Source organism: Caballeronia sp. LZ028, from assembly GCF_031451415.1.
GTDB classification, from domain to species: domain Bacteria; phylum Pseudomonadota; class Gammaproteobacteria; order Burkholderiales; family Burkholderiaceae; genus Caballeronia; species Caballeronia zhejiangensis.
Window position 1 is genome coordinate 55,061 of record NZ_JARUXN010000001.1, and the last position, 230,686, is coordinate 285,746.

General features: G+C 63.5%; 217 protein-coding genes, 2 tRNA genes, 1 pseudogene and 3 riboswitches (2 of these 223 cut by a window edge). Of the genes and pseudogenes, 105 read left to right on the forward strand and 115 right to left on the reverse strand.

What is annotated here, in order from left to right; all coding sequences use genetic code 11:
- Positions 1–51, forward strand: the 3' end of a protein-coding gene (locus QCE58_RS00280; protein WP_244256204.1) for a 5-formyltetrahydrofolate cyclo-ligase. It extends 579 nt beyond the left edge of the window; the window shows 51 of its 630 coding nt (coding positions 580–630); its start codon lies beyond the left edge, outside the window; the stop codon is at positions 49–51.
- On the opposite strand, the gene QCE58_RS00285 is transcribed toward QCE58_RS00280, so the two are convergent.
- Positions 48–560, reverse strand: coding sequence for a winged helix DNA-binding protein (locus tag QCE58_RS00285; protein WP_008352632.1), 513 nt, complete (start codon positions 558–560; stop codon positions 48–50). The two genes, QCE58_RS00280 and QCE58_RS00285, sit on opposite strands and share 4 nt — an antisense overlap.
- A gap of 182 nt (positions 561–742) precedes the next feature.
- Between QCE58_RS00285 and pxpB the strand changes: the two genes are divergently transcribed.
- The 18 genes and pseudogenes from pxpB (at position 743) to QCE58_RS00375 (ending at position 19,654) form a co-directional block, all read left to right on the forward strand.
- Entirely contained in the window at positions 743–1,396 is a 654-nt protein-coding gene (gene pxpB, locus QCE58_RS00290) for a 5-oxoprolinase subunit PxpB (RefSeq protein WP_250520832.1), read from the forward strand.
- A complete protein-coding gene (locus tag QCE58_RS00295; RefSeq protein WP_008352628.1) occupies positions 1,393–2,433 on the forward strand; it encodes a biotin-dependent carboxyltransferase family protein in 1,041 nt (346 codons plus the stop codon). The genes pxpB and QCE58_RS00295 overlap by 4 nt, the downstream gene beginning before the upstream one ends.
- A 72-nt stretch (positions 2,434–2,505) precedes the next feature.
- Entirely contained in the window at positions 2,506–3,255 is a 750-nt protein-coding gene (gene pxpA, locus QCE58_RS00300; RefSeq protein WP_008352625.1) for a 5-oxoprolinase subunit PxpA, read from the forward strand.
- A 109-nt stretch (positions 3,256–3,364) separates the two neighbouring features.
- The gene (locus tag QCE58_RS00305; protein ID WP_008352624.1) at positions 3,365–4,084 is read left to right on the forward strand and encodes a DUF969 domain-containing protein; all 720 of its coding nucleotides are present in this window, start codon (positions 3,365–3,367) and stop codon (positions 4,082–4,084) included.
- Positions 4,081–5,037, forward strand: a complete 957-nt coding sequence (locus QCE58_RS00310) for a DUF979 domain-containing protein (protein WP_175979618.1) — start codon at positions 4,081–4,083, stop codon at positions 5,035–5,037. Before QCE58_RS00305 ends, QCE58_RS00310 begins: the two co-directional genes overlap by 4 nt.
- Positions 5,038–5,538: 501 nt before the next feature.
- Positions 5,539–6,813: an undecaprenyl-phosphate glucose phosphotransferase gene (locus tag QCE58_RS00315; RefSeq protein WP_409014113.1), complete on the forward strand. Its 1,275-nt coding sequence runs from the start codon at positions 5,539–5,541 to the stop codon at positions 6,811–6,813.
- A gap of 136 nt (positions 6,814–6,949) precedes the next feature.
- Positions 6,950–7,305: pseudogene (locus QCE58_RS00320) on the forward strand (polysaccharide biosynthesis/export family protein); the annotation flags it as partial.
- A gap of 24 nt (positions 7,306–7,329) precedes the next feature.
- Entirely contained in the window at positions 7,330–7,977 is a 648-nt protein-coding gene (locus QCE58_RS00325; protein WP_309779143.1) for an SLBB domain-containing protein, read from the forward strand.
- Entirely contained in the window at positions 7,974–8,411 is a 438-nt protein-coding gene (locus QCE58_RS00330; protein WP_250440276.1) for a low molecular weight protein-tyrosine-phosphatase, read from the forward strand. The genes QCE58_RS00325 and QCE58_RS00330 overlap by 4 nt, the downstream gene beginning before the upstream one ends.
- Entirely contained in the window at positions 8,408–10,624 is a 2,217-nt protein-coding gene (locus QCE58_RS00335; protein WP_250520833.1) for a polysaccharide biosynthesis tyrosine autokinase, read from the forward strand. Before QCE58_RS00330 ends, QCE58_RS00335 begins: the two co-directional genes overlap by 4 nt.
- Positions 10,625–10,659: 35 nt before the next feature.
- Positions 10,660–11,805 carry a non-hydrolyzing UDP-N-acetylglucosamine 2-epimerase gene (gene wecB, locus QCE58_RS00340; protein WP_250520921.1) on the forward strand — a complete coding sequence of 382 codons (1,146 nt, stop codon included), beginning with the start codon at positions 10,660–10,662 and terminating at the stop codon, positions 11,803–11,805.
- A gap of 36 nt (positions 11,806–11,841) precedes the next feature.
- A complete protein-coding gene (wecC, locus tag QCE58_RS00345) occupies positions 11,842–13,086 on the forward strand; it encodes a UDP-N-acetyl-D-mannosamine dehydrogenase (RefSeq protein WP_175979623.1) in 1,245 nt (414 codons plus the stop codon).
- Entirely contained in the window at positions 13,079–14,506 is a 1,428-nt protein-coding gene (locus tag QCE58_RS00350) for a lipopolysaccharide biosynthesis protein (protein WP_250520834.1), read from the forward strand. The genes wecC and QCE58_RS00350 overlap by 8 nt, the downstream gene beginning before the upstream one ends.
- A complete protein-coding gene (locus QCE58_RS00355; protein WP_250520835.1) occupies positions 14,452–15,630 on the forward strand; it encodes a glycosyltransferase in 1,179 nt (392 codons plus the stop codon). Before QCE58_RS00350 ends, QCE58_RS00355 begins: the two co-directional genes overlap by 55 nt.
- 2 nt (positions 15,631–15,632) lie before the next feature.
- Positions 15,633–16,910, forward strand: coding sequence for a VpsF family polysaccharide biosynthesis protein (locus tag QCE58_RS00360; RefSeq protein WP_250520836.1), 1,278 nt, complete (start codon positions 15,633–15,635; stop codon positions 16,908–16,910).
- A gap of 80 nt (positions 16,911–16,990) precedes the next feature.
- The gene (locus QCE58_RS00365; protein WP_250520837.1) at positions 16,991–18,070 is read left to right on the forward strand and encodes a glycosyltransferase family 4 protein; all 1,080 of its coding nucleotides are present in this window, start codon (positions 16,991–16,993) and stop codon (positions 18,068–18,070) included.
- An 82-nt stretch (positions 18,071–18,152) separates the two neighbouring features.
- Positions 18,153–18,857 carry a WecB/TagA/CpsF family glycosyltransferase gene (locus tag QCE58_RS00370; protein WP_279613007.1) on the forward strand — a complete coding sequence of 235 codons (705 nt, stop codon included), beginning with the start codon at positions 18,153–18,155 and terminating at the stop codon, positions 18,855–18,857.
- On the forward strand, positions 18,857–19,654 hold the full coding sequence (locus QCE58_RS00375; protein WP_250520838.1) for a heparin lyase I family protein: 798 nt from the start codon (positions 18,857–18,859) through the stop codon (positions 19,652–19,654). The genes QCE58_RS00370 and QCE58_RS00375 overlap by 1 nt, the downstream gene beginning before the upstream one ends.
- 29 nt (positions 19,655–19,683) lie before the next feature.
- On the opposite strand, the gene QCE58_RS00380 is transcribed toward QCE58_RS00375, so the two are convergent.
- From QCE58_RS00380 to QCE58_RS00430, 11 genes are all read right to left on the reverse strand, one after another.
- Positions 19,684–20,775, reverse strand: a complete 1,092-nt coding sequence (locus QCE58_RS00380) for a TraB/GumN family protein (protein WP_175979630.1) — start codon at positions 20,773–20,775, stop codon at positions 19,684–19,686.
- Positions 20,776–20,819: 44 nt separating this feature from the next.
- Positions 20,820–21,824 (reverse strand): peptide ABC transporter ATP-binding protein, encoded by a 1,005-nt coding sequence (locus tag QCE58_RS00385; protein WP_175979631.1) that lies wholly within the window; start codon positions 21,822–21,824, stop codon positions 20,820–20,822.
- Positions 21,821–22,813, reverse strand: a complete 993-nt coding sequence (locus QCE58_RS00390) for an ABC transporter ATP-binding protein (protein ID WP_175979632.1) — start codon at positions 22,811–22,813, stop codon at positions 21,821–21,823. Before QCE58_RS00390 ends, QCE58_RS00385 begins: the two co-directional genes overlap by 4 nt.
- Position 22,814: 1 nt before the next feature.
- On the reverse strand, positions 22,815–23,732 hold the full coding sequence (locus QCE58_RS00395; RefSeq protein WP_008352613.1) for an ABC transporter permease subunit: 918 nt from the start codon (positions 23,730–23,732) through the stop codon (positions 22,815–22,817).
- A gap of 91 nt (positions 23,733–23,823) precedes the next feature.
- A complete protein-coding gene (locus tag QCE58_RS00400) occupies positions 23,824–24,834 on the reverse strand; it encodes an ABC transporter permease subunit (protein WP_008352611.1) in 1,011 nt (336 codons plus the stop codon).
- 125 nt (positions 24,835–24,959) lie between these two features.
- Positions 24,960–26,594 carry an ABC transporter substrate-binding protein gene (locus QCE58_RS00405; protein ID WP_008352609.1) on the reverse strand — a complete coding sequence of 545 codons (1,635 nt, stop codon included), beginning with the start codon at positions 26,592–26,594 and terminating at the stop codon, positions 24,960–24,962.
- 324 nt (positions 26,595–26,918) lie between these two features.
- On the reverse strand, positions 26,919–27,758 hold the full coding sequence (gene metF, locus QCE58_RS00410) for a methylenetetrahydrofolate reductase [NAD(P)H] (protein ID WP_250501551.1): 840 nt from the start codon (positions 27,756–27,758) through the stop codon (positions 26,919–26,921).
- A gap of 36 nt (positions 27,759–27,794) precedes the next feature.
- On the reverse strand, positions 27,795–28,148 hold the full coding sequence (locus QCE58_RS00415) for a phage holin family protein (RefSeq protein ID WP_008352606.1): 354 nt from the start codon (positions 28,146–28,148) through the stop codon (positions 27,795–27,797).
- A 78-nt stretch (positions 28,149–28,226) separates the two neighbouring features.
- The gene (ahcY, locus tag QCE58_RS00420; RefSeq protein WP_008352605.1) at positions 28,227–29,648 is read right to left on the reverse strand and encodes an adenosylhomocysteinase; all 1,422 of its coding nucleotides are present in this window, start codon (positions 29,646–29,648) and stop codon (positions 28,227–28,229) included.
- A gap of 32 nt (positions 29,649–29,680) precedes the next feature.
- Positions 29,681–29,816, reverse strand: a riboswitch (S-adenosyl-L-homocysteine riboswitch).
- A gap of 82 nt (positions 29,817–29,898) precedes the next feature.
- The gene (locus tag QCE58_RS00425) at positions 29,899–30,621 is read right to left on the reverse strand and encodes an LrgB family protein (protein WP_008352604.1); all 723 of its coding nucleotides are present in this window, start codon (positions 30,619–30,621) and stop codon (positions 29,899–29,901) included.
- Between the two features lie 10 nt (positions 30,622–30,631).
- Positions 30,632–31,075 carry a CidA/LrgA family protein gene (locus QCE58_RS00430; protein ID WP_034473259.1) on the reverse strand — a complete coding sequence of 148 codons (444 nt, stop codon included), beginning with the start codon at positions 31,073–31,075 and terminating at the stop codon, positions 30,632–30,634.
- A gap of 128 nt (positions 31,076–31,203) precedes the next feature.
- Here QCE58_RS00430 and QCE58_RS00435 point away from each other — a divergent pair, with 128 nt between their 5' ends.
- Complete coding sequence (locus QCE58_RS00435; protein ID WP_175979636.1) at positions 31,204–32,130, forward strand: LysR family transcriptional regulator; 927 nt, start codon at positions 31,204–31,206, stop codon at positions 32,128–32,130.
- Positions 32,131–32,208: 78 nt separating this feature from the next.
- Here the strand turns inward: QCE58_RS00435 and QCE58_RS00440 are convergent, their stop codons facing one another.
- Positions 32,209–33,867 carry an OmpA family protein gene (locus QCE58_RS00440; RefSeq protein WP_250520839.1) on the reverse strand — a complete coding sequence of 553 codons (1,659 nt, stop codon included), beginning with the start codon at positions 33,865–33,867 and terminating at the stop codon, positions 32,209–32,211.
- Positions 33,868–34,167: 300 nt separating this feature from the next.
- Here QCE58_RS00440 and QCE58_RS00445 point away from each other — a divergent pair, with 300 nt between their 5' ends.
- Positions 34,168–35,874, forward strand: a complete 1,707-nt coding sequence (locus QCE58_RS00445; RefSeq protein ID WP_250520840.1) for an isovaleryl-CoA dehydrogenase — start codon at positions 34,168–34,170, stop codon at positions 35,872–35,874.
- Positions 35,875–35,881: 7 nt separating this feature from the next.
- Here the strand turns inward: QCE58_RS00445 and QCE58_RS00450 are convergent, their stop codons facing one another.
- The 5 genes from QCE58_RS00450 to fliE all read right to left on the reverse strand — a co-directional run bounded on the left by QCE58_RS00450 (position 35,882) and on the right by fliE (position 38,958).
- A complete protein-coding gene (locus tag QCE58_RS00450) occupies positions 35,882–36,196 on the reverse strand; it encodes an EscU/YscU/HrcU family type III secretion system export apparatus switch protein (protein ID WP_008352596.1) in 315 nt (104 codons plus the stop codon).
- Entirely contained in the window at positions 36,193–37,509 is a 1,317-nt protein-coding gene (locus QCE58_RS00455) for a flagellar hook-length control protein FliK (protein ID WP_008352594.1), read from the reverse strand. Before QCE58_RS00455 ends, QCE58_RS00450 begins: the two co-directional genes overlap by 4 nt.
- A gap of 53 nt (positions 37,510–37,562) precedes the next feature.
- A complete protein-coding gene (locus QCE58_RS00460) occupies positions 37,563–37,892 on the reverse strand; it encodes a flagellar protein FliT (RefSeq protein WP_033536661.1) in 330 nt (109 codons plus the stop codon).
- Positions 37,893–37,921: 29 nt separating this feature from the next.
- Positions 37,922–38,341, reverse strand: coding sequence for a flagellar export chaperone FliS (gene fliS / locus QCE58_RS00465; protein WP_033536660.1), 420 nt, complete (start codon positions 38,339–38,341; stop codon positions 37,922–37,924).
- 242 nt (positions 38,342–38,583) lie between these two features.
- Positions 38,584–38,958, reverse strand: coding sequence for a flagellar hook-basal body complex protein FliE (fliE, locus tag QCE58_RS00470; RefSeq protein ID WP_008352588.1), 375 nt, complete (start codon positions 38,956–38,958; stop codon positions 38,584–38,586).
- A gap of 271 nt (positions 38,959–39,229) precedes the next feature.
- On the opposite strand from fliE, the gene fliF reads away from it, so the two are divergent.
- The 6 genes from fliF to QCE58_RS00500 all read left to right on the forward strand — a co-directional run bounded on the left by fliF (position 39,230) and on the right by QCE58_RS00500 (position 46,108).
- Positions 39,230–41,026 carry a flagellar basal-body MS-ring/collar protein FliF gene (gene fliF, locus QCE58_RS00475; protein ID WP_008352586.1) on the forward strand — a complete coding sequence of 599 codons (1,797 nt, stop codon included), beginning with the start codon at positions 39,230–39,232 and terminating at the stop codon, positions 41,024–41,026.
- Positions 41,016–42,011 (forward strand): flagellar motor switch protein FliG, encoded by a 996-nt coding sequence (gene fliG, locus QCE58_RS00480; protein WP_008352584.1) that lies wholly within the window; start codon positions 41,016–41,018, stop codon positions 42,009–42,011. Before fliF ends, fliG begins: the two co-directional genes overlap by 11 nt.
- Complete coding sequence (gene fliH / locus QCE58_RS00485; RefSeq protein ID WP_008352582.1) at positions 42,004–42,678, forward strand: flagellar assembly protein FliH; 675 nt, start codon at positions 42,004–42,006, stop codon at positions 42,676–42,678. Before fliG ends, fliH begins: the two co-directional genes overlap by 8 nt.
- Positions 42,672–44,195 (forward strand): flagellar protein export ATPase FliI, encoded by a 1,524-nt coding sequence (gene fliI / locus QCE58_RS00490; RefSeq protein WP_008352580.1) that lies wholly within the window; start codon positions 42,672–42,674, stop codon positions 44,193–44,195. Before fliH ends, fliI begins: the two co-directional genes overlap by 7 nt.
- Positions 44,196–44,260: 65 nt before the next feature.
- Positions 44,261–44,716: a flagellar export protein FliJ gene (gene fliJ / locus QCE58_RS00495; protein ID WP_008352578.1), complete on the forward strand. Its 456-nt coding sequence runs from the start codon at positions 44,261–44,263 to the stop codon at positions 44,714–44,716.
- 30 nt (positions 44,717–44,746) lie between these two features.
- Entirely contained in the window at positions 44,747–46,108 is a 1,362-nt protein-coding gene (locus QCE58_RS00500; protein WP_008352577.1) for a flagellar hook-length control protein FliK, read from the forward strand.
- Here QCE58_RS00500 and QCE58_RS00505 read toward each other — a convergent pair.
- Positions 46,059–46,619, reverse strand: coding sequence for a hypothetical protein (locus tag QCE58_RS00505; protein ID WP_250520841.1), 561 nt, complete (start codon positions 46,617–46,619; stop codon positions 46,059–46,061). The genes QCE58_RS00500 and QCE58_RS00505 overlap by 50 nt on opposite strands.
- A 474-nt stretch (positions 46,620–47,093) precedes the next feature.
- Here QCE58_RS00505 and QCE58_RS00510 point away from each other — a divergent pair, with 474 nt between their 5' ends.
- The 10 genes from QCE58_RS00510 to fliR all read left to right on the forward strand — a co-directional run bounded on the left by QCE58_RS00510 (position 47,094) and on the right by fliR (position 54,174).
- Positions 47,094–47,501: a hypothetical protein gene (locus QCE58_RS00510; RefSeq protein WP_309779146.1), complete on the forward strand. Its 408-nt coding sequence runs from the start codon at positions 47,094–47,096 to the stop codon at positions 47,499–47,501.
- A 4-nt stretch (positions 47,502–47,505) separates the two neighbouring features.
- Entirely contained in the window at positions 47,506–49,179 is a 1,674-nt protein-coding gene (locus QCE58_RS00515; protein ID WP_250520843.1) for a long-chain-fatty-acid--CoA ligase, read from the forward strand.
- 37 nt (positions 49,180–49,216) lie between these two features.
- The gene (locus QCE58_RS00520; RefSeq protein ID WP_250520844.1) at positions 49,217–49,387 is read left to right on the forward strand and encodes a hypothetical protein; all 171 of its coding nucleotides are present in this window, start codon (positions 49,217–49,219) and stop codon (positions 49,385–49,387) included.
- A gap of 240 nt (positions 49,388–49,627) precedes the next feature.
- Positions 49,628–50,116, forward strand: a complete 489-nt coding sequence (gene fliL, locus QCE58_RS00525) for a flagellar basal body-associated protein FliL (protein WP_034473275.1) — start codon at positions 49,628–49,630, stop codon at positions 50,114–50,116.
- Between the two features lie 24 nt (positions 50,117–50,140).
- Positions 50,141–51,139: a flagellar motor switch protein FliM gene (fliM, locus tag QCE58_RS00530; protein WP_008352571.1), complete on the forward strand. Its 999-nt coding sequence runs from the start codon at positions 50,141–50,143 to the stop codon at positions 51,137–51,139.
- Entirely contained in the window at positions 51,132–51,563 is a 432-nt protein-coding gene (fliN, locus tag QCE58_RS00535) for a flagellar motor switch protein FliN (RefSeq protein ID WP_008352569.1), read from the forward strand. Before fliM ends, fliN begins: the two co-directional genes overlap by 8 nt.
- Complete coding sequence (fliO, locus tag QCE58_RS00540) at positions 51,560–52,069, forward strand: flagellar biosynthetic protein FliO (protein ID WP_008352567.1); 510 nt, start codon at positions 51,560–51,562, stop codon at positions 52,067–52,069. Before fliN ends, fliO begins: the two co-directional genes overlap by 4 nt.
- Positions 52,070–52,314: 245 nt before the next feature.
- Complete coding sequence (fliP, locus tag QCE58_RS00545) at positions 52,315–53,085, forward strand: flagellar type III secretion system pore protein FliP (RefSeq protein WP_033536657.1); 771 nt, start codon at positions 52,315–52,317, stop codon at positions 53,083–53,085.
- A gap of 17 nt (positions 53,086–53,102) precedes the next feature.
- Complete coding sequence (fliQ, locus tag QCE58_RS00550; RefSeq protein WP_008352562.1) at positions 53,103–53,372, forward strand: flagellar biosynthesis protein FliQ; 270 nt, start codon at positions 53,103–53,105, stop codon at positions 53,370–53,372.
- 10 nt (positions 53,373–53,382) lie between these two features.
- Positions 53,383–54,174, forward strand: coding sequence for a flagellar biosynthetic protein FliR (gene fliR / locus QCE58_RS00555; RefSeq protein ID WP_008352560.1), 792 nt, complete (start codon positions 53,383–53,385; stop codon positions 54,172–54,174).
- 3 nt (positions 54,175–54,177) lie between these two features.
- On the opposite strand, the gene QCE58_RS00560 is transcribed toward fliR, so the two are convergent.
- From QCE58_RS00560 to flgK, 3 genes are all read right to left on the reverse strand, one after another.
- On the reverse strand, positions 54,178–55,143 hold the full coding sequence (locus QCE58_RS00560; RefSeq protein ID WP_235366282.1) for a hypothetical protein: 966 nt from the start codon (positions 55,141–55,143) through the stop codon (positions 54,178–54,180).
- Between the two features lie 543 nt (positions 55,144–55,686).
- Positions 55,687–56,922 carry a flagellar hook-associated protein FlgL gene (gene flgL / locus QCE58_RS00565; protein ID WP_250520845.1) on the reverse strand — a complete coding sequence of 412 codons (1,236 nt, stop codon included), beginning with the start codon at positions 56,920–56,922 and terminating at the stop codon, positions 55,687–55,689.
- Between the two features lie 11 nt (positions 56,923–56,933).
- Positions 56,934–58,877: a flagellar hook-associated protein FlgK gene (gene flgK / locus QCE58_RS00570; RefSeq protein ID WP_008352554.1), complete on the reverse strand. Its 1,944-nt coding sequence runs from the start codon at positions 58,875–58,877 to the stop codon at positions 56,934–56,936.
- Positions 58,878–58,919: 42 nt separating this feature from the next.
- Between flgK and QCE58_RS00575 the strand changes: the two genes are divergently transcribed.
- Positions 58,920–59,183, forward strand: coding sequence for a hypothetical protein (locus QCE58_RS00575; protein ID WP_250520846.1), 264 nt, complete (start codon positions 58,920–58,922; stop codon positions 59,181–59,183).
- Between the two features lie 644 nt (positions 59,184–59,827).
- Here the strand turns inward: QCE58_RS00575 and QCE58_RS00580 are convergent.
- The 10 genes from QCE58_RS00580 to flgB form a co-directional block, all read right to left on the reverse strand.
- The gene (locus QCE58_RS00580) at positions 59,828–60,580 is read right to left on the reverse strand and encodes a flagellar brake protein (protein WP_250520847.1); all 753 of its coding nucleotides are present in this window, start codon (positions 60,578–60,580) and stop codon (positions 59,828–59,830) included.
- A gap of 270 nt (positions 60,581–60,850) precedes the next feature.
- Complete coding sequence (gene flgJ / locus QCE58_RS00585) at positions 60,851–61,912, reverse strand: flagellar assembly peptidoglycan hydrolase FlgJ (protein WP_051996850.1); 1,062 nt, start codon at positions 61,910–61,912, stop codon at positions 60,851–60,853.
- 15 nt (positions 61,913–61,927) lie between these two features.
- Complete coding sequence (locus QCE58_RS00590; RefSeq protein WP_008352546.1) at positions 61,928–63,055, reverse strand: flagellar basal body P-ring protein FlgI; 1,128 nt, start codon at positions 63,053–63,055, stop codon at positions 61,928–61,930.
- Between the two features lie 2 nt (positions 63,056–63,057).
- The gene (locus QCE58_RS00595) at positions 63,058–63,741 is read right to left on the reverse strand and encodes a flagellar basal body L-ring protein FlgH (protein ID WP_008352545.1); all 684 of its coding nucleotides are present in this window, start codon (positions 63,739–63,741) and stop codon (positions 63,058–63,060) included.
- A gap of 78 nt (positions 63,742–63,819) precedes the next feature.
- Positions 63,820–64,608, reverse strand: a complete 789-nt coding sequence (gene flgG, locus QCE58_RS00600; RefSeq protein ID WP_008352544.1) for a flagellar basal-body rod protein FlgG — start codon at positions 64,606–64,608, stop codon at positions 63,820–63,822.
- Between the two features lie 57 nt (positions 64,609–64,665).
- Positions 64,666–65,418 (reverse strand): flagellar basal-body rod protein FlgF, encoded by a 753-nt coding sequence (flgF, locus tag QCE58_RS00605; RefSeq protein WP_008352543.1) that lies wholly within the window; start codon positions 65,416–65,418, stop codon positions 64,666–64,668.
- A 49-nt stretch (positions 65,419–65,467) separates the two neighbouring features.
- Positions 65,468–66,715 (reverse strand): flagellar hook protein FlgE, encoded by a 1,248-nt coding sequence (gene flgE / locus QCE58_RS00610; RefSeq protein WP_008352542.1) that lies wholly within the window; start codon positions 66,713–66,715, stop codon positions 65,468–65,470.
- Positions 66,716–66,760: 45 nt separating this feature from the next.
- Positions 66,761–67,483, reverse strand: a complete 723-nt coding sequence (locus tag QCE58_RS00615) for a flagellar hook assembly protein FlgD (protein ID WP_008352541.1) — start codon at positions 67,481–67,483, stop codon at positions 66,761–66,763.
- Between the two features lie 23 nt (positions 67,484–67,506).
- Positions 67,507–67,932, reverse strand: coding sequence for a flagellar basal body rod protein FlgC (gene flgC / locus QCE58_RS00620; RefSeq protein ID WP_008352540.1), 426 nt, complete (start codon positions 67,930–67,932; stop codon positions 67,507–67,509).
- 18 nt (positions 67,933–67,950) lie between these two features.
- A complete protein-coding gene (gene flgB, locus QCE58_RS00625; RefSeq protein WP_008352539.1) occupies positions 67,951–68,430 on the reverse strand; it encodes a flagellar basal body rod protein FlgB in 480 nt (159 codons plus the stop codon).
- Positions 68,431–68,670: 240 nt separating this feature from the next.
- On the opposite strand from flgB, the gene flgA reads away from it, so the two are divergent.
- The 5 genes from flgA to flhA all read left to right on the forward strand — a co-directional run bounded on the left by flgA (position 68,671) and on the right by flhA (position 74,526).
- Positions 68,671–69,969, forward strand: coding sequence for a flagellar basal body P-ring formation chaperone FlgA (gene flgA / locus QCE58_RS00630; protein ID WP_250520848.1), 1,299 nt, complete (start codon positions 68,671–68,673; stop codon positions 69,967–69,969).
- A 170-nt stretch (positions 69,970–70,139) separates the two neighbouring features.
- Positions 70,140–70,481, forward strand: a complete 342-nt coding sequence (gene flgM / locus QCE58_RS00635; RefSeq protein ID WP_008352536.1) for a flagellar biosynthesis anti-sigma factor FlgM — start codon at positions 70,140–70,142, stop codon at positions 70,479–70,481.
- 80 nt (positions 70,482–70,561) lie between these two features.
- Entirely contained in the window at positions 70,562–70,996 is a 435-nt protein-coding gene (locus tag QCE58_RS00640; protein ID WP_008352534.1) for a flagella synthesis protein FlgN, read from the forward strand.
- Between the two features lie 219 nt (positions 70,997–71,215).
- Positions 71,216–72,424, forward strand: coding sequence for a flagellar biosynthesis protein FlhB (flhB, locus tag QCE58_RS00645; RefSeq protein WP_008352533.1), 1,209 nt, complete (start codon positions 71,216–71,218; stop codon positions 72,422–72,424).
- On the forward strand, positions 72,421–74,526 hold the full coding sequence (flhA, locus tag QCE58_RS00650; protein ID WP_008352531.1) for a flagellar biosynthesis protein FlhA: 2,106 nt from the start codon (positions 72,421–72,423) through the stop codon (positions 74,524–74,526). Before flhB ends, flhA begins: the two co-directional genes overlap by 4 nt.
- Positions 74,527–74,639: 113 nt before the next feature.
- On the opposite strand, the gene QCE58_RS00655 is transcribed toward flhA, so the two are convergent.
- The 6 genes from QCE58_RS00655 to gcvT all read right to left on the reverse strand — a co-directional run bounded on the left by QCE58_RS00655 (position 74,640) and on the right by gcvT (position 82,467).
- Complete coding sequence (locus QCE58_RS00655) at positions 74,640–75,128, reverse strand: hypothetical protein (RefSeq protein ID WP_250520849.1); 489 nt, start codon at positions 75,126–75,128, stop codon at positions 74,640–74,642.
- Positions 75,129–75,268: 140 nt separating this feature from the next.
- Positions 75,269–76,657: an L-serine ammonia-lyase gene (locus QCE58_RS00660; protein WP_250520850.1), complete on the reverse strand. Its 1,389-nt coding sequence runs from the start codon at positions 76,655–76,657 to the stop codon at positions 75,269–75,271.
- Positions 76,658–76,678: 21 nt separating this feature from the next.
- Positions 76,679–77,782, reverse strand: coding sequence for an alginate lyase family protein (locus QCE58_RS00665; RefSeq protein ID WP_008352523.1), 1,104 nt, complete (start codon positions 77,780–77,782; stop codon positions 76,679–76,681).
- Between the two features lie 124 nt (positions 77,783–77,906).
- A complete protein-coding gene (gene gcvP / locus QCE58_RS00670; protein ID WP_250520851.1) occupies positions 77,907–80,837 on the reverse strand; it encodes an aminomethyl-transferring glycine dehydrogenase in 2,931 nt (976 codons plus the stop codon).
- Between the two features lie 62 nt (positions 80,838–80,899).
- Complete coding sequence (gene gcvH, locus QCE58_RS00675) at positions 80,900–81,280, reverse strand: glycine cleavage system protein GcvH (RefSeq protein WP_008352521.1); 381 nt, start codon at positions 81,278–81,280, stop codon at positions 80,900–80,902.
- A gap of 62 nt (positions 81,281–81,342) precedes the next feature.
- Complete coding sequence (gene gcvT / locus QCE58_RS00680; RefSeq protein ID WP_250520852.1) at positions 81,343–82,467, reverse strand: glycine cleavage system aminomethyltransferase GcvT; 1,125 nt, start codon at positions 82,465–82,467, stop codon at positions 81,343–81,345.
- 116 nt (positions 82,468–82,583) lie between these two features.
- Positions 82,584–82,715, reverse strand: a riboswitch (glycine riboswitch).
- A gap of 9 nt (positions 82,716–82,724) precedes the next feature.
- Positions 82,725–82,830: riboswitch (glycine riboswitch) on the reverse strand.
- A 197-nt stretch (positions 82,831–83,027) separates the two neighbouring features.
- Between gcvT and QCE58_RS00685 the strand changes: the two genes are divergently transcribed.
- A complete protein-coding gene (locus tag QCE58_RS00685) occupies positions 83,028–83,354 on the forward strand; it encodes a hypothetical protein (RefSeq protein ID WP_008352517.1) in 327 nt (108 codons plus the stop codon).
- Between the two features lie 3 nt (positions 83,355–83,357).
- Here the strand turns inward: QCE58_RS00685 and QCE58_RS00690 are convergent, their stop codons facing one another.
- Positions 83,358–84,401: an oxidoreductase gene (locus QCE58_RS00690; RefSeq protein ID WP_008352516.1), complete on the reverse strand. Its 1,044-nt coding sequence runs from the start codon at positions 84,399–84,401 to the stop codon at positions 83,358–83,360.
- A gap of 144 nt (positions 84,402–84,545) precedes the next feature.
- On the opposite strand from QCE58_RS00690, the gene QCE58_RS00695 reads away from it, so the two are divergent.
- Positions 84,546–86,633 carry a UvrD-helicase domain-containing protein gene (locus QCE58_RS00695; protein ID WP_008352515.1) on the forward strand — a complete coding sequence of 696 codons (2,088 nt, stop codon included), beginning with the start codon at positions 84,546–84,548 and terminating at the stop codon, positions 86,631–86,633.
- A gap of 67 nt (positions 86,634–86,700) precedes the next feature.
- On the opposite strand, the gene QCE58_RS00700 is transcribed toward QCE58_RS00695, so the two are convergent.
- Entirely contained in the window at positions 86,701–87,588 is an 888-nt protein-coding gene (locus QCE58_RS00700; RefSeq protein ID WP_008352512.1) for a cytochrome c5 family protein, read from the reverse strand.
- A 312-nt stretch (positions 87,589–87,900) separates the two neighbouring features.
- Here QCE58_RS00700 and QCE58_RS00705 point away from each other — a divergent pair.
- Positions 87,901–87,976 (forward strand) — tRNA-Arg (locus QCE58_RS00705).
- A gap of 33 nt (positions 87,977–88,009) precedes the next feature.
- Here QCE58_RS00705 and QCE58_RS00710 read toward each other — a convergent pair.
- Positions 88,010–89,020 carry an aromatic ring-hydroxylating dioxygenase subunit alpha gene (locus QCE58_RS00710; RefSeq protein ID WP_034472317.1) on the reverse strand — a complete coding sequence of 337 codons (1,011 nt, stop codon included), beginning with the start codon at positions 89,018–89,020 and terminating at the stop codon, positions 88,010–88,012.
- A gap of 191 nt (positions 89,021–89,211) precedes the next feature.
- Between QCE58_RS00710 and QCE58_RS00715 the strand changes: the two genes are divergently transcribed.
- Positions 89,212–90,306: a GGDEF domain-containing protein gene (locus QCE58_RS00715; RefSeq protein WP_008352510.1), complete on the forward strand. Its 1,095-nt coding sequence runs from the start codon at positions 89,212–89,214 to the stop codon at positions 90,304–90,306.
- A gap of 6 nt (positions 90,307–90,312) precedes the next feature.
- Here QCE58_RS00715 and QCE58_RS00720 read toward each other — a convergent pair whose 3' ends face one another.
- From QCE58_RS00720 to flhF, 3 genes are read right to left on the reverse strand one after another with little or no spacing between them, the layout of a single operon-like run.
- Positions 90,313–91,044 carry an RNA polymerase sigma factor FliA gene (locus QCE58_RS00720; RefSeq protein WP_008352509.1) on the reverse strand — a complete coding sequence of 244 codons (732 nt, stop codon included), beginning with the start codon at positions 91,042–91,044 and terminating at the stop codon, positions 90,313–90,315.
- Positions 91,045–91,062: 18 nt separating this feature from the next.
- Positions 91,063–91,980, reverse strand: a complete 918-nt coding sequence (locus QCE58_RS00725) for a flagellar biosynthesis protein FlhG (RefSeq protein ID WP_034472320.1) — start codon at positions 91,978–91,980, stop codon at positions 91,063–91,065.
- The gene (gene flhF, locus QCE58_RS00730) at positions 91,973–93,745 is read right to left on the reverse strand and encodes a flagellar biosynthesis protein FlhF (protein WP_008352504.1); all 1,773 of its coding nucleotides are present in this window, start codon (positions 93,743–93,745) and stop codon (positions 91,973–91,975) included. The genes QCE58_RS00725 and flhF overlap by 8 nt, the downstream gene beginning before the upstream one ends.
- A gap of 296 nt (positions 93,746–94,041) precedes the next feature.
- Between flhF and QCE58_RS00735 the strand changes: the two genes are divergently transcribed.
- From QCE58_RS00735 to QCE58_RS00745, 3 genes are all read left to right on the forward strand, one after another.
- Positions 94,042–95,733 carry a thiamine pyrophosphate-binding protein gene (locus tag QCE58_RS00735; protein ID WP_034472322.1) on the forward strand — a complete coding sequence of 564 codons (1,692 nt, stop codon included), beginning with the start codon at positions 94,042–94,044 and terminating at the stop codon, positions 95,731–95,733.
- Between the two features lie 78 nt (positions 95,734–95,811).
- Positions 95,812–96,075: a PepSY domain-containing protein gene (locus tag QCE58_RS00740; RefSeq protein WP_008352500.1), complete on the forward strand. Its 264-nt coding sequence runs from the start codon at positions 95,812–95,814 to the stop codon at positions 96,073–96,075.
- Positions 96,076–96,085: 10 nt separating this feature from the next.
- The gene (locus tag QCE58_RS00745; protein ID WP_250478920.1) at positions 96,086–96,589 is read left to right on the forward strand and encodes a cytochrome b/b6 domain-containing protein; all 504 of its coding nucleotides are present in this window, start codon (positions 96,086–96,088) and stop codon (positions 96,587–96,589) included.
- A gap of 42 nt (positions 96,590–96,631) precedes the next feature.
- On the opposite strand, the gene QCE58_RS00750 is transcribed toward QCE58_RS00745, so the two are convergent.
- Entirely contained in the window at positions 96,632–97,777 is a 1,146-nt protein-coding gene (locus QCE58_RS00750; RefSeq protein ID WP_008352495.1) for a branched-chain amino acid ABC transporter substrate-binding protein, read from the reverse strand.
- 112 nt (positions 97,778–97,889) lie between these two features.
- Positions 97,890–101,816 (reverse strand): trifunctional transcriptional regulator/proline dehydrogenase/L-glutamate gamma-semialdehyde dehydrogenase, encoded by a 3,927-nt coding sequence (gene putA / locus QCE58_RS00755; protein ID WP_250520853.1) that lies wholly within the window; start codon positions 101,814–101,816, stop codon positions 97,890–97,892.
- Between the two features lie 314 nt (positions 101,817–102,130).
- On the opposite strand from putA, the gene QCE58_RS00760 reads away from it, so the two are divergent.
- Positions 102,131–102,286 (forward strand): hypothetical protein, encoded by a 156-nt coding sequence (locus tag QCE58_RS00760; RefSeq protein ID WP_160172900.1) that lies wholly within the window; start codon positions 102,131–102,133, stop codon positions 102,284–102,286.
- Between the two features lies 1 nt (position 102,287).
- Here QCE58_RS00760 and QCE58_RS00765 read toward each other — a convergent pair whose 3' ends face one another.
- Together QCE58_RS00765 and hemE are read right to left on the reverse strand one after the other, a co-directional pair.
- Positions 102,288–104,534, reverse strand: coding sequence for a primosomal protein N' (locus QCE58_RS00765; RefSeq protein WP_250520854.1), 2,247 nt, complete (start codon positions 104,532–104,534; stop codon positions 102,288–102,290).
- A 461-nt stretch (positions 104,535–104,995) separates the two neighbouring features.
- Positions 104,996–106,093: a uroporphyrinogen decarboxylase gene (gene hemE / locus QCE58_RS00770; RefSeq protein WP_175979658.1), complete on the reverse strand. Its 1,098-nt coding sequence runs from the start codon at positions 106,091–106,093 to the stop codon at positions 104,996–104,998.
- Between the two features lie 182 nt (positions 106,094–106,275).
- Here hemE and QCE58_RS00775 point away from each other — a divergent pair, with 182 nt between their 5' ends.
- The gene (locus QCE58_RS00775) at positions 106,276–107,121 is read left to right on the forward strand and encodes a transporter substrate-binding domain-containing protein (protein WP_008352486.1); all 846 of its coding nucleotides are present in this window, start codon (positions 106,276–106,278) and stop codon (positions 107,119–107,121) included.
- A 3-nt stretch (positions 107,122–107,124) separates the two neighbouring features.
- On the opposite strand, the gene QCE58_RS00780 is transcribed toward QCE58_RS00775, so the two are convergent.
- From QCE58_RS00780 to QCE58_RS00910, 27 genes are all read right to left on the reverse strand, one after another.
- A complete protein-coding gene (locus tag QCE58_RS00780) occupies positions 107,125–108,072 on the reverse strand; it encodes an alpha/beta hydrolase (protein WP_250520855.1) in 948 nt (315 codons plus the stop codon).
- A gap of 616 nt (positions 108,073–108,688) precedes the next feature.
- Entirely contained in the window at positions 108,689–110,419 is a 1,731-nt protein-coding gene (locus QCE58_RS00785; RefSeq protein WP_250520856.1) for an AMP-binding protein, read from the reverse strand.
- Positions 110,420–110,698: 279 nt separating this feature from the next.
- Positions 110,699–111,124 (reverse strand): F0F1 ATP synthase subunit epsilon, encoded by a 426-nt coding sequence (locus QCE58_RS00790; protein WP_008352481.1) that lies wholly within the window; start codon positions 111,122–111,124, stop codon positions 110,699–110,701.
- 77 nt (positions 111,125–111,201) lie between these two features.
- On the reverse strand, positions 111,202–112,596 hold the full coding sequence (gene atpD, locus QCE58_RS00795; RefSeq protein WP_033536458.1) for a F0F1 ATP synthase subunit beta: 1,395 nt from the start codon (positions 112,594–112,596) through the stop codon (positions 111,202–111,204).
- A gap of 38 nt (positions 112,597–112,634) precedes the next feature.
- Complete coding sequence (gene atpG / locus QCE58_RS00800; RefSeq protein ID WP_175979661.1) at positions 112,635–113,519, reverse strand: F0F1 ATP synthase subunit gamma; 885 nt, start codon at positions 113,517–113,519, stop codon at positions 112,635–112,637.
- Between the two features lie 64 nt (positions 113,520–113,583).
- Complete coding sequence (gene atpA / locus QCE58_RS00805) at positions 113,584–115,125, reverse strand: F0F1 ATP synthase subunit alpha (protein ID WP_008352478.1); 1,542 nt, start codon at positions 115,123–115,125, stop codon at positions 113,584–113,586.
- A gap of 70 nt (positions 115,126–115,195) precedes the next feature.
- Positions 115,196–115,738 (reverse strand): F0F1 ATP synthase subunit delta, encoded by a 543-nt coding sequence (locus tag QCE58_RS00810; protein WP_034472325.1) that lies wholly within the window; start codon positions 115,736–115,738, stop codon positions 115,196–115,198.
- Between the two features lie 2 nt (positions 115,739–115,740).
- Positions 115,741–116,211 (reverse strand): F0F1 ATP synthase subunit B, encoded by a 471-nt coding sequence (locus tag QCE58_RS00815; RefSeq protein ID WP_008352476.1) that lies wholly within the window; start codon positions 116,209–116,211, stop codon positions 115,741–115,743.
- Between the two features lie 133 nt (positions 116,212–116,344).
- A complete protein-coding gene (atpE, locus tag QCE58_RS00820; protein WP_007180033.1) occupies positions 116,345–116,614 on the reverse strand; it encodes a F0F1 ATP synthase subunit C in 270 nt (89 codons plus the stop codon).
- Between the two features lie 89 nt (positions 116,615–116,703).
- Positions 116,704–117,555, reverse strand: coding sequence for a F0F1 ATP synthase subunit A (gene atpB, locus QCE58_RS00825; RefSeq protein WP_008352455.1), 852 nt, complete (start codon positions 117,553–117,555; stop codon positions 116,704–116,706).
- Between the two features lie 177 nt (positions 117,556–117,732).
- Positions 117,733–118,257 carry an ATP synthase subunit I gene (locus QCE58_RS00830; RefSeq protein WP_033536468.1) on the reverse strand — a complete coding sequence of 175 codons (525 nt, stop codon included), beginning with the start codon at positions 118,255–118,257 and terminating at the stop codon, positions 117,733–117,735.
- A gap of 232 nt (positions 118,258–118,489) precedes the next feature.
- Complete coding sequence (locus tag QCE58_RS00835; protein ID WP_250520857.1) at positions 118,490–119,626, reverse strand: SLC13 family permease; 1,137 nt, start codon at positions 119,624–119,626, stop codon at positions 118,490–118,492.
- Between the two features lie 12 nt (positions 119,627–119,638).
- A complete protein-coding gene (locus tag QCE58_RS00840; protein ID WP_008352449.1) occupies positions 119,639–120,541 on the reverse strand; it encodes a ParB/RepB/Spo0J family partition protein in 903 nt (300 codons plus the stop codon).
- 44 nt (positions 120,542–120,585) lie between these two features.
- Positions 120,586–121,365, reverse strand: coding sequence for a ParA family protein (locus QCE58_RS00845; protein ID WP_250520858.1), 780 nt, complete (start codon positions 121,363–121,365; stop codon positions 120,586–120,588).
- A 76-nt stretch (positions 121,366–121,441) separates the two neighbouring features.
- On the reverse strand, positions 121,442–122,107 hold the full coding sequence (gene rsmG, locus QCE58_RS00850) for a 16S rRNA (guanine(527)-N(7))-methyltransferase RsmG (protein ID WP_250480760.1): 666 nt from the start codon (positions 122,105–122,107) through the stop codon (positions 121,442–121,444).
- Positions 122,104–124,068, reverse strand: a complete 1,965-nt coding sequence (gene mnmG / locus QCE58_RS00855; protein WP_250520859.1) for a tRNA uridine-5-carboxymethylaminomethyl(34) synthesis enzyme MnmG — start codon at positions 124,066–124,068, stop codon at positions 122,104–122,106. The genes rsmG and mnmG overlap by 4 nt, the downstream gene beginning before the upstream one ends.
- A gap of 157 nt (positions 124,069–124,225) precedes the next feature.
- Positions 124,226–124,975 carry an ABC transporter ATP-binding protein gene (locus QCE58_RS00860; protein ID WP_250520860.1) on the reverse strand — a complete coding sequence of 250 codons (750 nt, stop codon included), beginning with the start codon at positions 124,973–124,975 and terminating at the stop codon, positions 124,226–124,228.
- Positions 124,972–126,744, reverse strand: coding sequence for an ABC transporter permease subunit (locus QCE58_RS00865; RefSeq protein WP_409014087.1), 1,773 nt, complete (start codon positions 126,742–126,744; stop codon positions 124,972–124,974). The genes QCE58_RS00860 and QCE58_RS00865 overlap by 4 nt, the downstream gene beginning before the upstream one ends.
- Positions 126,745–126,748: 4 nt before the next feature.
- Positions 126,749–127,804, reverse strand: a complete 1,056-nt coding sequence (locus QCE58_RS00870) for a branched-chain amino acid ABC transporter permease (protein WP_250440317.1) — start codon at positions 127,802–127,804, stop codon at positions 126,749–126,751.
- Positions 127,805–127,931: 127 nt separating this feature from the next.
- Complete coding sequence (locus tag QCE58_RS00875) at positions 127,932–129,104, reverse strand: ABC transporter substrate-binding protein (RefSeq protein WP_008352435.1); 1,173 nt, start codon at positions 129,102–129,104, stop codon at positions 127,932–127,934.
- A gap of 237 nt (positions 129,105–129,341) precedes the next feature.
- Positions 129,342–130,508, reverse strand: a complete 1,167-nt coding sequence (locus QCE58_RS00880) for an ABC transporter substrate-binding protein (protein ID WP_033536459.1) — start codon at positions 130,506–130,508, stop codon at positions 129,342–129,344.
- A 520-nt stretch (positions 130,509–131,028) separates the two neighbouring features.
- A complete protein-coding gene (locus tag QCE58_RS00885) occupies positions 131,029–132,000 on the reverse strand; it encodes a branched-chain amino acid ABC transporter permease (protein WP_008352433.1) in 972 nt (323 codons plus the stop codon).
- On the reverse strand, positions 132,000–132,884 hold the full coding sequence (locus tag QCE58_RS00890; protein WP_008352432.1) for a branched-chain amino acid ABC transporter permease: 885 nt from the start codon (positions 132,882–132,884) through the stop codon (positions 132,000–132,002). The genes QCE58_RS00885 and QCE58_RS00890 overlap by 1 nt, the downstream gene beginning before the upstream one ends.
- Positions 132,885–132,980: 96 nt before the next feature.
- Positions 132,981–134,201: an ABC transporter substrate-binding protein gene (locus QCE58_RS00895; RefSeq protein WP_008352431.1), complete on the reverse strand. Its 1,221-nt coding sequence runs from the start codon at positions 134,199–134,201 to the stop codon at positions 132,981–132,983.
- A 78-nt stretch (positions 134,202–134,279) separates the two neighbouring features.
- Positions 134,280–135,041 (reverse strand): ABC transporter ATP-binding protein, encoded by a 762-nt coding sequence (locus QCE58_RS00900; protein WP_008352430.1) that lies wholly within the window; start codon positions 135,039–135,041, stop codon positions 134,280–134,282.
- Positions 135,038–135,817 (reverse strand): ABC transporter ATP-binding protein, encoded by a 780-nt coding sequence (locus tag QCE58_RS00905; RefSeq protein WP_008352429.1) that lies wholly within the window; start codon positions 135,815–135,817, stop codon positions 135,038–135,040. The genes QCE58_RS00900 and QCE58_RS00905 overlap by 4 nt, the downstream gene beginning before the upstream one ends.
- A gap of 348 nt (positions 135,818–136,165) precedes the next feature.
- Positions 136,166–137,842 carry a GMC family oxidoreductase gene (locus tag QCE58_RS00910; protein ID WP_250520862.1) on the reverse strand — a complete coding sequence of 559 codons (1,677 nt, stop codon included), beginning with the start codon at positions 137,840–137,842 and terminating at the stop codon, positions 136,166–136,168.
- Positions 137,843–137,973: 131 nt separating this feature from the next.
- Here QCE58_RS00910 and QCE58_RS00915 point away from each other — a divergent pair, with 131 nt between their 5' ends.
- Both QCE58_RS00915 and QCE58_RS00920 read left to right on the forward strand, forming a co-directional pair.
- Entirely contained in the window at positions 137,974–138,876 is a 903-nt protein-coding gene (locus QCE58_RS00915) for a LysR family transcriptional regulator (protein WP_008352425.1), read from the forward strand.
- A 106-nt stretch (positions 138,877–138,982) separates the two neighbouring features.
- Positions 138,983–139,516, forward strand: coding sequence for a class IV adenylate cyclase (locus QCE58_RS00920; RefSeq protein ID WP_008352423.1), 534 nt, complete (start codon positions 138,983–138,985; stop codon positions 139,514–139,516).
- Here the strand turns inward: QCE58_RS00920 and QCE58_RS00925 are convergent.
- Positions 139,471–139,977 carry an Lrp/AsnC family transcriptional regulator gene (locus tag QCE58_RS00925; protein WP_008352422.1) on the reverse strand — a complete coding sequence of 169 codons (507 nt, stop codon included), beginning with the start codon at positions 139,975–139,977 and terminating at the stop codon, positions 139,471–139,473. The genes QCE58_RS00920 and QCE58_RS00925 overlap by 46 nt on opposite strands.
- 249 nt (positions 139,978–140,226) lie before the next feature.
- Positions 140,227–140,457, reverse strand: coding sequence for a DUF3717 domain-containing protein (locus QCE58_RS00930; RefSeq protein WP_008352420.1), 231 nt, complete (start codon positions 140,455–140,457; stop codon positions 140,227–140,229).
- Between the two features lie 178 nt (positions 140,458–140,635).
- On the opposite strand from QCE58_RS00930, the gene QCE58_RS00935 reads away from it, so the two are divergent.
- The gene (locus QCE58_RS00935; protein WP_008352418.1) at positions 140,636–141,322 is read left to right on the forward strand and encodes a response regulator transcription factor; all 687 of its coding nucleotides are present in this window, start codon (positions 140,636–140,638) and stop codon (positions 141,320–141,322) included.
- Between the two features lie 80 nt (positions 141,323–141,402).
- On the forward strand, positions 141,403–142,857 hold the full coding sequence (locus QCE58_RS00940; protein ID WP_175979872.1) for a sensor histidine kinase: 1,455 nt from the start codon (positions 141,403–141,405) through the stop codon (positions 142,855–142,857).
- Positions 142,858–142,907: 50 nt separating this feature from the next.
- Here the strand turns inward: QCE58_RS00940 and QCE58_RS00945 are convergent, their stop codons facing one another.
- The 8 genes from QCE58_RS00945 to QCE58_RS00980 all read right to left on the reverse strand — a co-directional run bounded on the left by QCE58_RS00945 (position 142,908) and on the right by QCE58_RS00980 (position 153,041).
- A complete protein-coding gene (locus tag QCE58_RS00945) occupies positions 142,908–143,429 on the reverse strand; it encodes an SET domain-containing protein (RefSeq protein WP_075583516.1) in 522 nt (173 codons plus the stop codon).
- Between the two features lie 128 nt (positions 143,430–143,557).
- Positions 143,558–144,670: an NADH:flavin oxidoreductase/NADH oxidase gene (locus tag QCE58_RS00950; RefSeq protein WP_250481406.1), complete on the reverse strand. Its 1,113-nt coding sequence runs from the start codon at positions 144,668–144,670 to the stop codon at positions 143,558–143,560.
- Between the two features lie 91 nt (positions 144,671–144,761).
- A complete protein-coding gene (locus QCE58_RS00955) occupies positions 144,762–145,484 on the reverse strand; it encodes a glutamine amidotransferase (RefSeq protein WP_239294375.1) in 723 nt (240 codons plus the stop codon).
- Positions 145,485–145,637: 153 nt separating this feature from the next.
- Positions 145,638–146,282: a MarR family winged helix-turn-helix transcriptional regulator gene (locus QCE58_RS00960; RefSeq protein WP_008352413.1), complete on the reverse strand. Its 645-nt coding sequence runs from the start codon at positions 146,280–146,282 to the stop codon at positions 145,638–145,640.
- Between the two features lie 735 nt (positions 146,283–147,017).
- The gene (locus QCE58_RS00965; protein ID WP_008352412.1) at positions 147,018–148,130 is read right to left on the reverse strand and encodes a YbdK family carboxylate-amine ligase; all 1,113 of its coding nucleotides are present in this window, start codon (positions 148,128–148,130) and stop codon (positions 147,018–147,020) included.
- Between the two features lie 40 nt (positions 148,131–148,170).
- A complete protein-coding gene (locus tag QCE58_RS00970) occupies positions 148,171–149,373 on the reverse strand; it encodes a cation:proton antiporter (protein ID WP_008352411.1) in 1,203 nt (400 codons plus the stop codon).
- Between the two features lie 803 nt (positions 149,374–150,176).
- Complete coding sequence (gene mnmC, locus QCE58_RS00975; protein WP_250481407.1) at positions 150,177–151,988, reverse strand: bifunctional tRNA (5-methylaminomethyl-2-thiouridine)(34)-methyltransferase MnmD/FAD-dependent 5-carboxymethylaminomethyl-2-thiouridine(34) oxidoreductase MnmC; 1,812 nt, start codon at positions 151,986–151,988, stop codon at positions 150,177–150,179.
- Between the two features lie 18 nt (positions 151,989–152,006).
- A complete protein-coding gene (locus QCE58_RS00980) occupies positions 152,007–153,041 on the reverse strand; it encodes a VTT domain-containing protein (protein ID WP_008352407.1) in 1,035 nt (344 codons plus the stop codon).
- A 298-nt stretch (positions 153,042–153,339) separates the two neighbouring features.
- On the opposite strand from QCE58_RS00980, the gene QCE58_RS00985 reads away from it, so the two are divergent.
- Positions 153,340–153,618 (forward strand): HU family DNA-binding protein, encoded by a 279-nt coding sequence (locus tag QCE58_RS00985; protein WP_008352404.1) that lies wholly within the window; start codon positions 153,340–153,342, stop codon positions 153,616–153,618.
- A gap of 80 nt (positions 153,619–153,698) precedes the next feature.
- Here QCE58_RS00985 and QCE58_RS00990 read toward each other — a convergent pair whose 3' ends face one another.
- Positions 153,699–154,961: a GTP-binding protein gene (locus tag QCE58_RS00990; RefSeq protein ID WP_250520863.1), complete on the reverse strand. Its 1,263-nt coding sequence runs from the start codon at positions 154,959–154,961 to the stop codon at positions 153,699–153,701.
- A gap of 139 nt (positions 154,962–155,100) precedes the next feature.
- Positions 155,101–155,544: a lytic transglycosylase domain-containing protein gene (locus QCE58_RS00995; protein WP_033536472.1), complete on the reverse strand. Its 444-nt coding sequence runs from the start codon at positions 155,542–155,544 to the stop codon at positions 155,101–155,103.
- A gap of 603 nt (positions 155,545–156,147) precedes the next feature.
- Between QCE58_RS00995 and gspD the strand changes: the two genes are divergently transcribed.
- From gspD to QCE58_RS01055, 12 genes are all read left to right on the forward strand, one after another.
- Positions 156,148–158,535, forward strand: coding sequence for a type II secretion system secretin GspD (gene gspD, locus QCE58_RS01000; protein WP_008352397.1), 2,388 nt, complete (start codon positions 156,148–156,150; stop codon positions 158,533–158,535).
- Positions 158,532–160,019, forward strand: coding sequence for a type II secretion system ATPase GspE (gspE, locus tag QCE58_RS01005; protein WP_008352395.1), 1,488 nt, complete (start codon positions 158,532–158,534; stop codon positions 160,017–160,019). The genes gspD and gspE overlap by 4 nt, the downstream gene beginning before the upstream one ends.
- 4 nt (positions 160,020–160,023) lie before the next feature.
- The gene (gene gspF / locus QCE58_RS01010) at positions 160,024–161,241 is read left to right on the forward strand and encodes a type II secretion system inner membrane protein GspF (protein WP_008352392.1); all 1,218 of its coding nucleotides are present in this window, start codon (positions 160,024–160,026) and stop codon (positions 161,239–161,241) included.
- Positions 161,241–161,654: a general secretion pathway protein GspC gene (locus tag QCE58_RS01015; protein ID WP_175979674.1), complete on the forward strand. Its 414-nt coding sequence runs from the start codon at positions 161,241–161,243 to the stop codon at positions 161,652–161,654. Before gspF ends, QCE58_RS01015 begins: the two co-directional genes overlap by 1 nt.
- 152 nt (positions 161,655–161,806) lie before the next feature.
- Positions 161,807–162,277 carry a type II secretion system major pseudopilin GspG gene (gspG, locus tag QCE58_RS01020; protein WP_008352390.1) on the forward strand — a complete coding sequence of 157 codons (471 nt, stop codon included), beginning with the start codon at positions 161,807–161,809 and terminating at the stop codon, positions 162,275–162,277.
- A gap of 16 nt (positions 162,278–162,293) precedes the next feature.
- Positions 162,294–162,767 (forward strand): GspH/FimT family pseudopilin, encoded by a 474-nt coding sequence (locus QCE58_RS01025; protein WP_250481409.1) that lies wholly within the window; start codon positions 162,294–162,296, stop codon positions 162,765–162,767.
- Positions 162,767–163,153: a type II secretion system minor pseudopilin GspI gene (gene gspI, locus QCE58_RS01030; protein ID WP_008352388.1), complete on the forward strand. Its 387-nt coding sequence runs from the start codon at positions 162,767–162,769 to the stop codon at positions 163,151–163,153. Before QCE58_RS01025 ends, gspI begins: the two co-directional genes overlap by 1 nt.
- The gene (locus QCE58_RS01035; protein WP_239294371.1) at positions 163,131–163,805 is read left to right on the forward strand and encodes a type II secretion system protein J; all 675 of its coding nucleotides are present in this window, start codon (positions 163,131–163,133) and stop codon (positions 163,803–163,805) included. The genes gspI and QCE58_RS01035 overlap by 23 nt, the downstream gene beginning before the upstream one ends.
- Positions 163,802–164,923: a type II secretion system minor pseudopilin GspK gene (gene gspK / locus QCE58_RS01040; RefSeq protein WP_250435367.1), complete on the forward strand. Its 1,122-nt coding sequence runs from the start codon at positions 163,802–163,804 to the stop codon at positions 164,921–164,923. Before QCE58_RS01035 ends, gspK begins: the two co-directional genes overlap by 4 nt.
- A gap of 36 nt (positions 164,924–164,959) precedes the next feature.
- Positions 164,960–166,306: a type II secretion system protein GspL gene (gene gspL / locus QCE58_RS01045; protein WP_008352385.1), complete on the forward strand. Its 1,347-nt coding sequence runs from the start codon at positions 164,960–164,962 to the stop codon at positions 166,304–166,306.
- Entirely contained in the window at positions 166,303–166,806 is a 504-nt protein-coding gene (gspM, locus tag QCE58_RS01050; protein WP_008352384.1) for a type II secretion system protein GspM, read from the forward strand. The genes gspL and gspM overlap by 4 nt, the downstream gene beginning before the upstream one ends.
- The gene (locus QCE58_RS01055; protein ID WP_008352383.1) at positions 166,803–167,582 is read left to right on the forward strand and encodes a type II secretion system protein N; all 780 of its coding nucleotides are present in this window, start codon (positions 166,803–166,805) and stop codon (positions 167,580–167,582) included. Before gspM ends, QCE58_RS01055 begins: the two co-directional genes overlap by 4 nt.
- On the opposite strand, the gene QCE58_RS01060 is transcribed toward QCE58_RS01055, so the two are convergent.
- Positions 167,583–169,115, reverse strand: a complete 1,533-nt coding sequence (locus QCE58_RS01060; RefSeq protein WP_034472334.1) for an efflux transporter outer membrane subunit — start codon at positions 169,113–169,115, stop codon at positions 167,583–167,585. It abuts the gene before it with no gap.
- Positions 169,116–169,301: 186 nt separating this feature from the next.
- Positions 169,302–169,577: a hypothetical protein gene (locus tag QCE58_RS01065; protein WP_008352380.1), complete on the reverse strand. Its 276-nt coding sequence runs from the start codon at positions 169,575–169,577 to the stop codon at positions 169,302–169,304.
- A 206-nt stretch (positions 169,578–169,783) separates the two neighbouring features.
- On the opposite strand from QCE58_RS01065, the gene QCE58_RS01070 reads away from it, so the two are divergent.
- Together QCE58_RS01070 and QCE58_RS01075 are read left to right on the forward strand one after the other, a co-directional pair.
- Entirely contained in the window at positions 169,784–170,278 is a 495-nt protein-coding gene (locus QCE58_RS01070; RefSeq protein WP_008352379.1) for a MarR family winged helix-turn-helix transcriptional regulator, read from the forward strand.
- 119 nt (positions 170,279–170,397) lie between these two features.
- Positions 170,398–171,960 carry a DHA2 family efflux MFS transporter permease subunit gene (locus QCE58_RS01075; RefSeq protein ID WP_033536461.1) on the forward strand — a complete coding sequence of 521 codons (1,563 nt, stop codon included), beginning with the start codon at positions 170,398–170,400 and terminating at the stop codon, positions 171,958–171,960.
- 1 nt (position 171,961) lies between these two features.
- Here the strand turns inward: QCE58_RS01075 and QCE58_RS01080 are convergent, their stop codons facing one another.
- From QCE58_RS01080 to QCE58_RS01135, 12 genes are all read right to left on the reverse strand, one after another.
- Positions 171,962–172,513 (reverse strand): hypothetical protein, encoded by a 552-nt coding sequence (locus QCE58_RS01080; protein WP_008352375.1) that lies wholly within the window; start codon positions 172,511–172,513, stop codon positions 171,962–171,964.
- A 133-nt stretch (positions 172,514–172,646) separates the two neighbouring features.
- Positions 172,647–174,266, reverse strand: coding sequence for a glutamate--cysteine ligase (gene gshA, locus QCE58_RS01085; protein ID WP_250481410.1), 1,620 nt, complete (start codon positions 174,264–174,266; stop codon positions 172,647–172,649).
- A gap of 262 nt (positions 174,267–174,528) precedes the next feature.
- Complete coding sequence (gene ada / locus QCE58_RS01090; protein ID WP_250481411.1) at positions 174,529–175,611, reverse strand: bifunctional DNA-binding transcriptional regulator/O6-methylguanine-DNA methyltransferase Ada; 1,083 nt, start codon at positions 175,609–175,611, stop codon at positions 174,529–174,531.
- Between the two features lie 336 nt (positions 175,612–175,947).
- Positions 175,948–177,300 (reverse strand): ATP-dependent protease ATPase subunit HslU, encoded by a 1,353-nt coding sequence (gene hslU / locus QCE58_RS01095; protein WP_008352370.1) that lies wholly within the window; start codon positions 177,298–177,300, stop codon positions 175,948–175,950.
- Positions 177,301–177,312: 12 nt separating this feature from the next.
- Positions 177,313–177,849, reverse strand: coding sequence for an ATP-dependent protease subunit HslV (hslV, locus tag QCE58_RS01100; RefSeq protein WP_008352368.1), 537 nt, complete (start codon positions 177,847–177,849; stop codon positions 177,313–177,315).
- A gap of 357 nt (positions 177,850–178,206) precedes the next feature.
- A complete protein-coding gene (gene dksA / locus QCE58_RS01105; protein WP_008352366.1) occupies positions 178,207–178,623 on the reverse strand; it encodes an RNA polymerase-binding protein DksA in 417 nt (138 codons plus the stop codon).
- A gap of 568 nt (positions 178,624–179,191) precedes the next feature.
- Positions 179,192–180,265, reverse strand: coding sequence for a GTP-binding protein (locus tag QCE58_RS01110; RefSeq protein ID WP_250481412.1), 1,074 nt, complete (start codon positions 180,263–180,265; stop codon positions 179,192–179,194).
- 110 nt (positions 180,266–180,375) lie between these two features.
- Positions 180,376–181,575, reverse strand: a complete 1,200-nt coding sequence (locus QCE58_RS01115) for a class I SAM-dependent rRNA methyltransferase (RefSeq protein WP_250481413.1) — start codon at positions 181,573–181,575, stop codon at positions 180,376–180,378.
- A 35-nt stretch (positions 181,576–181,610) separates the two neighbouring features.
- The gene (gene xerC / locus QCE58_RS01120) at positions 181,611–182,537 is read right to left on the reverse strand and encodes a tyrosine recombinase XerC (protein WP_008352360.1); all 927 of its coding nucleotides are present in this window, start codon (positions 182,535–182,537) and stop codon (positions 181,611–181,613) included.
- Between the two features lie 2 nt (positions 182,538–182,539).
- Positions 182,540–183,259: a DUF484 family protein gene (locus tag QCE58_RS01125; RefSeq protein WP_008352358.1), complete on the reverse strand. Its 720-nt coding sequence runs from the start codon at positions 183,257–183,259 to the stop codon at positions 182,540–182,542.
- A gap of 15 nt (positions 183,260–183,274) precedes the next feature.
- The gene (gene dapF / locus QCE58_RS01130; protein WP_008352356.1) at positions 183,275–184,156 is read right to left on the reverse strand and encodes a diaminopimelate epimerase; all 882 of its coding nucleotides are present in this window, start codon (positions 184,154–184,156) and stop codon (positions 183,275–183,277) included.
- A gap of 50 nt (positions 184,157–184,206) precedes the next feature.
- Positions 184,207–185,091 (reverse strand): lipid A biosynthesis lauroyl acyltransferase, encoded by an 885-nt coding sequence (locus QCE58_RS01135; RefSeq protein ID WP_309779161.1) that lies wholly within the window; start codon positions 185,089–185,091, stop codon positions 184,207–184,209.
- Positions 185,092–185,345: 254 nt separating this feature from the next.
- Here QCE58_RS01135 and metK point away from each other — a divergent pair, with 254 nt between their 5' ends.
- Positions 185,346–186,533, forward strand: a complete 1,188-nt coding sequence (gene metK, locus QCE58_RS01140; protein ID WP_008352353.1) for a methionine adenosyltransferase — start codon at positions 185,346–185,348, stop codon at positions 186,531–186,533.
- A 124-nt stretch (positions 186,534–186,657) separates the two neighbouring features.
- Positions 186,658–187,773, forward strand: a complete 1,116-nt coding sequence (locus QCE58_RS01145) for an alkene reductase (protein ID WP_250435376.1) — start codon at positions 186,658–186,660, stop codon at positions 187,771–187,773.
- A gap of 21 nt (positions 187,774–187,794) precedes the next feature.
- Here QCE58_RS01145 and QCE58_RS01150 read toward each other — a convergent pair whose 3' ends face one another.
- A complete protein-coding gene (locus tag QCE58_RS01150; RefSeq protein ID WP_174447735.1) occupies positions 187,795–188,145 on the reverse strand; it encodes a hypothetical protein in 351 nt (116 codons plus the stop codon).
- 317 nt (positions 188,146–188,462) lie between these two features.
- Here QCE58_RS01150 and QCE58_RS01155 point away from each other — a divergent pair, with 317 nt between their 5' ends.
- Entirely contained in the window at positions 188,463–189,239 is a 777-nt protein-coding gene (locus tag QCE58_RS01155; protein WP_250520864.1) for a phytanoyl-CoA dioxygenase family protein, read from the forward strand.
- 12 nt (positions 189,240–189,251) lie between these two features.
- Here QCE58_RS01155 and QCE58_RS01160 read toward each other — a convergent pair whose 3' ends face one another.
- Entirely contained in the window at positions 189,252–189,455 is a 204-nt protein-coding gene (locus QCE58_RS01160; RefSeq protein WP_008352349.1) for a DUF3185 family protein, read from the reverse strand.
- Positions 189,456–189,515: 60 nt separating this feature from the next.
- Positions 189,516–190,313 (reverse strand): mechanosensitive ion channel family protein, encoded by a 798-nt coding sequence (locus tag QCE58_RS01165; RefSeq protein WP_008352348.1) that lies wholly within the window; start codon positions 190,311–190,313, stop codon positions 189,516–189,518.
- 234 nt (positions 190,314–190,547) lie between these two features.
- Here QCE58_RS01165 and mgrA point away from each other — a divergent pair, with 234 nt between their 5' ends.
- The 13 genes from mgrA (at position 190,548) to QCE58_RS01230 (ending at position 205,234) form a co-directional block, all read left to right on the forward strand.
- A complete protein-coding gene (gene mgrA, locus QCE58_RS01170) occupies positions 190,548–191,591 on the forward strand; it encodes an L-glyceraldehyde 3-phosphate reductase (RefSeq protein WP_008352347.1) in 1,044 nt (347 codons plus the stop codon).
- Between the two features lie 498 nt (positions 191,592–192,089).
- Positions 192,090–192,860: a ferredoxin--NADP reductase gene (locus QCE58_RS01175; RefSeq protein WP_008352345.1), complete on the forward strand. Its 771-nt coding sequence runs from the start codon at positions 192,090–192,092 to the stop codon at positions 192,858–192,860.
- A 343-nt stretch (positions 192,861–193,203) separates the two neighbouring features.
- Entirely contained in the window at positions 193,204–194,067 is an 864-nt protein-coding gene (locus QCE58_RS01180) for a sensor histidine kinase (RefSeq protein WP_250435379.1), read from the forward strand.
- Positions 194,068–194,077: 10 nt separating this feature from the next.
- Entirely contained in the window at positions 194,078–194,731 is a 654-nt protein-coding gene (gene rqpR, locus QCE58_RS01185; RefSeq protein ID WP_008352341.1) for a response regulator transcription factor RqpR, read from the forward strand.
- A 157-nt stretch (positions 194,732–194,888) separates the two neighbouring features.
- The gene (locus QCE58_RS01190; protein ID WP_008352338.1) at positions 194,889–196,310 is read left to right on the forward strand and encodes an amino acid permease; all 1,422 of its coding nucleotides are present in this window, start codon (positions 194,889–194,891) and stop codon (positions 196,308–196,310) included.
- A gap of 226 nt (positions 196,311–196,536) precedes the next feature.
- Positions 196,537–197,013 carry a (2Fe-2S)-binding protein gene (locus QCE58_RS01195; RefSeq protein WP_008352336.1) on the forward strand — a complete coding sequence of 159 codons (477 nt, stop codon included), beginning with the start codon at positions 196,537–196,539 and terminating at the stop codon, positions 197,011–197,013.
- A 57-nt stretch (positions 197,014–197,070) separates the two neighbouring features.
- On the forward strand, positions 197,071–199,452 hold the full coding sequence (locus QCE58_RS01200; RefSeq protein WP_250435380.1) for a xanthine dehydrogenase family protein molybdopterin-binding subunit: 2,382 nt from the start codon (positions 197,071–197,073) through the stop codon (positions 199,450–199,452).
- 12 nt (positions 199,453–199,464) lie between these two features.
- Complete coding sequence (locus tag QCE58_RS01205) at positions 199,465–200,265, forward strand: xanthine dehydrogenase family protein subunit M (protein ID WP_008352333.1); 801 nt, start codon at positions 199,465–199,467, stop codon at positions 200,263–200,265.
- 6 nt (positions 200,266–200,271) lie between these two features.
- A complete protein-coding gene (locus QCE58_RS01210) occupies positions 200,272–201,168 on the forward strand; it encodes a MoxR family ATPase (RefSeq protein ID WP_008352332.1) in 897 nt (298 codons plus the stop codon).
- Positions 201,165–202,358 (forward strand): VWA domain-containing protein, encoded by a 1,194-nt coding sequence (locus tag QCE58_RS01215; protein ID WP_241814029.1) that lies wholly within the window; start codon positions 201,165–201,167, stop codon positions 202,356–202,358. Before QCE58_RS01210 ends, QCE58_RS01215 begins: the two co-directional genes overlap by 4 nt.
- On the forward strand, positions 202,349–202,894 hold the full coding sequence (locus QCE58_RS01220; protein WP_250481414.1) for a CoxG family protein: 546 nt from the start codon (positions 202,349–202,351) through the stop codon (positions 202,892–202,894). Before QCE58_RS01215 ends, QCE58_RS01220 begins: the two co-directional genes overlap by 10 nt.
- Positions 202,867–203,886, forward strand: a complete 1,020-nt coding sequence (locus QCE58_RS01225) for an XdhC family protein (protein WP_175979682.1) — start codon at positions 202,867–202,869, stop codon at positions 203,884–203,886. Before QCE58_RS01220 ends, QCE58_RS01225 begins: the two co-directional genes overlap by 28 nt.
- 127 nt (positions 203,887–204,013) lie before the next feature.
- Positions 204,014–205,234 carry a PepSY domain-containing protein gene (locus QCE58_RS01230; protein ID WP_250520865.1) on the forward strand — a complete coding sequence of 407 codons (1,221 nt, stop codon included), beginning with the start codon at positions 204,014–204,016 and terminating at the stop codon, positions 205,232–205,234.
- Between the two features lie 17 nt (positions 205,235–205,251).
- Here the strand turns inward: QCE58_RS01230 and QCE58_RS01235 are convergent, their stop codons facing one another.
- The 3 genes from QCE58_RS01235 to QCE58_RS01245 form a co-directional block, all read right to left on the reverse strand.
- Positions 205,252–205,980, reverse strand: a complete 729-nt coding sequence (locus QCE58_RS01235; protein WP_250520866.1) for a PepSY-associated TM helix domain-containing protein — start codon at positions 205,978–205,980, stop codon at positions 205,252–205,254.
- Positions 205,981–206,156: 176 nt separating this feature from the next.
- Complete coding sequence (locus QCE58_RS01240; protein ID WP_239294357.1) at positions 206,157–207,188, reverse strand: serine/threonine protein kinase; 1,032 nt, start codon at positions 207,186–207,188, stop codon at positions 206,157–206,159.
- Positions 207,189–207,222: 34 nt separating this feature from the next.
- Positions 207,223–207,435 (reverse strand): hypothetical protein, encoded by a 213-nt coding sequence (locus tag QCE58_RS01245; RefSeq protein WP_008352308.1) that lies wholly within the window; start codon positions 207,433–207,435, stop codon positions 207,223–207,225.
- A 325-nt stretch (positions 207,436–207,760) separates the two neighbouring features.
- Here QCE58_RS01245 and QCE58_RS01250 point away from each other — a divergent pair, with 325 nt between their 5' ends.
- Together QCE58_RS01250 and QCE58_RS01255 are read left to right on the forward strand one after the other, a co-directional pair.
- Positions 207,761–208,987, forward strand: a complete 1,227-nt coding sequence (locus QCE58_RS01250; protein WP_250457070.1) for an MFS transporter — start codon at positions 207,761–207,763, stop codon at positions 208,985–208,987.
- Between the two features lie 226 nt (positions 208,988–209,213).
- Positions 209,214–209,399 (forward strand): hypothetical protein, encoded by a 186-nt coding sequence (locus QCE58_RS01255; RefSeq protein WP_008352305.1) that lies wholly within the window; start codon positions 209,214–209,216, stop codon positions 209,397–209,399.
- Positions 209,400–209,440: 41 nt separating this feature from the next.
- Here QCE58_RS01255 and QCE58_RS01260 read toward each other — a convergent pair whose 3' ends face one another.
- Positions 209,441–210,145 (reverse strand): dienelactone hydrolase family protein, encoded by a 705-nt coding sequence (locus tag QCE58_RS01260; protein WP_008352303.1) that lies wholly within the window; start codon positions 210,143–210,145, stop codon positions 209,441–209,443.
- Positions 210,146–210,684: 539 nt separating this feature from the next.
- Here QCE58_RS01260 and QCE58_RS01265 point away from each other — a divergent pair.
- Positions 210,685–211,830 carry a branched-chain amino acid ABC transporter substrate-binding protein gene (locus QCE58_RS01265; protein ID WP_008352302.1) on the forward strand — a complete coding sequence of 382 codons (1,146 nt, stop codon included), beginning with the start codon at positions 210,685–210,687 and terminating at the stop codon, positions 211,828–211,830.
- A gap of 61 nt (positions 211,831–211,891) precedes the next feature.
- Here the strand turns inward: QCE58_RS01265 and QCE58_RS01270 are convergent, their stop codons facing one another.
- Entirely contained in the window at positions 211,892–213,115 is a 1,224-nt protein-coding gene (locus tag QCE58_RS01270) for an MFS transporter (RefSeq protein WP_250435383.1), read from the reverse strand.
- Positions 213,116–213,271: 156 nt separating this feature from the next.
- Between QCE58_RS01270 and QCE58_RS01275 the strand changes: the two genes are divergently transcribed.
- Together QCE58_RS01275 and QCE58_RS01280 are read left to right on the forward strand one after the other, a co-directional pair.
- Positions 213,272–213,943: a HugZ family protein gene (locus tag QCE58_RS01275; RefSeq protein WP_250481415.1), complete on the forward strand. Its 672-nt coding sequence runs from the start codon at positions 213,272–213,274 to the stop codon at positions 213,941–213,943.
- A 369-nt stretch (positions 213,944–214,312) separates the two neighbouring features.
- Positions 214,313–214,615, forward strand: coding sequence for an H-NS family nucleoid-associated regulatory protein (locus tag QCE58_RS01280; RefSeq protein WP_008352299.1), 303 nt, complete (start codon positions 214,313–214,315; stop codon positions 214,613–214,615).
- 117 nt (positions 214,616–214,732) lie between these two features.
- On the opposite strand, the gene QCE58_RS01285 is transcribed toward QCE58_RS01280, so the two are convergent.
- The 5 genes from QCE58_RS01285 to QCE58_RS01305 form a co-directional block, all read right to left on the reverse strand.
- Entirely contained in the window at positions 214,733–214,933 is a 201-nt protein-coding gene (locus QCE58_RS01285) for a hypothetical protein (RefSeq protein ID WP_250481416.1), read from the reverse strand.
- A gap of 185 nt (positions 214,934–215,118) precedes the next feature.
- Positions 215,119–215,577 (reverse strand): Lrp/AsnC family transcriptional regulator, encoded by a 459-nt coding sequence (locus QCE58_RS01290; RefSeq protein ID WP_008352298.1) that lies wholly within the window; start codon positions 215,575–215,577, stop codon positions 215,119–215,121.
- Between the two features lie 105 nt (positions 215,578–215,682).
- Positions 215,683–216,309 carry an exonuclease gene (locus QCE58_RS01295; protein ID WP_175979687.1) on the reverse strand — a complete coding sequence of 209 codons (627 nt, stop codon included), beginning with the start codon at positions 216,307–216,309 and terminating at the stop codon, positions 215,683–215,685.
- Positions 216,306–216,962: an MBL fold metallo-hydrolase gene (locus QCE58_RS01300; RefSeq protein WP_250520867.1), complete on the reverse strand. Its 657-nt coding sequence runs from the start codon at positions 216,960–216,962 to the stop codon at positions 216,306–216,308. The genes QCE58_RS01295 and QCE58_RS01300 overlap by 4 nt, the downstream gene beginning before the upstream one ends.
- A 419-nt stretch (positions 216,963–217,381) precedes the next feature.
- A complete protein-coding gene (locus tag QCE58_RS01305; protein ID WP_162483414.1) occupies positions 217,382–217,651 on the reverse strand; it encodes a hypothetical protein in 270 nt (89 codons plus the stop codon).
- Here QCE58_RS01305 and QCE58_RS01310 point away from each other — a divergent pair.
- Entirely contained in the window at positions 217,628–218,236 is a 609-nt protein-coding gene (locus QCE58_RS01310; RefSeq protein WP_250520868.1) for a septal ring lytic transglycosylase RlpA family protein, read from the forward strand. The genes QCE58_RS01305 and QCE58_RS01310 overlap by 24 nt on opposite strands.
- Before the next feature lie 53 nt (positions 218,237–218,289).
- Here the strand turns inward: QCE58_RS01310 and rsmI are convergent, their stop codons facing one another.
- Positions 218,290–219,171, reverse strand: a complete 882-nt coding sequence (rsmI, locus tag QCE58_RS01315; protein WP_175979689.1) for a 16S rRNA (cytidine(1402)-2'-O)-methyltransferase — start codon at positions 219,169–219,171, stop codon at positions 218,290–218,292.
- Here rsmI and QCE58_RS01320 point away from each other — a divergent pair.
- The 12 genes from QCE58_RS01320 to QCE58_RS01375 all read left to right on the forward strand — a co-directional run.
- Positions 219,170–219,604 carry a YraN family protein gene (locus tag QCE58_RS01320; RefSeq protein WP_250497138.1) on the forward strand — a complete coding sequence of 145 codons (435 nt, stop codon included), beginning with the start codon at positions 219,170–219,172 and terminating at the stop codon, positions 219,602–219,604. The genes rsmI and QCE58_RS01320 overlap by 2 nt on opposite strands.
- A 102-nt stretch (positions 219,605–219,706) precedes the next feature.
- Positions 219,707–220,294, forward strand: a complete 588-nt coding sequence (locus QCE58_RS01325; RefSeq protein WP_175979691.1) for a phosphoheptose isomerase — start codon at positions 219,707–219,709, stop codon at positions 220,292–220,294.
- 23 nt (positions 220,295–220,317) lie between these two features.
- On the forward strand, positions 220,318–221,118 hold the full coding sequence (locus tag QCE58_RS01330) for a BON domain-containing protein (RefSeq protein ID WP_008352287.1): 801 nt from the start codon (positions 220,318–220,320) through the stop codon (positions 221,116–221,118).
- Complete coding sequence (locus QCE58_RS01335; protein WP_175979692.1) at positions 221,115–221,459, forward strand: c-type cytochrome; 345 nt, start codon at positions 221,115–221,117, stop codon at positions 221,457–221,459. Before QCE58_RS01330 ends, QCE58_RS01335 begins: the two co-directional genes overlap by 4 nt.
- A gap of 67 nt (positions 221,460–221,526) precedes the next feature.
- A tRNA-Ala gene (locus QCE58_RS01340) sits at positions 221,527–221,602 on the forward strand.
- Positions 221,603–224,129: 2,527 nt separating this feature from the next.
- Positions 224,130–224,396, forward strand: coding sequence for a hypothetical protein (locus tag QCE58_RS01345; RefSeq protein ID WP_250520869.1), 267 nt, complete (start codon positions 224,130–224,132; stop codon positions 224,394–224,396).
- Between the two features lie 209 nt (positions 224,397–224,605).
- Complete coding sequence (locus tag QCE58_RS01350; protein WP_250520870.1) at positions 224,606–225,562, forward strand: hypothetical protein; 957 nt, start codon at positions 224,606–224,608, stop codon at positions 225,560–225,562.
- Between the two features lie 9 nt (positions 225,563–225,571).
- Complete coding sequence (locus tag QCE58_RS01355) at positions 225,572–226,360, forward strand: hypothetical protein (protein ID WP_250520871.1); 789 nt, start codon at positions 225,572–225,574, stop codon at positions 226,358–226,360.
- 557 nt (positions 226,361–226,917) lie between these two features.
- Positions 226,918–227,697, forward strand: coding sequence for a hypothetical protein (locus QCE58_RS01360; protein ID WP_250520872.1), 780 nt, complete (start codon positions 226,918–226,920; stop codon positions 227,695–227,697).
- 4 nt (positions 227,698–227,701) lie between these two features.
- A complete protein-coding gene (locus tag QCE58_RS01365; RefSeq protein WP_250520873.1) occupies positions 227,702–229,555 on the forward strand; it encodes a hypothetical protein in 1,854 nt (617 codons plus the stop codon).
- Between the two features lie 340 nt (positions 229,556–229,895).
- The gene (locus tag QCE58_RS01370; RefSeq protein WP_250520874.1) at positions 229,896–230,186 is read left to right on the forward strand and encodes a hypothetical protein; all 291 of its coding nucleotides are present in this window, start codon (positions 229,896–229,898) and stop codon (positions 230,184–230,186) included.
- A 466-nt stretch (positions 230,187–230,652) separates the two neighbouring features.
- A protein-coding gene (locus tag QCE58_RS01375; RefSeq protein WP_250520875.1) for a hypothetical protein crosses the window boundary here: on the forward strand, positions 230,653–230,686 show its beginning. Its footprint extends 125 nt past the window's final position; only the first 34 of its 159 coding nucleotides appear in the window; the start codon lies at positions 230,653–230,655; the stop codon falls past the right edge of the window.

A 230,686-nucleotide genomic window follows, 5' to 3' on the forward strand; every position in this document is an offset into this window, starting at 1 on the left:
ACGCACGACATGCCGCTCGACGCGATCGTCACCGAATCCGCTGTCTATTAGAGCGAGGCCGCCGCGCGCGCGGCCGTATCGTAAAGGCCGGAGGCGTTGCGCATCAGTTGCGCGGCCTCGCCGATCTGCTCGTTGGTGAGGCCGCTTTCGCGCAGCGTCTCGATCAGGCAGGCTTCGCGCACTTCGCGATACTTGCCGCACAGCTCGCGGCCCGCCGGCGTCGCGGAAAAGAACACTTCCTTACCGGATTTCTCGCTCTGCACATAGCCGCGAGCGACGAGTTTTTTCAGCGCATACGTGGCAACGTGCGTGTCCTCGATGTTCAGCACGAAGCAGATGTCGGCGAGCTTCTTCTTGCGGTCGCGATGGCTCACGTGGTGCAGCAGCGACACTTCCACCGCCGTCATGTCCTTCGCGCCCGCCGCGGACATGCAGCGCACCATCCAGCGATTGAACGCGTTGCCCGCCATGATGAGGCCGTACTCGAACTCCGACAATTCCGCGCTGGCTTCGGAGACGAGATGCTCGGACGAAACGATCTTGGTGGGATGGCGCGGCATGGCGGTGACCGAATTGAAGTGCGTTGGAGTGTAGCGCAACGTCGATTTTGCGAGCGACGGCGCGCCTCGGCGAAAACCTGTATTGATAATTTCTTGATAATTTATTGACAATGTAACATTCTGCGACGGTGCGGCGTTCATCGAATCGACGAATTTCGCGCATCGCAAAGGCAAATTGAGGCATGACAAGACCACGTATTCATTCGCTGGGCGACTCCGCGCTCGTGTGCGAAGCCGCGCCGCCCGCCACGCTCGACTGTCAGCGCCGCATCTGGGCGCTTGCGGAGCACGCGCGCCTGATGCCGCACGTCGTCGAAGTGGTGCCGGGCATGAACAATCTGACGATCGTGTTCGATCCGCTCGAAGCGGACTACGAAACGCTCGCCGCGCAACTCGAAAGCGGCTGGGACGCGGCCGAGACGCCCGACATGGACAGCGCCGAAATCGAGATTCCGGTGCGCTACGGCGGCGCAGACGGCCCCGATCTCGCCGCGCTCGCGCAGCACACGGGCTTGTCCGTCGATGACGTGGTGAAGCGTCATACGCAAACCGAGTACGTCGTGTTCTTCCTCGGCTTCCAGCCGGGCTTCGCGTATCTCGGCGGGCTCGATCCCGCGCTCGCCATGCCGCGCCGCGCCGAACCGCGTCTCGAAGTGCCGGCGGGATCGGTCGGCATCGGCGGGGCGCAGACGGGCATCTATCCGGCGGCGTCGCCGGGCGGCTGGCAATTGCTCGGGCGCACCGAACTGAAGCTCTTCGATCCGGCCAGAAATCCGCCGACGCTCATGCAGCCCGGCGACCGCGTGCGCTTCAGGGCGCTGGAGGTACGCGCATGATCGACGTGATTCGCGCGGGCGTGCTCACTTCCGTCCAGGATCTCGGCCGGCGCGGCTACCGGCATCTCGGCGTGAGTTCCGGTGGCGCGCTCGACGCGCTGTCGCTGGAAATCGGCAATCGCATCGTCGGTAACAAGGCGGATGCGGCGGGCATCGAGATCACGTTCGGGCCGACCGTGCTGCGCTTCAAGCATGCGACGCGCATTGCCATCACTGGAACCGATTTCGGCGCGACGCTCGACGACGAACCGGTGTATTCGTGGTGGAGCCTGCCGGTGCGCGCGGGCCAGGAGCTGACGCTGCGCGCGGCGAAGCGCGGCATGCGTTGTTATGTGGCGATCGCAGGCGGCATCGACGTTCTGCCGATGCTCGGCTCGCGCTCGACCGATCTCGGCGCGTGCTTCGGCGGCCTCGGCGGACGCGCGCTGCGCGACGGCGATCGCCTGCCGGTCGGCGTGCCGCAGCCGCACAAGGGCATCGCGTTTTCGCCGGAAGAACCCGCGTTCGGCGTGAAAGCGCCCGCGTGGTGCAAGTTCGTGCTCGTCGACGAACCCGTGCGCCGCGGACGCCATTCGCCGAGCCTCGCGTGGGCCGCCCCGATTCGCGTGCTGCGCGGCCCGGAATACGCGAGTTTCAGCGACGCCGCGCAACAGGTTTTCTGGAACGAGGAATGGACGATCACGCCGAACAGCAATCGCATGGGCTTTCGCCTCGCGGGCACGGCGCTGGAGCGGCGCGAAAAGATCGAGCTGCTGTCGCACGCGGTGTTGCCCGGCACGATCCAGGTGCCGCCGAACGGCCAGCCGATCATCCTGATGGGCGACGCGCAGACCACGGGCGGCTATCCGAAGATCGGCGCGGTCATCAAGGCTGACTTGTGGAAGCTCGCGCAGGTGAGGTTGAACGGCGGCGTGCGCTTTATCGAGACGTCGGCGGAAGAGGCGCGTCACGCGCTCGCCGACGAACGGCAATACGTAAGCCAGGTGGAAACGGCGATCGCGATGCACGAGGAACGCATCGCGCGCGCCGGCTCTTAGCAGCAGGGCGAAAGCCGCGCGAACGACGCGGCGCATACATCCAACATCCAACGGAACGAGTGCGAAAACATCATGGAAATCGATCTCAATGCCGATCTCGGCGAAGGTTGCGGCACCGATGAGGCGCTGCTCGATCTCGTGAGTTCCGCGAACATCGCGTGCGGCTGGCATGCGGGCGGCGCCACGGCGATGCGCGATTGCGTGCGCTGGGCCGTCGAGAAAGGCGTCGCCATCGGCGCGCACCCGAGCTTCAACGATCCCGAGAACTTCGGCCGCAAGGAAATGGACCTGCCGCCGGAGGAAATCTACGCGGGCGTGCTGTATCAGCTCGGCGCGCTTTCGGCGATCGCGCAGGCCGAAGGCGGACGCATCGCGCACGTCAAGCCGCACGGCGCGCTGTACAACCAGGCGGCGAGAAGCGCGGAAATCGCCGATGCCATCGTCTCCGCCGTGCACGATTTCGATCCGTCGCTGCTCGTCTTCGGTCTCGCGAACAGCGGGTTCATCGAAGCGGCGCGGCGCGCGGGCTTGATCGCCATCGAAGAAGTGTTCGCCGATCGCGGTTATCGCGCGGACGGCTCGCTCGTGCCGCGCAAGGAGCCGGGCGCGCTGCTCGATGACGAAAACGTCGTGCTCGACCGCACGCTCGCGATGGTGCGCGATCAGCGGGTGCAGGCCGTGTCCGGCGAATGGGTGCCGCTCAACGCGCAGACGATCTGCCTGCACGGCGACGGCGCGCACGCGCTCGAATTCGCGCGGCGCATTCGCGGCGCGCTGGCGGATGCGGGCATCGAAGTCCGCGCCGCGCACGCCGACGCCTGAGCCGTCAACGCAGGTTCGAACGCCCCGCAACGCCGGGGCGTTTTAGCAAGGAAGTAGTGAATCCACGCGCCCGGTACGAGGCGTGACGTCAATATTGTTTGGAGAACTCATGGCAACCCCTGTCAATCTATGGCCGCTCATCGGTGTGGCCGTCATCATCGCGGGCTTCGTGCTGCGCTTCAATCCGATGCTGATCGTCGCGGCCGCGGCGATCATCACCGGCTTCGCGGCGCATTTTCCCATCGAGAAAATCCTGACCGCGATCGGCACCGGCTTTCTCAAGACGCGCAACATTCCGCTCATCATCCTGTTGCCGCTGGCGGTGATCGGTTTGCTCGAACGGCACGGCCTGCGCGAGCGCGCGCAAATGTGGATTTCGAGCATCAAGGCCGCGACAGCCGGGCGTCTGCTGATCGTCTATCTGTTCGTGCGTGAACTCACGGCGGCGGTCGGCCTGACGGGACTCGGCGGCCATCCGCAGATGGTGCGCCCGCTGCTCGCGCCGATGGCCGAAGGCGCCACCGAAGCGCGCTACGGCAAGCTCTCGGATGCGACGCGCTTCAAGCTGCGCGCGTACTCGGCGGCGACCGACAACGTCGGCCTGTTCTTCGGCGAGGACATTTTCGTGGCGTTCGGCGCGATCGTGCTGATGGTCACGTTCCTGAAGGAAGCGGGCATCGTCGTGGAGCCGATGCACGTCGCCGTGTGGGGCATTCCGACGGCAATCTGCGCGTTCCTGATTCACGGTTTCCGTCTGTGGCTCCTGGACCGCAGGCTCGCGCGCGAACTCGACGCGCTCACGCGCAACGTCGCGGGAGAAAAAGCATGACGCTCACGATCAACTATCTGTTCTATCTCGTCGGCATCATTCTGCTGGTCGTCGGCGGGATGATCCTCACGGACAAATCGCATCCGCGGCGTCTGACCGCTGGCGGATTCTGGCTGATCTACGCGTTGATCTTTCTCGTCGGCGACTGGCTTCCGGTGACGGTCGTCGGCGTGCTCGTCGTGGCGATGGCGCTGATCGCGGGTTTCGGCGGCGTCACCGGCGCGAAGCCGAAGATGCTTTCCGAAGACACGCGCCGCCGGAGCGCCGCGCGGCTCGGCAACAAGCTCTTCGTGCCCGCGCTGACGATTCCCGTCGTCACCGTGATCCTCACGCTCGGCGCGAAATACCTCGTGTTCGGCGGCGTGCCGCTGATCGAGCTGAAGAACGTGACGCTGATCGGCTTCGGCATCGGCTGCGTGATCGCGCTGGCCATTGCCTGCGTGATGACGCGCGACACGGTCGGCCAGTCGATGCGCGAAACGCGCCGTCTCATCGATGCGCTGTCGTGGGCTGCCGTGCTGCCGCAGATGCTCGGCATGCTCGGCCTCGTGTTCTCGGATGCGGGCGTAGGCAAGGCGGTCGCGCATGTGACGACGGCTTATGTCAACATGGATTACCGGCTCGTCGCGGTGGCGGTGTATGTCCTCGGCATGGCGCTTTTCACGATGGTCATGGGCAACGGCTTCGCCGCGTTTCCGGTCATGACGGGCGGCGTCGGCGTACCGATTCTCGTCGGCGTATTCCACGGCAATCCCGCGACGATGGCCGCGATCGGCATGTTCTCCGGCTACTGCGGCACGCTGATGACGCCGATGGCCGCGAACTTCAACATCGTGCCTGCGGCGCTGCTGGAGTTGCCCGACAAGAACGCGGTCATCAAGGTGCAGGTGCCGACGGCGGTGACGTTGCTAGTCGCGAATATATTCTTGTTGAACTGGCTGATGTTTATTTGAGCGAATATTTTTATGGCGCATCTCGAGTGCGCGAATATTCGAGCGACGTTCGTCAATCAATAAAATTCGATAATCGGTTTAATGAGCGCACTCAGGAAACACCCTGAGTGCGCTTTTTTTATTTTCCAATACCCGGCTCTGGCTGTGAGCCTCCAACCGCCTGCGTTTTGAGGCAATGGATCATCGCCTTCCGAGGGTGGATCACGTTTATGAATTGCCCGAAGAGGCATGCGTCAATCATTAAACTTTGAAAAATCGCATCCATATTTCAAATATGGGTAATTAGGACGATGCTTATATCTGCCGTGTAATGGCTAATGGAGACTGTTTCACTCATGAATCTGGTTCTCCATATATTCGCCATTCACGATCGACAGGCGAGCCGGTATTCCGCCTTTGTCCGCCATGCGATTGCCGAGCTATTTCCAACTAAATAACGCACCTTCCGGCCGTGATTTACCGCTGCGACTTGTCGAAAGCGTCTTCGTCGTAGTCTGCGCAATAACCGTCCATAAGCAGACCGAGGGAAGCTCATTCGCAGCGTATCGGAGCACCGTCGTCGCACTCGCGATCATTTTCGCGTGGTGCGCAATGGACGTGCGTGGAACGTCTCGTGCCGCGCCCCGCGTAGGCGCGCTTCTGTCGGCGCTCGGGTGGGTGTTCTGCGAAGCGCTCGCCATCGGCACGGTCAAGCTGATGCATCCGGACTACCAGCCCTCGCTCGGTGCATTCGCAGGTCTGGGCGTGATGACCGCGCTCGGAATCTTTGTACTCAGGATCGCCGGTTCGCGTGGGGCGCCAATCTATTCGGTGGCTGTCGCGGGGTGCCGCGATCATTGCGCCTTCCTCGTACGCAGCCTCGATGCCATCCGCAAGCCGATCTACCGCATCGAAGCGCAATTCGAGACGGGGGCGCCAACAGCGCCTCCGCTGAACGGCGTGCCGCGCTTTTTCGATCTCGACGCCTTTACATCGCATGTGCGTACGCGGCGGATCGACGAACTGTGGCTCGCCCTGCCGCTCACCGATGAGAAATCGCTGCGCCGCGTGCTCCATGCGTTCCGCAACGAACTGGTGAATATCCGGTTCATTCCGGATGTGACCAGCCTGTCCCGCTTCCAAAGCAGCACGGCCGATGGCAACGGCCTGCTCGCGATCAATCTCGTCGCCTCGCCGCTCAACGGTGATACGCCCGCCATCAAGACGATCTTCGATCGCGTGTTCGCCACGTGCGCGATTCTCGGAACCTTGCCGCTGCTGATCGCGATCGCGCTCGCCGTCAAGCTCTCGTCGCCGGGACCGGTGCTGTTCAAGCAGCGACGCCGCGGCGCGAGCGGGCAGCCGTTCGAGATCTACAAGTTCCGCACGATGCACCTGCACGCGGCAGACGATGGCGTCGTCCAGGCCACGCGCGGCGATCCGCGTGTCACGCGCGTCGGCGCGTTTCTGCGTCGCACGAGCCTCGACGAGCTGCCGCAATTTTTCAACGTGCTGCGCGGCGAGATGTCGGTCGTGGGGCCGCGTCCGCATGCGATCGAGCATGACGATCTCTATCAGGACATCGTCGACGACTACATCCATCGGTATCGCATCAAGCCGGGCATCACCGGCTGGGCGCAGATCAACGGATTTCGCGGCGAAACCGATTCGGTCGACAAGATGCAGCAGCGCATCGAACACGATCTCTATTACCTCGGCAACTGGTCGTTCGCGCTCGATATGCGCATCGTCCTCGCGACCATCGTGCGGGGTTTCGTTCATCGCAATGCGTATTGATGCGCAGGCCTTATCCATGAAGCAATCAACCGAACGCGTTCGCCCGGCGACCGGGCGCGCTTCGTTTCTACCAACGACGCTGACGATCGCGCTGACGTGCGCGCTGAGCGCGTGCGCGTTCGCGCCCGGCTTTCACATGAACGAAGCCGGATCGCAGGTCGAAGCCACCGCGGCGACGCCCGCGATCGCCGTTACGGAGCTCGATCTCGCGCTCGTGAAGCGCTACGCCGCGCAACGCAAGACGCGTCAGGATCAGCAGGCGAAGCAGCTTTTCGGCACGCCGGGAACGTACACGGTCGGCCCGGGCGACGTGCTGCAGATCGTCGTCTGGGATCATCCGGAATTTGCCGCAGCGCTCGGCTCCGTACAGAGCCAGACGAGCGCGAAGGCAAGCGACCCCGCGCCCGGTTTCGTCGTCGATCAGCAGGGCAACTTGCGCTTCCCGTATGCAGGGTCGCTGCGGTCGCCGGGCTGCGCACCGATGAAATCCAGCAAAGGCTGACCAGCGCGCTTTCGATGTATCTCGTCAAGCCGCAAGTCACCGTGCGAATGGCTTCGTATCGCTCGCGCCAGGTCTTTGTCGACGGCCAGGTCCATAACCCCGGCGCGCTTGCGCTGACCGATGTGCCGCTCAGCTTCTACGATGCGATCGCGCGCGCCGGCGGCTTCAGCGACAACGCCGATCAGAGCGATGTCGTGCTGGTGCGCGGCGGCGCCTCGCACCGGATCGACGTGCCGCAACTGCTCGCGCAAGGGCTCAACCCGTCGACGCTGTATCTGAAGTCCGGCGACCTGCTGCGCGTCGCATCGCGCGACGACAACGTCGTCTATGTGATGGGCGAAGTGAGCAGGCCGGGCCGCGCCGCACCGCGCCGCGACGGCCGCATGTCGCTCGCCGATGCGCTCGCGCAGGCGGGCAGCATCAATCCGAACACGGCGGACACCGCGCAGATGTTCGTGATCCGCCCGGACGACGACGCACCGCAAGTGTTTCACCTCGACAGCCGTTCGCCCGTGTCGATGCTCGTGGCGAACGAATTCGAGCTGCAGCCTAAGGACATCGTCTATGTCGACGGCAGCGGCCTCGTGCGCTTCAACCGCGTGATCAGTTTGCTGATGCCGCTGGTCAACGCCGGCCTCACGGCGGGAGTGCTCGCGAAATGATCCGCTCCGTGCTGATGGTGTGCGAGGGGAATATCTGCCGCAGTCCGCTCGCGGCGGCGATGCTCGCGCGCGAGTTGCCGCACCTGCCGGTCGTTTCGGCGGGAACGCGCGCGCTCGCCGGGCATCCAGCCGATCCGGCCATCGCCGACATGGCCGATGCGCACGGCATCCCGCTCGACTCGCACGTCGCGAGACAGCTCGACGGCGCTCTCGTCCGCGAAGCCGATCTGATTCTCACGATGACCCAGGAACAGCGCCGCTGGATCGAGACGACCTGGCCATTCACTCGCGGCAAGGTCTTCCGCCTTTGCGACGAAACGGGCGCGGACGTGGCCGATCCCTACAAGCGCCATCGCGCGGTGTTCGACCTGGCTTTCGCGCAGATCCGCGCGGGCGTCTCGCAATGGAGCCGCGCATTGGCGGTGCAACGATGAAAGACATTCAAGTCAAACCATCACAGACCTATTCCGACACGACAGGCGACGACGAAATCCGCCTGTTCGAGATTCTCGGCGTCCTGCGCGAGAGCCGCGGGCTCATCGCGGCCGCGACGGCGTGCACGTTTCTGATCGGTTCGCTGTACGCATTCCTCGCCACGCCGACCTATCGCGCCGACGCGCTGATCCAGGTCGATGACGACAGCGGTACGGGCTCGCTCAACGACAAGCTCGGCGATCTCGCGGCGTTGTTCCAGAACAAGGCCAGCACCGATGCGGAAATCGAACTGATGCGCTCGCGCGCGGTGATCGGCGACGCGGTCGCGCGTCTGCACCTCGATATCGATGCGAAGCCGCGTTATGCGCCGCTCGTCGGCAAGCCGTTCGTCCGTTTCCTGGCCGGCGACGGCCTCAACGGCGCGCCGCCCGGCCTGGGCGGTTATGCGTGGGGCGGCGAGCGCATCGCCGTGTCGAAATTCGACGTGCCGGCGCGCTGGCACGGGAAGCCCTTCACGCTGATCGCGGGCGACGCGGGGCGCTACGAACTGCAATCGGCAGACGGCGCCACCATCCTGCGCGGAACGGCTGGCCAGCCGGCGTCCGCGCGAACGGGCAACGACAGTGTCGAACTTACCGTGACATCGCTGCGCGCGCGGCCCGGCACGCGCTTCGACGTGACGCGCCTGTCGACGCAGCGGACCATCGCCGATCTGCAGCAGGGCCTCAAGATCGCGGAAAAGACGAAGCAGTCCGGAATCGTCGGAATGGCGCTCGACGGCGCCGATGCCGAAAGCATCACGCAGACGGTCAACACGATCGCGACGCTCTACGTGCAACGAAACGTCGACCGGAAATCGGCACAGGCGCAGCAGATGCTCGCGTTTCTGGGCGATCAGTTGCCGCAATTGCGCGCCGATCTCGACCAGGCCGAAGCACGCTACAACGAATTTCGCGCGCAGCACGGTGCCGTCGATCTGGAAGAGCAAAGCAAGCTGCTGCTTCAAACCGTCGTCGAAAACAAGACGAAGATCATCGAGCTTCAGCAGCAGCGCGTCGACCTGGTTCAGCGCTACACGGCGCTGCATCCATCGGTGACGGCGGTCGACGCACGCATCGCCGAATTGCGGCGGCAATCGGATACCTACGAGCGGCAGATCGGCGAGCTGCCGTCGGTGCAACAGGACGCCGTGCGTCTTCTGCGCGATGTGCGGGTCAGCAACGACCTGTACACCAGTCTGCTCAACAGCACGCAGCAGTTACGCGTGCTCAGGGCGGGCCAACTCGGCAACGTCCGCACCGTCGACTACGCGGTCGTGCCGGAGAAGGCCGTCGCGCCCAAAAAGGCGCTCACGCTCGCGCTCTCGCTCGTGCTCGGACTTCTCGCCGGATGCGGCCTCGCGCTCGGACGGCGGATGCTCAGTCGCGGACTCGAAACGCCGGCGGAGGTCGAAGCGGCGATCGATCTGCCTGTCTATGCGCTCATCTCCCACTCCGACCGCCAGGCGTCGCTCGACGCATCGCGCGAACGCGATCCGGCGAAGCCTCGGGTGCTCGCAAGCGCGTCGCCGAACGACATCGCCATCGAAGGTCTGCGCAGCTTGCGCACGGCACTGCAGTTCGGCGTTCTAAGGAAACGCAACAAGATCGTGATGTTCACTGGCGCGCGCCCCGGCATCGGCAAATCGTTCATCTCGGTCAATTTCGCGAGCGTGCTCGCTGCGGGCGGAGAACGCGTGCTGCTCCTCGATGCCGACATGCGGCGCGGCGATCTGCAAGGTGTTCTGGGTCTGGCCCGCGCATCGGGCCTCGCGGAATTGATCGGCGGCGCCAGTCTGCAAAGCGTGATTCGCAGGGGCGTGCTGCCGGGGCTCGATGTCATCACGGGTGGCGGCACGCCCGATTTGCCATCGGAACTGCTGTTGAGCGGGCGCTTCGAGCAACTGTTCGAAGAGCTGCGGACGCTCTATGACTTCGTGATCATCGACTCGCCGCCGGTGCTTGCCGTCACCGATGCCGGCCTGATCGGCCGCCACGCCGATGCGACTCTCCTCGTTGTCCGGCACGGCTGCCATACCGCCGCCGAGCTGGGCCAGACCATGCGTCAGCTCACGAGCGCGGGTGTGTCGGTCGACGGGGCACTGCTTACCGACACGCCGTCCCGCGGGATGTCCTACGGGGCCTTCTCCCAGTATGGAAGCCCGAAGTCATGAAGCCATCGGACTCTTTGCATTCCTCAATGTCAAGATTGAAAAAACTGCTCTTCACCTTCGGCACGCGTCCCGAAGCGATCAAGATGGCGCCGCTCGTCAAGCGGATGGCGCTCGAATCCGGCTTCGAATGCCGCGTGTGCGTGACCGGTCAGCATCGCGAGATGCTGGATCAGGTGCTCGCGCTGTTCGACATCCGCCCCGACTTCGATCTCAACGTCATGAAGCGCGGTCAGGATCTTTACGACGTCACCGCCGCGATTCTCGCCGGGATGCGCGACGTGCTCGCCGCGTATCGGCCGGACATGGTCCTCGTGCACGGCGACACCACGACGACGATGGCCGCGACGCTCGCCGCGTTCTATCAGCGCATTCCGGTCGCGCACGTCGAGGCGGGGCTGCGGACCGGCAATCTCGCGTCGCCATGGCCGGAAGAGGCGAATCGCAAGCTGACCGGCGCACTGGCCGCGCTGCATTTCGCGCCGACCGGACGCGCGCGGAATAGACTGCTCGCGGAAGGCGTGCGCGACGAAACCATCGTCGTGACCGGCAACACGGTCATCGATGCGTTGCTGCAGGTTCGCGAACGTCTCGCGAGCGATGGCACCCTTCGCGCGCGCGCCGATGACGCCCTGCCTTCCTTCGCGTCCGGACGCCGGCTCGTGCTGGTGACGGGACATCGCCGCGAGAGCTTCGGCGGCGGATTCGAGCGCATCTGCACGGCGCTCGCGCAGATCGCGCATGCGTCGCCGGATGCCGACATCGTGTATCCGGTGCATCTGAATCCGAACGTGCGCGAACCCGTCAACCGTCTGCTGACGGGCATCGGCAACGTGCATCTCATCGAGCCGCTCGACTATCTGCCGTTCGTGCGGCTGATGGATCGCGCCGACCTGATCCTCACCGATTCCGGCGGCATTCAGGAGGAAGCGCCCTCGCTGCACAAGCCGGTGCTCGTGATGCGCGATACCACCGAGCGTCAGGAAGCGGTCGACGCCGGCGTGGTGAAGCTCGTGGGCACCGATACCGCCGACATCGTCGACAACGTCATGCACCTGCTGCACGACGCGCGTGCGTACGCGGCGATGAGCCGTGGCGCGAATCCTTATGGCGACGGCCGCGCATGCGATCGCATCGCCGCCGTCTTGCAGGCGTTCGAGCTTCGCCCGGCTCTGGCCGCCTGATCACCTCTCGCAATAGAAAATAGAAGAAGCACAGTCATGGAATTCCAGACAATCTCCGTCATCGGTCTCGGCTATATCGGTTTGCCTACGGCGGCCGCGTTCGCCGCGCGCCGCAAGCAAGTCATCGGCGTCGATGTGAATCAGCATGCCGTCGATACCATCAATCGCGGCGAGATTCATATCGTCGAGCCGGAACTCGACATGCTGGTGCACGCCGCGGTGACGCAGGGGCATTTGCGTGCGGTGACGTCGCCCGAACCGGCGGATGCGTTTCTGGTGGCGGTGCCGACTCCTTTCACCGACGGCTACAAGCCCGACCTGTCCTATATCGAAGCGGCGAGCCGCGCCATCGCGCCGGTTCTGAAGAAAGGCAACCTGGTCGTGCTGGAATCGACATCGCCTGTCGGCGCGACGGAACAGATGGCGAAATGGCTCGCGGAAATGCGGCCCGATCTGAGCTTTCCGCAGGAGAACGGCGAGGCGTCGGACATTCGCATCGCGCATTGTCCGGAGCGTGTGTTGCCGGGACATGTGATTCGTGAACTGGTGGAGAACGACCGCATCATCGGCGGCATGACGCGGCGCTGCAGCGAAGCGGCGCGTGCGCTCTATCAAACCTTCGTCACGGGCGAGTGCGTCATCACCGACGCGCGCACCGCCGAGATGTGCAAGCTGACCGAGAACGCGTCGCGCGACGTGGGCATTGCGTTCGCGAATGAACTGTCGCTGATCTGCGACCGCCTCGATATCAATGTGTGGGAACTGATCCGGCTCGCGAACCGGCATCCGCGCGTGAATATCCTGCAGCCGGGGCCGGGCGTCGGCGGGCATTGCATCGCGGTGGATCCGTGGTTCATCGTGGATTCGGCGCCCGAGGAAGCACGCCTGATTCGCACGGCGCGCGCCGTGAACGATTCGAAGCCGCACTGGGTGGTCGAGCGCGTCAAACGCGCGGCCGCGCGGTTCAAGGAGCCGGTGATCGCGTGTTTGGGACTCGCCTTCAAGGCGAACATCGACGATTTGCGGGAGAGTCCGGCGCTGGAAATCGTAGCCATGCTCGCGGATGCGCGCATCGGCGGAATCGTCGCCGTGGAACCGAACATTTCGGCATTGCCGCAGCCGCTGCGCGGCAAGATCGAACTGATGAGCATGGCCGACGCGATCAACGCGGCGGACATCATCGTGCTGCTGGTCGATCACCGCGAGTTCACGTCGATGGACGGCAACCGGATGCTGTCGAAGGTGCTGATCGATACACGTGGAGTGCTCGCTCGTGGCTAGGCGCGGCCTTGGCCTTACCGCGGGCTATGCCGTATCCGTGACCGGAGGCGTGGTATCGCTGATGGCCTACGCACGCGTGCTCGGCCCGCAGGTCTATGGCCAGCTCGCGGTCTATCTGGCGCTCGTCGAGGCGTTTCAGGCCGTCGTTTTTCAGTGGCACAGGCTGGCCTTCGTGCGCTTCTGGACGGCCTCGGCCCGGAAGGACGACGCCGATGCGTACCTGCGGACGAGTCACCTCGTCTGGCTGGCGATCGCACTCGTCGCGCTGGCCGCCATCGCTCTGGCGCTCGCGTTCGAGGCCGGCAGCCGCCAGGTGTGGCTCGCCGTCGGCGTGCTCGCGCTGGCGAAAAGCGCGGCGCTTTACACGCAGGAAATCGCGCGGGCGGGCAGCGCCGTGTTGCGATACGCATTCGCGTCGTTCCTGCTCACCGTCGGCGCGACGCTCGCGGGACTGATCGCGTGGTCGCTGACGCATTCCATGACCTTGACCCTGTATGGGACCGCCGCCGTCTTCGTGCTGCAGGCGATTCTCTGCGGCTTCGACAGGGTTGCGGTCATGCGTCACGCGCGCTTCAGCGTGGATCAGTTGCGCGCCATGCTGCATTACGGATTGCCGCTCATACCCGTGTTCATCGCCACGACGGCGATGACGCGCCTCGACCGTCCCATTCTGGCGATGTTCGAGCAACCGGCCGTCGTCGGTATCTACGCCGCCGCCAGCGGGCTCATCACCAACGCCATCTCGGCCGCCTGCCTGCTGATCGTGACGCCGTGTTATCCGTGGCTCTTGCGCGAGAAGGCGTCGCGGTCCGCAGCCGGGCACCGCGCGTTTCATGCCCGGCTCGGCCTGCTGATGCTGGCCTGCGTGTTCGCGGTGTCCATCGTTGTTATGGTGCTGCGTGACGTCGCGCTCCCGCTGATGCTGGGACCGTCGATCGGAAACGCGGCGCTGCCACTGGTGCTGCCGCTGCTGGCGATCGCGACGATTGCCGCGTTCAGGGCGCATTTCTTCGACCAGGCGTATCACCTGCACGCGCGGACCAAGGCGCTGATGAGCATCAACCTTCTGACGATGACGCTCGCGGTAGCCGCAACATATTTCGGCGCGCGCATGGCCGGATGCGGCGGCATGGTGCGCGGCCTTCTCGCGGTGAACGTCGTCGCGCTGCTCATCAGCGCCGCATTCGCGCGGGGCATCGTGGATCTGGGGCGCGTGGTGTCCGGTGCGATCCTCCTGTCTGCGTTCGCCGCGGCGGCTCTGGCGGCTGGCGAGCTATCGAACGACGTGCTGAATCGCGCGGGCCATGCCGGCATATGGACGGAGTGCCTTTCCGCGATCGTCGCGCTTTCGCTCTTCGGCGGCATGTGCGTTGGCGCGAACGTGGGCTCCATTCGGGAAGCACTGAGGGGCAAGCTATGAATGGCAAGCGCGAGGTTCTGTTTCATATTCCCTGCTTGCATGGCGGCGGCGCCGAGCGCGTCGCCGTCGAAATTGCGAAGCACTTCGTCTCGAAGGGTTTCCGGCCGTTTTTTTTCGTTCACACAGAAGGAACCGCTTATCAGTTGCCACCCGGCGTCGAAGTCGTCGTCGCGAGCAAGACCGGGCATCTCGCGCGCGTGCTCGAACTGCGTGCGTTGATCAGGAAGAGACGTCCGGAGGCCGTGCTGTCGTTTCTGCCCTATGCCAACCTGATTTCCGTATCGGCCAGACTGTTCGGCGGAAGCCGGACGCGCCTGGTGATCAGCGAGCACTCCGTCTTCGCTCCGTCCGATTCGGTGTACGGGTCTCTGCACAGGACCAGCGCGAAGGCAAAAATCAAGTGGGCGATCGCGCGATGGCTCTATCAGGTGAGCGATTCCATCGTGGCGGTCTCGACAGGCGTCGCACAGGATCTCCGGCGCAGCCTCAAAGGCCGGGCGCCGGACAAGGTGGTCGTCATTCATAACCCGTGCTTCATACCGGGCGCCGTCGCGAACGCGAAGCCGCGTGGAGCCGCCGTGCTCGCTGTGGGGCGGCTGGGCGCGCAAAAAGGCTTCGACGTTCTGATTCGCGCGTTCGCATCCGTGCTGAAGACGCGCGGCGACGCCACGCTCGTCATCGCCGGAGAGGGCAAGGACCGCGCTCATCTGGAGGCGCTGGTCCGTGAACTGGGTCTGTCCGATAGCGTCAGTCTTCCCGGATTCGCCGGCGATGTCGCGGAGCTCTATCGCAACGCGGATCTTTTCGTGTGCTCCTCGAAGCGCGAAGGGTTCGGCAATGTGATCGTCGAGGCTTTGTCATTCGGACTGCCGGTCGTGTCCACGCGTTGCGAACATGGGCCGGACGAGATCCTCGACGGCGGAAAGTACGGACGCCTCGTGCCCGTGGACGACGAGAAAGCACTGGCAGCGGCCATCATCGAGTCTTTGACCGGCGACGTCGACAAGCCGGCGCTGATCGCGCGAGCCGGAGCGTTCTCCCTTGAAGCAATCGGAGATCGCTATCTGGAGCAACTCGGTTTGCAGGCCCACGATGACAAGGCCACTCAGGGAGCCGGAGCGTAGTCGTGAGGCTGTCCGTCTCGAACGTCGTTTCGTTCATGTTTCTCGCGGCCGTGTCGCTGGCGCTGTTCCTCAGCGGAGCCGGCCTGAATCTGCTCGGCCTCAACTATTCGGGCAACGAGGGCGCGGGTGGATTGAAGGTCCACCCTTACGTCTGGTTCACCGTCGGCGCGGTGCTCGTGCTTGTGCTCAGGCGCACGGCGGGACCGTCGGCGTGGTCTTGCCGAAGTTTCCGGACACCGATTGCGTGCTCGGTCTTCACGATAGCCGCCCTCATTCTGAAAGCGATCGTCACGGGCGCGCAGGCGCTGGGTTTCGCCGTCGACACGATCCTTGCCATGTTCTGGATAGCGGCGGTCGCGCCGTTCATGGATCAACGCACGGTGCGGCGCACCTTGCGGCTGGGTCTCGCATTCGTGATCCTCGAAAGCGCGATGGCGATTTTCGAGGTCGTCACGCAGACGCAGTTCATTCCAATCGACACATGGTACGGCAGCTATTTTCGTGCGACTGCCCTGCACGGCCATCCGCTGAATAACGCGCTGATCCTGGTCACAGTCGCCGTCGCGTTGCAACTGAGCGGCACGTCCGCGATTTCGATTCTGGTGTTCGTACTGACGACTGCGGCGCTATCGGCGTTCGGCGCGCGGGGCGCGCTCATGGTCTATCTGACCTTGAATGCGCTGATGTCCATTCGCTTCGGGCTGAGGTCCGTCGGCCGGATGGCGCTGGTGGCGCTCGGCGCGCCCTTCGCCATTGGCCTCGTCGGCTGGATGCTGGCGTCGGGCATGCTCGGCGACCGGATTGCCAATGTCGGCGCCTACGACAGCAGTTCGGGCGTCCGTTTGCAGTCCGTGGAAATCCTGAACTACCTCGACTGGAGAAGCGTCCTCGCCGGAACGGACCCGGACGCGGTGTCGCGCATGATGGATCGGGCGGATATCGGCGTGATCGAGAACTTTCTGGTCGCGTACGTGCTCATGTTCGGCCTGGGATGCACGTTACTGCTGCTCGCCTGTATCTGGATCTGTTTGCGCAGGATCGCACATGACCGGGACGCCCGAACCCGTCGTCGCTTGTCCGTAATGTTCGTCGCCTTCTTCATGACGGCGATGACCAACAACTCGCTCGCAACGAAAACGCCCGCGCTGTATCTCTGCGCCGTATTCGCCTGGGCCGCCGGCCGCGAGATGGACCGGCGCCGGCAGAAGCCGCCGCGCGCTCGCGAAGCTTTCGAAGGCGGTTTGCCCGCTTCGTCCACCGAGGATGTCCGCGACCGATGAAAGCGCTCGCGTCAACGATTTGAACTGCAAGGTAGTGAAGGATGAGTGTTTCGAGGTCTGCCGGCGCGCATGGTCGCGCCGTGCAAAAGGTGCTTCACGTCGGCCCGGATATGTCGGCGCAGGGCGGTATCGCTTCCGTGATCGGCGGATATGCGCAACGCAGCGAGCTGTTCGAATCGCAGGGCTACACGCTGAGCTTCGCGGCGACATGCGGCGCCCGCGGTGGGCTGCGACGCATCCGGCAGTTTGCGCGCGCGTGGTGGAAAGTCGTGAGCGGAGCGGTCTCGCGGAATATCGACATCGTCCATATTCACACGTCGGTCCGTGGCTCGCTGCTCAGAAAGTGGCTCCTCGCCATGACGTGCATCGGCTTGCGCCAAAAGTACATCTTGCATCTGCATAACGGCGCGATGGCGCAGTACATCGAAACGCTTCCCGCGCTGTGCCGCAAGGCGGTCCGTCTTATGTGGAAGCGCGCTGCTCAGGTGATCTGCCTGTCGCGTGACATGGAAGCGTGGCTGGATCGCGACCGGCTCTGCCATCCGGAAAAGCGTCAGCTCGTCTACAACGGCATTTCGGATCCCGCGTCGGACGTGGCGCTCGGCAGGTCCGGCTCGCAGCCGCCAACCATTCTGTTCCTCGGCAGGCTCGTGGAAGCCAAAGGCATCAAGGTGCTGCTCGAAGCCGCGGAACGGCTGAAACGGCTCGGCCATCCGTATCGGCTGCTTGTCGCTGGCAGCGGCGACCTCCAAGCGTTCCTGACGGACGTCGAACATCGAAACCTTTCGATGGAAGTGGAGCACCTCGGATGGGCGACGGGCGAACAAAAGGCGCAGTTGCTCGCGAATGCCGACATCTTCGTCCTGCCGTCGCGCAGTGAAGGTTTTCCGGTGGCCATCGTCGAAGCGATGGCGTACGGCGCGACGATCGTTTCCACGAACATTCCCGGCGTCACGGACGCCATCGTTCACGGGCGCGATGGATTGCTGGTGTCGCCCGATGCCGCCGATCAACTCTGCGATGCACTCGCCAAGCTGATCACGTCGCCGGCGCTGCGCACGCAGTTGGCTGCCGCAGCGAGACAACGCTTTCTCGATCGTTTCACCATCGAACGCACGGTCGAATGCCTGGTGAGCGCTTACGACAAGGCCTTGCACTGATACGACCGAACGTGTCCTCGCACTACTTCTCTCAAACATGAACCGTATCGAAATCTTTTCATGCCCGATGGACGTCGCCACCATGGACGAAACCGTCGACTGGATTCGCGCACGCGTCGAGCAGCGGGTATTCACGCAGCACGTCGTCGTGAATGTCGCAAAGCTCGTTCACATGCAGACGGACGAAGCGCTTGCGGAGTCGGTGCGCGCCTGCGACATCGTCAATATCGACGGCATGGGCGTCGTATGGGGCGCGCGGCTGCTAGGCTTCCCGGTACGCGAGCGCGTGGCGGGCGTCGACCTGTTCGGGCGTTTGCTGGAAATGGCCGCCGAGCGCGCGTTGCCAGTGTTCCTTCTCGGCGCGACGCAAGACGTGGTCGATCGCACGGCCAGCGTGGTCACGGCCCGATATCCCGGATTGCGAATCGCAGGCCGTCATCACGGCTATTTCTGGGACGACGAAAAGCGCGTCGTCGATGAGATACGTCAGTCCGGGGCGCGGCTGTTGTTCGTCGCGATCACGTCGCCGAGAAAGGAGAATTTCATCAACCGATGGCGTGAACAACTCGGCGTCGACTTCGTGATGGGCGTCGGCGGCACGTTCGATGTCGTCGCGGGGAAAGTGCGGCGCGCGCCGGTCTGGATGCAGCGCTGCGGGCTCGAATGGCTGTTCCGGGTCTTTCAGGAGCCGCGCCGCATGTGGCGCCGCTACTTCGTGACGAACAACAAATTCGCGTTGATGCTTGCGCGGGCTTCGCTCGCTTCGATGACGCGCCGCAGAACCTGATGTCAAGTAAGCCGGTCTTGCTCGCCGCCGTTTTCGCGATGCTGCTGTCCGCGTGCTCGGTGCTCGCGGATAGCGATAGCGATCGCCCTTATGCGCTGGTTTATCGGAGCCAGTGGAGCAAAGGCGTCGATCCGCGCCTGACGATCCACACGCCGAGGCCCGAATCGCTCGACACCGTCGCGATGCCCGTCGCTGGCGGCGTCGCCCTGAAGTTGTCGATGAGCCGTGCCGACGACTTCTCGCGCGTCGCGAACGGATCGCCGCGTGCCGAAATCGGCTTCGAGCGCATCGCGCGTTTCGCGATCGGCAAGGATTACGAGATCCGGTGGTCCACGGTCATCCCCGCGGACTATCGGCTCGATTCACGGCAACCGGAAATCACCTTCCAGTTGCATCAGGGCGCCTCCGCAGGTTCCCCGCCCGTCTCGCTGATGCTGGCCGGCGGGCGATACCGGCTCGAGATCCGTGGCGGCCCCGGGAAGCCCGTCAATGCGATCGATTTCGGCGCGCCTTCGGGCGACAGGGGAAAAGTCGTCGACTGGTTGCTGCGATACCGTCCGGACGATACGGGCCTTCATCCGCGAACCGATCTCTATATGAACGGAACGCGCGTCGCTCGGTGCGAGACTTGCGCGAATGCGTATCCGGGCGACCGGAACGCATATCTCAAGCTCGGCATTTACAAATGGTGGTGGATGACGCGACCGTCCGACGTGACCGAGCGCTCGATGTACTACGGCAACGTCGACATTCTCGAACGGGAATCGGCGCCGTCACCGGTCGCGCCGCGCCGATAACGTCGACGGCTGGCCCGGCGATCTGGCGATCACCCCGCTTCCACCACGAACCCTCGCTTTCTCAGAAGCTCGAGCACGCCCCGCGGCCCGCCGAGATGCAACGCGCCGATCGCCACGAACACCGGTTTATCCGGCGCGGCGATGGCGACGATCCGCTGCACGAACCGCTGATTCCGCTGATACACCACGCGATTGTCGACCTGCGCCGCGAGCGCCTTGTTCCGCGCCAGCTTGCTCGACTTGGCGTCGTCCCAGGCCTTGAGCGCATCCGCGTCGCCGATGCGCCACAGCCGGTGCAACTCCTTCACATCGGCGACGTTCTCCGCCGGCGTCTGCACGAGATCCTGCGCGAGCATTTCGCGTTGCTGCGCCGACGAAAGCCGCGTGAATGTCGAAATCTGCTCGTTCAGCGTTTCCAGTCCGACGATCTTCCCGCGCGCGCGAAGATACACGTTCTGCAACTGCGCCTCGGTTCCGTACTCGCTTTGAAACCCGGCCTTCAACGTGTCGTAGGTTTCGATCAGCATCGATGCGAGCCATGGCCGCGTATGCCGGATCTCCTTCAGCGCCGCCGGATTGCTGCGCATGCGCGCCTCGACCTTCTTCCACATCGAGTCAGGCAAATAGTCGATCAGACACGCGCTGCGGCACATGCCATAACGATTCACATCGTCTTGAGAGAGCAGGAGATCGTCGGGGGAAATCTCGAGCGCGAGCGTAGGCGATGCATCGAGCGCCGCGAGTATCGATTTGCGAAACGGTTGCTCGGGCGGATAGTCGCTCGCGAAACCCACATGGAGCGTGCCGAGCAGATAGATGGTCGTCGTGCCCTTGGTCGCGACGTAGAACGGCATGCGCGGCGGCTGCGCGCGCACCGGGCCGCTCGCGGTCGTGCCGGTCGAGCGGTCCGTGCGCGGCGGCGGAGCGGGATTGGCAGGCGCGGCGGCGGACCCCGCATCGCCCGCGGCCTGCGGCGTGCGCGATCCGACCACCGCGAAGCCCGAAGGCGACACCGAGACACCCGCCGTAAACAGCAAGAACGACAGCACGAGGGCTGTCGTTTTGGCGAACGCCGCGCGCGAAAAGCGCGGCTTGACGGTTGAATCCTGCACGATCGACATCTTAAAACATTCGCGTGACGCGTCGTGCAGCCTTCCGGCGAGATTCAGACTTCGGCTTCGCCGACCTCCTCGGCGCGATGGCACGACACCTGACGTCCATCGACCACGCGCAGTTTCGGCTCTTCGACACGGCATCGCTCGATCGCATACGGGCAGCGCTGATGGAACGTGCAGCCCGATGGCGGATTGAGCGGCGACGGCATCTCGCCCTGCAGCTTGATCTTGATGCGCCGGTCTTCCTCGAAGATCGCGGGCGTCGCGGACATGAGCGCGCGCGTGTACGGATGGCGCGGCTTCGCGAAAATCGTCTTCTTGTCGCCGACTTCCGCGACGCCGCCGAAGTACATCACCATCACGTCGTCGGCGATATGCTCCACCACCGACAAATTGTGCGAGATGAACACGTAGCTCGTGCCGAACTGCGCCTGGAGATCCATGAACAGATTCAGGATCTGCGCCTGAATCGACACGTCGAGCGCGGACACCGGCTCGTCGGCGACGACGATCTGCGGATCGAGAATCATCGCCCGCGCGATCGCCACGCGCTGACGCTGCCCGCCCGAAAACATGTGCGGATAACGCGACGCATGCTCCGGCCGCAAGCCGACGGTACGCATCATCTTCGCGATGCGCTCGGCGCGCTCCGTCGACGAGAGCTTCGTGTTGATCGCGAGCGGTTCGCCGAGCGTCTGCTCGACGGTCTTGCGCGGATTCAGCGACGCGAACGGGTTCTGGAACACCATCTGCACGCGCTGACGCAACTCGGCGATCTTCGCACGGCTCGCGCCCGCGACGTCATCGCCTTCGATCAGCAGACGGCCCGACGTGGGCGCTTCGATCATCGTCAATTGACGCGCGAGCGTGGACTTGCCGCATCCCGATTCGCCGACGACCGCAAGCGTGCGCCCGCGCTTCAATTCGAACGACACGCCGTTCAACGCCTTCACCGTGCCGTGCTTGAACGCGCTGCGTTTCACGTCGTAATGCTTCGTGAGCTTGTCGGCGGCGAGCACGATGTCCTGATTCGATTCCTTCGGTACGGCGTTCATCGCGCGCCTCCTTCCACGACCACATCGATGTTCAACGGCTTGATGCAGCGCGCCCGCACGGCCGGATCGTTCTTGTCGAGCTGATACAGATTCGGCCGCGCCTTCCGGCAATCGTCGACGACATATTTGCAGCGCGGCGCGAAGAGACATCCGCTCGGGCGATCGTCCTTGCCCGGCACCATGCCCGGCAGCGCCGCGAGACGTTCCGCGCCGCGCGAATGTTCGGGAATCGCCGCGAGCAGCGCTTCCGTGTACGGATGATGCGGCTCGCTGAAGATCGTCGGCACATGATTCGTTTCGATGATCTCGCCCGCGTACATCACCGCGACGCGCTGCGCCACTTCGGACACGACCGCGAGATCGTGCGAAATCAGCACGAGCGCCATGCCGCGTTCCTTCTGCAGCTTCACGAGCAGTTCCATGATCTGCGCCTGGATCGTCACGTCGAGCGCGGTGGTGGGCTCGTCGGCGATCAGAAGCTTCGGATTGCATGCGACCGCCATCGCGATCATCACGCGCTGATTCATGCCGCCCGACATCTGATGCGGAAACGAATTGATGCGGTTCTTCGCGTCCGGAATGCCGACCTGATCGAGCAGTTCGAGCGCGCGTTTGTCGAGCGCATCGCCGCGCAGACCTTCGTGCAGCTTCAGTACTTCCTTGATCTGATAGCCGACGGTGTAGCTCGGGTTCAGGCTCGTCAGCGCGTCCTGAAACACCATCGCGATGTCCTTGCCGATGATCCTGCGACGCGCGCGCGCCGACGCCTTCAGCAAGTCCTTCCCGTCGAACGTGACCTGATCGGCGGTTACTTTGCCCGGTGCGTCGATGAGGCCCATCAGCGCCATCATCGTGACGCTCTTGCCCGAGCCGGATTCGCCGACGACGCCGACGACTTCGCCCGGCTTCACGGACAGATCGATGCGATCGACGGCCTGCGTGCCGCCGAACGTCACCTGCAAATTGCGGATAGTCAGAAGATCGTTCATGTCAGCCCATCCGTTTGAGTTTCGGATCGAGCGCATCGCGCAGACCGTCGCCGAGCAGATTGATGACGAGCACGGAGATCAGGATCGACAGGCCTGGCATCGTCACGATCCACCATGCGCTTTCGATGTAATCGCGCGCCGATGCGAGCATCGCGCCCCACTCCGCCGCCGGCGGCTGCACGCCGAGGCCGAGAAAGCCGAGCGCGGCAGCATCGAGAATAGCGGACGAGAAACCGAGCGTCGCCTGCACGATCAGCGGCGCGGCGCAGTTCGGCAGCACTTGCGAGAACATCAGGCGCACGGTGCCCGCGCCCGCGACGCGCGATGCCGTCACGTATTCCTTCTGCAATTCGCCGAGCGCCGACGCGCGCGTGAGACGCACGTATCCCGGCAGCGCGACGATGGCGATGGCGAGCATCGTGTTGACGAGCCCCGGCCCGATGATCGCGACGACCGCGACCGCGAGCAGCAGCGAAGGCAACGCGAGCAGCACGTCCATCACGCGCATGATCGGCGTATCAAGCCAGTGGAAGAACGCGGCCATCAGACCGAGCACGACGCCCGGAATCAGCGCGAGCACGACCGACACGAAGCCGATCCAGAACGACAGCCGCGCGCCGTACATGAGACGCGAGAGAATGTCGCGGCCGGCTTCATCGGTGCCGAGCAGGAACATGCGGTTGCCGCCTTCGAGCCACGCGGGCGGAATTTTCACGTAATCGCGATATTGCTCGATCGGGCTATGCGGTGCGATCAGCGGCGCGAGCAGCGCGACGAGAATCAGCACGAGCACGATCACGCCCGCGACGACGGCGCCGCGATTGCGCGAGAAATTCGCCCAGAATTCGCGCGCCGCGACCATGCGCCCGGACGGCGGCGTGAGCGCGCCCGGCGGGAGATTGTTTTGAACGTCAGCCATTCGTTATGCCTCGCGCCGAGCGGCCTCAAGCGAGGCATGCGCCCCCTTGGGGGGCAGCGAACAAGTGTGAGCGTGGGGGTACATGTTTTCCTCAGCGAGTATGGCGAATGCGCGGATTCAACACGCCGTACAACAAATCGACGACCAGGTTCACGACGATCACGAGCGTCGCGATCATCAGAATGCCGCCTTGCACGACCGGATAATCGCGGCGCGAAATGGCGTCGATGAGCCACTTGCCGACACCCGGCCACGAGAACAGCGTCTCGGTCAGCACCGCGCCCGCGAGCAGCGTGCCGACCTGCAGGCCGATCACGGTCACGACAGGAATCAGCGCGTTGCGCAGCGCATGCACGACGACCACGCGCAGCGGCGACAAACCCTTCGCGCGCGCCGTGCGGATGTAGTCCTCGCGCAGCACTTCGAGCATCGACGAGCGCGTCATGCGCGCGACGACCGCCAGCGGAATCGTGCCGAGCACGATGGTCGGCAGAATCAGATGCGACACCGCCGACGTGAACGCGCCTTCGTCGCTGGAGAAGAGCGCGTCGATCAACATGAAGCCGGTGACGTGCGGAATGTCGTATTCGACCGCGATGCGGCCCGACACCGGCGTCCAACCGAGCTTCGCCGAGAAGAACATGATGAGGATCAAGCCCCACCAGAAAATCGGCATCGAATAGCCCGTGAGCGCGGTGCCCATCACGCCGTGATCGACGACCGTGCCGCGCCTGAGCGCCGCCGCGACGCCCGCCGGCAAGCCGACGACGAGCGCGAAGATCATCGCGCAGATGGAGAGTTCGACGGTCGCCGGAAAGCGCGCGAGGAACTCGCCCATCACGCTGGTATTCGTGATGATCGACGTGCCGAGATCGCCTTTCAGCGCGTGCCCGACGTAGGTGAGGTATTGGACCGGCAGCGGCTGGTCGAGACCGAGGCGCTTCATGGCTTCGGCGTGCATCGCGGGATCGACGCCACGCTCGCCCATCATCACTTCGATGGGGTCGCCGGGAATCAGGTGGATGAGCGCGAACGCGAGAATCGTAATGCCGATGAACGTCGGTATCACCATTCCTATGCGTCGCAAAACGAATCGGAACATGGATCGTCCTTTTCGGTATTGGGAGGACTCAAAACGTGACCGGCGGCTTGGATCTTGTGGACCCGCGCCGCCGGACCTGTTCGATTAACTATGGTTTAGTGCAAAAAGCGTTCCGTAGACAAACTTTATTGCATGCCGACGCCATCGAAGCGAACGTAGCCGAGCGGCTCGATCTTCATGTTCGTCACCTTCTTGCTCACCGGCTGATACACCGTCGAGTGCGCGATCGGCGAGAACGGCAGTTGCTGCGCGAAGATCTGCTGCGCATCGGTGTAAGCCTTCGTGCGCGCGGCGACATCGGTCGTCGAACGGCCCTTCACGACGAGTTCGTCGAACGGCTTGTAGCACCACTTCGAGAAGTTGCTGCCCTTCACGGCGTCGCAGCCGAGCAGCGTGCCGAGCCAGTTGTCGGGGTCGCCGTTGTCGCCGGTCCAGCCGATCAGGAGCGCATCGTGTTCGCCCGCGTGCGCGCGCTTCAGATACTCGCCCCACTCGTACGAAACGATGTTCGCCTTCACGCCGATCTTCGCCCAGTCGGCCTGGATCATTTCCGCCATCAGCCGCGCGTTAGGGTTGTACGCGCGTTGAACCGGCATCGCCCAGAGCGTGATTTCGAAGCCGTTCGGGAAGCCCGCCTTCGAGAGCAGTTCCTTCGCCTTCGCGGTGTCGTATGTCTGGCCCTTCAGGTTCTTGTCGTAGGACCACTGCGTCGGCGGCATCGGTGCGGTGGCCGGCTGGCCCGCGCCCTGATACACGGAATCGATGATCGCCTTCTTGTTGATCGCCATGTCGAGCGCGCGGCGCACGTCGGTGTTGTCGAGGCCCTTCTTCGTCACGTTGTACGCGACATAGCCTTCGTTGAAGCCCGCCTGTGACGGCGTATCGACATTCGATGCCGACTTCAGCGCGGCGATATCGCCCGGACGCGGATAGCTCATCACCTGGCATTCGTTGTTCTTCAGCTTCTGCACGCGCACGGCCGCGTCCGGCGTGATCGAGAAGATCAGCTTGCTGATCTGCACGGCGTTCGGCTTCCAGTAATCAGGATTGCCGTCGAAGCGGATGGTCGCGTCCTTCGTGTAGCTGCGGAAGATGAACGGACCCGTGCCGACCGGCTGCTGGTTGATGTCGGCGGCCTTGCCGTCTTTCAGCAGCTTGTCCGTGTACTCGGCGGACAGGATCGACGCGTATTCCATCGCCATGTTCTGGATGAACGGCGCGCTGACTTCCTTCAGCGTGAACTTCACGGTGTACGGATCGACCTTCTCGATCTTCGAGATCAGCTTGTCCATGCCGAGGTCCGTGAAGTACGGAAACTGGACGTTGTACGCCTTGCGGAACGGATTGTTCGGGTCGAGCATGCGGTTGAACGTGAAGATCACGTCATCCGCGTTGAATTCGCGCGTCGGCTTGAAGAACGACGTCGTCTGGAACTTCACGCCGTGACGCAGATGGAACGTGTAGCTGAGGCCATCCGACGACACGTCCCACTTTTCGGCGAGACCCGGCTCGACCTTCGTACCGCCGCGCTCGAATTCGACAAGACGGTTATAGACGGTGAAGGTATTCGCGGTGAAATCGGTGCCGGTGGTGTATTGCGCCGGATCGAAGCCGGCCGGGCTGCCTTCCGAGCAATACACGAGCGTCTTGTTCGGGATTCCCGCGGCGTGTGCCGCGGTTGCCGCAAAGAGCGTCGCGGTGGCGACGGCGCCTGCGAGCGCCGATCCGCGGATGGCTCGCAACAGGCTGTTTTTGTTCATGTTTCCTCCAAGTCGATGCCGGCTTCTGGCCGACGTAGCGCGAGTGTACTTGATCGCGCCGCCCCGCTTTTTTCGAAGCACACGCGCAAAGTGGGCGCTACCCTAGCACGAACAAAAGTGACACGTGTACTTGGTTTTCCCCACTAGAGTTTGTCGTCGGTGGCGCTCCGATAAGGGTAGGTTATCGGGCATGTTTGAACCTGATACATCGGGCGACGAAATATTGCTCGAATAGGCGCGCGCTAACGCAAAAAAGACGACGGTAAGGGGATTCAGAGAAAGAACCGCGCGGCGAGCGCCGCGCGGGTGAAACATTGATGCTGATCAGGCGCTCTTGAAGCCGAGACGTTCGCAAACCGTCTTCGACGCCCACGCGCCGTTAAGCGTGTAGAAGTGCAGACCCGGCGCGCCATCATCGATGAGACGGCGGCACAGGCCCGTCACCACGTCGACGCCGAACGCGCGGATCGACTCGCGATCGTCGCCGAAGCTTTCAAGCCGCCGCGCGATCCACTTCGGCACTTCGGCGCCGCACATGTCGGAGAAGCGCATCAGTTGCGAGAAGTTCGTGATCGGCATGATGCCCGGCACGATCGGCACGTCGACGCCGAGCTTGCGTGCTTCCTCGACGAACTTGAAGTAGGAGTCGGCGTTGAAGAAGTACTGCGTGATCGCCGAGTTCGCACCCGCCTTCACCTTGCGCGCGAAGTTTTCGAGATCGGCTTTCGGCGACCTCGATTGCGGATGAAACTCCGGATACGCGGCCACTTCGATGTTGAACCAGTCGCCGTGCTCCTGACGGATGAACGCCACCAGTTCCGACGCATAGCGCAACTCGCCGACTTCGCCCATGCCCGAAGGCAGATCGCCGCGCAGCGCGACGATGTGGCGAATACCGTGCTCGCGGTACTGCAAGAGAATGGCGCGCAGACTGTCCTTCGACGAGCCGATGCACGAGAGATGCGGCGCGGCCTCGAAGCCTTCCGCGGCCATTTCGAGCACGGTGTCGAGCGTGCCTTGCTGCGTGGAGCCGCCCGCGCCGAACGTCACGGAGACGAACTTGGGCGAGAGCTTCTTCAACTCGGCGCGGGACGCGCGCAGCTTGTCCACGCCTTCCTGCGTCTTCGGCGGGAAAAACTCGAATGAGAGTTCGATCGGTTTCATGATGTTTTTTGACGCACGGCAGCGCGCGGTCCAACGTCAACCGAAGTTGCGATTCCCGAAGATCAGCGCCGACAGCAGCCACGACACGATGCTGTAGAGAATCGAGCCGAAGAACGCGGACCAGAAGCCCGATACTTCGAAGCCCTTCAACAGCGACGAGCACAGCCAGAAGCACAGCGCATTCACGACGAGTATGAAGAACCCGAGCGTGACGATGGTCACCGGCAACGTGAGGATGATGAGAACAGGCCGGATGATCGCGTTGATGAGACCCAGCACCACCGCGATGATGAGCGCCGTGCCGAAACTGCGGATATGAATCGAAGGCACGAGGTAGGTGATGATCAGCAGCGCGAGCGCGTTGATCAGCCATGTCAGCAGCACGGTCATCGAGAAATCTCCGGTTGATGCGTTGAATCGCGCGGGCGTGGTCGTCACGCCCGCGCCTGTTACGGCTGCCGTCAGCGTTTAATAGCGGTAGTGGTTCGGCTTGAACGGGCCGTTCTTGTCGACGCCGATGTAGCCGGCCTGCTCGTCCGACAGCACGGTCAGTTCCGCGCCGATACGGCCGAGGTGCAGGCGCGCGACCTTTTCGTCGAGATGCTTCGGCAGCACGTAGACCTTGTTCTCGTACTTCTTGCCCTGCGTGAACAGTTCGATCTGCGCGAGCGTCTGGTTCGTGAACGAGTTCGACATCACGAAGGACGGATGGCCCGTCGCGCAGCCGAGGTTCACGAGACGCCCTTCAGCCAGAATGATGATCTTCTTGCCGTCCGGGAAGACGATGTGATCCACCTGCGGCTTGATGTTGTCCCAAGTGTATTGGCGCGTCGACGCGATATCGATTTCCGAATCGAAGTGGCCGATGTTGCAGACGATCGCGTTGTTGCGCATCGCCTTCATGTGATCGTGGTTGATGACGTGATAGTTGCCCGTCGCGGTGACGAAGATGTCGGCGCGGCTCGCGGCGTATTCCATCGTCACGACGCGGTAGCCTTCCATTGCGGCTTGCAGCGCGCAGATCGGATCGATTTCCGTGACCCACACCGTCGCGCCCAGACCGCGCAGCGATTGCGCGCAGCCCTTGCCCACGTCGCCGTAACCCGCGACGACCGCGATCTTGCCGGCGATCATCACGTCGGTCGCGCGCTTGATGCCGTCGACGAGCGATTCGCGGCAGCCGTACAGATTGTCGAACTTCGACTTCGTGACCGAATCGTTCACGTTGATGGCGGGGAACGGCAGGCGTCCTTCCTTTTCCATCTGATACAGGCGATGCACGCCCGTCGTGGTTTCTTCCGTCACGCCCTGAATGTGCGAAAGGCGCGTGGAGTACCACGTCGGATCGGCGTCGAGGTGCTTCGCGATCGACTTGTAGAGCGCGATTTCTTCTTCGTTCGTCGGCTTGGCGATGACCGAGCGGTCCTTTTCCGCCTTCGCGCCGAGGATGAGCAGCAGCGTTGCATCGCCGCCGTCATCGAGAATCATGTTGGCGAATTCGCCGTTCGGCCATTCGAAAATGCGATGCGAGAATTCCCAGTATTCGTCGAGCGATTCGCCCTTGAACGCGAACACCGGCGTGCCGCCCGCGGCGATCGCTGCAGCTGCGTGATCCTGCGTCGAGAAGATGTTGCACGATGCCCAGCGCACGTCCGCGCCCAGCGCCGTGAGCGTTTCGATCAGCACGCCCGTCTGAATCGTCATGTGCAGCGAGCCGGCGATGCGCGCGCCCTTCAGCGGCTGCTGCGCCTTGTACTCTTCGCGCGTCTGGATGAGACCCGGCATTTCCGTTTCGGCGATGTCGAGCTCTTTGCGGCCCCATGCGGCAAGCGACATGTCGGCAACGATGTAATCCTTGGAACCGTTGGAATCGAGAACTGCGGCGTTCATCACGCCCTCCTTTTCTAAAAAGACTAGAAATGTTGACGTGAGCGCCGTTCGATGCGGTGGCTCAGCGGGCGCCTTGACTGCCTGGCGCTTTCGAACCGTCCGGATTGAATGCTTCCGAGCCTGGCGGGCGGATTCGATGAATCGCCCGTCGCAACGCTCCTCGGAAACGAGCGTCGATTGTAGCAAAGTCTCGTGTGGCGAATGCGTTTTCGAGACGCCGAAGAGGGACTTTCGCGGCGCGCGCAAGCGCTCAGAAAGGCAGTACGGAGAGCACTGGCGCGAGCAGCACCATCACGACACCGGCGATCATCATCGTGAGACTCGCGACGACGCCCTCTTCGCTCCCCAGTTCGCGCGCCTTCGCCGTGCCGACGCCATGCGCCGCCGCGCCGAACAACGCGCCGCGCGCGAGCCGCGTGCGCAGCGGCACGAGCGCGAGCACGATTTCGCCGAAGAGCATGCCGCAGACGCCCGTCGCGATCACGAAGAGCGCGGTGAGGTCTTTGGGCGCGTGGATCTTGTCGGAGACGGCGAGCGCGAACGGCGTCGACACGGAACGCGTCGCGAGGCTGCGCTGCAATTCCGGCGACAGATGCAGCAGCTTCGCGAGCGCGAGCGAACCGCCGACCGCCACCAGAATGCCGACCGTCACGCCGACGGTCAGCGAAATCCAGTGCCGCTTGATGAGTTCGCGGTACTCATAGATCGGCACCGCGAACGCGACCGTCGCCGGTCCGAGCAGCCACATGAGCCAGCGCGTGTCGGTGTAATAGACCGAGTACGGAATGCGCGCAATCACGACGATGACCGCGAGCACCGCCGGCACGGCCAGAAGCGGCGTGAGCCACGGCCGCCGGAAGCGCGCGTACAGATGCTTGGCCGCGAAGTACAGCGCGACGGTCAGCACGAAGCAGCCGGCCGCGATGAGGCGCGCGGCGTCGTCTTCGAGAAGCGAGGCAAAGAAGTGGTTCATGTCCGCTCGCTCAGGCGCGGGCCGCGTGTCGCGCGACGAGCACACGGCGCAGGGCGAGACGGCGTTCCAGGCGCGCCGCACGGTCGACGGCGAACGCCACGGCCACCATCACCATCAACGTTCCGCCGACGACCACGAGCGCGAGCCGCCAGCCGTCTTCCATGAACAGGCCGCCGTACTGGACCGCCGCGACCGCCGCCGGGATGAAGAAGAGCAGCATGTCGGACAGCAGCCAGTCCGCGCCCGCCTTGACCCAGCGCGGCGCGACGCCGCCGCAGAACAGCAGCGCGAGCAGCGCGACGAGGCCGATCACGCCGCCCGGCACGGGCAGCGACAGCTTGCGCGCGACGAAATCCGCTACGACCCAGATCCCCGCGAGCGCGGCGGACTGCACCGCGACGCGCAGGAAGCGGGCGAAGGCGGACGGCGTTTTGATCGGCAGGGCGGTGGACATGGCGGCTCTCGTGGGCTGAAGGCGACTGATTAGGGTTATCCCGTAGGCTGAGTATATGGGCGCACCTTGCATAATAAAAATGACTTAACCTTATTCGAATCATTCCAAACTGGAATTCGGAGCCGACGATGGAATTGCGCGCCTTGCGGTACTTCATCGAAGTGGTGAAGCAGAAGAGCTTCACCGCTGCCGCCGAACACATGTTCGTGACGCAGCCGACCATCAGCAAGATGGTGAAGGCGCTGGAGGACGAGGTCGGCTCGCCGCTGCTTCTGCGCGAGGGGCGTCAGATGGTGCTGACCGACGCCGGCCAGATCGTCTATCAGCGCGGCGTCGAGGTGCTGGCGGCGCACGCGCGTCTGGAAGCGGAGTTGAACGATCTCGGCACGTTCGGGCGCGGCACGCTGACGATCGGTATTCCGCCGATGGGCGGATCGCTCTTCACGCCGGCCATCGCCGCGTTCCGTCGCCGTTATCCGAAAGTTGAGCTGAAGCTGTTCGAGCGCGGCTCGAAGGCGATCGAAGCGGCGCTCATCGACGGGGAGCTCGAACTGGGCGGCGTCTTGCAGCCGGTCGACACCGCGATGTTCGACGTCCTGCCCGTGAGCCGGCAGATTCTCTGGCTCGTCGCGCCGAAGGGTTCGCGCTGGGACGACGCCCGCGAAGTCGCGCTCACCGATCTCGCCGCCGAACCGTTCGTGTTCTACGGCGAGAGCCTCGCGCTCAACGACGTCGTGCTCAACGCGTGCCGTGACGCGGGTTTCGCGCCGACGATCGTCGGCCGCAGCGGGCATTGGGATTTCATGGCGGCGCTCGTGCAGGCAGGCATCGGCATCGCGCTGCTGCCCGCGCCGTACTGCCGGCGTCTCGACGCGAACGCGTTCACCTGCCGTCCGGTCGTCGCGCCCGAGATTCACTGGGACATGGCGCTCGGCTGGCGGCGCAACGGTTATCTGTCGCACGCGGCGCGCGCGTGGATCGAGGTCGCGCGGGAAATGCTGCCCGCGAATCTGGATCAGGATTTCATGGCCGATGGCTTTCCGCGAAACCGGTGACATCCACGCAAAAAAAACGCGCCGGCCCGCGATGAGCGGACCGGCGCGTCATTTACAGCGGCTCGCGCGATTCCCGAATCAGTTCAGTTCCTTGAATTCGATTCGCCGATTCGCCGCGCGGCCTTCGCGCGTGGCGTTGTCGCCGATCGGATGCGCGTCGCCGAAACCTTCCGCCGTCAGCGTGTCGGCCGGCACGCCACGCTGGATCAGATACGAACGCACGGACCGCGCGCGCTTTTCCGACAAGTGGAGATTCACCGCCGGATTGCCCGAACTGTCCGTGTAGCCGCCGATCTGCAGCTTGATCGGCTTGCCGTTCGCGTCGCAATCCTTCAGCCCCTTCGCGGATTCGGCGAGTTCGTTCAGCGCCGCGCGCGGCAACTCGTTTGACGCGAAGCCGAACTTGATCGGACGCAGATTCAGATTCTTCGCGACGTCGGCGGCACTGCAATTCGCGGCAGCGTCCGACGCGGCGAGCGTTTTTGCGGCGGCGGTCGTGTCGGTTGCGCCGATCGTCCAGCCGTCGCCGAAGAACGCCTTCAGCTTGTCCAGCCAGCCGAGCTTCGAATCGCCCGCGCGGCCGCTCAGGTCGATCTTGTCGCCAACCACGCGCATTTGCGCGCCCGGCAGCGTCATGACCGGGAGCAGGCCGTCGAGTTTCGCGATCCACGCGGCGGGCTTCGTGTCCGGATCGACCGCGATGTCCGCCTTGAACTTGTCCGCGCCGAGCTTCGCGGCGAGCGTGTCGAGCAGTTCGCGGCGTTCGTGCTCGTCGTGGACGGTGGCGGTCAGCGTCGGAACGCCGGATGCGTCGACGACGAAGGACATCGTTGCGTCCTTGGAAGGCAGCGCGGCCGGCGCAGACGCCTGATCGGCCGCGGCGGCCGTCGCGCCCGTTGCCGTCTCGGCGCTCGCGTCGGAAGCGGCGTCCGGCTTCGCGACGGGCGCGGCGTCTTCCGGCTTGTTGTCCGTCGAGCAGCCGCGACCGGCCAGAACCGCGAACATCGCGAGCGCGGCAGCGGATGCGATCCACCACCATTTCTTCCGGCCCGCGTCTTCCTTCACGGCGTGATCGGCGGCGGCGGGCGCTTCCTGCGGCTGCGCGAAGACGGCGGCTTCCTGCGTCGCCGGATGTTCCAGATGCGCCGACACCGCCTTCAGCCGAGATGCGACACCCGCGAGAAACGCGCCGACCGAACCGAGACCGAGCGCGTTGGCGAACGCGTCGGTCATGTTCGCGCGCACGACCGGCAACTGATGGCCGAGCAGCGTCGGAAGCTGGCTGGGATTGCCGTTGTGCTGCGTGAGATAGCGCTTGAGCACGCCGAAGAGCGTCGCGCCGACCACGCCGGTCAGCGTGCGCGTGGCGCTCGCCGCGACGCCCGTGTATTCGGCGATGCGCTCGGCGAGCAGATTGAGATTGTCGCGCGAGGCGATTTCGGCATCGGCTTTTTCGCTGCTGTCGACGAGCGTCTTGAAACCCTCGTCCTGCACGACGAAGTGCGGCAGTTCTTCGGCGATCAGCGCGTTGGTCGCCGGCGACATGATCGCCGCGAACAGATGACGCGCGCCTTCGAGCGACGACGCCTTGTTCATCATCGCGCCGATCAGCGCCGGCCCGCACAGCGACACGACGCGCCGCGCGGATTCCGGCGCGCAGCCGATGCGCCCGGCGACATGCTGCAACACGCTTTCGGTCAAAGCGCCCTGGACAAGTTGATTGAGGTTGATGCTCATTGAGAATGCTTCCGTGAAAGGCGTTACTGCAATCGCCGGAATTAGGCGTGCCGATTATAGGTTCGGGTTCCGGCGCGTCATCGGGGCGGGATTAACAATCGGATTTATCTCAGTGAGCGGCGCTTTAGGAGCGCGCATCAAAAATTCCCGATCGATCCCGAAAAGAACGGTGCCTCTACACGGCCGATCCGTGCGCGGCCTATGATTCCTGAATTCGAGATGACGCCCGGACGGCCGATCCGCCGAAAGCGCTGTTGCGCGCGTCCGACAGCGACGAATCACCGCAGAAGGAGAGCGACGATGTCCGATCCCGCCGATCGCCCGTTCGGGCAAACCCACGACGTCACGAATCAGGCGTCGCCGCTCGTCGGCTATGACGCGTTCGCCTTCGATCCGGCGCTCGTCGCCGCCGTCGGACGCGAAGGCGCACATTGGCATGTGCAGACGCTTTCGCGCGACGGGATGGCGCTGACGCAGCCGGACGTCGTCGCGCTGGCCGAGCTCGCCAACCGCCACGAGCCCGAACTCGCGACGCACAGTCCGCGCGGCGAACGCATCGACGCCATCGAGTTTCATCCGGCGTGGCATGAACTGCTGCGGCGGCTGCGCCATGAGGGATTGCACGCGATGCCGTTCGAGCCGTCCGCGCGCGCCGGATCGATGGCCGCGCGCTGCGCCGGCTACTATCTGCACGGCCAGCTCGAATCGGGCTCGCTGTGCCCGATCACGATGACCTTCGCGAGCATCCCCGTTCTGCGCCACGAACCCGACCTGTTCGCGCGCGTTTCGCATGCGCTGCTTTCGCGCGAACACGATCCGCGCGACATTCCGCTCGGAGCCGGCAAGCATTCGATGATGATCGGCATGGGCATGACCGAGAAACAGGGCGGCTCCGACGTGCGCAGCAACCGCACGCGCGCGCACGCCATCGACAGAAACGGCGCGACGGGACGCGGAGGCGCTTATCGGCTGGTCGGTCACAAGTGGTTCTTCTCCGCGCCGCAATGCGACGCGCATCTCGTGCTCGCGCGCACCGCCGACGAAGGCGGGCTGTCGTGCTTCTACGTGCCGCGTTTCGCGCCGGACGGCCGCAAGAACGCGGTCCAGATCCAGCGCCTGAAGGACAAGCTCGGCAACCGCTCGAACGCGAGCAGCGAAGTGGAGTTTCTCGATGCTTACGGCGTGATGATCGGCGAAGAGGGACGCGGCGTGCCGACCATCATCGAGATGGCGAATTTCACGCGGCTCGATTGCGTGATCGGCAGTGCGGCGCTGATGCGCGCGGCGCTCGTCCAGGCGATTCATCACGCGCGGCAGCGCAGCGCGTTCGGCGCGCATCTCGTCGATCAGCCGCTGATGCGCAACGTGCTCGCCGATCTCGCGCTCGAATCCGAAGCCGCGACGGTGCTATTCATGCGGCTCGCGGGCGCGTTCGAGCAGAGCGCCGCGCCAGGCGGAGCGCTCGCCGAACGCGCGTGGCGGCGCATCGTCACGCCCGCCGCGAAATTCTGGGTCTGCAAGCGCGCGCTCGAATTCACCGGCGAAGCGATGGAAGTCTGGGGCGGCAACGGCTATGTCGAAACCGGGCCGATGGCGCGTTTCTATCGCGAGGCGCCGGTCAATTCGATCTGGGAAGGCTCGGGCAACGTGATGTGCCTCGACGTCCTGCGCGCGTTCGAGCGCGAGCAGGACGCCGCGCACGCGCTCATCGACGACTGGAAGACGACGGCGGGCGCGCATCCGGCGCTGGCGGGCGCGCTGTCGTCGCTGATTGCGATGCTGACGGACGATCCGTCGATCCGGGAAGCGTCGGCCCGGCGCATCGCGCAGCAATTGACGTTGTGCGCGCAGGGCGTGCTGCTCGCGCGGCACGCGCCGCAGGATGTCGCCGATGCGTTCATCGAATCGCGTCTTGGCGACGCGCGCGGCGAAAACGGGCGCGTGTACGGCACGCTGCCCGGACGCTTCGATCACGCGGCGATCGTCACGCGGGCGTTCGCCGCCTGAGAAAGCGTCAGCGGATCGCCCGCCCCGCTTCCCTCAACGGCTCCTCGTTCTCCAGCCGATACACCCACGACAGCAATTCCGCGACCGCCTGATACAAGGCGGGCGGAATGTGCGCGTCGAGATCGACCTGCATCAGCAGCGACACCATTTCCGGCGATTCGTGCACGTACAGCCCCGCTTCCTTCGCGCGCTGCACGATCATGTCCGCGACGATGCCGTAGCCCTTCGCGACGACGCGCGGCGTCGCCTCGCGATTGCCCGCGTCGTAGGCGAGCGCCGTCGCCTGCCTGCGCGTGTACGGCGGATGATCCTGGCCGCTCATGTTTCACTCCCATCGCCGTGCGGCGGGTGGAACAGATGTTCGAGCGGCGAGCGCACCGGCTTTTTCGCGGCGGTCTTGTCGCCGGAAAGCGCGAGATCGGTCGTGCCGTCCATCGAACGCACGGACAGCGACGCGAGCGCGATGCCCGCCGCTTCGAGCTGACGCGCGAACGCGGCGCCGTCGGCGGCGAGACGGCGCGCGCCCGCGTCGCCCGCCTTGATGCGCGTGACGAGCTTGTCGCCCGACAGCACCAGTTCGGCGTCGACGGTGCCGAGCGCGGGCAGCGACAGCGTGATGCGCGTGCGCCAGGCGCGTTCGTCGGCGGCGTCGTCGGAAGCGCGCTGATCGCGCGGTTCGCGGGCGACTTCCCACTCGAAGCGCGTGCCGGGCCACGCCTCGCCCTGCCAGCGGAATTGCTCGTTCGCGAGCACGTCGAGTTGCTGACGCACGACATTGAGCGTCGCCGGATGGATGCCCGCCGCGAGCGACGCCTGCAGCGCCGATTCGTGCCGGCTCGGTTGCGCCGTCTGCGCGTTGGCGCCGTTCGCGGTTCCGTTCTGCGAATTCGAGAGCTCGGACGGCGACGCATCGCGCACCGACGCCGCGAGCGCGGCCGCCTGCTGCGGCGTCTGCGGCGTCGCGATCGGGCGGCCGTGGAAATCGGGCAGATCGGGCGCGAGCTGCGGCGCGCGGGCATCGTCGAGGCCGGTGTCGGCCGGCGTGACGGCGTTGGCGAGCTCGAACGGCAGGGACATCGAACGGGCATCGACGCGCGCCTGCGGTTCGTTGCCGAGCGACGCCGCGCTGCGCTGGCCCGCGAGCCATTGCACCAGATGCGATTCGTAGAAAAGCCCGCTTTCGCCGACGGTCCTTGCGAGCGCCGTCGCCAGCGCGGCGGCGGGCAGCGGCGGCAGATTCTGCGTCGCGGCGCGCGCGGCCGCCACGGCGGCGGCATTGGAGGAGAAAGCGGTATCGAAGAGGCCGGTCGTGAGCGCGGCGAAGGCGCTCGCGGGGCGCGGCGGCGTCGGCCAGAGCGGGGCGTCGCCGGTCAGCGCGGGCGTCGCGCCGCCGAAGCGCGAAATCACGTCGAGCGTGCGCGCGACGCTGGAAAGCTCGGTTTGCGCCGACGCCGCCGGTCCCGCCGCCACGGCGGGCGCGCCGACGGTCTGCGGCATGTCCGGCTGCGTCGTCTGCCCGACGCTCGTGCCCGTCACGCCGCTGCCGCTCACGCCGCCCGGCGCGCGAATCGCGGACATCAGGAGCTCGGTGCGGCTGGCGAGCAACGATGCGATCGCAGAATCGAGTCCAGTCATGCCCACATCCTCGTAAGCGCCGGCCGGATCGTCCGGCGGGCGCGGAACCGCGGCTAGCGCAGTCCGATCATTTTCTTCAGTACGCGGGCCGGGCTGTTGACCGTGAAGAGCGCGGACAGGCGCGCGAGACTCGGCGAGGTCAGATCGCGGATCGCGGCGTCGTCGGCGAGAATCTTCTTCACGAGGTCCAGCTTGCGTGCGCGGGCGGTTTCGTCGAGATCCGAACCGGTATCGACTTCCTTCAGCCGGTCGACCAGCTCGCGATAGGTGCCCTGCAACGCCTTCAGCTCGCTCCATTCGCCACCGCGCGCGGCCACCAGCATCTGACCGGAAACCGCCGCAATGGCCTCGTAGTGGGCGAAATATTCTTGTGTCGTCTTCATTCTTTCGAGGCAGTCGACGCTCATACCCGTCATGCGGGCACGGCGGTCATTTGCGCCACTTCCTGTCCAATTCCGACCCAGGCTTCTTCCAGCGTCGCGAGCAGGCCGTCGACTTCGACGAGCATCGACTCGTTCTGCTTGATGTTCGCCTCGAGCAGCCGGCGCGTCATATACGTGTACAGCGCGTCCAGCCGTTGCGCGATCTCGCCGCCCGCATCCTTGTTGAGCGCCTGCTGCAATCCGCTCTCGATGATGCTGATGGCCTTGCCGATCGCCGCGCCGCGCGCGCCGACGTTGTTCTGCTGCAGATGCATGCGCGCCTGCGCGATCGCCTGACGCGCGCCTTGATACAGCATCACGATCAGCCTGTGCGGGCTCGCTCCGATCACCCCTGTCTGAACGCCCACGCGTGCGTAGGCGCTGGCTCCTGCGTGTCCTGGGGAATACATCTCTCGGGTTCTCCTTATGCGATGCCGCAGCGTGCGCGGGCTTCAAGCGGACGCCGTGCCGCTCGTCCTGATCCGTGTGGGTCCGGTAAAACCGGTGAGAGACGAGCGTGCCGCCCGCCTCAAGCGGGCGAACCATCGTTCGCCGTGCCGTTACCGGGGTTATCGGAAAAACGCGGCAAAGCTTTAGGACTCAAGGCTCTAGAGCAATCGCGAGGATCGAGGGACGGATCGTGTGAAGACCGTCAGACGGAGATCTGCATGATGTCGTTGTAGGCCGACACGAGCTTGTTGCGCACCTGCAGGCCGAACTGCAGGCCGACGTTCGCCTTCTGCATGTCGACCATCACGTCGTTGAGCGACACGTTCGGCGCGCCGATTTCGAATGCGTGCGCCTCGCCGAGTGCCTTGTTCTGGTTGTCGCTGATCTTGTCGATGGACGATTTCAGCGCGTCGGCGAAGCTGCCGGCGCTCGCCGCGCCCGATGTCCCGCTCTGCCCCATGACGGCGCCCGACGCGACGGACGCGGCGTTTGCGGCGCCGGTGCCGCCGGCGGCTTGCGACGCCATCGACTGAATGGCCGACATAGCCGAGGAAAGCGGATTGATCGGAAAGTTCATGTTGACTCCGGATGACAGGAAATAACGGGTGCCGCTCGTGGCGGAGACCCGATGCCCGGCCCGCATTTGCGGAGGTTCGCCGAGTACGAAAAAGATTAGCAGCCGGCGGTTTTTCAAAGCGCGGGAAGAACGGGGAAAACCCCGCTCTATTCGCCGAATCGACTTGCAATCTTCTGCGGATAATCCCCATCGTGAAAAGTCCTCCACCGCCGCTTACATGGAAGCGGGAAGCGGCGGAGGGGAACCTCAGGATTCGGAGCTTCGACGCTAAATGGAAACGCCCAACAACTCACTCATCACGCCCGACGCCAGAATGGGCCTGGCGGGCGCACAGCCGGGCGCAGCCGGAACGGCCACCGCCGGCGCGAGCCTCGCGGGCGGCGCGGGAGCCGACTTCGGCGGCTTCGCGCAGCGCATGCCGATGCTCAACCAGTTCCGCTCGAATCCGCGCGTGCCGCTCATCGTGGCCGTCGCGATTCTGGTGATGGTGGTCGCGGGCCTCGTCATGTGGTCGCGCCAGCCGGACTATCGCGTGCTCTTTTCCAATCTGTCCGACCGGGACGGCGGCGCAATCGTTGCCGCGCTCCAGCAGGGCAACATTCCGTACAAGCTCTCCGACGGCGGCGGCGCCATTCTCGTGCCGGCCGAGCAGGTGCACGAAACGCGTCTGCGTCTCGCGAGCCAGGGCTTGCCGAAGGCCGGCTCGGTCGGCTTCGAGCTGATGGACAACCAGAAGTTCGGCATCAGCCAGTTCGCCGAGCAGGTCAACTATCAGCGCGCGCTGGAAGGCGAGCTGGAGCGCACGATCGGCTCGATTTCGTCGGTGAAGTCGGCGCGCGTGCATCTGGCGATTCCGAAGCCTTCCGTCTTCGTGCGCGACAAGGAACTGCCGACCGCCTCCGTGATGGTCAATCTGTACCCCGGCCGCGTGCTCGACGAAGGCCAGGTGGTGGCGATCACGCACATGGTGGCGTCCGGCGTCGCGGACATGCCGGTCAAGAACGTGAACATCGTCGATCAGGACGGCAACCTGCTGACGAGCCAGAACGCCGCGAACGGCCTCGACGCATCGCAACTGAAGTACGTGCAGCAGATCGAGCACAACACGCAAAAGCGCATCGACGCGATCCTCGCGCCGCTCTTCGGCGCCGGCAACGCGCGTTCGCAGGTCAGCGCCGACATCGACTTCTCGAAGCTCGAGCAAACCGCCGAAAGCTACGGCCCGAACGGGAACCCGCAGAACACGGCGATCCGCAGCCAGCAGTCGAGCGAGTCGAGCGAATCCGGCGGCAGCAGCATCGGCGGCGTGCCGGGCGCGCTGTCGAACCAGCCGCCGCAGCCGGCATCCGCGCCGGTCGACGCAGCGGCATCGGGCGCGGCGGGCGCATCGGCGAAAACGGGTCCGCAGAATCAGCGCAAGGACACGACGACGAACTACGAAGTCGATCGCACCGTGCGTCACTACGAGCAGGCGACGGGCGGCATCAAGCGTCTGTCGGTGGCGGTGGTCGTGAACTACGAGAAGAAGGTCGATGCGAAGGGCAACGTCACGATGACGCCGCTTGCCGCCGACAAACTCGCGCAGGTCCAGCAGCTCGTGAAGGACGCGATGGGCTTCGACGACAAGCGCGGCGACTCGGTGAACGTCGTGAACAGCGCGTTCTCCGCCGATCTGAACGCGACGCCCGACGTGCCGTGGTGGAAGACGCCGGAATCGATCGGCATGGGCATTCAGGCGGCGAAGTATCTGGGCATCGGCATCGTCGGTCTGTTCCTGTACTTCAGCATGGTGAAGCCGGCGATGAAGCGCGCCTTCCCGCCGCCGCCCGAAGCCGCGCCGACGCTCGCCGTACCGGACGAACTCTCGCTGCTCGACGGCCCGTCGCTCGACGGCGGCGGCACGGCGAAGCTGGAAGACGAAGACAAGGATGCCGAGGTGAGTCTCCTCGGTCATGAAAGCAAGAAAGCCAAATTCGACCGCAATCTCGACTACGCGCGCATGGTCGCGCGTCAGGATCCGAGAATCGTTGCGACGGTCGTAAAGAACTGGGTGTCCGATGAACGCTGAAGGCCTGAATAAAGCCGCTCTCCTCCTGATGTCGATCGGCGAGGAAGAAGCCGCCGAAGTTTTCAAGTATCTCGCCCCGCGCGAGGTGCAGAAGATCGGCGCGACGATGGCGGCCCTGAAAAACGTGACGCGCGAGCAGCTCGACAACGTGCTGACCGAATTCGTGAGCGAAGCCGAGCAGCACACGGCGCTTTCGCTGGATTCGAGCGAGTACATCCGCTCCGTGCTGACGAAGGCGCTCGGCGAAACCAAGGCCGGCGCGCTGATCGACCGTATCCTGCAGGGCAGCGATACGAGCGGCATCGAAGGCCTGAAGTGGATGGACTCGGGCGCGGTCGCGGAACTCATCAAGAACGAGCATCCGCAGATCATCGCGACGATCCTCGTTCACCTGGACCGCGATCAGGCGTCGGAAATCGTGTCGCTGTTGTCCGACCGCCTGCGCAACGACGTGCTCCTGCGCATCGCGACGCTCGACGGCATCCAGCCCGCCGCGCTGCGCGAACTCGACGACGTGCTGACGACGCTGCTCTCCGGCAGCGACAACCTGAAGCGCGCGCCGATGGGCGGCATCCGCACGGCGGCCGAGATTCTCAACTTCATGTCGAGCAATCACGAAGAAGGCGTCATCGCGAACGTGCGCGAATACGACGCCGAGCTCGCGCAGAAGATCATCGACCAGATGTTCGTGTTCGAGAACCTGCTCGATCTGGAAGACCGCGCGATCCAGCTTCTGCTGAAGGAAGTGGAATCGGAAACGCTGATCGTGTCGCTGAAGGGCGCGCAGCCGGCGCTGCGCCAGAAGTTCCTGTCGAACATGTCGCAGCGCGCGGCCGAACTGCTCGCCGAAGACCTTGATTCGCGCGGTCCGGTGCGCGTGTCGGAAGTCGAGCAGCAGCAGCGCAAGATTCTGCAGATCGTCCGCAATCTCGCGGAAAACGGTCAGATCCAGTTAGGCGGCAAGGCCGAGGACGCATATGTCTAACACCCGCGCGCAAAAGGCTCCGGTCTCGGCGTATCAGCGCTGGGAAATGGCGTCGTTCGATCCCGTCGAGATCAAGGTCGACAACAGCGCGGCGGAACAGGCCGCGCTCGAAGCGCACCTGCGCCGCGTCGAGGACGACGCGTATCAGCAAGGTCTCGCGAAGGGGCACGTCGCGGGGCAGGCGCTTGGGTATCAGGCGGGTTACGAGCAAGGTCAGGCGAAGGGTTTCGAGGACGGCCGCAAGGAAGCGCTCGCGCAGGCCGCGCGTCTCGCCGAGATCGCCGATGCGTTCAAGACCGCCCTGCAAGCCGCCGATGCGGCCATCGCGGAATCGCTCGCGGAACTCGCGGTCGATATCGCGCAGCAGGTCGTGCGCCAGCATCTCGCACTCGATCCGACGGCGCTCGTCGCCGTGGCGCGCGAAGTCATCGCGTCCGAGCCGGAGTTGTGCGGCGCGCCGACGCTCATCGTCAATCCGGCCGACATGGCTATCGTCGATGCGTATCTGAAGGACGAACTCGAAGCCGCCGGCTGGACCGTGCGGCCCGATCCGGAAGTCGAGCGCGGCGGCTGCAAGGCGCACGCCGCAACCGGTGAAATCGATGCGACCAACGTGTCGCGCTGGGAGCGCGTCGTGGCCGCGTTGGGGAGAAGCAAGCCGTGGTAAATCAACGGATCACGCAGGACGGTCTGAGCGAACTCGAACAGGAACTCGCGCGCGCGTCGTTCGGCCCGCTCGCCGAAGAGCGCGCGGAAGACGAATCGCCCGACGAACTCGCCGCGCGCACCATCGCCGAACTGGCCGGTATCGCGGGCAATCCGCACATCGACACGTGGCGCGACAAGCTCGACGCGCTGCGCTCGCGCAATGCGATCGCGAAGCCGCTGCGTCCCTGCGGACGTCTGACGCGGGCCGCCGGTCTCGTGCTCGAAGCGGTCGGCCTGAAGATGGGCGTCGGCTCCGAATGCATCATCGAGCTGCCGCCGGGCAGCGCGATTCCGACCGCCGAAGCCGAAGTCGTCGGTTTCGCGGGCGACAAGCTCTTTCTCATGCCGACGACCGAAGTCGCCGGCCTGTTGCCGGGCGCGCGCGTCTATCCGCTGGAAAGCGCGCCGATCAACGATCCGATGGCGGGCGCGAAGCGTCTGCCGGTCGGCTGGGAAATGCTCGGCCGCGTGGTCGACGCGTCCGGCCGTCCGCTCGACGGGCTCGGCCCGCTCGGCGCCAAGGTCGATGCGCCGCTGGCGGGTCCGGTCATCAATCCGCTGAATCGCGAGCCGATCCACAAGGTGCTCGACGTCGGCGTGCGCGCGATCAACTCGCTGCTGACGGTCGGACGCGGCCAGCGCATGGGCCTGTTCGCGGGTTCGGGCGTCGGCAAGTCGGTTCTGCTCGGCACGATGGCGCGCTACACGAGCGCGGAAGTCATCGTGATCGGGCTGATCGGCGAACGTGGCCGCGAAGTGAAGGAATTCATCGAGCAGATTCTGGGCGAGGACGGACTCGCGCGCTCGGTCGTCGTGGCCGCGCCTGCCGACGTGTCGCCGGTGCTGCGGATGCAGGCCGCCGCGTACACGACCTCGCTCGCCGAATATTTCCGCGATCAGGGCAAGCACGTCCTGATGCTGATGGATTCGCTCACGCGTTACGCGATGGCGCAGCGCGAGATCGCGCTCGCCATCGGCGAGCCGCCCGCGACCAAAGGCTATCCGCCGTCGGTGTTCGCGAAGCTGCCGGCGCTCGTCGAGCGCACCGGCAATGGTCCCGAAGGCGGCGGCTCGATCACGGCGTTCTACACCGTGCTCACCGAAGGCGACGATCAGCAGGATCCGATCGCCGACTCGGCGCGCGCGATTCTGGACGGCCATATCGTGCTGAACCGCTCGCTCGCGGAAGCCGGGCACTATCCGGCGATCGACATCGAGCAGTCGATCAGCCGCGTGATGACGTCGATCATCGACGACAAGCATCTCGAACGCGTGCGTCTCTTCAAGCAGATGCTGTCGCGCTATCAGCGCAACAAGGATCTCATCAACGTGGGCGCGTATTCGAGCGGACGCGACCAGTTGCTCGACCGCGCCATCGCGCTGTATCCGCGCATGGAGTCGTTTTTGCAGCAAGGCTTTCGCGAAGAGGCGCCGTTCGAGCCGAGCATCGCGATGTTGAATCAACTGTTCGAATAGTTTTCGACTAGTATCCGAAGCATTCGTCACAAGAAAGCACAAAGACCTCACGGGACCGCCACGCCATGTCGAAGAATCTGCCGATCAACACCCTCATCGAACTCGCCGAAGAGGAACTCGATAACGCCACGAAGAAGCTCGGCAAGCTTCAGCAGGAACGCAACGAGATCGAAACGCAACTGAACGCGCTCGTGACGTATCGCGACGAGTATCACGCGCGTTTCACGGCGTCGGCGCAGCAAGGCACGACGGCGCAGACGCTGCGCAATTTCCAGGCTTTCGTCGATACGCTCGACAGCGCCATCGCGCAGCAGCGCACGCTGCTCCTGATGGCCGATCAGCGCATCGAGGCGGCGAAACCCGACTGGCGTCTCAAGAAACAGAAGCTCGGCAGCTACGAAGTGCTGGCCGCACGCGGCGAGGCGATCCTCGCGAAGAAGGCCGCGCGCGTCGAGCAGCGCGAATCCGACGAACACGCCGCCAAGGTGCTGCGCATGCGCGCCGAGCGGGCTTCGTCGTAACCCATTCATCGATATTTCCAGAGGCTCAGCATGTCCTCCGTTTCTCTTCTCGGCGCGCTTTCCGGCGCCACGTCATCGGGCAACTCCGCGGCGCAGCGCGCGGCGAGCGCCGGCGCGTCGTTCGGCAAGACGCTCCAGGGCATCACCGACCGCGCCAACGCCGATGCGCAAGCGGCTCAGGCGTTCGCGGATTCGTCCGCCGACACATCGAGCGTGCACGACGCGCCGAAGCCTTCCGACGACGCATCGAAGAGCGACGACGCATCCGATGCTCAGGCCGCCGCGAAGCCCGACGAGACGGACGCGCCGAAAGAGGCATCGAAGCCTGCGGACAAGACGAATACGGCCGACGCGTCGAAGCCGGCGTCGGGCTCGTCATCGGATGCGGCCGCCGCTGCGCAAGCGAAAGCCCGCGCGGACGCCGCGAACGAAGCCGACGCCGACTCGGACGATACCGAGTCCGCGCTCGCCGATGCGGCCGACGCTGCATCGCTCGTCACGACGACCGCATCGACCGACGACGACAAAGCGACGGACACGACGCACAAGAGCAGCGATGCGAAGTCGGCGCAGGACGCGCTGGCCGCCGCGCTCGCCTCGATGAACAACACGCAGCCCGCGAATGCCACGGCGAACGGTTCGGTCGGAACGGCGCGCGAGGGCGGGAAAGGCGACGATCAGGGCGGCCTCTTCGCGAAAGGCGGAAAGGGCGCGAGCCTGCCCGGGCTGACGGCGAATGCGAAGGCCGGCGACAAGGCTGTCGACGCAGCCGCGCTCGCATCCGCGCAAACCGCGCCGGCGATATCCGCCGACGCCGCGACCGCCGCCTACAAGCAAGCCGCCGACGCGGCCGCGCACGCGGTCGCAATGCAGACGGCATCGGCGGGTTCGGCGGTGTCGAGTCCGCAGGGCGCGATGGCATCGGCGACCAGCGCCGCGATCGCACCGCACGTTGGCGGCTCCGGCTGGGACGACGCGTTCAGTCAGAAGGTCGTGTTTCTGTCGAAGGCGGATCAGCAAAGCGCGGAATTGACGCTGAATCCGAAAGATCTCGGGCCGTTGCAGGTGACGCTGCAGGTCTCCGATAACCACGCGCACGCGCTGTTCGTGTCGCAGCATGCGCAGGTGCGCGAAGCGATCGAAGCCGCGATGCCGAAGCTGCGCGAAGCGATGGAAGCGAACGGCATCAGTCTCGGAAGCGCGTCCGTCGCCGATGGCTTCACGCGCCAGTCGCAGCAACAAAGCGGTGACGGCCGCTCGGGATCGGGCGGCGGCGGCCGTGCGTCGGGCGGAATCGGTGGCCTGGGCGGCGTGAGCGCCGACGATTCCGTTGCGGCGAGTATCAACGTGCCCGTGCGACGCACGGTCGGACTCGTCGATACGTTCGCCTGATCCTTCTCAGCGCCTCACGCCGCACATTCGGCGCGCAGGCGCTCGACGACGACGATGTAATGCCGGGGGGCATCGTCCGTTGAAAGGCCACCGGCGTGATGACGAACATGCCGACGAAATGCGCGACGCCGCGCAGCGGCGCGTTCATCGGGAAGTCGAGCACATGCGACGACGCCGACGTGATGCCGATGCCGCACGCGAGCACGCTGGAGACGAGCGCCGCAAAAAGCAGCGCGCGCAGGAGATAGAGGCCGCGCAGCGGGACGTGCGTGAAACGCACGACGATGCCGAGCGCGATCGCGGGTGCGGCGATGAGCAGAAGCGCGGCGAAAAGCGCGTGCAGCACGCTCCTCCGATGCAGCACGCCGACGAGCGTCTGCGCGCCGGCGAGTCCGCCGATGACCGCAGGCCAGCCGCACGGCGCGTCAGCATGAGAGCCGCCATCGCGACGCCCGAAGGAGGCCAGATCGACGCGGCGCTCGCCAGATGGAAACCGGCCCAGGCCAGTCAATCGCGACTCAAACGACGATCAGCGTTCTCCCAATTGGCGGACTTTTCTCAAAGTCTCGGCATCGCCCTGAGACAGAACACAGCATGAATGCAACATTTAGTATTCCTCTGATGGCGGTCTGAAGGGCGCTCCTAGAATCTGCGCGACTCGTCTCCTTTGCCGCCGCGCAGCAACATGCGCGACGCTTTGTCATGCGCGCATTCGTTTCACTGCTGCTGGCTTTCTGCCTGCACGTCCCTTTTTCCGACGCCTTCGCCCAAGGTTCGTCATCGCCCGTAATCGACGCCGCGCCCAAGTCCCGGCCGCGGATCGCGCTGGTTTTGCGACTATGTCCGGCGGGCGCTGGATCTCAACGAAGGCGATGCCTACGACGCGCACGAAATCAACGAACGCCTCGCGCGCCTCGAAACGAGCGGCTACTTCAAGAGCGTCTCGCACGAATTCGTCCACGAGGACGGCGTGAACCGCCCGCGCGTGAACGCGGCGGAAAAGAGCTGGGGATCCAACTTCCTGCTGTTCTCGCTCGACGGCCTCCGACATCTGGCGGCGTATGGCGTCAATCAGTTCTCCGGGAACTACGTGTTCTACAGCCAGCAGACGTACCAGTTTCGCGTGGCGTCGCCGAAAGGAACGGCGGTGAACGACGTGTATCTCGGCACGATGGCCGAAGCCGGCAACGCAACGTTCGAGCGCAGCGCACTTCGCATGGGCGATCTGAAGAAGAGCCTCAGCGTGTTCGTCGGCGCGACGACCGCTCGGCCCGGCCTATCACGGCTACGCGATCGCGCCGGGCGGCATTCAAAGCGTCTATCTCCAGTTCGGCGCGAAGTTCTGAGGCCGACGTGGCCCGCGCGCGCATTTCTTACAACAACAACCACATGACTTCATGAACAAAACCTGGCTTGCATCGTATCCATCCGGCGTGCCTGCCGAGATCGAATCCGACCGATACCGCTCTGTCACCGACCTGCTCGAGCAGAGCTTCCGCCTTTACGCCGGGAAACCGGCGTTCGCGTGCATGGGAGCGTCCATCAGTTACGCGAAGCTCGACGCTCTTTCGCGCGACCTCGCCGCGTGGCTGCAGTCGACCGGCCTGCGCAAAGGCGCGCGCGTCGCGATCATGATGCCCAACGTGCTGCAATATCCGGTCGCGCTCGCGGCGATCCTGCGCGCGGGCTACGTCGTCGTGAACGTGAATCCGCTCTACACGCCGCGTGAGCTCGAACATCAGCTGAAGGACAGCGGCGCCGAAGCGATCATCCTGCTCGACAACTTCGCGGCGACGCTGCAAGCGGTCGTGCACGAGACGACGATCAGACACGTAGTCGTCGCGACGCTGGGCGACTTGCTCGGCGCGAAAGGATGCCTCGTGAACTTCGTCGCGCGGCATGTCAAAAAGCTGGTGCCCGCATGGAACCTGCCCGGCCACACGGCGTTCAACGCGGCGCTTGCCCGCGGCAGGCACATGGCGTTCACGCCGGTCGAGCAGCAGCCGGACGACATCGCCCTTCTGCAGTACACGGGCGGCACGACGGGCGTGGCGAAGGGCGCCGTGCTGCCGCATCGCAGTCTGATCGCCAACATGCTGCAGACGCAGGCGTGGCTCGAACCGGCCCGCGCGCAGCGGCCCACGTCCGGACAACTCACGACGGCCATCGCGTTGCCGCTCTATCACGTCTTCGCGCTGACGGCGTGCGGACTGCTGACGATCCAGACCGGCGCATTGGGCGTGCTGATCCCGAATCCGCGCGACATCGGCGGCATGATCCGGACGCTGCGGCGCTATCGCATCACGATGTTCCCGGCGGTGAACACGCTCTACAACGCGATGCTCGATCACCCGGATTTCGCGCAGCTCGATTGCTCGCGGCTCTTCGCGGCTGTCGGCGGCGGTGCGCCGGTGCAGCAGGCCGTGGCGCAGCGCTGGCTCGAAAAGACGGGCGTGCCGATCATCGAAGGCTACGGCCTGACCGAGACGACCGCGTGCGTGACTTGCAACCCGGCGGACTCGACGCAGCGTGGCGGCACGATCGGCTTGCCGCTGCCGTCGACGGAAGTTTCGATCCGCGATGACGCAGGCAACGAAGCCGCGCCCGGCGAACCCGGCGAGTTGTGCATTCGCGGGCCACAGGTCATGGCGGGCTACTGGAATCGTCCGGACGAGACGGCGCACGTCATGACGGCCGACGGCTTCTTCAAGTCGGGCGATATCGCCGTGGTGGATGAACACGGCTTCCTGAAGATCGTCGATCGCAAGAAAGACATGATCCTGGTCTCGGGCTTCAACGTCTATCCGAACGAGATCGAGGACGTGGTCGCCGCGCATCCCGGCGTGTTCGAGGCGGCGGCGGTCGGCGTGCCCGACCGTCATTCCGGCGAGTCCGTGAAGATTTTCGTCGTGCGGCGCGACCCGGCCCTCACCGAGGCCGATCTGATCGCGCATTGCAAGGAGCGCCTGACGGGCTACAAGCGGCCCAAGGCAGTCGAGTTCCGCGAGAGTCTGCCCAAGAGCAATATCGGAAAGGTTTTGCGCAGGGAACTGCGCGATGGAACCGCGTGAGCGCGGAAGGAAGAAAGACGTGAAGCAATTCGTTTCGATGAAAGAGGTTGCGGCGGTGGCCATGCTGGCGCTCGCACGCCATGCCCGCGCCGACGACGCGCCGCCGCTAACGCCGCTAACGCCGCAAACGCAGGAAGCGCGAGCGCGCCGGCCGAATCGCCGTGGAAGGCTTCGATCGGCTTTCGCCGCGCTGAATTACCGCTTCTGAGCGGTTCCCCGGCGCGCCACTGCGCCGGGCTCTCCCTTCCCTTTTCTTTCCCCGCGCGGGCGCAATGCCCGCGCCGGCCTCAAGTTTTCCGTCCGAAAAGCCGAGATAGGTATCGAAGAGCGGGTCCGCGCAGGCCCGGAGCAATCGAACGGAATAGCCAGAAAACCCCCCTCTGTTCGACCCATCGCTTTACACCGCGATAGCCAACAATTCACCCTATCGAAAGAGGCACGCATTTTCATGGCTACCACGACCGCAAACCAGCAACCCATCGTTCCCGCGAAAGGCGGGAAGCTCAAAAAGATCCTGATCATCGCCGTCGGCGCGATCGTGCTGCTCGGCGCGGGCGCCGGTGGCGCGTACTTCTTCGTCGGGAAGAATCATGGTCCGGCCAAGCCGGCGCCGGAGCCGCCGCCCGTGTTTTTCCCGCTCGAATCGCTGACGGTGAATCTCCAGTCGGACGACGGCGCCATGCACTATCTCCGCGCCGGCCTCACGCTCAAGCTGAAGGACGAAAAGGTCCAGTTGCTCGTCACCGAGCACATGCCGGAAGTCCGCAGCCATGTGCTGCTTCTGCTTTCCGGCAAGCGCCCGGACGATCTCGCGACCGTCGACGGCAAGAAGCAGCTTGCCAACGAACTGCGCGCGTCGGTCGAAACCGCGGCGAGCACGGCGGAGAAACCGGTGCGCGTCGAGGAAGTGCTGTTCACCGAATTCGTCGTTCAGTAACGCCGGATCAGCGAGTAAAGAGTCATGGGCCACGAAGAGTTCATGTCGCAGGAGGAGGTCGATGCCCTCCTCAAGGGCGTCACCGGCGAGATCGATCAGGAAGCTGACGAGAAAAAGCCCGCCGGCGTACGTCCGTACAACATTGCGACGCAGGAACGCATCGTCCGCGGCCGGATGCCCGGCCTCGAAATCATCAACGACCGCTTCGCGCGCCTCATGCGCGTGGGCATCTTCAACTTCATGCGGCGCTCGGCGGAAATTTCCGTCGGTCCGGTGAAGGTGCAGAAATACAGCGAATTCACGCGCAATCTGCCGATCCCGACCAATCTGAACCTGGTCCATGTGAAGCCCTTGCGCGGCACGTCGCTGTTCGTGTTCGACCCGAATCTCGTGTTCTTCGTGGTCGATAACCTTTTCGGCGGCGACGGGCGTTTTCATACGCGCGTCGAAGGCCGCGAGTTCACGCAAACCGAGCAGCGCATCATCGCGAAACTGCTGAATCTCGTGTTCGAGCATTACGCGACGTCGTGGCGCAGCGTGAAGCCGCTGCAGTTCGAATACATGCGCTCGGAGATGCACACGCAGTTCGCCAACGTGGCGACGCCGAACGAAATCGTCATCGTGACGCAGTTCACGATCGAGTTCGGCTCGACGGGCGGCACGCTGCACATCTGCATGCCGTACTCGATGATCGAGCCGATCCGCGACGTGCTTTCCTCGCCGATTCAGGGCGAAGCGCTCGAAGTGGACCGCCGCTGGGTGCGCGTGCTGTCGCAGCAAGTGCAGTCGGCGGAAGTGGAACTGACGGTGGATCTCGCCGAGATCCGCTCGTCGTTCGAGCAGATTCTGAACATGCGCGTAGGCGATGTGCTGCCGATCGACATTCCGGAGCAGGTCGTCGCGAAGGTGGACGGCGTGCCGGTGATGGAATGCGGCTACGGAATGTTTAATGGTCAATACGCGCTGCGCGTGCAAAAGATGATCAGCGCGAGCGATACGATGAAGGAAGGTGGATATGAGTGACCTGATGCAGAACGACGCGCCCGGCGCGCCGGAAAAAGGTGAAGAGCTGATGCTGGACGACTGGGCGAGCGCGCTCGCCGAGCAGAACGGCAACGAAGCGCCGGTGGCCGCGAGCGCGGGCGTGTTCCAGCCGCTGTCGAAGGCGGCGGCGCCGTCGACGCGCAACGACATCGACATGATTCTCGACATCCCCGTGCAGATGACGGTGGAACTCGGGCGCACGAAGATCGCGATCCGCAACCTGCTGCAACTCGCGCAAGGCTCGGTCGTGGAACTGGACGGCCTCGCCGGCGAACCGATGGACGTGCTCGTGAACGGCTGCCTCATCGCGCAGGGCGAAGTGGTCGTCGTCAACGACAAGTTCGGCATTCGCCTGACCGACATCATCACGCCGTCCGAACGCATCCGGAAGTTGAATCGATGAAACGCCTGGCCGTTGCGCTGCTCTTCGCCGCGCCTCTTTTCGCCCATGCCGCCGACATGAACGCGGTGAACCACGCCGCGCAGATCGCCTCGGGCGTCGGCGCGGGCACCGCGGTGCCATCGCTCGGTTTCGGCGCGGTGTTGCAGACGCTGCTCGGACTCGTGATCGTGATCGGCTTCGTGTTCGGCTGCGCATGGCTCGCGCGCAAGTTCGGCTATCAGGGCGGCAAGCGCAGCGGTCTCGTGAAGGTCGTGGGCGGCGCATCGCTCGGCAACAAGGAACGCGTCGCGGTCGTCGAAGTGGGCGATACGTGGCTCGTGCTCGGCGCCGGTCCTGGCAACGTGCGTCTGTTGCACACGATGCCCGCAGGCTCGGCGGAAGTGGAAGGCGTCGGCGTTCCCGCGCAATCGTCGCCGCCGGCGGGCAACTTCGGGCAGCGCTTTCGCGACGCCCTCGCCGGCGAAGCGAACAAGCGGCTCCAGAAGTTCGTTTCTCCCGGCAAATAAGTCAGTCTTGCCGATGCATCGGGCGCGGTTCGCGAGGACCGCGCCCGATGTGCGTTTACGGCGCACGTTCGCAATAGAACGAGTTGGCGCGGGTTTCCCCCTCTTTTCGCCCCATCGTCCCATGCCGCGATAGCCGAGAATTCACGCTATCGAAAGAGGCAGGATTCCATGGTCATCACGTTCGTCGTTCATCAAGGTCAGCGCATTCTCGATGCCCTCGCAAGCATCGTCGGCGGGAGCAAGTAATGCAGGTGAGTCGTAACATCGTGCGCGGCGTGAAGCTCGCGCTGCCCGTCGCAATCGGCCTCGCGCCGTATCTGGCGTTCGCGCAAAGCACGGCGGGGCTGCCCGCCTTCAACACGAGTCCCGGCCCGAACGGCGGCACGACGTACTCGCTCAGCGTGCAGACGATGCTGCTGCTGACGATGCTCTCGTTCCTGCCCGCGATGGTCCTGATGATGACGAGCTTCACGCGCATCATCATCGTGCTGTCGCTGTTGCGGCAGGCGCTCGGCACCACGAGCACGCCGCCGAACCAGGTGCTCGTCGGCCTCGCGCTGTTTCTGTCGTTCTTCGTGATGTCGCCGGTTCTCGACAAGGCTTACACCGACGCATACAAGCCCTTCTCCGAAGGCCAGATCGCGATGGATCAGGCGATGACGCGCGGCGTCGCGCCCTTCAAGCAGTTCATGCTGAAGCAGACGCGCGAATCGGATCTCGCGCTGTTTGCGCGCATCTCGCACGCCGCGCCGATGAACGGACCGGAAGACGTGCCGCTTTCGCTGCTCGTGCCGTCGTTCGTCACGAGCGAATTGAAGACGGGTTTCCAGATCGGCTTCACGATCTTCATTCCGTTTCTCATCATCGACATGGTGGTGGCGAGCGTGCTGATGTCGATGGGCATGATGATGGTTTCGCCTTCGACGATCGCGCTGCCGTTCAAGCTGATGCTGTTCGTGCTCGTCGATGGCTGGCAGTTGCTGATCGGCTCGCTCGCGCAGAGCTTCGTTTCCTGATTTCGTGAGACTTTGAAATGACGCCAGAATCCGTCATGACGATGGCGCATCAGGCGATGTACGTCGCCTTGTTGCTCGCCGCGCCCTTGTTGCTGGTCGCGCTCGTCGTCGGTCTCGTGGTGAGCCTGTTCCAGGCGGCCACCCAGATCAACGAATCGACGCTCTCGTTCATTCCGAAGCTGATCGCGGTGGCGGTGACGCTCGTGATCGCCGGTCCGTGGATGCTCTCGACGCTGCTCGACTACATGCGCCACGTTTTCACGATCACGCCTGCGATCACGGGCTGAGTTTCGTTCGATGTTCTCCGTCACCTATGCGCAGCTGAACGGCTGGCTCACGGCGTTTCTGTGGCCGTTCGTGCGAATTCTCGCGCTGATCGCCACCGCGCCCGTGCTGAGCCACATGGCGATTCCGATGCGCGTGAAGATCGCGCTTGCGGCCTTCATCTCGCTGATCGTCGCGCCGACGCTGCCCGCGATGCCGCAGGCGACGGTGTTTTCGGCGGCGGGCGTGTGGATCATCGTGAATCAGTTTCTGATCGGCGCGGCGATCGGCATGGTGATGCAGATCGCGTTCGCGACCGTCGATGCAGCCGGCGAGTTCATCGGGCAGCAGATGGGCCTCGGTTTCGCGACGCTTTACGATCCGCGCGCGGGTGGCAATGCGGTGGTCGTGTCGCGCTATCTGAACACGCTGGCGATGCTCGCGTTTCTCGTCTTCGATGGCCATCTGCAGTTGATGAGCGCGCTGGTGGCGACTTTTCAGAGCGTGCCGATCGAGGCGAATGTGGTGGCGTCGGCTTCGCATGCGCAGGGATGGCGCGTGTTGGTCGGGTATGGCGCGAGCGTGTTTTCGACGGGCTTGCTGCTGGCGTTGCCGATCGTGGCGGCGCTGCTTATCGCCAATCTGGCGCTCGGCGTTTTGAATCGCGCTGCGCCGCAGATCGGGATATTTCAGGTCGGGTTTCCGGTGACGATGCTCGTCGGGCTGCTTTTGTTGCAACTCATGGTGCCGAATCTGATGCCGTTTTTTCAGCGGGTTTTCGATGTGGGGATTGCGCAGATTGGGCGGGTTGCGGGGGCGCTTTAGTCGCTAAAGAAGCGCCTGCTGCAAGGGCGCCCGATGCTCATGCACTTTGATGATTCGATACTCGTTTTTCAACGCGCCAGCTTCGATCGATTGAATTTGGCGTAGATCGACGACGAGGACGTCGCCTTTTCCAAAGCGTTCGCCGCTATTCACTTTGCTCAGAAATACTTCGTCGTCCAATGCGGCGAAAAAAGGATATTGGCCGTCGTGAACGCGCCATTTGTTTCCGTCCTTGAATACGACGGATTCCACCAGCAGGACTTTTCTCGCAACGAAGTCCGAGACCACTTCGCCGCTGTCATTGTCGGATGATGCAAATGACGCAAGCTCATCGTCTTCGATGATGAGTTCCACTTTCTCGCCGCGCACGATACCGAAGTTCGATATGCCTTCGCGCTCGAGAGGCGACAGGGTCTTGCTAAGACTCGAGCGCACGGTGGTATTTCGCCAGAGGCGCACGACATTGGCCTCGACCTCGACGGACTCCGTTTCTGTGATCCACACATGCGAGACTTCACCGACCTGTTCGATTCGGTGCGGCCGGCGTCCGCGCAGCTTGCGTGCCAGCCCGACGACGCCGCCACCGCCGCCGATGAGGCCGAGGATGGTGAGGATCGTATAAGCATTGGAAATTGCCGTGGCATTGGACCCGGCGAACATATCCCGGATCTGGGCCAGCAGTTGTTGCACGAAGATGAGATCGAGTTCGAACGAACCGGCTTTGAAACTGCCTTTGACTTCGACCCGGACATCGGCTGAATCGCCGTTCAGTTCCTTGTTCGCTGCCGTGAACAAATCGGCGATGGCCACGAGCGCGGGCGCAAGGTCCCGCACATCCATTCGATGTTCCGCGAGTGCAGGGCCGTCATATACGACGTTGAACCGCTCGTGGTTGCTCATGTCGTTGTGATGTTCGGAATACTGGGATTCGCTGCCGCGCGGGCTGGCAGGTCGACCGGATGTTACCACGCAGCCTCCTCGAATAGCGGGCCGTGGCGGGCACCGCCATACATGCGATAGGGCCGCCCGAGGGGCGGAAACTACGCGACAACGGGACTCGTCAAGGATGAGTCATTTCACGATGCCGAGCGGCAACATCATGTCTGAGCGCGCACGATAGAGATACACGAAACGTCCCATTTCGCGTGCTCTTCTACCGCACCTCGATCTGAGTTGGCTTCCTTTGCATACCCAACGGCAGCGCGTAGCGCTGCGCCGAAGCTGTTTCGTGCTGAACCAGCGCGCTCAACGTATTCGGGCGGCAGATCGTGCGCGAGCCAAGCCCGATTGGTTCTATGAGGGCACTCTTTAGGCGAGTGCCACCGAGGACGAGAGGACTACCCAAATTGCGTGTGATCGCGGGCTTGAAAAGCTGCTTTCTTCGCCTACTTTCTTTGCAGCAGCAAAGAAAAGTAGGTGCCGCCCCGCACAGGGGCAACGTTAATAGACCGACGCGAATACGGGATCCGGCGAAAGCAGAAGGGAGAACGCAGAAAGCAAAAAAAGCCGCCTTCAACCCTGAATGTAATCAAACAACGACATCTTCTGAATCTGCGAAAACGCCATCTGCGCGGCCTGCAGCGAACTCTGCGTCAACTCGTACTGACTGATCGACGAAACGAGGTCGATGCTCGTCAGATTCGCGATGTCACTCGCCGTCTGCGTCTGACTCGTCTGCATTGCGCTCTGCGTCGACTGCACTTGCTGCTCGCGTCCGCCCACTACCGTCTGCGCCGCCAGCACGTTGTTGAACGTGTTGCTCACCTTCGTGCCGATCGTCGTCAGCGTGTTGGTCAGCGCCGCCTGCGCGCCCGGCGATCCCGTCGGCTGCTTGAGCGCGTTCACGAGGCTGTCGAGCGTCGCGAAGATGTCGTTGCTGCCCGACGCCGCCGGCTCCACGGAGAACGTGTCGCCATCGGCGGGCGTGCCGTCGATCGTCACCTTCTGGCCGCCAAGCGCGATGTCCGTGCTGCCCGTGTAGGCCACGTTCGTCGGCAACGATGAATCCGCCGGGTTCGACGTGACCGAGTAGGTCGTCGAGCCATCCGTCGCCGAGACCGAGAACTTGATCGTGTACGTGCTCGCATTGGCCGCGTTGCTCGTATCGTTGACGCTCACGCCGCTGATCGTCCCGGTGCCCGTGTTCGTGCTGGCCGCGCTCGACACCGGATCGCTTTCCGTCGGCAATACGCTGCCGAAGATAGACGCGCCCGTGTCACCCACCGGGATCGTCCGTCCTTCGCTGATCTGCACCGTGCGCTGGCCGTAATCGCCCGAATACTGCGCGCCGACGCCCGACGGGTCGTTCGTGTACGGCTGCGTGCCGCCCTTGAGTCCCGAGAAAATATAGTTGCCGTTGCTGTCCGTGGTGTTCGCGAGGCTGAAGAGCTGATCGCGCAAACCCTGAATCGTGTTCGCGATGGCCGTGCGGTCCGAATCGGTGAGCGAACCGTCGCCCGCATGCACGATCTGCGTCTGCACGCTCGTCAGCGCGCTGCTCACGCTGCTCAGCGTCGCGTCTTCCTGCTGCAGCGCGGACAACGCCGTCGTCTGATTCGTGCCGTACTGCGTGAGCGCGCCGCTTTTCATCGTGAGCTGCACCGCCTGCGCCGCGCCGAGCGGATCGTCCGACGCGGTGAGAAGGCGCTTGCCCGACGAGATCTGCTGATACATCGACGAAAGCGTACTTTGCTGGTCGCTCATCGAAGCGACGTTCAGGTTGAAGTACTGGGAACTGGAAATACGCATCGCGTTTAGCCTCAGTTGAACATGCCGAGCAGCGACTGGAACAGCGTCGCGGCGGTCTGAATCACCTTGCTGTTCGCTTGATAGAGCTGCTGGTACTGAATCAGGTTGGCCGCCTCTTCGTTCAGGTTCACGCCCTGCACCGATTGCTGCGCCGACGTCGCCTGGTTGAGGAGCGAGGTCTGCGCCGTGCTCGTCGCCTTGAGCTGATTCGTCTGGTTGCCGATGTTGTTGATATAGCTCGAGTACGAACTCGTCAGCGTGTCCGTGCCGCCGTTGAGCGACTTCGCCGACACCAGGTTCGACATCGCGAGCGCATTGCTGCCGTCGCTCGTGCCGCCCTTGTTCTGCGCGATCGCGAACGCGTCGCCGTCCTTCGGCGTGCCGCTGATGGTCGCCGAAACGCCCATCGCCGAGACCGTGAGACCGTTGTTCGCGTCGTACGGAATCGTCGTGCCCGCGGTGTACGTCGTCGTGCCGACGGTGACATCGACATCCGATGTAAAGCCGTTCGCCGACGCGCTGTACGTCAGGTTGATGCCCGACGTCATCGTGTTGCTCGTCACCGTCGCCGACGAAATCGATGCCGTGCCGGTGTTCGTGGTCGCCGCCGACGTCACCGCGGGCGACGCCGCCGCGATCGCCGCGCCGTTGCTCGTCGTGAGCTTGAAGTTGTCGAGCGCGCCGCGCGTCGGCTGGATCGTGAACGAGTCGCCCTTCTGCACGCCGCTGAGCGTCGACACGTCGATGTTCAGGCCGTTGATCGTCTTGTTCGTCTCCGTCGCCGGATCGATCGTGCCGAGTGTATTGCCGCTTGCCGGGTCCGTCACCGTGTACTTGCTGCCGTCGTACGTGACCGTGAAGTCGTTCGTCGGCGGCTGTGCGCCATCGGCGATCGTCGCCGTCGGCACGCCGGTGCCCTTGTTGCGCGCGTTCGAGATGACGGTCGGATCGCTCGTCGAAAACAGCTTGCCGCCGGCCTGGCCGTTGAGGTCGAGACCGAGCGCGTTCTGATCGTTCAACTGATTGGCGAAGCTCGTCGCGATCGCGCCGAGTTGCGCCTGCGCCGGATCGAGCGTCTGCGTGCGGAAGTCGATGAGACCGCCGACCGTGCCGCCTGTCAGCGCCGAGTTGTCGAGATACTGCATGTTCGCGGCCGTCTGCGTCGCGCCGTTGCTGCTCTGGTAGGCGATCGTGAGCTCGCTCGGATCGGACGGCGACGGCACGGCTTGCAACCCGTACTGCGTACCTCCGACGACGAGCGGCTGCCCGTTGCCGATGAACACGTTGTAGTTGCCGTCGGACTGCACGACCTGCACGCCGATCATCGACGACAGGTTCGTGACGAGCTGATCGCGCTGATCGAGCAACTGGTTCGGCTGCTGGCCGCCCGCGCTGGCGATGTTGATCTGCTTGTTGAGATCGGCGATCTGTTGCGAGTAGCTGTTGATCTGCGAGACCGCGCTCGTCAGTTGCGTGTTGACGCTCTGACGCAGTTGGTCGTATTGCTGGCCTGCCGTGTTGATCTGATCGGCGAGCGTTTGCGCGCTGCTCATCAGCGACTGGCGCGCGGAGGAACTGTTCGCCGAATTCGCCACCGACTGCAGGCCGGAGAAGTAATTCGAGATGCCTTTCGAGATGCCGGAAGTCGGATCGCCGACGAGGTTGTTCAGCTGCGAGATCAGCGAGTAATACGTGCTGGCGGCGCTGCTGGACGCTTGCGTGTTGTTGACTTGCGTCGTCAGGTACTGGCTGTACTGGCGCGTGACGGTGACGGCCTGAACGCCGCTGCCGAGATAGCCCGAGCCGGTGAACTGACCGGGCGACTCCTGATACTGGACTTTCTCGAGCGTATAGCCCGGCGTCGCGGCGTTGCTGATGTTCTGTCCCGTCGTCGTGAGGCCCCATTGGGCCGCGTTCAAACCGGAAAGACCAATGCTGAAGATGTTATTGGACATGCGTGAATCCTGGTGAAGCGGCGTTGGATCGAGCGCTGCCGCATGGCTGATTTGTATATCGGCCGATTGCCGGGGAAGTTGAGCGTTTGCGGGCTGAGTTTTGGCTTTTACCGAAGCCCGGGCGGTTTTTGCGATGGGGCCATTATCGGAGAGGTGGCGCAATGGCTATTGCGCGAAGAGCATGCCTTTTTGGGGCTAATTCTTCGATTTTGTTTCGTTGGCCTTGGTTTTTCGCTTTTGCTTTTGCTTTTGCTTTTGCTTTCGCTTCCGGTTTCGCCGGATCCCGTGTTCGTGTCGGTCTATTAGCGTTGCCCCTGTGCGGGGCGGCACTCACTTTCTTTGCTGCTGCAAAGAAAGTAAGCAAAGAAAGCAGCTTTTCAGGCCCGCGGTCACACGCAATTTGGGTAGTTCTCTCGTCGCAGATGGCACTCGCCTAAAGAGTGCCCTCATCACAATAACGGGGCTTGGCTCGCGCACGGTCCGCCGCCCGAAACCGTTGTGAACGCTGGTTCAGCACGAAAGAGCTTCGGCACAGCGCTACGCGCTGCCGCCGGGTATGCGAGGGAAACCAACGTGCGGCGGTTGCAGTGAGATGGAGGCGTTAGTGAAGAAGCGCATGCTTCCCCGATTGGCCGGTCGGCCGCGAAGCGGGCCGGAGCCATTTCGTGCTGAACCGGTTTGTTGTGTGGCGAGTGATGGCGGACCGTGCGCGAGCCAAGCCCGATGGGGCCTATGAGGGCACTCTTTAGGCAGCCCACGATGGACGAGAGGACTACCCAAATTGCGTGTGACCGCGGGCGTGTCAGTAGCTGCTTTCTTTGGTTACTTTCTTTGCAGCAGCAAAGAAAGTGACTGCCGCCCCGCACAGGGGCAGTGCTAATAGACCGACACGAAAACGGGATCCGGCGAAAACGAAAGCAAAAGCGAAAGCAAAAGCAAAAGCAAAACCCCTACTTCGCCAAAGACCGCCGCTTCATCTCAAGCTGAGTGATCAGCCGCTGAAGAGTATTCTCCGCCGACCCCGGCATCGAAACAAACTTGAACCCGATGGTATATCGCCGATCCCCTTTCGCCGTCGTCGATTCCCGATGCGAAACCAGCATCATATCCACCGTCACACGTCCATTCGCGCTGAAATGCAGCTCGGCATCCTGAAACACGATGCCCATCTCCAGCTCCGCGATGCGATCATCCGTCGTGCGCAGCGCCACGCCGCCCAGCGACAGATCATGCACCTCGAAGCGGAATCGCTCGCCATCCGGCAACGAACCCGTGCAGATGTAAGGATCGAGAACCGGCGTATCGACACGGAAATACTCGCGCCGCTGCATGTAGTACAGCACCGTCGGAAAATCGACTTCGAACGCCGGACGCCCGTCGAACATCGTTTCGCGCGCACCCGGCGTCGTGAACTCGACGCGCACGCCATCCGGCGCCGCACTGAAAATCAGCTTCTGCGACGCAAGCACGCCGCGATTCTGCTCGTCGAGACCGCCCCAGTCGAACGTGAAGCGATGCGCGGTCACATCGACGTCGAGCACGCGCGTGACGATCTGACCGTCGCCGTATTGCGCCGTCAGAAAGTCCCCGCGATTGGCGAGATTGCGCAGCGCCACGCCGATTTCCAGCGGATTACGCCTGCCGAAATCCACGATCGGCGCGATATCCTCGTCGGCAACGTCATGCTTTTGATTGGTGTTCATGGTGCTAGCCGTGTTCATTGTGCTCGCGCGCTGCCCGACCCCCGAACATCGCGCGACGATCCGAACCGAATAGGTCCGGCACTTCGATTATTCAGGTTAGCGGCATACCTCTTCAAAAGTTTAGGGTCGCCCGCCGAAAAATGTATGTGGTGCGCCGTCCCTACGGACGTAAAACGTTTGCTTCCCCGAAGCAATAAAGCGGCCGCATACATCGGCTGAATGCGCGGCGTGGCCCGCGCTTCAATATCGAACTACGCGGTCGAACGGGCGTCAGACGATCTGACGCATGATCGAGATGAGCTTCTTCGCGTACTGCGGATCGGTCGCGTAGCCCGCCTTCTGCATGCCGTGCGCGAAGCCCGCGACGTCGCGCGAAGCCTGAATCACCGGCGCATAACGCGGATTGTTCTTGATGACGCTCGCGTAATCGGTAAGCGCGTCCTCGTACGAATCGTAAGCGCGGAATTTCTCGACGACCTTCTGCGGACGGCCGTTGATGTATTCCGTCGTCACCGAGCTGACAGTCTTGCCGTTCCAGTCTTTCGTCGCCTTGACGCCGAAGATGTTGTGGCTCGTCGCGCCGTTCGGATGCTTGATCTCGCGCTTGCCCCAGCCCGATTCGAGCGCCGCCTGACCGATGATGAAGCGCGCCGGAATGCCCGTCGCCGCGCTCGCGGCCTGCGCCGGCACGGCGAGCCGGTCGACGAACGCGTTCACCTTGTCAGACCCGTTGCCGCGCGCCGGCGCTTCCACCGAATCCGCCGCCGTGTAGCCCTTGCCCGCGAGCGACGCGTTGTTCCTGTTGCCCTGCGCCGCCGCGTAAGCCTTCGCCATCGCGTTCATCGCGGCGAGATTGCCCGCGTTCGCGTCGAGATCGCCGCCGCCGCCCGACATGCCGCCGAGCGTCTGCATCGCGTTCATCGTGCTCATCGTGTTCATGGCGCCGCCCTTGCCGTCCGCGCCGGTCTGCGCGCCCGAGTTGCGCATGAGCTGCTTGAGCATCATGTCCGCGACGCCGATGCCCTTCGACGACATCTGCTGCGACAATTGCTGATCGAGCATCGACGTGAAGGTCTTCGAATCGTTCGATTCGAACGGGCTGTCCGAAGGCGTCGCGTCGCGCATGCTCTTCAGCATCATCTGCGTGAAGACGGCGTCGAACTGCTTGGCCGCTTCCTTCAGGCCCTGCTGCGGGTTCGCGCCGGCCTGCGCGCGCAATGCGTCGAAGCCCTGCGTGTCGAGCGCGAAACGGTTCGAGAGATTCGAGAATCCGCTGCTCGTATCGGTCGATGCCAGCGCGGTGCCGGCGATGCCGTTCGTGTTCGAGTTCATAGGTTCTTATTCGTTTTAGATGATTTCGAGGTCTGCGCGCAGCGCGCCCGCGGCCTTCATCGACTGAAGGATCGAGATGAGATCGGCCGGCGTCGCGCCGAGCGCATTGAGCGCCTTCACGACATCCGCGAGATTCGCGCCCGCCGACAGCATCTTGAGCGCGCCGCTGTCCTGCTTCAGCTGAATCGACGATTCCTTCGCCGCAACCGTCTGGCCGTTCGAGAACGCGTTCGGCTGGCTCACCGCCGTCTTCGTGTTGATGACGACCGACAGATTCCCGTGCGCGACCGCGCAGTTCTGCAGCGTGACCATCTGATTCATCACGATGGAACCCGTGCGCGCGTTCAGGATCACCTTCGCGGCGGCCTGCGCCGGACGCACGTCGATGTTCTGCAGCTGCGCCATGAACGACACCTGCTCGCTCGGCTCCTGCGGCGCGCGCAACTGGATCGTGCGGCCGTCGAGCGCGAGCGCGGTGCCCATGCCGAACTGATTGTTCACGGCCGCGACGATGCGCTGCGTCGTGTCGAAATCCATTTCGCGCAGTTCCATCTGCATGACGCCGCCCTGCTGCTGCAACGCCGACGGCACCGCGCGTTCGACGATCGCGCCCGCCGAGATGCGGCCGACCGCGAGCTGGTTCACCTGCACCTTGCTGCCGTTCGCGCTCGCGCCCGCGCCGCCGACGACGAGATTGCCCTGCGCCATCGCGTACACCTGGCCGTCGGCGCCTTTCAGCGGCGCCATCAGGAGCGTGCCGCCGCGCAGGCTCTTCGCGTTGCCGAGCGACGAAACCGTCACGTCGATCGCCTCGCCGGGACGCGCGAACGGCGGCAGCGTGGCCGTCACCATCACGGCGGCCACGTTCTTCAATTGCATGTTCGACGACGTCGACGGGTTCACCGTGATGCCGAGGTTGCCGAGCATGTTGGTGAGCGATTGCGTCGTGAACGGCGTCTGCATCGTCTGGTCGCCGGTGCCGTCGAGACCGACGACGAGACCGTAGCCGATCAGCGGATTGTCACGCACGCCCTGAAACTGCACGAGATCCTTGAGGCGCTCGGCGTGCGCCTGATGCGCCGAACCGATGGCGACGAGCGCGGCTGCGAGCGAGAAGGAAACGAAACGGAGAAACGGATTCATGATCAGAACGGCGCGACGTTGAGGAAGAAGCGCTGGAGCCAGCCCATGTTCTGCGCTTCGTCGATGTAACCCTTCGCCGAGTATTCGATCTTCGCGTCGGCGACCTGCGTGGAATAGACGGTGTTGCTGCCCGAGATGGTCGTCGGGTTGACGACGCCCGAGAAGCGCACGTACTCGTTGCCCTGGTTGATGAGCATCTGCTTTTCGCCGCTCACCTGCAGGTTGCCGTTGGGCAAAACGTCGGTGACGGTCACAGTCAGCGTGCCGCTGAACGTGTTGGCCGCGCTCGCGCCGCCCGTCGCGGTGAACTTGTTCGCGCCGGTGGCCGAAAGGTTCGTGTTGTTGAAGAGGCCGCCGAAGAGGCCCGGCGTGGTCGGCACGGCGAACGACGCGTTGCCGCCGCGGTTGGTGTTCGCCGCCGACGACTTCGTCGCGTTGACGTTTTCCGAGATCACGATGGTCAGGATGTCGCCCACGTTGCGCGGACGCTGGTCTTCGAACAGCGGCCGGCCCGCGTAGCCCGCGTTGTAGATCGCGCCGGGCGAACGCGTGCCGACGGGCGGCTGCGGCGGACGCGCGGTCATCGGCTGCTGGATGATCGGCTCTTTCGGCACGAGGCCGCACGCGGCCAGCGATGCGATGAGCGCGCCGATCGACGCGCGCGAAAGAATGTGAGTGAGCGACATCGTGATAACTCTTCTGAAGCGGATTCAGGCATCAGTGTGATGCCATCGCCGCGATTCCCATCCGTCGAATAGAGGGGATTAAACCTGCATTTGCGAAAGCGTCTGCAACATCTGGTCGGACGTGGTCACGGCCTTGCTGTTGATTTCGTACGCGCGCTGGGTCTGGATCATGTTGACCAGTTCCTGCACCACGTTGACGTTCGACGCTTCCACATAACCCTGTTGCAGCGAGCCCGCGCCGTTCAGTCCCGGCTGCGACACGTTCGGCGCGCCCGAGCTGCTCGTTTCCGAGAACAGGTTTTCGCCGCGCGCATCGAGGCCGGCCGGGTTGATGAAGGTCGCGAGCGTGACCTGGCCGACCGTCGTGCTGGTCGACGTGTTCGCGGTCGTCACCGACACCGTGCCGTCCGAACCGATGGTGATCCCCGTCGCGTTCTGCGGAATCGTGATCGCCGGATTCAGCTGATACCCGCTCGACGTGACGAGCTGGCCTTGCGAGTTCGTCTGGAACGAGCCGTCGCGGGTGTAGGCGGTCGAGCCGTCGGGCATCGTCACCTGGAAGAAGCCCTGGCCGTTGATCGCGACGTCCTTCGAATTGCCGGTCTGCTGCAGGTTGCCCTGCGTGTAGAGGCGCTCGGTCGCGACCTGTTGCACGCCGGTGCCGAGCTGCACGCCCGATGCGAGTTCGGTCTGCTGCGTCGAATTCGCGCCCGGCTGGCGCGTCGTCTGATACAGCAGATCCTCGAACACCGCGCGCGAGCCCTTGAAGCCGTTCGTGCTCACGTTGGCGAGGTTGTTCGAGATGGTGTCCATCTGCGCTTGCTGCGCATTCATGCCGGTCGCGGCGATGTAGAGAGAGCGATTCATCTTGTTTCGTATCCTGTGTAGCCGGCGTTTGCCGCGTGTTTGCAGCCTGTTTGCCGCTTAAGAGAAGTTGAGCAGCTTGTTGGCCGACTGTTCGTTCTGGTCCGCCGATTCCATCAGCTTCGTCTGCATCTGGAATTGCCGCGCGTTGGTGATCATCGAGACCATCGCGGCAACCGGATTCACGTTGCTGCCTTCGAGCGCGCCGCCGGCCACGACCACGTTCGGATCCGCGTCGGCGGGGTCGCCGCCGGCGGTGCGAAAGAGCCCGTCATCGCCGCGCGTGAGCGTCGCCGGATCGGGATTCACGAGCTTGAGCTGATCGACGACCGCGATCGCCGTCGGCGGGTCGCCGGGAATCAGCGCGGAGATCGTGCCGTCCTTGCCGATGGTGACTTCCGCGCCCGGCGGAATCGACAGCGGACCGCTGTTGCCCAGCACCGGCAGATTGTTCGCCGTGACGAGCTGGCCGTTCTGATCCACATGCAGATTGCCGGCGCGCGTGTAAGCCTCGCTGCCGTCGGCGGCCTGCACGGACAACCAGCCCTGTCCCTGAACGGCGACATCGAGCGGATTGCCCGTCTGCTGGATCGGGCCTGCCGAGTAGTCCGCGTTCGGCGTCGACGAAAGCACGAAAGTGCGCGTCGTGCCATCGGCGGACTGGTCTTCGAACGACATCGGCACCTGGCGGAACGCCGCGAGCTGCGCCTTGAAACCCGTGGTCGACGTGTTCGCGAGGTTGTTCGCCACGACGGCCTGCTGCTCGAGCGCCTGGCTCGCGCCGGTCATCGCGGTGTAGATCAGACGGTCCATGAATCGCTTTCCTTCTTCCTAATGCGTCAAATTCGCGTGCAGACGACGGTTACAGATTGATCAGCGTCTGATCGACGGTCTGCTGCGTCTTGATCGTCTGCGCGTTCGCCTGATAGTTGCGCTGCGCGGTGATCAGATTCACGAGCTCGCTCGTCAGGTCGACGTTGGAGTTCTCCACCGCGCCGCCCTGCAGCGTGCCGTGGTTGGTCGAGCCCGGCACGCCGACTTGCGGTGCGCCCGACGCCGAGGTCTGCGCGTAGACGTTGCCGCCGAGATCCTGCAGGCCGTTCTGGTTGTTGAAGTTGGCGATGGCGATCTGCCCGAGCGCCTTTGTTTGGCCGTTCGAGTAGTTGCCCGTCAGCGTGCCGTCGGTGCTGACCGTGAAGCCCGTCAGCTCGCCCGTGCTGTTGCCGTCCTGCGCGATGTTGGTCACGCCGTCTTTCGCGCCGTACTGCGTGGTGCCGTTGAGGTCGATCGTCAGCGCTTGCTGCGTCGCGCCGCCGTCCCCGCCGTTCGGAATCGAGAACGTGAACTTGCCGGTTGCCGCCGTCGCCGCGCCGCTCGAATCGGTCGTCGAGGTCAGCGTGCCCGACGAATTGAACGCCATCGTGCCGAGCGAAATCGGCGCGCTGACCGGGTCGCCGTAGGTCGCGTAGGCTTGCCACGTATTCGTCGTCGCGCTCTTCTGGAAGTACACGGACACTTTCTGCGTGCCGCCGAGCGAGTCGTATACATCGACGGACGTCGACTGGTTGAAGGTCGTCGAATCGGTCGGATCGAAGGCGCCGGTCGGCGCGGTGTCCTGCGAGTTCAGGTTGAACGCGGCCGTGATGTTCTTGGTCGCGGTCGGCGCGACGTTCGACGTCGGCACGGTCAGCGGCACGGTGCTCGCGCTGTTGACGACGCCGTCCGAGTTCGCGGCGTAACCCATCAGTTGCAGGCCCGCCGAGTTGACGATGCGGCCCTGGTTGTCGAGATGGAACACGCCGTTGCGCGAATACACGATCGAGCCGTTGTTCGACAACTGATAGAAACCGTTGCCGTTGATCGCGACATCGAGCGCCTGGTTGGTCGTCGTGATCGTGCCTTGCGAGAACTGCTGCTGCACTTCGGCGAGCTTCGTGCCGATGCCGATCTGGTTGTTCACGGCCGTGGCCATCGAATTCGCGTACATGTCGGCGAATTGCGCGGAGCCCTGCTTGAAGCCGACCGTGTTCGCGTTGGCGATGTTGTTGCCGATGACGTCGAGATCGCTCGATGCAGCGCCCAGACCGCTCAGTGCTTGTTGGTAACTCATTTGATGTTTCTCCGTAACGAGCCCGCGCCCGTCCTGAAATTGGATTTAGAGGATCGACGCGACGCCCGACAGCGCGACCGTGGAGCCGTTCGACAGCTTGAGGCCCGGCGCACCGCCGGACATCTGCACGACGCTTTGCACTTGCGAAGCCGACAGCGTCGTCGCGGTCGCCTGCTGGCCGTTGATCGTGCCTTGCGCGGTGATCGTGTACGTGCCGTCGGCGAGCGTGGCGCCCTTCGAATCGACCGGCGTCCAGCCCGTCACCGGCACGACGCCCGCGCCTTGCGCGCCGAGGTCGAGCGTGTTGACGATCTGGCCCGACGAGTTCTTCACGACGATCTGCAGGTCGCTCACGTCGTTGGCCAGTTGCACGCCGAAGCTCGACGACTTGCCGCTCGACACCGTCATGTTGTTGCCCGCGGCGAGCACGTTCGAGCCGATGAGCAGCGCCGCCTGCGTCTGCTGGCCGGCGGAAAGCTGCGTCGCGAGCGAGGACAGCGACGTGTTCAGCTGGCCGATGCCCGTCACCGTGTTGATCTGCGCGAGCTGCGAGGTCATCTGCGAGCTGTCGGCGGGATTCGTCGGATCCTGGTTCTTGAGCTGCGTCACGAGCAGCGTCAGGAATGTGTTCTGCAGATCCGACGCCGATTGCGCGCCGGTCGCCGAGGTCGACGACGTCGACGAGCTCGACGATGCGCCGTTCATGGTGTCGAGCAGCGTCTGCGACACCGTGGTGCCGTTGCTGCCGATGGTTGTGCTGGTCGTCACGTTGTGTTCCTTGAGTGTCTCTATCAGGTTCCGATGGTCAGGGTCTTGAGCATCAGTTGCTTGGCGGTGTTGAGCGTCTCGACGTTCGCCTGATAGGAACGCGACGCGGAAATCATGTTGACCATCTCCTGCACCGGATCGACGTTGGGCAGCGTCACATAGCCGTCCGCGTTCGCCGCCGGGTTGCTCGGGTCGTAGCTGGTCTTCATCGGGCTCGGATCGTCGACGACGCCCGTCACCTGCACGCCGCCGACCTGCTGGCCCGACGCGGTCTTCGCGCCGCCGAGCGGATCGACCGCGAACACGACCTGCTTGGCCTTGTACGGCTTGCCGTCGGGGCCGGTCGTGCTGTCCGCGTTCGCGAGGTTGGACGCGGTGACGTTCAGGCGCTGCGCCTGGGCTGACATCGCCGAGCCGGCGACGTTGAAGATGTTCATCAAGGAAGGCATGTGTTTCTCCTACTGCGCTCAACTGTTCGACGTAATCGCCGACAACATCGATTTGATTTGCGACGACAGCACCGTCATGCCCGCCTCGAAGTGCAGCGCGTTGTCCGCGAACTGCACGCGTTCCGAGTCGAGATCGACCGTGTTGCCGTCGAGCGACGGCTGGCTCGGCACGCGATAGGCGAGCTTGCCGTAGTCGTCGCTCGGGCCGCCCGACGCGGACAGCGTCGACGTGCCGCTCATGTGGCCCTTGGCCGTCGTCGCCATGCCGCCGCTCGTGCTGACGCGGACGGGTTGCGCCATCTTCAGCGTCGAGCCGTTCGATGCGCTGCCGCCCTGCTTGAGCGCGCCCGCGAGCGCGCTCGAAAAGTCGACGTCGCGCGCCTTGTAGCCGGGGGTGTCGGCGTTGGCGATATTCGACGACAGCAATTCCTGCCGATACGCGCGCACGTCGAGCGCCTCGCGGCCAAATGCGAATTCCTTGTCGAGTCTGTCAAGCATTGCGGTTTCTCCTGTCGGCAGCGCCGGGGCCTTTTTGCATGACACGCATCTTAGGAGCGGCGCGCAATAACTAATCCGACGAATAACCGGGAAACGGGGCCTCTATTCGACGCTTGCGTTATCCGGCCGATATCTAGAATTCGTCTCGTTGCCGATTGCGGGTCTTTTTCCCGCCGCAAACGGATTAATGCAGTCGCCGCATCGTTTGCGGCCCGATCGAATCAGGTACGGAGAAAGTCGATGAGCAGGTCCGCGAAACGTGCATCGAACCCTACGGCTCGCGCCGCAGCGACGTTCGCGCGCCGCACGCTGCGCGGTCTGGCCGGCGTGTCTCTATGGATGGGCGTGGCTGCGCTCGCACAGGCGCAGCAGGCCGACGGCCCGATCGTCATTCCGGGCAACGCCGAAACCAATCCGGCCGCCGCCGCCGACATGGCCCAAAAGCTGACGGCACGCGCCGCGACGCCCGTTGCCGCGGCGCCCGCGCCTGAAATGACGCGTCCGGGCCCGAGCGGCTATCGCGCCGCGACCAAAGCCGCCGACGCCGCGATGCGCAACGCCGCGCTCGAACTCGACGCCCGCGCCGACGCCGCCGACGATTCGATGAACAGCGCGATGAACAGCGCGATGAACGACGCGAGCGGCATGATCGTGATTCCCGGACCGGGCGAAGCGAAGCCTGCGCGCGCGGTTGCGGTTGCGGCGCCTGCGCTTCAGAAAGCGCCGGCCGCATCCGCTTCGCGCGAGGTGATGCCCGTCGTCGTGACGCGCGACAATGGCGTCGTCCGCGGCGCGAGCGTCAAACCCGTCGCGGCGAGCCCCGCGACGCCCGTCGCCGCCGCCGCTTCGCCGATGAAGCGCGTGAGCTTCAATCCGTCGGCGGCAGCAGCAACGCCGGCCGCAGCGGTAGCCGCCACCATGCAAGACGGCGAATCGATCCGCCTCACCGCGCTCAACTTTCTTCAGCAGCAGGCCGCCGGCTTGCCGGGCAAGGTCGACATCACCGTGACGCCGGTCTTTCCGCGCGGTCTCGCGGCGTGCTCGGCGCTCGATCCGTTCATGCCGACGGGCGCGCGCCTCTGGGGTCGACTGACGGTCGGCGTGCGCTGCGTCGGCGAGCGTCCGTGGACGCTTTACGTGCAGGCGCGCGTATCGATCAACGCCACTTACTACACCGCCGCGCGCGCAATCGCGCCGGGCGAAGTGCTGAGCAACGCCGATCTCGTCGCCCGCGACGGCGATCTCACCGTGATGCCGCAGGCCATCGTCACCGATCCGGCTCAGGCCGTCGGCGCAGTCGCACTGTCGCGCGTGCCGGCCGGCCTGCCGCTGCGGACCGACATGCTGCGCGCGTCGACGTCGGTGTCGATCGGCCAGACCGTGCACGTCGTCGCCGGCGGCTCCGGATTCTCGATTTCCGCCGACGGCACCGTGATGAACAACGCGGCGCCCGGCCAGCAAGTACGCGTCAAAACCGCCGGTGGCCAGATCATCACCGGCATCGTGAAGGACAGTCAGACGGTGGAAGTGGCCCTGTAAAACGGGATGTGTTCGGTCCCCCACACTTGTTTCATTTTGTTGCAAATGCGCTCGATGCCCGCCACATAAGGCTCAGAGCGCGATAGGCAGAGCGAACGGCAGTTGGCAGTCCGGCGTCAGGGTAAAGTTTTCAAGACCCGTCGCCGTTAAAGGACTCAACACGTTCGGGAATGGACATCGTGAAGATCGAATCGAATAGCAACACCAATCTGGCTGGCCTTCAAGACAATCTGCCGCGCGCGTCGCAAAACGACGCGAAAGGTGCCGCGGGCACCGTGCAGCAATCGCAAGCGGGCGCGAGCCCGGCGAAGAATTCGACGGTGAGTCTGTCGTCGGTTTCGAGCGACTTGCGCGCATCGAGCGGCTCGGACATCGACACGGCGAAAGTCGAGTCGATCAAGGCCGCAATCCGCGACGGCAGCCTGAAGATGGACACCAGCAAGATCGCCGACGGCATTTTGAGCACCGCTCGCGACCTGCTGCAAACGAGAACCCCGCCGACCGGCGGCTGAACGCTTCCGTAGCGCCTTGCGCGTGACGGCGAGCGTTGGCGACACCGGGCGGCTTTTCAAACCGCTTTTCGAGCGATGCAATGAGAGACGCCCTGCTTGCCACTGTCACCGAAGAAGTCGCCGCTGTTCTGGCCTTCGAATCCCTCCTCGAGGTCGAGGAAAAAGCGCTGATCGCCGCGCAGCCGCTTCCGGCGCTGCCGACGATCATCGAGAACAAGACCGCGCTCACCGAACGCATCTCCGCTCTCGAAAAGGCGCGCGACGAACAATTGAACGCGCTCGGTTTTCCCGGCGGCTTCGTCGGCATGGAAGCGGCCGCTGCGGGCGACAGCAAGATCGCCGAGCAATGGGCGCTGCTCACCGCCGCGGCCCGCCGCGCGAAACAGGGCAACAACAACAACGGCGTGCTGATCCGCACCCGCATGGAATACAACCGCAAGGCGCTCGCCGCGTTGCAGGTCGCTCCGTCGAAGGGCGGCTTCTACGGTCCGGACGGCCGCGTGCCCGGCGCCTGATCGCCTGTCATTGCCGTTTCTCGCCTCTCGAACGGCGCGCGCTTCTCGCGAGGCGCGCGCCGCTTTTGTTTCCCGCGCTTTCATCGGCCGAATAACCCCCTTTTCCCCGGCTTTATCCGCCGATGGCTGCTCGACGCCTTCCGCAATAATCGCTTTCATCAAAAAGCGGCTTCGTGCCGCTCGCATGTGAAACCGATGGAAGCGATGGAGTAAGGCCCGGTGGCAGAAGAAAGCGATCTCGAAAAAACCGAATCAGCGACTCCCAAGCGCCTGGAAAAGGCGCGGGAGGACGGTCAGGTTGCGCGTTCGCGCGAGCTCGCGTCGTTCGCGCTGCTGGCGGCGGGTTTTTTCGGCGTGTGGGCGTTGTCGGGGCCGATCAACCAGCATTTGCAGACGATTCTTCGCGGCGCGTTCACGTTCGATCACGCGACGGTGCTGGACACGCACCAGATGATGATCGGCGCGGCGAACGCGGGCCGGGAAGGTCTCTTCGCCGTTTTGCCCGTGCTGCTGCTGACCGGATTCGCCGCGCTCGTCGCGCCGATGGCTCTCGGCGGCTGGCTCATCACGACGAAACCGCTCGCGCCGAACTTCGGGCGTCTGAATCCGATCAGCGGTCTCGGCAAGATTTTCTCGATGCAAGGACCGGTGCAGCTCGGCATGTCGCTCTTGAAGACGGCGGTGGTCGGCGGCATGGCGGGCTGGGCGATGTGGAGCCGCAAGGCCGAAGTGCTCGGCCTTTTGACGAAGCCGCTCGATCTCGCGCTCGCCGACGCGATGCACATGATCTTCGTGTGCTGCGCGATGGCGATCGGCGGACTGTTTCTCGTCGCGGCCGTCGACGTGCCGTATCAGCTTTACTCGCACGCGAAGAAGCTGCGCATGAGCAAGGAAGAAGTGAAGCGCGAGCACAAGGAAAACGAAGGCGATCCGCACATCAAGGGCAAGATCCGCCAGCAGCAGCGCGCGGCCGCGCGTCGCCGGATGATGCAGGCGATTCCGACCGCCGATGTCATCGTCACGAACCCGACGCACTTCGCCGTCGCGCTGAAGTACGCCGACGGCGAGATGCGCGCGCCGAAGGTGGTCGCGAAGGGCGTGAATCTGGTCGCGGCACGCATCCGCGAACTGGGCCGCGAGCACAACGTGCCGCTGCTCGAAGCGCCGCCGCTCGCGCGTGCGCTGTATCACAACGTCGAGATCAACCGCGAGATTCCGGGCGCGTTGTACGGCGCGGTCGCGCAGGTGCTGGCGTGGGTCTACCAGCTCAAGCGCTACAAGGAAGATGGCGGCATCAAGCCGGACGAACCGTCCGATCTCGAGGTGCCGAAGGAACTGGACAAAGGCGGCGTTTCCGACGCCGACGCCGATCAGGAAGCTGCCGAAGCCCTGGCTGGCGACAACACTGACAATGGAGCCGCAGCATGAACGCGCGCGCTGGATTTTTCGCCAAACGGCCCGACGCGCTGGGCACGCAGAACCTTCGCGCCTTAGCCGGCCCGATCCTGATCTGCATGATCTTGGGCATGATGATTCTGCCCTTGCCGGCGTTCCTGCTGGATCTGTTGTTCACCTTCAACATCGCGCTGTCGGTGATGGTGCTGCTCGTCAGCATGTACACGCAAAAGCCGCTCGATTTCGCGGCGTTCCCGAGCGTGCTGCTGTTCTCGACGCTGCTGCGCCTGTCGCTGAACGTCGCGTCGACGCGTATCGTGCTGCTCGAGGGTCACACCGGCCCGGACGCGGCCGGTCAGGTGATCGAATCGTTCGGGCACTTTCTCGTCGGCGGGAATTTCGCGGTCGGTATCGTCGTGTTCGTGATTCTGATGATCATCAACTTCATGGTGATCACGAAGGGCGCGGGACGTATCGCCGAAGTCGGCGCGCGCTTCACGCTCGATGCGATGCCCGGCAAGCAGATGGCCATCGACGCCGATCTGAACGCCGGTCTCATCAACGAGGAAACGGCGAAGAAGCGCCGTCAGGCGGTCGCGCAGGAGGCCGAGTTCTACGGTTCGATGGACGGTGCGTCGAAGTTCGTGCGCGGCGACGCGATCGCGGGCTTGCTCATCATGGTCATCAACGTGGTGGGCGGGCTGATCGTCGGCATGCTCCAGCACGACATGGACTTCGGGCACGCGGCGACCAACTACACGCTGCTCACGATCGGCGACGGCCTCGTCGCGCAGATTCCGTCGCTCATTATCTCGACGGCGGCAGGCGTGATCGTGTCGCGCGTCGCGACCGAGGAAGACATCGGCACGCAACTGACCGGCCAGTTGTTCCAGAACCCGCGCGTCTTGATGATTACAGGCGTGATCATCGGCGTGATGGGCCTGATTCCGGGCATGCCGCACTTCGCGTTCATGCTGCTCGGCGGCGGCCTCATCTACGCCGCGCGCACGATGAACAAGCGCGCCGAAGCGAAGAAGAAAAGCGCCGTCACCGATGTCACGCCGCTCCAGGCGAGCGCGGCTGCGGCTTCCGCCGAAAATGCCGAGGCCAGTTGGGAGGACGTGTCGCTCATCGATCCGCTCGGGCTCGAGGTGGGTTATCGCCTGATTCCGCTCGTCGATCGCAACAGCGACGGCGAATTGCTCAAGCGGATCAAGGGCATCCGCAAGAAATTCGCGCAGGAAATCGGCTTTTTGCCGCCGGTCATCCACATTCGCGACAATCTCGAACTGCGGCCGAACGGTTATCGCATTGCGCTGAAGGGCGTGGAAGTGGGCGTCGGCGAGGCGTTTCCGGGTCAGTGGCTCGCGATCAATCCGGGACAGGTGTCGGCCGCGCTGCCGGGCGCGCAGACGCAGGATCCGGCGTTCGGTCTGCCGGCGGTGTGGATCGATACGAATCTGCGCGAACAGGCTCAGGTCTACGGCTACACGGTCGTCGATGCGAGCACGGTCGTCGCGACGCATTTGAATCACCTCGTCGTGACGCATGCTGCCGAATTGCTCGGCCGTCAGGAAGTGCAGGCGCTGCTGGAGCGCATCGGCAAGGACACGCCTTCGCTGACGGAAGATCTCGTGCCGAAGGTCATTTCGCTTACGACGCTGCAGAAGGTGTTGCAGAACCTGCTGGACGAAAGCGTGCCGATCCGCGACATGCGTACGATTCTCGACGCGTTGCAGGAACACGCGCCGCGTGTTTCGGATGCACACGATCTCACGGCGGCGGTACGTCTCGCGCTGGGCCGCGCGATCACGCAGCAGTGGTATCCGGGCAACGACGATCTGCAGGTGATGGGCCTCGATCCGACGCTGGAGCGCGTGCTGTCGCAGGCATTGTCGACGGGTCCGAATCCGGGACTGGAACCGGGACTCGCGCAGACGCTGATGAACTCGACGCAAAACGCGATCATGCGTCAGCAGAACCTGGGCTTGCCGCCGGTGCTGCTCGTGCAGCATTCGCTGCGCGCGATGCTGGCGCGGTTCCTGCGCCGGAGCTTGCCGCAGTTGAAGGTGATCTCGTATGCCGAAGTGCCGGATACGAGGAATGTGAAGGTGGTGAATTTGATTGGGGCGTGATGTTCCGCTTCAATGAAGGACCGAACCGATCAGACTTCGAAGGTTTCGCGCATCGAAGACGACGGTCTTCCAGGTGTAGTAGTTGGCGCGTTCGAACTGTGCCTTGCCGACGGCTAACTGACTCTCGGCGATCGCCAGTATGAGATCGTGATGCCTGCCGCTCGGCAAAATAGGACGATGAGCGCCGAGCGATCATCTGTGACGCGCGGATCGAAAATTCGAGATGACTTGAGGTTAAGCTCCGGCGCGCCCGGCAGCAAGCGATTCCGATAATCGATGGTCGTTTCGCAGGGCATCTTGCAATGCACGCCTTTATGGCTCGGATGATAGTGAAACTCCAACAGCGGATACAAATCGCCTTGAGGCAAAGTCCAGAGCAGGTGTCCGTAGAACGATCGATCCATTAGCTCTTCGCCATCGCGCCACATGAACAGCACGCAGTGCGCATCCGAAACGGGAATCAGATCGGTGGCCTGGACACGCGGACGCGCCATTCTGCTGAATGGCTTCGCCCACTTGCTCTTGTTCATCTGCCTGAACTTGGGCGACGCAGTCAGCGTCTTGAACGCCTGCTTGTGGGCAAGCAATTGATCGGATTCCAATGCTGCTCTCTCGGTCTGCAATCGGCAAAATCTGTCTTGGATTCCGCTGATGCTAACCGCGTCCGCACCGCAAATTTATCTCGTACAACGAATGTTTCAGTCATCGATAAAGCGGCTTGTCCGCAGGCAACCCCTAGCGCTCAACACTCCACGATATTCACCGCCAATCCGCCGCGCGAAGTCTCTTTATATTTGGTCTTCATATCCGCGCCCGTCTCCCTCATGGTCTTGATTACCGAATCGAGCGAAACGTAGTGCGATCCGTCCCCGCGCATCGCCATGCGCGCCGCGTTGACCGCCTTGACCGAACCCATCGCGTTACGCTCGATGCACGGAATCTGCACCATTCCGCCGACCGGATCGCACGTCAGCCCGAGGTTATGCTCCATGCCGATTTCCGCCGCATTCTCGACTTGCGCCGGCGTGCCGCCGAGCACCGCGGCCAGCGCGCCCGCCGCCATCGAACACGCGACGCCGACTTCGCCCTGACATCCGACTTCCGCGCCGGAAATCGACGCATTCATCTTGTACAGAATGCCGATGGCCGCAGCCGTCAGCAAAAAATCGATCACGCCTTGCGTATTCGATCCCGGCACGAAGCGATCGTAGTAATGCAACACCGCCGGAATGATGCCCGCCGCGCCGTTGGTCGGCGCCGTCACGACGCGTCCGCCGATCGCGTTCTCCTCGTTCACGGCAATCGCGTAGAGATTGATCCAGTCGATCATCGACAACGGATCGCGCAACGCCTGCTCGGGCTTTTCAGCCAGCGCGCGATAAAGCTGCGGCGCGCGCCGCTTCACCTGAAACGGCCCCGGCAGATGCCCTTCCGCTTCCGGATTGGCGATGCCGCACCCGCGCGCGACGCAATCCTGCATCACGTCCCAGATGCGCAGCAGCCCGCTGCGAATCTCGTCTTCCGAACGCCACACGCGCTCGTTTTCCCACATCAGTTGCGCGATCGATTTGCCCGAGTCCGCGCACATCTTCATCAGCTCGTCGCCGGTCTGGAACGGATACGGCAACTGCTCGTGCGCCGTCAGCACCGCCGTGTTCGCCGCGCCCGCCGTCACGACGAATCCGCCGCCAACAGACAGATACGTCGCCGCGCGCAGCAACGCGCCGTTCGCATCGAACGCGTAGAGCTTCATGCCGTTCGGATGCTCCGGCAGCGCCTGCCGGTAGAACGCGATGTTCTCCTTGATCGTGAACGGAATCTTGCGCGCGCCGAGCAGCGCGAGCGTTTTCGATGTCCGCACTTGCTCCAGGCGCGGCACGATGCTCGAAGCATCGACGGTATCGGGCGCGTCGCCCATCAGGCCGAGCATCACGCCGCGATCGGTGCCGTGGCCCTTGCCCGTCGCGCCGAGGGAGCCGTACAGCTCGCATTTCACCGATGCCGTCGACTCCAGCAGTTCGTCGCGCTCGAGCCCCTGCGCGAACATCAACGCGGCGCGCATCGGTCCGACGGTGTGCGAGCTCGAAGGTCCGATGCCGATCTTGAAGAGGTCGAATACGCTGACTGCCATGACATCACCTGACTGAAAGAATTAACGCGCCGGCAGCGGCAGACACACCGCGAGCCACGCGGGCGGCGCGGGCGCGAGCCGCAGCGCCACCGGCGCGTAGCGGCCGTCGAGACGCGCCGCGAGATGAAAGAGTTCCGCCGCGTTCCTCGGATCCCACTGACCCGAGTAACCCGGCAATCCTGCTTCGCGCCGCTTGGCGTCGAAAGGCACGGACGACTTCACGAATTCGTCGTGCGTCTTCGTGCCGAGCGCATACGGCGTGAGCCAGTTGAGCGCCACGGCCAGCGTCGCACCCGACTGCGCGCGCTCCGGCAGCCAGTTGCGGTTGTGCCTGCGCGCAGCGAGCGCCGCCGTCACGAGCGGCTGAAGATCGTAGGTGACGTAGCGCAGCGCATCGCGTTCGGCGAAATCGACCGTGGATCCGTCCGGCGCGATGTTGTCGCCGATATGTTCGATAAAAAGCCGCTGCGCCGCGTTGATGAGCTTGCGGTCGTCGATGGTGAACGCGCCCATCGCCACCAGCTTCACGCGATGGCTCTGCCAGTTGTTGCGATAGCTGCCGGTCAGCGGGCGCGGCTGCTTGTCCATATCGTCGATATAACCGCTCACCATCTTCGTGATGAACGCGTTCGCCGCGTTGCGCGTCTTGACCGGCAGCGCGCTCGCCGTGAGGTCGTACGCGAGAATCAGCGATTCGAAATTCGTTTCGTCGATCGGATTGAAGCTCGGCTGATACGTGGTCGTCCACGCGAACAGGAAGCGGTCGACGAGACGCAGGTAACGTTCGTCGCCGGTCGCGCGCCACGCGAGCGCGGCGTCGCGCATCAGGCCGAGGTCTTTCTCCGCTTCGACGCTTTCGTCGTAGATGCCTTCGTGCGGCAGCGTGCCTTCCGTATGCAGCTTCGCGCGCGGCTTCGGCTGATCGTTCACGCGCGACTGCACCATTTTCACGAGGGCCTTCACACCGGGATCGGCGTTGGTGCGCTCGCTCGTCTGCATCGCGGGCGCGGCGCAGAAATTCATCGCGGCGTGCGCGGACGATGCGGCAAGCGACATCACCCCGAGCATCGCCAGCGCCGCGCACGCGCGGTTCGTCCCTTTCACCTCTCGCACCTTGAGCGCCATGTGAACTCCCTGTTTTGGCTTTTGGTCCGGGGTGAGATGTTAGCCGTTCTGGAACGCGCCGCAAAACCGCCCGACGAAGCTTTACGCTTTCGGGCGGCGCTCTCTCAGGTTCGTGCGCGTAGCCTTACTCGTCCGCGTATTCCGATACCGGCACGCACGAGCACATCAGATTGCGGTCGCCATAAGCGTTGTCCGCACGGCCGACCGGCGACCAGTACTTGCGCGCGATCAGCGACTTCAGCGGATACGAGGCCGCTTCGCGCGTGTACTTGTGCTCCCACGCATCCGATGCGACGACCGCCGCCGTGTGCGGCGCGTTCTTCAGCACGTTGTCCTCGCGATCGGCGCGGCCTTCTTCGACCGCGCGGATTTCCTCGCGGATCGCGATCATCGCGTCGATGAAGCGGTCGAGCTCCTCCTTCGATTCCGATTCCGTCGGCTCGACCATCAGCGTGCCCGGAACCGGGAAGCTCATCGTCGGCGCGTGGAAGCCGTAGTCGATCAGGCGCTTCGCGACGTCTTCCACCGAGATGCCGCTCGATTCCTTGATCGGACGCACATCGAGAATGCATTCGTGCGCGACCAGTCCGCCCGCGCCGCTGTACAGCACCGGATAGTGCGGCGCGAGACGCTTCGCGACATAGTTCGCCGCGAGAATCGCGCTTTCGGTGGCGGCGGTGAGGCCGCTCGCGCCCATCATCGCGATGTACATCCACGAGATCGGCAGGATCGCGGCCGAGCCGTACGGCGCCGACGACACCGCGCCGATGCCTGCTTCATCGCGCTTGTAGCCCGTGGACGTCTGATTCGGCAGGAACTTCGCCAGATGCGCGCCGACCGCGACCGGACCGACGCCCGGTCCGCCGCCGCCGTGCGGAATGCAGAACGTCTTGTGCAGATTCAAGTGCGATACGTCGCCGCCGAACTGGCCGGGCGCGCAGAGACCGACCATCGCGTTCATGTTCGCGCCGTCGACATACACCTGGCCGCCGTGCGCGTGCACGATGTCGCAGATTTCGCGGACGTTGCGCTCGAACACGCCGTGCGTCGACGGATACGTGATCATGATCGCCGCGAGATTCGCCGAATGCTTTTCGGCCTTCGCCTTCAGATCGTCGATATCGACGTTGCCGTTCGCATCGCACGCGACGACGACGACCTGCATGCCCGCCATCTGCGCCGACGCCGGATTCGTGCCGTGCGCGGACGCCGGAATCAGACACACGTTGCGATGCCCTTCGCCGCGCGACTCGTGATACGCGTGAATGATGAGCAAGCCCGCGTACTCGCCTTGCGAACCGGCGTTCGGCTGCAACGACACCGCCGCGTAACCCGTGCACGCGACGAGCATCTGTTCGAGCTGATCGATCATCGTTCGATAGCCGACCGTCTGCTCGGCGGGCGCGAACGGATGAATCGCCGCGAACTCGGGCCACGTGACCGGCAGCATTTCCGAGGTCGCGTTGAGCTTCATCGTGCAGGAACCGAGCGGGATCATCGTGCGGTCGAGCGCGAGGTCTTTATCCGCGAGACTGCGCAGATAGCGCAGCATTTCGTGCTCGGAGTGGTGGCGATTGAAAACCGGATGCGCCAGATACTCGCTCGTGCGATGCAGTGCCTGCGGCAGCGAATCCGTCACCGATTGATCGAGCGCGTCGATATCGAACGTTTCGGTCTTGCCCGCGACCTCCGCAAAGAGCGCGAAGAGCTTCTGCAAGTCGTCGCGCGTGGTGGTTTCATCGAGCGAAACGCCGACCTGGCTCGCGCTCACATGACGCAGATTGATGTGCGCGGCGTACGCGGCCTGATGCAGCGCGGTCGTGCTCGCGCCGCTTTCGATCGTGACGGTATCGAAGAACGTGTCGTTCGCGATCGTGTAGCCGAGCTTCTTTACGCCCGCCGCAAAGATCGACGCCACGCGATTCACGCGCAGCGCGATCGTCTTGAGACCGCGCGGGCCGTGATAGACCGCGTACATGCTCGCCATGATCGCGAGCAGCGCCTGCGCCGTGCAGACATTCGACGTCGCCTTCTCGCGACGGATGTGCTGCTCGCGCGTCTGGAGCGCGAGACGCAGCGCCGGATTGCCCTGCGCATCGACGGTCACGCCAACGAGACGGCCCGGCATCTGGCGCTTGAATTCATCGCGCACGGCCATGTATGCCGCGTGCGGCCCGCCGAAGCCGACCGGCACGCCGAAACGCTGCGTATTGCCGATCGCGACATCCGCGCCCCATTCGCCCGGCGGCGTGATGAGCGTCAGCGCGAGCAGATCCGCCGCGGCGACGACATGGCCGCCCGCCGCGTGGATCGCTTCGGCGAGCGCGCGATAGTCGCGCACATCGCCGTTCGCGCCCGGATATTGCAGCAGCACGCCGAATGCATTCGCGCTGGCGGCATCGGCGGCGGGACCGACTTTCACGTCGATGCCCGCCGGCTTCGCGCGCGTCTTCACGACTTCGATCGTCTGCGGCAGCACGTCGTCGGCAACGTAGAACACGTTCGACTTCGGCTTGCCGATGCGTTGCAGCAGCGTCATCGCTTCGGCGGCGGCGGTGGATTCGTCGAGCAGCGAGGCGTTGGCCATCGCGAGGCCAGTCAGGTCCATGACCATCTGCTGGAAATTGAGCAGCGCTTCGAGGCGCCCTTGCGAAATTTCCGGCTGATAGGGCGTGTATGCCGTGTACCACGCCGGATTTTCGAGCACGTTGCGCAGGATCACCGCCGGCGTGTGCGTGCCGTAGTAACCCTGGCCGATGTAAGTCCGGAACACCAGATTCTCGTCCGCCAGCTTGCGCAGATACGCGAGCGCTTCCGCCTCGCTTTTCGGCTGCGTGAACGCGCCGAGCGGCAGCGTGTCCTTGCGGCGGATCGATTCAGGAATCACCGCGTCGATGAACGCCGCGCGCGACGCGAAACCGAGCGCGTCGAGCATCGCGCGCTGGTCGGCATCATCGGGGCCGATGTGCCGCTCGGCGAATGCGTCGTGGCATTCGAGCGCGGCGAGTGACAGGGATGTGCGGTTCATCAGGCGATCCGGGTGTTCGAGCTTCATGTGAATTCCTGCGACGCGGCTCGCTCTTGGTCTGCGCGAGCCGCCATCGTCATTGAGATGGGTTATTCGCCGATCGACTTGCCGTAGCCTTCGGCGTCGAGCAGCTTGTCGAGCGTGGCGTCGCCGGCCGGCTTGATCTTGAAGAGCCAGCTTTCGTACGGCGCGCCGTTGACCTGATCGGGCGCCGAAGTCAGCGCGTCGTTCGATGCGACGATCTCGCCCGACACCGGCGCGTAAATATCGGAAGCGGCCTTCACCGATTCGATCACCGCGATCGCGTCGCCCGCCGCAACGGTCTTGCCCGCCGCGGGCAGTTCGACGAACACGATGTCACCGAGCGCTTCCTGCGCGTGATCGGTGATGCCGACGGTCAGCGTGCCATCGGATTCGGTGCGGACCCATTCGTGCGATTCGGTGTATTTCAGATCGGCCGGGATGCTCATTGGATGCTCCTTGCGTGGTTCTTTCGTGAGGTTCTTGATCGGAGGAAACGGGCGCGACGGCTTCAGGAAAGCTCAACCAGAACCTTGCCGTTGCGCACGAACGGAAGTTTTACCACGCGCGCCGGCAGTTGCTTGTCGCGGATGACGACCTGCACCGTGTCGCCGACGGCAACACCCGTGGGCACGCGCGCGAACGCGATCGACTCCTGCATCGACGGCGAAAACGTGCCGCTCGTGATTTCGCCGTCGCCGCGTTCCGTGACGACTTTCTGATGCGCGCGCAGCACGCCGCCCGCCTTGCCGTTTTCCTTGATGAGCACGAGCCCGACGAAGTTCGCCTTCGAGCCGTGCGCTTCGAGCGCGCTGCGGCCGACGAAATCGCGCGGCGTCTTCAGATCGACGGTCCACGCGAGGCCGGCGTCGAGGGGCGAGACGTTCTCGTCCATGTCCTGGCCGTAGAGGTTCATGCCGGCTTCGAGGCGCAGCGTGTCGCGCGCGCCGAGGCCGGCGGGCTTCACGCCTGCGTCGCGCAAAGCGTTCCAGAGCGCTTCCACATGCGTCGCCGGCACGACGATCTCGAAACCGTCCTCGCCGGTGTAGCCGGTGCGCGCGAGCATCAGTTCGCCGAATTGCGTCGACGGGAAAACGACCGCGTTGAACGGCTTGGTGTCCTGCGTCTGCGCGCGCGTGTCCGGCAGCACTTGCCAGGCTTTTTCGCGCGCGTTCGGACCTTGCACGGCGATGATCGCGAGGTCGCGACGCGGCGTGATGGAAAGGTTGAATTCGCCTTCGGCATTCAATTGACCGAACCAGGCGATGTCCTTCTCCGCCGTGCCCGCATTCACGACGACGCTAAAACTCGTTTCGGAGAAGTAGTAGACGATCAGATCGTCGATGACGCCGCCGTCGCCATTGAGCAGGCAGGAATAGAGCGCTTTTCCGGGCGTCGTCAGCTTGTCGACGTTATTGGCGATCGCGTACTTGAAGAATTCGCGGACGGCCTCGCCTTCGAAATCGACGACGCGCATGTGCGAGACGTCGAACATGCCGGCGTCGGTACGCACCGCGCGGTGCTCGTCGATCTGCGAACCGTAGTTGACGGGCATGTCCCAGCCGCCGAAATCGACCATGCGCGCGTTGAGCGCGAGGTGAGCGGCGTGCAGCGGCGTGTGTTGAAGAGAAGTCATCGGGGCCTCGGTTCGCGAAACAAAAAAGGCCACGCAGCGCACTATTCGCCTGCCGGATGCGCCTTTCGTGCTGCGGGAAGCAGCGCGCAAGGCCCATGCCGCGAGCGGTTGCGATGCGTGACCCCTCTGTCCTCGGTACCTGAGAGATTGCGCGAACCGTGCACGGCTGTGCCGCGGTCCATCGCGCGCCCCTTCGGTGGGCAACTGGCTCAATGACGAAGCCGCTGCCGCTCTCCAGAGTGCGAGGAAACTCGTTCCTCGACGCGGTCGGTCCTTTTGCCTGAGAGTTTGCGGGTATGCCCCTTCGGCGGCGCGGTCTTTCTCGTTGCGATGAAAGGCCACGCGCTCTCCCGACGCGTGCGGCAGAATTTACGCGACCGAATTGGGGTTGTCAAACGGATTCGGACTTGCGCGATTGCGCTTTTCCGCAGATTCGAAACCGATGCAAACGCGCGAGCGTGTATCGACAAATCCGTCGTAGTTTGTTTCAGAAGCAGCGCTTTTTCGCAATGAAATCACGCGTACACTGTTCGGATCGCGTTGATTCCTCTTCGACGAACATGGCCACGATCACCATCAACGGCGTTACTTATACAGGCAACCATGTGTCGGTTCGCGGCGGCCGCGTGCTCGTCGACGGCAAGAACGTGAGCGCCGGCGAAGCGACGCGCATCACGCTCGAAGTGCACGGCGACCTTCAGGCGTTTCAGGCGGACAACTGCGATACGGTCGCGGTTCACGGCGCGGTCGGCGTCGTGTCGACCGTATCGGGCAACGTGACTTGCGGCGATGTCGGTGGCGCGGTGTCGACGGTGTCGGGCAACGTGAACTGCGGCGACATCGCCGGCGAAGTGCGGACGACGTGCGGCAGCGTCAGCCGCCGCTAGGCGTCAGCCGCGCGCGAAGGGCACGCGCCGCCCTTCTTGCTCGCTCTGCATCGCGAGTTCGATGATCGTCATCGTGTCGACTGCGTCCTGCGGCGAAACCGGAAACGGCTTGCCATCCAGAATCGCCGCCGCCAGCGCACGATAAAACTCGACGTACGCGCCATCTCTCGTGGCGAATTCGTGACGCAGATCGAGATCGCCATCGACCTCGCGCAACGTGCCCGGCGGATTCTTCGCGAACTCCGGGTTGCCCGGGCGCATCCCCGAACGCAACTGATCTTCCTGCGTATCGAGCCCGTTCTTCACGTAACTGCCGCGCGTGCCGTGGATCGCGAAACGCGGCGGCTCCAGCGCCGCGAGCGCGCTCGCGTGCAGGATCACTTCCTTGTCGGCGTAACCGAGCACGAGATGCACGTAGTCCGGCGCGTGCGCGTGGTCGCGATGCGCCTTCACGAACGCCGTCACCGTTTGCGGCGCGCCGAAGAGCGTCAGCGCCTGATCGATCAGATGCGGCCCCAGATCGAACAGCAGGCCGCCGCCGCGCTCCGCTTCCTCGCGCCAGCGCTGCGGCACTTTCGGGCGGAAACGGTCGAAATGCGATTCGTAATGCGTGATGCGCCCGAGCCGTCCGCTTTCGATGAGCGCGCGCACCGTCATGAAATCGCCGTCCCAGCGACGGTTGTGAAACGGCGCGAACACGAGCCCTTTCTGCTGCGCGAGATCGGCGAGCGTGCGGGCGTCGCGCGACGAAAGCGTCACCGGTTTGTCGACGACCACGTGTTTGCCCGCCGACAGCGCCCGATGCGCGAGATCGAAGTGCGTGTCGTTCGGCGTCGCGACGACGACGCACTGGAGTTCGTCGATGGCGAGCAGCGCGTCGAAATCCGCGACGATCCGCGCGTTCGGATAATCGGCCTGCGCGCGCTCGGCCTGCGACGTGGCGATGGCCGTGACTTCGGCGCGGCCGCAGTGCTCGATGACGGGCGCGTGAAACGTCGCGCCGGCGAGGCCGTAGCCCATTACGCCGACTTTGAGTGCTGTGTCCATGCGGGCATCGTCCTGTCGTTGAATTGACCGGATATTGTGGCACGAACAGGGGCCGGAACCGCGCCGCCTCTATCGTGTTAACATCGCGCTCTCCTTTCGCGCGCAAGTCACAGCCAGGCGCGCCCAAACTCCAAAGCCAAAACGATGTCCGCTGGTCTGAACGCCGCGCAAAGCGAAGCCGTGCGCTATCTCGATGGTCCCTGTCTCGTGCTCGCCGGCGCGGGCAGCGGCAAGACGCGCGTCATCACGCAGAAGATCGCGCATCTGATCGAAGGGCGCGGCTTCGAGCCGAAGCACATCGCCGCGCTCACCTTCACGAACAAGGCCGCGCTCGAAATGCGCGAGCGCACGGCCAAGCTCCTCGAAGGCAAGACGCTCACGACGCCCGGCAAGGAAGGCCGCAAGATTCCCGTCAATCAGTTGACGATTTGCACGTTCCACTCGCTCGGCGTGCAGATCATGCGGCAGGAAGCGGAACACGTCGGACTCAAGCCGCAGTTCTCGATCATGGATTCCGACGATTGCTTCGGCATGGTTCAGGAACAGCTCGGCACGACGGACAAAGGCCTGATCCGCAAGATCCAGTCGATCATCTCGCTGTGGAAGAACGCGATGGTTTCGCCCGATCAGGCGTCCGTGCTCGCGAGCAACGAGGACGAGCATCAGGCGGCGATCGTCTATCGGAGTTACGCCGCGACGCTGCACGCGTATCAGGCGCTCGATTTCGACGATTTGATCCTGCGTCCCGCGCAGCTTTTCGCGGAGAACGAGCAGGTGCGCGACAAGTGGCAGAACCGCCTGCGCTATCTGCTGATCGACGAATATCAGGACACGAACGCGTGCCAGTATGAACTCGTGAAGCTGCTGGCCGGTCCGCGCGCCGCGTTCACGGCCGTCGGCGACGATGACCAGGCGATCTACGGCTGGCGCGGCGCGACCATCGAAAATCTCGCGCAGCTCGGCAAGGATTTCCCGAAGCTGCATGTCATCAAGCTGGAGCAGAACTATCGCTCGACGGTGCGGATTCTGACGGCGGCGAACAACGTCATCGCGAACAATCCGAAGCTGTTCGAGAAGAAGCTCTGGTCCGAGCACGGCATGGGCGACACGATCACCGTCACCGGCTGCAACGACGAAGAGCACGAGGCGGAATCCGTCGTGTTTCGCTTGTCGGCGCACAAGTTCGAGCGGCGCACGCAATTTCGCGATTACGCGATTCTCTATCGCGGCAACTTTCAGGCGCGCATCTTCGAACAGGTGTTGCGGCGGGAGCGCATTCCTTATGTGCTCTCGGGCGGGCAATCGTTCTTCGACAAGGCCGAGATCAAGGATCTGATCGCGTATCTGCGGCTGATCGCCAATCCCGACGACGATCCCGCTTTCATCCGCGCGATCACCACGCCGCGACGCGGTGTCGGCAACACGACGCTCGAAGCGCTCGGCGCATTCGCGGGCGCGGCGAAGGTGTCGCTGTTCGAGGCGGTGTTCATGGGCGGCATCGAGGCGCGTCTGTCGGCGCGGCAGGTCGAGCCGCTGCGCACGTTCTGCGAATGGATCCGGCGTCTGTCGGACCGCGCCGCGCGCGATCCCGCGACCGAAGTTCTCGACGACATGATGGAAGCCATCCACTACGAGTCGTATCTCTATGACGCGTACGACGAGCGCCAGGCGCAGTCGAAATGGCAGAACGTGCTCGAATTTCTCGAATGGCTGAAGCGCAAGGGCACGAAGCCGGAAGCCGCGCCGGGCGCGGAGCAGACCGGTTTCGACACCGCCGACGGTTTCGCCGATGAAGGCAAGAACCTGCTCGGCCTGATCCAGACCGTCGCGCTGATGTCGATGCTCGAAGGCAAGGAAGAAGACCCGGATGCAGTGCGCCTGTCGACGGTGCATGCGTCGAAGGGGCTGGAGTATCCACACGTCTTTCTGGTGGGCGTCGAGGAAGGCATCATGCCGCATCGCGGCAGTTCGGACGACGACGCGCCCGTCGACGATTCGCGCATCGAGGAAGAGCGCCGGCTGATGTATGTCGCGATCACGCGGGCGCAGCGCAGTCTGCATCTGAACTGGTGCAAGAAGAGAAAGCGCGCGCGGGAGACGGTGGTGTGCGAGCCGTCGCGGTTCATCCCAGAGATGCTGCTCGACGATGCGCCGCCGCCGACGGCCGAAGAAGCGCCTTTGTCGCCGAAAGATCGCATGGCGATGCTCAAGGCGATGTTGCAGAAGACGTGAACGGTTTGCCGTCTTGCTGATGAAAAACCCTGCTCGCGCGGCCCGCTCGCGCGGGGTTTTTTTTCGCTTACTTCGCCGCGTTCGCCATGTAATCGACGGCGGCTTTCACATCTGCATCCGATGCGTTCGATCCGCCCTTTGGCGGCATCGCGCCCTTGCCGTGCAGCGCGTAGTTGTAGACGGTGTCCATCGGCTCTTTCAGGCGCGGCGCCCACGCGGCCTTGTCGCCGAACTTCGGCGCGCCGAGCACGCCCGCCGCGTGACACGCCTGACAGACCTGCTCGTAGAGCGCCTTGCCCGCCTGAGCGGCGTCGGCGCTTTGCGCGCCCGCGGCCGGCGCCGCCGATGCAACCGCCGGCACCGATGCGAGCGCCGCGACCGCTGCGGCGGCCTGAGCATTTTCGTTCGAACTGGCTGCGGCGGGCGCTGCCGCGCTCGATGCAGCCGCGGCGCCCGATGCCGGTTGCGCCGGTTCCGCGAGCTTGCCGCCGCTGCCGTTCGCCATATAGACGACCGCGCGCGCGATTTCGAAGTCGGAGTAATCGTCGGGGCTGGTGCCGCCGCGCGCGGGCATGCCGCCCTTGCCGTTGAGCGCGTTGTGCAGCAGCGTGTCGTAACCTTCGCCGATGCGCGGGGCCCATGCGCCGGCATCGCCGAACTTGGGCGCGCCGGCGGTGCCTGTCGCGTGACAGGCCGAGCACACGGCCTTGAAGACTTCCTCGCCGGACTTGTAGACGCGCGGCGCGTTGGCGTCGCGGACATCGACTTGTGCGGCGGGCGCGATGCGCGCGTTGACCGACTGCTCGATGTCCGTGCCGGCGCCGGTGCGCGTGGAATTGTTCACGTACACCGCGAGCAGGATGATGATGGCGACCGGGATGCCGAATCCCGCGATGACCGCGGCGATGAGTTGGCCGGGTGTCTTGATCGGGGCTCCGTGGGGTGCTTCGCTCATGCTTGTCTCGTCTCCCGTTTTTTGGTGTGAGTCGGTTCAGTGACAGCGTGACAGCTACGGCAGTGCGCTAGGCGCGCCTTGGGGAAAGGCACGGTCGATTATAGACGGAACGCTTAACTGTCGGCGCGGGGTGGCCGGGGCGGTGAAGCGGGCGTTTACCCGAATCGTGTGATGCTTTGTGACTCGTTCCGCGCAGGGCGCTCGGTCCCGCACAATGGACGGCGTCACGGAAAACAGGTATCCTCTCGGATTCGCATGGGCCTTGCAGCCGTCTTACGGCGTGTGTAGTTCTTCCGCAAGCCCTTCTCCGATGCGCCCGTAGCTCAATGGATAGAGTACTGCCCTCCGAAGGCAGGGGTTGCTGGTTCGATCCCAGCCGGGCGCGCCAAGCGTTTCCACTCGACAGCCGTCGCAGTCGAAACTACTCGAGTCCGCCCTCGCGGTTCGCCGTCGTCGTCCCCCAACCAAACCCCATCCCCGCCAACCACCTCCTATAAGCCACCGCCATCCGATCGCACTTCTGATGCAACTCCGCATCGAGATCGAGCGGCAAGCGCTGCGGCCATTGCGACTCCACCACCGGCGTGTCCTGCATCAAAATCTCCATATTGAAGTCGTATAACTCGCGATCGGAATGCGTCGAATCGTCCTCGTGAATCGAGACGAGCCACGCGCGCGTCTCTGTCTGCGTCACCGGCGACGCCGCCAGCATGATATGCAGCGCGCCCTGCCCGCCCGACGCCATCTTCGTCAGCTTCGCGATCAAAGGCCGCTTCACGCGATACACATAATCGATCATCGCGCCGCCGCCCTGCCCCGGCATTCCCGCCGGTTGCCAGTATCGGCATTGCCGCGCTTCCAGACCTTCATCGCTCGCGACGACTTCGTAATCGGGCACTTCCGTATGCGTGTCCTCGCCCAGAATCCCCGCATGCACGAACGAGAAATGCGCCATGTCCAGAAAATTCTCGACGACGCGCGGCGCCGACGACCTCACCGTCTGCGGCGCGAGATTGATGCGCCGGCCACCGGGAATCGCGGCTTCGGGAAAGAAATCGAGCGCATACGCAGGCTCGCCGAAACACATCCAGATAACGCCGTACTTCTCTTCGCAAACGAAAGTCGTCGCGCACGCGCGCTTCGACGGACGCAATGAAGGATTCGACGGAATCCGCAAACACTGTCCTTCGATGTCGTAACTCCAGCCGTGATACGGACACACGATCTGATCGCGCATCACATGCCCGAGCGACAACTGCGCGCCCCGATGCGGACAGTAATCGCGCCACGCATGCGCCGCGCCGATGCTGTCCCGCCACACGACGATCCGCTCATCGGCCACGATGAATCCGCGCGCGCCGCCTTCCGGCACGTCTTCGCTATTGCAAACGGGCAGCCATTCGGCAGCTAAAGAAATGGATTCGTCGCGCATCGCCGTGAATGAGAAATGGACGTTCTTAAGCTGTTCTTACACGAAACACAGCGTCTTCGCAAAACGTTGCAAAATAGCGGATCGCTCGCTCGGTGCAACTCGATACCACTCAATTCAGCCGATGCCATGCGACGGGGCCGCAGTACTTGGCAGCAAGATAAAAGAAAGAAATCACCATCCAGGGGTTCAGTATGGAGCAGGCGCATCAACCGGCACGCCGGACTTATGCCTTCGCATGGTCCGAACACCGGAATCCGGAACGCGAGCAGGCCACGCTGCGGGTCTGGATGGGAGCGGTGGTTCTTCTGGCTTACGGCGTTTTCGCGTGGCTCCGCCCTTCACACGATGCCTTCCTGACCACGCGCCTCGTCGCGCTCTATGTGTCTTATGGGGCGATCACGCTTCTGATCGTCAGCCGCATGAGCGCGCCTTCTGTTGCGCGCCTGACCGTCACGACCATCGCCGATCAGACGATCCTCGGGCTCGCGCTCGCCGCGGGCGGCGCAACGGCGCTGCCGCTTCTCTGGGTGATGTTCTGGTTTCTGATCGGTTCGGGATGCCGATACGGCAAGCGCACGCTCGCCGTATCGTGCGCGACGGCGCTCATCATCGTCACGGCGATGGCCGTCTGGCAGCCGTGGTGGCACGAGAATCTTCCCGCCGCGATCGGGCTCGCGCTGAGCGTACTCGGCGCATCGGTGTATCTGAGCGTGCTCGTCGATCGGCTCGGCAACGCGAATCGCGATCTAGCGCGTCAGGCATCGACCGATCCGCTCACGGGTCTGTCGAACCGGTACGCGCTGGAAAGAGTCGTCGATCGCGCGATGAACGCGCCCGAAGCCAATGGCGATCACGCCACCGCGCTCCTTCTGATCGATCTCGACGGCTTCAAGGAAGTGAACGATACCTACGGTCACGCCGTCGGCGATCTGCTGCTGCAAGCCTTCGCGGACTCGCTCGCGAAGCGCATGCGCAAGTCGGACACCATCGCGCGTCTGGGCGGCGACGAGTTCGTCGTGCTCGCGCATCAGATGCGCGACCGCGACGCCGTGTTGTCGGTGGCCGACAACATCCATTCGGCGCTCGGCGAAATTACGTCGGTGCAGGAGCGGCCGGTGTCGGTATCGGCGAGCATCGGCGCATGCCTGCTTTCGAGCGCGGCGTCCGCGCATCAAACCGGCATGACCGCCGTGCTGCGCGCCGCCGACCGCGCGATGTACCGCGCGAAAAGTCTCGGCGAAGGGAAAACGGTCTTCGCCGAGACGCGGGACTTCGAGATCAGCTAGGGAACGTCAGGCCTCGACGCTCGTCCACGCCTGCTCGCGCAGCTTCGTGCGCAGACGCGCGACCGCCTGGCTGTGCAACTGACACACGCGCGACTCGCTCACTTCCATCACCGCGCCGATTTCGCGCAGGTTCAGGCCGCGTTCGTAATAGAGGCTCATCAGGAGCTTCTCGCGCTCGGGCAGCTTGTCGATGGCTTCGATCAGCGCGCCGCGAAGGCTGTCGTCGAGCAGCGCGGACAGCGGATCCGAACGATCGACGCAATAGCGGTCGAGGAACGGCTCGTCGTCGGCGGAGCGATCGAAGTCTTCGTAATAGATCAGCTGGCTGCCGTGCAAGTCCTGAAGCATCGACTGATATTCGTCGAGCGGCATCTTCATGTGCTCGGCGATTTCCTGCTCGCTCGCCGCGCGGCCGAGGTTCTGCTCGACCTTGTGCACCGCCGATTCCACTTCGCGCGACGTCTTGCGCATGCTGCGCGGCAGCCAGTCGTTCGCGCGGAGCTCATCCAGCATCGCGCCGCGGATGCGCTGGCTCGCATATGTTTCGAACTGCGCGCCCTGATCTTCCTTGTAGCGGCTCGCCGCGTCCAGCAGGCCGATCATGCCGGCCTGAATGAGATCGTCGAGATCGACGCTCGCCGGCATCTTGGCGACGAGTTGGAGCCCCAGCCGTCGAACGAGCGGTGCGTATTTCGTCAGCACTTCCGACTGTGAGAGTTTGCCTTGGGCGTTATACATCTTGGTCACCTATCTTGATCACATCGACGCCGTGCTGCTCAATGCAAAGTCGTGAAGCGCAGCCGCACGATGCGACGCCTCCCGCGCGCCCTGTACAGAGTCGCTAACCGGATTTCGCGCGTCGGCCTGGCCGCCCGCATCGCGCATATAAGGCGCGGGGCGCATCGGCCAGTGCAGGAGCTCCGCCGCGATTGCGCGGTAGTCGCGCGCCGCGGCCGTGGCCGGGAACGCTTCGACTGCGCAGCGTGAGAGTTCCATCGCCCGAGCGACGCGCGCATCCTCGGACACATATCCCGCCTGCACGAGCGACACGGCCAGATACCGGCTCGCGACGCCCGACAGGTTGTCGAACGCGACCGCCGCGTCGGCCGGGTTCTGCACGTGATTGACGAGCACGCGGAACTGGCCGATCGCATGGGCGTAGTGCAGTCGTTTCATGCACGCATACGCCTCGGTGATCGCCGACGCGGCTACCCGCGTCACAATAAGAAAGTCATGCGCCTGCGCCGCGAGCGTCGACAGCGCGCCGTGGCGATCGAGTTGCGCATCGATCAGCACGATGTCCGCCGGACCGTCGAGCAACGCGCGGCATTGCGCGGCATCGTGAACGATGCGTTCGTCGCGCGGCGCGGCCATCAGCGAGAAGCCGAACGGCGTGCGCTCGACGGCATCGCCGAGCATGCGCCGGCCCGACATCACCGAGGCGAGCGCGCCCGCGTCTTCGGTGCCCACGAGACGGCTCACCGATCCCGCGTTGCGGTGCTCGTCGATCACGAGCACGTCCTTGCCGTGGATGGAAAGCGCCGCGCCGAGATTCACCACCGCCGACGTGCATCCGATGCCGGCCGGTCCGCCCGCGATCGCCACCACGCGCGAACCGGCGCGCGTAAGGAGCCGTCGCAGGCCTTCCGCCTGGTCGAGCACGAACTTATCCAAAGTGCACCTCATGCAGTTCGGTCGTGGCGCGCGCGGACAACGCGGACAGCAGCGCAGGCGTTTCTTCGTCTTGCGGCACGAAGGGCGAGTTGTCGCGCGGGATGCAGAACGCGCTCTTGATGAGAAACCGCTTGGTCGCGACGTACAGGTTCTCCGGCACTTTCTGACCGGTCGACACGTAATGCACCGGCAGTTTGTAGCGGATGACCGTATCGAGCACGCCGCCGAGATTCGTCGCTTCGTCGAGCTTGGTCAGGATGCAGCCCGCGAGCGGCGGCTGGTCCGCCGCGCTCTTGTAGGCCTGCACGACTTCGTTGAGCGTGTCGCCGTGGCTCGTCGCGTTGAGCAGCAGGATGCGCTGCACCGGATGACCCGCGCCGCACAGCATCGCGATCTGATCCGAGACCATGCGATCGCGCTGGCTCATGCCGATCGTGTCGATCAGCACGATATGTTTGTTGCGGAGTTCCGAAAGCGCGAGTTGCAGGTCCGCGCCGTCTTTCACCGCGTGAACCGACACACCGAGAATCTTGCCGAAAATGCGCAGTTGCTCGTGCGCGCCGATACGGTAGCTGTCGGTCGTGAGCAGCGCGACCTTGCTTGCGCCGAAGCGCATCACGCAGCGCGCGGCGAGCTTGGCCGTCGTGGTCGTCTTGCCCACGCCAGTCGGGCCCATCAGTGCGAACACGCCGCCGCGTTCCATCAGCGCGTCTTCGCTGTCCATCACCGGAATGTTCGATTCGAGCACCTGCTGCACCCACTCGAGCGCGCCTTCGACGCTCTCGAGTTCCGGCATGTTGTCCACCATCATGCGGACGAGCTGCGCCGAGAAACCGGCGGCGAACAAACGCTTCGTGAGCGCGCCGCCCGTCGGGTTGCGGCGCTGGCGCTCGCCCCACATGAGACCGGAGAAGTGCTCTTCCATCATCGAGCGCATCGACGAAAGCTCGTTCATCACCGTTTCGTTGACGACCTGCTCCATGCGCGTGCGGATCGCTTCGGTGACGACGGCCGCCGCGTTCGCGGGCAAGCCATCGAATGCGTGTTCCTTCGATGCCGGCGCGGCGTTCGCCTCGGCTGCTTCGGCGTGCGGCGCGCTCGCGTTGATCTTCTGCGCGGCGCGGCGCGCGGCGATTTGCGCGGCTTCGCGTGCCCAGTCGGGCGTTTGGACCTTCGGCTCGACGGCGGCTTCCGCGCGCTTCGTTTGCTGACGCATGGCGTAGCGGGCCGAGTCCGCCGTCTTTTCGACGCGCGTCTCTTGCGCAGTCACCGGGACCGGCACGCCCATGCCGCGTGCGATCGCAGCCGACGCGGTCAGCGGACGGTTCGACGGCATCGACGCCTGCTGCGCGATGCGCTTCGCATGCTCGATCAGCCACGGATTGGAATCGGCCATCGTCGGCGGCGTGTCGTCTTCTGCGCGAGCTTCCGGCTCGGCGTGAAATTCATCGTCCGCATCGGTGTTCGCGCCGAAGACGGACGAGAACACATCGCCGCTCGCGTACGGATTCGCGGCCGGCTGCTTCGCCGGCATCGCGGCTGCAGCGGCGGCCAGCGCGGCGCGCGACGTGCCCGCCGAACGTGCTGCCTGTTCCTTCGCGGCGGGCGAGATCGACGCGATGTCGCTGTCCGCGACGCCGACGATCTCGACCGAGCCGTCATCGAGCGTGCGATTGGACAACACGATGGCATCGGGGCCGAGCGCTTCACGAACCTGGCGCAGTGCGTCGCGGCTGTTCGCGCCGATGAATTTACGAATGTTCAAACTTGCCCCCGATGAGGTGAAACTGCGATCTTTAGCAAGCGGACCCACTTGGCTCGTTGCCGTGTCCGCTTTTCAGTGAAGCCATTATTGCGAACTTGAGTCTTTGTCCATCGCTGGATAAGGGGTGAGAAAAAGGGGTATTTCGGCTGATGGAAGCGCGCCGTGCATCGCAAGGGCGGGCGTTTGCCCGGAAAAAGATTCCGCTTCGCCCGTTTCCGCGCGCGGGCGCGGCGGCGTAAGCTTTAGGCTCCGCGCGCATCGAAGCCGCGCCGGACAATCAAAGGAGACTTCTTCGCATGACGTCCGCTGTCCCTTCCTCACAGGATCAAACCACCGGCGCGCGATTGCTCGTCGATGCGCTCGTCCATCACGGCGTCGAGCGCGTGTTCTGCGTGCCCGGCGAGAGCTTCCTCGCCGTGCTCGATTCCCTGCATGACGAGACCGAGCAGATTCAGACGATCGTCTGCCGCCACGAGGCGGGCGCGGCGAACATGGCCGAGGCGGTCGGCAAGCTCACCGGCAAGCCGGGCGTCGCGATCGTGACGCGCGGGCCGGGCGCGACGCACGCGTCGATCGGCGTGCACACCGCGTTTCAGGACTCGACGCCGATGATCCTGCTCATCGGCCAATGCGCTCGCGATCACATGGATCGCGAGGCGTTTCAGGAAATCGACTATCGGCGCATGTTCGGGCAGATGGCGAAGTGGGTCGCGCAGATCGACGATCCGCGCCGCGTGCCTGAATACATGAGCCACGCGTTTCACACGGCGATGTCCGGCCGTCCGGGTCCGGTCGTGCTCGCGCTGCCGGAAGACATGCTGACCGAAACCGTCGATGCCGTGCCGCCCGCGCCGCGTTATCAGCGCGTGGCGGCGTCGCCGTCGAAGGCGCAGATGGAGCGCCTGCGCGAACTGCTCGCGAACGCGAAGAAGCCGTTCGTGATCGCGGGCGGAAGCGGCTGGACCGCCGAGGCGACGCAGGACTTCGCGCGCTTCGTGGAAGCGTGGAAACTGCCGGTCGGCTGCGCGTTCCGCTTTCAGGACACGCTCTCCAACGACCATCCGAACTACGCGGGCGATGTCGGCCTCGGGATCAATCCGGCGCTCGCCGCGCGTGTGCGCGATGCGGACGTGCTCTTCGTGCTCGGCCCGCGCATGGGCGAATCGACGACGGGCGGCTACACGCTGCTCGATATCCCGAAGACGAAGCAGACGCTCATCCACGTGCATCAGGGCGCGGAGGAACTCGGGCGCGTGTATAGCGCGGAATTGCCCATCGTGTCGGGCATGCCGGAGATCGCGTCTCTTCTGGCTTCGCTGGAAGCGCCCGCCAGCGTTGCATGGGATGGCAGCGCCGAAGCCGCGCACGCCGCGTATCTCGAGTGGCGCAAGCCGCGCCCGATGTTGGGCGATGTGCAGCTCGGCGAAATCATGCGTCAGCTCGCCGAGACGATTCCCGCCGATTCGATCCTGACGAACGGCGCGGGCAATTACGCGACGTGGCTCCATCGGCATTATTCGTATCGGCATTTCCGGTCGCAGTGCGCGCCGACGAGCGGTGCGATGGGCTACGGCGTGCCCGCCGCGATCGCCGCGAAGTCGCTGTATCCGGACCGCACGGTGATCGCGTTTGCGGGCGACGGCTGCTTCATGATGTCGAGCAACGAACTCGCGACGGCGATGCAGTATCGGCTGCCGGTGATTTTCATCGTCGTGAACAACGCGCAGTACGGCACGATCCGCATGCATCAGGAGCGGCATTATCCGAATCGCGTGCACGGGACGGAGCTCACGAATCCGGATTTCGCGGCGTATGCGCGCGCGTTCGGCGCGCATGGCGAGCTGGTCGAATCGACGGAGCAGTTCATGCCCGCGTTCGAGCGCGCGCGGGAATCCGGCTTGCCCGCGGTGATCGAGATTCGCATTCCGCGGGACCAGAGCACGCCGGGCGCGACACTCGAACAAATTCGCCAGCAAGGCAAGCGCTAGCGGACAAACTTTCAAGCTGCTTGCAGCGCGCTTCCGGTGGCAGTAGAGTAGCCAGTTCGAAAACACCGGGAGTTAGCGATGCTTAAGGTTCTGGCTTTGTCGTTGGCGTTGGGCTTTTCGGGTGCGGCATTCGCGAAGGCGGATTGCACGGCGCATCCGAAGAGCGAATGGATGAAGGAATCGGATGCCAAGGCGCAGCTTGAAGCGCAAGGCTACAAGATCCGCAAGTTCAAGGTCGATGGCAACTGCTACGAAATCTACGGTCACGACAAGAACGGCAAGAAGGTAGAGATCTATTACGACACGAAGACGCTGGCGGTCGTGAAGTCGGAAGTCGAGTGACGCTCGCGCCGTGAAAGTCTGGGACGGCTTCGTCCGGCTGACGCATTGGGCCGTCGCGGGCATCGTCTTGTGGAATCTGTTCGGACCGACGGATTCCACGCATCGCGTGCTCGGGTATGTCGCGGCCGGGCTTGTCGTTGCGCGTATCGTTTGGGGTTTCGTCGGCTCGCGTCATGCGCGGTTTTCGGCGTGGTGGCCGACGCGCTCGCATCTCGTCGACTATCTGAGGTCGCTTGCCAGGGCCAGGCCGATCCATCACGTTTCGCACAATCCGCTTGGCGGGTTGATGGCGCTCTTTCTTTGGTTCCTGATTCTCGCGCTCGCGCTGTCCGGGTGGATCATGCGGCTCGATGCGTTCTGGGGCGAGGACTGGCCGCAGGAGATTCATGCGTGGCTCGCCATCGCGGTCGAGGTTTGTGTCTGCGTGCACGTCGCCGCGGCCGTGCTGATGAGCGTGTGGACGCGGGAGAATTTGGTTCGGGCGATGGTGACGGGCAACAAAAAAGCCCCGTGACGCGAATCACGAGGCTTTCTCTCGACTCAATGCGAGGAACGCTTACTTCCCGCCCACGCTCTGCAACGTCGTCCACTTCCCGCCGACGACCTTATACAGCGTAATCCCGCCGTTCTTCAAATCGCCCTTCGAGTCGTACGACAGGTGCTTCGCCGTCACGCCCTGCATGTCGGTCTTCGCGAGGAACGGCAGGTACTTTGCCGGATCCGTCGAGTTCGCAGCCTTCATCGCGGTGAACATGGCCATCGCGCCGTCGTAGGCGTACGGCGAGTACGTCTGCACGTCTTCGTTGAAGCGCTTCTTGTACTTCGCCGAGTAGTCCGCGCCGCCCGGCATTTCGTCCATCGGCAGGCCGGCGAGCGATGCCACCGTGCCGTCAGCCGCGTCGCCCGCGATCTTCAGGAACGTGTCGGTCTTCACCATTTCGCCCGCCATCAGCGGCGCGCGGAAGCCGAGCGTCTTCATCTGCTTGACCATCGGGCCGGCTTGCGAATCCGCGCCGCCGTAGTACACGAGGTCCGGATTCGTCGACTTGATCTTCGTCAGAATCGCCTTGAAGTCGACAGCCTTGTCGTTCGTGAATTCACGGTCGACGATCGTGCCGCCCGCCGCCTTCGCCGCCTTCTCGAACTGGTCGGCAAGACCCTGGCCATATGCCGTGCGGTCATCGACGATCGCGATCTTCTTGACCTTCAGCGTCTTCACCGCGAACTCGCCCGCGACCGAGCCTTGCTGCGTGTCGGAGGTCATCATGCGGAAGGCGGTCTTGAAGCCTTGCGTCGTGTACTCGGGCGCCGTCGCCATCGCGATTTCGGGGATGCCCGCGTTCGCGTAGATGCGCGATGCCGGGATCGTCGTGCCCGAATTGAAGTGGCCGAGCATGCCCTTGATGCCATCGTCGACGAGGCGTTGCGCCACGGTCGTGCCCGTGCGCGGGTCGGCCTGGTCGTCCGCCGAGTTCAGCACGATGCGAACCGGCTTGCCGCCGATCACCGGCTTCGTGGCGTTGAAGTCTTCGACGGCGAGCGTGATGCCGTTCTGCATGTCCTTGCCGTAGTGCGCCTGCGCACCGGTCAGCGGGCCGGCGTAGCCAACCTTCACGTCTTCTGCCTGCTGTGCAGCTGCGGTCCCCGCGAACAGGCCGGCGAGCGTCATGGCTGCCGCCAGCTTGGTCATCGTGTGCTTCATAGCTTCTCCTGTGTTCCAGTGTGGATGGCAGCCTGTGCCGCGCGTGTCTCCGTTACGCCGTGCCTGCTGCCGATTGTTTGAATTCGTTTGAACCGAGCGTTCGAGGGGTGTCTCAACCGATCGTCATCAAATTCGCATTGCCACCCGCCGCCGCCGTGTTCACGCTCACCGAGCGTTCCGTCAGCAGACGTTCGAGCGCGTAGTCTTCACCGTCGTGGCCAGCGTCGGCGAACGCTCCCGCAGCCACGCCCTGCACCGATACGATCGGTCCCGGACGCTTCGCGACTTCCTTCACGAGCGACAGCAGTTCATCGCTGTCGCCTTCGAACAAGACGGCGTCGAAGTCTTCCGCCGCTTTCCTGACCATCGCGAACGGCTTGAGCGCAGAAGGCAACGACGCCGCCAGTTGCTCGCCCGCCGAGCCGGAGAACAACGCCTTGTTGCCCGTCGCCAGCACGGCGGCCAGTTGCGCGCGCGCGCCGCTCGCCGTCGCCGCCACGCACAGCACCGTGCCGCGCGCGCCGAGCGTGTACGTGTTGCGTTCGCCGGTCGGTCCGCTCAACACGGCCGTCGCGCCCGCCATCACATGCTGCAGATAACCGTCGCAACGCGCGGCCGTCTGCGGATCGCGTTCGCCGATCGCCCAGTCGCGCAATGCGGTGAGCGCGGCCGTCGGCGTGTCCTTCGACGCCACCTGATCGACGACGAGCGTGCTCGCCAGCGACTTCGGAAGACCGGTCGGGCGCTTCGCGAGCAGACGCTGCAGATACAGCGCGCCGCCCGCCTTCGGACCCGTGCCCGACAGCCCTTCGCCGCCGAACGGCTGCACGCCGACCACGGCGCCGATCACATTGCGGTTCACATAGACGTTGCCGACATGCGCCCGCGAGATCACGTGCGCGATGGTTTCGTCGATACGCGTATGGATGCCGAGCGTGAGGCCATAACCCGTCGAGCGAATTTGGTCGAGGAGTTTATCAAGGTTCGAACGGCGATAACGCACCACATGCAGCACCGGGCCGAATACTTCGCGCTTGAGTTCGTCGATGCTATCGAGCTCGATCAAGGTCGGCGGCACGAACGTGCCTTGCGCGCAGTTGTCGGGCAGCGGCAGTTGCGTGACGTTGCGGCCCTTGTCGCGCATCCCGGCGATATGCGCGTCGATGCCGCGTTTCGCGTCGGCGTCGATGACGGGACCGACATCCGTCGACAGACGATCCGGATTGCCGACCGCGAGCTGGTTCATCGCGCCGGTCAGCATCTCGAGCGTGCGATCCGCGACGTCGTCCTGCAGGCACAGCACGCGCAGCGCCGAGCAGCGCTGGCCAGCCGAATCGAACGACGACTGCAGCACGTCCGCGACGACCTGCTCCGCGAGAGCCGACGAATCGACGATCATCGCGTTCTGGCCGCCGGTTTCGGCGATCAGCGGAATTGGGCGGCCATCCGGATCGAGGCGCTCGGACAGCGTCTTGTTGATGAGGCGCGCGACTTCCGTCGAGCCGGTGAACATGACGGCGCGCGTGCGCGGATCGGCGACGAGCGCCGCGCCGACCGTCTCGCCATTGCCCGGCAGCAGTTGCACCGCGCCCGCCGGCACGCCCGCTTCGCGCAGGAGGCGAACGGCTTGCGCGGCGATCAGCGGCGTCTGTTCAGCGGGCTTCGCGAGCACCGGGTTGCCCGCGGCCAACGCAGCGGCGACCTGGCCCATGAAGATCGCGAGCGGGAAGTTCCACGGGCTGATACACACGACCGGACCGAGCGGGCGATGCGTATCGTTCGAAAACTCGGCGCGAATCTGCGACGCGTAGTAGCGCAGGAAATCGATGGCTTCGCGAATCTCCGCGATCGCGTTCGGCAGCGACTTGCCCGCTTCGCGCACGACGAGGCCCATCAGCGTGTGCATTTGCGCTTCGAGCAGATCGGCGGCGCGCGCGAGGCAATCGGCGCGGTCTTCGACCGGCGTCGCCTGCCAGATCGGCGCGGCGGCGACCGCGTTGGCGATCGCGGCGCTCACCTGTTCCGGCGACGCTTCCACGACCGTGCCGACGAGATCGCGCAAATCCGACGGATTGCGCACATCGCGCGCGACGCCGTTGCCGATGTCACCGCCTTCGAGCATCGGTTCCGCGCGCCACGGATGATGCGCGCTCGCCAGCAACGCCGACGACAGCGAAGCCAGCCGATGCTCGTTCGACAGATCGAGGCCCATCGAATTGGAGCGCTCGTTGCCGTAAAGCTGACGCGGCAGCGGAATCTTCGCGTGCGGCGCGCCGAGGGGCGTGATCGCCTGCGCTTCGTCGATCGGATCGCGCACGAGTTCCTTCACCGGAATCGATTCATCGGCGATGCGGTTCACGAACGACGTGTTCGCGCCGTTTTCCAGCAGACGGCGCACGAGATACGCGAGCAGCGTTTCGTGCGTGCCGACCGGCGCATACACGCGGCACGGACGGTTCAGCTTGTCGCGGCCCGTGACTTCTTCGTAGAGCGGCTCGCCCATGCCGTGCAAGCACTGGAACTCGTACTGGCCGGGATAGTAGTTCTGTCCGGCGAGGTGATAGATCGCGGAGAGCGTGAACGCGTTGTGCGTCGCGAATTGCGGATAGACGGCATCCGGCGCGCCGAGCAGCTTCTTCGCGCACGCGAGATACGAGATGTCCGTGTAGATCTTGCGCGTATAGACCGGATAGCCCTCGAGTCCATCGACTTGCGCGCGCTTGATTTCCGTGTCCCAGTACGCGCCCTTCACGAGGCGAATCATCAGGCGATGACGGCTGCGGCGCGCGAGATCGATCAGATAGTCGATCACGAACGGGCAGCGCTTCTGATAACCCTGCACCACGAAACCGATGCCGTTCCAGCCCGCGAGCTCCGGATCGAAACAGAGCGCTTCGAGCAGATCGAGCGAGATTTCGAGACGATCGGCTTCCTCGGCGTCGATGTTCAGGCCGATGTCATAACGGCGCGCCAGTTGCGCGAGCGAGCGCACGCGCGGCAGCAGCTCGTTCATCGTGCGTTCCTGCTGCGAGCGCGAATAACGCGGATGCAGCGCGGAGAGCTTGATCGAAATGCCCGGGCCTTCGTAGATGCCGCGCCCGCCCGCCGCCTTGCCGATTGCGTGGATCGCCTGCTCGTAGGACGCGTAGTAGCGCTGCGCGTCTTCTTCCGTCGTCGCGGCCTCGCCGAGCATGTCGTACGAGTAGCGGAACCCGCGCGCTTCGTACTTGCGGCTGTTCGCGAGCGCTTCGGAAATCGTCTCGCCGGTGACGAACTGCTCGCCCATCAGGCGCATCGCCATGTCGACGCCCTTGCGGATCAGCGGCTCGCCGCCCTTGCCGATCAGACGCGTCAGCGCCGACGACAAGCCCGCTTCGCTGTTCGTCGTGACGAGCTTGCCGGTGATCATCAAACCCCACGTCGCCGCGTTCACGAACAGCGACGGCGCCTGGCCCATGTGCGATTTCCAGTCGCCCTTGCTGATCTTGTCGCGAATCAGCGCGTCGCGCGTGGCGCGGTCGGGAATGCGCAGGAGCGCTTCGGCGAGGCACATCAGCGCGACGCCTTCCTGGCTCGACAGCGAGAATTCGTGGATCAAACCTTCGACGCCGCCGCCCGAGCTTTTCGCGCGCAGCGCTTCGACGAGCTTCGTCGCGAGCTTTTCGGTTTCGGCCGCGACGTTCGAAGGCAGTCGCGCCTGACCGATCAGGAACGGCACGCACTCCGGCTCCGGCCGGCGATACGCCGCCGTGATCGCCGCGCGCAGCACCGATTGCGGCTGCACGTTCTGCGCGAAATCGAGGAACGGATGCGGCGCGCCGTCTTCGTCGCCATCGACGGAAGGTGCATCCGCCATTTCCGACGAGCCGTTCGCACCCGTCAGTTCGGGCGGAAGCTGGCCATGCTCGATGCGCTCCAGATAAGCGAAGATCGCCTGCTTGATAAGCCAGTGGGGAGTGCGTTCGAGGCGCGTCGCGGCATCTTTGAGCCGGGAACGCAGCAGATCGTCGACTTTGACGCCTAGGGTTGTGCTCGCCATATTTCCTTCGTTTGCCGGTCGTGCTCGGCCGGCCAGAGACCTGAAAAGTTGGCGAATCGTACCCCGCTGATTTAAAAGGTGCAACCGAGATTTTCGCTAGGGTTGCACCGCAATGAAACCCTTGTGGCACAAGGCTTTGAGCGGTGCACCGCCGGATGGCGCGCGGCGCTCGGCGCCTAGTAGTTTCCCTAATCCGGAATTTTTGAGACGGCCCCTAAGTAAATCCTCGGACACCGCCGTTATAAACGCCATGCGCCGTCGATGGCGACGCCTTCAGCGGTCGATATTCCGCGATTTCGGGGAGAGCAACGAGCATGAGCACTTGGATGGTGGTGGCCGGCGTTTGGGCGATGTTCGCGGTCTGCGTCGTGTTGTTCGTGCGGGGCGCGTCGCCGCACGTTCATCGGTCCGATGACGCTTCCGGCCAAGGCGACCGCGCGGTCAGCGACGTTCCACGCGCCGAAATCTGAATCAGACGTCCAGCGGATCGACTTCCACGTTCCAGCGCAGCACGCCCTTGAGCGAGCGCAGCGCCGGCTGCCACGCGCGCAGCGACGCCTGCAGCGCGGCCCGCGACGCGCTTTCGAGCAGCAGTTGCGCACGGTGGACATTGAACACTTTCACGATGGTGAGCGGAACCGCGTCGTAGACCGTCACGCGCTCAGCGCCGGGCAGAGGTCCGAACGCCGCCGCCGCTTCTTCGAGGAATTTCAGCGCCGCATCGAGCGTGCGGCCTTCGGCGCGCAGCATCGCCTGGTAGACGAACGGCGGCAGACGCGCGTCGCGGCGTTCGGCGAGCGTCGAATTGGCGAAACCCACGTAGTCTTGTCGCGATAGCGCTTGATACAGCGCGTGACGCGGATAGCGCGTCTGAATCATCACTTCGCCGGGCAAGCCCGCGCGTCCGGCGCGCCCGCTCACCTGCGTCAGTTGCGCGAAGAGCCGCTCGCTCGCGCGAAAGTCGTGGGAGAAGAGCGCGGTGTCCGCGTTCAGCACGCCGACGAGCGTCACGCGCCGGAAATCATGGCCCTTCGCGATCATCTGCGTGCCAACGAGAATGTCGACTTCGCCCGCGTGGACATCGGAGAAAAGCGCCTGCGCGCTGCCTTTGCGGCGCGTGCTGTCGGCGTCGATGCGCAGCACGCGAGCACCCGGCACCACGCTCGCGAGCGTTTCCTCGACGCGCTGCGTGCCGCGGCCCATCGGCGCGATATCGATGTTGCCGCATTCCGGACACGACTTCGGAATGCGCGATTCCCAGCCGCAGTGATGACAACGCAGCGCGCGCTCAGGCTTATGCAGCACGGCATACGCGCTGCAACGCGGACAACCGGCGACCCAGCCGCAGGCATCGCAGGACAGGATCGGCGCATAGCCGCGCCGGTTCAGGAATACGAGGCTTTGCTCGCCGCGCTCGACGCGTGTCTTCAGCGCCGCGATCAGCGGCCCCGCGAGCCCCTCGACCGAGGCGCGGCCTCGCCGTCTTTCCTCTTCCAGATCGATGAGCCGGACGCTCGGCAGCACCGCTTCGGCGACGGCGCGGCGCGTGAGCGTGAGTCGCGTGTAGCGGCCCTGCTCGGCCTGCCACCAGGTTTCGAGCGATGGCGTCGCCGATCCGAGCACGACGGGAATATCCAGTTGCTTCGCGCGATAGATGGCGAGATCGCGCGCGGAGTAGCGCAAGCCTTCCTGTTGCTTGTACGCGGGATCGTGTTCCTCATCGACGACGATGATCGCGAGCTTCGGCATCGACGCGAGAATCGCGAGGCGCGTGCCGAGCACGATGCGCGCGCTGCCCGTATGCGCCGCGAGCCAGTTGCGCGCGCGTTCGCCTTCGGCGAGTCCGCTGTGCATCGTGACGATCGAGCCGTCCGCGAGCGCCGCGAAACGCGCGCGAAACGCCGCTTCGAACTGCGGCGTCAGATTGATTTCGGGAACGAGGACGAGCGCCTGCGCGTCAGGCCGGTCGGCGAGCAACGCGGCGAGCGCGTGCAGATACACCTCGGTCTTGCCACTGCCCGTCACGCCGTACAGCAGGAACGGGGCGAACCCTTGCGCGCCGGAAATTGCATCGACGGCTTCGCGTTGTTCATCGGTCAGCAAGGGCAGCGGCACCGCGCCGGTCGGCAGCATGGGCGCGCTCGCGTCGGGTTCGGCGATCTGCGCTGTCACCGCTTCGATCCATCCGCGCGCGATCCAGTCGTCGAAGGTCGCGCCCGCTTTCGGATGCAACGCACGCGCGTCGGACAACGTCAGCGACGGCTGTTCCGCGAGCGCATCGGCGAGACGCCGGAGGGCGCTGGCGCGGGCGGGCAAAGCATCGGGGAGTTGCGCGCGCCCTTCGGGGAGAATGCGAAAGCGCGGCTCGACGGCAAAAAGGCGATCCCAGCGCGAGGCGTCGCGCAACGCCTGCGGAAGCGCCGGCAGCGCGACCTCGCCCAGCCCGCGCTGATAGTAATCGGCGGCGAAGCTGACAAGCGCGATCCACTTTTCCGACAGCGGCGCGCAGCCTTCGCAAATCGAAGTGATGTCGCGCAGTTTGGCAGCGGGCACGTCGCTTGAATGGGCGATTTCGCAGATCAACCCGACGACTTCGCGTCGCCCGAACGGCACCTGCACCAGCATGCCGACAGCAGGCGCGGCCGGCAGCGCATAGCGGTAGTCGAACAGCACGGGCATGGGCTGATCGACGGCGACGCGGACGAATAGATCAGTCACCGCGCGGGACCCCGCGCAAGACGGTTCGACAGAACCAAGCGCCCGAGGCGGGAGAAGTTAAAGTGAAACATCAGAATCGTCTGTAAACCGCCGATTATTTTTGGATTTCCGATGCTTTCCACAGCCCTGTGGATAACTTTGTTGAGAAGTGCGTCCGTGATCGCCGCAAACAATGTCACGAATCCCTTATGTGCGCTAACCCACATTTCGGGCGAAGCCGTCGAAATGCGTTAAGAATCATTGGCTTGAAGCACATATAGCGACATCTTATTGGTTGCTGTAAGCCATACGTCTGATGGCGCGCCGCAGCGAACAAATTGTGCATAAGTTCAGTCTTGACATCGGGGAGCGCCGCCTGAGGCGGGCGATCCGGACAGAACCCTCCAGCTCCTGATCACTTGCCCCGAATCACCGATATTGCACTGCAGCACGCGTCCGCAACGCAAGTTTTCGTACGCCTTTTACCGGGCGGCTTGGCCGGCGCGCATGGCGCGGCTATGTCGATGAACCTCGTCGACCAGCTCCGCGACATTTTCCGGCGGCGTGAACTGCGAGATGCCGTGGCCCAGGTTGAAGACGTGGCCCGGAAAATTGCCGAAGCTTTCGAGCACGGCGCGCGCTTCGGTGCGGATCGACGCGGGCGGCGCGAACAACACGCTCGGATCGATGTTCCCCTGCAGCGCCACACGCGAGCCGACCTTTTCGCGCGCCCGGCCGAGATTCATGGTCCAGTCGAGACCGACCGCATCGACGCCCGTCGCCGCGATTTCCTCGATCCAGAGTCCGCCGCCCTTCGTGAACGTGATGACCGGGACGCGCGCGCCATCGTGCTCGCGCTTCAGGCCGGCAACCACCTTCGCGATGTATTCGAGCGAGAAGCGCTGATACGCGCCATCCGCGAGTGCGCCGCCCCATGTATCGAAGATCATCACGGCCTGCGCGCCCGCTTCGATCTGCGCGTTCAGGTAAGCGGTGACGGCTTGCGCGTTGACCTCGAGAATGCGATGCATCAGGTCCGGCCGCGAATACGCCATCGACTTGACCGTGCGATGGTCGTCCGAGCCACCGCCTTCGACCATGTAGCACGCGAGCGTCCACGGACTACCGGAGAAGCCGATCAGCGGGACCTTCTGGCGGCCTTGCGCGTCGGTGAGCGCGCGGCGAATCTGGCTTACGGCGTCGGTGACGTAGGAAAGCGTCGCGCCGATGTCCGGCACGGCAAGGCGCTTCACATCGTCTTCGGTACGCACCGTGCGCTCGAAACGCGGCCCCTCGCCCTGCACGAAGTTCAGACCGAGCCCCATTGCGTCGGGGACGGTCAGGATGTCCGAGAAGAGAATCGCGGCGTCGAGCGGAAAGCGTTCGAGCGGCTGAAGCGTGACTTCGGTCGCGTAATCCGGATTCTTCGCGAGACCGAGAAAACTGCCCGCGCGAGCACGCGTCGCGTTGTATTCCGGCAGATAGCGCCCTGCCTGGCGCATCAGCCAGATCGGCGTGTAGTCGGTCGGCTGGCGCAAGAGCGCGCGCAGGAAGGTGTCGTTCAGAAGAGTGTGTGCCACGTCGCTCGATGCTCAAGGCAGAGAATCGTCCATTCTACCGGAGCGGTCGAACGTTTACGCCGGCTGAGCCCGGCAATTCGGAACGGCTCATGCCGCGCGGCCTATGTCGTTTGGCCGGATTTCGGGCAAGCGAAGCCCTCGTTATGATCAGTGTGCTTACACAACTAGAACCAGGAGAATCGATGCAACGCACGTCCGTCAGTCTCGCAGCCGCTGCCTTCGCGGTGTCGCTCTCGCTTTTGAACGCCGCGCACGCGCAGACGATTCAGGCCGGCACCGTCGCCGGAGCAAAGTCCGCCGCGCCCGCGCCTTCGTCGGTTGCCGCGCCCTCTCGCCTCGACGACATCCTCGCACGCCACACGCTGCGCGTCTGCACGACCGGCGATTACAAACCGTACTCGTTCCTGCGTCCGGACGGGCAGTTCGAGGGCATCGACATCGATCTCGCGGAAAGTCTCGCGAAGTCGCTCGGCGCGAAGGCCGAGTATGTGAAGACGTCGTGGTCGAATCTGATGAACGACTTCATCGCGAAATGCGATATCGCCGTGGGCGGCGTCTCGACGACGCTCGAACGGCAGAAGCGCGCGTTTTTCACCGCGCCGTACATGGAAGACGGCAAGACGCCGATCGTGCGTTGCGACGATGTCGAGAAGTATCAGACCGTCGCGCAGATCGATCAGCCGAACGTGCGGACGATCGTGAATCCGGGCGGTACGAACGAACGCTTCGCGAAGCAGTTCTTTGCGCACTCGCAACTGATCGAGTATCCGGACAACGTGACCATCTTCAAGCAGATTCTCGACGGCAAGGCCGACGTCATGGTCACGGACGCATCCGAAACGCTGCTTCAGCAGAAGCTCAATCCGGGGCTGTGCTCGGTGCATCCGGACAAGCCGTTCCAGTTTGGCGAAAAGGCGTATCTGCTGCCGCGCGGCGACGTGCCGTTCCAGCAGTATGTCGATCAGTGGCTGCATCTCGCCCGTTCGTCGGGCGAGTTCCAGGCTGTCTATGACAAGTGGCTGAAGTAGCGGTCAGCGCGCGGCGCGCAAGAGTTCGCCGGTGCGCTCGCCGATCTTGCGCAGCCAGCCGAGCGCCGCGTCGGACTGTGAATGCATGCGGCCGAATCCGTGCGTCATGTCGCGCGCGTCGATCAGCTCGACACGGCCGCCGTTCGCTTGCAGGAAGCGTTCGAGTTCGACGGCGTCGTCATAGAGCGGATCGTACGCCGCCGCGACGACGATCGCGGGCGCCGGCGTGCGCTCGAACGGCTCGGAGAGCGGAAAGGCGCGCACATCGTGCGCCTGCGGTGTTTCACCCGAAAGGAACTGGGTCCAGTACCACTTCATCTCATCGTTCGTGAGACCCGGACCGTTCGCATTGGCGATGCAACTCGGGCTCTCGAACTGACGACGCATGACCGGGTAAAGCAGCAGTTGCAAGCCGACGATGCCCGCGACGCGCTCGTTCGCGCCGCGTGCCGCGACAACCGCCAGATGCGCGCCCGCGCTGTCGCCGCCGACAGCCAGCCGGTCGGTCGCGAAGCCGAGCCGCGACCGGTGCTCCGCGAGCCAGAGCAGCGCTTCGAGCGCGTCTTCGCACGGCGCGGGAAACGGATGCTCGGGCGCGAGCCGGTAGTCGACGCTCGCCACCGCGCATTGCGAGTCGCGCGAGAGCCGTGCGACGAGGCCATCGTGCGTGTCGATATCGCCGACGACCCAGCCGCCGCCGTGAAAGTACACGATCAGCGGCAGCGGGCCGCGCGCCTCTTTCGGCTTGTAGATGCGGGCGGCGAGCGTGCGGCCTTCGAGATCGAGCTGAATATTTTCCGCCGTTACGGCATCGTCGCGCTCTCCGGCGTAAGCTCGAGCGACCTTGCTGAAGCGCTCCCGGAACGCCAGCGCATCCGCGTCCGGCGGCAAAGCCGGAAAAGCGTCCTCGACGGCGCGGTAATAGCGAAGCAGGGCTGCATCAATGCTCATGCGTATCTCCATAGGTTTTTGTGTCGTTATGCGCGCGCGGCCCACTTTGCGCATCGATTTCATGCGTCCGGGCGTTCGATTTCCGCGAAAAAAATAGAATAATCGCACGAGTTTGAAAATCTGCAATCGCGCGTCAAGTCATCCCGAACGGATTAATCGTCCGAATAACAGACAATATATCGGTCGAAATCTGGACAATCGCGCTCGAAAATTTCCTCCGAGCCTTATCGGGCGCGGGTTACAACCTGAAACACTTTGTTACGGCGACTCGGATTCAATTCGCCCACAATCTGTTGAAACGGTTTCAACACGGATGTATTGCGTCGCGTCGTGCGAAAACAACGCGATCCGATGGCAGGCTGTGGCCGAAGCACTCACATTTGGGGCATCGGTGTTGGGATCGTTATTCGAATGCAAGGCATTCGACACATCCCACGTTTGGTCTCCTCGCGCTAACCCCGTAGCGTGTGGTTTTTAGCGGGCTCCAGGCCCGCTTTTTTTTCGCCCGGACAAACGTTTGCGTTTTGGGATTTCAACACCCGAACGTTTCGTCCAATGACAGAAGGGAGCGCCGCAGCGCTCCCTTTGTCTTTTCACCGCGAAGCAGCGCCGAAGTTCAGGCCGTTTTGGCCTCGGCGATCTTCAGTTCGTCGATCATGCGGGCGCGCATCACGAATTTCTGCGCCTTGCCGGTGACGGTCATCGGCAGTTCGTCGACGAAGCGGATGTAGCGCGGAATCTTGTAGTGCGCGATCTGTCCTTGGCAAAACTCGCGAATTTCCTCCTCGCTCGCCTGCTCGCCGGGACGCACGACGATCCACGCGCATACTTCCTCGCCGTATTTCTGATCGGGCACGCCGAAGACCTGCACCGACTGCACCTTCGGATGACGGAACAGGAATTCCTCGATTTCGCGCGGATAGACGTTCTCGCCGCCCCGAATCAGCATGTCCTTCAGGCGGCCGACGATGTTGCAGTAACCTTCCGCGTCGATGGTCGCGAGGTCGCCGGTGTGCATCCATCCGTCGACGATCGCCTCGCGCGTCTTGGCGTCGTCGCCCCAGTAGCCTTTCATCACCGAATAGCCGCGCGTGCACAGCTCGCCGGTTTCGCCGACCGGCACGATATTGCCCAGCGGATCGACGATCTTCACTTCCAGATGCGGCTGAATGCGTCCGACGGTCGTCGTGCGCTTGTCGAGCGGATCGGTCGTCGAGCTCTGGAAGGACACGGGGCTTGTCTCAGTCATGCCGTACGCGATCGTGATCTCGCTGAGATGCATCTTCGACACGACGCGCTTCATCGTCTCGATCGGACACGGCGAACCCGCCATGATGCCCGTGCGCAGCCGGCTCAGATCGTACTTCCCGAAGTCCGGGTGATCGAGTTCGGCGATGAACATCGTCGGCACGCCATGCAGCGCCGTGCATTTTTCTTCGTGCACGGCAGCGAGCGTCGCGGCAGGGTCGAAGGCTTCGCCGGGAAACACCATCGTGCAGCCCGTCGATACGCACGCGAGCACGGCCAGGACCATGCCGAAGCAGTGATACAGCGGCACCGGAATGCACAGCGAATCCTGCTCGGTCAGGCGCATCGCCATTGCGATATAGCGCGCGTTGTTGACGATGTTCCGATGTGTGAGCGTCGCGCCCTTCGGATTGCCGGTCGTGCCGCTCGTGAACTGGATGTTGATCGGATCGTCCGGCTTCAGCTTCGCCTCGACTGCGTCGAGCGGCGTCGCGTCGAGCCGTTCGCGACCGGTACGCATCACGTCCTCGAAATTGAGCATGCCGGGCGTCTTGCTCTCGCCCATGCGGATCACGGCGCGCAATTCCGGCAGCTTCCCGGCGTGAAGCGCGTTCGGCTCGGCATGCGCGAGTTCGGGCGCGAGCGTCTGCAGCATCTCCAGATATTTCGATGACTTGAACTGCTCGGCCGCGATGATCGCCTTGCAGCCGACCTTGTTCAGCGCATATTCGAGCTCGGCCAGCCGGTACGCCGGATTGATGTTGACGAGCGTGGCGCCCATGCGCGCGGTGGCGAACTGCGTGAGCAGCCATTCGATGCGGTTGGGGGACCAGATGCCGACGCGATCACCCGCCTCGATGCCGAGCGCGAGCAGTCCGCTCGCGAGCACGTCGATCTGATTTGCGAACTCGCGCCACGTCCAGCGGATGTTCTGCTCGCGGAACACGACGGCCGGGCGATCGGGGAATCTCCCAGCGGTTTCGAGAAGGAAGCGCGCAATGGTCGCGTCGCTCAATGGGATGTCGGTCGCGCCGCGAACATAGGAAATGCCGTCGCGCGGTTCGATCTGCGCGCCGGCGTGGGTCGGTTCAGTTGTCATCGATGGTCTCCGCCAATGTGAATCGCCGCCCGGTGAAGGCTAATTGGAGGCCATTGTGCATCGCGAGGACGAGCGCGGGCATTGAGTGTTTCCCGCAATGCCGCTTTCGTGGAATCGGCGAAAGATGCGCTGAATCAATCGCTTACGTGAATCGGAGTGAGCGCCACATAACCGTTATGCAGATTTGCGTGCGCGATTTGCCGATTAGGAGCATAAAAAAAGCAGCCCGAAGGCTGCTTTCTTGACCTGCTGATCGCTGCTGCTCGATGCGTCGTGCGCTTAGTGCTTTGCGTGCGCCTTGCGCAGACGTTGAATCGCCGCGAGTTGAGCCGTCGCGTAAGCGAGTTCCGCTTGCGCGGTCGCGTACTCGAGCTCCGAGGTGTTGTTTTGAATCGCTTCCTCGGCGCGCTTCTTCGCCTGCTCTGCCTTCGCTTCGTCGAGATCCGCGCCGCGGATGGCTGTATCGGCGAGCACGGTCACGATGCCCGGCTGGATTTCGAGAATCCCGCCGGCAACGAACACGAACTCTTCCGTACCGTCTTCCGCCTCGATACGCACCGCACCGGGACGAATGCGCGTGATGAGCGGCGTATGACCCGGCAGAATGCCGAGTTCACCCGCTTCGCCCGGCAGCGCGACGAACTTCGCCTGGCCCGAGAAGATCTGCTCTTCCGCGCTGACGACGTCTACCTTGATGGTTGCCATGTATGTCGACTCCTGTCGTCGGTGTCATGAGTGGACGCCCGCGCTGCGCGGACGTCCGCCTGAAAAACACCCGACTCTTACTGGATCTTCTTGGCCTTTTCGAAGGCTTCGTCGATCGTGCCGACCATGTAGAACGCCTGCTCCGGCAGATGATCGCACTCACCTTCGACGATCATCTTGAAGCCGCGGATGGTTTCCTTCAGCGGCACGTACTTGCCCGGCGAGCCCGTGAACACTTCAGCAACGTGGAACGGCTGCGACAGGAAACGCTGGATCTTACGAGCGCGCGCAACCGACAGCTTGTCTTCCGGCGACAGTTCGTCCATGCCCAGAATCGCGATGATGTCGCGCAGTTCCTTGTAGCGCTGCAGCGTCTGCTGCACGCCGCGCGTGATCGTGTAGTGCTCTTCGCCAATCACGTTCGGGTCGATCTGACGCGAGGTCGAATCGAGCGGGTCCACTGCCGGATAGATACCCAGCGAAGCGATGTCACGCGACAACACGACGGTTGCATCCAGGTGGCCGAAGGTCGTAGCCGGCGACGGGTCGGTCAAGTCATCCGCAGGGACGTACACGGCCTGAACGGACGTGATCGAGCCGGTCTTCGTCGACGTGATGCGCTCTTGCAGCTTGCCCATTTCTTCAGCCAGCGTCGGCTGATAGCCCACTGCCGAAGGCATACGGCCGAGCAGTGCGGACACTTCCGTACCCGCCAGCGTGAAACGATAGATGTTGTCGACGAAGAACAGCACGTCGAGGCCTTCGTCACGGAAGTGCTCGGCCATCGTCAGACCGGTCAGCGCGACGCGCAGACGGTTGCCCGGCGGCTCGTTCATCTGGCCGTAGACCAGCGCGACCTTGTCGAGAACGTTCGAGTCCTTCATTTCGTGATAGAAGTCGTTCCCTTCACGGGTACGCTCGCCAACGCCCGCGAACACGGAGTAACCGCCGTGCTCCTTCGCGATGTTGTTGATGAGTTCCATCATGTTCACGGTCTTGCCCACGCCTGCACCGCCGAACAGACCGACCTTGCCGCCCTTCGCGAACGGGCAGATCAGGTCGATAACCTTGATGCCGGTTTCGAGCAGTTCCGTCGACGGCGACAGCTCGTCGAACGAAGGTGCGTTCTGGTGGATCGAACGCGTCGTTTCCGATTCGATCGGACCCGCTTCGTCGATCGGACGGCCGAGCACGTCCATGATGCGGCCGAGCGTCGGCTTGCCGACCGGCACGCTGATGGGCTTGCCCGTGTTCTTGACCATCGTGCCGCGGCGCAGGCCGTCGGATGCACCCAGACAGATGGTGCGAACCACGCCGTCGCCCAGCTGCTGCTGGACTTCGAGCGTCAGTTCGGTGCCTTCCAGAATGAGCGCGTCGTAAATCTTCGGCATTTGCGCACGCGGAAATTCCACGTCGATAACGGCGCCGATGCACTGTACGATCTTGCCTTCTACCAAAGCAGTAGTACTCATCGCATTTCCTTTAGATACTGTGTTCTTTCACGCGGCCGTCAGACCGCTGCGGCGCCGCCGACGATTTCCGACAATTCTTTCGTAATCGCGGCCTGGCGGCTCTTGTTGTAGACGAGCTGCAGTTCGTTGATCACGGTCTTCGCGTTGTCCGACGCGGCCTTCATCGCGACCATGCGCGCGGATTGCTCCGACGCCATGTTTTCCGCGACCGCCTGATAGACGAGCGCTTCGACGTAGCGCACGAGAAGCTCGTCCACCACGGTTTGCGCGTCCGGCTCGTAGATGTAGTCCCACGAGGTCTTCGGCGTGACGCCGTCTTCGTCCTTCGCGTCCAGGTCGTCCACCGACAACGGCAGCAGTTGCTCGATCACCGCTTCCTGCTTCATCGTGTTGATGAAGCGCGTGTACGCGAGGTACACCGCGTTGATCTTGCCTTCCGAATACAGGTCGAGCTGCACCTTGATCGCGCCGATCAGCTTTTCCAGATGCGGCGTGTCGCCCAGTTGCGTGACTTGCGACACGACCTTCGCCTTCAGGCGATTCAGGAAGCCGAGTCCCTTGCCGCCGATCGCCGAAGCTTCGATCTGGACACCGCTTTGATCGAGTTCCTTGATCTTGTTCAGCGACGCACGCAGGATGTTCGTGTTCATGCCGCCGCACAGACCCTTGTCGGTCGTGACGAGGATCAGGCCGGCCGTCTTTGCGCCCTTGTTCTCGACCATGAACGGATGGCGATACTCGGGGTTCGCACGGCTCATGTGCGATGCGATCGAACGGACCTTGTCGGCATACGGACGGGCGGAACGCATGCGCTCCTGGGCGCGGCGCATCTTCGATGCGGCGACCATTTCCATCGCTTTCGTGATCTTGCGCGTGTTCTGCACGCTCTTGATCTTGCCGCGAATTTCCTTCATTCCAGCCATTGCTTACTCCTTGATCGAAGCCGCGCGACGTCCGGTGACATCGCGCGTTGCTCCTCTATCCCGATCAATAAGCGCCCGACTTCTTGAAGTCCTTCAGCGCGGCATGCAGTGCGCCTTCGTCGTCCTTCGACAAGTCTTTATTGTCTTCGATGCGCTTAATCAGATCGCCGTGGCTGGTCTTCAGGAATTCGCGCATGCCCTTTTCGAATGCGAGCACTTGCGAAACTTCGAGATCGTCCAGATAGCCGTTGTTGGCTGCGAACAGCGCGACGGCCAGTTCCCACACTTGCAGCGGCTGATACTGCGGCTGCTTCAGCAGTTCCGTCACGCGGCGGCCGCGCTCGAGCTGCTTGCGGGTGGCTTCGTCGAGGTCCGATGCGAACTGCGCGAACGCGGCGAGCTCACGATACTGCGCGAGGTCGGTACGGATACCGCCCGACAGCTTCTTGATGACCTTCGTCTGAGCCGCACCGCCGACGCGCGACACCGACACGCCCGCGTTGATAGCAGGGCGGATACCGGCGTTGAACAGGTCGGTTTCCAGGAAGATCTGGCCGTCGGTAATCGAGATCACGTTGGTCGGAACGAATGCGGTCACGTCGCCGGCTTGCGTTTCGATGACCGGCAGTGCCGTCAGCGAACCGCTCTTGCCTTTCACTTCGCCGTTCGTGAACTTCTCGACGTACTCTTCCGAGACCCGAGCCGCACGCTCGAGCAGACGCGAGTGCAGATAGAACACATCGCCCGGATACGCTTCGCGGCCCGGCGGACGGCGCAGCAGCAGCGAGATCTGGCGATACGCCCAAGCCTGCTTGGTCAAGTCGTCATAGACGATCAGCGCATCTTGGCCGCGATCGCGGAAGTATTCGCCCATCGTGCAGCCGGCGTACGGCGCGAGGTACTGCATCGCGGCCGATTCCGAAGCCGAAGCCGCCACAACGATGGTGTAAGCCATCGCGCCGGTTTCCTCGAGCTTGCGCACCACGTTCATGATCGACGAAGCCTTCTGGCCGATCGCGACGTAGATACAGATGAGATCCTTGCCCTTCTGGTTGATGATCGCGTCGACGGCCACCGCGGTCTTGCCGCACTGACGGTCGCCGATGATCAGCTCGCGCTGGCCACGGCCGATCGGCACCATCGAGTCGATCGACTTCAGACCCGTCTGCACCGGCTGCGACACCGACTTACGCCAAATCACGCCCGGGGCGATCTTTTCGATTGCGTCCGTTGCCTTCGCGTTGATCGGGCCTTTACCGTCGATCGGGTTGCCGAGCGCGTCGACCACACGGCCGACGAGTTCCGGACCGACCGGCACTTCGAGAATGCGGCCCGTCGTCTTGACGATGTCGCCTTCCGAGATGTGCTCGTACTCGCCGAGAATAACGGCGCCGACCGAGTCACGTTCGAGGTTCAGCGCGAGGCCGAAGGTGTTGCCCGGGAATTCGAGCATTTCGCCCTGCATCACGTCCGACAGGCCGTGGATACGCACGATACCGTCGGTCACGGAGATCACGGTGCCCTGGTTGCGAACGTCCGCGCTCGCTTCAAGGCCCTGGATCCGGCTCTTGATCAGCTCGCTGATCTCAGAGGGATTGAGTTGCATTATTCGCTCCTGATAGTCAATTCTGTTGCGTGCCAGTCATCAGACTCGGTTGATCGCATTAATTCGCAAATTAAGCGGTCAGAGCCGTCTGCATGCTGGCGAGGCGCGCGCGGACCGAGGTATCGAGCACTTCGTCGCCAACCGTCACGCGAACGCCGCCGATCAGCGACTGATCGATTTCGACGGTCGGTTTCAGCTTGCGCTGGAACTTGCGTTCGAGGCTTGCAACGAGGTCGTTCAACTGTTCGCCTTCGAGGGGGAACGCGCTCACGATGTGAGCATCGGCAGCACCTTCACGGGCGTTCTTCAGCTCGTCGAACTGGACGGCGATTTCCGGCAGCAGCGGCAGGCGATGGTTCTCGACCAGCATGCCGACGAAGTTCTTCGCTTGAGGCTGGCTTTGGGCCAACGGCGACTTCACTGCGGCGAGCAGGAGATCGACGATTTGCTGGCGGCTCACCTTCGGGCTCGAAGCGACCGTCTCCACTTCGGGCAGACGCGCAACCTGTGCCAGCTCCTCAACGAAGGTGGACCAGCCCGCGAGATCGCCGGTTTCGGCCACGCGGAACAGCGCTTCTGCGTAAGGACGAGCGATGGTTGCAAGTTCGGCCATGATCAGAGCTCGGTTTTGAGTTGATTCAGCAGATCGGCGTGTGCCTTCTGATCGACTTCGCGCTTCAGAATCTGCTCAGCGCCTTTCACAGCCAGCGCAGCGACTTCGCCACGCAGCGCTTCGCGAGCCTTCACGATTTGCTGGTCGGCGTCGGCCTTGGCTTGCGCAACGATACGCGCGGCTTCGGCTTGAGCGTTGGCCTTGATTTCTTCTGCGACTGCGGCAGCGCGCTTTTCAGCGTCGGCGATGCGTTGCTGGCCGTCGTTGCGCGCTTGCGCGAGTTCCTGGTCGACGCGCTTGTGCGCAGCTTCGAGTTCCGCTTTGCCCTTGTCGGCGGCGGCGAGGCCGTCGGCAATCTTCTTCGAGCGCTCGTCGAGGGCGTTGATCAACGGCGGCCACACGAACTTCATCGTGAACCACGCGAGGATCAGAAACACGACCATTTGCGCAAACAGGGTTGCGTTGAGATTCACGGTGTTTCCTTAAACGTTGCTTGATCGGAGGTGAAACGGTTAAAAGGCGCTCATCGGCTTGTTGAGCTCGATCAGCGCCTCACCCGTTCCGTTCAGCGTCTTTAAAAAGTCAGACGCACACTTCCGAGGAACCTCAGCCTGCGAGCTTCGAGAGCAGCGGGTTCGCGAACGCAAACAGCATTGCCACACCAACGCCGATCAGGAACGCCGCGTCGATCAGACCAGCCAGCAGGAACATCTTGGTCTGCAGCGGGTTCATCAGTTCCGGCTGGCGGGCGCATGCTTCGATGTACTTGCCGCCCATCAGACCGATACCGATACAGGCGCCGATTGCACCCAGGCCGATGATGATGCCGATACCGATGGCGGTCAGACCTTGGATGTTGGCGATGAAAGCTTGCATGATCACTCCTTTGATTAAAGACTTTGGAACTGGATTTATAAAAAACGAAAACCTAAAACCTGAACGATTCCGGAACGTGCCGCAACGCGTCAGTGTGAGTCATGCGCCTGGCCGATGTACACCAGCGTCAGCATCATGAAAATGAACGCCTGCAACAGCACGATCAGAATGTGGAAGATCGCCCAAACCGTGCCCGCGACCACGTGGCCGATGAAGCCGAGCACGGAAGCGTCCGCACCGAACGTCCACATGCTGCCCAGAAGGGCGATCAGCAGGAACAGCAGTTCGCCGGCGTACATGTTGCCGAACAGCCGCATGCCGAGCGACACCGTCTTGGCGACGAACTCGATGATGTTCAGCGCGAGGTTCGGAATCCACAGCAGCGGATGCGCGCCGAACGGAGCCGACAGCAGTTCGTGCACGAAGCCGCCAGCGCCCTTGATCTTGAAGTTGTAGTAGATCATCAGCACGAACACGCCGAGCGCGATACCGATGGTGCCGTTGAGGTCAGCCGTCGGAACGATGCGATGATGCGGAAGGACGTTTTCGAGACCGAGCCAGCCGATGATGCGCGGCGGCAGATCCACGGGGATGAAGTCGAGCGAGTTCATCAGGGCGACCCAGACGAACACGGTCAGCGCGAGCGGAGCGATGAAGCGGCGGCTGCCGTGGATCATCGACTTCGACTGGTCTTCGACCATTTCGACCAGCATCTCGATGGCGCACTGGAAACGGCCGGGAACACCGGACGTCGCCTTGCGTGCAGCAAGACCGAGAATGACGATGGTGATGACACCGCACACGATCGACCAGAACAGCGTGTCGAGATTCCAGACGTGGATGTCGAAGATCGACGTCTGTGCGTGCGTGGAAAGATTCTGCAAGTGGTGCGCAATGTACTCGGACGGATCCAGAGCGTGCGTTCCTTCGCTAGCTGCCATATCGTTAAAGCCACCCAAATTGTCAAAAATCTTTCGCCGCCTGTCGCTTCCGAGCCGCCGCTTCGCGTCGCGGCTCCGGGTCGAGAGGCCCGAGTGCGGCACAACGTCCGCACTTGTTCATACGTGATGCTACTTACAATCCGTGCTGCGGGCACTTACCTGGGACGTCAAGAATCGTCACCGAAGCGCCATTGCAACCCAGTAAGTCTTCAGAGCGACGATGTACGTAACGAGCAGCGGCAACCACAACGCGCTCTTGTACCAGTACGCGACCGCCACGAACATGGCGATCGTCGCTCCCATCTTGAGCGCTTCGCCGATCATCCAGCTCATGATCGTCTCCGCGCCGCTCTTCGCCCGCAGGCGCGCGGCGAACAGAGCGCTCGGCACCCAGCAGATCGCTCCCCCCAGAAATGCGGACAGCGCAGCATCGCCCGGCGGCTTGTAGAACAGCCACCACAACAGCGTCGCACCCAGGGACAAAACCATTTGCGCTGCCACGACCTTAAACGGCGTGACACGCGATGGACGACTCACCTCGGGCCCAAACAGCTTCTGTGCCTGATCCCGCGTGAGCGGAACGATATTATTTTCTTGCGCTTCGGCATCCCACGAGTCGCTCGACGAACTGCGCGGCTGATTTCCGGAGGCGTTTTCATCGCCGGTTGCGTGAGCGTCCGGCGCTCGATTTTCCTCTCGCACCGTCTTCCAACCTTCAACCAAAAGTCCGGGAAAATCACCCTGCGCTTTCGCTGCGCTTTCGAGGTGGCCTAGCTGATAAATCCGGGCGATTGTAAGCGATTGTTGTCACGGATTCAATAGTTTAGGCGCGTCAAAAACCAAGCAGACGAACCTTAAAAAACGGTCTCAAAAGCGAGACTTTCCTTGCAATTGCAAGGAGATTTTCATTCGATGGAGGAGCCCGCGCCGAGCATCAAACGAGCGCCCAGCCGATGACGATTGCCACGATCCAGAACGGGATCGACACCATGTGAAATGGCATCCACATGCCTTTTTCACCCGACAAGCGCACGGCGATGAGATTCGCGAGCGAACCGATTGCGATACCGAATCCACCGACGCTCACGCCAAATGCGAGCGCGCGCCAGTCCTTCGAGAACTCCGCGAGCACGATGGCCGCCGGCACGTTGCTGATGGCCTGCGACAGCACCGCGCCCGCCGCATACGCGCGCATCGGCGTATCGATGCCTATATGGGCGATGCCTGCGTGAATCGACGGCAAGGCGGCCGCGCTGCGCAGCACGATGAACATCATCACGAAGATGAGGAGCAGCAGCCAGTCGATCTTCAACACGACTTCACGTCGCCACAACAGGAAGACGGCCGCCAGAACGGCCAGCGCCGGGCCGGCGTGATGCGCATCGGCGAGCGCGACGAACGCCGCAAACGCGAGCACGCTGACACCGCACAGCACGCGATCGACGCGATGTTCCTCGACATCGCCGGAAAGATCCAGCGGCCCCGCGCGGAACATCGCGAACGTGACGATGCCGAGCAGCGCCATCAACGCGGCGCACAGCGGCAGCATCGCCCAGACGAACGCCGGGAAGCCGACGCCGCTCGTCTGCCACAGGAAAAGGTTCTGGGGATTGCCGAGCGGCGTGAGAATCGAGCCTGCGTTGACCGACAGCGCAATGACGATGACGAGCCGTTTGATCGGCAGCGGCGCGAGCTTGTGCAACGACAAGGCGAGCGGGACGACGGCGAAAAGCGCTACGTCGTTGGTCAGCACCGTGGAGAGGCCCGCGGCGAGCGCCACGAGGAGCAGCGCCAACGTGCGTTCGCCATGAATGTGATGCACGAGCCGATGCGCGGCCCACATCAGGAATCCTGATAATTCGATGGCCTTGGTCAGCACCAGCAGGCCCGCGAGTGTAAGCACCGTCTGCCAGTCGACGAGACCCGGCAGCGACATCCACGGACGTGGATGGGCAATCTGCAACACGACGAGCGCGAATACCAAAATGGCGAGAACCGGCTCTTTCGAGACGGCCCGCCAGATGCGCGCAAGAAAGTCGGAACGTGTACGGTTGACGTCGAATTCGGACAAGATGTGCGCGGGTCAGGCTGTGGGAGTCGTCGCTTCGATGCTGCCGCGCAGCTTCGTCAGAATGCCTTCGAGCGAGTCGAGCGTGCCGAAATCGATCGTGACTTTTCCGCGCCCTCTTCCGCCCAGCTTGATCTTCACGTTGGCCGATAGCAGATCCGACAACTCTTCTTCGAGCCGACGCGTATCACGTCCGCCGTCGTTTGCGGCGCGTGCTTTTGTCGCAGGCGCTTCCTTGGTCGTCGCCGCGACGAGGCGCTCCGTTTCACGCACCGACAAGCGGCGATTGACGACGTGATTGGCAAGTTGAATCTGCGTCGCTGCGTCGACGGCGAGCAGCGCGCGCGCGTGGCCCATGTCGAGGTCGCCGGCGAGGAGCATCGTCTGAACGGGCGTCGCCAGGTTCAAAAGACGCAACAGATTAGAGACGGCGCTGCGCGAGCGGCCGACCGACTCGGCAGCCTGTTCGTGCGTGAAGCTGAACTCATCGAGCAGGCGCTGGATGCCCTGCGCCTCTTCCAGCGGATTCAAATCCTCGCGCTGGATGTTTTCGATCAGCGCCATCGCTGCGGCAGCCTGATCTGGCACGTTTTTTACCAACACGGGTACTTCATCGAGCCCCGCCAGGCGCGCGGCGCGAAAACGCCGCTCGCCCGCGATGATTTCATAGTGATCGTCGCCGACGGAGCGCACGAGGATCGGTTGCATCAGCCCTTGCGCGCGGATACTCGCCGCGAGCTCCTGCAGCGCGCCCTCGTCCATGCGCGTGCGCGGCTGATACTTCCCGGCCTGCAGCTTGTCGAGCGGCAACACCGACGGCGTGCCTTCACCGCGCACGGCTTCCGTAATGTCGACGCTGCCGCCGAGCAATGCATCCAGGCCTCGGCCCAAACCCTTCTTTTTCATCACAGCGCTCATTTCGGTTCCTCCATCGGCGTGACTGCCGCATCGAATGGGTTTGCTTAGTTGAGGTCGAGCGCACGCACGCGCTCGATCATTTCCGTGCCGAACTGGATATACGCCTGCGCGCCGCGCGACGACTTGTCGAACACGACACCCGGCAGCCCGTAGCTCGGCGCCTCGGCAAGACGCACATTGCGCGGGATCACGGCATCGAACAGCTTGCTGCCGAAATGCTCTTTCAATTGATCCGACACTTGTTGTTGCAGCGTGATCCGGGGATCGAACATCACGCGCAGCAAGCCGATGACCTTCAGGTCGCGGTTCAGATTGGCGTGAACCTGCTTGATCGTGTTCACGAGGTCGGACAGCCCTTCCAGCGCGAAGTATTCGCACTGCATCGGAATCACGACGCCGTGCGCCGCGCACAACGCGTTGAGCGTCAGCAGCGAAAGCGCCGGGGGGCAATCGATCAGCACGAAGTCATAGTCATCGACTACTTCTTCGATCGCGACGCGAAGAATGCGCTCGCGGTTTTCCATGTCCACGAGTTCGACTTCCGCGCCAGCGAGTTCGCGATTGGCCGGCAGCACGTCGTAACCAACGGCCTCCGGACGGGTACGCGCTTCGCGCAGCGTGACGCCATCGACGAGCACTTCGTAAACCGTGTTCTCGCACGCGGCCTTGTCGATGCCGCTACCCATGGTCGCGTTGCCCTGCGGGTCCAGGTCGATCAGCAACACGCGCTGACCCAGCCCCGCGAGGCTCGCCGCGAGATTGACCGCTGTCGTGGTCTTTCCAACGCCGCCCTTCTGATTTGCGACGCAGAAGATTTTTGCCATCGTTTAGTGTCCTCGTTTCTTCGCTGTCAGAAGATCAGCGTGCCTGGAATGGCGGATGAAAACCTTCAACGAACCGTCATACCGGCTCGACGGCAATCTCGACGAGATGCCGTTCGGCGTCGAGCATCGGCACATTCAAGCGCTCGATGCCGAGCACCGTGGCGCCCGCCGGCACTCGCGCGGCTTCGGCATCTGGCTTCACCCCTTTCATCGCCAGAATCCGCCCGTTGTCCGCAACCAGATGACGCGAAAGTGTAACGAAATCGGAGAGCTCTGCGAATGCGCGCGACACGATTACATCGAATTTTTCCGGTACTTCGATGCCTGGACGTAAACTTTCGACGCGCCCGGTTACGACAGACAGATTGTTCAGACCTAACTGGGCCTTCGCCTGCGACTGAAAAGCTGTTTTCTTGTGGACGATGTCATTCAACGTCACACGCACATCGGGCTGCGCGATCGCCAAAACGACGCCGGGCAAACCGCCGCCCGAACCGACGTCCAGCAGAGTCGACGGATTTCGCGCGGATACAGCCGGGACGATCGCGAGCGAATCCAGAATGTGCTGGATCAGCATCTGCTGCGGGTCGCGGATTGCCGTCAAGTTATAGACGGAGTTCCACTTGGCGAGCAGCGCGACATAATCGAGTAATTTCTGGCTTTGCGAAGACGACAGCGCGAGGCCGAGCGCGGCGACGCCCTTTTCGAGCGTCGTCGCCAGAGTTTGGTTGCGCTCCGTCATTGAACCGCCGTCGTATTACCGCTTGCCGAATCGTCGCTAGGCGAGTTGCGGCCGCGACGTCCCGCGCCGCGCTTCAGATGCACCATCAGCAGCGAGATCGCGGCCGGCGTAATGCCCGAGATTCGCGATGCCTGACCGATGGTCTCGGGCCGGTGCTGAATCAGTTTCTGGCGAGCTTCAAACGACAGGCCGCGGACTTCGTTGTAGTCGAGACCTTCGGGCAGGCGCGTATTTTCCTGCGCGCCGTTCCGCACGATCTCGTCCGCTTGCCTGTCGATGTAACCTTGATACTTCACGCCGATTTCGATTTGCTCCTTGATCTGGCTGAGAAGAACCGAATCCTCCGCTAACGGCGCGTCCGGGCCACAAGCTCCGTCGCGCAGCGCGCAGATGCCGTCGTACGAAACACCCGGCCGGCGCAGCAGATCCGCCAAGCTGTACTCATGGTCGATCGGCTTGCCGAGCAACGCGGTCGCCTCTTCGGCCGGCAGCGTCTTCGGGTTGACCCATGTCGAGCGAAGACGCTGTGTTTCACGTGAAACAGCGTCGCGCTTGCGGCTGAACGCGTCCCAGCGAATATCGTCGATGACACCAAGCTCGCGGCCAATTTCCGTGAGACGCATATCCGCGTTGTCCTCGCGGAGCGACAGACGGTACTCCGCGCGGCTCGTGAACATGCGGTACGGCTCAGATACGCCCCGCGTCACGAGATCGTCTACGAGCACGCCCAGATACGCCTGATCTCGACGCGGCGACCACGCCTCTTTACCTTGGACTTGGAGTCCGGCGTTGATTCCCGCAAGCAAGCCTTGCGCAGCGGCCTCTTCGTAGCCGGTCGTACCGTTGATCTGTCCGGCGAAGAACAAGCCGTTGATCGCCTTCGTTTCCAACGACGCCTTCAGCGCCCGCGGATCGAAGTAGTCGTATTCGATCGCATAGCCAGGACGAAGGATGTGCGCGTGCTCCAGGCCCCGCATCGAGCGCACGAGCTCGAGTTGCACGTCGAACGGCAGACTCGTGGAGATGCCGTTGGGATAGAACTCGTTCGTGGTCAGTCCTTCCGGCTCCAAGAAGATCTGGTGCGCGTCTTTCGAAGCGAAGCGGTGGATCTTGTCCTCGATCGACGGGCAATAGCGCGGTCCGACGCCTTCAATAACGCCCGTATACATCGGCGATCGATCGAGTCCGGAGCGGATGATGTCATGCGTCCGCGCATTCGTGTGCGTGACCCAGCACGGCAATTGACGCGGATGCTGCTCTACTCGACCCAGAAACGAAAATACCGGGATCGGATCGAGGTCGCCCGGTTGCTCTTCGAGCTGAGAGAAATCTATCGTGCGGCCATCGATGCGCGGCGGCGTGCCCGTTTTGAGACGGCCCTGAGGCAGCTTCAATTCCTTCAGACGCGCGGAAAGCGACACCGCAGCGGGATCGCCCGCGCGACCGCCGACATAGTTATTCAGACCAACGTGGATCTTCCCATCGAGGAACGTCCCTGCGGTCAGTACGACGGCGCGCGCGCGAAAACGCAGACCCACCTGGGTCACAGCACCGACGACGCGATCGCCCTCGACCATCAAATCATCGACCGCTTGCTGGAACAGCCAGAGATTCGGTTGATTTTCCAGCCGGTGGCGGATCGCCTGCTTGTACAGAAGGCGATCAGCTTGGGCGCGCGTCGCCCGCACCGCCGGCCCCTTCGACGAATTGAGAATGCGGAACTGAATGCCGGACTCGTCCGTCGCCGCAGCCATGGCGCCACCGAGCGCGTCGACCTCCTTGACGAGATGGCCTTTGCCAATCCCGCCGATGGACGGATTACAGCTCATCTGACCGAGCGTTTCGATGTTATGGGTCAAAAGCAGCGTTTTGCAGCCCATACGCGCGGAGGCGAGCGCCGCCTCAGTGCCCGCGTGACCGCCTCCGACGACGATCACATCAAATTCTGTGGGATAAAGCATTGGGATATCGTGTGCGAACGACACGAACCTGAAGAGAGAATAGCTTTGAATTATAACGGTTTCTTCCCGCCCTCGAATTCGCTCAAACGGCCAGCGACGAAAAAAATGGCGTGTTTCACGTGAAACACGCCATCGGTGGGCACCGCTGTTGTCGCGTCTAAGCCACTTTTTTCGTCAGGCCAAGATAAGTCTCGATAACTTGGGGATTGTGTTGAAGCGCAGCGGCGTTGCCTTCGAGGGCAAATTCACCCGTCTCGAGAACATAGCCGTAGTCGGAGATTTGCAGCGCCGCGCGTGCATTTTGTTCAATCAGCAGCGTGGCAACGCCCGTCTGACGCAGAGCGCTGATGATATGGAAAATCTCCTTGACGATCAGCGGCGCCAGCCCGAGGCTCGGCTCGTCGAGCATGAGAAGTTGCGGCTTACCCATCAGCGCGCGACCCACCGCCAGCATCTGCCGCTCTCCACCCGACAAGGTTCCGGCCGCTTGCTTCCGCCGTTCCTTCAGTCGCGGGAAAAGCTGAAATACATGATCGAGCTGATCAAGGTAATTCCGTTCGCCTGCCTTCTTACGCCGATAAGCGCCGAGCACGAGGTTGTCCTCTACCGCCATCGTCGCGAATAGCTCGCGTTTTTCCGGCACCAGGCACATTCCACGCACGACACGACGCTCAATCGGTAACGCAGAGATATCTTCTCCAAGATATCGCACAACACCCTTCGAATGCCCCGTCTGCGGCAGCGCGCCCATGATCGCGTTAAGCAGCGTCGACTTTCCCGCGCCGTTCGGCCCGATGACGGAAACGATCTGCCCCGCGCCGACGGTGAGCTTGCCGTCGTGCAACGCCTCGACCTTGCCGTAGCGTACCGACAAGCCGTCCACTTGAAGAATCGGATCTGCCATCATTCCACCCCACCCAAATATGCTTCGAGCACCGCAGGATCCTTCTGGACTTCTGTCGGCAATCCTTCGGCGATCTTGGTGCCGAACTCCATCACCACAAGCCGATCCGTCAGATTCATCACGAAGTCCATGTCGTGTTCGACTAGAAGAATGCTCATCCCTTCGGCGCGAAGTTTTCGCAGCAAGTCAGCCAGTTGTAGCTTTTCCTGATACCGCAAGCCAGCGGCAGGTTCGTCCAACAGCAACAGAGTCGGATCGCAGCACAGCGCGCGGGCGATTTCCAGAATCCGCTGCTGACCCAGCGCGAGACTCCCCGCTTCGCTATAAATATGCTTCTCCAGCCCGACGCGTTTGATCTGCTTCGCGGCCTCCGCCATCAGCCGCGCTTCCTCCGCCACGTTCAGACGGACGACGCTGCGCCAGACGCCCGTATTGCCACGCAGATGCGCTCCGATCGCGACGTTCTCCAGAACGGTCATCCCCGGCAGCATCTTGACGTGTTGAAACGTCCGCCCGATACCACGTTTGACGATCTCGCGCGAAGTCAGCTTCTCGATGCGTTCGCCGTGAAAACTGATCGCGCCGCTCGTCGCTTGAAGCACGCCTGTGACGAGATTGAACGTCGTGGATTTGCCTGCGCCGTTTGGTCCGATCAAACCGATGATCTCGCCCGCCTTCACCTCGAAACTGACATCATTCACCGCGACGAGCCCACCGAACTGCTTGCGCGCCTTGTCGACAACCAGCAAGCGCTCGCCCGCCGTGGGTTTGCTGCGCTGCGGCAGGGCGTCGCCGTGATCTGGAACCTGAGCGCGAGGACCACGAGGAAAGATGCGCGCGACGAACGGCCATACGCCCTGTCTCGCGTATTGCAACAGCAGAACCATCACGACGCCGAAAACGATGATCTCAAAGTTGCCGTTGGCGCCGATCAGCTTGGGCAGAAGCGTCTGCAGATAATCCTGCAGAACGGTGAGGATCGTCGCACCGAGAATCGCACCCCAGACGTGCGACACGCCGCCGACCACCGCCATGAACAGGAACTCGATGCCGTGATTCAGCCCGAACGGCGTCGGATTCACCGCGCGCTGCAAGTGCGCGTACAGGAAGCCGGAAATGGCCGCCAGAACTGCTGCATAGATGAAAATGACCACGCGCATCCACGCAGTATTGACGCCCATCGCCTCGGCCATCGTGCCGCCTCCGCGCAATGCGCGAATCGCGCGGCCGGGCCGACTATTAAGCAGATTCTGAACAGATATCACCGCGAGCAGCACGACGACCCAGATCAGGTAGTAGATGCTGCGCCCCGATTCGAGCTGCCAGCCGAACACGTTGAGCACCGGAATCCCATTGATGCCGTCGTACTTGCCGAGCAGTTCCATGTTGCCGAACAGATAGAACAGCGAGAGGCCCCACGCGATCGTCCCGAGCGGCAGAAAGTGCCCGGACAGACGCATGGTGATAAGACCGAGCAGCAGCGCGATAAATGCCGTCAGCACGACGCCTGCGATGAGCGCGAGCCACGGCGAGACGCCATAGCGCGTCGTCAGGAAGGCCGTCGCGTATGCGCCCACGCCGACAAACGCAGCCTGGCCGAAGCTCGTCATCCCGCCGATGCCCGTCAGCAGAACGAGGCCGATCGCGACGATCGAATAGAGGCCGATGTAGTTCAGCAGCGTGATCCAGTACTCGGGCACGGCGACCGGCCCGGGCAGAATCGGCAACGCGAAAACGATCAGCAGAAAGATCCAGAAAGAACGGAATTTCATCGGCTCACTCCTCGTCTTCATCCGAATGCGGGCTCGCCAGGCTTCGCCACAGCAGCACCGGAATAATCAGCGTGAAGACGATCACCTCCTTGTACGCGCTCGCCCAGAACGACGAATACGATTCGAGCAGACCCACGAGCAGCGACCCCGCCGCCGCGAGCGGATAGCTCACCAGACCGCCGACGATCGCGCCCACGAAACCCTTCAGGCCGATCAGAAAGCCCGAGTCGTAGTAGATCGTCGTGATGGGCGCGACGAGCACGCCGCAGAGCGCGCCGAGCCCGGCCGCGAGCGTGAACGCGAGGCGCCCCGCCTGTGTCGTGCCGATGCCCACGAGCCGCGCGCCCAGACGATTCACCGACGTCGCGCGCAACGCCTTGCCGGAAATCGAGCGATCGAAGTAGAAGTACAGCGCGACGATCAACACGACAGCCGTCCCCACGACCCACAGGCTTTGCCCGGAGATCGATACGCTGCCGAGATTGAAGTTGGCGTCGGAGAATGCCGTCGTGCGCGATCCTTCGGCGCCGAACATCACGAGCCCGAGGCCGACCATCGCGAAGTGCACGGCGACCGCGACGATCAGCAGCAACAGCGTGCTCGCCTCCGCGATCGGCTCATAGGCGAGGCGATAGACGAACGGCCCCATCGGCACGACGATGAGAAGCGTCAGCGCGATCTGCGCGAACATCGGCAAAGGCTGCGCAAAAGCGGCTTGCGTAATGCCCCAAACCGCAACGGGAAACAGCAGATACTTGCCGGCCAAGACGGTGAGCAAGCGTCCGATCTGGTGATATCGCGAAGGATGCCGAACGATGCCAGCGAGTTCGGCGATAAAGCAGCCGACGCCCATCGCGATGAGCAAATAGCAGGTGGCGGGCAGCTTCTGCGTCTGCAGCGCGGCCAGCGTGAGCGCGCCATACGCGACGAACTCGCCCTGCGGAATGAAAATGACGCGTGTCACGGAGAACACGAGCACCAGCGCGAGCGCGAGCAACGCGTAGATCGCGCCCGTGGTGATCCCGTCCTGCGCGAGGATCGCCGCAATCGATAAGTCCATACTTCCTCTTTGGAGCTTCTTGTGAAACATGGTCAAGCGGCGCGCCGTTGCCGGTGCGCCGCTTGTTCTACGAGATCATCTCGAAATTAAGAAACAGGAACGCGCGGGTAAGGGGCGTTCCACGACATCAGTCGTTCAGCAGCTTCCACTTGCCGTCGACGATCTGCACCATCACGCGCGCGCGATTGTCGAAGCCGTTGTGATCGGTCGGCGTCATGTTCATGATGCCGTGCGACACCGGCAGATCCTTGAGGTTTTCGAGCGCCGCGCGCAGCGCTTCGCGGAACTCCGGCGTGCCCGGCTGGCCCTTCTTCAGCGCTTCGGGAATCGCGCGCTGAAGCATCTGCCCGGCGTCCCAAGCGTGGCCGCCGAACGTCGACAGCGAACCTGCGCCGTAAGCCTTCTCGTACGCGTCCTTGTACGCCGCCGACGACTTCTTAACCGGATTGCTCTCCGGCAATTGCTCGGTGACGAGCACCGGACCGGCGGGCAGGATCTCTCCCTCGCAATCCTTGCCGCACACGCGCAGGAAGTCGTTGTTGGCGACGCCGTGCGTCTGATAGACCTTGCCCTTGTAGCCGCGCTCCTTCAGCGCCTTCGCCGGCAGCGCGGACGGCGTGCCCGCACCCGCGATCAGCACCGCGTCGGGGTTCGCGCCCATCGTCTTCAGCACCTGGCCGGTCACGGACGTGTCCGTGCGGTTGAAGCGCTCGTTCGTGACGATCTTCAGCTTGTGCGCCGTGGCCGCCGTGTTGAACACGTTGTACCAGCCGTCGCCGTAGGCATCGGCGAAGCCGATGAAGCCCACGGTCTTCACGCCGTGCTTCTCCATGTAGCTCGCGATTGCATCGGCCATGAGCGCGTCGTTCTGCGGCGTCTTGAAGACCCACGCTTTCTTCGCGTCCATCGGCGAGATGATCGCGGCCGAGGCGGCCATCGAGATCATCGGCGTCTTGCCCGCGGCGGCCGGGTCGATCATCGCGAGCGAGTTTGGCGTCACGGTCGAGCCGACGATCGCATCGACGTGATCTTCGTCGATCAGCTTGCGCGTGTTCTGCACGGCTCGGCTCGTGTCGGAACCGTCGTCGAGCACGATCCATTCGACCGACTTCCCGCCGATTTCCTTGGGCAACAGCGCGACGGTATTTTTCTCGGGAATCCCGAGCGATGCCGCCGGTCCCGTCGCCGAGAGCGTCACGCCGATCTTCACTTGCGCGAGCGCCGCGCCCGCGCCCGCGAACACGCTGCCCGCGATGGCGAGCGCGATGCCGGTCTTGATCCATGCCTTCTTCGTTTTCATTGCTTGTCTCCAAACGCGCACACTGGCGGTGCGTTGCTGCGAGTTGTTATCGATGCGACTTTCGAGGCCAATCAAAGAGCCGCCCCAATCTATTTACCGCGATACTGCGTGCCAAGGCTCGTTTTCCCTGACCGTTGCGCCCTCTTCTTCGTCGGGGCTTTCGTTGCACAGCGCAGAAAAAAGGCGCGTTCGAAACGACGCGCCTTTGTTCTTCGAATCAGTTCACATGCGATTGCGTCAGTTGCCCGAGAGCTTCCACTTGCCGCCTACGATCTCCACCATCACGCGCGCGCGCTGGTCCAGTCCGGAGTGATCGTTGGGGCTCATGTTGAAGATGCCGTGCGATGCAGGCAGATTCTTCGTCTCTTCGATGGCCGCGCGCAGCGCTTCGCGGAACGCCGGCGTGCCGGGCTGGCCCTTCTTCAGCGCAATGGGAATCGCGCGCTGCAGAATGAGGCCCGCGTCCCACGCGTGACCGCCGAAGGTCGACACCGAACCCGCGCCGTAGGCGCCTTCATACGCTTTCTTGTACGTGAGCGCGGCCTGCTTCACGGGATTGCTGTCGGGCAACTGCTCCGCGACGAGCAGCGGTCCGGCGGGCAGGAACGTGCCTTCGCAATCCTTGCCGCACACGCGCAGGAAGTCGTTATTGGCGACGCCGTGCGTCTGATAGATCTTGCCCTTGTAGCCGCGCTCCTTGAGCGTCTTCTGCGGCAGCGCGGCCGGCGTGCCCGCGCCCGCGATCAGCACCGCGTCCGCGTTCTGCGACATCGTCTTGAGCACCTGGCCCGTCACCGATGCGTCGTTGCGCGCGAAGCGCTCGTTCGCGACGATCTTCAGCTTCGCGAGATCGGCCGCTTTCGAGAATTCCTTGAACCAGCTCTCGCCGTAGGCATCGGAGAAGCCGATGAACGCGACCGTCTTCACGCCATGATTCGACATGTGCTGCGCGATCGCGGTGGCCATCAGAATGTCGTTCTGCGGCGTCTTGAAGACCCACGCCTTTTTCGCATCCATCGGTTCGACGATGCTCGCGGCTGCGGCCATCGAGATCATCGGCGTGTGCGTTTCAGCGGCGATGTCGGTCATCGCGAGCGAGTTCGGAACGACGGTCGAGCCGACGAGCGCATCGACATGATCTTCGCTCGTCAGCTTGCGCGCGTTTTTCACGGCCTGCGTGGAATCGGTGGCGTCGTCGAGAACGATGTATTCCACCTTCTGCCCGGCGACCTCCTTCGGAAGCAACGAAACGGTGTTCTTCTCGGGAATGCCAAGCGACGCCGCCGGGCCCGTTGCCGAAACCGTCACGCCGATTTTCACGTCCGCCAAAACCTGATTGCTGATTACCGCCGATAATGCCGCGACGGCCATTGCGACCGCCTTTCCGCGTAATGCCAACTTCATTGATTTGCGCCCCGTAAATCGTGCTTATGCGTAAAGAATCGCCTGCGGATATGTCCGTGATTCGCGCCGCTTCGAATCGCCGACCGACGGGTCGGGAAATGCAGTTTAGCGGACGAAAGCGCCGGGCAGCAAGCCTTTTGAAGGGTCTTCCCGGGCTTCGAACGTTGTTTTTTCAGCGCTTTTCCGACGACGCCGCACGCATCCCTAAACCCTCGGGAAAACCCCGCCTTAAATCCGTCGAGGGATTAATTCGTATTATCGACGGGCAAATAAAAAAGCGCTGTTGGACTTATCCAACAGCGCTTTTCGGTCGGGCACTTCGTGCCTCATGTCTCCTCGTTCTCCACCTCAAAAATCTGGGTGCAACAGAACTAGGACGCATGTTAAAGAACGCAACAGTGCCCGGCAACCTAGCATTTACCCTAGTGGTGCACAAAAGCACCTCAACGGGGCGTATTTCTTGCAATACAGCGCGCTTCTCGCGAAGCCCCAATTAATTCGCAATTCAAAGTAAATCGCTTCAGCCTTGCAGCGGCCGAACCCGCGCAACGATCTCCCCGACGATTCCGCGACGGAACGCCAGCACGCACGCGATGAAGATGACGCCCGTCACGATCGTCACCGATTCGCCCAGCGAGTTGAACCACGTTACGCCCGTGAGCCGCGCGATGCCGCTGCCGATATCGCCGAGCCGGTCTTCCAGCGCGACGATGATCGCCGCGCCGAGCAGCGGGCCGAACATCGTGCTCATGCCGCCGACGAGGGTCATCAGCACGACGAGGCCGGACATCGTCCAGTGCGCGTCGCCCAGGGTTTCGAAGCCGAGCACGAGCGTCTTCGTCGCGCCCGCGAAACCCGCGAGCCCCGCCGACAGCACGAACGCGAGCAGCTTGTAGCGCGACGTGTCGTAGCCGAGCGAAATAGCGCGCGGCTCGTTCTCCTTGATCGCGATCAGCACTTGCCCGAACGGCGAATGCACGATGCGCACGATCAGCGCGAACGCGAGCAGCATCACCACGAGCACGACGTAATACAGCGTGATGTCGTTGCCGAGATCGATCGCGTTGAACAGCTTGCCGCGCGGCACGCCTTGCAGACCGTCTTCGCCATGCGTGAACGGCGCCTGGAGGAAGACGAAGTACACCATCTGCGCGAGCGCGAGCGTGACCATCGCGAAGTAGATGCCCTGGCGCCGAATCGCGATCAGGCCGGCGACGAGACCGAGCAGCGTCGCCGCCGCCGTGCCCGCGAGCACGCCGAGCTCCGGCGTGAAGTTGAGCGTCTGGATCGCGTAGCCGGCCACGTAGCCCGCGGAAGAGAGGAACATCGCGTGCCCGAACGACAGCAGCCCCGTATAGCCGATCAACAAATTGAACGCGGCCGCGAAGAGCGCGAAGCACAGCACTTTCATCATGAACAGCGGATACACGCCGACGAACGGCGCCACGATCAGGCCGATCAGCAACAGGCCGTAGAGCGCTTTTCTCTGCATCATTTTTCCTTGCCGAAGAATCCTGCCGGGCGAATCATCAACACGATCGCCATGATGACGAAGACGACCGTCGCGGACGCTTCCGGATAGAACACGCGCGTCAAGCCTTCGATCACGCCGAGCAAGAGACCCGTGAGGATCGAGCCCATGATCGAACCCATGCCGCCGATCACGACCACCGCGAACACCGTGATGATCATCGACTGGCCCATCAGCGGCGACACCTGAATCACCGGCGCCGCAAGCACGCCCGCGAACGCCGCGAGCGCGACGCCGAAGCCGTAGGTGAGCGTAATCATCATCGGCACGTTGACGCCGAACGCCTCGACGAGCTTCGGATTCTCCGTGCCCGCGCGCAGATAAGCGCCGACGCGCGTCTTCTCGATCACGAACCACGTCGCGAAACACACGACGAGCGACGCCACGACCACCCACGCGCGATAGTTCGGCAGGAACATGAAGCCGAGATTGGTCGCGCCTTGCAGCAGCGACGGCACGTCGTAAGGCTGCCCCGACGAACCGTAGATCGAGCGAAACACGCCTTCGATCACGAGCGTGAGGCCGAACGTGAGCAGCAGCCCGTAGAGATGATCGAGCTTGTAGAGCCAGCGCAGCATCGATCGCTCGACGAAAACGCCGAACAGCCCGACGATGACGGGCGCGAGCACGAGCATCGCCCAGTACGGGACGTTGAAGTAGGAAGCGCCCATCCATGCGAGCATCGCGCCCAGCATGAAGAGCGCGCCGTGCGCGAAGTTGATGACGTTGAGCAAGCCGAAGATCACCGCGAGCCCGAGGCTCAGGATCGCGTAGAACGAGCCGTTCACCAGCCCGAGCAGCAGCTGGCTCATCATCGCGGCGAGTGGAATGCCGAAAATTTCCATTGAACCTGCCGTCAGAAACGTGTTGACGCGGTTGCGGCGGCCGAGCGGCCCTCTTGGCCGCCCGCCTCGCGAACGCGCTGAAGCACCGCCGAACGCTTACTTCCAGAGCTTGCAGCGCGACTCCGCCTTCGTGCCGAACGCCTGATCGCCCGGAATCGTCGCGGTGATCTTGTAGTAGTCCCACGGCTCCTTCGATTCCGACGGCTTCTTCACTTCCATCAGATACATGTCGTGGATCATCGAACCGTCTTCGCGGATGTAGCCCTTCGCGTAGAAGTCGTCGATCTTCGTCTTCTTGAGCTGCGCCATGATCTTGTCGCCGTCGGTCGTGCCCGCCGCCTTCACCGCGTTCAGGTAGGCCATCACGGCGGAATAGTCCGCTGCCTGCAGGCTCGACGGCATCTTCTTCATCTTGCCGAAGTAGCGCTGCGCCCATTTGCGCGTGTTCTCATCCTTGTTCCAGTACCAGCTGTCCGTCAGGACGAGACCCTGCGTCGTTTCGAGCCCGAGGCTGTGGATATCGTTGATGAAGATGAGCAGCGCGGCGATCTTCATCGACTTGGTGATGCCGAATTCCTTCGCGGCCTTGATCGAGTTGATCGTGTCGCCGCCCGCGTTCGCGAGGCCGAGCACCTGCGCCTTCGATCCCTGCGCCTGCAGCAGGAACGACGAGAAGTCCGACGCCGACAGCGGATGACGCACTTCGCCGAGCACCTGGCCGCCGTTCGCCTTCACGACGTCGGCCGTATTCTTTTCGAGCGCCTTGCCGAACGCATAGTCGGCGGTGAGGAAGTACCACGTCTTGCCGCCCTGCTTCGTCACCGCGGAACCGGTGCCTTTCGCGAGCGCCATCGTGTCGTACGCGTAGTGCACCGTGTACGGCGAGCATTGCTCGTTGGTCAGGTTGTCCGCGCCCGCGCCGATGTTGATGTACGGCGTCTTCTTCTCCGCCGCGACTTGCGCGGTCGAGAGCGCCGTCGCCGAATTCGTGCCGCCGATGATCGCGTTCACGCCGTCGCGGTCGATCCATTCACGCGCGCGCGATGCCGCGATATCCGCCTTGTTCTGGTGATCCGCATAGACGAGTTCGATCGGCTTGCCGTTCACCTTGCCGCCGAAGTCCGCGATCGCCATGCGAATGGCTTCGAGGCCGCCCTGGCCGTCGATGTCCGCGTAGAGGCCCGACATGTCGGTGACGAAACCGATCTTCACGGTGTTGCCGTCGGCGGCGTTGGCGCTCGTGCTCATCACCGCCACACTCGCCGCCGCAGCCGCAAAGCACAGAGTAGAGAGGCGCGCGAGGGTCTTCTTTTTCATTCCAGTCTCCATGAGTTTTGATTTGTTGCGGTGTTACTGGTGTTGCCCTTCTTTCCGGCGTGCCGCGTTCGGGATCGATTACACCCCGAGCAATTCGTGCAGCACCGGCATCTTCGCTTCGAGTTCCCCCGCGCCGAAATGCTCGACGATGTTTCCGTGCTCCATCACGTAAAAGCGGTCCGCGAGCGGCGCCGCGAAACGAAAATTCTGTTCGACCATGACGATCGTGTAGCCGCGCGACTTCAGCATGAGGATCATGCGCGCGAGTGTCTGCACGATGACCGGCGCGAGACCTTCCGAGATTTCATCGAGCAGAAGCAGATTCGCGCCCGTGCGCAGAATGCGCGCGACGGCCAGCATCTGCTGCTCGCCGCCCGAAAGACGCGTGCCCTGGCTCGCGCGGCGCTCTTTCAGGTTCGGGAACATCGAATAGATCTCGTCGAGCGACATCGCGTCCTTCTGCTTGCCGATGAGCGGCGGCAACAGCAGGTTTTCCTCGCACGACAAGCTCGAAAAAATGCCGCGCTCCTCCGGACAATAGCCGACCCCGTAATGCGCGATCTTGTGTGTGGCGAGCCCGATGGTTTCGTGTCCCGCGACGCGAATCGAGCCCGTCCTGCGCCCGGTCAGGCCCATGATGGCGCGCAGCGTCGTCGTGCGGCCCGCGCCGTTGCGGCCGAGCAGCGTGACCACTTCGCCGCGGTTCACCTTGAGGTCCACGCCATGCAGAATGTGCGATTCCCCGTACCACGCCTGCAATCCCGAGATTTCCAGCGCGGGCACATTGCCCGCCGCGCCGTTCGCCTCGCGCGAGCGGCGCTCCTCCACGATCGTACTCATGCATGCGCTCCGGTGAGCGCCGCATCGGCGCTGCCCATGTAGGCTTCCATCACGAGCGGATTCTTCGACACTTCCGCGTAGCTGCCTTCGGCCAGCACTTCGCCGCGCTGAAGCACGGTGATGGTGTCGGAGATGCCCGCGATGACGTTCATGTTGTGCTCGACCATCAGGATGGTGCGGCCCGCCGATACTTTCTTGATGAGCGCCGTCACGCGGTCGACGTCTTCGTGGCCCATGCCTTGCGTCGGTTCGTCGAGGAGCATGAGTTCGGGCTCCATCGACAGCGTGGTCGCGATCTCCAGCGCGCGCTTGCGGCCGTACGAAAGCTCGACAGTTTTGGTATCGGCGAAATCGGTGAGGCCGACTTGCGTGAGCAGATCCATCGCGCGGTCGTTGAGCGCGTCGAGAGAACGCTCGCTGCGCCAGAAATGAAACGACGTACCCAGTTGCCGCTGCAAGCCGATACGCACGTTCTGCAGCACGGTCAGATGCGGAAACACGGCGGAAATCTGAAACGAGCGGATGATGCCGCGCCGCGCGATATGCGCCGGCCGCTCGCGCGTGATGTCCGTGCCGTTGAAAACGATCTGGCCCGCAGTGGGTTCGAGGAACTTGGTGAGCAGGTTGAAGCAGGTTGTCTTGCCTGCGCCGTTCGGTCCGATCAGCGCATGGATCGAACCGCGGCGAACGCGCAGGTTCACGCCATTCACGGCCGTGAAGCCTTTGAATTCCTTCGTGAGTCCTCGCGTTTCAAGAATGGTGTCGCCGAGAATCATGTCCCCTTCCATGCGAAGTGAGACGCTGGGGCAAACTCTGTTCGCCTGCGCCTTATTTTTTCTTTCCGCGCGCACCCGAACGTTGTCTCCATTCCGGTACTGCTTCGCTTCGCGCGTCGCTGTTGCGGCCGCACAAAGTGTGCACGTGGCATGCCGAGCATCACTAATTCCGGGGCCATTGTCGCGCCAATGATGCAGCGCAATCATTGGGATTTGCACTTACTAACGATTTGCTTGGAGTCCCGCCGCATGCACGTTATGGGGGCATGGGGAATGCTTATGCAGGGCGCAAATAAGCGATGACTGATCGAGCGTCATGCGCGCGTCATGCATACGTCATTCATCGCGTCACGCGAGCGCCGTCGCGATCACTTCCTGCGCTTCGACGCTGCGCCGGTCTTCGCGGATCATGTCGCTCGCGCGCTCGGCGATCATCAGCGTCGGCGAATTCGTATTGCCCGATGTGATCGTCGGCATCACCGATGCATCGACGACGCGCAGGCCGCGCACGCCGATCACGCACAGGCGGCTGTCGACGACCGCCCCCGGATCGTTGTCCGTGCCCATGCGGCATGTGCCGACCGGATGAAAGATCGTCGTGCCGACCTTGCCCGCCGCTTCGACGAGTTCTTCCTGCGTCTGAAACTGATTGCCGGGCAAGATCTCTTCCGGCGCATAACGCGCCAGCGCGGGCGCGCCGGCGATGCGCCGCGTGAGGCGCAACGCATTCGCGGCGACTTCGCGGTCGCGGTCCGTCGACAGATAATTCGGCGCGATCAGCGGCGCCGCATGGGCATCGGGCGATTCGATATGCACGCTGCCGCGCGATGTCGGCCGCAGATTGCACACGGATGCCGTGAACGCATTGAACGCGTGCAGCGGTTCGCCGAAGCGTTCGAGCGACAAGGGCTGAACGTGATACTGCACGTCGGGGCGCTTGATCGATGCATCGTCGGGATTGGACTTCGCGAACGCGCCGAGCTGCGATGGCGCCATCGACATCGGGCCGCTACGCAACAGCGCGTATTGCATGCCGATGAAAAGCTTGCCCCACCAATGCGCGGACAACGTGTTCAACGTGCGCACGCCGTTGACCTTGTACGCCATGCGCAATTGCAAGTGGTCCTGCAGATTTTCGCCGACGCCGCGCAGACTCTTCACGACATCGATGCCGAGACGCTGCAGACGCGCGCCATTGCCGATGCCCGAGAGTTCGAGAATCTGCGGCGAATTCACCGCGCCCGCGCTGAGAATCACTTCGCATCGCGCGCGCGCGATGTAATCGACATCGCCGCCGCGATACTCCACGCCGACGCAGCGCGCGCCTTCGAACACGAGGCGTTGCGTGTGCGCGCCGGTGATCGTCGTGAGGTTCGGACGCTTCATCGCTTCACGGAGAAAGGCCTTCGCCGCATTCCAGCGAATGCCGCCGCGCTGATTCACTTCGAAATAACCGACGCCCGTGTTGTCGCCGCGATTGAAGTCATCGGTCGCGGGAATGCCGCTCTGCTGCGCGGCCTTCGCGAAGGTTTCGAGAATCTTCCACTTCAGACGCTGCTTCTCGACGCGCCATTCCCCGCCCGCGCCGTGCCATTGGTTGCCGCCGCCGTGATGATCCTCGCTGCGCTTGAAGATGGGCAGCACGGAATCCCACGACCAGTTCGGATCGCCGCTGACATGCGCCCAGTCGTCGTAGTCCTCGCGCTGGCCGCGCATGTAGATCATGCCGTTGATCGACGAGCATCCACCGAGCACGCGCCCGCGCGGATACGACAGCGCGCGTCCGTTCAGGCCCGGTTCCGCCTGCGTCTTGTAAAGCCAGTCCGTGCGCGGATTGCCGATGCAATACAGATAGCCGACCGGAATATGAATCCAGTGATAGTCGTCCTTGCCGCCCGCTTCGAGCAGCAGCACGTTCACGTCGGGATCTTCGGTTAGGCGATTCGCGAGCACGCAACCCGCCGTGCCCGCGCCGACCACGATGTAGTCGAATTCACCTTCCAGCTTGCGCGCGTTCTGTTTCATCGCTTGTCTCCGTGGCGCGCCGTCTTGTGCGGCGTCTTTGGCTTGCAGATCAACCGAGCGTACTGCGGGATGCGCTTGCGAATCCAATCAGATATGTTCAACTGGGATATAAGAAGCTTTAATATCAGCCGATGGACTACATTCTTCTGCGCGCCTTCATCACCGTTGCACGCGAAGGCAACCTCACGCGCGCGGCGGCGCAACTGCATCTGACGCAGCCGGCCGTCAGCCTGCAGATCAAGAATCTGCAGGAGATGCTGGGCGTCGTCCTGTTTTCGCGGACGTCGCACGGACTTTTGCTGACGCGCGATGGCGAAGCGCTCCTGCCGCACGCCGAACGCGCGCTCGCAGCCGCCGCCGACGTGCAGCGCGCCGCTGCTGCGCTGCGTCACGAAGTGAGCGGCACGCTGCGCATCGGCACGATTCTCGATCCCGAGTTTCTGCGGCTCGGCGGATTTTTGCGCCAGCTCGTGGAGACGCATCCGCGCATCGAGACGTCATTGCGGCACGGCATGTCGGGCTGGGTGCTGGAGCGCGTGAGGGCGCGTGATCTGGACGTCGGCTATTACATCGGCGATCCGGCCGTCGACGGCACGCGCGACGGCGAGCGCTTTCACGTCGTCAGGCTGACGCCATTTCTGTATCGCGTGCTTGCGCCGGCGGGCTGGCACAACCGCGTCAACAAGGGCAAGCGCAACTGGGCCGCGCTCGCCAAGCTGCCGTGGATCTGGACGCCGCAGGAATCCGCGCATAACCGGCTGTTGTCGCGCCTCTTCCGCGAGGCGGGCGCGATGCCGCTCGTCGTCGCGGAAGTGGATCAGGAGCCGTCGATGCTCGATCTCGTGAAATCGGGCGTCGGTCTGTCGCTCGCGCGCGATTCGATCGCGCTGGCGCAGGCGCACGCACACGCGCTGACGATCGTCGAAGGCGTCACGGTGCCGACGCAGTTGTCCTTCGTCGCGCTCGCGGAACGTCGCGATGAACCGGCGATCGCGGCGGCGCTGCGGTTGATCGACGCGCAATGGTCCGTCTGAGGGCAAATCCCGACTTCGCGGGCAAGGACTTTCAAGCGCGCTTCATCGATCGTCTGCTAGGCTGGGCGCTCGCTTTTTTACATCCAACCGTGTTCGAGGAGTCTTCATGGCACGCAACATCGAAATCAAGGCGCGCGCGCATCAGTTCGACGCACTGCGCGAACGCGCGGCCGCGCTCGCCCCCGACGCGCCGCTGGTTTTCCGCCAGCAAGACTTCTTCTACGACGTGCCCACCGGACGCCTCAAGCTGCGCCAGTTCGACGACGGCACGCCATCCGAGCTGATCTTTTATCAGCGCGACGACCGCGACGGCCCGAAAGTCTCGTATTACACGCGCAGCCCGGTGACGAATCCCGAGGCGATGCACGCGCTGCTCGCGCAGGCGCTGACGACGCGCGGCATTGTCTCGAAGGAACGGCATGTGTTTCTCGTCGGGCGCACGCGCATTCATCTGGACCGCGTGGACGGTCTCGGCGATTTCATCGAGCTGGAAGTGGTGCTCGGCCAGGACGACGACGAAGCCGGCGGCGAAGAAGAAGCTCACGCGATGTTCGCGCGTCTCGGCGTGGCGCAGACCGATCTCGTGCCGCTCGCTTACGTCGATTTGCTCAGTCCCGAGGCGTCGTCGTCGGCGAGATGAGAAAGCGGCAGCGGACCGTTGCGCTTGAACGTCGTCAGCACGATGTTCGAGCGCACGCTGTCGACGCCCGGTACGCGCATCAGCTTCTTCATGACGAAGCCTGAAAGCGCGTTCAAATCGGGCGCGACGATGCGCAGCAGGTAATCCGCATCGCCGACGGTCGCGTGACATTCGAGCACTTCGGGCAGCATTTCGATTTGCTGCTGAAACTGCTCGATGATCGAATCGCCGTGATGCTTCAGCTTCAAACTCGTGAACGCCGTCACGCCCAGGCCGAGCTTTTCGGGCCGCAACACCACCCGATATCCTTCGATCACGCCCGTCGCTTCGAGGCGCTGCAGGCGCCGCCCGATCTGCGACGGCGAAAGCGGCACCTGCTCGCCCAGTTGCTGATGCGTCGCGCGCCCGAAGCGTTGAAGCACGTCGAGCAGGGCGAGGTCGAAATGATCGAGTTCGAGCATGAGGCGGATATGCGCGGTAGCCGTGATGAATGCGACTTTATCGCATGGCAGCGGGTGCCCTCACAAACCCTTTGCGCAAAGGGGCCGTTTCGCGCGTGTTTTACGAATTCCTTGCAGCGGCAAACAAGGTAACGCGCATGTTACCAACCATGACACCGCGAAAGGCCGGATTTCATACGGAAAGACGCGAATTCGGGATAAACGCAAGCCTTCGAACAGCAAATAGAAAGCTCGATCGTCAGTTACCTTTCAGTCTCGACTACCATTCCTGAAGCGCTCGTAAGCTTCCCAGGCGGCGCGAGCCTCGTCGTCCAGTTGCTCGGGCGGCAGCCCGGATTGACGCTGTACAATCAGCAGCGCATAGGGCCTGGACAGCGCGCTCGCTTCCTTGCAGAGGCTGAGTTCGTCGCCGCTCGACGGGGAGCGGCCGCGCCAGTAGTTGATCGCGGCTTCGAGTTCGTGGATCGGGATGACAGCCATGTCCGGGCAGAAATACATTCGGTGTACGGCCGCTCGCGGCTTCAGAAAAACAGGTCGCGCACGCCGCATGAGATGTGAGTTTTGAACCGGCTCGAGCCCGCGCCGCACGCCGCGCATGTGACCATGCCGCCGACCGCCCCGCCCGCTAGAGCTCAACCCATTGTACTTGAGCGACTCCATGCGAATCCTTCTGATCGAAGACGACCGCCCCATCGCGCGCGGCATTCAAAGCAGCCTCGAACAATCCGGCTTCACGGTCGACATGGTGCACGACGGCATCTTCGCCGAACAGGCGCTCGCGCAGAACCGCCACGAGCTCGTCATTCTCGATCTCGGCCTGCCCGGCATCGACGGCATGACGCTGCTTTCGCGTTTCCGCCAGGGCAATCGTCACACGCCGGTGATCATCCTCACCGCGCGCGATGAACTGCACGACCGCGTGCAAGGCCTGAACAGCGGCGCCGACGACTACATGCTGAAGCCGTTCGAGCCGCAGGAACTCGAAGCGCGTATCCGCGCGGTGATGCGACGCAGCGGCCCGCACGGCGACGTGCCACGCCCCGAAGTGTCGCTCGGCGGCTTGCGCCTGTCGGGCGTCGATCGCCGCATCTTCAACGACGAGCGTCCGCTCGAACTCTCGCCGCGCGAATTCGCCGTGCTCGAAATGCTGTTGCTGCGTCACGGCCGCGTCGTGAGCAAGGCGCAGTTGCAGGATCATCTGACGCACTTCGGCGGCGATCTCGGCGATACGGCCATCGAAGTGTATGTGCATCGCGTGCGCAAGAAACTCGAGAACACGCGCGTGGAAATCGTGACGGTGCGCGGCTTCGGCTATCTGCTTCAGGAGATCCGGCAAGCGGCGTAACGCTTCTGCCGTAAAACGCCTTGCGATTTCCCACTCGCCGCGCGGGCGACCAGCGTTTCGCCCGCGAAGACTGGCTCGATCTGGCGCGGTCGAAAGCCGCCGAGACGCCGGCGCCGCCGAGTCTGCGGCGCACGCTCCTGCGCCGCCTCGCCGCGCCGCTGTCCCTGCTCGCGCTGATGTCCGGCCTCATGGCCTACTGGCTCGCGTGGCAATACACGCAGCACGTCGTCGACCGCTCGCTCGCGGATCTCGCGACGGCCATCTCCAAGCAGATCCAGCTCGCCGGCGTCGATGCGCCCGTCACCGTGCCGCCGCTCGCGCAGGCGATGTTCTCGGATCCCGTCGAGCAACTCATCTACCGCATCAGCACGGGCGATGAGGAAATCGCCGGGGAACCCGATCTGCCGCTCACCGGCACCAACGTGCGGCGCATTCACTACGCGTACGTCTTCGAGACGCACTTCGAGGGCGTCTCCGTGCGCGCGGCGCAAGTGCGCGTGCCGCAGCCGACGGGCAATCCGATCGTCGTCGAAGTGGCGCAACGCGTGGGTTCGCGATATCGGATCGCGGTCGAATTTCTCATCGCGATCATGATGCCACTGCTGTTGCTGCTGCTCGCCGGATGGGTGATCGTGTGGCGGGTCGTGAATCAGCAGTTGAACCCGCTCACCGATCTCGCCGACGCGCTCAATCAGCAGACGCACATCTCGCTCGAACCTGTCGACGAGACTTACGTGCCGAGCGAAATCCGCCCGCTCACGAGCGCGATGAACGGCCTGCTCGTGCGCCTGCAAAGCGCGCTCGATGCGCAACGCAAGTTCATCGCCGACGCCGCGCATCAACTGCGCACGCCGCTGACGGCGGTCAAGCTGCACGCCGAGCAGGCGCTCAGTTCGCGCGATCCCGCGAAGGCCGTCGAAGCGGTGAAGGAGTTGCGCGCATCGGCGGACCGGGCGGTGCGGCTGTCGAATCAATTGCTTTCGCTCGCGCGCGCCGAGCCGGGCGAACAGGCGGCGCGCTTTTCCGATTTCGATCTGGCCGCGCTCGCGTTCGAAACCGGCGCGGAATGGGTGCCGCGCGCCCTCGCCGCACACGTCGATCTCGGTTTTCAGCGCCTCGACGATCCCGAGAACGAACATCCGCTGATCGTGCGCGGCAATGTCGTGCTCGCGCGTGAGGTGCTCGCGAATCTGATCGACAACGCGCTCAAGTACATTCCGCCGTTTCGCATCGAAGGCGCGCGCATCACGATGTCGGTCACGGAATGGAGCGACGCGAACGGCCGGCGCTTCGGCGAAGTCGTCGTGGAAGACAACGGACCAGGCGTGCCGCCGGATCAGCAAGGCGATCTCTTCAAGCGCTTTTTCCGCGGCGACGGGCAAAACGTCGAAGGCGGCGCGGGCCTCGGACTCGCGATCGTTCACGACATCATGGTGCTGCACGGCGGCACCGTGCATTACGAAGATGCGCCCGAAGGCGGCGCGCGCTTCATCGTGCGCATGCCGCTGAAGGAAGACAAACCGGCGGCGGAATAAAAAAGAGCCACGGGTTTCGGTCCGTGGCTCTGTCCGGTCTTAAGCGCGGCTTACTTTTTCTTTTTCGCCTTCTCTTCTTTCAGCGCGAGCATCGTGCCGCGGCATTTCTTCGCGCCGCATCGGCATTCGTATTCTTTCTTGAGCTTCTTGGTGATGCGGCCGTCGATGACGAGACCGTAGTCGTAATTCAGCTCTTCATCCGCCTCGATGTCGCGCAGCGCGTGGATGAACACGCGCCCTTCGACTTCCTCGGCCTCGCAATTCGGCGCGCACGAATGATTGATGTACTTCGCGCTGTTGCCTTCGATCTTGCCGTCGATCACGCGGCCATCGTCGAGTGCGAAGTAGAACGTGTGATTCGGCTCGTCGGGATTGTGCGGATGGCGGCGCAGCGCTTCCTTCCACGAAATGCGCTCGCCCTTGTACTCCATCACCTTCTCGCCGGCGGCGATCGGCTTCACGGCAAACACGCCTTTACCGTGCACGCCGGAGCGGCGAACGGTGACCCTGCGTGAACTCATCGAACGAATCCTTAAATAACGCTTCGCTCCCGCGCGATCGGGGATGAACATCGGGACAAAAAAAACGCGGTGGCTTCGATGCCGCCGCGTTCGCTCGTTGAACGCTCGCGTCCAACACACCGGTATCCTACACTCCCGGCGCGCGTCTGCTCAACCGTCCGGGCGATGCGCGCAACGTTTCAGCGCTGGCCGATTGTGATCTCGCCAAAGAGGTTCTTCTGGTCGCGCGGCTGCGAGCGCCAGTACTGCTGCGGCGCCGTGACGGTCGCGCCGAGCTCGGCGGCGGCGTGCCACGGCCAGCGCGGATCGTAGAGCATCGCGCGCGCCATCGCGACGTAGTCCGCCTTGCCGCTCGCCACGATTTCTTCTGCTTCCTTCGCCTCCGTAATCAGTCCGACGGCGACAGTGTTCACGCCCGTCGCCTCCTTCACGGCCTGCGCGAACGGCACCTGATAGCCCGACGACAACGGAATCTTCTGCAACGGCGAAACGCCGCCCGACGATACATCGACCCAGTCGACGCCGCGCTTCTTCAACTCCGCTGCGAACGCGATCGTGTCTTCGATGCTCCAACCGCCTTCGACCCAGTCGGTCGCCGAAACGCGCACGCCGACGGGTTTGTCGGCCGGGAACGCGGCGCGCACGGCATCGAAGATTTCGAGCGGATAGCGCATGCGGTTTTCGAGCGAGCCGCCGTATTCGTCGGTGCGCTGATTGGCGATCGGCGACAGAAACTGATGCAGCAGATAACCATGCGCGCAATGCACTTCGATGCCGTCGATGCCGAGCCGCGCAGCCCGCTTCGCCGACGCGACGAACGCTTCCTTCACGCGGAGGAGACCGGCGGCGTCGAGCGCGAGCGGCGGCGTTTCTTCGGGCTTATGCGGAACGGACGACGGCGCGTAGGTCATCCACCCGCCATCGGCGACGGAAACCAGCGCTCCCCCTTCCCACGGCTTGCGGCTCGATGCCTTGCGGCCCGCGTGAGACAACTGCATCGTCACCGCGATCTTCGAATACTGGCGGATGGCGGCGAGCACGGGACGCAGCGCGGCTTCGGTGACATCGTCCCAGAGACCGAGATCGCCCGCCGTGATGCGTCCGTCCGGCTCGACGGCCGTCGCCTCGATGAACAGCATGCCCGCGCCCGACAACGCGAGCTGGCCGAGATGGATCATGTGCCATGCCGTGGCCTCGCCGCGCTCGGCGGAGTACTGGCACATCGGCGATACGAAGATGCGGTTCGGAAGTTCGAGACCGCGTAGGGTCGTGGGTGTGAACAACGCGCTCATGGCGGTGACTCGTCGATGGAAATGAAGCGATCGAGAATAGCACCGCCCTTCACGACACGCAGAAACGCCGATGGCTCATACCATCACACGTTCAGCGCGCATCCACGGTGAAGCGATCGAGCCACTCGCCGAACATCGCGCGGGCGGCGCGTTCGAGCTTCGCGCCGTGACGCGCGGTTTCCTCGCGCAACGCGGCGACCGTCGTGCCGCTTTTCGCGACATCGCCCGGATAGGCGACGAGCCAGCTCTCGAAGCGCTCGACGAGCACTTCCGGATGACACTGAAGCGCGAGCACGTGCTCGCCCCAGGTGAACGCCTGATGCGCGCACATATCTGTCGATGCGAGCAGAGTCGCGTCTTTGGGGAGATCGAAGGTATCGCCGTGCCAGTGAAAGACGGGCACGGACGCGCCTTCGGCTTCGAGATGCCGCAGCGCGGACGCGCGTCCCGCGTCGGTCAGCGTGAGCGGCGACCAGCCGAGCTCCAGCTTCCCCGACGGATACACCCGCGCGCCGAGCGCACGCGCGATCAGTTGCGAGCCGAGACAGATGCCGATGGTCGGCAAGCCCGCCGCGATGCGCTTTTCGAGCATCGAAAGCAGCGGCGCGAGATGCGGATAGTGTGCGTCTTCAAAAGCCCCGATCGGACCGCCGAGAACGACGAGCAAGGAAGGATCGAGCGGATTGGGCGCATCGATGCGCCCGCGCCCGACGTCCAGATAGCGCACCGGCAGGCCGCGGTCGCCGAGCACGAGTTCGAGGCTGCCCAGATCTTCGAAATAGACGTGGCGAATCGCCAGGACTTCATGTTTCATCGGCGGCTTTCCGTAGGTCGAGCGCGTGTGGCCCGGAACGAAGTTGTGACGAGCCGCGCCTCGCGGTGAGGCGCGACGGGCACAGTCTAACCGACTCGCCGCGGCCCCACAGCGCCGGATGACGCCGAATGGCTTGTACGCCGTCCGCCCGGATCAGGCGACCTGGGCGAAGACCTTCCAGCTTTTCTTCTGCGTGGCGACGTCGGCTTCTTCGTATACCGAACAGTCGAGACGCAGATCGGTGTCCGCCATGTCGATCTGAAGAAGCGAGCAGTGATGCGGCGTCTTCTTGGGATTCTTGCTCGCTTCGAAGTGCGAGCAGGACAGACACATGCGGTGCGCCGGAATCTGCTGTTGCGATTCGAGCTGACGGATGGTCTTGAGCAGCGTGCGGTAGAACGCAACCTGCTCGTCCTCGCGCAGCGTGCCGACCGCCTTCGCGAGGAAGTCCGGCCATTGCAGCGCCTTCTTCGCGGCCGTGCGGCCACGCGCGGTCAGACGAACCGCGAGCGCGCGGCCATCGTCGAGCGCGCGGCGCTTTTCGACGAGACCCTTGCCTTCGAGCGTGCTCACCGCATCGCTCGTCGTGGCGGCGGTCAACGCCGTTTCACGCGCGATCTCGCCGAGGCGCATCGGCCCCTTGCGCTGCATCAGCAGAACGAGAATTTCACCCTGGGTCGGCGTCAGCCCCGCGCCTTCCGCCCATTCCCATGCCTGGCTGCGCATCGCGGTGCTCAGCCTCAGCAGGCCGTGGGTCACCCGCCCCGTCGCCTGCTCTCCGTAAACGCCTTCACTCATAGTCTTTCGCTTGTTGTTCCGCTTATGTGTTTTGACGGCACGTTCGCGCCGACCGCCGCGAACACCTCGTCCGAAACGCCGTCCGCAGAAGAGTACTCCGAACCCCTTGCGAACTGCACTTCGTTCTCGGTCCCCGCCGTCTCAAAATTCAGGCGTGCCAAGCCAATTAGCGGTGCCTGATTGGGGACATTGCAACCCTCTTCGTTTTGCGCCTTCTTATGGTCCTGCTCGTGGCGCTGTTTTCCTGCCGACTATAACGCTACGCCAGCAAAGTCGCCATTCTAAGCGACCTAGAACAAACGTACACCTTAATTATCCACGCAGAACTGTGGATAACCCGTGGAAAAACGTCTTCTTTGTTTGTGGACGTATTCTTGATAACACTGCCGGCGCGTCGCACGCCCTTCGGTTGTCCAGAATTTCGTATCGCGACGAGCGCATGATCCACATGGTTATCATCGCGCTAGCACGTTGACTCTGAACCTCTTTTTGACGTTTTCCACAGCGACGCACCGGCCTTGTTAACTACTATTACGGATGTATACGGATTCTTCGAAGTAAACCTTAGCGACGTCGAATCGGTTCTTTTTCAAACGTTGCCGTGAGCGCGTTATTCCCGTTGCTCGTCAAGCACATGTTTCATTCGGCTCAAAAACAAAGGCCGCTTCGGAATAGTTCGAAGCGGCCTTTCGTCATGATTCGCTGAATTGCATCAGCGTAAGCGTAAGCGCTGCGTTATCGACGCCATTGCAGACATTGCTGTCTGACTGCCTCGTGCAGCGACTTCTCCTTGTCGACCACGCCGCGCAGCCACGTCGCGTCGTTCACGCCGCGCGCGATGTCCGCGACTTCCGCGAGCGCGGCCTGCGAGCCGAGCGCTTCGGCGTGCGGCGCGAGCACGTCGAGCGTTGCCAGAATGTCCTCGCCGATGGTCTGCCGCTCGCCCGTCTGCGGATGGATGCAGGTGCCTTCCAGCCCGAAGCGGCACGCCTCGAAACGGTTGAACGTGTAGACCAGATAGTCGTCCTCCCGCGGCGTCAGCGGCTTGTCCAGCAGCAGATAGCGCGAGAGCGTCTGGATGTAGCAGGCGATCGCCGCGGCACGGTCGACGGACAGCGGCGTGTCCATCACGCGCACTTCGATCGTGCCGAAGCCGGGCTTCGGCCGGATGTCCCAGTAGAAGTCCTTCATGCTATTGACGACGCCCGTGTTGACCATCTTCGAGAAATATTCCTCGAAGCCGTCCCAGGTCAGCACGAAGGGCGCGCGTCCCGACAGCGGAAAAGCGAATACCGAGTTCAGACGCGCCGAGTGAAAGCCCGTATCGACGCCCTGAATGTAAGGCGACGACGCCGAAAGCGCGATGAAATGCGGGATGTAGCGCGACATCGCATGCAGCAGGAAGAGCGCGCTGTTCGGATCGGGACAGCCGATATGTACGTGCTGCCCGAACACCGTGAACTGTTTGGCAAGGTATCCGTACAGCTCGGAAATGTACTGAAAGCGCGGCGCGTCATAGATCTGGCGATCGCTCCATTGCTGGAACGCATGCGTGCCGCCGCCCGCAAGCCCGACGTTCAGCTGGTCCGCCGCGGCGACGAGCACGTCGCGGATCTTGCGCAGATCGGTCACGGCCTGCTCGTGCGTCGTGCAGATGCCGGTCGACAGCTCGATCATGCTTTCGGTTATTTCGGGCGTGATGTTGCCCGGAATCTTTTCGTCCTTGATGAGACGCATGAGGTCCGACGCGGCGCGCGTCAGATCGTAGTCATGCGTGTTGACGACCTGGATCTCCAGCTCGACGCCGAACGTGAACGGTTCGGAGTTGATGAAAGGTTCGAGTGCCATGGCGCCTCTTGAATGAACAATGCTTGAAGAGTACGGGCGCTTACTCGCGCCGCTCGCCCACCGCCGACAGGCTACGGTACACGACGAAAGGCGAGACGATCTGCAACACGACGATCGAGCACATGACGATCGCGCGCAGCGTCGGGTCGTAGTCCGGATAGAGCACGTACATGTCGTCGACGAGCAGATACGCGAGCGCGGACATCGGCGTGAGCGCGACGCCGAGCGCTGCGCCCTGCTTCCAGTTGAGGCCGCTCGGTTTCGCGAAAATCAGCACGCCGACCAGCTTGCCGACGAAACGCGCAACGATCAGCCCGACCGCCGCAACGCCGCCGAGCGCGATGTCGCGCCAGTGAAACGATGTCAGCGTCAGCGCGAACAGGATCACGGTGAGCAGCCATCCGGCGGAACCGAAATGCGACGGCCACAGTTGCGGGCGTTCATCGGCGTTCTTCACGATGATGCCCGCGGCGAGCAGCGCGAGAATCGTCGACAGCTTGAAGATGTGCGCGATCGCGATCGCCAGCAGCACGAGCCCGAAGAGCGCGACGAACGAATGCTCGTCGTTCGCGGGCAGGCGCCGCACGAGCATGTTGCACGCGCGCGCGAGCAGGAACGCGAGCACGAGCGAACCGATCAGCAGATAAAGCGGCTGCAGGATCGTCGCAAACGCATTGCCGTAGATTTCCTGATGCAGCACGCCGGCCGCGAGCTTCTCGACGACCACCGCGTACATGCTGTTCAGCGCCGTCAGCGTCAGGAGGCGCTGCGTGACCTGGCCTTCCGCGCGCAATTCGGTCTTCAACTGGATGACCATCGCGGGCGACGTGGCCATCGCGATGGATGCGATCACGACCGAAGGCATCGTCGGCACGTTGAGGAGCGTCAGCGCGATCAGCACGAGGCCGAACGTGAGCGTCGATTCGGCGATGCTCGACAGAATCAGATACGGATTGCGGCGAATCCAGCGCAAGTCGAGCCGTCCGCCCAGTTCGAAGAGCAAGAGCCCGAGCGCGACATCGAGCAGCGGCCGCGACAGTCCGCCCGCGCTCGCGTCGATGACGCCGAGGCCCGCGTTGCCGGCAATCAGCCCGATCACCGCGAAACCGGTGATGCGCGGCAAGCGCCACGCGCGCCACAGCAACTCGCCGGCGAGGCCCGCCGTGACGAGCGCGAGGCCGGCCCAGAGAATCGCGTCGGGTTCGAGCGGCCAGGCGGGCAAAAATGAAAATGCCGAATTCATCGTATGGGATTCTCCTTCGGTGCTGCAGCAGAGCGTGCACGTTCCGTTGCGTGACTCGCATCGGCGGCGCGCGCTCGCGGACGAGGCGCATCCGCCCGGCTACGCGAGCGTTGGTTCATTCAGGCGAATCGAAATGCGAACGAACACGGCGTCACGGCGGAACCGTGCACGAATTAGACGACGCGTCCGGCTGACCACGAGACGCCTTGCATGCCCTCAATGTCGCACCGGACATCTCCGATCCGTGTGACATGAGTGGCGCATGCGGCGCCCGCTCGGATGCCGGGCCGAACGCAGCAAACGACGGTTGCGGCTTCGTTGATCAGATTCTTGGCTCGCAACCATCGTTCCATTGAAGCGGACGCCATCTTGGAGAGGGCGCAACGCAGGAAGAAGCGCGATTGTGCCATACCTCGCGTCGCCCGGCAGAAAGTCCAAGCTCATGATTCTTATGAAGTAAAAGCGACTGCCAGGCTCGAACGCGAATGGCAAACCTGACCGGCTACCGGCTTGCCCGTCGATCGGACTTCCACGTTTACGGCCGGCCGATGAACTCGCCGTCAGGTGTTTACAGGTTTACTGTATATAAACGTAGTAGTGGTTAACAAAGCAACGCCTTTTCTGTGGATAACATGGGTTTTGTCTTTTCATTCAATCATTTGGAGAAAGCAGAAGCGGGCCGTAAACATGTTGGCGCCGCGCGGTGAACGCGGAACAACTTTTGGCCGCGTAAACCGGACGCCTCAGTTGTCCCGTTTACGTGCACAACGCGTTCACACGACTTTCACACGCAATTCGACGGCTTATCCACAACTTGCCGGGGATATCTCGCCGTGCCTCAACGCCTTTAGCAAAAAGCGGGCTGGATCGATGGCTTCGGCCAGTTCGCGCTCGATGGGCCAGGGTTCACCTTCGACGAGCGAAGCGATCAGCTCGGCCGCGAGCGTCGCCCAGACGAGTCCGCGCGAGCCGAACGCAAACGCGCCATAGAGACCCGGGATGCGCGGCAGATCGAGCGGCCACGCGCCCGACAGTTCACGCGCATCGCGGCGCGCGGCGTGTTCGTCGGCGAGCTGGCCGATCATCGGCATGCGGTCGCTCGTCACGCAGCGAAACGCGACGCGACCCGCGCGTACTGTGCCCGGCATCAGCGCGAGGTCCGGCAACATGCCCGCCACGCGCCCGATGTTCTCCCGATGTCCGGCCTCGCGGATCGCGCGATCGGGATCGTCGATGTCATACGTCGCGCCGACGAGCGTGCCGCCCGCGCCGAGCGGCACCGCGTAGCCTTCGCCGATCACCGGCATGCGCAGAGGATCGAGCGCGCAGCTATCGAGCACGGTGAGTTGGCCGCGCACGCTGCGCGTCGGTTCGCGGTACAGGCCAGCGAGCCGCGCCGCATCGTGCGCGTTCGCAAGCACGATGACCGGCGCGCTCGCGATCTCACCGCCGCTCGCGTCGAACGCGCGCCAGATGCGGCCATCGTGTTCGATGCGCGTCACTTCGGTATTCATGCGCGCCGTGATCCGCGCCGAAGCGTCATCGATTTGCGCCGCGCACACGGCCGCGGGCGAGATCGCACCGCCGCGTGGAAAGAACCAGCCGCCGCGCGCGACATCGACGCCCGCGATGCGCGATGCATCCGCGCGCGTCATAGCCTGCACGTAGTCGGATGGATACGCGAATCGCGCGATGGTGGCGGCGAGCGCATCGGCGTCGTCGGCCGTATCGGCGATCTGAAGCAGACCCGCGCCGCTGCGATGCAACTCGTGATTCGCGTCTTCCAGCGCGCGCCATCGGCGTAACGCGTAGAGAAATGCCGCGCGCGTGAGGCGTGCGGCGACGCTGTCGTCGCGCCAGACGATCGGATGAAACACGCCCGCCGGATTGCCCGATGCATCGCGCGCGGAGACCGCATGACGATCGATCAGCGTGATGTGCCAGCCGCGCGCGGCGAGCCGCGAACTCACCGCGCAGCCCGCGAGCCCCGCGCCGATGACGATGGCTTCGCGCGCGCTCGCGTCGCAACGCAGCGGCGGTTCATGACGACGCACACGCCAGCGCGGTGCGAAGCGCGCAACGAGCGGCGCATCCGTTGCGTCGGGCGAGCAGTCGAAACCCGACGATGCCAGCGCGCGCCGCAACGTCGGACGATGCGCCGGAGAGGCGTTCGCGCAAACCGTCGCGCCGTCGCCGGCAAAGCGCGCGAGCGTCTTGCACAGCTTGCGCGGATCGTCCGGCGCATCGAGATGAAACGCGTCGGCGCGCAGCCAGAGTTTCGCGAGCATCTCGTGGACGGCATCGCCGATGGCGAGCGTCAGCACGACGCGCCCATCATCGAACTCGAGGCGATGCACGCCCGGCACGCGCACCGGCCAGGCGCGCGCGAGTTCGGCGGCGAGCGGCGATGGATCGTCGGCCGAAGGCGGTTCGTTCAGCGCATTCGGCTGCGCGATAGCGACGACATGCAGCCGCTCGCAATGCGCTTCGTCGTCGCGCCAGCGTTGCCAGAGCGGAAGGAAGGCGCTGAACGTCGTATCGACGAAAGTGAAGATGCGTTCATGCCGCCAGCGCACGGGCAGATCGTGCGGCGCGAAAAGCAGGGATTCGGTCATGCGAAAGATTGGGAAACATCAAGCCGAAGATGACTTGGCGATGGCCGGCGCCATGCCGTTCGCGGCGTCTTCGATCATCAGCGGTTCGAGCGCGTAGCCCGCCGCGCGCCATGCTTCGAGGCCGCCGAGCAGCGGCGCGACATCGGTGAAGCCGTGCGCCGTCAGCTCTTTGGCGGCGAGCGCGGCCGATACTTCGCTCGGGCAATCGCAGTAGGTCACGAGCTTGCGATCGCGCGATATGCCGGCGAGTTGCGATGCGGCGTCGTCGTGCAAGAGCAGCGCGCCGGGAATCGCGAACGGATCCATCGCGCGACGTTCGCGTCGGCGCACGTCGATGACGAGCGGCGGCGGCTCGCCTTCTAGCAGCGTGCGGAGCATTGCTATATCGATGCGCGCCATGCGCAGCCTGCGCAACAGCGACACGCGCTGCCACCAGCGCACGGCGAGATAAAGCGCGAGCGCGATGACCGCGATCGCGATCACGCCGCGTCCGAACAGGTCGAGCCAGGCGAGCACGCTATCGACGAGATCGGCGAACATCGCGCCGAACGCGACGCCGATGCCGGACCACAAGAGCGCGCCGAGCGCGTCATAGAGAAGGAAGCTGCCGATGCCGATACCGGTCGCGCCCGCGACGGGAATAGCCAACGTCGACAAGCCGGGGATGAACTTCGAGACCGCGAGAATGCGTACGCCGAAGCGGCCGAAGAAGTCGAGGCTGCGGTTCACGCAGGTATCGCGCGAGATCGAAAGCTTGCACATGAAGGCGAGCACGCGGCTGCCGTAGCGGCGCCCGAGCCAGAACCAGAGCGCATCGCCGATGAGCGCCGCGATGCTGGCCGTGGCCACGATGGCCGCGAGCGCCTCCCACACCGCCGATGGAAAGCTCGTTGCAAGCCCCGAACCCGACGCCGAAGCGAAGCTCGCGGAGACCGCGATCGCTCCCGTCAAAACCAATGTGGGCAAGGCTGGGAGCGGCAAGCCGAGGCACTCGAGCAGAACGTTGGCAAAAACCAACGGCAGGCCGTATTCGATGATCAGCTCGCGTAGCATGGTTCGCGCCCTGGTGTTCTACGCCCAAAAAAGCGGCCGGGAGCCTCAAAAATATAAGGGTAAATCTTTGAAACCCTTATCCTGATTGGGTTTGCGCTGCGCTATCATACCAAGCGCCGCGTATAGAGGCGGCGCGAAGGCGACGAAGTGAAGCAATGCCGGTGAGATGCCGCGCAAGAACGCCGAATCGTCGGGGAGGCACGCCAGAAGGCCGTCCCTACTCGACTGCACGGTTTGCGCACGTATAATCGGCGCGTTCGCGCTGTTCGTGTCAACCTAAACTGATAAAGGAACCTTAATGAACAAACAGGAACTGATCGACGCCGTAGCCGCGCAGACCGGCGCCAGCAAGGCTCAAACCGGCGAAACGCTGGACACGTTGCTCGAAGTGATCAAGAAGGCTGTCTCGAAAGGTGACGCAGTGCAGTTGATCGGCTTCGGCAGCTTCGGCTCGGGAAAGCGCGCAGCGCGCACCGGCCGCAATCCGAAGACCGGCGAGTCCATCAAGATTCCGGCCGCGAAGACGGTCAAGTTTACGGCTGGCAAGGCATTCAAGGACGCAGTGAACAAGCGGTAAGCATCTTGCCGATTGTGCGGCTACTCGAAGTAGCCAGATGTACATGACCCGCCCTTCGGCGGGTTTTTTTTCGTCCGGCATCAATGCCGATGATCGTCGCAATCGCAGTCGGGACCGTGGTCGTGGTCGCGCTCATGATCGTGGTCCTCGACTTCCCACGCGGGGAACGGATCGGCGAAGCTTCGCCAGGCGTCGGGACCGCGCGCCCATTCGTCGTCGGTGAGCAGACATGCGTCGAAGCGGTCTTGCCAGACGGCAGGATCGAGATTCAATCCGATCAGTACCAGCTCCTGCCGGCGATCGCCGATGCTGTTGTCATCCGGATCGCCATACCATTCCGCGACGATTTCGGCTTCGAGCTCGGGATCGTCAGTCGGCCATTCGCTGCGATCCTGCGCGGCCCACCATAGTCCCGCCGGTCCATGCCGGACCGTTCCGCCCGCTTGCGACAGCGAGCCGCCTACATCGCTTCGCGTCGCGAGCCAGAAGAAGCCCTTCGCGCGCAGCACGTCGGGCCATTCCTGATGCAACAGATTCCACAGACGCTCGGGATGAAACGGCCGGCGCGCGCGATACACGAAATGGCCCACGCCGAACGCATCGGGTTCGTCGGCCGACGGATGTTCGCCGTTCAGGATCGCGAGCCAGCCGGGCGCGCTCGCGGTCGCATCGAAATCGAAACGGCCGGTGTTCAGCACGTCGCCGATGGGAACGTCGCCCGATTGCGCCCGGACCTGGAGCGCGCGCGGATTGAGACCATGCAGGATGCGCGCGACCTTTTCGATTTCATCCGCGCTGGCGAGATCGATCTTGTTGATGACGATGACATCGCAGAATTCGATCTGTTCGATGAGCGTCTCGACGACCGTCCGATCGTCTTCGTCGTCATGGCTTTCCGGCGACAGACCGCGCTCGGCGAGCGAATCCGCGGACGCGTAATCGCGCAGGAAACTCGCGGCATCGATCACGGTGACGAATGTGTCGAGATGCGCGTGGCCCGCGAGCGTCGCGTCGTCGTCGTCGCCGAACGCGAGATGCTCGGCGATGGTCATCGGCTCGGCGATGCCCGACGTTTCGACGACGATCGCATCGAAGCGCTGCTGCTCCGCGATCCAGCTGATCGCGCTTTCGAGCGCTTGCATCGACCGGCTGCCGAGTGTCAGAAGCAGGCAGCCGTTGGGCAGTTCGGTGGTTTCGCGATCGGCGCCGGAAGCGGCTTTGCTGCACGTCACGGCGCCGATGCGCACGCCTGCGGCGTTCGCGAGCAAGGCATCGACGAGCGTGGTCTTACCCGCGCCGGTGAATCCCGATAGCACGGTAATGGGCAATGGCATCTGATTCATCGCAATGGAGCGTGACAGGGAACGGAGCGCACGAGCGCGAACCCGCGCTGCCGGTCGGGCGGCGCGGGCGATCGAATAGGGGATTTTGCATCAAATGCACGCCGTGCGCGGCGCACATGCGGAAAAGCGCGGGCGAAGGTCAGCGCGTAGCCTGAAGCAGCTTCCAGCGACGCAGGATCTCGATGATCTGCGCCGAGTACTTGTCGCGCAGCGCAGGTGTTTCGGAATGGTAAGCACCGACCGCCTGCCACGAATTGCCATACTTGTTCATCTTCTGACGCAGATGCCACGCGGCCACATAGACGCTCTTGCACGGCTCCATCAGCGTGCCGCTCGAGATGCCGTACTGGGCGAGCGTGTTGAGATGGATCGAGTTGATCTGCATCAGCCCGTAATCGGTCGAACCATTGGCGTTCTTGTTGATGGCGTCGGGCTTGTTGTGCGATTCCTGCCACGCGATCGCGCGCAGGATGAGCGGATTGACCTTCTGATACTTCGCCGCTTCGTCGAAGCAGTCTGCGTGCGCGGCCGCGGCCGCCATGAGCGGCCCGCATATCGCCAGTGATCGCAATATTCTCTTCATCTTCCTTCTGCTCCATCCGCGCACGCGGAACGTCATGCCGCCGTTGCGGCGCCTTGGCGCCAACGCCAACAAATCAACGTCCGCGGCCGGGCGTGCATGGGGAAAACCCACCCTTTCTGTAACCGCCCGGAATGCGGAACCGACCGTATCATACCGGCTGACGAATCCGCCCAAAAGTTGGCTATCAGACATACGCCCGTTTCGCGCTCCGAAACCCGCATGCGCGCGAGGCGCACCGGCTTATTGATCGGACTTGTTCTAAATGTCTGAATAATAAGACTTCTGGACGTTGTACAATTCGGCTCCCGCGTACATCGGCCGAGTCTCGGAATCGTTCAGATACGGTCTATCGGCAAGTTATTCGAAAGCTTGAGAGCGCTGGATTTTGTATCGCACGTGGCAGCCTAGGGCAACGTGATCCGGAACGAATTGGCACAATTCCGTTACACAAAGCTGCTATCGTCATATTTTTTAAAATAACCGCGAGGGGTCGGGCCCGCCCGTTCCACACCGCGGTTGGCGGCGCTCTCGGCTGACGAGCGGGGCTGCCTCAGCCGGCTCCGAAGACCCGGCTCTGACATCAAACCCATGAGAAGACAACCTATGGCACTGCGTCGTCTGGCGACGGCAATGCTGGCGGCGGGACTTATCGTCGCCCAAGCCGCGCACGCGCAGGTGACGTTGAATTTCGTCAATGCGGATATCGACCAGGTCGCGAAAGCGATCGGCGCCGCTACCGGCAAAACGATCATCGTCGATCCCCGCGTCAAGGGGCAACTCAATCTGGTTTCGGAGAATTCGGTTCCCGAGGACCAAGCGCTGAAGACGCTCCAGTCGTCGCTGCGCATGCAGGGCTTCGCGCTCGTGCAGGATCACGGCGTCCTGAAGGTCGTGCCCGAAGCCGACGCCAAGCTGCAGGGCGTGCCCACGTATGTCGGCAATGCGCCGGCGGCGCGCGGCGATCAGGTGATCACGCAGGTCTTTCAGTTGCACAACGAATCGGCGAACAACCTTCTGCCGGTGCTGCGTCCGCTGATCTCGCCGAACAACACGATCGCGGCGTATCCGGCGAACAACACGCTCGTCGTCACCGATTACGCGGACAACGTGCGCCGCATCGCGGGCATCATCGCGGGCGTCGATACAGCGGCGGGCCGCTCCGTCGACATCGTCACGCTGAAGAACGCGAATGCGATCGACGTCGCCGAGCAGATGAACAAGCTGCTCGATCCCGGCGCGATCGGCAGCACGGACGCGACGCTGAAAGTCACCGTCACGCCCGATGCCCGCACCAACTCGCTGATGTTCCGCGCATCGAGCAGCTCGCGCCTCGCCGCGGCGAAGCAACTGGCGCAGAAGCTCGACGCGCCCACGACCCAGCCCGGCAACATGCACGTCGTGGCGCTGCGCAACGCCGACGCGACGCGTCTCGCCAAGACGCTGCGAGGCATGCTCGGCAAGGGCAACAACAGCTCGGACAACACGTCGAACACCAGCTCGAACACGTTCGGTCAGAGCGGCGGCGGTCTCGGCAATTCGTCGATGTCCACCGGAACGTCCGGCACGCCGCCGCTGCCGGGCGGACTCAGCGGCAGTTCGGGCAGCGGCAGCAATCCGATGTCGGGCGGCACCGGCAACAAGGACTCGAGTTTCTCGTCGAATAAGGACAACGATTCCGGCAACGACCAGGGCGGCGGCATGATCCAGGCCGATGCCGCGACGAATTCGCTGATCATCACCGCGGCGGATCCGGTTTATCGGAACCTGCGCACCGTGATCGACCAGCTCGACGCGCGTCGCGCGCAGGTGTACATCGAAGCGCTGATTGTCGAACTTTCCGCGACGAGCGGTTCGAATCTCGGCATTCAGTGGCAGGGCGCGCTGCTTTCCAACAGCGGCAACAACGCGCTCTACGGCAGCTCGAGCTTCGGCGCCGGCAATACGAACATCGTCGATCTGACCTTGCAGGGCAACGCGATCGCGCAGAATCCGTCGTCGCTCACGTCGACGTCCGGCCTGCTCGCGCAAGGCTTGAACATCGGCCTTTTGCACCGCTTCGGCAATCTCTTCGGTCTCGGCGGACTCTTGCAGGCGCTGTCGACATCGGCGGATGCGAACATCCTCTCGACGCCTAACCTCATCACGCTCGACAACGAGGAAGCGAAGATCGTCGTCGGCCAGAACGTGCCGGTCGTGACGGGTTCGTACGCGACGCCGACCGCCAACGCCGCCACGTCGGTCACGGCGTTCAACACGTTCGACCGCCGCGACGTCGGCGTGACCCTGCACGTCAAGCCGCAGATCACCGACGGCGGCGTGCTCAAGATGCAGATCTATCAGGAAGATTCGAGCGTCGATTCCACGACGAAGAACGATCCGGGCGGCGTGACGATCAACACGCGCTCGGTGCAGTCGACGATTCTCGCGGACGACGGCGAAATCGTCGTGCTCGGCGGTTTGATGCAGGATCAGTACAACAACAACAACAGCAAGATTCCGCTGCTCGGCGACATTCCGTTCATCGGCAGCCTGTTCCGCAGCGAAGGCAAGACGCGCACGAAGACCAACCTGATGGTGTTCCTGCGTCCGGTGATCGTGCGCGACCAGGCGACGGCCACGCAGATCGCCAACACGCGTTACGACTATCTGCGTCAGCAGCAATACGGCTCGACGACGGATAACCGCATCATCAAGGATCAGAACGTGCCGGTCATGCCGCCGAAACCGCTCGGTCCTTCCGAAGGCGGTGGACCGCCGGCCCAAAATCTGCTGGACTGGAGCGATACGACGCGCGGTCCCGGCCCGAGCACGACGCTGCCACAGAATCCGGATGCCGGCCCCGCGCCGCAACCGACGCAGACCGCGCCGCAATCGACGCTGCCGCCGCAAAGCACGTATCCGGCGCCGTCGAACGGCGCGACGAACGCGATTCCGGCCAATGGCGCGACCAACGCCATGCCGGGCAATGCCGCAACGGGAGTCCATCCGTGAGCACGGTCAACGATGCAGTCGAGAGCGCGAGCACCGCGGCGTCGCCGCTGGCGGCCCGGCTCGTGCCTTACGGCTTCGCGCGCAGCGGGCAGATTCTGCTCGCGCATCAGCACGCGGACAGCATCGAAGTCTGGATAAGCGAGCGCACGACCGACGCGGCGCTCGCGGAAGTCGCGCGTAATTTCGGCGCGCTGTCGATCATCCGCAAGCCCGCCGACGAGCTCGCCGCGGCAATCAACTCGGCCTACGCGCGCAACGACGGCAGCGCCGCGCAGGTCGTCGGCGAAGTGGAAGGCGAAGTCGATCTGTCGCGCCTGATGCAGGACATTCCGGAAGTCGAAGACTTGCTGGAATCGGAAGACGACGCGCCGATCATCCGCATGATCAACGCGCTGCTCACGCAGGCGGCGCGCGAACAGGCATCGGATATTCACATCGAGCCGTTCGAGAACGCGTCGGTCGTGCGCTTTCGCGTCGACGGCACGCTGCGCGACGTCGTGCGGCCGAAGAAGGCGCTGCACGGCGCGCTGATCTCGCGTATCAAGATCATGGCGCAGCTCGATATCGCCGAAAAACGTTTGCCGCAGGACGGGCGCATCACGTTGCGTGTCGGCGGCCGTCCGGTCGATGTGCGCGTGTCCACGCTGCCGACCGGCCACGGCGAGCGCGCGGTGCTGCGTCTCCTGGAAAAGGACGCGCAACGCCTGAATCTCGAAACGCTCGGCATGGCGCGCGACACGCTCGTCCAGTTCGACAAGCTGATCGGCCGCCCGCACGGCATCGTGCTCGTGACCGGCCCGACCGGCTCCGGCAAGACGACCACGCTGTACGCGTCGATGTCGCGCCTCGAGACGACGACCACCAACATCATGACGGTGGAAGATCCGATCGAATACGACCTGTCGGGCATCGGCCAGACGCAGGTGAACGAACGCATCGGCATGACGTTCGCGCGCGCGTTGCGGTCGATTCTGCGTCAGGATCCGGACATCATCATGATCGGTGAAATCCGCGATCTCGAGACCGCGCAGATCGCGGTGCAGGCTTCGCTCACCGGCCACCTCGTGCTCGCCACTTTGCACACGAACGATGCCGCTTCCGCCGTCACGCGTCTCACCGACATGGGCGTGGAGCCGTATCTGCTCGCGTCGTCGCTGCTCGGCGTTCTGGCGCAGCGGCTCGTGCGCCAGCTCTGTCCGGTGTGCAAGGAAGAGCGCGTCGAGGAAGACGGCACGAAGCATTACCATCCGGTCGGCTGCGACCGATGCGGCCAGTCGGGTTACGTCGGCCGTCGCGGTGTCTATGAGCTGCTGCTGATCGACGACGCGATCCGCCCGCTCATCCATCGCAATGCGGCCGATGCCGAGATTCTCGAAGCGGGCCGCAAGCAAGGCATGCGCACGCTGCGCGAGGACGGCGATCGCTGGCTCGCGGCCGGCGTGACGTCGCTGGAAGAAGTGTTGCGCGTGACGGGCGGAGAATAAGCAGATGCCGGCATTCCGTTTCGAGGCGATCGATCACGCGGGCAAGACGCAAAAAGGCGTGCTCGACGCCGACAGCGCCCGCGCCGCGCGCAGCCAGTTGCGCACGCAAGGGCTGACACCGCTCGTCGTCGAGGCGGCGGGCTCGCGCACGCGCGGCGAGCGCCAGCAGCGCCTGTCGCTCGGGCGGCGGCTGTCGCAGCGTGAACAGGCGATTCTCACGCGTCAGCTCGCGAGTCTTCTGATCGCGGGCTTGCCGCTCGGCGAGACGCTCGCGGTGCTGACCGAGCAATCCGAGCGCGATTACATCCGCGAACTGATGGCCGCGATCCGCGCCGAAGTGCTCGGCGGCCATTCGTTCGCCAACGCGCTCGCGCAGCATCCGAAGGACTTTCCGGAGATTTACCGCGCGCTCGTCGCGGCGGGCGAGCATACCGGCAAGCTCGGCCTCGTGCTGTCGCGTCTCGCGGACTACATCGAACAGCGTAATGCGCTGAAGCAGAAGATCATTCTGGCGTTCACGTATCCGGGCATCGTGACGATCATTGCGTTCGGCATCGTCACGTTCCTGCTGAGTTACGTCGTGCCGCAGGTCGTGAACGTGTTCGCGAGCACGAAGCAGGCGCTGCCCTTCCTGACCGTCATGATGATGGCGCTCTCCGCCTTCGTCCGAAGTTACTGGTGGGCGGTGCTGATCGGCGTCGTGATTTTCGCGTGGCTCGTGAAGACGATTCTCGCGCGGCCCGGGCCGCGCATGTCGTTCGACCGCTGGCTGCTGGGCGCGCCGCTCATCGGCAAGCTGGTGCGCGGCTACAACACCGTGCGCTTCGCCAGCACGCTCGCGATCCTCACCGCCGCCGGCGTGCCGATCCTGCGCGCGCTGCAGGCCGCGGGCGAAACGCTCAGCAACACGGCGATGCGCGAGAACGTCGACGACGCCATCGTGCGCGTGCGCGAAGGCTCGTCGCTGTCGCGCGCGCTCGGCAACACGAAGACGTTTCCGCCGGTGCTGGTTCACCTGATCCGCTCGGGCGAAGCGACCGGCGACGTCACCACGATGCTCGACCGCGCTTCCGAAGGCGAAGCGCGCGAACTCGAACGCCGCACGATGTTCCTCACGAGCCTGCTCGAACCGCTGCTTATCCTTGCGATGGGCGGCGTCGTGCTCGTGATCGTGCTCGCGGTGATGCTGCCGATCATCGAACTGAATAATCTGGTGCAGTGATGAACGCCCTTCAAACTCGCTTACTGACGCTCGCCGCGCTCGCGCTCTTTTGCGTGACGGTGACGTATTGGGTCGTCACGCTGACTTCGCGGCAAACCGCGCCGCTGCCCGCCGCGGCGGCGACGCGCCAGCCGTCGGTCGAGCAGGCTGCGACCATTTTCGGCGGACGGCTGGAGCGTCAGGCCAATTCGGACGTGCATCTGTTCGGCATTCTCGCGCTGCAGGGCGGCGCGGCGGCCATCGTGAGCTACGGCGGCGAGGCGGCGAAAGCCGTGTCGCTGGGCGGTCCGCTCACGCAAGGCGTGAAGCTTTCGGAAGTGCGCGCGCGCTCGATCATCATCGAGCGCAACGGCGTCAAGTCGGAGATTTTCCTGCCGCAGAATCCGCCCGGCCCGACGATCTGGGTGCGTTGAGCGCGACGCGATGCCTCGCTTGCGGCCGAATCACGCGACGAAAGCGGATCGATAGAATGACCGGCGGCTTCGGCAAGGCGGAAAGCCGCGCGATTTTTGTAATCACCGGGCAAGACCCGGAAACAATATTTTCAATTCAAGAGGTAGCAGTCATGCAATTGTGGACCCAACGCCGCATGCGAATTCAACAAGCTCAGGCGCAAGGACGCCGCCAGCGCGGCTTCACGCTGATCGAAATCATGGTCGTGATCGCGATTCTCGGCATTCTCGCCGCGCTGATCGTGCCGAAGATCATGAGCCGCCCGGACGAGGCGCGCCGCGTCGCCGCGAAGCAGGACATCGGCACCATCATGCAGGCGATGAAGCTGTATCGCCTCGATAACGGCCGTTATCCGACGCAAGAGCAAGGCCTGCGCGCGCTGATCGAAAAGCCGACGACCGAGCCGGTGCCGAACAACTGGAAAGACGGCGGCTATCTCGAGCGCCTGCCGGCCGATCCGTGGGGCGGCCAGTATCAATATCTGAATCCGGGCGTGCACGGCGAAGTCGACGTGTTCAGCTACGGCGCGGACAACAAGGCCGGCGGCGAAGGCAACGATGCCGACGTCGGCTCCTGGCAGTAAATCGGCGGCTTGAATCGTGAACGGGCATTCGGCGGCGCGGCGTCAGGCAGGCTTCACGCTGCTCGAAATGCTCGTCGTGCTGGTGATCGCGGGCCTGCTCGTGTCGCTCGCGTCGCTGCAACTCACCCGCAACCCGCGCACCGATCTGAAGGAAGAAGCGCAGCGTCTCGCGCTGCTGTTCGAATCGGCGGGCGACGAAGCGCAGGTGCGCGCGCGGCCGATCGCGTGGCAGCCCATCGACGGCGGGTATCGCTTCGACGTCCGCACCGAGGACGGCTGGCGTCCGTTGCGCGACGAACTCCTGCGTCAGCGGCGCTGGGAAGGCGGCGTGACCGGCGTATCCATCCGGTTCCTCGATTCGGACAAAACGGCGGGCCGGCTCGTGTTCGGCACGGAGGCCATCGACTCGCCCATGGAAATCACCTTGTTCTCGGCGGTAGGCCGCGTGACGATCGTCGGCAGTGGCAACGGCCGCTATCAGGTGCAGTGATGCGCCAGCGTCGTCATCAACGCGGCTTCACGATGATCGAAGTGCTCGTCGCGCTGGCGATCATCGCGGTGGCGCTCGCCGCCTCGGTGCGCGCGGTCGGCTCGCTCGCGACGGGCGAAGCGGAGCTTCATCGGCGGCTGCTCGCGGGCTGGAGCGCGGACAACGAACTCGCGCAGCTCAGGCTCTCGCATCAGTTTCCGGCGATCGGCTCGCGCACGTTCGACTGCTCGCAGGGCAATCTGAAACTCTCGTGCACGCAGCGCGTGAGCCAGACGCCCAATCCGATTTTCCGGCGCGTCGAGATGCTGGTCACGACGCCGGGCCGCTCCGGCTATCTGGCGCAAATGGTCACGGTGGTGGCGAATGAAACGAACCGCTCGCTCTGACCGCCGCACCAGTCAGCGCGGTTTCACGCTGCTGGAAATGCTGATCGCCATCGCGATTCTCGCGGTGCTCGCGGTGCTGTCGTGGCGCGGGCTCGATTCGGTGATTCGCGGCCGTGCGACCATCGAGAACGCGATGCAGGACGAGCGCATCGTCGCGCAATTGTTCGACCAGATGCGTATCGACGCGCGCCAGGCCGCAACCGACGACGAAGCCGGCCAGCCCGCCGTGCAGATCGGCAATGGCTCGCTGCAGATCGTGCGCGGCGTCTTCGCGCCCGGTACGGCGCCGCGTCTGCAAGTGGTGCGCTACAGGCTGTCGAACGGGCGGATCGTGCGCTATGCATCGCCGCCGCTGTCGAATGTCGGCGAAGTGCGGCGCGCGTTGCAGTCGGGCGATTCGGGTGACGGCTGGACATCGATTCCGCTGATGGGCGGCGTGGCGTCGCTCGCGACGCGCGTCTACATTCCGGAAAAAGGCTGGACGACGCGCATGGGCGACGTGTTCGCGCAGATCAACCAGAACGACAACAACCTGAAAGTGCCGCAACTGGGCAACGCGCCGCTGGCGCGCGCCGTGTCGGGCGTTCAGGTCGCGGTCGGCGCGCGCACGCTGGCGACGCCGATCACGCGCGTCTTTCTGGTCGGAGAATGAACATGCGCGCTCCGAACCGGAAGAAGCAGCGCGGCGTCGCGATCATCAGCGCGCTGCTCGTCGTATCGCTCACGGCGATTCTCGTCTCGGGCATGCTGTGGCGTCAGCAGGTGCAGATTCGGCGCATCGAGAATCAGCGGCTGCTCGCGCAGGCGCAATGGATTTCGCGCAGCGCGCTCGACTGGACGCGTCTCATCCTGCGCTCGGAAGCCGATACTTCGCCGACGGTCACGTATCTCGGCGGCGTGTGGGGCGTGCCGATCGCGCGGACGAAGCTGTCGGATTTTCTCGGGCAGATCGGTGAAGTGCGCGCGCAGCAAGGCGCGTCGACGTATCTGTCCGGCTCGATCGAGGACGCGCAGGCGAAATTCAACCTGCGCAATCTGGTGTCGACGCCGACGCCCGGCGTGCTGACGATCAACGTCGCGCAGATTCAGGCGTTTCAGCGGCTGCTGACGATGCTCGGCATCAACGGTTCGCTCGCGAAGACGGTCGCGCTGCAGATGCGCGCCGGCCTCGCGCGCTCCGCAACGCGCTTCCAGACGCAAACGGGCAACAGCGCGACCACGGCGAGCGGCCAGAACAACGAATCGACGACGCTCGCGGCGATCGCGCAGGGCGGCGGCGCGGCCGGCGGCGGCAATTTCACCGACGATCCCGGCCTGAAGGACGCGGACAGCAACGCGCCGGTCGCGCCCTTGCAGATGATCACCGTCGATTCGCTGCTCGACGTGCCGGGTTTTTCCGCGGAAGCGGTCGCGAAGCTGAGGCCGTTCGTCACCGTGCTGCCGACGACGACCGCCGTGAACATGAACACCGCGCCCGCCGAAGTGATCGCCGCGCTGATCCCGGGCATGAATCTGTCGCAGGGACAAGCGTTCGTCGCGCGCCGCGAGACGGTGTTCTTTCACGACATCGGCAACGTGCAACTCGCGCTGACCGGCGCGGGCGTCAAGACGGTCTCGATCGATTCGAACGAGATGGACGTCACGACGAAGTATTTCGTGATCCACGGGCGCGTCGAACACGAGCGCGCGCAACTGGAGCGCACGACGCTCGTGTATCGCGATCCGACGACGCATACGACGCGCATCGTCTACACGCGTGATTCGCTGTAGAACCGATGCGCTGTTATTGATGAGAGGAAGTGGCCTTTGAGCACACTGATCGTTTTGTTACCGCCGCGCGATCCCGCGGTGCGCTCGGAAGAGTGGCATCTGCCGGATCTGCCGTTTCTGCTGCTCGACAAGCGCGGCGAGCCGCAACGCATCGGCCGCGCGGCGATCGGGCTGTTGCCGCGCGCGAGTGCGACCGTGCTGATCGTCGCTGCGCGCGACACGCTTCTGCTCGCCGCTGCCGTGCCGCCACTCAAGGGGCCGCGCTTGCGGCAGGCGCTGCCGAACGTCGTCGAGGATCAGCTGATCCAGGATCCGCAGACGTGCCACATCGCCGTCGATCCGGTCGCCCTCGCCGATGGCAAGCGCGTCGTCGGCGTGATCGATCGCGGCTGGTTCCGCTTCGTGGTCGGTGCGTTTTCGGGCGCGGGGCATCGCAATCTGAAGGCCGTGCCCGCGATGCGCTGCCTGCCGGTTCCGGCCGCCGTGCCATTCGATGAAACCGGCGAAGCCGAAGAGATCGAAGCGCCGCCGCAGCCGTTTATCGCGGGGCTGCTCGGTCATGTCGTGTCGACCGCGCCCGCGCTGATCGGCGAAATGGCCGCGCCCTCGCCCGCCGCGCTCGGCGCGCCGCGCATCGAGGTGGCGATTGCGCGCGGCGAACGCGCGGCGCTCGGCGAAGGACTCGCGCTGCCCGCCGATTCGATCGAGGCAACGCTCGCCGCGCTCGCCGGCGATCAACCCGTGACGCTTTATTCGCTCGCCGATCTGCCCGGCGACGAACCGCGCCTGTCCGGTTCGCGCAATGCTGCGGCGGCCATCGCCGGCGCGCATCCGATCACGTTCGAGGCGCTCGCGCGCAACGCGCTCGCGTGCCGCTTCGACCTGTGCCAGTTCGAATTCGCCGCGCAACCGTGGCGGCTCGACCGCGCGACGATGCGGCGTCTGCGCGTGCCGATCGCGCTCGTGGCGGCGTCGGTGGTCGTGTCGATCATCGGCATCAACGTGCAATGGCTGCAGCTTGCGCGTCAGCGCGACGCGATCAGCGCGCAGGAAACCGAGCTCCTGCTCAACGCCTTCCCCAAGACGACGACCGTGCTCGATGCGCCCGACCAGATGACGCGCAATCTCGATCGTCTGCGCGTGGCATCGGGCGAGCTGTCGCCGTCGGATTTCCTGTCGCTCGCCGACGGCCTCGCGCGCTCGCTCGGTCCGGTGCCGGTGAACGGCGTCGCGGGGCTCGATTATCGCGAGCGTCGGCTGGAAGTGACCTTCAAGCCGGAGACGAAGGTCGATCCCGATCTTTCGAAGCGCCTCGCCGCGAACGGCCTGAACGGATCGATCGATACGAACACAGGCAAATGGACGATCAGGAGCGGCCAATGAAAGCGGAAATCGGACGTTCCCTGTCGGAATTCTGGGAAGCGCGCACGCCGCGCGAGAAGACCATTCTCATGTGGGGCGGCATCGCGGTCGGGCTCGCGCTCGTCTATCTCGTGCTGTGGGCGCCCGCCTATGAAGGCCGCGCGCGGCTGCGCGAATCGCTGCCGACGATGCAGCGCCAGCTCGCGACGATGACCGCGCAGGCCAACGACGCGCGCTCGCTCGCGCCCGCCGCCGAAGGCGTGATGCCGACCGGCGCCGCGTTGCGCGATGCGCTCGCGAAGTCGCTCGCCGACAACGGCATGCAGCCGACGCAGGTTCAGGTGATCGGCGCGGCGGTGCAGATTCAGTTGAAGAACGCGTCGTTTCCGAACTGGACGGCGTGGCTCGACGACGCCCGCAAGCAGTTCAAGGTGCAGGTCTCGGAGGCGCACGTCACGGCGCTGAAGCCGGATGGCCAGGTCGATCTGACGGCATCGCTGCAACCGGCCGGCACGAAATGAGTTACTGGACGCGACGAATCCGGCTCGCGTTGCCGGCGCTTTTCGTGATCGTGATTTCGGTCGCCGGCACGCTGCTCGCGATGATGCCCGCCGCGTGGATCGTGCCGCAGTTCTCGAAGGCAACGGGCGGCCATGTGAATCTGGTCGATCCGGCGGGCTCGCTGTGGAGCGGCTCGGCCACGCTGATGCTCGCCGCGGGCAGCGACGGCGCGGGCGCGACGCTCTTGCCGGGGCGCATCGAATGGACGACGGCGTTTCTGCCGCTCTTCACCGGCCGCGTTCACATGACCATGCGTCAGACCGAAGCGATGCCCGATGCCGTGATCGTCGACGCCACCACGCGCGGCGCGGTTATCACCGCCGGCCAGATCGCCGTGCCCGCGACGTTGCTCTCGGGCCTCGGCGCGCCGTTCAATACGCTCGATTTCGACGGCAGCGTGCGGCTCTCGTGGACGGAGTTCCGCCTGCTGAACCGCAATGCGTACGGGCAAGTGGTCGTCACGCTCGATGACATGGCTTCGCGCGTCTCGCGCGTGAAGCCGCTCGGTTCGTATCGCGTCGCGTTGCAGGCGCAGGGCGCGTCCGCGACCATCGATCTTTCGACGAGCAAAGGTCCGCTGATGCTCACCGGCAACGGCGCGATCTCACCGGAATCGACGTCGTTCCAAGGCACGGCGACGGCCGCGCCGGATCAGCGGGAAAACCTCGCGGGTCTGCTCAACCTGCTCGGCCGTCACACCGATCCGGACACGGTCGCCCTGACCTTCATGCGTTGATCAGCGGCTGGCGGTTTGCGCCGGACTCGACGCGGGCGCGGGCGCTTGAACCGCGCCCGTTTCGCGATCCATCTGCCCGACATCCCAGCCGCCGCCGAGCGCCTTCACCAGTCCGACCGACGACACCATCCGCTGTCCCGCGATGTTCGCGAGCTTCTGCTGCGCGGTGAATGCAGTCGTCTGCGCGGTCAGCACGCTGATGAACGCGACCGTTCCCGCCTTGTACTGATTGTTGATGATCGCGAGCGCCTGCTGCGCCGATTCCACGGCCTGCTGCTGCACGACGATTTCCTTCTCCAGAATGCGCAGCGACGCGAGATTGTCTTCGACGTCCTGGAACGCGGTCAGCACCGTCTGCCGATACGTCGCGACGTTCTGGTCGTAAGTCGCGCGCGCGGCTTCGGTGCGTGCGGAGCGCAGGCCGCCGTCGAAAATGGTCGCGGCGATGTCCGGCCCGAGCGTCCAGAAGCGCGACGGCGCGCGCAGCAATTGCGACAGCACCGAGCTTTCGAAGCCGCCTTGCGCGGAGAGCGTGAGCGTCGGGAAGTACGCGGCCATTTCGATGCCGATCTGCTCGTTCGCCGCCGCGGCCTTGCGTTCCGCCGACGCGATGTCGGGCCGGCGCTCGAGAATCGCGGATGGCATCTGCACGGGAACGGTCGGCGGCGTGGCGTCGAGCGGAATCGGCGGAATCGAAAACGTGGAAGCGGCCTCGCCGACGAGCACCGCGATCGCATGTTCGTATTGCGCGCGCGCGACGCCGTTATCGATGGCCGATGCCTGCGCCGACTGCAACTGCGTCTGCGCCTGAATCACGTCCGAACGCGCGACGATGCCCTGCGCGTACTGATTCTGCGTGAGCTTGAGCGATTGCTCGTAGGCCGCGACGGTGTCGTCGAGGAGCCTTTGCTGCGCGTCGAGCGAGCGCAACTGGAAATAGGTTTGCGCGAGCGTGGCCTGCGCGGACAGCCGCGCGTTGGCGAGATCGGCGGCGGCGCCTTCCTGGCCGGCCTTTTGCGCGGAGACCGTGCGCGACACGCTGCCCCACAGATCCGGTTCCCACGATGCGTCGAGCGCAAGGCTGAACTGGTTGGTGACGGCACCCGTCTGCCCGAGGCTGGAGCTGCTGGTCGACCGGTTGCCCGCGCCCGTTCCCGAACGCGCCGCCGAAGCCGATGCGCCGATCGTCGGGAAATACGCCGCGCGCGCCTCGCCGACGAGCGCGCGTGCCTGACGATACGCGGCCGCGTATTGCGCGATGGTCTGGTTCGATTGATTCAGGCGCGCTTCGAGATCGTCGAGGCGCTCGTCGCGATAGATGCTCCACCATGCGCCGCGATCGGCCTGGTCGGCGGGCTGGGCGACTTTCCAGCCCTCGGGCGCTTCCTTGTAGCTGGCCGGGACCGCCGTCGTCGGGCGCTGATAATCGGGCCCGACAGCACAGCCGGCGATGAACATCGCGAGCATGGCGGCGAGCGCCGTCGTGGTCAGGCGCGCGGCGGCGGAAGCGGGAAAGGCGGGGCGATACGGCATCTGCTTGTCGGAATTCCTGTCGGCGCCGCGCCGTTCGATATGACGGACGCGGCAAGCCGAAATGGTAACGGAACGCGACGGGCGCTCGTGCGGCGCGCGCGTCAGGCAGACGTTAGCGTAACGGGTTCGCCGTAAGGCGGGTGTTACGCAGCGGGTGGAATCGGTTACGACGCGTTACGGTGACGATTATCGTCCGCTACCGGGACACGGCGAGCAGGGCGCCGAGAGCAACGGTCGCGCCGGCGCTTTCGCGGGCGCGGCCGCCGCCTTGCGACGCTGCCGGTTCTCGAACCATCCCATGCCCAAGACGACGAACGATCCGCCCGGCAGCAGGAACACGATCAGATACAACGCGAGTTTCCACGAACTCAGCTTCGGCGGGACGAAGTGACGGGAGGCGTCGGCGATCTTGCTGCTGATGGGGCCGAAGCGTCGGCGGGCGGTACGGACAAAGCGGGTCATCGAAAGGTCCTTCGGGCGTCGGCGAGCGACGGCGGGCGGTCAGAACATGGTCTCGGGCGGCGCATGAAGCGCGTAACTCGTTGCATAGAATAATATTGACTGTGCAACTACTTTTCAAGATACTGCTGATTGCTTTTCGCAATTGTTGCCTTTAGGAGACGCGGCGCAGTGTCACACTTTTGCATCCGCGGTTTGACCGATGTCGCATGAACGGCGAACCGCTTTACGATCCCGCGACGATCCAGCTCGAAACGAGCCTCGGCTACTACCTCGCGAAGGCGCGCAACGTGCTCGTCATGCGAACCGATCAGGCGTTGAAGCCGCTCGAACTCACGTCGCCGCAGATCGGCGTGATTCTGCTGCTCGCGTCGGGGCGGGCGCGCACGCCGCTGGAACTGTCGCGCGAGCTGTCGTACGACAGCGGCTCGATGACGCGCATGCTCGACCGGCTCGAGAAGAAGGGTTTCGTCAGCCGCGCGCGTAGCGAAGTGGACCGGCGAATCGTCGAACTCAGTCTGACGGAGCGCGGACGTGACGCGGCGGCGCGTTTGCCGGTGATCGGCGCGGCCGTGCTCAACGAGCAGTTGCACGGCTTTACCCGCGCCGAGCTGGATCTGCTGATCGCGATGCTCGCGCGCATCGTCGGCAATACGCCGATGGGCGACTGCGCGCCATGCATGCTCGACGACGACTTGCCCTGATTCATCGGAATTAACCTGCATTTCTGCGCCGATTTCACTGTCTCGGCAGAGAATGCCGCGACAAGAAAAAGTTTGCGTGCGATGCGCGTTTCGAGCGCCGCGCGCCGGAGAAACCTTCGATGTCCACATCCACTGCGGGCACGCCCGCCACGCCGCCCACGCCCGTGCCGCTCACGGGCGGCATCCTCGCCCTTTTGACGATGGGCCTCGCGCTCGGCACCTTCATGGAAGTGCTCGACACGTCGATTGCGAACGTCGCCGTGCCGACCATTTCGGGCAGCCTCGGCGTCGCGACGAGCGAAGGCACGTGGGTCATTTCGTCGTACTCGGTCGCTTCGGCGATTGCGGTGCCGTTGACCGGCTGGCTCGCGCGGCGCGTCGGCGAGGTGAAGCTCTTCACGATTTCCGTGCTGCTGTTTTCGATCGCGTCGGCGCTGTGCGGGCTGGCTCACAACTTCGAATCGCTGATCGCGTTCCGGCTGCTGCAAGGCCTCGTCTCCGGCCCGATGGTCCCGCTGTCGCAAACCATCCTCATGCGCAGCTATCCGCCCGAAAAGCGCGGCCTCGCGCTCGGTCTCTGGGCGATGACCGTGATCGTCGCGCCGATCTTCGGCCCGGTGATGGGCGGCTATATCACCGACAACTACACCTGGCCGTGGATCTTCTATATCAACGTGCCGATCGGCGTGTTCTCGGCGGCGATCGCGTACTTCCTGCTGCGCGGCCACGAGACGAAGACGACGCAGCAGCGCATCGACGGTGTCGGATTGGCGCTGCTCGTGATCGGCGTCGCGAGCCTGCAGATGATGCTCGACCTCGGCAAGGACCACGACTGGTTCAACTCGAACTTCATCGTGACGCTGGCGATCGTGTCGGCGGTCTCGCTCGCGTTCATGTTCGCGTGGGAGTTGACCGAGAAGGAACCGGTGATCGACCTTTCGCTCTTTCGCGACCGCAACTTTGCGATGGGCGTGCTCATCACGTCGCTCGGCTTTCTCGCGTTCTTCGGCTCGGTCGTCGTGTTGCCGTTGTGGTTGCAGACCGTGCTCGGCTACACGCCGTGGCTCGCGGGTCTCGCCACCGCGCCGGTCGGGATTCTCGCGTTGGTGCTGTCGCCGATCATCGGGCAGAACATGCATCGGCTGAATTTGCGCGTGGTCGCGAGCTTCGCGTTCCTCACGTTCGCGTTCGTGTCGCATTGGAACTCGACCTTCACGCTCGATACGCCGTTCGACCAGATCATCTATCCGCGCTTGATTCAGGGCATCGGCGTCGCGTGCTTCTTCGTGCCGATGACGACGATCACGCTCTCCAGCGTCTCCGACGAACGGCTCGCGGGCGCCGCGGGCCTGTCGAACTTCCTGCGCACGCTGTCGGGCGCGATCGGCACGGCGGTCAGCACGACGTTCTGGGAAAACGACATGATCCGCCATCACGCGCGTCTGACCGAATCGGTCACGCCTTATTCGGCGGGCACGAACGCGTATTCGGACCTGCTGTCGGGACTCGGCTTGTCGGGACAGGCGCTGACCGCGCAACTGGATCGCGTGGTGTCGGCGCAGGCGTACATGATGTCGACCAACGACTTCTTCCGCATTTCGTTCTATGCGTTTCTTGTGCTGGCCGCGATGGTCTGGCTGACGCGGCCGAAGAAGGGCGCGTCAGCCTCGATGGGACACTGAACTACTGAGGCGTGAGCGGCGTGACCGACTGCCCCGGCTGGTTTTCCAGATTGAGCGGGACCGGCTGATCCAGCGGGCTGACCTGCACGCCGCTCGGCGCGGGTGCAGGCGGGGTCTGCGTGGCTTGCGGCGTTTCGGTCTTGCGCAGTCCGGGGCCATTCTTGATGAACTGCTTGAAATCCGCGCCCGCCTGCCACGGATTCGGCTGGCAGCCGAGCGGATTATCGCAATGCGCGGCGAAACCGATCGTCGCGGTGCCTTCGTTGGTCGGCGTCTTGGTGATCTGATACGCGAGCGCGCGCTTGCCGCTCGACGGCCCCGCCGTCTGGATGATCGAATCGGTGACGGTCTGCAGCTTGTATTCGGAATGGTTCGTCACCCAGACCTGGGCGCGCGCCCACCACGCGTCGCATTCCGGCTTGCTCATGCAGGTGAGCGGTTGCGTGGCCTGCTCCATCGTCGTGCTGCTGACCTGGTCCTGCACGGCGCAGCCGCTAAAAAGGGCGAGCCATGCAGCCCCAAGCGCGGCGGCGGCGAAGTACTTCTTCTTCATTACTCCCCCGATCGTCGAAAAGTCGGCCATATTTTGACCCCTCAAATCGGATGATGTGATGACGCGTTTCCCTCTGTTGCATAAGCCGGAAACAATTTCCGCCGCGCGCTGACACCGCAGCGGAAAAATCGCCTCACGCGTTCGCGGGGTTCAGCTTGTAGACCTGATACGCCGCAACGAAGGCGTCGAACGTTTCGGTGTCGCTGCTTTCGACGACCGCCTGTTCCACAAGCGATTTTGCCGCAAGCTCGTTCATCACGCGCTCTTCTGCGACGGAAAGCGGACGCGCACGAAAATCTTCCGCGTGACGCGCGCTGAGATCGAGCGCGAACTCGTCGAAGGTTTGCTGCTTGTCGCGCATCGTTTGCAGCACGCGCGCGGACGGCGTGAGCGACGCGTCGGCGATGCGCGGCCGCAGCGCTTCCAGCGCGCGCGTGTGATCGCCGTTGCCGTTTAGCGTGTCGAGCGTCTTCGCGACCGGTTCGATTGCATCGAAGAGTTCTTCGGCCCATTGCTGCATCGGCACGCTTGCGCCGTCGCGTTGCAGCGCGAGACCCGGCTTGCGCCCTTCCTTCGACACCGTCATGAAATTCGCGTTGGCTTCGATGCTCGCGCCGGGCGGCAACAGCGGGCTGTCTTCCAGTGCGCAATAGAGCAGATACGCATCGAGAAAGCGCGCGGTTTCGAGCGAGACGCCCGTCGGCACGAACGGATCGATGTCGAGGCAGCGCACTTCGATGTACTGCACGCCGCGCTCGGCCAGCGCATGCAGCGGACGTTCGCCCGAATGCGTGACGCGCTTCGGGCGGATCGTCGAGTAGAACTCGTTTTCGATCTGCAGCACGTTCGTGTTGATCTGCACCCATTCGCCGTCGCGCTGCGTGCCGATGGCTTCATACGGCGCATACGGCTGGCTCACGGCTTTGGCGAGCACGTCGAGATACGCGTCGAGATTGTCGTAGCTCGGCAGCAGATCGGCCTGCGCGGGATTGTTGGTGTATCCGAGATCGCTCATGCGAAGGCTGGTCGCGTGCGGCAGATAGAGCGTGTCGGCATCGAACGTTTCCAGATGATGCCTCTTGCCGGCGACGAAGCGCTTGTTCAGCGCCGGCGACGCGCCGAACAGATACATCAGGAGCCAACTCGTGCGGCGGAAGTTGCGGATCAGCGCGAAGTAGCGCTCGGACTGAAAGTCTTTCGCGGACAGCGTGCTCGTCGCATCGAGCGCCTGCCAGGCGCGCCATACGTTTTCATCGAGCGAATAGTTGTAGTGGATGCCCGCGATGCATTGCATCGTGCGGCCGTAGCGCAGCGCGAGGCCGCGCCGGTACACCGTCTTCAACATGCCGATGTTCGACGTGCCGTAATAGCCGAACGGAATCTCGTCCTCGGGCGGCAGCGAGTTGGGCATCGAATTGTTCCACAGCAACTCGTCGCCCATGTGCGCGTACGCGAAGCGATGCAGCGCGTCGAGGCGATCGAGCGTGATCGCCACATCCGATTCGGCGGGCGTGATGAGCTCGACGAGCGCCTCGGAGTAATCGGTCGTGATGAGCGGATGCGTCAGCGCGGAGCCGAACGAGCGCGGATGCGGCGTCATCGCCAGCTTGCCCTGCGGCGTCACGCGCAAGCTTTCTTTTTCGATGCCGCGCAAGCCTTGGCGCAACGCGTCGGCATGCGGACCGGACGCGAGCGCGGCAAGCCTGCGCTCGAAAGCGCCGGCCTTGGTGTGAGCGGGATTCTTGTTTGCCATTGAAGCGTTCTGCGAGGAGCGCGAGCGCGTGTGCGCGCGGTCGTATTTTTAGGGTAGCGGGCACTTTAACATTTCGGTGTATGGCGTGCTTGGGCCCAGACCAGGCAAGGGATTGCGGGTTTTTCGGGAGATTCGCGGGAGATTCGCGGGAGATTCGCGGGAGATCCGCGGAATACGCGGCGGTGCGCTTTGGAGCCGCTTGGAGCGGCTCGCGAGGACATTGAAGCGCTCGCGCGTCATGTCGACGGCGAGCGCGCCTGCTTCATGCAACCTTGTTGGTTTCGTTACGCGCGCGTTCGGTTTCGAGCAGCGTTTCCTTGCGCGGCGTGCCCCAGCGATAGCCGGCGATCGCGCCATCCTTGCCGATGACGCGATGACACGGAATCGCGAGCGCCACCGGATTCGACGCGCACGCATTCGCCACCGCCCGCACCGCGCGCGGCGCGCCGAGCGATTCGGCGATCTCGGTGTAACTGCGCGTCTGCCCATACGGGATGCGCCGCAACGCGTCCCACACGCGCCGTTGAAATGCGGTCGCGCCGATGTCGAGCGGCAAATCGAAGCGCTCGCGCGTGCCTTGCAGATACGCGCGAATCTGCGCGATGAACGGCTCCAGTTTCGCGGCATCCTCGACGCGTTCGGCCTGCGCGAAATCGGCGGCGAGCTGATCGACGAGCGTGGGCGCGTCGTCGCCGAATGCGATCTTGCAGACGCCCATGTCGGTCGCGGCGATGAGCACGGCACCCAGCGGCGTCGCGGCGGTCGCGTAACGCACGGTGAGGCCCGCGCCCTGACGCTTATATGCGGACGGCGTCATGCCGAGTTCCGCGGGCACGGCCTCGTACATGCGCGACGGCGAGCCGAAACCGGCGTCGTGCGTCGCGCGCGTGACGTCGCGGCCGCGCTGCAACGCATCGCGCAGCACGCCGGCACGCTGCGCCGCCTGATACTGACGCGGCGAAATGCCGACGATTCGCGAAAACAGGCGCTGCAGGTGAAACGGGCTGACGTGCACGGCGTCGCTCAATTGCGCGAGCGTCATGCGTTGCTGCGGATCGGCGTCGAGCACCTTGCATGCGCGCTCGACGATCGCGAGTTCGCGCGGCAGGCTCGTCGGCTGGCAGCGCTTGCACGCGCGGTATCCGGCTTGTTCGGCGGAGTCGGTCGTCGGAAAGAATTCGACGTTCTCGCGACGCGGCGCACGCGACGCGCACGACGGTCGGCAAAACACGCCGGTCGTGCGAACGGCGAAGAAGAAGGCACCGTCGGCGCGCTCGTCGCGATCGACGACGGCTTGCCAGCGGCTTTCATCGGAGGAAAAAACAGGGTTCGTGACGGTTTTCATGACGACCTCGATGGCTCTTGGGTACGTGACCACTGTAGAGCCGCCCAACTGAGGTTACGCGCCGATTCTTGCTCTGTCATCGGTCCGCGAAATCCGAAAAGTGACGTTCAGATACCACAAAGGGACGCCATAGGGGTTTTTACCGAAATTTCTATTGCGTCGCATCGAGTGGCTGTGTATGATTGGAACTGTCTCCTCCATGTCTCCTCCTGATATGGATTCAGCCCGCCCACTAAGGCGGGCTTTTTTTCGTCCGTGGTTTTTGCGTGTTCGAAACGTCAGCGCAAAAAAAAACCGGGCGCGTGGCCCGGTTTCTCGTAGACGATTCCGCCGCCGTTACAGCACGTAGCGCGACAAATCCTCGTCTTGCGCCACATCGCCGAGCGCGCGTTCCACATACGGCGCGTCGATTCGCACAGGCTTGCCGGCATGATTGCCCGCCGCGAACGACACTTCTTCGAGCAGCTTCTCGATCACCGTATACAGCCGCCGCGCGCCGATATTCTCGGTCTTCTCATTCACCGAAAACGCGATTTCCGCGAGGCGCCGGATGCCGTCTTCCGCAAAGTCGAGCTCGACGCCTTCGGTCGCCAGCAGCGCCTTGTACTGCTTGACGAGACTCGCATCGGTCGAATTCAGGATCGATTCGAAATCGCCGACGGACAGCGAATCCAGCTCGACGCGAATCGGAAAGCGCCCCTGCAGTTCGGGAATCAGATCGCTCGGTTTGGCGAGATGAAACGCGCCGCTCGCGATGAACAGGATGTGATCGGTCTTGATCATCCCGTACTTCGTGTTGATGGTCGTGCCTTCGACGAGCGGCAGCAGGTCGCGCTGCACGCCCGCGCGCGAGACTTCGGCGCCGCCCGTCTCGCTGCGCGACGCGATCTTGTCGATCTCATCGAGAAACACGATGCCGTTCTGCTCGACGTTCTGCACCGCCTTGCTCTTGACCTCTTCGTCGTTGAGCATCTTGCTGGCTTCTTCGTCGGTCAGCAGCTTGAGCGCTTCCTTGACCTTCACCTTGCGGCGCGTCTTCTTGCCGCCGCCGATGTTCGCGAACATCGAGCGAATCTGTTCGGTCATGTCTTCCATGCCCGGCGGCCCCATGATGTCCATGCCGACTTGCGGCATTTCCACATCGAGCTCGATTTCCTTGTCGTCGAGCGCGCCTTCGCGCAGGCGCTTGCGGAAAGTCTGACGCGTGGCGTTGTCGCCGCCTTCGCTGCCCGAAGACTCGATCGCGTTCGTGGCGCCGAATCCGACCGGCCGCGCCGTCGGCAGAAGAATGTCGAGGATGCGGTCTTCCGCGCGATCTTCGGCCTTCGTGCGGACTTTCTTCATCTCGGATTCGCGCGTCTGCTTCACGGAAATCTCGATCAGATCGCGCACGATGCTGTCCACGTCGCGGCCCACGTAGCCCACTTCGGTGAACTTGGTCGCTTCGATCTTGATGAACGGCGCGTCCGCGAGCTTGGCGAGACGCCGCGCGATTTCGGTTTTGCCGACGCCCGTCGGCCCGATCATCAGAATGTTCTTCGGCGTGATCTCCTGACGCAGCGGCTCGGCGACCTGCTGACGGCGCCAGCGGTTGCGCAGCGCGACGGCAACCGCCTTCTTCGCGCGCCCCTGGCCGATGATGTGCTTGTCGAGTTCGGAGACGATTTCGGAGGGAGTCATGGTGGTCATCGCAAAAGTCCTTTATTCGATCGTCTCGATGACGCGATTGTGGTTGGTGTAGATGCACATGTCGCCGGCGATGGTCAGCGCCTTCTCGACGATGTCGCGCGGCGAGAGATCGGTGTTCTCAATGAGCGCCTGCGCCGCAGCCTGCGCATAGGCGCCGCCCGAGCCGATCGCCGCGATGCCGTGCTCCGGATCGAGCACGTCGCCGTTGCCGGTAATGACGAGCGTGTTGTCCTTGTCGGCGGTGATGAGCATGGCTTCGAGGCGTCGCAGCATGCGATCGGTGCGCCAGTCTTTCGCCAGTTCGACGGCGGCGCGCGTCAGATTGCCCTGATGCTTCTCGAGTTTGGCTTCGAAGCGGTCGAGCAGCGAGAACGCGTCGGCCGTGCCGCCGGCGAAGCCGACCAGCACCTTGCCGCCATAGATGCGGCGCACCTTCTTCGCGCCCCCTTTCATGACGATATTGCCGAGCGTCACCTGACCATCGCCGCCCAGCGCGACCTTGCCGTCGCGGCGCACGGAGACGATGGTCGTGCCGTGAAATTGTTCCATGTGCGTTCCTTGGATAAACAGACGATGCGTGGCGATGAAAGTCCGCCGCGCAGTCGAGAATTCGATGGAGTGCACGGCGCGGGGTTCCGTCGGGCGTGAGGCCCGAGGCGGACGGCGCCGCGCTCGCGCTTGCCGCGATGAAGCTTTTGCGGCGCGCGTCGGATTCATTTTAGGGCGACGCCGGATTTATCAAGGCGTACGGTATCGGCGCTCGCCGTTTTTACCGGGCACAAAGCAAAAAAGGCATCCCTTCGTTGGATGCCTTTTTGCCGATGCGACTGCTTCTGCACAACTTTTTTGCGGCGGCGTCTTCCCCGTTGCGGGCGGTCCCGCGACGCTCGCCTGCCGACAGCGATTTCAGTCGCCGAACAGCTTCTGACGCAGTTCGCGGCGTTCCTGCGCTTCGAGCGACAGCGTGGCGGTCGGACGCGCGAGCAGGCGCGGAATGCCGATCGGCTCGCCGGTCTCTTCGCACCAGCCGTAATCGCCGGACTCGATGCGCGCGAGCGACTGCTGCACCTTCTTCAGAAGCTTGCGTTCGCGATCGCGCGTGCGCAGTTCCAGTGCATGTTCTTCCTCGATGGTCGCGCGGTCCGCCGGGTCCGGCACGATCACCGTTTCCCGCAGGTTCTCGGTCGTCTGGCCGGCATTCTTCAGAATGTCCGCTTGCAACTGTTCGAGCCGGTTCTTGAAGAAGGCGAGTTGATCCTCGTTCATGTAGTCCTTCTCGCTCATCTTCAGGATTTCGGCTTCGGTCAAGAGTTTCGTTGTCATCAGCTTGCTTCTTCAATGTAGGGCGATGTCTTCGCAACGCCCGCACTTGCGTTACCCGCATTCAGCGCATCCGTACGCTAGGGGCTACGCGACACGTCGATGCGGGGCCGAACTCCTCTGGAAACCGATATTGGATGATGCTCCGGAAGACCGGGCGCATTCGCATGGCCCCGGATTTCCGGCCCCGGTGCTTTGACTTGATTTGCCTTCCCCCGGCAAATCGAGGCATCGTCCCGACGGGACATCCCTTCTCCCAAGATCCGCTGGCCGAGCGCCTCGAAGACGCGCATTCAGCGGAACTGCCCTTCTCCAGTGGGGCTGTATTGTAACTGAACCGCAAATTCCAACTAAACCTACGGAAAACCCTGTCGATTTGCGCCGGAATTTCAAAAATATAACGCCTGAACGCGCAAAAAGCGATGACGCTTGGTGGGCGCGACTACATACGCGCACCGAAAGTCGGACATGAAAAACGCCGCGCGCGAGCCCTTCGCGGCGGCGTTCTGTGTCAGTGCCCGTTTTGTCGCCCCGCGTGATTCGCGGCAATCCAAGCGAGATGCATGCCGGATTACTTCACCAGGCAGGCGTCGAGGCCGTCGGTGATCAGATCCTTCGGCAGTTCGATGCCGATGAACACCATCTTGCTGTTCTTCTTCTCGATCGGCATCCACTTGCCGGCGAGATCGCTGCCCATCATCTGATGCACGCCCTGGAACACGACCTTGCGATCGACGCCCTTCATATAGAGCACGCCCTTGTAGCGCAACAGGCGCTCGCCATAAATCTGCAGAATGCCGCCGAGGAAGTCTTCGAGGCGGTTCGGATCGAACGGCTTGTCGCTGCGATACACGAACGACTTGATCTTGTCGTCGTGATGCGCGTGATGACGATGGTGATGCCCGTGCTCGTGATCGTGGCTGTGGTCGTGACCGCAGGTCGAATGATCGTGATCGTGATCATGGTCATGCGCGTGGTCATGATCGTGATCGTCTTCCGCGAGGAAATCCGGATCGATCTCGAGCTTCGAGTTCAGATTGAAACCGCGCAGATCGAAAATTTCCTTGATGTCTGCGTCGCCGAAATTCACGACCTTGATCGCCGCGCGCGGGTTCATGTGCAGCAGGCGATGCTTCAGCGCTTCGAGTTCGTCGGCGGAAACGAGATCGGATTTCGTGATGAACAGGCGATCCGCGAAGCCGACCTGACGCTGCACCACTTCGTGCTGGTCGAGCTGCGCATTCGCGTGCTTCGCGTCGACGAGCGTGATGATCGCGTCGAGCAGGAATTCGTCGGCGACGGTGTTGTCCATGAAGAACGTCTGCGCGACCGGACCCGGATTCGCGAGGCCGGTGGTTTCGATCACGACGCGGTCGAAATCGAGCGTGCCCGCCTTCTTGCGGTTCGCGAGGTCTTCGAGCGCGCGCGCGAGGTCGCCGCGGATCGTGCAGCAGATGCAGCCGTTGCTCATCTGGATGATCTGCTCGTTCGTCTCCTGCACGAGGATCTCGTTGTCGATGTTCTCTTCGCCGAACTCGTTCTCGATCACGGCGATCTTCATGCCGTGCTTCTCGTTCAGGATGCGCTTGAGCAGCGTGGTTTTGCCGCTGCCCAAAAAGCCGGTCAGGATGGTTACGGGAATCATGGTGTCGCCTTTTAAGTTCGGGAAACGCGCGGAATCGAATATTGGAACATATTTGCGGAGCCGACGCTTCGTGCGCCCTTCGCTTGCGAATCGCCCTTAACTGAGGCCGATCACGCGATTTGCAACAGCAGCCCTTTCAGATACTCGCCTTCCGGAAACGCCGTCAGCAACGGATGATCCACGCCCGCGCCGAGCCGCTTGAGGATGCGCGCATCGACGCGCGCGTCGGCCGCCGCGCTCGCGACGATCTTCTGGAACAAGTCGGCATCGATCGCGCCGGAACATGAGTACGTGAAAAGCAGGCCGCCTGGACGCAGCAACTTGAAGCCGCTCAGATTGATGTCCTTGTACGCGCGCGCGGCGCGATCGACGGTTTCCTTCGACGGCGCGAACTTCGGCGGATCGAGCACGATCAGGTCGAAGCGACGGCCTTCGTCGTAGAGACGGCGCAGCGTCTTGAACGCATCGGCGTCGAGCCATTCGGCTTTCTCCGCGTCGAAGCCGTTGGCCTTCACGTTCTCCCGCGCGAGCGCGAGCGCTTCGCCCGATGAATCGACGGAGACCACGCGCGTCGCCCCGCCTTTCAGCGCGGCCAGCGAGAATCCGCCCGTGTAGCAGAAGCAGTTGAGCACTTCGCGGCCTTGCGCGTTCTGCGCAACGAGCACGCGGTTGTCGCGCTGATCGACGTAAAAGCCCGTCTTGTGGCCATTGCGCACGTCGACGTGATAGCGCACGCCGCATTCGTTCGCGATGAGCGTCGCCGGAGGCGCGTCGCCGGCGAGCACGCCGGTCGTCTGTTCGAGACCTTCCTTCTGGCGGATCGACACGTCCGAGCGCTCGTAGACGTTCGCGCAACCGGTCGCATGGACGAGCGCCTGCACGATCGCGGCTTTCCATGACTCGACGCCCGTCGCCATGAACTGGCAGACGAGCTGTGCGTGATCGCCGGTATCCGCGACGTAGTAATCGACGATCAGGCCCGGCAAGCCGTCCGCTTCGCCGAATATGAGGCGCGTCGCGCCGGTGTCCTTGACCATGGTGCGCCGATGCGCGACCGCGCGCTGCACGCGGCGCTTGAAGAACGCGTGGTCGATGGGCTCGCTTTCATCGAACGTCCAGACGCGCGCGCGAATCTGCGATTGCGGGCTGTACGACGCGCGCGCGAGAAAGCGTCCGTCGGCCGCGCGAATGACGACCGTCGCGCCCGGCGCGGGATTGCCGTCGATGCGCGCGATGGCGTTCGCATAAATCCACGGATGGCGGCGGACGAGCGACTTGTCCTTCGCCGGTTTGAGCGTGATGGTGTCCATTGCAAGCCGAGGCGGCGCGCAGGGCGCTCGCGGAGTTAATCGCGCTTCTTCGCGCGCGGGTGCGCCGCATCGTAGACGCGGGCGAGATGCTGAAAATCGAGCGATGTATAAATCTGCGTGGCCGTGATGCTTGCATGGCCGAGCAGTTCCTGCACCGCGCGCAGGTCGCCGCTCGATTGCAGGACGTGCGTGGCGAACGAATGCCGCAGCACGTGCGGATGCACATTCGACGGAATGCCCGCGAGCAGCGCGAGCCGCTTCACGCGTTCGCGCACCACGCCGGGCGACATGCGGTTGCCGCGCACCGAGAGAAAGAGCGCGTGCGGTTCGAGCTTGACGAATTCGTCGCGCACGGCGATCCAGGCGCGCAGCGCTTCGACCGCCTTGCTGCCGACCGGCACTTTGCGCATCCGCTTACCTTTGCCGAGCACCGTGACTTCGGCGCCTTCCAGATCGATCCAGCCTTCGGACCGGTGTTCGGCAGTGTCGACGTGGCGAACGTCCAGCCCGACCAGTTCCGCGAGCCGCAGACCCGACGAGTAGAACAGTTCGAGTATCGCGTGATCGCGCAGCGCTTCGGTCGTATCGGCTTGCGGCGCGTCCATCAGCCTCGCGGCGTCATCGACGGAGAGCGCCTTCGGCAGCGTCTTTTCGCGCTTGGGCGCGCGCACCGTCGCGACCGGATTCGCGGGCATCTCGACGCGCTCGGCGAGCCATCGATAGAACGCGCGCCATGCCGACAGCCGATGCGCGATCGAACGCGACGATAATCCGCTCGCGTGCGCGCGCACGACCGCGCCGCGAATATCGGCGGATGTGAGCGATTCCAGTGGACGATCCTTGGCGAGCGCGCGCAGCTCGCTCAACTCGTGCGTATAGCCGCGCAGCGTGTGCTCGGAAAGATGCCGCTGATGCTCGAGCATCGCGAGATAGTCGGCGATCACGTCGGCGGCGGCGTTCATCGTCAATGCGGCAGCAGGCGGGACAGCGCGGCGCTCGCGAGCGCGCCGATCTGCGTGAGGAAATCCGTCGCCATGCCGTCGTGGAAGCGGCGCGGATCGGGCGAGCCCATGACGAGCAGGCCGAAGCTCGGCGCATCCGGGCCGGCTTGCGGATCGCGCAGCGCGATGAGCGACACGGATTCGATCTTGCGGTCGATGTCGGACGGGCCGTCGCTCGGCGCGACCGTCGCCGATGCCGAGTTCGCCGCGCCCAGCCACTGCGCGGCGGCGAAGCCGGTATTCACGCCGCAGTACGGCGCGGCGAGACCGGTCGTGAAAAGGCGTACTTCCTCGCCGACCTGACGGGCGAAATCGGCTTGGCGATAAGCTTCGTCGATATCCCACACGCGCAGCGCGGCGTGCGGCACGTCGAAGATTTCGCACAGCCCCTTGCTGATGGTCGCGGGCAGCGCGTACGGATCGCGCTGCGAGATTACGCGCACGGTCCAGCGATTGAACTTGGTCGAGATGCTGTCGTTTTCGTGGCCGTAGCGCAGCAATTCGGCGAGACGCCGTTCGAGCTGCTTGTTCTTGTCGCGCAGCATTTCCATCTGGCGTTCCTGCAGCGACACGGCCGCTTTGCCGTGCGGATTCGAAAGCCGGATGGTGCCGAGCAGTTCCGCGTGCTCGACGAAGAAATCAGGGTTGTCGAGCAGATAGTCGGCGACTTCGCGTGGATTCATGGTGACGTGTATGCGTTAAACGATGCGATCGAGCTCGATCTCGCCTTCGAAGACCGTTGCGGCGGGCCCGGCCATGAAGAGCGCGGCGGTTTCGTTCTTCGCGCCGTCCCAGCTGATCGTGAGCGTGCCGCCGTGCGTCTCGACGCGAACGGGCGAATCGAGCCGGCCGCGGCGAATGCCGGCCGCCACCGCCGCGCACGCGCCCGTGCCGCACGCGAGCGTTTCGCCCGCGCCGCGCTCGTAGACGCGCAGCTTCACCGAATGCCGATCGACGATCTCCATGAAGCCCGCATTGACGCGCTTTGGAAAGCGCGCGTGACGTTCGACGAGCGGACCTTCGGTCAGAACGGGATACGCCTCGACGTCATCGACGATCTGGACCGCGTGCGGATTGCCCATCGACACGACGGAAATCCAGCGCCGGTCGTTGATCGAGCCGTTCACGTCGAGCGGCCAGAGCGTGTCGTTGCCTTCCTTCCGGCCTTCGAGGCCTTGCGCGTCGAACGGCACTTTCGGCGGATCGAACACCGGCGTGCTCATATCGACGACGACTTCGCCGTTCTCCTGCATCGTCAGCGTGATGACGCCGTTTTGCACCTGCACGCGCACCGTCGATGCATCCGTCAGACGCCGGTCGCGGACGAACTTCACGAAGCAGCGCGCGCCGTTGCCGCAATGCTCGACTTCACCGCCATCGCAATTGAAGATGCGGTACTTGAAGTCGACGCCTTCGATCGTCGGCTTTTCCACGAGCAGCAACTGATCCGCGCCGACGCCGAAATGACGGTTCGCGAGCGCGCGCACCTGTTCGGCGGACAGATCGAGCGCCTGCGTGTAGCCGTCGAGCACGACGAAGTCATTGCCCGCGCCCTGCATTTTTGTGAATTTCAGTTTCATGGCCGCTATTGTATGTGAGCCGCGATGCCGCGTTTCGCGCGATTCAGGCGTCAATAAAAGCTCGGGTCGCCCGGCGGGCGCGTCTTGAAGCGCTTGTGAACCCAATAATATTGCTCGGGCATGCGCGGAATCTGCTCTTCCAGAAACGCGTTCATGCGGCGCGCGTCGGCCTCGTCGTCGCCGCTCGGATAATTTTCCCAAGGTTTGAAGACTTTCAGCCGATAACCCTTGTAGTTCGGCAAAACTTCTCCGATGAAGGGCACGACCTGCGCCTTGCCCGTCTTCGCGAGCCGGCCGACGGCGGTCAGCGTGCACGTCGGGATGCCGAAGAACGGCACGAACGTGGAGTTGCGCATGCCGTAGTCCATGTCCGCGCCGAGCATCACGGGCTTGCGATCGCGCAGCCAGCGCAGCACGATGCGCGCGCTGTCGGCGCGGCTCGCCATGTCGGCGCCGAAACGGGCGCGCTGTCTCTTCGCCAGTTCCTCGATCTGCGGATTCGAAAACGGCTGATACAGCGAACCGCAGCGCCGATGCAGCGAGTAGTTGAGAAAGATCGAGCCCGCCTCGATGCCGACGAAATGCAGTCCGAGAAAGAGCGTGGGCGGACGATCGGGATCGGTGAGATCGATGGCGCTATCGACTTCGATCAGCTTTTCGAGCTTCTTCGCGGAGCCGAACCATTGCACGCTGCGCTCGACGTAACTGCGGATCGCGTGCCGAAAGTGCTTCTGCGCGATGTCCTCGCGTTTTTCGTCGGACCACTCGGGGAAGCACAGCTTCAGATTCGTATGGACGATGCGCTTGCGACGGCTCGGAATCTGATAGAGCAGCCAGCCGAGGCCGTCGCCGAAACGCGCGGTGATGCCGTATGGAATCACCGCGAGGAATTTGAGAAAACCGATGGCGAGCGCCACGCCGATACGACCTAGCATGACTCGCTCCGGCGGGCGGACGAGTGGAGCGGGACCGAGGAAGTCAAAAGGGTCAATTCTGTGAAAACTAAGGAAACCGGTATAATAAAACCTTCGCCGAGTTAATGGACAACTTGCGGGGCGAAGCGGGTCGGAGTCTTCTTACTTTCGAGAAGCGCCGGCCTGGAAGCACATCCGCTAAAGCGTCGCCGCTTCAGACTCCAAAAGAAGACGGCTACGTGAATATCAACCGTACTTTTATTGGAGTCTGAAGCGTGTCGAACGACTACCTCTTTACTTCCGAATCCGTTTCCGAAGGCCACCCGGACAAGGTTGCCGACCAAGTCTCCGACGCCATCCTCGACGCCATTCTGTCGCAGGACAAATATTCGCGCGTCGCCGCGGAAACGCTGTGCAACACCGGTCTCGTCGTCCTCGCGGGCGAAATCACGACCACCGCCAACGTCGATTACATCCAGGTCGCGCGCGACACCATCAAGCGCATCGGTTACGACAACACCGACTTCGGCATCGACTATCGCGGCTGCGCGGTTCTCGTCGCGTATGACAAGCAATCGCCGGATATCGCGCAAGGCGTGAACAAGGCGCACGACGACAATCTCGATCAGGGCGCGGGCGACCAGGGCCTCATGTTCGGCTACGCCTGCGACGAAACGCCCGAACTGATGCCGCTGCCGATCCACCTTTCGCATCGCCTCGTCGAGCGTCAGGCAAACCTTCGTCGCGATGGCCGTTTGCCCTGGCTGCGTCCGGACGCGAAGTCGCAAGTCACCGTGCGTTATGTCGATGGCCGCGCGCATTCCATCGATACGGTCGTGCTGTCGACGCAACATTCGCCGGACATCGACCTGCCGCAACTGCGCGAAGCGGTGATCGAAGAAGTCATCAAGCCGACGCTGCCGAAGGAACTCATCAAGGGCGACATCAAGTTTCTGGTGAATCCGACGGGCCGCTTCGTCATCGGCGGTCCGCAGGGCGACTGCGGTCTGACGGGCCGCAAGATCATCGTCGACACGTACGGCGGCGCGGCTCCGCACGGCGGCGGCGCGTTCTCGGGCAAGGATCCGTCGAAGGTCGACCGCTCGGCGGCGTACGCGGGACGTTATGTCGCGAAGAACATCGTCGCGGCCGGTCTCGCATCGCGCGCGCTGATCCAGGTTTCGTACGCAATCGGCGTGGCACGTCCGACTTCGGTGATGGTGAACACGTTCGGCACGGGCCGCGTGTCGGATGCCGAAATCACGAAGCTCGTTCTGGAGCATTTCGATCTGCGTCCGAAGGGCATCATCCAGATGCTCGATCTGCTGCGCCCGATCTACGAAAAGACGGCGGCATACGGTCACTTCGGCCGCGAAGAGCCTGAATTCTCGTGGGAAGCCACCGACAAGGCGCTCATGCTGGCCGAAGCGGCGGGCACGGAGCCGGTCGCAAGCGTGGCGTAACGCCATTCGCCGAACGCGCGGGACAAGAACCGGCAAGCATCGCGCTTGCCGGTTTTTTTTCGCCTGCGCGGCGCGTTTCTTGCGACCGAACCGGACGGCAAAACCGATCATCCACGGAGCCGTCATGCCGTTCGAAACGCTTCTTTCTCCCGTCACAATCGGCAATCTCGAACTGCCGAATCGCGTGGTGATGGCGCCGCTCACGCGCAATCGCGCGTCGCAGCCCGGCGACGTGCCCAGCGAAATGAACGCGCACTATTACGCGCAGCGCGCGGGCGCGGGACTCATCGTGACCGAGGCGACGCAGGTTTCGCGGCAAGGTCAGGGTTATGTCGCGACGCCCGGCATCTATTCCGACGCGCAGGAAGCCGGATGGAGAGCCGTCGTGGGCGCGGTTCACGCGCGGCACGGGCGCATCGCGTCGCAGCTGTGGCATGTGGGGCGCGTGTCGCATCGATCGCTGCAGGAGGGCGATGCGCCGCCCGTCGCGCCGTCCGCGATCCGCGCGCGCGACACGCAAGTGTTCGTGAGACACGATGACGGCACCTATGGCATGACCGACGCCGACGAACCGCGCGCGCTTGAGATCGGCGAGTTGCCGGGCATCGTGCTGCAGTTCGTCGATGCCGCGCATCGCGCCAAGCGCGCCGATTTCGACATGATCGAAGTCCACGCGGCCAACGGCTATCTGCTGCATCAGTTCATGGCGACGGGCACCAACCATCGCACCGACGAGTACGGCGGCGGCATCGAAAATCGCGTGCGGCTGGTCGTCGATGTGCTGGAGGCGGTCGCGGGCGTGATGGGCGCGAATCGCGTCGGCATCCGGATATCGCCGAACTTCACGGGATTCGATCTGCACGACGATGAAGGCGAAGCGTCATCGCTGTATCTGGCGCGCGAGCTGAAGCGCATCGGCATCGCGTATCTGCATCTGGCGGAAGGCGACTGGGCGGGCGGCGCGCCGCTTTCGGACGGCTATCGAGACGCGCTGCGGGAGGCTTACGACGGCGCGATCATCGTCTGCGGCGAATACACCGCGGAAGAAGCCAATACGCGCATCGAACGAGGCGAAGCCGACGCCGTGGCTTTCGGTCGCGCGTTTCTCGCGAATCCGGATTTGGTCGAGCGCTTCAGGATGAACGCGCCGCTCAACGCGCCCGACGAGGCGACGTTCTACGGCGGCGGAGAGAAAGGCTACACGGACTATCCGACGCTCGACGAGGCCGAGCGCAAGTGAGGGATTGCGCGATTGCGCGATTCAGCGCGCCGCGAACGCGTACCAGCCGGCGCTCGTCGCCGACACGCGACGCGGACGACGGCTCGTCAGCGCAGCCGCTTTCGGCTTCGGCGCGGGCGCGCGCAACTGCACCGGACGGCGCAACAGCGCGCGCAACGACACCCGGCGCGAGGCCGCGCGCACGCGCAAATTGAAGAAGAAACCGCGGAACCACGACCGGATGCCGTCGACCGGATGCACGTTCTTCAGTTGCTCGGCGAGCAATTGCGTGCGGGTGGAGTGATGGCGCAGCGCGCGGATCATGCCGCGGCGCGCAGGACGCGCGGCTCGCGATGCGACGCGAGTAAGTCCGATAGCGATTCGGTGGTTCATGTCGGCGGGAAAGGTCGGTTTGCGTGGAAGCAGACTCGACGATAGTCGTCTCAAAAATGAAGTTCAACGCTTCGATTCAACAGCATTTGCGAAGTTGCACCGAATTGATGCGGATCAATGTACAGGACCCGTATTACCCGGGTAAGTCCGCGTTTTCCCTGCCGTTTCATGAAGCGGCTGCTTATAAAAATCGGCGGAAGCGTTCTCGCATGGGCCTTCCTGCGCTGCCGGATTTACAATCCCCGTATTCGCCCCAATTCCGGATATAGCGTCGACGGCATGAATAAATTCGAAAGCCGCCGGAGCCAAGAACTGAAATGTCTGATCAAAACCTGCTGAAATCGAAGAAGGAACAGGTGCACGAGCTGCGTCGAAACGGCTACGTGATCGTGAAAGGGCTGGTTTGGCAGGAACGCCGCGACGCGATGCTCGAAGTCGCGCGCCGGCAACTCGCCGAGGCCGCCGCGCCGGTCGAGTTCGAGGCCGATCTGAAATATCCCGGCGCGCCGGATTCGAAGGACGCGCCCGGCGGACACACCGTGCGCCGCCTGCTCGACGCCTACGCGCGGCATCCGCTTTACGCGGAGTTCGCGACATCGCCGGAAGTGCGCGGATGGATGGAGTTGTATTTCGGCGAGACGCCGTATTTGTCGCGCGCGCATCACAACTGCATGATGACGAAGCACCCGGCGTACGGCAGCCTGACCGGCTGGCATCGCGACGTGCGCTACTGGGCGTTCGAGCGCGACGATCTCGTTTCCGCGTGGGTCGCGCTCGGCAACGAAACGGTGGAAAACGGCGCGCTGTGGTTCGTGCCGATGTCGCACAAGCTGCCGTTCACATCGGATCGCTTCGACGACGCGAAATTCTTCCGCTCCGACTTGCCCGAGAATGCCGCGCTGATCCGCACGGCGGTGTCGCCCGCGCTGGAACCGGGCGACGTCGTGTTCTTCCACTGCAACACGCTGCATTCGGCGGGCAAGAACCTCACCGATCAGGTGAAGTTCTCGCTCGTGTTCACGTATCGCGGCGCGAGCAACGCGGCGCTGCCCGGCACGCGCTCGGCGTCGAAGCCGGAAGTGCCGCTCGTTTGACGTCGCAGCGTTTCAGCGTTTCGACGGAATCGTGAGGCCGATCAGCCCGGCGAGCGACGCGACGATGCCGCCCGCGATCAGCCAGATGGTCTTGTTCGTGGGCGAGCCGGTGAAGAAGCGCGCGACGTCGCTGGAGAGCGAATGAAACGACTGGCCGCCGAAATACAGCAGCACGACGCCGCCGACTAGCAGCGCAACGGAAATCGCTCGGGTCATGGCGTGGTCTCTTGGCTGGAAAAGCGCGTCAGGTTAGCGGGTCGGCGCTCGCGCGTCCACTCACGCCGCCTGCGCCTGCTCGCGCGTGTACGGCTGAATCTTGCGCAGGAGGTCGGCCATCACGTACTGATGATCGCTTCTGCTCGTCCACGCGCCGAGGTTGTATTTGACGCCGGTGTCCGTGTAATCGGTCACGGCGACCCACGGCGCCGACGGCCCGTCCTGCACGATGCGCGGATCGTCGCTCATCAGCTTGCGCAGTTCCTCGAGCACACGCTCGACCTTCAGCCCATGCTGTGCCTGAAAGTTGATGACGACGCGACGCCGATCGTTCGCGCTGTAGTTCGTGATGGCGTTCGCCCAAATGAGGCTGTTCGGCACGAACATGATGATGCCGTCGGCTTTCGTGAGGCGCGTCGTGAAAAGTCCGATCTCGTTGACCGTGCCCGCCGTCGTCCCGACGCCTTCGATGTAATCGCCGACGCGAAACGGACGCAGCAGCAGGAGCATCAGGCCGGCCGCGATGTTTTGCAGCGTGCCCTGCAGCGCGAGGCCGATGGCGAGGCCGGCGGCGCCGAGCACGGTCAGGATGCTGGCGGCGGCAATGCCGAGCTTGCCGAGCGCGGCGACGATCGCGACGACGCGGATCGCCCACAACGCGAGGCTGGCGAGCACCGGGGTGAGCGTGGCATCGACATTGGTGCGAGCGAGCGTGCGGCGCAGGGTGTTCGCGACGGCGTTCGAAATCCACCAGCCGACCGCGAGAATCAGCAGCGCCAGCAGAATATCAATGCCGTAAGTCACGGCAATTGCACTAAACGAATCGTAAGCGGGGCGAAGTCTGTCGATCGAATCCATGGGTAGCGGTCCTTCAAAACGAATCTGCTTTTGTCCGCGATCGCGTTGGATCGTTCCCCTTGCTGGCCATCCGGCCTATACCGAATAGCGGGACGGCATCGCGTGCCGTGCGCGCCCAGCCCCGATTGGCTTACCATTGACGCCCTCGACAGCGTGCGTGTCCGCGCGTGTCGCGTGAAATGCACGTTGTCCGTTCCAGTCCGTTCAATTCGCCATCCGCAGAGGAAATCCGTCATGGCCTACGAAGCAGCCTCCGAGCGTTACACGCAGATGCAATACCGCACTTGTGGCAGGAGCGGGTTGAAACTTCCTGCGTTGTCGCTCGGTTTGTGGCACAACTTCGGCGATACGACGCCGATCTCCACGCAACGTGAAATTCTGCGCACGGCGTTCGATCTCGGCGTCACGCATTTCGATCTCGCGAATAATTACGGCCCGCCGTACGGCAGCGCCGAAACGAACTTCGGGCGCATCTTCAAGGACGACTTCCGCCCTTATCGTGACGAACTGTTGATCTCCTCGAAAGCAGGCTGGGACATGTGGCCCGGTCCGTACGGCCAAGGCGGCGGCTCGCGCAAATACGTGCTGGCGAGCCTCGACCAGAGCCTGAAGCGCATGGGCCTCGATTACGTCGACATCTTCTATTCGCACCGTTTCGACGCCGATACGCCGCTCGAAGAAACCGCTGGCGCGCTGGCGACGGCCGTGCATTCGGGCAAGGCGCTTTACGTTGGCATCTCGTCGTACTCGGCGTCCAAAACACGCGAGATGGCCAAGCTGCTCGCCGAGCACAAGGTGCCGCTGCTGATCCATCAGCCGTCGTACAACATGCTGAACCGCTGGATCGAAGAAGACCTGCTCGACACGCTCGACGACATCGGCGCGGGAAGCATCGCGTTTACGCCGCTCGCGCAAGGTCTGCTGACCAGCAAGTATCTGAATGGCGTGCCGCAGGACGCGCGCGTCAACAAACCGGGCGGCGGCTCGCTCAAGCAGGAACATCTGAGCGATGCGAACCTCGCGCACGTCCGCAAGCTCAACGATCTCGCGCAGAAGCGCGGCCAGAGCCTCGCGCAGATGGCGCTCGCGTGGGCGCTGCGAGGCGGGCGCGTGACCTCGGTGCTGATCGGCGCGAGCCGCGCGGAGCAAGTCGTCGAGAACGTCGGCGCACTGAAGAATCTCGATTTCTCGAAGGAAGAACTCGCGGAAATCGATCAGCACGCGAAGGAAGGCGGCATCAACCTGTGGGAAAAACCGTCGACGGATCAGCGCATCTGACACGCGTGCGGCCTTTCGCCAGAAGGGTATTTCGAGATACGCGCGGCATCCGTTGCTATCATGCGGACTCGGCGGCTTTTCCGCAGCGATAAGAGTTGCCGCCGAGGCCGGCCACCGGCCGCGCAGTCAGCCGAAAGTGCATTTCTTCTGCACGCACGTTCGCCCACGAGGCGCGCGTGCGCGCCTCCGCCGCCGTATCGACGTTCGGACCGCGAAACGACTATCGGGTTAAAATAGCCGATTGCGCCGGGCTGTCAGTTTTTTTGCGCGAAGTTCACGCGTGGCGCGGCGTGAATCGCTGTCCTCGCATCGCGGGTTTCGGATCAATCGGCGACCTTCACCATTCGATCGTCCCGTTCGGACAGCGCAGCGCCCCTCGTTGCGCCCTCGTAGCGCGCTTTGTTTTCGACATCGGCCCGGCGTGGCATCCGCCGCCAGCCAGGCGCGAGCGTCAGAGCGTCACCGCTTTCGCACAGTTAGAGCACAGTTCAAGAAGCCATGAGCAACCTTAATTCTCAAACCGTTCTGAGCGTCCATCACTGGACCGACACGCTTTTCAGTTTCACCTGCACCCGCGACAGCTCGTTCCGCTTCGAGAACGGCCAGTTCACGATGGTGGGTCTCGAAGTCGACGGCAAGCCGCTTCTGCGCGCGTACAGCCTCGCGAGCGCGAACTACGAAGAGCATCTCGAATTTCTGAGCATCAAGGTTCCGGACGGCCCCCTGACCTCGCGCCTGCAACATCTGAAAGTGGGCGATTCCGTGCTGATCGGCAAGAAGCCGACGGGCACGCTCGTCGCCGACAATCTGCTGCCCGGCAAGACGCTGTGGCTGCTGTCGACCGGCACGGGCCTCGCGCCGTTCATGTCGATCATCAAGGACCCGGACGTCTACGACCGCTACGAGAAGATCGTGCTGACGCACACGTGCCGTTTCGTCGACGAACTCGCGTACAAGGATTTCATCACCGAGCACTTGCCGGCGCATGAGCATATCGGCGAAATCGTGTCCGAAAAGCTCGTCTATTACCCGACGGTCACGCGCGAGGAGTTCGCGAACCGTGGTCGCATCACCGATCTGATCGAGACCAAGAAGCTGTTCGCCGATCTCTCGGTCGAGCCGTTCTCGGTCGAAAACGACCGCGTGATGCTCTGCGGCAGCCCGCACATGCTGCGCGACACGCGCGAACTGCTCGACGCGATGGGCTTCCAGGAAGGCAGCAACAACCATCCTGGCCACTACGTCGTGGAAAAGGCGTTCGTCGGATAAGCTGTCTCGACGTCGCGATTGCACAAACCGGAGCCTCGCGCTCCGGTTTTTTTTCGCCTCGACGAAATCACCATACGCGCGTCGCTGTTACAAATTGACCACGGTCGGTAGGTCTTTTTCCTACGCATTATGCGCAGCGGACTTGGTAAACGACATGAAGTTCGACCGCCGGAGCCTTGCGCGACATGGATTTATCATTTTTTTGAGATATGATGCGTTTACTTTTTGACGGCGCAGGCCATCCCGTAGTCCGTCAACGATGTTACTGAGTGTAAATTCGGTTACGCCGCTCGTGAGTTACCCGAGGACGTAGCTCCAGTTGCGCTCGAAGCGAGGATAGTGAATGAACCCGTCGGCCACGATCACGCTCGATGAGAACCCGATTCGCCGCGCTCCGCTGCGCGCGGTTCCATCACCGTCGCCGGAATGCTCCGGCGCGTCGTTTGCCTCACCCTATTCCGCGCTGATCGACGCCAAGCTCAAGGGCGACCGTCAGATTCAGCGTCTCACCGCCCGCGTCCAGGAACTCGCCGCGCTGCTCGCCGCCACGGAAGAGCGCGCGCGTCAGGCGCTCGCGCAAGACCTGCACGACGCGAGCGGCGCCGCGCTCACCGTCGCGAATATCGCGCTCGCTCGCGCCGAGCACTGGCTGCCCGCCGATGCGCCCGCCGCGCTCGACGACGCGCTGCATCAGGCGCGCGCGGCGCTCGCGGATGTCTGCGAGACGAGTCATCGCATCGTCGAGGGATTGCAGACGCCGACTTTCGATGCCAACTTCGCCGCCACGCTGGCCGGCTGGATCGCGGATTTCGGCGCGCGCACGGCGATCGCCGTCGATTTCTCCTGCCCCGACGATGCGCGTCTCGATCGCATGTCGCACGACATGTCGCTCGCGCTCTTTCGCGTGATGCAGGAAGCGCTCGGCAACGTCGCGCGTCACGCGCACGCCGGGCATGCGCGCGTGTCCGTCGCGCTCGACGGACAAGGCGTGATCCTGCTCGTCGAAGACGATGGCGTCGGCATCAGCGCGGCGGCGCGTCGCAAGAGCGGACGCTTCGGCCTTTCCGGGATGCGCGCGCGCTGCGAGGCGCTCGGCGGCAATCTGCGCGTCGCGGCGGCGAAGCCTGCCGGCACTTGCGTGCGCGCGCGTTTCCCGTGGGCTGCGGCGGGTCCGGGCCTGTTCACGCTCAGCGTGGTCAACGCCTGAGGCCGCCGCGATGCTCAGAATCCTGCTCGCCGACGATCACGGCATCGTGCGCCGCGGCGTCGCGCAATTGCTGCTGGAACGCGGCGTCGCATCCGAAGTGCTGGAGGCCGAGACCGGCATGCAGGCGCTCGCGCTCGCCGCGCGTCGCCCGCTCGATGTCGCGATGCTCGACATCTCGCTGCCGGACATCAACGGCATCGACGTGTTGAAGCGTCTCAAGCGCGAAAGCCCGCGTCTGCCGGTGCTGATGTTTTCGATGTATCGCGAAGATCAATATGCGGTGCGCGCGTTGAAGGCGGGCGCGGCGGGCTATCTGTCGAAGACGGCGGACCCCGCGCTGATGATCGGCGCGATTCAGCAAGTCGCCGCAGGCCGAAAATACGTGAGCCCTGAAATGGCCGAAGCCCTCGCAACCTACGTTTCGCTCGATACGGACCGGTTGCCGCACGAGAAGCTATCGGACCGCGAATATCAGACGCTGTGCATGCTTGCTTCGGGAAAACGGCTCACTGATATCGCGAACGCCTTATCGCTTTCGGTTAAGACCGTAAGTGTTTATCGCGCGCGGTTGCTGGAGAAAATGAAGCTCGCCAACAACGCAGAGCTTACGTTCTATGTGATGAGCAACCGTCTCGTCGACATGAATCCCGCCATCGCCGGGTAGGTTTTATCTCGTGCTAGATAAAACGGGTGGATCGTAACAAATTGCCGCAATTCTGCGTTGCATGCTCAATGGATAGGCAATCTCTGAGTCTCCGATAAAATATCGGGTTTTCCCGAGGTAACGGCCGCTCGCGCGCGCCAGAAGGAGACTCATCGCAATGTCGTTGTTCCGCAAGAAAAACATCGAGCACATGCTGGCCGGCGCGCACAGCACATCGCTCAAAAAGACGCTCGGCGCCCTGGATCTGACGTTCCTCGGAATCGGCGCGATCATCGGCACGGGCATTTTCGTGCTGACCGGCACCGGCGCCGTCCAGGCCGGCCCGGCGCTCATGATTTCGTTCATCATCGCGGCGATCGCGTGCTGCTTCGCCGCCCTCGCCTACGCGGAATTTTCGTCGACGATTCCGGTCGCCGGTTCCATCTACACGTATTCGTATGCGACGCTCGGCGAACTCGCCGCGTGGATCATCGGCTGGGATCTGATGCTCGAATACGGGCTCGCGACGTCCGCCGTTTCGGTCGGCTGGTCGGGCTACTTGCAGTCGCTGCTCGCCGGCTTCGGCATCTCGCTGCCGACCGCCCTGACCGCCGCGCCCGGCGCGTTGCCCGGCGAGGTCACGTTCTTCAACCTGCCCGCGTTCCTCGTGATGATGGCGATCACCTGGCTGCTTTCGGTCGGCGTGAAGGAATCGACGCGCCTGAACAACATCATGGTCGCGATCAAAGTGACCATCGTGCTGCTCGTGATCGCGGTCGGCGTGTTCCATGTGAAGCCGGCAAACTGGCAGCCGTTCATGCCGAACGGCTGGTCCGGCGTGTTCGGCGCGGCGGCCGTCATGTTCTTCGCGTTCATCGGCTTCGATTCGGTGTCGTCGGCGGCCGAGGAAGTGAAGAATCCGAAGCGCGATCTGCCAATCGGCATCATCTCGTCGCTCGCGGTGTGCGCCGTGCTGTACGTGGCGGTCGCGGCCGTCGTGACCGGCATCGTGCCCGCGCCGCAGTTCGCGAACAATCCGCATCCGGTGTCGTTCGCGCTGCAAGTCGCGGGTCAGAACTGGGTCGCGGGCTTCATCGATCTCGGCGCGGTGCTCGGCATGCTCACCGTGATTCTCGTGATGAGCTACGGCCAGACGCGCATCATCTACGCGATGTCGCGCGACGGCCTCTTGCCCGCGCGGCTTTCGAAGGTGCATCCGCGCTACGCGACGCCGTTCCTCACGACGTGGATCGTCGGCATTTTCTTCGGTCTGATCGGCGCGCTCGTGCCGCTCAACGTGCTCGCCGAGCTCATCAACATCGGCACGCTCGCCGCGTTCTCGATGGTCTCCATCGCCGTGCTGATCCTGCGCCGCACGCATCCTGACTTGCCGCGCGCGTTCCGCTGCCCCGGCGTGCCGGTCGTGCCGATTCTGGCGGTGGCGTCGTGTCTGTTCCTGATGGTCAATCTTCAGGCGATGACGTGGATCGCGTTCGTGCTGTGGCTCGTGATCGGCCTCGCGATCTATTTCCTGTACTCGCGACGCCATTCGGTGCTCGGACGTCGAACGCACGAGCAGCGAGAGACCGTGACGCACTGAGCGTCTTTGCTCGACACAAAAGCGCCGCCCTCGAGGCGGCGCTTTGCATTTGCAGCGGCAAAACCTTGAGTTTGGGACGGACGTTCGCGCCGATAGCGACGCCCGCCGATTTGTGTTTTACTCATTGTCACAAACACATAACACCAATTCCGGCTGAACGCTCACGGCGGCAGATGGCAGGTGCGTGGCGTGAAGCTGGATCGTCCTCACTTAGGAGACAGTGAAAATGGCGCTCAGCATCAGCCTGACGGTCAATGGGAAACCGGTGACCGCCACCGTCGAACCGCACGTTCTGCTCGTCCAGTTTCTCCGCGATCAACTCAGGCTCACCGGCACGCATATCGGCTGCGACACGGCGCAGTGCGGCGCGTGCACCGTCCATCTCGATGGCCGCGCGATCAAGTCGTGCAACATCCTCGCCGCGCAGGCGGACGGCATGGAAGTCACGACCATCGAAGGCATGGCGAAAGACGGCCAGCTTCATCCGATGCAGGCGGCGTTCAGGGAATGTCACGGCCTTCAGTGCGGCTTCTGCACGCCGGGCATGGTGATGAGCGCGAGCGCGCTGGCTGCGCAATCGCCGAATCTCTCCGAAGAAGAAGTGCGCGAGCAGCTCGACGGCAATCTGTGTCGCTGCACGGGCTATCACAACATCGTCAAGGCGGTCTTGCAGGGCGCGCAAAACATGAAAGCGGGCGCCTGATTCCGCGTCAATCCACATTTCACACGATGTATCGCGCCTTTGACCAAGGAGATCGCGATGAATGCCCCTGAGCAACAGAAACTGATCGGCGCTGGCGTGAAGCGCAAGGAAGACTATCGATTCCTGACGGGCGCGGGCCAGTACACCGACGACGTCGTCATGCCGCAGCAAAGCTACGGCGTGTTCCTGCGTTCGCCGCACGCGCACGCGAAGATCGCGCGCATCGATATGGAAGCGGCGCTGAAGTCGCCGGGCGTGATCGGCATCTTCACCGGCAAGGACATGGCGGGCGAGAACGTCGGCGGACTGCCGTGCGGCTGGCTCATCCACAGCACCGACGGCTCGCCGATGCACGAGCCGCCGCATCCCGTCATCGCGCACGACAAGGTGTTGCACGTCGGCGATCAGGTCGCGCTCGTCGTCGCCGAATCGGTGAAGGAGGCGAAGGACGCGCTCGAACTCATCGAGGTCGATTACGACGAACTGCCCGCGACGGTCGATACGGCGAGCGCATCGGACGCGGGCCAGCCGCTCGTGCACGACAGCGTGCCGAACAACGTCTGCTACAACTGGGGCCACGGCGACAAGGCCGCGACCGACGCCGCGTTCGCGAAAGCCGCGCACGTCACGACGCTCGATATCGTGAATCAGCGGCTCGTGCCGAACGCGATCGAGCCGCGCGCGGTCAACGCGAGCTATTCGAAGCACGACGACAGCTACACGGTCTACGTCGCGAATCAGAACCCGCACGTCGAGCGCTTGCTGATGGCGGCGTTCGTGCTGTCGCTGCCGGAATCGAAGCTGCGCGTGATCGCGCCGGATGTCGGCGGCGGCTTCGGCTCGAAGATTTTCCTGTATCCGGAAGATGTCGCGCTGACGTGGGCATCGAAGAAAGTCGGGCGTCCGATCAAGTGGGTGGCCGAGCGCTCCGAAGCCTTCCTCTCCGACGCGCACGGCCGCGATCATGTGACCAAGGCCGAACTCGCGCTCGACAAGGACAACAAGTTCATCGGCATGCGCGTGCATACGACGGCGAACATGGGCGCGTATCTGTCGACGTTCGCATCGTCGATTCCGACCGTGCTCTACGCGACGCTGCTCGCGGGCCAGTACACGACGCCCGCGATCTACGCCGAAGTGAAAGCGGTCTTCACGAACACGGTGCCCGTCGATGCCTATCGCGGCGCGGGCCGGCCGGAAGCGACGTATGTCGTCGAGCGGCTCGTCGAGACGGCGGCGCGCGAGCTGAACATCGATCCCGTCGAATTGAGGCGGCGCAATTTCATCCGCGAGTTTCCGTACGCGACGCCGGTCGGTCTCACGTACGACATCGGCGATTACGACGCGTGCCTGAATCGCGCGCTGGAACTCGCGGATGTCGCGGGTTTCGCAAAACGGCGCGACGAATCGAAGCAGAAGGGCAAGCTGCGCGGCATCGGCTATTCGTGCTACATCGAAGCGTGCGGGCTCGCGCCGTCGAACGTGGCGGGCGCGCTCGGTGCGCGTGCGGGTCTCTTCGAAGCGGGCGAAGTGCGCGTGCATCCCACCGGCTCCGTCACCGTCTTCACCGGTTCGCACAGTCACGGACAGGGCCACGAAACGACGTTCGCGCAAGTGGTCGCGGACCGGCTCGGCATCGCGATCGAGAACGTCGAGATCATTCACGGCGATACGGGGCGCATCCCGTTCGGCATGGGCACGTACGGCTCGCGTTCGATTTCGGTGGGCGGCTCCGCGATCATGAAAGCGCTCGATAAAGTCGAAGCGAAGGCGAAGAAGATCGCGGCGCATCTGCTGGAAGCGTCGGCGGAAGATATCGAGTTCACCAACGGCGTGTTCCGCGTGAAGGGCACCGATCGCACGAAATCGTTCGTCGACGTCTCGCTCGCCGCGTACGTGCCGCACAACTTCCCGCTCGAAACCATGGAGCCGGGCCTCAACGAAAACGCGTTCTACGATCCGACCAACTTCACGTATCCGTCGGGCGCGTATGTGTGCGAAGTCGAGGTCGATCAGGACACCGGCGAAACGCGCATCGAAAAGTTCACGGCCGTCGATGACTTCGGCAACGTCATCAATCCGATGATCGTCGAAGGGCAAGTGCATGGCGGGCTGGGGCAGGGCATCGGCCAGGCGATGCTCGAACGCTGCGTCTACGATGACAGCACCGGCCAGTTGCTCTCCGGCTCGTTCATGGATTACGCGATGCCGCACGCTAGCGATCTGCCGAACTTCACCGTCGAGACCGCGAAGGGCACGCCGTGCACGCACAATCCGCTCGGCGTGAAGGGCTGCGGCGAAGCGGGCGCAATCGGTTCGCCGCCGGCGGTCATCAACGCGATTCTCGATGCGCTCGCGCCGCTCGGCGTGAAGGACTTGCAGATGCCCGCGACGCCGCATCGCGTGTGGACCGCGATGCATAACGCTCAACGCGCCTGAGGAGACCGGCAAATGTACTCATTCGACTATCAGAAAGCGGACGAAGCGAAGGCGGCGGTCGCGGTGCTTTCCGCCAACGGCGACGCCAAGTTCCTCGCGGGCGGCCAAAGCCTCTTGCCGACGATGCGCCTGCGGCTCGCACAGCCCTCGGCGCTCGTCGACGTGACGCGCATCGCGTCGATGAAAAACGTCACGCTCGACGGCGACAAGCTCACGATCGGCGGCGCGGTGTCTCATGCGGCGGTCGCATCGAACGCGGATGTGCAGCGCGCGCTGCCGGGGCTCGCGGATCTCGCGGGACGCATCGGTGATCGACAGGTTCGCGAGCGCGGCACGATCGGCGGCTCGCTCGCCAACGACGATCCGGCGGCGTGCTATCCGTCAGCCGTGCTCGCGCTGAACGCGACGGTCGTGACCGACAGAAGGCGCATCGCCGCGGACGATTTCTTCATCGACATGTACACGACCGCGCTCGAACCCGACGAGCTCATCACGGCCGTCGAGTTTCCGCTGGCCGAGCGCGCGGGCTACGAGAAGTTTCGCAATCCCGCGTCGCACTTCGCGCTCGTCGGCGTGTTCGTCGCGAAGTTCAAGGACGGCGTGCGCGTCGGCGTGACGGGCGCGGCGTCTTCGGTGTTTCGTCCGGCGGAGCTGGAAGCGGCGTTGTCGAAGGACTTTTCGGTGGCATCGGCGCGCGGCGTGACGATCTCGCCCAACGAGCTGAACGCGGACATGCACGCGAGCGCCGAATATCGCGCGCATCTGATTCCGGTGCTCGCGGGCCGCGCGATCGAGCGCGCGATGTCGTTCTAGTCCGCGATGACGGAACAGGCGCCGCAATCCATCGACGAGACGCTCGCGCGCTTGCGCGAGCATCGCTACTTCGCGAACCGCGAGCTCGCGACGGCGCTTTTTCTCGCGCTGAAGATGCAGCGGCCGCTCTTTCTCGAAGGCGAGCCGGGCGTCGGCAAGACCGAACTCGCGAAGGCGGCGGCGGGCTTGTGCGGCACGACGCTGCTGCGCCTGCAATGCTACGAAGGGCTCGATACCGCGAGCGCGCTATACGAGTGGGACTATCCGCGGCAGATCATGGCGCTGCGGCTCGCGGAGGCGTCGGGCGAAACGCCGTCGAACGATTCGCTGTATCGCAGCGAGTTTCTGCTGAAGCGTCCGCTGCTTCAGGCCTTGCTGCCCGATGCGTCGAATCCCGACGCGCGCCGCGTTCTGCTCATCGATGAAATCGACCGCGCCGACGAGCCGTTCGAAGCGTTTCTGCTCGAATTGCTGTCGGACTTTCAGGTGTCGATTCCGGAGTACGGCACGGTGCGCGCGGCGCAACCGCCGCTCGTCGTGATGACGTCGAACCGCACGCGCGAAGTCCACGATGCGTTGAAGCGGCGATGCCTCTATCAGTGGATCGGCTATCCGCAGCGCGATGTCGAACTGGCGATCGTCGCGGCGCGCGCGCCCGAAGCGGGGCAGGCGTTGCAGCAGCGCGCCGTCGCGTTCGTGCACGAGCTGCGCACGCTGGATCTCTTCAAGGCGCCGGGCGTCGCGGAAACGATCGACTGGTGCCGCGCGCTCGCGGCGTTGTCGGTGACGGAACTGGATCCGCAATCGGTGCAGAACACGCTCGGCGTGCTGCTGAAGTATCAGGACGATCTCGCGCGCATGGACGCCGATACGCTCGCGCAATGCCTCGCGGCCACGCCATGACGACCACGATGGAACCGTTCGCGCGCAACGTCGTGCATTTCGTGAGGCTTCTGCGCGGCGCGGGGCTCGGCATGTCGCCGGCGCACGCGGTCGATGCGCTCGACGCGTTGCGCTTCGTCGATCTGAATCGCCGCGACGATGTGCGCGCGACGCTCGCGTGTTTGCTCGTCCACGCGAGCGACGAACGCGACATCTTCGATGCGGCGTTCGATCTTTTCTGGCGCGATCCCGACTGGGAAGGCAAGCTGCGCGCGCTGTTGCTGCCGAAGGTGAAGAGCGGCATGCCGCCGCCGAAGCGCAACAACCGTCTCGCCGATGCGTTGGCGACGCGCGCGGCGGCATCGTCGACAACGCCGCCGCGGGAATCGAAGCCGGAAGAGGCGCACGCGCGCATCACGTTCAGCGCGCAGGAACGCTTGAGCCATCGCGATTTCGACACGCTCAGCGCCGACGAATGGCGCACGCTGCGGCATCAGATTCGCGCGCATCGGATGCCGCTCGCGACGGAACCGACGCGCAGGCTGAAGGCGGGCTCGCGCGGCACGCATGCCGATCTCAAAGCGAGCGCGCGACACGCCGTGCGCTCGGGCGGCGACTGGACCGTGTGGAAATATCGCGCGGCGGTCGAGCGCAGACCGCCGCTCGTGTTGCTGCTCGACATTTCCGGCTCGATGAGCGCGTATTCGCGCGCCGTGCTCTACTTCTGTCACGCGCTATTGCAATCGCGCGAGCGTCTGCAAGTGTTCCTGTTCGGCACGCGGCTCACGAACGCGACGCGCGCCTTGCGCGAACGCGATCCCGATGTCGCCATTGCCGCGCTCGGACAGAACGTCGCGGACTGGTCCGGCGGCACGCGCATCGGCGCGACGCTCGCGGAGTTCAATCGGCGCTGGGCGCGGCGTGTGCTGGCCGGTCGGGCGACGGTGCTGCTCGTCACCGATGGCCTCGATCACGAAGCCATCGACGTGCTCGATGCCGAGATGCAAAGACTCAGGCGTTTCGCGCATCGGCTGGTGTGGCTCAATCCGCTGCTGCGTTTCGCCGATTTCACGCCGCGCGCGCGAGGCGTGCGCGCGATCCTGCCACACGTCGATGCAATGCTCGCGGCACATAACCTCGACAGCCTCGGCGCGGTCGGAGCCGAACTGGCCGCGCTGTCACGGCACACTGGAGACACGAGATGGAACTGACCGAAACACACACGTTGCCGGTGCCGCAGGCGCGCGCGTGGGAAGCGCTGAACGACACGTCGATCCTGAAGGTCTGCATTCCGGGCTGCGACAGCATCGACGCCGATGGCGAGAACGGCTACAACGTCGCGATGACGGCGGCGGTCGGTCCGGTGAAAGCGCGCTTCAAGGGAAGAATGGAGCTGACGAATATCGACGCCCCGCATACTTACACGATCGTCTTCGAAGGGCAGGGCGGCGCGGCCGGCTTCAGCAAGGGCAGCGCGACCGTGAACCTCGAACCCGGCGACGAAGCCGACACGACGAAGCTCAGTTACAGTGCAAACGCGCAGGTCGGCGGCAAGCTTGCGCAGATCGGCTCGCGGCTCGTCGACGGCGCGGCGCGCAAGATCGCGGGAGAATTCTTCAAGCGATTCAGCGCGCAGCTGCAAGGCGGCCAGGAATCGCAAGATGCAGCCGCCGACCAAGACGAAAGCGGCGCAGAAGAGAAGGAAAAGGGAAAGAAATCATGGACAGCGTGGATCTCGAAGTCCTGAAGAACAGCGCGCGATGGCTCGAAGAGGGACATCGCGTGCTGCTCGTGACGGTCGTGAAGACATGGGGCTCGTCGCCGAGACCCGAAGGCGCGATGCTCGCCGTGCGTGACGATGGCCACGTCGTCGGTTCGGTGTCGGGAGGATGCATCGAGGACGATCTCATCGATCGCGTGCGGCAGCGGGGCATCGAGCAGACGAAGCCGGAAGCGGTGAAGTACGGCATCAGCGCGGAAGAGGCGCATCGCTTCGGCTTGCCGTGCGGCGGCACGATCCAGCTCGTGCTGGAGCCGCTGACGATGGAAAGCGGCATCTCGGAATTGTGCGCGGCGGTGGAAAGCGGCAGGCTCGTCGCGCGCACGCTCGACATGGCCACGGGCGCGGCGCGCCTCGAACCGGCGCAGGCCACCGACGGCGTGCTCTTCGACGACGCGCATCTGCTGACGATTCACGGCCCGCGTTACCGGATGCTCGTGATCGGCGCGGGGCAGTTGTCGCGCTATCTGTGCAGTATCGCGGTCGGGCTGGATTATCAGGTGACCGTGTGCGATCCGCGCGAGGAATACACGGAAGAGTGGAATGTGCCCGGCACGACGATCGTGCGAACCATGCCCGACGACACGGTCATGGAGATGAAGCTCGACGAACGCTGCGCGGTCATCGCCCTCACGCACGATCCGAAGCTCGACGATCTCGCGCTGATGGAAGCGCTGAAGACGCCCGCGTTCTACGTCGGCGCGCTCGGTTCGCGGCGCAACAACGCGGCGCGGCGCGAGCGTCTGAAGGAGTTCGATCTCAGCGAGGCCGAACTGGCGCGGTTGCATGGGCCGGTAGGCATTTATATCGGCAGCCGGACGCCGCCGGAAATCGCGGTGTCGATTCTCGCGGAAGTCACGGCGGCGAAGAACGGCGTGTCGTTGCCCGAACTGTTGCAGGTGGAAGGCGCGAAAGCGGCGCGCGAGGTTGCCGGAAAAGGCGAAGTCTGCGGCGTCTGATTATTACAAAATCCTGACGAAACGCGGCCCGGACGGGCGCGACGGCTATATAATAATCATTCTCATTTGCGTGGCCGGCTTCGGCTGACGCGCAGCCGTTTCCCTTTCAGCTCAACGATTTAGTCGAATGCCCGGCAAGTTTTTGACCGGCGATGACCAGCGCGCAGCCGCCCGCGCCGATGCATCGCCCGACTCGCGCTCGTCCGCGAACAAGCGCCACATGAGCCAGCGCGCGCTGCGCGTATGGTCGATCGTGCATCGGTGGACGAGTCTCGTCTGCACGGCGTTCATGTTGCTGCTGTGTCTGACCGGCTTGCCGCTCGTGTTCGGCCACGAACTCGACATCCTCACCGGCGATGCGATCGAAGCGCCAGCGCTGCCTGCATCGCAGGCGAATGCGCACGCGAGCTACGACGCGGTGTTGCGCGCGGCGCTGACCGAGCATCCGGGCCATGTGCCGCAATACATGATCTGGGAGCCGGACGATCCGCTTTTGCCGGTCGTCGTCACCGCGCCGAAAGCCGACACGCCGCCCGACGATACGCTCAGTACGACCGTCGATGCGCGCACCGCCCAGCCTCTCGGCATGCCGCCCGGCAAAGGCTCGCTCAAGTTCGTGCTGCTGAAGTTGCACGTCGACATGTTCGCCGGGCTCTTCGGCAAGCTCTTTCTCGGCGCGATGGGCGTCGTGTTTCTCGCGGCGATCGTGTCGGGCATCGTCGTGTATCTGCCGTTCTGGCGAAAGGTCGGGCTCGGGCGCGTGCGCCTGAAGAAGAAGCGGCGGATCGTGTGGCTCGACTGGCATAACGCCATCGGCATGTTGACGCTCGCGTGGGCGTTGCTCGTCGGCGCGACGGGTTCGATCAACACGCTCGCCGATCTCATGCTCGAAGCATGGCGCAACGATCAGCTCGCGCAGATGGTCGCGCCGTATCGTGACAAGCCGCCGGTCGTCGTGCGCGCTTCCATCGACGATGCCGTGAAGACAGCGCAACGCGTCGCGCCCGAGATGATTCCGTCGTTCGTCGCGTTTCCGGGGACGCGCTTCGCGAGCCCGCATCACTATGCCGTGTGGATGCGCGGCGACGGCATTCTGACGACGCGGATCATGCGACCTGTGCTCGTCGATGCATCGACGGGCGCGCTCACCGATTCACGCGAGTTGCCGTGGTATCTGAAGGTGCTGCTCGGCTCGCAGCCGCTGCATTTCGGCGATTTCGGCGGCATGCCGCTGAAGATTTTCTGGGCCGCGTTCGATGTGCTGACGATCGTCGTGCTCGGGAGCGGGCTTTATTTGTGGCTGACGCGGCATAACCCGCGGAAGGGGAAGGGGACGTCGGCCGCGTGATGGACGTCCCGAATCCCTCAAATCAACCCGCAAACAATCGCCGCGATCAGCGACGCCGCCACGATCACCACGCCCGCCGTGCGCTTCTTGTTCAGCTCGGTCCACAGCAGCACGCCGGTAAGCGACAGCAGGACGATGCTGCCCGCGAACGTATCGATGAGCAGCACCCAGCCCACGCTTAGGCCAACGCCCTTGTGCAGGTTGGTCATCATCGCGAGGAAGGTGTTTTCGGTGCGCTTCACCGACACGAAATTGTTGCCGACCCAGTACTCCGCCATCACGCTGCCGCCCGGCGATGCCACCATCACCGACCATTGTTCCGGCTGCATCGTGCTCTTGTCGCCCCAGCCGACCGGATGCGCCGGTTCCTTGCGCGCGCGTCCGAGATTGCCGTCGATCTTCAGTTCCTTCTTCAGCCACGCGCCCATGTCGCGCGGCGACTTGAAGCCTTCGGCGGGCAGCGGCATCTGCATCTGCGAAACCTGCGGCTCGCCGGTCGAAATGCGCAGCGGCGGCGCGCGGTGATTCAGCAGAAAACCCGTCGCGCCGAACAGCAGGCCCAGCAGCGCGCCCCACAAACCGACCCAGCCATGCACCTTGCGCAGCCACTTCAGGAAGGTCGAGCGGCGCGAGCGATTCTTGCGGACGATCTGCTCGGCATCGTCGATGAGACGCCCATGCGGACGGTAATGCGTCGAGCCGCCCGTCGCGGACGGCGGCGTATTGAGGGTTTCAGGCGCGTTCACGCGTCTCTCCAGAATTCGGGCGTTGGCAGGCAAAGCCGCGCCCCGATCGCTAAACGCGCACGCGCGCGCGGCGATCGATGTCAGGCGGGCAAATGAGAATTGTTATCATTACATGCCGAAAAGCGCTTTTCAACGCTTTGCGATCGCCTGACAGTCCGCGAATGTCACAAAAAATTTCAAACGGGCCAAAGCGGGCCTTCCTGCATCGCGCCGACTTGCTCGCGCAATTCGAGGATTCGGTCTTCCCAGTAACGTTGCGTGTTGAACCACGGGAAGGCGGCGGGGAACGCCGGATCGTTCCAGCGGCGCGCGAGCCACGCCGAATAATGAATCAGCCGCAGCGTGCGCAGCGCTTCGATCAGATGCAGTTCGCGCGGATCGAACTCGCAAAAATCTTCGTAACCGGCGAGCAGATCGGTGAGCGCGCGCGATGCATCCGCGCGTCCGGCGGGCAAGAGCAGCCACAAGTCCTGAATGGCCGGGCCCATGCGGCTGTCGTCGAAATCGACGAAATGCGGGCCCGCGTCGGTCCACAGCACGTTGCTCGGATGACAGTCGCCGTGCAGACGCACGTGCCGCACATCGCCCGCGCGCTCGAAACATTGCGCGACGCCTTCGAGCGCCATCGACACGACGGCTTCCCACGCTTCGCGCACATCGGCGGGAACGAAGCCGTGCGTCAGCAGGAACTCGCGCGGTTCATAGCCGAAAGTGTCGATATCGAGCGTCGGCCGCTCGCGATACGGCTCGACCGCGCCCACCGCGTGAATCCGCCCGATGAAGCGCCCGAGCCATTCGAGCGTGTCGCTGCGATCGAGGTCGGGCGCGCGTCCGCCGCGCCGCTCGAAGATGGAGAAGCGAAAGCCGTCGAATTCGTGCAGCGTCGTGCCATCGAGCGCGCGCGCGGGCACGGCCGGAATCTCACGCGCGACGAGACTCGCGACGAACGCGTGCTCTTCGAGAATCGCCGCATTCGACCATCGTTTCGGCCGATAGAACTTCGCGACGATCGGTGCGCCGTCCTCGACGCCCACCTGATAGACGCGGTTTTCGTAGCTGTTGAGCGGCAACAGGCGGCCATCGGTGCGCGCGCCTGCGGGCATCAGCACGCGGTCGACTGCATCGAGTACGCAATCGGGCGTGAGGCCGGAGAAGGGCGGCGCGTCGTCGGCGGGCGCGCCCTGGGAGTCGGGATGGATCGAGTTCATCCCGGCATTGTGCCGCAATGCGGCGCGTCGCTTCTCAGTGCACGACCGTGTTCGACGGGCGCACGACATCGCCCGTATCGATCAGGTCTTCGAGAAAGAACGGCTCGGTATTGAGCAGTTTGGTTACGCCAGGCTCGCCCGCGTACCAGGCGACCATGGCCATGTCGCCGAGAATGCGCATCACGATGCCGCGCGCGCCCTGAGGCACGGCAATATGCACGGAGCGGACAATCGAACCGATTTGCATGATGAATCCCCGTTTCAACGCCGGCTGGGATTGAAGCGCCGGTCATATGTTTTCACCAAGCACAGGCTTTTCACGGCTCGTGCACCAGACAATCGCCGCGTCGCTGTTGCGGGAAGCGCGACACGCGCGGCTTTCATGAACGATTGTGCTCTAACTTTAGCGCATGGCGGCGCGTCGGCGCGACGCCATTCGCTTCGTTATGTTGCCGATCGCAGACGAATAGCAGCAATTAATGGGCTACGTGGCCGGATCGCGGCTTGCTTATCAGGCAAAACCCTGAGGATCGGCGTATCGTCGAGAGTTTTTTTCAGCAGAGACTTCATTCGTGGATGCTAACGCAAACCGGGCCGCCGATGCCGCTCCGTATCTCGAACGCGGCTCGCGCGCCTATTGGCGTGCTTCGCTCGCGTTGCTGTTCGCCGGTTATGCGACTTTTTCGCTGCTCTACTGCGTGCAGCCGTTGCTTCCCGAGTTCACGAAGGCGTTCGGCGTCAGTCCGGCGGTCAGCGCGCTCGCGGTGTCGGTGAGCACGGCGGCGTTGGCGATCGCCATCTTCATCGCGGGATTCGTCTCGGAAAGCTGGAGCCGTCATCGGCTGATGACGCTTTCGCTGCTCGCGTCGTCGGTGCTGACGGTGATCGCCGCCGTGCTGCCGGACTGGCACGCGCTGCTCGTCGTGCGCGCGCTCGAAGGCTTCGCGCTCGGCGGCGTGCCCGCGGTCGCGATGGCGTATCTCGCGGAGGAAGTGCATCCCGAAGGCCTCGGTCTCGCGATGGGACTCTACGTCGGCGGGACGGCCATCGGCGGCATGGCCGGGCGCGTGATCAGCGGCATCCTCGCGGATCTTTTCGGCTGGCGCGTTGCGATCGGCGGAATCGGGCTGCTGGGTCTGCTCGCCACGCTCGCGTTCCGTTCGCTGCTGCCGCCGTCGCGACGCTTCAAGCCGCGGCGCGGCGTCGGGTTCGCGCATCATCGGCGCTCGCTCGGCGGGCATCTGCGGCATCGCGGTTTGCCGTTTCTGTTTCTCATCGGCTTCGTGCTGATGGGCAGTTTCGTCACGCTTTACAACTACGTCGGATATCGGTTGCTGGGCGCGCCGTTCGAATTGAATCAGACGCAGATCGGCGCGATCTTCACCGTGTATTTGACGGGCGTGGTCGCGTCGCCGTGGTCCGGCAAGATGGCCGATGTCTTCGGGCGCGGCCGCGTGCTGATCGCAAGCCTGGTGCTGATGATGCTCGGCATCGCGTTGACCTTGTCGAACGCGCTGCCGGTGATCATTGCGGGTATCGCGTGCCTGACGTTCGGCTTCTTCGCAGGGCACTCGGTCGCGAGCGGCTGGGTCGGACGGCTCGCGATGCAAGCGAAAGGCCAGGCGGCCGCGCTCTATCTGCTCGCGTATTACATCGGGTCGAGTCTGATCGGATCGTACGGAGGGCACTTCTGGACCGCATTCGGATGGAAGGGCGTCGCCGGGCTGATCGGCGCGCTGCTGCTCGTCGGGATTGCGGGCGCGGTGCATCTGAACCGGCGCGAGCACGCTGTCGTCTGAACAATCGAAAGCCGATTGAAATAAGCCGAAGCTAAGGGTTTTTCCGCGTCCGCTTAAAAATAGGTGCCTGCAAGTCCTTGTCGCGCAAGGCTTTCGTACGTTTTCGTGGTTTGCCGTCGCACGAAGTTGGGCTAACGCCTTCGTTGGCGCGGCCTATACTCGAATCGTCGATGCAGCTTTTCACACGCGACGATAAAGCCAGAAGCAGGACGATGGGAGACGCACCATGACGACGTATTTCACGATCGGCGACTTCATTCTGATCATCCCGATGGCGCTCGCTGGCGCGCTGTTCCTCGGGGCCATTCCCTGCGCGACGCATCTGAGAAACAACGTACTGCGCGTGTTCGGCGCATTGCTCGGTGTGCTCGCCGCCTTTCTGCTCGTCGAAGGATTGCCCGCGCTGATATAGCAAGCGCGCCGTTCAGGGCGCGCTTGCGAAAGGTGCTTCTATTACAGATGAGCGCCGAGGAAGGTCAGCGTGCGTCCGTGCGCGAGCGCCGACGCCTTCCCGTTATACGACGCGCGATCGCCGCAGTTGAAGCCGTGGTCGGCTTGCGCGTAGACATACAGTTCCGAATCCTCGCGGCCCGCGAACTTCTGACGGACGGCATCGACGGCATCGGCGGGAATGTGCGCGTCGAGTTCGCCGTAATGGAACTGCATCGGCACCTTGACCTGATCGGCCTTGTCGAGCGCGTTCTGAATGCCGCCGCCGTAATAGGCCACCGCCGTATCCACCGAACCCTCGGCCGCCGCGAGATACGCGAGCCGGCCGCCGAAGCAATAGCCGATCGCCGCAATCTTGCCCGTCACTTCGGGCAGCGCGCGCAGCGCTTTCGCAGCCGCGCCGACGTCCGCGACAGCGGCATCGAGCTTGGTCTTTTGCAGCAGTTCCATCGCCTTTTCGCGATCCGCGCCTTCGTAACCCAGCTCGACGCGCGGCTGCGTGCGCCAGAAAACATCGGGTGCGAGGGCGACGTAGCCATCGGCGGCGTATTGATCCGCGACGCTGCGAATGTGGCCGTTCACGCCGAAGATCTCCTGCAGGATGATCACGGCGGGTCCGGTGCCCGTCTTCGGCAGCGCGAGATAGCCTTGGAAGCTGCCGCCATCGGCCGGAATGTCGATCCAGCGTGAAGTCGTGGAAACGGTCACGTCAAACTCCTTGTGTGTGGGAATGCAGGCGTGTGAGTTTGCCAGCTTTCCCTTTCAGTCGCCCTGAACGTCCGCGCGCCCTCTGGCACGCGCTTTGAGGCGCAGCCGGTTTTTAGAGGCGCCGATCTAAACGCCAGCTAAAAACAGTCATTAAAAAACAGGCTAATGGTGCCGATGGGCAGGGATTATCGGCGCGCGTCTGCCGGACTCGAATGACGGCCAAACCTTTGCGCGCCGATGTCGCGCAAACCCGCATGCACAGGGCTTCTTCACGCGAACGCCACCACAAACGGCGGCGCATCACAACTGGCCGATAATTGGTAGTGACACCACTATCTTAAAAAACTTCCCTAAATTAATTTGACAACCCTACACTTGCGCGCAGTGCGGATGGCGGCTGCCACGAACGGCCTGCCGGAAGGACTTGCCAAGTGCATGACGATGCATCCGGCGTGGTCGTCCACGGGACTGAGCGATCGTGATGAAAGACGGGGCACAGGGCGATTACGTTGTTTTTGGGACCGAAACTGGAGACTTACATGAACACCAAGCTTCACAAACTGTTGCCGATCAGCGCCGCAGCCGTGCTCTTCGCGACGTTGGCAACGTCCGCAGCAGCCGACCAGGTCGTCAAGATCGGTCACGTCGCTCCGCTGACCGGCGGCATTGCTCACCTGGGCAAGGATAACGAAAACGGCGCGCGGCTCGCAGTCGAAGAGATCAACGCCAAGGGCCTGACGATCAACGGCCAGAAGGTCACGCTCGAACTCGACGCGCAAGACGACGCGGCCGACCCGCGCACGGCGACGCAAGTCGCGCAGAAGCTGGTCGACGACAAGGTCGTTGGCGTCGTGGGTCACCTGAACTCCGGCACGTCGATCCCGGCGTCGAAGATTTATAGCGACGCGGGCATCGTGCAGATTTCCCCGTCGGCGACGAACCCGACCTACACGCAGCAAGGCTTCAAGACGACGTACCGCGTCGTCGCGACCGATGCGCAGCAAGGTCCGGCGCTCGCCAACTACGCCGCGAAGAACCTGAAGGTGAAGAGCGTCGCCGTGGTGGACGACTCGACGGCATACGGCCAGGGTCTCGCGAACGAGTTCGAAAAGACCGCCAAGTCGCTCGGCCTGAAGGTGATCTCGCACGACGCGACCAACGACAAGGCCGTCGACTTCCGCGCGATTCTGACGAAGATCAAGGGTGAGAACCCCGACGCCGTGATGTACGGCGGCATGGACGCAACCGGCGGCCCGTTCGCCAAGCAAGCCAAGCAGCTCGGCCTGCGCGCCAAGGTTCTCGCGGGCGACGGCGTCTGTACGGAGAAGCTGTCGGATCTCGCAGGCGATGCGACCGACAACGTCGTGTGCTCGGAAGCGGGCATGGCGCTCGAGAAGATGGACGGCGGCAAGCAGTTCGCGGAGAAGTTCCAGAAGCGCTTCGGCCAGCCGATCCAGATCTACGCGCCGTTCACGTATGACGCGGTGTACATCATCGTCGACGCGATGAAGCGCGCCAACTCGACCGATCCGGCGAAGATCGTCGCCGCGATGCCGAACACGGACTACAAGGGCGTGATCGGCGAGACGACCTTCGATTCGAAGGGCGATCTGAAGCACGGCGTGATCTCGCTGTACAACTACAAGGGCGGCAAGAAGACGCTGCTCGACGTCGTGAAGATGTAATTTCCTTCGGACTTCTCGAAGTCCAGAGAAACGCGCGGTTCCGAAAGGACCGCGCGCTTTTTCATATCTTCCAGCGCCTGAGAATGCGCGGTCCGATGAGCGTGATGACGAAGCAGCACGCCGCGACGACGCACAGCCCGATCGGCAGATTGCTGACCTGTGCAACGCCGCCGATCAACACCGGCCCGAGCAGCAGCCCGAAATACGCGAGGCCCGCGACCTGCGCGAGCCCTTCCGCGGGCGTCACGCCCTCGACGCGCGCCGCTGCTGCGAACAGCACCGGCATCATGTTCGCGAGGCCCAAGCCCATCAGCGTGAAGCCGGTCATCGTGACGATGGTGTTCGGCAGCAAGAGCGCCATCACCATGCCGATGAACGCAAGCCCCGCGCTGCCGAAGATCAGTTGCGGCGCGCCGAAACGCGCGCGCACCGCGTCGCCGCCGAAGCGGCCTGCCGCCATGCCGCCCGAGAACGCGGCGTAAGCGGCGCTCGACACCGACGGCGTGGCTTCGACGACATCGCGCATATATACAGTGGCCCAGTCGTACATCGCGCCTTCCGCGATCAGCGCGACGAGCGCGAGGCCGCCGAGCGCCCACAGCGCGCCCGAGCGCCAGCGATTCGATGACGACGCCTTCGCGTGCTCGTCGTGATGCGGAACGTGCGGCAGCACGGCGGGCATCGATACGAGCAGTACGAGCAGGCTCACACCGGAAGCGAGCGCGAGATGCGCCGCCGGCGCGAGTCCGTGCGCGAGCAATGCGCCGCCCGCGGCCGCGCCCGCCATCCCGCCGATGCTGAACATGCCATGCAGCGACGACATGATCGGCTGCGCCAGAGCCTGCTCGACCGCGCTGGCCTCGGCGTTCATCGCGACATCGAGCGTCGCCATGCCGAAGCCGAAAATCGCGAGCACGACGAGCAGCATCCAGTAAGAAGGCGTCACGAGGATCAGCGAGCCGCAGATCATCATCGTGATGCCGCCCGCCATGCACGCGGTGCGCGTGCCGGCGCGCGCGATCCACGATCCGGCGGTGAGCATCGCGAAGATCGAGCCGCCCGCGACCGCCAGCAACGCGAACGAGAGCATGCCGGGACTGAGTGCGAACTTGTCGCGCACGGTGGGAACGTGCACGCCCCAGGAGGCGTACATCATGCCCGCGATGAAGAAGACGGCCATCGTCGCGTAGCGCGCGCGTACGCGTGTGGCATGCGGAAGAGTGCGATGTAGCGCGAGCGTCGGATTGGATTCGCAGGCGGCGGAGGCAGTGGTCGAATCGGACACGAATGAAATCGTTCTTTGAAGTTGCGCGGGATGCGATGACAACCGGACATGTTGCCATCGAACGCGAAGGCTTTCGATTCTATCGAACGGCCAGGCGACACGCTCGGACCTGCTGCATTACCATCGTCCGACCATTCACCCACGCACGAGGCCCGGATGAACATCCCGTCGCAAGCGCCGCTGCATCTGCTGCATCGCGTCTCCGAAGGCACGCTCGCCACGCTTACCCGCGAGCCGCGCGGCTTTCCCTATCCGACGGCGCTGCCGTTCGCGCCGACCGAGCGCCATGTGCCGATGGTGCTCATCAGCCATCTCGCCGAGCACACGCGCAATCTTCAGGCCGATGCGCGCGCGGGGTTTCTGGTTTCCCACGCGGCGGATGGCGGCGTGCTGGAAGGCCAGCGCCTGACGATGCTCGGCAGTTTCGCGCCCGCCGCGCCCGAAGATCGCGATGAGCTCGCGCGGCGCTATTTGCGCTATCACCCGGATGCGGCACGCTATCTGAAACTCGGCGATTTTTCCTTCTGGGTGATGTCGCTCGAGCGCATGCGTTATATAGGCGGATTCGGCGCGATGGGATGGCTCGGCGGAGAAGAACTGGATTCGCTGCCGCCGCTTTCGGCGGACGACGAATCGTCGTTATGCAAATATTTCGATGCTTACAGCGGCCGTCCGGAGAATCTCCGATTATTGGGGATAGACCGGTACGGCTGCGATTTGCTGCTCGCCGACATCCGCAATCGTTTTACATTCGATTACCCGAAACTGACGAACGAGGATTTGAAGGCCGCGGTTATCGATTGTTTTGAGCGTCAACGTAATATTTGAACGAGATAAATCCGAGACGTTGCGACCCGATTTCAACCGCATGGAACGCGCTGCAGAGCGGCTTTTTCGTGGCAAGTTGCCATCTCATGAAACTTTGCGACTGACTCGTTTGTCTTTGTTTTCATCCGATGCCATCGTCGAGTCGTCGTCGCGACTGGCAGAGCTTTTTAAGTCCGAAGAGCGAACAAGCGAACCTTCTGAGCTTTCGGCAATTGTTACGAAGAAAATTGCTAAACTTTTAATAAGTGGCGATTCGCACATGCCGCGTTATTGGGAACTGTGTTAATCTGCGTGCCAGTCCGAGGCTATACTGATAACTGAAAGCGAGCGCGCCGATTCGCAAGTCAGCAAACCACTTAGGGAATTGCCATGCCTTCATACAAGGAACTCCTCGCACAACGCGAGTCTCTCGAACGTCAGATTGAAGAAGCGAAGTCGCGCGAATACGCGGAAGTGCTTAATGAGATCAAGCAGAAAATGTCGGATTATGGCATCACGCTTCAGGAACTGGCTGGCGGCCGTGGCGCAAAAGGCGCGAAGGCCGCGCGCAGCCGCTCGGGCGTGGCGCCAAAATATCGCGATCCCGAAAGTGGCAGCACGTGGTCGGGTCGCGGCAAGCCGCCGAAGTGGATCGCCGGGCAGGATCGGGATAATTTTCTGATCGGCAAGTAATTGCAAAGCATCAATCGATGCATTCGAAGAGCCGCGTTACGTGACGCGGCTTTTTCATTTGTGCGATCAGATGAACGGTGTTTCGTCATTTGCCGAAGTTCGAAGACCGGAGACACATTACACCGCGCTTGCGTCAACAGCGCGCAGGCCGAAAACCGGGACGTCTCCTGAAGGAATATTGCGCCAGATAGCGGACTTGCGGCAACTCGGATCATCGTGGTTCTGCCGTCGAATTTCGGCATTAATTTCCTCGGCGGATTGCTGTTCACGGTTCGCGCCGCAATGCTGGCTCGCGAGCGAACCTGGATCGCCAACCATCAGGATATTTCGCCCGTATCAGGCCGGGCGTGCTGGGTAGTTTGATTTTTATCGACTGGCTGAAAGGGAATTGGATGCGCGGTCGCCCATTGCATTACAAGGCTCTTCCAACGGACGCACCGATTCCGCGCGCTGGAACCAACGGTCCAAGCGCGCATTAGAAACGCGGCGCTAAACGCAATCCGTCAGAGCGGCAATTGCGTGTCGAACTTGATCTCTCGGAGCACAACGCTCGTTCGCACCTGAGCGACGGCAGGAATCTTGAAGATGCGATCGTGGAGAAAGGCGTCGTAAGCCTTGATATCGGGCGCGACGATCTTGAGGATGTAATCGGATTCGCCGGTCGTGCTATAGCACTCGGTGACTTCCGGGCAAGTGGCGATTTCGCGTTCGAATTGCTCGACGCCGCCTTCCGTATGCCGTGTCAAATGAATATGCGCGAGCGCGCAGACATGCAGACCGAGCTTTTCGCGATCGAGCAGCGCGGTATAGCGCTGAATGACGCCCGATTGCTCCATGTCCTTGATGCGACGCCAGCACGGCGTGCTCGACAAGCCGACCTGGTCGGAGATTTCCTGAACGGAGCGGCGTGCGTCCAGCTGCAGGAGACGCAAGATTTTTTGTGAGAATGTATCGAGAGTCAACTGCGCCTCCGTTCGGTCGCGATTTGACTCTCATAGTAGAGGCGTCGAAAAAGAAACGCAATGCAAACGCGCCCGCACTGAGGGAGTTTCCCTAACTCCCCCGCCTCAGGGCGCGGTTTTACCTTCAGTGTCGTCGCCGGATTCCTTCGCAAGCCTGGCCAGCTTCTCCTGCGAGATCCGCAGGTCGGCCAGCATGTTGCAAAAGAGTGCGCCTTGCTCGATTGCGTCGTCCAGCGCGACGTGCGTATGCGGCAGCTCGTCGAACCAGTGTTTCGGCAGACGCGGCTTGATGGCCTTGCGATACGGCAGGCCGGTCATCGCGAAGGCGAGCGTCTTGATGTCGAGCGCCGACCACGAAAACGGGCAGCGCTCGGCAAAGCGCATCATGTACCAGAACATATGCGTGAAGTCGAAGCCCGCCGGATACGCGACGAACACGGGCTTGCCGGGCAGCGCTTCCACCCATTCGACATAGGCCGGCAAGGCGATTTCCGGCTTCTGCAGGTCCTTGCGGCATGCGGCCCACGCGTCGGGCTGCGTCTTCCACCATGCCGCCTGAACCGGATGCGGCGTCGCGCCTTCGAGCGTTTCGAGATTCGCGGAGAAGGTGCCGATGAGCTGCTTGTCCGCGGTGTAGGCCGCGGACGCGAAGCTCAGCATCGAATGCGGTCCGGGAATCGGGCCATCGGCCTCGACATCGGTGCTGACGTAGATTTCGGGGATTGCGTTCACGCTGTCGCACCCGTTGCCGCGCCGTCGCGCACGAAAGGATTGCTGCGCCGTTCCTCGCCGAACGTCGATGCCGGGCCGTGTCCGGGAACGAAGGTGATATCGTCGCCGAGCGGCCAGAGCTTTTCGCGGATCGAGCGGATGAGTTCCGCCTGATTGCCGCGCGGGAAATCGGTCCGGCCGATCGAACCGGCGAACAGGACGTCGCCGACGAACGCCACATTGTGCTCCCGACTGAAAAATACGACGTGACCCGGCGTGTGGCCTGGGCAGAAATAGACTTCCATCGACTCGTTGCCGAACTGCACGGCGTCGCCGTCGTCGAGCCAGCGTTCCGGCGTGAAGGCTTCGGCGTTCGAAAAACCGAAGCGCTGAGTCTGCGCGGGCAACTGATCGATCCAGAACGCATCTTCGCGATGCGGTCCCTCTATTTGTATACCGTAATGGTCCGCGAGCGCCTTGGCGCCGCCGCAATGATCGAGATGGCCGTGCGTGAGAAGAATCTTGTCGACGGTCACGCCTTGGCGTTCGACTTCCGCGATGATCCGTTCGATGTCGCCACCCGGATCGACGATGGCGGCGCGCTGGGTCGCTTCGCAGATCACGATCGAGCAGTTCTGCTGAAAGGGCGTTACGGGAACGAGAATGACTTTCATATGACTGACGTCGATGCGCGCGGGCCTGTAAAAACGTTCATTGTACCGGTGCGACCACGGGTCCGACGGCAGCGCGCGCCGCGACGGCGTTGCTCAAAAAAGCGGCAATTCTTACGCTCATAGCGAAAATCAATGACAATTCGATGGGTCCGATGAGCCGGACCACGGTTTTTTTGTATAATGGCACTACTTGTGCATGGATCAAACCATGCCGTCATTGGGCGAATGCCAAAACGCTAGTGCGTTTTTACAATCGCTGTCAGTACGCTGTTGGGGGCCAAAAGCCTCGCAATTGCAACTCACGCACCTCCAGTAGGTGCACACGTCTTGTCCGGCCAGACGCCGCGCGTCTGTCAGATGGCCTTTGCCGCCGTCACGCCGGATGGGGCCTACGCCGCCGTTCCTGCGCTCACTTGGCTTCACCAGCGCACGAACGTGATGCCACGTTCGATGGCGGCTTGTGGGGTCTGGTCAGGCTGCCGGGGACAGGTTGCGCCAGACGTGAACAATAACCGGGCGTTTGCGGCACGAGTGCGCCGCATCCGAGCACAGTTCACCGTTCGCTTCAGCGAGCGGCGTTCTGCTTTGCACGGCAAAGCCTCGAGCAGCCTTGCGCGCGCCGACCAGCGCAGCGCGGCCGCTCCTTTATCGTTGAAAACACGTCTATGAATGCTCGATTTATTCGACATGTCGGGAGCCTGCTAGCAGTTGGCGTGCTGGCGGGTTGCGCCGCGCCGGGTTCGGGCGATGTCGCATCCAATCCTCAGAACACAAACCCCTTCAGCACGAGCAGTGCCCGCTCGACGGCGCCGCTCGCCTTCGATTCGCACCTTTCCGCGCTGCCCGCCGAGAAGCCGGCGCAACCGGCGCAGTCGCTTTCCGACGCCGAGCCGATCACGACCGGTCCCGACGCCAGCAACTTCGAGCAGAAGGGCAAGGCGTCGTGGTACGGACGCATGTTCCACGGTCGCAAGACCGCGAGCGGCGAGAAGTTCAACATGAACGCGATGACCGCAGCGCATCGCACGCTGCCGCTCGCGTCGTGGGTGCGCGTGACGAACGAAGCGAATCACAAGACCGTCGTCGTGAAGATCAACGATCGCGGCCCTTATGTGCACGGACGCGTGATCGATCTGTCGTATGCAGCGGCGGCGGTGCTCGGCATGCGCGGCGCCGGCACGCAGAAGGTGAAGATCGAAGGTCTCACGCAGCAGGAAGCGCGTGCGGCGCGCGAAGAGCAGGCTCAGGCGCTGGCCGACGACAGCGTGAACTGATCTCGCCGACAGCTTCGCAGAACCCGACGGGCCGTTATCGCAACGGCCCGTTTTTATTTCTCGTCGCGTTTGGCGAGCTTCAGCGCGCGTTCATACAGCGCATTGCGCGACGCGCCCGTCAATGTCGCCGCGATGCGCGCCGCGCTTTTCACCGACAACTCTTCCAGCAGCGTCGACAGCAGCGCGTCGTGGGCGTCGTCGGCGTCGTGCGCTTCGGGCGCGCCTTCGACGACCAGGACGAATTCCCCGCGTTGACGATTCGCATCGGCTTCGAGCCACGTTGGCCCTTCGGCTAGGGTGCAGCGATGCAGGCTCTCATGTAACTTCGTCAGCTCACGGGCGATCAGCAGTTGCCGTTCGCCGCCGAACGCGTCGCCGAGCGCGCGCACGGTTTCGACGATGCGATGCGGCGCCTCGTAGAACACCAGCGCCATCGGAAGACTTGCGAGTTTCTTCAGCTCCGACGCACGTTGCTTCGCCTTCGTCGGCAGAAAGCCGATGAACGAGAAGCCGCCGACGAACGCGCCCGCCGCGCTCAACGCGGTCGTGAGCGCGCTCGCGCCCGGCAGCGGGATGACCGGCAGGCCGGCCTCGCGCACGGCATCGACGAGACGCGCGCCGGGATCGGAGATACCGGGCGTGCCCGCGTCGGATACGCACGCGATGCGCTCGCCGTTCCTGAGATGCTCGATCACGCGTTCGGCGGCGCTGCGCTCGTTGTGCTCGTGCACGGCGATCGACGGCTTCGAAATGCCATAGCGCGCGAGCAGTTGCGCGGTGTTGCGCGTGTCTTCGGCGGCGATGCGATCCGCGAGTCCGAGCACGTGGAGCGCGCGCACGGTGATGTCCGCCGCGTTGCCGATCGGCGTTGCGACGATATACAGCGCGCCTGTCGGATAGTGCTGCCCAGCGGCGAGTTCGGAGATCTGAAGCATGAGCGCGGGCGTCGAAGGAAAGGTCGTCATTTTGCCATGCGCGATTCGGTGGCCCGCCGACAACTTTTACGGAGGAGCCGTGTCCAAAACGCTCGGCGCCGCTTTCGAGTCGCACGCGCTCGCGTTCCTGCAGCGGCAGCGCATGCGTCTTGTCGCGCGCAACGTGACGTGTCGCGGCGGCGAGATCGATCTCGTGATGCTCGATGAACGCGGCGCGCTCGTGTTCGTCGAAGTCCGCGCGAGAAGAAGCAGGCGTTACGCGAATGCCGTCGCAAGCGTCGATGCGAAGAAGCGCGCGCGCCTCGTACATGCCGCGCAGCATTTCCTGACGACATGGCGCGGCGCGTTGCCTGCGTGCCGTTTCGACGTCGTCGCGTTCGATGCGGGCCGCATCCATTGGCTGCCCGATGCGTTTCGCGCCGACGAGGCGTGACTGCGGTTCATCGCATGATGCATGCGGTAAACTGCGCAACAACCGACGCCTTGAGCGTTCAAGCCACACACCGCGCACGTCGCGGCCGATGATCGAGAGTCGATGTCAGTCGAACGCATTCAACAGCAATTCCGCGACAGCGCGGCACTTCAACTCGAAGCACTCGACGCGCTGGCGGTTCCGATCGCGGCCGCCGTCGATACGCTTTTTGGCGCGCTCGCGAACGGCAACAAGATTCTCGTTTGCGGCAATGGCGGCTCGGCTGCCGATGCGCAGCGCTTCGCCGCGCAACTCATCGGCCGCTTCGAACGCGAGCGTCCGGGCTTGCCGGCGATTGCGCTGACCACGGACACCTCGATACTCACGGCCATCGGCAACGACTATGCGTTCGAGCAGATCTTCTCGAACCAGGTCCGCGCGCTCGGCCAGTCGGGCGACGTGTTGCTTGCGATCAGCACGTCGGGCAACTCGGTGAACGTGCTCGCTGCGATTCAGGAAGCGCACGAGCGCGAGATGATCGTGATCGCGTTGTCGGGCAAGGGCGGCGGCGCGATGTCCGACGTGCTCGCCGAAACCGATATTCATATCTGCGTGCCGGCCGAACGAACGGCGCGCATCCAGGAAGTCCATCTGCTGACCATTCATTGTCTGTGCGACGGCATCGATGCGATGCTGCTCGGCGACGACTGAAACTGAAAGGGGGAACGGAGTTGATGAACAAGACACGCGTCAAGGCGACGCTGGCCCAGGCCACGCTGATGGTGGGCATGTTGTCGGGAGTTGCATTGACGTTGCAGGGCTGCGCGCTCGCGGTCGTCGGCGCGGCGGCCGGCGGCACGTTGATCGCCACGGATCGCCGCACGCTCGGCGCGCAGACCGAAGATCGCGAGATTCAGGTGAAGGCGCTTTCGCGGATCAACGAGAACGTGCCCGATACGTCGCATGTCAACGTGACCGTGTTCAACCGGCGCGTGTTGCTGACGGGCGAAGTGCCGGACGACGCATCGAAGGCGAAGGCCGAGGCGGTGGTGCGCGACATCAATAACGTCGGCAGCATCGTCAACGAGCTGTCGGTGCAGGGCGCGAGTTCGTACTCATCGCGCGCGAACGATTCCTACCTTGAAGGACGCGTGAAGACTGCGATGGTCGGCGAGAAGGACTTGCACGCGAACGACTACAAGGTGGTGTGCGAGCGCAGTGTCGTTTATCTGATGGGGCTCGTCACGCCGGACGAAGGCGCGCATGGCGCGGATGTCGCCGCGCGCGTGCCGGGCGTCGAGCAGGTCGTGAAGGTGTTCCAGTACATCAAGCCTGAAGAGGCGCAAGCGCTGGAAGCGGCGGCCGCGTCGGGCACGAGCGTGGCGCCGGCGGCAAGCGCGCCGGCTGAGGCGACGGTTGGCACGGTGCCTGATTCGGGCGTGACGTCGCGTCCGCTCGATACGCAATCGCCCGCGCCCGTGAAGAACTCGGATGTGCGTCCGGGGAATGCCAATCCGGCTTCGACGGTGAAATGAACATGATGCGTTTGATTGTCGGCGCGGTGATCGTTGCCGCGTCTTTTGGTGTGTCTGCTGCGGAGCAGACGGGTTCATCCGCGAATGCGATGGCGATCGCGCGCAGCAACGCGTGCATGGGTTGTCATGCGATCGATCGCAAGCTTGTGGGGCCGTCGTTTCAACAGGTCGCCGAGAAGTACAAGGGCGATCCGCAGGCGAGCACGATGCTTGAAAAGAAGGTGAAGAACGGCGGCGCGGGGGTGTGGGGCTCGATTCCGATGCCTTCGCACCCGAAGATGAACGACGCGGATATCAAGACGGTCGTGTCTTGGATTCTGGCGGGGGCGCCGCAGAAGTGAGTGTTGATTGAAGTCGTCTGAAGGCTTGCCTGACGGCGATTTTGCTGTGGTACAATTTTGATTCGTTGGGGGGGTAGCTCAGCTGGGAGAGCGTCGCGTTCGCAATGCGAAGGTCGGGAGTTCGATCCTCCTCCTCTCCACCACCGATACAAGCCCGAAAGCCTTATCAGATAAGACTTTCGGGCTTTTTTGTGGCTCCACGGAGTTCCATTCAAGCCCCCGGCATTCCACGATATTCCCGGCCGAATTTTCCCAGAACTTTCCCGCGCAGTCTCTGCTGTGCCCGACACCCGGAGGAGGGCGCCGCCGCACATCGCTTCGACCGTCGCAGCACTTCAGAGCCGCCGTTCAGGCTCTCTGCCCAACATTGCGCAAAGCTAGCCTCAGCACATGCGTCAATTGCACTCCGTCAGAGTCACCATCGACCTCTTCTATTTGACGTTGCAAATCCTGACGTTGCCAGTCGCCGAGCGCCCGCCCCGTATTCGCCCAGAATGCACGTTTCGCATTTAGTCGTTGGTCGGCATTCGTCGGCCGCCCCCTCCGACGCGGATTCTGTACCGGGGAGTCCTGAGGCATTGGTTCGGAAGTCTTCCCATCCAAGTAGTCGGCCAATGCTGCCTTTGGACACAACCATCGTCGTCCAATCTTCACAACCCGGATGGGAAACCGGCCGTCCGAGATCTGATTCAGAATCGTTTTCTGTGCACCCGGCCCGGTCTTTCCCAGCGCTTGACCGACTTGTTCGGGTGTTAGCGCCGCGACTCCAGGAAAGAGATTGTCGAGAACCTCAAGGCTAGTCGTCAATTTCGAGCTCGCCGCCAGGCTGGAATTTCACTCAGGTCAATTACTCTCGAACTGAGTGGCGGCGGGCTTATCGGGCTCGTAGCAGCTTGCGCTTTCTGCCGTTCCCGATAGCGGCGCATCCTTTCAGCACCGCTCAAGGCCTTGCCTGTTGGCGGTCGACCGCGCTTGCGCGGTGCAGGCTCGAACAAGTCGAGAGTCGTGTTATCTGCTGGATCTTTCATTGAGTCTCTTTTGTCGTCAGATGTGACGATTATTTGCAATGTGGTAACTGAAACGAAAATCGTCCGCATGATCGACGCGTGTAACCGTTACGAGTGACGGTAATCATTTCGATCACTGTTTCTTGTGACGCTTGATTGCGGCGGAGAGAATTCCCGCAACTTGTAACGCCGCGAGAAGTTTAGCGTGGGATGTGACTTAAAATGGCGGTCGTGCTTTAAACGGAAAGCTACTCGTGGGAAAACAACCGCCGGTATATGGTAATTTTCTGCACCTATAACATTTTCACATTAACGCGGGCTTCTAAATAACATTTCGATTCGATAGAAATATTGGCAGGTTTGTAAACGAGTTTCCGCTGCAGTATCTTGGGGAACGTGTTGGGTGCTAACGGCACGAAAAAACTGTCGCTATACTGACACTGCATGTTGTAGACAGGGCGGCGACCAGCGCAACGCGATCGTCACCGGTGAGAAGCCGGTTGTGCCTATACCGCGCCACGGCAGTCCGTGGTTGTGCGCCGGAACCAGCCGGCCTCGGTTGTCGAAATCGTGCCGCCGGCGTGGATGGGGACAACACAGTGGCGCGCCGGCCGGGATAACTGCTACCACGGGATACTGTCTGAAAAAGCAGAACGCGCTGGCTCACCTAGAGGCGCGGACAGGTAAGTCTAGGCGGCGAGACGGCTCCGTACCTTGATGAAAAGGTTGGGAAGGGTAGACAGACCCGGCGGTTCCCAGGTCAGCTCGAGCAGGGTTATCCCGATCATGTCGGGAGGGCCCGGCTCAACCCACCGCCCTTGATGCACGATTGCGTAACGCAATATTGAACTCAAACCCAGAGATCTCAGCAAGGTTGAGCCTCAAACTCAATATTGAGTTACTCAATCTTTGTTTAACGGCGCAATCTAGCAATTTCGCCATTGGTGCCACAGTAAGCTCAATCCAGCTTAACGGCGCAATTCAGCGATTTCGCTGTCGAGGCACAGTCAGCTCAATCCAGCTTAACAGCGCAATTCTAGCGATTCGCTTTCGAGCTCCAGTCAGCTCAATCCAGCTTAATAGCGCAACTCAGCAGTTTAGCTCTCGGGATCCGCTTAGCTCAATCCAGCTTAATAGCGCAATTCGGCATTTTCGCGCTCGGGCTCCAGTCAGCTAAATCCAGCCTATCAGCGCAATCCAGCAGGTCCCGACCGAAGCAGTCGTAGTTCGGCGTTTTCAGCCCCACGGGTAGCTACCCTGGACGCCTGAGAAACAGAGCTTGCACTATCCCAAGCAGCGCAAAGCAGCAGCGCAAAGCAGCGCATTCCCCGCCCTGGTCGCGCAGTTCCTCCGGTCCCGGCGTAAGCAGTTTTATCCGACCAATGCTACCCTTCATGCTTCAGTCAGCCTCAAGTGCTCCAAACGGGATAAAACCGCATTAGAGCGGCTGCTGACCGCTGGGTAAGGGGTAGCTAGCCTCCAACCCACCGGAGTGGTGGAAGATAGGACGTCGTCCGCATATTTCCGAGCTCAAAATCGATCTCCCGCCAGACCATCTCCTCCACGATCTTGATAGGGAGGGGCCCAGGCAGGCGGCGAGCGGGTCTGTCATCTGCCTCGCACACGCTATACAACCGCGTAAAGGCTCTCTAAGCGTGTGCAAATGCTCCGAATAATCTTCACTTCTTTATTGCCGTATCTGGTTGCCGCGGTTGTCTGCATCGTGGGCACTATCGCCCTCTATCAGTGTGCGCCGCGCGTTCTCGATCTTCTCTCCACGCTTCTGGTCGTACATCCGTTATCGGCGGGAACGTTCACCGTGCTCGCTGTGGCGAGCGTTGACAGCCGCGTCTTGCAGGCAGGCCGCTACGTCAGGTTCCAGAACGTCGGCGCGAAGTCTGCGGCGCAGTTGCTGCTCGGAGATCGGTAATGAGAACGCCAGACCGGCCGAAAGCCCGGAAGACGTTGCGCTGCCCGCCAAGCGTGATGCTGATCGCACGAACGCTGTGCTGGCCGTCATCGCGCGTCTTCTAACCACTGTTGAAGATCGCGATGGCAGTAGCAGGGCACCGCGTCCCGACCGCCGCCGTTCGGGTTCGTGAGCGCCAACCTGATCGGCAGTCCGCTGCCGGCCTGCACTTGGACGAACGCGTCGCGCTACTTCGTGACCGTCTCGAAGCACGTGCCGACTCCCGCGAGGCTGCGCAGCTTCGCACCGACGTCAGGGAGGCGCGTGGTTTTGTCCGCGGCTTCAACGCGCGCGAGGTCTCTGCTGACACCCATGCCCGCTACTCGCGCGTCGTTGATCAGATGCGCACGACCGGCCAACAGCCGGAGCGTGCCGCGAGCCGGGCGAACTTTCAGTTTCGGCGTGCCGCGCTCGTGCATGTAACGCGCGACGAGGTGAAAACTGCGCTACGTGACTTGGATCGATTCAAGCGCTCCGGCGAAATAGATCGGGCGGCTGATGCGTATTTGCGAATTCGTGAGGGCCTGGAGACGCTGCGCCGACTTCCCCCTTCGACGGGGGACCGAGAGGCCGATATGGAGCGGAAAAGCGTGTACACCGGCCCAGCTCAAGCACAGGTTAGTAACGGAAAGCGTCCCTCCCTGGCCGGCCTGCCATCAGACTGGCGGGACCTCGTGCAACGCGAGGTGCGCGATGCAGACCGACCGGCTGTCGCTGTGATGGCGCTGTCCGGAGCGCGCCCTGCCGAGGTGAAAGGCGTTCAGGTGCGGCAGGACGGCGACCAGATTGCGCTATCGATTCGAGGCGCAAAGGTCGACAACAATCGCGGTGTGGAGAGCAGGACGCTGTCTTTCGTCCGTTCCGATTTGGCGGGAACGGAGGCAGGCCGCGACCTGCTCGCGTGGCTCGGCAACCGGTCGGAGCGGACGATCACGCATGCCGGTACAGTCGCGGCCTTCCGCGAGCGCGTCGCGCGTGCGGCGGAACGAGCCGGCTTGCCACACGTAAGCGCCTACACATTCCGCCACGGCGAGGCGCGCCGACTGAAGCTCGACGGCACGCCACGCGGCGAGATATCCACCCGCCTCGGGCATCGAGCGCAGCGCAGTCAAAGCAAATATGGCTAAGGAGAAAATATGCCAATCCTCGAATGGCTTGTGGAAAGCCTGCGTTCGCGCGGTCTTCATGACGAGGCTGATACTCATGAAGCTGTCCATGCTGGGGAAGCATCTGGCTCGGCACCGGCCGGCGTTTCGGCGTCGTACGGCCACGACGATGACCGGAGAGTCGGTGGACGTGGGGAGCGCGCGAGCGTGAACCCTGGTGTTGCTGCACGGGGCGCCGAGCCGTCAGCAACACCAGGAAATCCTGGTGGTCCGGACGCTGGGCATGGCGTTCACCCTGACGACATCGACGGCGGCGGCGCGCACGATACCGCTGCTGCCATAGACCGTGGCGGCGAGGCAGCCGCAAGGCACAGCAACTTTGACCCCGACCGTCTTCACGAGCATCAGCAGCGCTCACCGGAATTGGACTCGCATGACCCTCTCGCTGGTTTGTATTCCGGACGTTTGCGGGCGTCATTGGCGCGCGAAGCGTTCCGCTCGGCGAGCGCTTCGGCACAGGACGCCGCTATCGCAGAGCGTGTCCTTTCCCCGAACTTCGACGCGTTCATGGAGATGGCAGAGCGGGCGATGTTTCCGGCTCCGCAACCGATTGACGAATGGCGAACGGGTCGCCGAGCAGCTATCGATGCGGTCGGCGACGCGCTTCCTCGCTTCGCACGCGGCGATACATACCTCGACCCTTCGATTACGCGTGCCACCGACGCCGGCCCAGCATTGTCTCAGCATGCTGAGCCGGCCTGCAGACCAATGTCCAGCACCACCGTTCAGCGTACTTCCAATCAGGCGCTGGAAAGATGAAAGCCATTACCTCCCAGGGATGTCGGAGCGCTGTCTACGCTGTCGCCACGCTGAGCGTTGCAATCGTCGCCACAGTGATAGATGCCGGTGTCCTGTTCGGCATCGTGCATGTTCTCCATGCCGGTGTTTCGGCCAGTGTTCTCGCTGTCGTCCTCGCAGGCAACCTCGCATTAGCGTCACGCGTCGCTGTTCGGCACGCTCGCCAGCCGGCGGCTAGCACCCTTTTCGTCTCCCGCTGAACGCCTTGCTAGCTTCGCTGCTGGCATCACGCTCGCCGTCCTTCTGGTGGTCATGGGCTGACGCTGACGCGTCCTGGCGCGCGCCCTTCGGTCGCTTTTGCGCCGTCGCCCAGAACTCGCTGACGCGAGTTCGCCTTGTCCCATGTCGCGCCGTGCGCGCCCCACGACAAGGCTTGTCTCGGCGCGGAGTTTTTTGTCTCTAGCCCACGGTGTCTTGCCTACTCGCCTCGGTGTGTAAGCCCAGTGGTATGCACCGGGCATTCGGGTCAGTCGACGCTATACGGAGCGAGGCGCACTTTCGCGCCGCTGGAGATCGTCATGCACAACCCCAACATCATTGAGCACGCCGCCGCCTGCGCGTCGCTGCGTTGCTGCACAACGCCGTCGCTTGCCGCTGCTGCGCTGTCTTTCACGCCCGAAGCTGCTGCCGACGCGCTGCGCGCAGCCGTCGCGCCAGGCTATTTTCGTCGCCTGCTATTGCCGGGACTCGGGAACACGCCGGTCTACCAGCCCACACCGAAATCAATCGGCCTGGACGCTACGAGAGCACCGAAATTTCTGCGGGCGGGGCAGTCTCTGGACACTCTTTGGCGCGGTCTTTTGCGCGGCGGCGTCGCCTTCCGTGGCACCCCGGCGGGCCGCTGGTTGACCACCGGAGAGCTTACGCTCTTGTGCGTGAAGACCGGCATCCCGACATCGGGGTACGCTATCCCACTGGTCTTGCAGGATAACGGTGGATACACGGTGTTCGCACCCATACCGCCGTCCGCAGAGCGCTCGGCTTTCAATGCAGTCGCCAGTATTGTGGCTCGCTGGCATCCGCTGTTCGAACAGCAGAACGGCCGGCTCCTCCTTGTCGCTCGGGCCGGTCGGCAGGCTGAGTGCCTGCGCGCAACGCTGCGTGAGTTCGGCGTGGCTCCGGGCGACGAGGTACGTGAACTTGCTCAAATAGACGCGCAGATTTCCGCCGATCCAACCGGGGTCAGTCGCATCAGGCTTGCCGGCCGCCGGGCAGAACTGATGACGGCACAGGCGGATGTTTCGGTCGAGTTCCCGTGGCTATCTCGCGATGTCATTACCGTTGATCCGCGAGGGTGACGGCATGCTTCCGACTCAAACGACACCCCGCTCGCTCTCGTTGACAGCCGCGCGTCAGCGGGCGCGGGAACTGCTCGAATTCGATCTTCCGTTTTGGCTGCGTGTCATTATCAGCTTGGCCTTTGGCTGTCAGGCAGTCTGGCTTGTGGTCCCGACTATTTGGCCAGAGCAGACTTTCGGCCACGCGCTCCGTGTGACTTTCATCGTTGTCGTATCCGTGGCGGCGATTGCCTACGACGGGCTTGGCGCGTTGCTCGGCGGCACCGCAGCGCGGCTGAGGCTTGTATGGAAAGCGAGCAAGCAGTCGCAGCATTTTATCGCCCAGCACTATCGCCTGCCGCCACTGCTCGACTCGCAGGAGTCGCCCACGCTGGTCGTCGGTGAAGTACATCCGACGCGGAGCTATTCGGGCGACGGCCACCGCCTGACCTATGGCACGGGTGCCGAGCTCGCGCCGCAGCCTGAGTGGTTTGCGTTACCGCTCGCGGGACTTGTAACTGGGATTCTGGTGTTGGGCGCGACAGGCAGCGGCAAGACAGCGTACTTCATCCAGTCGGCTGTCTTCCGTCTCCTGGGACACGGCTCGCGACCGGGTGCACTGGTTGCTGATAGCAAGGCGGCGCTGATTGGTCCACTAGTCCGCAGCCTGCATGAGGCCGGCCGGCTTGACGATCTGCGTGTCGTTGGTCTACGGCATCCAGAGACCAGGTGGAATCCGCTGCATCGCCCCGCAGACGACCCTGCGACCCTGGCGGAGAGCTTTATGCAAGCGTTGGAGGCGATTAACGGCGGCGGCTTCGAACCTGCGTCACGCTGGATCCGACACGGCGCACGCGCACTTTTGGAGGGCGCCATCGGTATCCTCCGGCTGACGAACGCCGGGTATGTCACGGCGCAGGCCGTGCTAATGCTGCTCCAGCAGTTGCAGTTGCTCGCACAGGGGAATGATGAGCCGGGCAAAGCCGCGCAGGGGTTTCTCATCGCGCTTTGCGATGGATTTGAGTTCGATGAAGAGAAACGAGAGCAGCAGGACTACTACCAGAACCGGCTCGTTCAGGTTTTCGCTGAGGAGGATAAGCTTCGCGCGATATATCTGAGCGAAATCTATCAGTTGCTGACGCCACTCGTTGCGCCGGGCGCACGACAAGTCTATAACCCTCCAGAGTCCGAAATCACGCTTCCAGATTGGCCGACGGTTATCGACCAAGGGCTCATCGTCGCCCTCGATTGCTCGCTGTTTGAAACGCCTGGCCTCGCCCAATTGCTCGGGGTGACGCTGAAACTGGGTTACCAGCAAGCGATTCTAAATCGGTTAGCTGGCCGGGATGGGTTGGAGCCGGAGGAGCGCGCCATGTTGCTGATCATCGACGAGGCGCAAGACATGGTTACGGCGGGCGATGAAGCCTTCCAAGCGCTGGCCCGCGCGGCGCGGTCCATCACCATCTACGCAACACAGGGCATCCCCAGCCTGGAGCAGCGGCTTGGGGAAGTCGCAACCCGCGTGCTCGTGCAGAGCTTGCGGAATCTTGTCGTGCTTACTCAGACCGCGCCCGACAAGGTCGCCGACTTGTTGGGCCAACACAATCGCAGGCTCGTGGAAACGAGCATAAACGAGACCGTGACCGACGCCGCCCTGACGGCCGCAGGCCGGTTTGCGGGCGATTCGACCGTCGCGCAGAGTTTCAATGTCCGGGAACAGCGTGAACACATCGTGCCGCCCGAAGTGCTCCGGAACTTGCCGACCGGCCAGGCGATCGTTGCAGGCTTCGACGGCAAGAGCGAGCTGCCCTTGTGCCGGGTATTTCTCCACCCGTACTTTCGACCGATAGAAACGCGGTTCACCGACCTAGGAGCCTGAACATGTACGGTATCGTTATCCCCATCCTCTTCGCCGCCGTGCTCCTGACCGGCGTGGAAGCATGGACTTGCTGGGGCGGGCTCGTTACCTCCGTGCCGCAAGACTGCTGGTATGTTTCACTGGTCGTTTTCGTGACGTGGGGGAGCTTGCACACAATACGCAAGCTCTCCCAATAGCTCGTGAAGTTCCAAGCGGGCATCGCTAAGATCAACTGACCAGAGGCCGGAAGCCTTCCGCCTCGCGGCGGCGGTCTCGATGCTCGGGTGATATCGTGTTCGCAACATCAAGGTCAAGGGATCCCGCCTCGACCAAACAATCGATTCGTGCGTGCAAAAGGCTCATGATAAATCCCGAACTGGCCGCTGAATTGGCCGACGCGGCGCGACTCCAGGCGGCGATCCGCGAGTTGCGCAAGCTCCGAAAAGAATGCGCGCCCCTTGATCGTGCATGGTCCGATACGCGGGTTGCCAGGCTGCGCTACGAACGGGAATATGCGTTCGCGGTCCAGCAACTGCGGGAACGGGAGATTCGTATTATGGATGAGCTCCGGCCCTATCTCGTCAGGATTGAGGCGCTGGAGAAACAGGTGAGGAAGTTGGACCGGAAGACACGGAAAGCGCGCTCGGGCTAAAGTCATTCAGAAGCTGTGCGAAGGCCGCACTAAAGAGCTTGCCTTTTAGCGCGTCACACATCGTATTACTCAATCTGCGCCCGCGATTCCGATGTGCGCAAGGGAGGCGGCCCGCGTCGAATCGCCGCCCAACGGTCAGCGCGCTGGCGGCTCGGATAGGCTGCCAGCACCGCTTGCGCGCAGCAAAAACCATAATTTCTGGGACACCGCATCATTTTGCCGGATGCCTGTTGGAGACCCGGCTGTTAAAATCCCCGTCAATTTTGTCAGCGTCCGGAAATCATCAATCAATCAATGGCTTGGCATGGCCCAAATTTCGACAGATGGCCAGAACCCGGAATCGCAGCGTGACGCGCTGAGCGTTTCCGAAGTCCACTGCATCTAGGAAGGAAGGCAATTTGGTAACGATGCTGGCCAGCGGGAGCTTGACTGCCCCTAAAGGCGCAGCACGTTCGTGACGTTAATAATGGAGCGGCTGGACCGGATTAGGCGCGGCCTGA

Coding starts and splice junctions, on each gene's coding strand:
- QCE58_RS00455 (WP_008352594.1), bottom strand. CDS start 37,509: ATGACTGGACTCGATTCTGCGATCGCATCGTTGCTCGCCAGCCGCACC.
- QCE58_RS00575 (WP_250520846.1), top strand. CDS start 58,920: ATGGCTGATTTGTATATCGGCCGATTGCCGGGGAAGTTGAGCGTTTGC.
- QCE58_RS00735 (WP_034472322.1), top strand. CDS start 94,042: ATGACGTCCGCTGTCCCTTCCTCACAGGATCAAACCACCGGCGCGCGA.
- QCE58_RS00405 (WP_008352609.1), bottom strand. CDS start 26,594: ATGAACAAAAACAGCCTGTTGCGAGCCATCCGCGGATCGGCGCTCGCA.
- ada (WP_250481411.1), bottom strand. CDS start 175,611: ATGAAAACCGTCACGAACCCTGTTTTTTCCTCCGATGAAAGCCGCTGG.
- QCE58_RS00595 (WP_008352545.1), bottom strand. CDS start 63,741: ATGTCGCTCACTCACATTCTTTCGCGCGCGTCGATCGGCGCGCTCATC.
- fliL (WP_034473275.1), top strand. CDS start 49,628: ATGGCTACCACGACCGCAAACCAGCAACCCATCGTTCCCGCGAAAGGC.
- QCE58_RS00295 (WP_008352628.1), top strand. CDS start 1,393: ATGATCGACGTGATTCGCGCGGGCGTGCTCACTTCCGTCCAGGATCTC.
- flgK (WP_008352554.1), bottom strand. CDS start 58,877: ATGTCCAATAACATCTTCAGCATTGGTCTTTCCGGTTTGAACGCGGCC.
- fliE (WP_008352588.1), bottom strand. CDS start 38,958: ATGAACTTTCCGATCAATCCGCTTTCCTCGGCTATGTCGGCCATTCAG.
- QCE58_RS00665 (WP_008352523.1), bottom strand. CDS start 77,782: ATGGCGCTCAAGGTGCGAGAGGTGAAAGGGACGAACCGCGCGTGCGCG.
- QCE58_RS00885 (WP_008352433.1), bottom strand. CDS start 132,000: ATGCAGAGAAAAGCGCTCTACGGCCTGTTGCTGATCGGCCTGATCGTG.
- rqpR (WP_008352341.1), top strand. CDS start 194,078: ATGCTCAGAATCCTGCTCGCCGACGATCACGGCATCGTGCGCCGCGGC.
- QCE58_RS00450 (WP_008352596.1), bottom strand. CDS start 36,196: ATGAGCGGCCAGGATCATCCGCCGTACACGCGCAGGCAGGCGACGGCG.
- QCE58_RS00905 (WP_008352429.1), bottom strand. CDS start 135,817: ATGATTCTCGGCGACACCATTCTTGAAACGCGAGGACTCACGAAGGAA.
- QCE58_RS00460 (WP_033536661.1), bottom strand. CDS start 37,892: ATGAAGACGACACAAGAATATTTCGCCCACTACGAGGCCATTGCGGCG.
- QCE58_RS00370 (WP_279613007.1), top strand. CDS start 18,153: ATGGACGAAACCGTCGACTGGATTCGCGCACGCGTCGAGCAGCGGGTA.
- QCE58_RS01325 (WP_175979691.1), top strand. CDS start 219,707: ATGTCAGTCGAACGCATTCAACAGCAATTCCGCGACAGCGCGGCACTT.
- QCE58_RS00965 (WP_008352412.1), bottom strand. CDS start 148,130: ATGGCACTCGAACCTTTCATCAACTCCGAACCGTTCACGTTCGGCGTC.
- QCE58_RS01205 (WP_008352333.1), top strand. CDS start 199,465: ATGTACTCATTCGACTATCAGAAAGCGGACGAAGCGAAGGCGGCGGTC.
- xerC (WP_008352360.1), bottom strand. CDS start 182,537: ATGAACGCCGCCGCCGACGTGATCGCCGACTATCTCGCGATGCTCGAG.
- QCE58_RS00335 (WP_250520833.1), top strand. CDS start 8,408: ATGAAAGACATTCAAGTCAAACCATCACAGACCTATTCCGACACGACA.
- atpB (WP_008352455.1), bottom strand. CDS start 117,555: ATGGCAGCTAGCGAAGGAACGCACGCTCTGGATCCGTCCGAGTACATT.
- QCE58_RS01355 (WP_250520871.1), top strand. CDS start 225,572: ATGCCAATCCTCGAATGGCTTGTGGAAAGCCTGCGTTCGCGCGGTCTT.
- QCE58_RS00780 (WP_250520855.1), bottom strand. CDS start 108,072: ATGAGCATTGATGCAGCCCTGCTTCGCTATTACCGCGCCGTCGAGGAC.
- QCE58_RS00985 (WP_008352404.1), top strand. CDS start 153,340: ATGAACAAACAGGAACTGATCGACGCCGTAGCCGCGCAGACCGGCGCC.
- flgM (WP_008352536.1), top strand. CDS start 70,140: ATGGACATCGTGAAGATCGAATCGAATAGCAACACCAATCTGGCTGGC.
- QCE58_RS01060 (WP_034472334.1), bottom strand. CDS start 169,115: ATGCCGTATCGCCCCGCCTTTCCCGCTTCCGCCGCCGCGCGCCTGACC.
- atpA (WP_008352478.1), bottom strand. CDS start 115,125: ATGCAACTCAATCCCTCTGAGATCAGCGAGCTGATCAAGAGCCGGATC.
- QCE58_RS01285 (WP_250481416.1), bottom strand. CDS start 214,933: ATGGTTGGCGATCCAGGTTCGCTCGCGAGCCAGCATTGCGGCGCGAAC.
- QCE58_RS01155 (WP_250520864.1), top strand. CDS start 188,463: ATGTCTGATCAAAACCTGCTGAAATCGAAGAAGGAACAGGTGCACGAG.
- hslV (WP_008352368.1), bottom strand. CDS start 177,849: ATGGAACAATTTCACGGCACGACCATCGTCTCCGTGCGCCGCGACGGC.
- gspK (WP_250435367.1), top strand. CDS start 163,802: ATGAACATGCGCGCTCCGAACCGGAAGAAGCAGCGCGGCGTCGCGATC.
- QCE58_RS00515 (WP_250520843.1), top strand. CDS start 47,506: ATGAACAAAACCTGGCTTGCATCGTATCCATCCGGCGTGCCTGCCGAG.
- QCE58_RS00840 (WP_008352449.1), bottom strand. CDS start 120,541: ATGAGCGCTGTGATGAAAAAGAAGGGTTTGGGCCGAGGCCTGGATGCA.
- gspD (WP_008352397.1), top strand. CDS start 156,148: ATGGCACTGCGTCGTCTGGCGACGGCAATGCTGGCGGCGGGACTTATC.
- QCE58_RS00845 (WP_250520858.1), bottom strand. CDS start 121,365: ATGGCAAAAATCTTCTGCGTCGCAAATCAGAAGGGCGGCGTTGGAAAG.
- fliM (WP_008352571.1), top strand. CDS start 50,141: ATGGGCCACGAAGAGTTCATGTCGCAGGAGGAGGTCGATGCCCTCCTC.
- QCE58_RS01330 (WP_008352287.1), top strand. CDS start 220,318: ATGAACAAGACACGCGTCAAGGCGACGCTGGCCCAGGCCACGCTGATG.
- atpE (WP_007180033.1), bottom strand. CDS start 116,614: ATGCAAGCTTTCATCGCCAACATCCAAGGTCTGACCGCCATCGGTATC.
- gspG (WP_008352390.1), top strand. CDS start 161,807: ATGCAATTGTGGACCCAACGCCGCATGCGAATTCAACAAGCTCAGGCG.
- flgF (WP_008352543.1), bottom strand. CDS start 65,418: ATGGACCGTCTGATCTACACCGCGATGACCGGCGCGAGCCAGGCGCTC.
- QCE58_RS00285 (WP_008352632.1), bottom strand. CDS start 560: ATGCCGCGCCATCCCACCAAGATCGTTTCGTCCGAGCATCTCGTCTCC.
- QCE58_RS00925 (WP_008352422.1), bottom strand. CDS start 139,977: ATGCTCGAACTCGATCATTTCGACCTCGCCCTGCTCGACGTGCTTCAA.
- QCE58_RS01190 (WP_008352338.1), top strand. CDS start 194,889: ATGTCGTTGTTCCGCAAGAAAAACATCGAGCACATGCTGGCCGGCGCG.
- fliO (WP_008352567.1), top strand. CDS start 51,560: ATGAAACGCCTGGCCGTTGCGCTGCTCTTCGCCGCGCCTCTTTTCGCC.
- QCE58_RS01265 (WP_008352302.1), top strand. CDS start 210,685: ATGAACACCAAGCTTCACAAACTGTTGCCGATCAGCGCCGCAGCCGTG.
- QCE58_RS00520 (WP_250520844.1), top strand. CDS start 49,217: ATGAAAGAGGTTGCGGCGGTGGCCATGCTGGCGCTCGCACGCCATGCC.
- QCE58_RS01300 (WP_250520867.1), bottom strand. CDS start 216,962: ATGAAAGTCATTCTCGTTCCCGTAACGCCCTTTCAGCAGAACTGCTCG.
- QCE58_RS00590 (WP_008352546.1), bottom strand. CDS start 63,055: ATGAATCCGTTTCTCCGTTTCGTTTCCTTCTCGCTCGCAGCCGCGCTC.
- QCE58_RS00970 (WP_008352411.1), bottom strand. CDS start 149,373: ATGAATTCGGCATTTTCATTTTTGCCCGCCTGGCCGCTCGAACCCGAC.
- QCE58_RS01240 (WP_239294357.1), bottom strand. CDS start 207,188: ATGAACTCGATCCATCCCGACTCCCAGGGCGCGCCCGCCGACGACGCG.
- flgC (WP_008352540.1), bottom strand. CDS start 67,932: ATGCCTTCCTTGATGAACATCTTCAACGTCGCCGGCTCGGCGATGTCA.
- QCE58_RS01180 (WP_250435379.1), top strand. CDS start 193,204: ATGAACCCGTCGGCCACGATCACGCTCGATGAGAACCCGATTCGCCGC.
- fliP (WP_033536657.1), top strand. CDS start 52,315: ATGCAGGTGAGTCGTAACATCGTGCGCGGCGTGAAGCTCGCGCTGCCC.
- QCE58_RS00700 (WP_008352512.1), bottom strand. CDS start 87,588: ATGAGCGAAGCACCCCACGGAGCCCCGATCAAGACACCCGGCCAACTC.
- QCE58_RS00790 (WP_008352481.1), bottom strand. CDS start 111,124: ATGGCAACCATCAAGGTAGACGTCGTCAGCGCGGAAGAGCAGATCTTC.
- QCE58_RS00775 (WP_008352486.1), top strand. CDS start 106,276: ATGCAACGCACGTCCGTCAGTCTCGCAGCCGCTGCCTTCGCGGTGTCG.
- QCE58_RS00685 (WP_008352517.1), top strand. CDS start 83,028: ATGGCCACGATCACCATCAACGGCGTTACTTATACAGGCAACCATGTG.
- QCE58_RS00875 (WP_008352435.1), bottom strand. CDS start 129,104: ATGAAAACGAAGAAGGCATGGATCAAGACCGGCATCGCGCTCGCCATC.
- QCE58_RS01220 (WP_250481414.1), top strand. CDS start 202,349: ATGGAACTGACCGAAACACACACGTTGCCGGTGCCGCAGGCGCGCGCG.
- QCE58_RS00990 (WP_250520863.1), bottom strand. CDS start 154,961: ATGAATCAGATGCCATTGCCCATTACCGTGCTATCGGGATTCACCGGC.
- QCE58_RS01360 (WP_250520872.1), top strand. CDS start 226,918: ATGCACAACCCCAACATCATTGAGCACGCCGCCGCCTGCGCGTCGCTG.
- QCE58_RS00415 (WP_008352606.1), bottom strand. CDS start 28,148: ATGACCGTGCTGCTGACATGGCTGATCAACGCGCTCGCGCTGCTGATC.
- fliQ (WP_008352562.1), top strand. CDS start 53,103: ATGACGCCAGAATCCGTCATGACGATGGCGCATCAGGCGATGTACGTC.
- QCE58_RS00310 (WP_175979618.1), top strand. CDS start 4,081: ATGACGCTCACGATCAACTATCTGTTCTATCTCGTCGGCATCATTCTG.
- fliF (WP_008352586.1), top strand. CDS start 39,230: ATGGAAACGCCCAACAACTCACTCATCACGCCCGACGCCAGAATGGGC.
- flgJ (WP_051996850.1), bottom strand. CDS start 61,912: ATGAACTCGAACACGAACGGCATCGCCGGCACCGCGCTGGCATCGACC.
- flgE (WP_008352542.1), bottom strand. CDS start 66,715: ATGAGTTACCAACAAGCACTGAGCGGTCTGGGCGCTGCATCGAGCGAT.
- dksA (WP_008352366.1), bottom strand. CDS start 178,623: ATGACAACGAAACTCTTGACCGAAGCCGAAATCCTGAAGATGAGCGAG.
- rsmI (WP_175979689.1), bottom strand. CDS start 219,171: ATGCTTCAGATCTCCGAACTCGCCGCTGGGCAGCACTATCCGACAGGC.
- QCE58_RS00640 (WP_008352534.1), top strand. CDS start 70,562: ATGAGAGACGCCCTGCTTGCCACTGTCACCGAAGAAGTCGCCGCTGTT.
- QCE58_RS01365 (WP_250520873.1), top strand. CDS start 227,702: ATGCTTCCGACTCAAACGACACCCCGCTCGCTCTCGTTGACAGCCGCG.
- flgL (WP_250520845.1), bottom strand. CDS start 56,922: ATGCGTATTTCCAGTTCCCAGTACTTCAACCTGAACGTCGCTTCGATG.
- atpG (WP_175979661.1), bottom strand. CDS start 113,519: ATGGCTGGAATGAAGGAAATTCGCGGCAAGATCAAGAGCGTGCAGAAC.
- QCE58_RS00760 (WP_160172900.1), top strand. CDS start 102,131: ATGAGCACTTGGATGGTGGTGGCCGGCGTTTGGGCGATGTTCGCGGTC.
- QCE58_RS00890 (WP_008352432.1), bottom strand. CDS start 132,884: ATGGAAATTTTCGGCATTCCACTCGCCGCGATGATGAGCCAGCTGCTG.
- QCE58_RS01245 (WP_008352308.1), bottom strand. CDS start 207,435: ATGCAAATCGGTTCGATTGTCCGCTCCGTGCATATTGCCGTGCCTCAG.
- gspF (WP_008352392.1), top strand. CDS start 160,024: ATGCCGGCATTCCGTTTCGAGGCGATCGATCACGCGGGCAAGACGCAA.
- mnmG (WP_250520859.1), bottom strand. CDS start 124,068: ATGCTTTATCCCACAGAATTTGATGTGATCGTCGTCGGAGGCGGTCAC.
- QCE58_RS00580 (WP_250520847.1), bottom strand. CDS start 60,580: ATGAACACCAATCAAAAGCATGACGTTGCCGACGAGGATATCGCGCCG.
- QCE58_RS00330 (WP_250440276.1), top strand. CDS start 7,974: ATGATCCGCTCCGTGCTGATGGTGTGCGAGGGGAATATCTGCCGCAGT.
- QCE58_RS00810 (WP_034472325.1), bottom strand. CDS start 115,738: ATGGCCGAACTTGCAACCATCGCTCGTCCTTACGCAGAAGCGCTGTTC.
- QCE58_RS01110 (WP_250481412.1), bottom strand. CDS start 180,265: ATGATTCCCGTAACCATCCTGACCGGCTTTTTGGGCAGCGGCAAAACC.
- QCE58_RS00915 (WP_008352425.1), top strand. CDS start 137,974: ATGGACTACATTCTTCTGCGCGCCTTCATCACCGTTGCACGCGAAGGC.
- QCE58_RS01135 (WP_309779161.1), bottom strand. CDS start 185,091: ATGCTAGGTCGTATCGGCGTGGCGCTCGCCATCGGTTTTCTCAAATTC.
- QCE58_RS00910 (WP_250520862.1), bottom strand. CDS start 137,842: ATGAAACAGAACGCGCGCAAGCTGGAAGGTGAATTCGACTACATCGTG.
- QCE58_RS00955 (WP_239294375.1), bottom strand. CDS start 145,484: ATGAAACATGAAGTCCTGGCGATTCGCCACGTCTATTTCGAAGATCTG.
- QCE58_RS00390 (WP_175979632.1), bottom strand. CDS start 22,813: ATGAACGATCTTCTGACTATCCGCAATTTGCAGGTGACGTTCGGCGGC.
- QCE58_RS01065 (WP_008352380.1), bottom strand. CDS start 169,577: ATGACCCGCTTTGTCCGTACCGCCCGCCGACGCTTCGGCCCCATCAGC.
- QCE58_RS00500 (WP_008352577.1), top strand. CDS start 44,747: ATGTCCTCCGTTTCTCTTCTCGGCGCGCTTTCCGGCGCCACGTCATCG.
- QCE58_RS01230 (WP_250520865.1), top strand. CDS start 204,014: ATGCCCGGCAAGTTTTTGACCGGCGATGACCAGCGCGCAGCCGCCCGC.
- QCE58_RS00880 (WP_033536459.1), bottom strand. CDS start 130,508: ATGAAGTTGGCATTACGCGGAAAGGCGGTCGCAATGGCCGTCGCGGCA.
- QCE58_RS00935 (WP_008352418.1), top strand. CDS start 140,636: ATGCGAATCCTTCTGATCGAAGACGACCGCCCCATCGCGCGCGGCATT.
- QCE58_RS00980 (WP_008352407.1), bottom strand. CDS start 153,041: ATGCTACGCGAGCTGATCATCGAATACGGCCTGCCGTTGGTTTTTGCC.
- QCE58_RS01200 (WP_250435380.1), top strand. CDS start 197,071: ATGAATGCCCCTGAGCAACAGAAACTGATCGGCGCTGGCGTGAAGCGC.
- QCE58_RS01275 (WP_250481415.1), top strand. CDS start 213,272: ATGAACATCCCGTCGCAAGCGCCGCTGCATCTGCTGCATCGCGTCTCC.
- wecC (WP_175979623.1), top strand. CDS start 11,842: ATGGAATTCCAGACAATCTCCGTCATCGGTCTCGGCTATATCGGTTTG.
- QCE58_RS00785 (WP_250520856.1), bottom strand. CDS start 110,419: ATGACAACTGAACCGACCCACGCCGGCGCGCAGATCGAACCGCGCGAC.
- QCE58_RS00930 (WP_008352420.1), bottom strand. CDS start 140,457: ATGGCTGTCATCCCGATCCACGAACTCGAAGCCGCGATCAACTACTGG.
- QCE58_RS01280 (WP_008352299.1), top strand. CDS start 214,313: ATGCCTTCATACAAGGAACTCCTCGCACAACGCGAGTCTCTCGAACGT.
- mnmC (WP_250481407.1), bottom strand. CDS start 151,988: ATGACCGAATCCCTGCTTTTCGCGCCGCACGATCTGCCCGTGCGCTGG.
- QCE58_RS01075 (WP_033536461.1), top strand. CDS start 170,398: ATGTCCACATCCACTGCGGGCACGCCCGCCACGCCGCCCACGCCCGTG.
- QCE58_RS01345 (WP_250520869.1), top strand. CDS start 224,130: ATGCTCCGAATAATCTTCACTTCTTTATTGCCGTATCTGGTTGCCGCG.
- QCE58_RS00395 (WP_008352613.1), bottom strand. CDS start 23,732: ATGGCTGACGTTCAAAACAATCTCCCGCCGGGCGCGCTCACGCCGCCG.
- fliN (WP_008352569.1), top strand. CDS start 51,132: ATGAGTGACCTGATGCAGAACGACGCGCCCGGCGCGCCGGAAAAAGGT.
- gspI (WP_008352388.1), top strand. CDS start 162,767: ATGCGCCAGCGTCGTCATCAACGCGGCTTCACGATGATCGAAGTGCTC.
- flhA (WP_008352531.1), top strand. CDS start 72,421: ATGAACGCGCGCGCTGGATTTTTCGCCAAACGGCCCGACGCGCTGGGC.
- QCE58_RS01035 (WP_239294371.1), top strand. CDS start 163,131: ATGAAACGAACCGCTCGCTCTGACCGCCGCACCAGTCAGCGCGGTTTC.
- QCE58_RS01310 (WP_250520868.1), top strand. CDS start 217,628: ATGAATGCTCGATTTATTCGACATGTCGGGAGCCTGCTAGCAGTTGGC.
- QCE58_RS00870 (WP_250440317.1), bottom strand. CDS start 127,804: ATGGACTTATCGATTGCGGCGATCCTCGCGCAGGACGGGATCACCACG.
- QCE58_RS00950 (WP_250481406.1), bottom strand. CDS start 144,670: ATGAGCGCGTTGTTCACACCCACGACCCTACGCGGTCTCGAACTTCCG.
- pxpA (WP_008352625.1), top strand. CDS start 2,506: ATGGAAATCGATCTCAATGCCGATCTCGGCGAAGGTTGCGGCACCGAT.
- QCE58_RS00920 (WP_008352423.1), top strand. CDS start 138,983: ATGGCACGCAACATCGAAATCAAGGCGCGCGCGCATCAGTTCGACGCA.
- rsmG (WP_250480760.1), bottom strand. CDS start 122,107: ATGACGGAGCGCAACCAAACTCTGGCGACGACGCTCGAAAAGGGCGTC.
- QCE58_RS00720 (WP_008352509.1), bottom strand. CDS start 91,044: ATGTATAACGCCCAAGGCAAACTCTCACAGTCGGAAGTGCTGACGAAA.
- QCE58_RS00860 (WP_250520860.1), bottom strand. CDS start 124,975: ATGATGGCAGATCCGATTCTTCAAGTGGACGGCTTGTCGGTACGCTAC.
- QCE58_RS00945 (WP_075583516.1), bottom strand. CDS start 143,429: ATGTTCATCCCCGATCGCGCGGGAGCGAAGCGTTATTTAAGGATTCGT.
- atpD (WP_033536458.1), bottom strand. CDS start 112,596: ATGAGTACTACTGCTTTGGTAGAAGGCAAGATCGTACAGTGCATCGGC.
- QCE58_RS01370 (WP_250520874.1), top strand. CDS start 229,896: ATGATAAATCCCGAACTGGCCGCTGAATTGGCCGACGCGGCGCGACTC.
- QCE58_RS01080 (WP_008352375.1), bottom strand. CDS start 172,513: ATGAAGAAGAAGTACTTCGCCGCCGCCGCGCTTGGGGCTGCATGGCTC.
- QCE58_RS01070 (WP_008352379.1), top strand. CDS start 169,784: ATGAACGGCGAACCGCTTTACGATCCCGCGACGATCCAGCTCGAAACG.
- QCE58_RS00690 (WP_008352516.1), bottom strand. CDS start 84,401: ATGGACACAGCACTCAAAGTCGGCGTAATGGGCTACGGCCTCGCCGGC.
- QCE58_RS00380 (WP_175979630.1), bottom strand. CDS start 20,775: ATGTCGATCGTGCAGGATTCAACCGTCAAGCCGCGCTTTTCGCGCGCG.
- QCE58_RS00425 (WP_008352604.1), bottom strand. CDS start 30,621: ATGAACCACTTCTTTGCCTCGCTTCTCGAAGACGACGCCGCGCGCCTC.
- flgG (WP_008352544.1), bottom strand. CDS start 64,608: ATGAATCGCTCTCTCTACATCGCCGCGACCGGCATGAATGCGCAGCAA.
- QCE58_RS01175 (WP_008352345.1), top strand. CDS start 192,090: ATGAGCAACCTTAATTCTCAAACCGTTCTGAGCGTCCATCACTGGACC.
- QCE58_RS00710 (WP_034472317.1), bottom strand. CDS start 89,020: ATGCGCGACGAATCCATTTCTTTAGCTGCCGAATGGCTGCCCGTTTGC.
- QCE58_RS01305 (WP_162483414.1), bottom strand. CDS start 217,651: ATGTCGAATAAATCGAGCATTCATAGACGTGTTTTCAACGATAAAGGA.
- fliR (WP_008352560.1), top strand. CDS start 53,383: ATGTTCTCCGTCACCTATGCGCAGCTGAACGGCTGGCTCACGGCGTTT.
- QCE58_RS01015 (WP_175979674.1), top strand. CDS start 161,241: ATGAACGCCCTTCAAACTCGCTTACTGACGCTCGCCGCGCTCGCGCTC.
- QCE58_RS00435 (WP_175979636.1), top strand. CDS start 31,204: ATGGAATTGCGCGCCTTGCGGTACTTCATCGAAGTGGTGAAGCAGAAG.
- gcvT (WP_250520852.1), bottom strand. CDS start 82,467: ATGACTTCTCTTCAACACACGCCGCTGCACGCCGCTCACCTCGCGCTC.
- fliH (WP_008352582.1), top strand. CDS start 42,004: ATGTCTAACACCCGCGCGCAAAAGGCTCCGGTCTCGGCGTATCAGCGC.
- QCE58_RS00375 (WP_250520838.1), top strand. CDS start 18,857: ATGTCAAGTAAGCCGGTCTTGCTCGCCGCCGTTTTCGCGATGCTGCTG.
- QCE58_RS00660 (WP_250520850.1), bottom strand. CDS start 76,657: ATGGCAGTCAGCGTATTCGACCTCTTCAAGATCGGCATCGGACCTTCG.
- QCE58_RS01320 (WP_250497138.1), top strand. CDS start 219,170: ATGAGCGCGGGCGTCGAAGGAAAGGTCGTCATTTTGCCATGCGCGATT.
- QCE58_RS01150 (WP_174447735.1), bottom strand. CDS start 188,145: ATGAACCACCGAATCGCTATCGGACTTACTCGCGTCGCATCGCGAGCC.
- gshA (WP_250481410.1), bottom strand. CDS start 174,266: ATGGCAAACAAGAATCCCGCTCACACCAAGGCCGGCGCTTTCGAGCGC.
- QCE58_RS00960 (WP_008352413.1), bottom strand. CDS start 146,282: ATGAGTGAAGGCGTTTACGGAGAGCAGGCGACGGGGCGGGTGACCCAC.
- QCE58_RS01195 (WP_008352336.1), top strand. CDS start 196,537: ATGGCGCTCAGCATCAGCCTGACGGTCAATGGGAAACCGGTGACCGCC.
- gcvP (WP_250520851.1), bottom strand. CDS start 80,837: ATGAAGCTCGAACACCCGGATCGCCTGATGAACCGCACATCCCTGTCA.
- fliG (WP_008352584.1), top strand. CDS start 41,016: ATGAACGCTGAAGGCCTGAATAAAGCCGCTCTCCTCCTGATGTCGATC.
- QCE58_RS01335 (WP_175979692.1), top strand. CDS start 221,115: ATGAACATGATGCGTTTGATTGTCGGCGCGGTGATCGTTGCCGCGTCT.
- putA (WP_250520853.1), bottom strand. CDS start 101,816: ATGGCGAGCACAACCCTAGGCGTCAAAGTCGACGATCTGCTGCGTTCC.
- mgrA (WP_008352347.1), top strand. CDS start 190,548: ATGGCCTACGAAGCAGCCTCCGAGCGTTACACGCAGATGCAATACCGC.
- QCE58_RS00750 (WP_008352495.1), bottom strand. CDS start 97,777: ATGAAGCACACGATGACCAAGCTGGCGGCAGCCATGACGCTCGCCGGC.
- QCE58_RS01210 (WP_008352332.1), top strand. CDS start 200,272: ATGACGGAACAGGCGCCGCAATCCATCGACGAGACGCTCGCGCGCTTG.
- flgA (WP_250520848.1), top strand. CDS start 68,671: ATGAGCAGGTCCGCGAAACGTGCATCGAACCCTACGGCTCGCGCCGCA.
- QCE58_RS00430 (WP_034473259.1), bottom strand. CDS start 31,075: ATGTCCACCGCCCTGCCGATCAAAACGCCGTCCGCCTTCGCCCGCTTC.
- QCE58_RS00445 (WP_250520840.1), top strand. CDS start 34,168: ATGTCCGATCCCGCCGATCGCCCGTTCGGGCAAACCCACGACGTCACG.
- QCE58_RS00400 (WP_008352611.1), bottom strand. CDS start 24,834: ATGTTCCGATTCGTTTTGCGACGCATAGGAATGGTGATACCGACGTTC.
- QCE58_RS01160 (WP_008352349.1), bottom strand. CDS start 189,455: ATGACCCGAGCGATTTCCGTTGCGCTGCTAGTCGGCGGCGTCGTGCTG.
- fliS (WP_033536660.1), bottom strand. CDS start 38,341: ATGTATTCCCCAGGACACGCAGGAGCCAGCGCCTACGCACGCGTGGGC.
- QCE58_RS01165 (WP_008352348.1), bottom strand. CDS start 190,313: ATGGATTCGATCGACAGACTTCGCCCCGCTTACGATTCGTTTAGTGCA.
- QCE58_RS00865 (WP_409014087.1), bottom strand. CDS start 126,744: ATGAAATTCCGTTCTTTCTGGATCTTTCTGCTGATCGTTTTCGCGTTG.
- QCE58_RS01215 (WP_241814029.1), top strand. CDS start 201,165: ATGACGACCACGATGGAACCGTTCGCGCGCAACGTCGTGCATTTCGTG.
- QCE58_RS00995 (WP_033536472.1), bottom strand. CDS start 155,544: ATGAAGAGAATATTGCGATCACTGGCGATATGCGGGCCGCTCATGGCG.
- QCE58_RS00900 (WP_008352430.1), bottom strand. CDS start 135,041: ATGAGTACGATCGTGGAGGAGCGCCGCTCGCGCGAGGCGAACGGCGCG.
- QCE58_RS00695 (WP_008352515.1), top strand. CDS start 84,546: ATGTCCGCTGGTCTGAACGCCGCGCAAAGCGAAGCCGTGCGCTATCTC.
- QCE58_RS01125 (WP_008352358.1), bottom strand. CDS start 183,259: ATGAATCCACGCGAAGTCGCCGACTATCTGCTCGACAACCCTGATTTC.
- QCE58_RS00440 (WP_250520839.1), bottom strand. CDS start 33,867: ATGAGCATCAACCTCAATCAACTTGTCCAGGGCGCTTTGACCGAAAGC.
- gcvH (WP_008352521.1), bottom strand. CDS start 81,280: ATGAGCATCCCGGCCGATCTGAAATACACCGAATCGCACGAATGGGTC.
- hslU (WP_008352370.1), bottom strand. CDS start 177,300: ATGACCACCATGACTCCCTCCGAAATCGTCTCCGAACTCGACAAGCAC.
- QCE58_RS01255 (WP_008352305.1), top strand. CDS start 209,214: ATGACGACGTATTTCACGATCGGCGACTTCATTCTGATCATCCCGATG.
- QCE58_RS01145 (WP_250435376.1), top strand. CDS start 186,658: ATGCCGTTCGAAACGCTTCTTTCTCCCGTCACAATCGGCAATCTCGAA.
- QCE58_RS00325 (WP_309779143.1), top strand. CDS start 7,330: ATGTATCTCGTCAAGCCGCAAGTCACCGTGCGAATGGCTTCGTATCGC.
- dapF (WP_008352356.1), bottom strand. CDS start 184,156: ATGAAACTGAAATTCACAAAAATGCAGGGCGCGGGCAATGACTTCGTC.
- ahcY (WP_008352605.1), bottom strand. CDS start 29,648: ATGAACGCCGCAGTTCTCGATTCCAACGGTTCCAAGGATTACATCGTT.
- QCE58_RS01225 (WP_175979682.1), top strand. CDS start 202,867: ATGGACAGCGTGGATCTCGAAGTCCTGAAGAACAGCGCGCGATGGCTC.
- QCE58_RS00305 (WP_008352624.1), top strand. CDS start 3,365: ATGGCAACCCCTGTCAATCTATGGCCGCTCATCGGTGTGGCCGTCATC.
- fliJ (WP_008352578.1), top strand. CDS start 44,261: ATGTCGAAGAATCTGCCGATCAACACCCTCATCGAACTCGCCGAAGAG.
- QCE58_RS00740 (WP_008352500.1), top strand. CDS start 95,812: ATGCTTAAGGTTCTGGCTTTGTCGTTGGCGTTGGGCTTTTCGGGTGCG.
- pxpB (WP_250520832.1), top strand. CDS start 743: ATGACAAGACCACGTATTCATTCGCTGGGCGACTCCGCGCTCGTGTGC.
- QCE58_RS01115 (WP_250481413.1), bottom strand. CDS start 181,575: ATGGACACCATCACGCTCAAACCGGCGAAGGACAAGTCGCTCGTCCGC.
- QCE58_RS00385 (WP_175979631.1), bottom strand. CDS start 21,824: ATGAACGCCGTACCGAAGGAATCGAATCAGGACATCGTGCTCGCCGCC.
- QCE58_RS00715 (WP_008352510.1), top strand. CDS start 89,212: ATGGAGCAGGCGCATCAACCGGCACGCCGGACTTATGCCTTCGCATGG.
- QCE58_RS01055 (WP_008352383.1), top strand. CDS start 166,803: ATGAGTTACTGGACGCGACGAATCCGGCTCGCGTTGCCGGCGCTTTTC.
- flgB (WP_008352539.1), bottom strand. CDS start 68,430: ATGCTTGACAGACTCGACAAGGAATTCGCATTTGGCCGCGAGGCGCTC.
- QCE58_RS00895 (WP_008352431.1), bottom strand. CDS start 134,201: ATGAAAAAGAAGACCCTCGCGCGCCTCTCTACTCTGTGCTTTGCGGCT.
- gspM (WP_008352384.1), top strand. CDS start 166,303: ATGAAAGCGGAAATCGGACGTTCCCTGTCGGAATTCTGGGAAGCGCGC.
- metF (WP_250501551.1), bottom strand. CDS start 27,758: ATGAAACCGATCGAACTCTCATTCGAGTTTTTCCCGCCGAAGACGCAG.